Origin of the sequence: Hoylesella buccalis ATCC 35310 (genome assembly GCF_025151385.1) — a bacterium.
GTDB classification, from domain to species: domain Bacteria; phylum Bacteroidota; class Bacteroidia; order Bacteroidales; family Bacteroidaceae; genus Prevotella; species Prevotella buccalis.
This window is the reverse complement of the sequence record NZ_CP102287.1, coordinates 1,441,456-1,672,141: the sequence shown is the minus strand read 5'-3', so window position 1 is coordinate 1,672,141 and position 230,686 is coordinate 1,441,456. Positions and strand designations below refer to the sequence as shown.

At 46.5% G+C, this 230,686-nt stretch carries 189 protein-coding genes, 4 tRNA genes, 1 pseudogene and 1 CRISPR repeat array (2 of these 195 running past the window's edge); of the genes and pseudogenes, 85 read left to right on the top strand and 109 right to left on the bottom strand.

From position 1 onward, the window contains the following. Window positions 1-89, bottom strand: partial view of a FadR/GntR family transcriptional regulator gene (locus NQ518_RS07070; RefSeq protein WP_227205389.1) — the beginning only. 622 nt of this gene lie to the left of the window's left edge; the window shows 89 of its 711 coding nt (coding positions 1-89); its start codon is at window positions 87-89; its stop codon lies off the left edge, out of view. A gap of 744 nt (window positions 90-833) precedes the next feature. On the opposite strand from NQ518_RS07070, the gene NQ518_RS07065 reads away from it, so the two are divergent. The 7 genes from NQ518_RS07065 to NQ518_RS07035 all read left to right on the top strand — a co-directional run bounded on the left by NQ518_RS07065 (window position 834) and on the right by NQ518_RS07035 (window position 6,969). Continuing rightward, window positions 834-1,772 (top strand): IS30 family transposase, encoded by a 939-nt coding sequence (locus NQ518_RS07065; RefSeq protein ID WP_227208636.1) that lies wholly within the window; start codon window positions 834-836, stop codon window positions 1,770-1,772. A 131-nt stretch (window positions 1,773-1,903) separates the two neighbouring features. Further along, window positions 1,904-2,443, top strand: a complete 540-nt coding sequence (gene hpt / locus NQ518_RS07060) for a hypoxanthine phosphoribosyltransferase (RefSeq protein WP_227205390.1) — start codon at window positions 1,904-1,906, stop codon at window positions 2,441-2,443. Next, window positions 2,440-3,012 carry an adenylate kinase gene (locus NQ518_RS07055; RefSeq protein WP_227205392.1) on the top strand — a complete coding sequence of 191 codons (573 nt, stop codon included), beginning with the start codon at window positions 2,440-2,442 and terminating at the stop codon, window positions 3,010-3,012. Before hpt ends, NQ518_RS07055 begins: the two co-directional genes overlap by 4 nt. 239 nt (window positions 3,013-3,251) lie before the next feature. Continuing rightward, complete coding sequence (locus tag NQ518_RS07050) at window positions 3,252-3,617, top strand: four helix bundle protein (RefSeq protein WP_227205394.1); 366 nt, start codon at window positions 3,252-3,254, stop codon at window positions 3,615-3,617. Between the two features lie 176 nt (window positions 3,618-3,793). Beyond that, a complete protein-coding gene (gene obgE, locus NQ518_RS07045; RefSeq protein WP_227205396.1) occupies window positions 3,794-4,966 on the top strand; it encodes a GTPase ObgE in 1,173 nt (390 codons plus the stop codon). 92 nt (window positions 4,967-5,058) lie between these two features. Continuing rightward, on the top strand, window positions 5,059-5,778 hold the full coding sequence (gene pgeF, locus NQ518_RS07040; protein WP_227960286.1) for a peptidoglycan editing factor PgeF: 720 nt from the start codon (window positions 5,059-5,061) through the stop codon (window positions 5,776-5,778). 69 nt (window positions 5,779-5,847) lie between these two features. Beyond that, complete coding sequence (locus NQ518_RS07035) at window positions 5,848-6,969, top strand: M23 family metallopeptidase (protein WP_227205401.1); 1,122 nt, start codon at window positions 5,848-5,850, stop codon at window positions 6,967-6,969. A gap of 241 nt (window positions 6,970-7,210) precedes the next feature. Here NQ518_RS07035 and NQ518_RS07030 read toward each other — a convergent pair whose 3' ends face one another. The 13 genes from NQ518_RS07030 to NQ518_RS06970 all read right to left on the bottom strand — a co-directional run bounded on the left by NQ518_RS07030 (window position 7,211) and on the right by NQ518_RS06970 (window position 22,840). Continuing rightward, complete coding sequence (locus NQ518_RS07030; RefSeq protein WP_227205403.1) at window positions 7,211-7,558, bottom strand: DUF2019 domain-containing protein; 348 nt, start codon at window positions 7,556-7,558, stop codon at window positions 7,211-7,213. A 120-nt stretch (window positions 7,559-7,678) separates the two neighbouring features. After that, entirely contained in the window at window positions 7,679-8,071 is a 393-nt protein-coding gene (locus tag NQ518_RS07025; RefSeq protein ID WP_260107719.1) for a hypothetical protein, read from the bottom strand. Window positions 8,072-8,415: 344 nt separating this feature from the next. Continuing rightward, the gene (locus tag NQ518_RS07020) at window positions 8,416-8,826 is read right to left on the bottom strand and encodes a hypothetical protein (protein ID WP_227205405.1); all 411 of its coding nucleotides are present in this window, start codon (window positions 8,824-8,826) and stop codon (window positions 8,416-8,418) included. A 103-nt stretch (window positions 8,827-8,929) separates the two neighbouring features. After that, on the bottom strand, window positions 8,930-9,418 hold the full coding sequence (locus NQ518_RS07015) for a hypothetical protein (protein ID WP_227205407.1): 489 nt from the start codon (window positions 9,416-9,418) through the stop codon (window positions 8,930-8,932). Between the two features lie 283 nt (window positions 9,419-9,701). Next, the gene (locus NQ518_RS07010; protein ID WP_040563244.1) at window positions 9,702-10,115 is read right to left on the bottom strand and encodes a hypothetical protein; all 414 of its coding nucleotides are present in this window, start codon (window positions 10,113-10,115) and stop codon (window positions 9,702-9,704) included. Window positions 10,116-10,402: 287 nt separating this feature from the next. Beyond that, window positions 10,403-11,569, bottom strand: a complete 1,167-nt coding sequence (locus NQ518_RS07005; RefSeq protein WP_227960287.1) for a thioredoxin family protein — start codon at window positions 11,567-11,569, stop codon at window positions 10,403-10,405. 10 nt (window positions 11,570-11,579) lie between these two features. After that, the gene (locus tag NQ518_RS07000; RefSeq protein ID WP_227960289.1) at window positions 11,580-12,743 is read right to left on the bottom strand and encodes a hypothetical protein; all 1,164 of its coding nucleotides are present in this window, start codon (window positions 12,741-12,743) and stop codon (window positions 11,580-11,582) included. Window positions 12,744-12,832: 89 nt separating this feature from the next. Beyond that, the gene (locus tag NQ518_RS06995) at window positions 12,833-14,557 is read right to left on the bottom strand and encodes a S8 family serine peptidase (protein ID WP_227960291.1); all 1,725 of its coding nucleotides are present in this window, start codon (window positions 14,555-14,557) and stop codon (window positions 12,833-12,835) included. Window positions 14,558-14,631: 74 nt separating this feature from the next. Then, window positions 14,632-15,525: a putative zinc-binding metallopeptidase gene (locus NQ518_RS06990; protein ID WP_227960293.1), complete on the bottom strand. Its 894-nt coding sequence runs from the start codon at window positions 15,523-15,525 to the stop codon at window positions 14,632-14,634. A gap of 19 nt (window positions 15,526-15,544) precedes the next feature. Continuing rightward, on the bottom strand, window positions 15,545-17,041 hold the full coding sequence (locus tag NQ518_RS06985; protein ID WP_227960294.1) for a RagB/SusD family nutrient uptake outer membrane protein: 1,497 nt from the start codon (window positions 17,039-17,041) through the stop codon (window positions 15,545-15,547). A gap of 20 nt (window positions 17,042-17,061) precedes the next feature. Next, the gene (locus NQ518_RS06980) at window positions 17,062-20,475 is read right to left on the bottom strand and encodes a SusC/RagA family TonB-linked outer membrane protein (protein ID WP_227960296.1); all 3,414 of its coding nucleotides are present in this window, start codon (window positions 20,473-20,475) and stop codon (window positions 17,062-17,064) included. Between the two features lie 971 nt (window positions 20,476-21,446). Next, window positions 21,447-21,638, bottom strand: coding sequence for a hypothetical protein (locus tag NQ518_RS06975; protein ID WP_036871354.1), 192 nt, complete (start codon window positions 21,636-21,638; stop codon window positions 21,447-21,449). Between the two features lie 20 nt (window positions 21,639-21,658). Further along, window positions 21,659-22,840 carry a phosphoribosylaminoimidazolecarboxamide formyltransferase gene (locus tag NQ518_RS06970; protein ID WP_227960298.1) on the bottom strand — a complete coding sequence of 394 codons (1,182 nt, stop codon included), beginning with the start codon at window positions 22,838-22,840 and terminating at the stop codon, window positions 21,659-21,661. 247 nt (window positions 22,841-23,087) lie between these two features. Between NQ518_RS06970 and NQ518_RS06965 the strand changes: the two genes are divergently transcribed. Further along, the gene (locus NQ518_RS06965; RefSeq protein WP_227960300.1) at window positions 23,088-23,396 is read left to right on the top strand and encodes a hypothetical protein; all 309 of its coding nucleotides are present in this window, start codon (window positions 23,088-23,090) and stop codon (window positions 23,394-23,396) included. Window positions 23,397-23,521: 125 nt separating this feature from the next. Here the strand turns inward: NQ518_RS06965 and rplS are convergent, their stop codons facing one another. The 4 genes from rplS to NQ518_RS06945 all read right to left on the bottom strand — a co-directional run bounded on the left by rplS (window position 23,522) and on the right by NQ518_RS06945 (window position 26,265). Further along, the gene (gene rplS, locus NQ518_RS06960; RefSeq protein ID WP_004350775.1) at window positions 23,522-23,881 is read right to left on the bottom strand and encodes a 50S ribosomal protein L19; all 360 of its coding nucleotides are present in this window, start codon (window positions 23,879-23,881) and stop codon (window positions 23,522-23,524) included. A gap of 247 nt (window positions 23,882-24,128) precedes the next feature. After that, window positions 24,129-24,716, bottom strand: a complete 588-nt coding sequence (locus tag NQ518_RS06955; protein ID WP_227960302.1) for an aminotransferase class IV — start codon at window positions 24,714-24,716, stop codon at window positions 24,129-24,131. Then, window positions 24,713-25,690 (bottom strand): aminodeoxychorismate synthase component I, encoded by a 978-nt coding sequence (locus NQ518_RS06950; RefSeq protein WP_374211143.1) that lies wholly within the window; start codon window positions 25,688-25,690, stop codon window positions 24,713-24,715. The genes NQ518_RS06955 and NQ518_RS06950 overlap by 4 nt, the downstream gene beginning before the upstream one ends. Then, window positions 25,687-26,265, bottom strand: a complete 579-nt coding sequence (locus NQ518_RS06945; RefSeq protein WP_227205425.1) for an anthranilate synthase component II — start codon at window positions 26,263-26,265, stop codon at window positions 25,687-25,689. Before NQ518_RS06945 ends, NQ518_RS06950 begins: the two co-directional genes overlap by 4 nt. Window positions 26,266-26,876: 611 nt before the next feature. Here NQ518_RS06945 and NQ518_RS06940 point away from each other — a divergent pair. Both NQ518_RS06940 and NQ518_RS06935 read left to right on the top strand, forming a co-directional pair. Then, window positions 26,877-27,641 (top strand): 5'-nucleotidase C-terminal domain-containing protein, encoded by a 765-nt coding sequence (locus tag NQ518_RS06940; protein ID WP_227960303.1) that lies wholly within the window; start codon window positions 26,877-26,879, stop codon window positions 27,639-27,641. 32 nt (window positions 27,642-27,673) lie between these two features. Further along, window positions 27,674-28,522 (top strand): bifunctional metallophosphatase/5'-nucleotidase, encoded by an 849-nt coding sequence (locus tag NQ518_RS06935; protein WP_227960305.1) that lies wholly within the window; start codon window positions 27,674-27,676, stop codon window positions 28,520-28,522. Window positions 28,523-28,615: 93 nt separating this feature from the next. Here the strand turns inward: NQ518_RS06935 and porT are convergent, their stop codons facing one another. Further along, complete coding sequence (porT, locus tag NQ518_RS06930) at window positions 28,616-29,362, bottom strand: type IX secretion/gliding motility protein PorT/SprT (RefSeq protein WP_227205430.1); 747 nt, start codon at window positions 29,360-29,362, stop codon at window positions 28,616-28,618. A 323-nt stretch (window positions 29,363-29,685) separates the two neighbouring features. Between porT and NQ518_RS06925 the strand changes: the two genes are divergently transcribed. From NQ518_RS06925 to rodA, 7 genes are all read left to right on the top strand, one after another. Beyond that, window positions 29,686-31,833, top strand: a complete 2,148-nt coding sequence (locus NQ518_RS06925; RefSeq protein WP_227960307.1) for a M3 family metallopeptidase — start codon at window positions 29,686-29,688, stop codon at window positions 31,831-31,833. Between the two features lie 586 nt (window positions 31,834-32,419). Next, on the top strand, window positions 32,420-33,013 hold the full coding sequence (locus NQ518_RS06920; protein ID WP_227960310.1) for an IMP cyclohydrolase: 594 nt from the start codon (window positions 32,420-32,422) through the stop codon (window positions 33,011-33,013). A 69-nt stretch (window positions 33,014-33,082) separates the two neighbouring features. Further along, window positions 33,083-34,105, top strand: coding sequence for a rod shape-determining protein (locus NQ518_RS06915; protein WP_004350755.1), 1,023 nt, complete (start codon window positions 33,083-33,085; stop codon window positions 34,103-34,105). Between the two features lie 38 nt (window positions 34,106-34,143). Next, window positions 34,144-35,007 carry a rod shape-determining protein MreC gene (gene mreC, locus NQ518_RS06910; RefSeq protein ID WP_004350754.1) on the top strand — a complete coding sequence of 288 codons (864 nt, stop codon included), beginning with the start codon at window positions 34,144-34,146 and terminating at the stop codon, window positions 35,005-35,007. Window positions 35,008-35,018: 11 nt separating this feature from the next. Next, entirely contained in the window at window positions 35,019-35,519 is a 501-nt protein-coding gene (gene mreD / locus NQ518_RS06905; protein ID WP_227960313.1) for a rod shape-determining protein MreD, read from the top strand. Window positions 35,520-35,548: 29 nt separating this feature from the next. Next, complete coding sequence (mrdA, locus tag NQ518_RS06900; RefSeq protein WP_227960315.1) at window positions 35,549-37,399, top strand: penicillin-binding protein 2; 1,851 nt, start codon at window positions 35,549-35,551, stop codon at window positions 37,397-37,399. After that, window positions 37,380-38,849, top strand: coding sequence for a rod shape-determining protein RodA (gene rodA, locus NQ518_RS06895; RefSeq protein WP_227205442.1), 1,470 nt, complete (start codon window positions 37,380-37,382; stop codon window positions 38,847-38,849). Before mrdA ends, rodA begins: the two co-directional genes overlap by 20 nt. A 30-nt stretch (window positions 38,850-38,879) precedes the next feature. On the opposite strand, the gene NQ518_RS06890 is transcribed toward rodA, so the two are convergent. The 3 genes from NQ518_RS06890 to NQ518_RS06880 all read right to left on the bottom strand — a co-directional run bounded on the left by NQ518_RS06890 (window position 38,880) and on the right by NQ518_RS06880 (window position 41,794). Continuing rightward, the gene (locus NQ518_RS06890; protein ID WP_227205444.1) at window positions 38,880-39,335 is read right to left on the bottom strand and encodes a gliding motility lipoprotein GldH; all 456 of its coding nucleotides are present in this window, start codon (window positions 39,333-39,335) and stop codon (window positions 38,880-38,882) included. A 6-nt stretch (window positions 39,336-39,341) separates the two neighbouring features. Continuing rightward, window positions 39,342-40,559, bottom strand: a complete 1,218-nt coding sequence (locus NQ518_RS06885) for a PSP1 domain-containing protein (RefSeq protein WP_227962406.1) — start codon at window positions 40,557-40,559, stop codon at window positions 39,342-39,344. A gap of 83 nt (window positions 40,560-40,642) precedes the next feature. Then, window positions 40,643-41,794, bottom strand: coding sequence for a DNA polymerase III subunit (locus NQ518_RS06880; protein ID WP_227960318.1), 1,152 nt, complete (start codon window positions 41,792-41,794; stop codon window positions 40,643-40,645). 573 nt (window positions 41,795-42,367) lie between these two features. Here NQ518_RS06880 and NQ518_RS06875 point away from each other — a divergent pair. Beyond that, window positions 42,368-43,528 carry a TlpA disulfide reductase family protein gene (locus tag NQ518_RS06875; RefSeq protein ID WP_227960320.1) on the top strand — a complete coding sequence of 387 codons (1,161 nt, stop codon included), beginning with the start codon at window positions 42,368-42,370 and terminating at the stop codon, window positions 43,526-43,528. Between the two features lie 36 nt (window positions 43,529-43,564). Here the strand turns inward: NQ518_RS06875 and NQ518_RS06870 are convergent, their stop codons facing one another. After that, entirely contained in the window at window positions 43,565-43,936 is a 372-nt protein-coding gene (locus NQ518_RS06870; protein WP_374211147.1) for a transposase, read from the bottom strand. A 63-nt stretch (window positions 43,937-43,999) separates the two neighbouring features. Beyond that, complete coding sequence (locus NQ518_RS06865) at window positions 44,000-44,467, bottom strand: transposase (protein WP_227205448.1); 468 nt, start codon at window positions 44,465-44,467, stop codon at window positions 44,000-44,002. Window positions 44,468-44,668: 201 nt separating this feature from the next. Between NQ518_RS06865 and NQ518_RS06860 the strand changes: the two genes are divergently transcribed. The 3 genes from NQ518_RS06860 to NQ518_RS06850 are packed head-to-tail and all read left to right on the top strand — an operon-like array spanning window position 44,669 to window position 46,659. Next, complete coding sequence (locus NQ518_RS06860) at window positions 44,669-44,872, top strand: helix-turn-helix domain-containing protein (protein WP_227205450.1); 204 nt, start codon at window positions 44,669-44,671, stop codon at window positions 44,870-44,872. A 3-nt stretch (window positions 44,873-44,875) separates the two neighbouring features. Further along, on the top strand, window positions 44,876-46,351 hold the full coding sequence (locus NQ518_RS06855) for a DUF3825 domain-containing protein (RefSeq protein ID WP_227205453.1): 1,476 nt from the start codon (window positions 44,876-44,878) through the stop codon (window positions 46,349-46,351). Then, window positions 46,351-46,659: a hypothetical protein gene (locus NQ518_RS06850; protein WP_309565916.1), complete on the top strand. Its 309-nt coding sequence runs from the start codon at window positions 46,351-46,353 to the stop codon at window positions 46,657-46,659. The genes NQ518_RS06855 and NQ518_RS06850 overlap by 1 nt, the downstream gene beginning before the upstream one ends. Before the next feature lie 197 nt (window positions 46,660-46,856). Here NQ518_RS06850 and NQ518_RS06845 read toward each other — a convergent pair whose 3' ends face one another. Together NQ518_RS06845 and NQ518_RS06840 are read right to left on the bottom strand one after the other, a co-directional pair. Then, window positions 46,857-50,219, bottom strand: a complete 3,363-nt coding sequence (locus NQ518_RS06845) for a sacsin N-terminal ATP-binding-like domain-containing protein (RefSeq protein ID WP_227960323.1) — start codon at window positions 50,217-50,219, stop codon at window positions 46,857-46,859. A 164-nt stretch (window positions 50,220-50,383) separates the two neighbouring features. Beyond that, on the bottom strand, window positions 50,384-50,644 hold the full coding sequence (locus NQ518_RS06840; protein WP_227208536.1) for a hypothetical protein: 261 nt from the start codon (window positions 50,642-50,644) through the stop codon (window positions 50,384-50,386). A gap of 276 nt (window positions 50,645-50,920) precedes the next feature. Here NQ518_RS06840 and NQ518_RS06835 point away from each other — a divergent pair, with 276 nt between their 5' ends. Further along, the gene (locus tag NQ518_RS06835; protein WP_227208538.1) at window positions 50,921-51,088 is read left to right on the top strand and encodes a hypothetical protein; all 168 of its coding nucleotides are present in this window, start codon (window positions 50,921-50,923) and stop codon (window positions 51,086-51,088) included. A gap of 27 nt (window positions 51,089-51,115) precedes the next feature. On the opposite strand, the pseudogene NQ518_RS06830 reads toward NQ518_RS06835, so the two are convergent. From NQ518_RS06830 to NQ518_RS06810, 4 genes and pseudogenes are all read right to left on the bottom strand, one after another. After that, window positions 51,116-51,912: pseudogene (locus NQ518_RS06830) on the bottom strand (alpha/beta hydrolase). A 560-nt stretch (window positions 51,913-52,472) separates the two neighbouring features. Then, complete coding sequence (locus tag NQ518_RS06825) at window positions 52,473-53,015, bottom strand: hypothetical protein (RefSeq protein WP_227208539.1); 543 nt, start codon at window positions 53,013-53,015, stop codon at window positions 52,473-52,475. Between the two features lie 1,020 nt (window positions 53,016-54,035). Next, complete coding sequence (locus tag NQ518_RS06815; RefSeq protein WP_227208540.1) at window positions 54,036-54,560, bottom strand: STM3941 family protein; 525 nt, start codon at window positions 54,558-54,560, stop codon at window positions 54,036-54,038. A gap of 399 nt (window positions 54,561-54,959) precedes the next feature. Then, window positions 54,960-55,796, bottom strand: a complete 837-nt coding sequence (locus NQ518_RS06810; RefSeq protein ID WP_227960325.1) for a hypothetical protein — start codon at window positions 55,794-55,796, stop codon at window positions 54,960-54,962. 753 nt (window positions 55,797-56,549) lie between these two features. Here NQ518_RS06810 and NQ518_RS06805 point away from each other — a divergent pair. Then, window positions 56,550-57,815, top strand: coding sequence for an ATP-binding protein (locus NQ518_RS06805; RefSeq protein WP_227960328.1), 1,266 nt, complete (start codon window positions 56,550-56,552; stop codon window positions 57,813-57,815). 596 nt (window positions 57,816-58,411) lie between these two features. Here the strand turns inward: NQ518_RS06805 and NQ518_RS13605 are convergent. Both NQ518_RS13605 and NQ518_RS06795 read right to left on the bottom strand, forming a co-directional pair. Then, the gene (locus NQ518_RS13605) at window positions 58,412-58,858 is read right to left on the bottom strand and encodes a DUF4348 domain-containing protein (protein ID WP_227960330.1); all 447 of its coding nucleotides are present in this window, start codon (window positions 58,856-58,858) and stop codon (window positions 58,412-58,414) included. Between the two features lie 274 nt (window positions 58,859-59,132). Beyond that, a complete protein-coding gene (locus NQ518_RS06795; protein ID WP_227207714.1) occupies window positions 59,133-59,687 on the bottom strand; it encodes a hypothetical protein in 555 nt (184 codons plus the stop codon). A gap of 451 nt (window positions 59,688-60,138) precedes the next feature. Between NQ518_RS06795 and NQ518_RS06790 the strand changes: the two genes are divergently transcribed. Both NQ518_RS06790 and NQ518_RS06785 read left to right on the top strand, forming a co-directional pair. Next, window positions 60,139-60,702: a LemA family protein gene (locus NQ518_RS06790; protein WP_004351023.1), complete on the top strand. Its 564-nt coding sequence runs from the start codon at window positions 60,139-60,141 to the stop codon at window positions 60,700-60,702. Window positions 60,703-60,705: 3 nt separating this feature from the next. Next, a complete protein-coding gene (locus NQ518_RS06785) occupies window positions 60,706-61,710 on the top strand; it encodes a M48 family metallopeptidase (protein WP_227207716.1) in 1,005 nt (334 codons plus the stop codon). A 75-nt stretch (window positions 61,711-61,785) separates the two neighbouring features. On the opposite strand, the gene NQ518_RS06780 is transcribed toward NQ518_RS06785, so the two are convergent. The 14 genes from NQ518_RS06780 to NQ518_RS06715 form a co-directional block, all read right to left on the bottom strand. After that, complete coding sequence (locus tag NQ518_RS06780; RefSeq protein WP_227207718.1) at window positions 61,786-63,105, bottom strand: DUF1302 family protein; 1,320 nt, start codon at window positions 63,103-63,105, stop codon at window positions 61,786-61,788. 1 nt (window position 63,106) lies between these two features. Then, window positions 63,107-63,886: an outer membrane lipoprotein-sorting protein gene (locus NQ518_RS06775; protein WP_227960332.1), complete on the bottom strand. Its 780-nt coding sequence runs from the start codon at window positions 63,884-63,886 to the stop codon at window positions 63,107-63,109. 10 nt (window positions 63,887-63,896) lie between these two features. Continuing rightward, window positions 63,897-66,269 (bottom strand): efflux RND transporter permease subunit, encoded by a 2,373-nt coding sequence (locus NQ518_RS06770; protein WP_227960334.1) that lies wholly within the window; start codon window positions 66,267-66,269, stop codon window positions 63,897-63,899. 12 nt (window positions 66,270-66,281) lie between these two features. Next, window positions 66,282-68,045 (bottom strand): ABC transporter ATP-binding protein, encoded by a 1,764-nt coding sequence (locus NQ518_RS06765; protein ID WP_227960336.1) that lies wholly within the window; start codon window positions 68,043-68,045, stop codon window positions 66,282-66,284. A gap of 4 nt (window positions 68,046-68,049) precedes the next feature. After that, window positions 68,050-69,837: an ABC transporter ATP-binding protein gene (locus NQ518_RS06760; protein ID WP_227960338.1), complete on the bottom strand. Its 1,788-nt coding sequence runs from the start codon at window positions 69,835-69,837 to the stop codon at window positions 68,050-68,052. Between the two features lie 28 nt (window positions 69,838-69,865). Then, entirely contained in the window at window positions 69,866-70,480 is a 615-nt protein-coding gene (locus NQ518_RS06755) for a TetR/AcrR family transcriptional regulator (protein WP_007175325.1), read from the bottom strand. A 208-nt stretch (window positions 70,481-70,688) separates the two neighbouring features. Then, window positions 70,689-73,013: a C10 family peptidase gene (locus NQ518_RS06750; RefSeq protein WP_227960340.1), complete on the bottom strand. Its 2,325-nt coding sequence runs from the start codon at window positions 73,011-73,013 to the stop codon at window positions 70,689-70,691. Between the two features lie 76 nt (window positions 73,014-73,089). After that, window positions 73,090-73,593: an anaerobic ribonucleoside-triphosphate reductase activating protein gene (gene nrdG, locus NQ518_RS06745; RefSeq protein ID WP_227960342.1), complete on the bottom strand. Its 504-nt coding sequence runs from the start codon at window positions 73,591-73,593 to the stop codon at window positions 73,090-73,092. 211 nt (window positions 73,594-73,804) lie between these two features. Further along, window positions 73,805-76,012, bottom strand: a complete 2,208-nt coding sequence (locus NQ518_RS06740; protein WP_227960344.1) for an anaerobic ribonucleoside triphosphate reductase — start codon at window positions 76,010-76,012, stop codon at window positions 73,805-73,807. A gap of 624 nt (window positions 76,013-76,636) precedes the next feature. Beyond that, a complete protein-coding gene (locus NQ518_RS06735; RefSeq protein WP_374211142.1) occupies window positions 76,637-78,451 on the bottom strand; it encodes an alpha-L-fucosidase in 1,815 nt (604 codons plus the stop codon). 60 nt (window positions 78,452-78,511) lie between these two features. After that, a complete protein-coding gene (locus NQ518_RS06730; RefSeq protein WP_227207736.1) occupies window positions 78,512-79,057 on the bottom strand; it encodes a beta-class carbonic anhydrase in 546 nt (181 codons plus the stop codon). A gap of 64 nt (window positions 79,058-79,121) precedes the next feature. Further along, window positions 79,122-80,045 (bottom strand): lipoyl synthase, encoded by a 924-nt coding sequence (lipA, locus tag NQ518_RS06725; RefSeq protein ID WP_227207738.1) that lies wholly within the window; start codon window positions 80,043-80,045, stop codon window positions 79,122-79,124. 193 nt (window positions 80,046-80,238) lie between these two features. Next, window positions 80,239-82,167 carry a RagB/SusD family nutrient uptake outer membrane protein gene (locus NQ518_RS06720; protein WP_227207740.1) on the bottom strand — a complete coding sequence of 643 codons (1,929 nt, stop codon included), beginning with the start codon at window positions 82,165-82,167 and terminating at the stop codon, window positions 80,239-80,241. A gap of 20 nt (window positions 82,168-82,187) precedes the next feature. After that, entirely contained in the window at window positions 82,188-85,454 is a 3,267-nt protein-coding gene (locus NQ518_RS06715) for a SusC/RagA family TonB-linked outer membrane protein (protein ID WP_374211141.1), read from the bottom strand. 427 nt (window positions 85,455-85,881) lie between these two features. Here NQ518_RS06715 and NQ518_RS06710 point away from each other — a divergent pair, with 427 nt between their 5' ends. After that, window positions 85,882-87,054, top strand: coding sequence for an IS4 family transposase (locus NQ518_RS06710; RefSeq protein ID WP_227208630.1), 1,173 nt, complete (start codon window positions 85,882-85,884; stop codon window positions 87,052-87,054). A gap of 424 nt (window positions 87,055-87,478) precedes the next feature. Here NQ518_RS06710 and NQ518_RS06705 read toward each other — a convergent pair whose 3' ends face one another. Next, the gene (locus NQ518_RS06705) at window positions 87,479-88,651 is read right to left on the bottom strand and encodes an IS4 family transposase (protein WP_227208630.1); all 1,173 of its coding nucleotides are present in this window, start codon (window positions 88,649-88,651) and stop codon (window positions 87,479-87,481) included. A gap of 372 nt (window positions 88,652-89,023) precedes the next feature. Between NQ518_RS06705 and NQ518_RS06700 the strand changes: the two genes are divergently transcribed. Beyond that, window positions 89,024-89,461: a hypothetical protein gene (locus NQ518_RS06700; protein ID WP_227206592.1), complete on the top strand. Its 438-nt coding sequence runs from the start codon at window positions 89,024-89,026 to the stop codon at window positions 89,459-89,461. A 290-nt stretch (window positions 89,462-89,751) separates the two neighbouring features. Further along, window positions 89,752-90,753: a hypothetical protein gene (locus NQ518_RS06695; RefSeq protein WP_227206590.1), complete on the top strand. Its 1,002-nt coding sequence runs from the start codon at window positions 89,752-89,754 to the stop codon at window positions 90,751-90,753. Between the two features lie 60 nt (window positions 90,754-90,813). On the opposite strand, the gene NQ518_RS06690 is transcribed toward NQ518_RS06695, so the two are convergent. Further along, window positions 90,814-91,743 carry a calcium/sodium antiporter gene (locus tag NQ518_RS06690; RefSeq protein WP_227206588.1) on the bottom strand — a complete coding sequence of 310 codons (930 nt, stop codon included), beginning with the start codon at window positions 91,741-91,743 and terminating at the stop codon, window positions 90,814-90,816. 259 nt (window positions 91,744-92,002) lie between these two features. Then, the gene (locus tag NQ518_RS06685) at window positions 92,003-92,437 is read right to left on the bottom strand and encodes a D-Ala-D-Ala carboxypeptidase family metallohydrolase (RefSeq protein ID WP_227206585.1); all 435 of its coding nucleotides are present in this window, start codon (window positions 92,435-92,437) and stop codon (window positions 92,003-92,005) included. Window positions 92,438-92,784: 347 nt separating this feature from the next. Between NQ518_RS06685 and NQ518_RS06680 the strand changes: the two genes are divergently transcribed. After that, complete coding sequence (locus NQ518_RS06680; protein ID WP_227206581.1) at window positions 92,785-94,062, top strand: O-acetylhomoserine aminocarboxypropyltransferase/cysteine synthase family protein; 1,278 nt, start codon at window positions 92,785-92,787, stop codon at window positions 94,060-94,062. A gap of 145 nt (window positions 94,063-94,207) precedes the next feature. On the opposite strand, the gene NQ518_RS06675 is transcribed toward NQ518_RS06680, so the two are convergent. From NQ518_RS06675 to nusB, 6 genes are all read right to left on the bottom strand, one after another. After that, entirely contained in the window at window positions 94,208-94,831 is a 624-nt protein-coding gene (locus NQ518_RS06675) for a DUF4840 domain-containing protein (protein ID WP_227206579.1), read from the bottom strand. Between the two features lie 193 nt (window positions 94,832-95,024). Next, on the bottom strand, window positions 95,025-95,462 hold the full coding sequence (locus NQ518_RS06670; protein ID WP_227206577.1) for a DUF5606 family protein: 438 nt from the start codon (window positions 95,460-95,462) through the stop codon (window positions 95,025-95,027). Between the two features lie 60 nt (window positions 95,463-95,522). Beyond that, complete coding sequence (gene coaE / locus NQ518_RS06665) at window positions 95,523-96,119, bottom strand: dephospho-CoA kinase (RefSeq protein WP_227206575.1); 597 nt, start codon at window positions 96,117-96,119, stop codon at window positions 95,523-95,525. Window positions 96,120-96,142: 23 nt separating this feature from the next. After that, window positions 96,143-97,126 (bottom strand): CdaR family protein, encoded by a 984-nt coding sequence (locus NQ518_RS06660; protein ID WP_227206573.1) that lies wholly within the window; start codon window positions 97,124-97,126, stop codon window positions 96,143-96,145. A gap of 12 nt (window positions 97,127-97,138) precedes the next feature. Next, window positions 97,139-97,456 (bottom strand): preprotein translocase subunit YajC, encoded by a 318-nt coding sequence (gene yajC / locus NQ518_RS06655; protein ID WP_227206570.1) that lies wholly within the window; start codon window positions 97,454-97,456, stop codon window positions 97,139-97,141. Window positions 97,457-97,502: 46 nt separating this feature from the next. Next, window positions 97,503-98,504, bottom strand: a complete 1,002-nt coding sequence (gene nusB, locus NQ518_RS06650; protein WP_227206568.1) for a transcription antitermination factor NusB — start codon at window positions 98,502-98,504, stop codon at window positions 97,503-97,505. A gap of 307 nt (window positions 98,505-98,811) precedes the next feature. Here nusB and NQ518_RS06645 point away from each other — a divergent pair, with 307 nt between their 5' ends. The 4 genes from NQ518_RS06645 to purN all read left to right on the top strand — a co-directional run bounded on the left by NQ518_RS06645 (window position 98,812) and on the right by purN (window position 101,340). Further along, window positions 98,812-99,465: a 50S ribosomal protein L25/general stress protein Ctc gene (locus tag NQ518_RS06645; RefSeq protein ID WP_227206566.1), complete on the top strand. Its 654-nt coding sequence runs from the start codon at window positions 98,812-98,814 to the stop codon at window positions 99,463-99,465. Between the two features lie 31 nt (window positions 99,466-99,496). Then, window positions 99,497-100,081 (top strand): aminoacyl-tRNA hydrolase, encoded by a 585-nt coding sequence (gene pth, locus NQ518_RS06640; RefSeq protein WP_036872289.1) that lies wholly within the window; start codon window positions 99,497-99,499, stop codon window positions 100,079-100,081. An 84-nt stretch (window positions 100,082-100,165) separates the two neighbouring features. Then, window positions 100,166-100,645 carry an RNA-binding S4 domain-containing protein gene (locus NQ518_RS06635; RefSeq protein ID WP_004350981.1) on the top strand — a complete coding sequence of 160 codons (480 nt, stop codon included), beginning with the start codon at window positions 100,166-100,168 and terminating at the stop codon, window positions 100,643-100,645. 59 nt (window positions 100,646-100,704) lie between these two features. Beyond that, window positions 100,705-101,340, top strand: coding sequence for a phosphoribosylglycinamide formyltransferase (gene purN, locus NQ518_RS06630; protein ID WP_227960346.1), 636 nt, complete (start codon window positions 100,705-100,707; stop codon window positions 101,338-101,340). A gap of 304 nt (window positions 101,341-101,644) precedes the next feature. Here the strand turns inward: purN and NQ518_RS06625 are convergent, their stop codons facing one another. Then, window positions 101,645-104,608, bottom strand: coding sequence for a TonB-dependent receptor (locus NQ518_RS06625; RefSeq protein WP_374211140.1), 2,964 nt, complete (start codon window positions 104,606-104,608; stop codon window positions 101,645-101,647). Window positions 104,609-104,849: 241 nt separating this feature from the next. Here NQ518_RS06625 and sucC point away from each other — a divergent pair, with 241 nt between their 5' ends. Both sucC and sucD read left to right on the top strand, forming a co-directional pair. Then, window positions 104,850-105,998, top strand: a complete 1,149-nt coding sequence (gene sucC, locus NQ518_RS06620) for an ADP-forming succinate--CoA ligase subunit beta (RefSeq protein ID WP_008122067.1) — start codon at window positions 104,850-104,852, stop codon at window positions 105,996-105,998. 30 nt (window positions 105,999-106,028) lie between these two features. Then, window positions 106,029-106,895: a succinate--CoA ligase subunit alpha gene (gene sucD / locus NQ518_RS06615; RefSeq protein WP_227960348.1), complete on the top strand. Its 867-nt coding sequence runs from the start codon at window positions 106,029-106,031 to the stop codon at window positions 106,893-106,895. Between the two features lie 373 nt (window positions 106,896-107,268). Here the strand turns inward: sucD and pyrH are convergent, their stop codons facing one another. The 3 genes from pyrH to NQ518_RS06600 all read right to left on the bottom strand — a co-directional run bounded on the left by pyrH (window position 107,269) and on the right by NQ518_RS06600 (window position 109,243). Beyond that, on the bottom strand, window positions 107,269-107,979 hold the full coding sequence (gene pyrH, locus NQ518_RS06610) for a UMP kinase (protein WP_023058206.1): 711 nt from the start codon (window positions 107,977-107,979) through the stop codon (window positions 107,269-107,271). A 97-nt stretch (window positions 107,980-108,076) separates the two neighbouring features. After that, window positions 108,077-108,808 carry a biotin--[acetyl-CoA-carboxylase] ligase gene (locus NQ518_RS06605; protein WP_227960350.1) on the bottom strand — a complete coding sequence of 244 codons (732 nt, stop codon included), beginning with the start codon at window positions 108,806-108,808 and terminating at the stop codon, window positions 108,077-108,079. 6 nt (window positions 108,809-108,814) lie between these two features. Further along, the gene (locus NQ518_RS06600) at window positions 108,815-109,243 is read right to left on the bottom strand and encodes a YraN family protein (RefSeq protein WP_374211139.1); all 429 of its coding nucleotides are present in this window, start codon (window positions 109,241-109,243) and stop codon (window positions 108,815-108,817) included. 45 nt (window positions 109,244-109,288) lie between these two features. On the opposite strand from NQ518_RS06600, the gene NQ518_RS06595 reads away from it, so the two are divergent. Further along, entirely contained in the window at window positions 109,289-109,741 is a 453-nt protein-coding gene (locus NQ518_RS06595) for a nucleoside deaminase (protein ID WP_227960352.1), read from the top strand. Window positions 109,742-109,941: 200 nt separating this feature from the next. Here NQ518_RS06595 and NQ518_RS06590 read toward each other — a convergent pair whose 3' ends face one another. After that, window positions 109,942-110,799 carry a Cbp1 family collagen-binding glycoprotein adhesin gene (locus NQ518_RS06590; protein ID WP_004350731.1) on the bottom strand — a complete coding sequence of 286 codons (858 nt, stop codon included), beginning with the start codon at window positions 110,797-110,799 and terminating at the stop codon, window positions 109,942-109,944. Continuing rightward, window positions 110,796-111,497, bottom strand: coding sequence for a 16S rRNA (cytidine(1402)-2'-O)-methyltransferase (gene rsmI / locus NQ518_RS06585; protein WP_227960354.1), 702 nt, complete (start codon window positions 111,495-111,497; stop codon window positions 110,796-110,798). Before rsmI ends, NQ518_RS06590 begins: the two co-directional genes overlap by 4 nt. A 93-nt stretch (window positions 111,498-111,590) precedes the next feature. On the opposite strand from rsmI, the gene NQ518_RS06580 reads away from it, so the two are divergent. Both NQ518_RS06580 and NQ518_RS06575 read left to right on the top strand, forming a co-directional pair. Then, window positions 111,591-112,211: a thymidine kinase gene (locus NQ518_RS06580; protein WP_227960356.1), complete on the top strand. Its 621-nt coding sequence runs from the start codon at window positions 111,591-111,593 to the stop codon at window positions 112,209-112,211. A 21-nt stretch (window positions 112,212-112,232) separates the two neighbouring features. Then, window positions 112,233-113,351: an AI-2E family transporter gene (locus NQ518_RS06575; protein ID WP_227960358.1), complete on the top strand. Its 1,119-nt coding sequence runs from the start codon at window positions 112,233-112,235 to the stop codon at window positions 113,349-113,351. 61 nt (window positions 113,352-113,412) lie between these two features. Here NQ518_RS06575 and NQ518_RS06570 read toward each other — a convergent pair whose 3' ends face one another. Both NQ518_RS06570 and NQ518_RS06565 read right to left on the bottom strand, forming a co-directional pair. Beyond that, window positions 113,413-114,708 carry a Y-family DNA polymerase gene (locus NQ518_RS06570; RefSeq protein ID WP_227960359.1) on the bottom strand — a complete coding sequence of 432 codons (1,296 nt, stop codon included), beginning with the start codon at window positions 114,706-114,708 and terminating at the stop codon, window positions 113,413-113,415. A gap of 1 nt (window position 114,709) precedes the next feature. Continuing rightward, a complete protein-coding gene (locus tag NQ518_RS06565) occupies window positions 114,710-115,147 on the bottom strand; it encodes a LexA family protein (RefSeq protein ID WP_227960361.1) in 438 nt (145 codons plus the stop codon). Window positions 115,148-115,646: 499 nt separating this feature from the next. On the opposite strand from NQ518_RS06565, the gene NQ518_RS06560 reads away from it, so the two are divergent. Both NQ518_RS06560 and NQ518_RS06555 read left to right on the top strand, forming a co-directional pair. Continuing rightward, a complete protein-coding gene (locus NQ518_RS06560; RefSeq protein ID WP_227960363.1) occupies window positions 115,647-117,158 on the top strand; it encodes a 4Fe-4S binding protein in 1,512 nt (503 codons plus the stop codon). 71 nt (window positions 117,159-117,229) lie between these two features. After that, window positions 117,230-117,424: a hypothetical protein gene (locus NQ518_RS06555; protein ID WP_227960365.1), complete on the top strand. Its 195-nt coding sequence runs from the start codon at window positions 117,230-117,232 to the stop codon at window positions 117,422-117,424. Window positions 117,425-117,433: 9 nt separating this feature from the next. Here the strand turns inward: NQ518_RS06555 and NQ518_RS06550 are convergent, their stop codons facing one another. The 12 genes from NQ518_RS06550 to NQ518_RS06495 form a co-directional block, all read right to left on the bottom strand. Then, window positions 117,434-117,814 (bottom strand): YccF domain-containing protein, encoded by a 381-nt coding sequence (locus NQ518_RS06550; RefSeq protein ID WP_227960367.1) that lies wholly within the window; start codon window positions 117,812-117,814, stop codon window positions 117,434-117,436. Window positions 117,815-118,529: 715 nt separating this feature from the next. Beyond that, window positions 118,530-120,911, bottom strand: coding sequence for a translocation and assembly module lipoprotein TamL (tamL, locus tag NQ518_RS06545; RefSeq protein ID WP_227962409.1), 2,382 nt, complete (start codon window positions 120,909-120,911; stop codon window positions 118,530-118,532). After that, window positions 120,889-125,526, bottom strand: a complete 4,638-nt coding sequence (locus NQ518_RS06540) for a translocation/assembly module TamB domain-containing protein (RefSeq protein ID WP_412741272.1) — start codon at window positions 125,524-125,526, stop codon at window positions 120,889-120,891. Before NQ518_RS06540 ends, tamL (NQ518_RS06545) begins: the two co-directional genes overlap by 23 nt. Window positions 125,527-126,168: 642 nt before the next feature. Then, complete coding sequence (locus NQ518_RS06535) at window positions 126,169-127,341, bottom strand: IS4 family transposase (protein ID WP_227208630.1); 1,173 nt, start codon at window positions 127,339-127,341, stop codon at window positions 126,169-126,171. A gap of 256 nt (window positions 127,342-127,597) precedes the next feature. Beyond that, window positions 127,598-127,870: a hypothetical protein gene (locus NQ518_RS06530; RefSeq protein ID WP_227960369.1), complete on the bottom strand. Its 273-nt coding sequence runs from the start codon at window positions 127,868-127,870 to the stop codon at window positions 127,598-127,600. Between the two features lie 538 nt (window positions 127,871-128,408). Beyond that, the gene (locus NQ518_RS06525) at window positions 128,409-129,416 is read right to left on the bottom strand and encodes a zinc ribbon domain-containing protein (protein WP_227962413.1); all 1,008 of its coding nucleotides are present in this window, start codon (window positions 129,414-129,416) and stop codon (window positions 128,409-128,411) included. A gap of 19 nt (window positions 129,417-129,435) precedes the next feature. Next, a complete protein-coding gene (locus NQ518_RS06520) occupies window positions 129,436-131,340 on the bottom strand; it encodes a peptidase U32 family protein (RefSeq protein ID WP_227960370.1) in 1,905 nt (634 codons plus the stop codon). Window positions 131,341-131,343: 3 nt separating this feature from the next. Further along, on the bottom strand, window positions 131,344-132,231 hold the full coding sequence (locus NQ518_RS06515; RefSeq protein WP_227962414.1) for a homoserine O-succinyltransferase: 888 nt from the start codon (window positions 132,229-132,231) through the stop codon (window positions 131,344-131,346). Between the two features lie 600 nt (window positions 132,232-132,831). Then, complete coding sequence (locus tag NQ518_RS06510; protein ID WP_227960372.1) at window positions 132,832-133,311, bottom strand: hypothetical protein; 480 nt, start codon at window positions 133,309-133,311, stop codon at window positions 132,832-132,834. A gap of 229 nt (window positions 133,312-133,540) precedes the next feature. After that, a complete protein-coding gene (locus NQ518_RS06505; protein WP_227206530.1) occupies window positions 133,541-133,816 on the bottom strand; it encodes a DUF4834 family protein in 276 nt (91 codons plus the stop codon). Continuing rightward, window positions 133,813-134,592: a CDP-alcohol phosphatidyltransferase family protein gene (locus NQ518_RS06500; protein ID WP_227206528.1), complete on the bottom strand. Its 780-nt coding sequence runs from the start codon at window positions 134,590-134,592 to the stop codon at window positions 133,813-133,815. Before NQ518_RS06500 ends, NQ518_RS06505 begins: the two co-directional genes overlap by 4 nt. Window positions 134,593-134,662: 70 nt before the next feature. Continuing rightward, window positions 134,663-135,355 (bottom strand): phosphatidylserine decarboxylase family protein, encoded by a 693-nt coding sequence (locus NQ518_RS06495; protein WP_227206526.1) that lies wholly within the window; start codon window positions 135,353-135,355, stop codon window positions 134,663-134,665. Window positions 135,356-135,483: 128 nt separating this feature from the next. Here NQ518_RS06495 and dnaE point away from each other — a divergent pair, with 128 nt between their 5' ends. After that, on the top strand, window positions 135,484-139,191 hold the full coding sequence (dnaE, locus tag NQ518_RS06490) for a DNA polymerase III subunit alpha (protein WP_227206524.1): 3,708 nt from the start codon (window positions 135,484-135,486) through the stop codon (window positions 139,189-139,191). A gap of 74 nt (window positions 139,192-139,265) precedes the next feature. Then, window positions 139,266-139,580, top strand: coding sequence for a thioredoxin (gene trxA, locus NQ518_RS06485; protein WP_227206522.1), 315 nt, complete (start codon window positions 139,266-139,268; stop codon window positions 139,578-139,580). A gap of 114 nt (window positions 139,581-139,694) precedes the next feature. On the opposite strand, the gene NQ518_RS06480 is transcribed toward trxA, so the two are convergent. Further along, complete coding sequence (locus NQ518_RS06480) at window positions 139,695-141,017, bottom strand: ATP-binding protein (protein ID WP_227206520.1); 1,323 nt, start codon at window positions 141,015-141,017, stop codon at window positions 139,695-139,697. A 334-nt stretch (window positions 141,018-141,351) separates the two neighbouring features. Here NQ518_RS06480 and NQ518_RS06475 point away from each other — a divergent pair, with 334 nt between their 5' ends. Then, entirely contained in the window at window positions 141,352-141,558 is a 207-nt protein-coding gene (locus tag NQ518_RS06475; RefSeq protein WP_227206518.1) for a hypothetical protein, read from the top strand. Window positions 141,559-141,612: 54 nt separating this feature from the next. Beyond that, window positions 141,613-143,106, top strand: coding sequence for a fimbrillin family protein (locus NQ518_RS06470; RefSeq protein ID WP_227206517.1), 1,494 nt, complete (start codon window positions 141,613-141,615; stop codon window positions 143,104-143,106). A 174-nt stretch (window positions 143,107-143,280) separates the two neighbouring features. Here NQ518_RS06470 and NQ518_RS06465 read toward each other — a convergent pair whose 3' ends face one another. After that, a complete protein-coding gene (locus tag NQ518_RS06465) occupies window positions 143,281-143,568 on the bottom strand; it encodes a type III effector protein (protein WP_227960374.1) in 288 nt (95 codons plus the stop codon). Between the two features lie 251 nt (window positions 143,569-143,819). Here NQ518_RS06465 and NQ518_RS06460 point away from each other — a divergent pair, with 251 nt between their 5' ends. Continuing rightward, on the top strand, window positions 143,820-145,376 hold the full coding sequence (locus tag NQ518_RS06460) for an SLC13 family permease (RefSeq protein WP_227960376.1): 1,557 nt from the start codon (window positions 143,820-143,822) through the stop codon (window positions 145,374-145,376). A 793-nt stretch (window positions 145,377-146,169) separates the two neighbouring features. Here NQ518_RS06460 and NQ518_RS06455 read toward each other — a convergent pair. Then, window positions 146,170-147,624, bottom strand: coding sequence for a hypothetical protein (locus tag NQ518_RS06455; protein ID WP_227960378.1), 1,455 nt, complete (start codon window positions 147,622-147,624; stop codon window positions 146,170-146,172). 1,759 nt (window positions 147,625-149,383) lie between these two features. Between NQ518_RS06455 and NQ518_RS06450 the strand changes: the two genes are divergently transcribed. Beyond that, on the top strand, window positions 149,384-151,852 hold the full coding sequence (locus tag NQ518_RS06450; RefSeq protein WP_227960380.1) for a bifunctional YncE family protein/alkaline phosphatase family protein: 2,469 nt from the start codon (window positions 149,384-149,386) through the stop codon (window positions 151,850-151,852). Between the two features lie 262 nt (window positions 151,853-152,114). After that, window positions 152,115-152,742: direct repeats of the CRISPR family, unit length 36 nt; unit sequence GTTGCTTTATATCTTGATTCTACATCAAACCACAAC. Between the two features lie 144 nt (window positions 152,743-152,886). Here the strand turns inward: NQ518_RS06450 and cas9 are convergent. After that, on the bottom strand, window positions 152,887-156,543 hold the full coding sequence (gene cas9, locus NQ518_RS06445; protein WP_227206507.1) for a type II CRISPR RNA-guided endonuclease Cas9: 3,657 nt from the start codon (window positions 156,541-156,543) through the stop codon (window positions 152,887-152,889). Between the two features lie 267 nt (window positions 156,544-156,810). On the opposite strand from cas9, the gene NQ518_RS06440 reads away from it, so the two are divergent. Further along, the gene (locus NQ518_RS06440; protein ID WP_227960382.1) at window positions 156,811-157,155 is read left to right on the top strand and encodes an ISAon1 family transposase N-terminal region protein; all 345 of its coding nucleotides are present in this window, start codon (window positions 156,811-156,813) and stop codon (window positions 157,153-157,155) included. Between the two features lies 1 nt (window position 157,156). Beyond that, a complete protein-coding gene (locus NQ518_RS06435) occupies window positions 157,157-158,140 on the top strand; it encodes an ISAon1 family transposase (protein WP_419471399.1) in 984 nt (327 codons plus the stop codon). Window positions 158,141-158,316: 176 nt separating this feature from the next. On the opposite strand, the gene NQ518_RS06430 is transcribed toward NQ518_RS06435, so the two are convergent. Then, window positions 158,317-159,729: an ATP-binding protein gene (locus NQ518_RS06430; protein WP_227208547.1), complete on the bottom strand. Its 1,413-nt coding sequence runs from the start codon at window positions 159,727-159,729 to the stop codon at window positions 158,317-158,319. A 387-nt stretch (window positions 159,730-160,116) separates the two neighbouring features. Beyond that, window positions 160,117-160,189, bottom strand: a tRNA-Lys gene (locus NQ518_RS06425). A 784-nt stretch (window positions 160,190-160,973) separates the two neighbouring features. On the opposite strand from NQ518_RS06425, the gene NQ518_RS06420 reads away from it, so the two are divergent. Together NQ518_RS06420 and NQ518_RS06415 are read left to right on the top strand one after the other, a co-directional pair. After that, entirely contained in the window at window positions 160,974-164,261 is a 3,288-nt protein-coding gene (locus NQ518_RS06420) for a SusC/RagA family TonB-linked outer membrane protein (protein WP_227960386.1), read from the top strand. Window positions 164,262-164,293: 32 nt separating this feature from the next. Continuing rightward, window positions 164,294-166,087: a RagB/SusD family nutrient uptake outer membrane protein gene (locus NQ518_RS06415; RefSeq protein WP_227960388.1), complete on the top strand. Its 1,794-nt coding sequence runs from the start codon at window positions 164,294-164,296 to the stop codon at window positions 166,085-166,087. A 13-nt stretch (window positions 166,088-166,100) separates the two neighbouring features. On the opposite strand, the gene NQ518_RS06410 is transcribed toward NQ518_RS06415, so the two are convergent. From NQ518_RS06410 to hisC, 3 genes are read right to left on the bottom strand one after another with little or no spacing between them, the layout of a single operon-like run. Beyond that, the gene (locus NQ518_RS06410; protein ID WP_227960390.1) at window positions 166,101-167,342 is read right to left on the bottom strand and encodes a type IX secretion system plug protein; all 1,242 of its coding nucleotides are present in this window, start codon (window positions 167,340-167,342) and stop codon (window positions 166,101-166,103) included. A 35-nt stretch (window positions 167,343-167,377) separates the two neighbouring features. Beyond that, window positions 167,378-169,753, bottom strand: a complete 2,376-nt coding sequence (locus tag NQ518_RS06405) for a TonB-dependent receptor (protein ID WP_227962415.1) — start codon at window positions 169,751-169,753, stop codon at window positions 167,378-167,380. 53 nt (window positions 169,754-169,806) lie between these two features. Next, entirely contained in the window at window positions 169,807-170,841 is a 1,035-nt protein-coding gene (gene hisC / locus NQ518_RS06400; protein WP_227207848.1) for a histidinol-phosphate transaminase, read from the bottom strand. A gap of 149 nt (window positions 170,842-170,990) precedes the next feature. Here hisC and NQ518_RS06395 point away from each other — a divergent pair, with 149 nt between their 5' ends. Then, the gene (locus tag NQ518_RS06395; RefSeq protein WP_227207827.1) at window positions 170,991-172,193 is read left to right on the top strand and encodes an MltF family protein; all 1,203 of its coding nucleotides are present in this window, start codon (window positions 170,991-170,993) and stop codon (window positions 172,191-172,193) included. Window positions 172,194-172,524: 331 nt separating this feature from the next. Here the strand turns inward: NQ518_RS06395 and NQ518_RS06390 are convergent, their stop codons facing one another. Further along, window positions 172,525-173,430, bottom strand: a complete 906-nt coding sequence (locus tag NQ518_RS06390; RefSeq protein ID WP_227207829.1) for a hypothetical protein — start codon at window positions 173,428-173,430, stop codon at window positions 172,525-172,527. 212 nt (window positions 173,431-173,642) lie between these two features. Then, window positions 173,643-174,425 (bottom strand): TrmH family RNA methyltransferase, encoded by a 783-nt coding sequence (locus NQ518_RS06385; protein WP_227960391.1) that lies wholly within the window; start codon window positions 174,423-174,425, stop codon window positions 173,643-173,645. A gap of 186 nt (window positions 174,426-174,611) precedes the next feature. On the opposite strand from NQ518_RS06385, the gene tamL (NQ518_RS06380) reads away from it, so the two are divergent. Further along, entirely contained in the window at window positions 174,612-176,822 is a 2,211-nt protein-coding gene (gene tamL, locus NQ518_RS06380; RefSeq protein WP_227960393.1) for a translocation and assembly module lipoprotein TamL, read from the top strand. A gap of 66 nt (window positions 176,823-176,888) precedes the next feature. On the opposite strand, the gene radA is transcribed toward tamL (NQ518_RS06380), so the two are convergent. After that, complete coding sequence (gene radA, locus NQ518_RS06375; RefSeq protein ID WP_227960395.1) at window positions 176,889-178,274, bottom strand: DNA repair protein RadA; 1,386 nt, start codon at window positions 178,272-178,274, stop codon at window positions 176,889-176,891. 75 nt (window positions 178,275-178,349) lie between these two features. Here radA and NQ518_RS06370 point away from each other — a divergent pair, with 75 nt between their 5' ends. Next, window positions 178,350-179,258, top strand: a complete 909-nt coding sequence (locus NQ518_RS06370) for an ABC transporter substrate-binding protein (RefSeq protein WP_227960397.1) — start codon at window positions 178,350-178,352, stop codon at window positions 179,256-179,258. Between the two features lie 37 nt (window positions 179,259-179,295). Then, window positions 179,296-181,500 (top strand): tetratricopeptide repeat protein, encoded by a 2,205-nt coding sequence (locus NQ518_RS06365; RefSeq protein ID WP_227960399.1) that lies wholly within the window; start codon window positions 179,296-179,298, stop codon window positions 181,498-181,500. A 339-nt stretch (window positions 181,501-181,839) separates the two neighbouring features. Here the strand turns inward: NQ518_RS06365 and NQ518_RS06360 are convergent, their stop codons facing one another. After that, complete coding sequence (locus NQ518_RS06360) at window positions 181,840-182,712, bottom strand: sigma-70 family RNA polymerase sigma factor (RefSeq protein ID WP_004348071.1); 873 nt, start codon at window positions 182,710-182,712, stop codon at window positions 181,840-181,842. An 895-nt stretch (window positions 182,713-183,607) separates the two neighbouring features. Here NQ518_RS06360 and NQ518_RS06355 point away from each other — a divergent pair. The 4 genes from NQ518_RS06355 (at window position 183,608) to NQ518_RS06340 (ending at window position 189,776) form a co-directional block, all read left to right on the top strand. Continuing rightward, entirely contained in the window at window positions 183,608-186,877 is a 3,270-nt protein-coding gene (locus NQ518_RS06355) for a TonB-dependent receptor (RefSeq protein WP_227960401.1), read from the top strand. A 39-nt stretch (window positions 186,878-186,916) separates the two neighbouring features. After that, window positions 186,917-188,539 (top strand): BACON domain-containing protein, encoded by a 1,623-nt coding sequence (locus tag NQ518_RS06350; RefSeq protein WP_227960403.1) that lies wholly within the window; start codon window positions 186,917-186,919, stop codon window positions 188,537-188,539. 153 nt (window positions 188,540-188,692) lie between these two features. After that, on the top strand, window positions 188,693-189,025 hold the full coding sequence (locus tag NQ518_RS06345; protein WP_227206930.1) for a cupin domain-containing protein: 333 nt from the start codon (window positions 188,693-188,695) through the stop codon (window positions 189,023-189,025). A gap of 139 nt (window positions 189,026-189,164) precedes the next feature. Next, on the top strand, window positions 189,165-189,776 hold the full coding sequence (locus NQ518_RS06340; protein ID WP_227960405.1) for a response regulator transcription factor: 612 nt from the start codon (window positions 189,165-189,167) through the stop codon (window positions 189,774-189,776). A gap of 88 nt (window positions 189,777-189,864) precedes the next feature. Here NQ518_RS06340 and NQ518_RS06335 read toward each other — a convergent pair whose 3' ends face one another. From NQ518_RS06335 to kdsA, 3 genes are read right to left on the bottom strand one after another with little or no spacing between them, the layout of a single operon-like run. Further along, window positions 189,865-191,124: a phospholipase D-like domain-containing protein gene (locus NQ518_RS06335; protein WP_227960407.1), complete on the bottom strand. Its 1,260-nt coding sequence runs from the start codon at window positions 191,122-191,124 to the stop codon at window positions 189,865-189,867. 20 nt (window positions 191,125-191,144) lie between these two features. After that, complete coding sequence (locus NQ518_RS06330) at window positions 191,145-192,119, bottom strand: KpsF/GutQ family sugar-phosphate isomerase (protein WP_227960409.1); 975 nt, start codon at window positions 192,117-192,119, stop codon at window positions 191,145-191,147. A gap of 27 nt (window positions 192,120-192,146) precedes the next feature. After that, window positions 192,147-192,902, bottom strand: a complete 756-nt coding sequence (kdsA, locus tag NQ518_RS06325) for a 3-deoxy-8-phosphooctulonate synthase (protein WP_227960411.1) — start codon at window positions 192,900-192,902, stop codon at window positions 192,147-192,149. A 486-nt stretch (window positions 192,903-193,388) separates the two neighbouring features. On the opposite strand from kdsA, the gene NQ518_RS06320 reads away from it, so the two are divergent. The 4 genes from NQ518_RS06320 to NQ518_RS06305 all read left to right on the top strand — a co-directional run bounded on the left by NQ518_RS06320 (window position 193,389) and on the right by NQ518_RS06305 (window position 195,961). After that, complete coding sequence (locus NQ518_RS06320; RefSeq protein WP_272878306.1) at window positions 193,389-193,889, top strand: DNA cytosine methyltransferase; 501 nt, start codon at window positions 193,389-193,391, stop codon at window positions 193,887-193,889. A 93-nt stretch (window positions 193,890-193,982) separates the two neighbouring features. Further along, complete coding sequence (locus NQ518_RS06315; RefSeq protein WP_227960412.1) at window positions 193,983-194,654, top strand: HNH endonuclease; 672 nt, start codon at window positions 193,983-193,985, stop codon at window positions 194,652-194,654. 71 nt (window positions 194,655-194,725) lie between these two features. Continuing rightward, window positions 194,726-195,361, top strand: coding sequence for an HpaII family restriction endonuclease (locus tag NQ518_RS06310; protein ID WP_227960414.1), 636 nt, complete (start codon window positions 194,726-194,728; stop codon window positions 195,359-195,361). Between the two features lie 87 nt (window positions 195,362-195,448). Continuing rightward, window positions 195,449-195,961: a very short patch repair endonuclease gene (locus tag NQ518_RS06305; RefSeq protein WP_227960416.1), complete on the top strand. Its 513-nt coding sequence runs from the start codon at window positions 195,449-195,451 to the stop codon at window positions 195,959-195,961. Window positions 195,962-196,126: 165 nt separating this feature from the next. On the opposite strand, the gene NQ518_RS06300 is transcribed toward NQ518_RS06305, so the two are convergent. Next, window positions 196,127-197,821 (bottom strand): glycoside hydrolase family 10 protein, encoded by a 1,695-nt coding sequence (locus NQ518_RS06300; RefSeq protein WP_227960418.1) that lies wholly within the window; start codon window positions 197,819-197,821, stop codon window positions 196,127-196,129. Window positions 197,822-198,056: 235 nt separating this feature from the next. Here NQ518_RS06300 and NQ518_RS06295 point away from each other — a divergent pair, with 235 nt between their 5' ends. From NQ518_RS06295 to NQ518_RS06275, 5 genes are all read left to right on the top strand, one after another. Beyond that, window positions 198,057-198,542, top strand: coding sequence for an outer membrane beta-barrel protein (locus NQ518_RS06295; RefSeq protein ID WP_374211138.1), 486 nt, complete (start codon window positions 198,057-198,059; stop codon window positions 198,540-198,542). Next, the gene (gene recR / locus NQ518_RS06290; protein WP_227960422.1) at window positions 198,543-199,154 is read left to right on the top strand and encodes a recombination mediator RecR; all 612 of its coding nucleotides are present in this window, start codon (window positions 198,543-198,545) and stop codon (window positions 199,152-199,154) included. 68 nt (window positions 199,155-199,222) lie between these two features. Then, window positions 199,223-199,672, top strand: a complete 450-nt coding sequence (locus NQ518_RS06285; protein WP_227960424.1) for a hypothetical protein — start codon at window positions 199,223-199,225, stop codon at window positions 199,670-199,672. A 12-nt stretch (window positions 199,673-199,684) separates the two neighbouring features. Further along, window positions 199,685-200,884, top strand: coding sequence for a glycosyltransferase family 2 protein (locus NQ518_RS06280; protein ID WP_227960426.1), 1,200 nt, complete (start codon window positions 199,685-199,687; stop codon window positions 200,882-200,884). A gap of 15 nt (window positions 200,885-200,899) precedes the next feature. Then, the gene (locus NQ518_RS06275) at window positions 200,900-201,442 is read left to right on the top strand and encodes a GNAT family N-acetyltransferase (RefSeq protein WP_227960428.1); all 543 of its coding nucleotides are present in this window, start codon (window positions 200,900-200,902) and stop codon (window positions 201,440-201,442) included. Between the two features lie 6 nt (window positions 201,443-201,448). On the opposite strand, the gene NQ518_RS06270 is transcribed toward NQ518_RS06275, so the two are convergent. The 5 genes from NQ518_RS06270 to NQ518_RS06250 all read right to left on the bottom strand — a co-directional run bounded on the left by NQ518_RS06270 (window position 201,449) and on the right by NQ518_RS06250 (window position 205,612). Beyond that, window positions 201,449-201,519: transfer RNA gene (locus tag NQ518_RS06270), tRNA-Gly, on the bottom strand. Between the two features lie 5 nt (window positions 201,520-201,524). Further along, window positions 201,525-201,597 (bottom strand) — tRNA-Thr (locus NQ518_RS06265). 148 nt (window positions 201,598-201,745) lie between these two features. Further along, window positions 201,746-202,399: a DedA family protein gene (locus NQ518_RS06260; protein WP_227960430.1), complete on the bottom strand. Its 654-nt coding sequence runs from the start codon at window positions 202,397-202,399 to the stop codon at window positions 201,746-201,748. 21 nt (window positions 202,400-202,420) lie between these two features. Further along, complete coding sequence (locus NQ518_RS06255) at window positions 202,421-203,860, bottom strand: tetratricopeptide repeat protein (RefSeq protein WP_227960432.1); 1,440 nt, start codon at window positions 203,858-203,860, stop codon at window positions 202,421-202,423. A gap of 36 nt (window positions 203,861-203,896) precedes the next feature. Then, window positions 203,897-205,612 carry a glutamine--tRNA ligase/YqeY domain fusion protein gene (locus NQ518_RS06250; RefSeq protein ID WP_227206905.1) on the bottom strand — a complete coding sequence of 572 codons (1,716 nt, stop codon included), beginning with the start codon at window positions 205,610-205,612 and terminating at the stop codon, window positions 203,897-203,899. Window positions 205,613-205,822: 210 nt separating this feature from the next. Here NQ518_RS06250 and NQ518_RS06245 point away from each other — a divergent pair, with 210 nt between their 5' ends. Continuing rightward, window positions 205,823-206,167, top strand: coding sequence for an ISAon1 family transposase N-terminal region protein (locus NQ518_RS06245; RefSeq protein WP_227960382.1), 345 nt, complete (start codon window positions 205,823-205,825; stop codon window positions 206,165-206,167). A 1-nt stretch (window position 206,168) separates the two neighbouring features. After that, complete coding sequence (locus NQ518_RS06240) at window positions 206,169-207,152, top strand: ISAon1 family transposase (protein ID WP_419471399.1); 984 nt, start codon at window positions 206,169-206,171, stop codon at window positions 207,150-207,152. 177 nt (window positions 207,153-207,329) lie between these two features. Here the strand turns inward: NQ518_RS06240 and NQ518_RS06235 are convergent. After that, window positions 207,330-207,402: transfer RNA gene (locus tag NQ518_RS06235), tRNA-Met, on the bottom strand. 525 nt (window positions 207,403-207,927) lie between these two features. Here NQ518_RS06235 and NQ518_RS06230 point away from each other — a divergent pair. From NQ518_RS06230 to NQ518_RS06205, 6 genes are all read left to right on the top strand, one after another. Continuing rightward, the gene (locus NQ518_RS06230; protein WP_004348094.1) at window positions 207,928-208,527 is read left to right on the top strand and encodes a TetR/AcrR family transcriptional regulator; all 600 of its coding nucleotides are present in this window, start codon (window positions 207,928-207,930) and stop codon (window positions 208,525-208,527) included. A 48-nt stretch (window positions 208,528-208,575) separates the two neighbouring features. Further along, the gene (gene fabG / locus NQ518_RS06225) at window positions 208,576-209,328 is read left to right on the top strand and encodes a 3-oxoacyl-[acyl-carrier-protein] reductase (RefSeq protein WP_227206903.1); all 753 of its coding nucleotides are present in this window, start codon (window positions 208,576-208,578) and stop codon (window positions 209,326-209,328) included. A 481-nt stretch (window positions 209,329-209,809) separates the two neighbouring features. Then, window positions 209,810-210,493, top strand: a complete 684-nt coding sequence (locus tag NQ518_RS06220; protein ID WP_227206901.1) for an RluA family pseudouridine synthase — start codon at window positions 209,810-209,812, stop codon at window positions 210,491-210,493. Between the two features lie 7 nt (window positions 210,494-210,500). Next, the gene (cmk, locus tag NQ518_RS06215) at window positions 210,501-211,196 is read left to right on the top strand and encodes a (d)CMP kinase (protein WP_004348097.1); all 696 of its coding nucleotides are present in this window, start codon (window positions 210,501-210,503) and stop codon (window positions 211,194-211,196) included. Window positions 211,197-211,286: 90 nt separating this feature from the next. Then, on the top strand, window positions 211,287-211,928 hold the full coding sequence (locus NQ518_RS06210; RefSeq protein WP_040562204.1) for a DKNYY domain-containing protein: 642 nt from the start codon (window positions 211,287-211,289) through the stop codon (window positions 211,926-211,928). 106 nt (window positions 211,929-212,034) lie between these two features. Next, complete coding sequence (locus NQ518_RS06205; RefSeq protein WP_004348101.1) at window positions 212,035-212,268, top strand: YecH family metal-binding protein; 234 nt, start codon at window positions 212,035-212,037, stop codon at window positions 212,266-212,268. 454 nt (window positions 212,269-212,722) lie between these two features. On the opposite strand, the gene porQ is transcribed toward NQ518_RS06205, so the two are convergent. Continuing rightward, window positions 212,723-213,667, bottom strand: coding sequence for a type IX secretion system protein PorQ (gene porQ, locus NQ518_RS06200; RefSeq protein WP_004348102.1), 945 nt, complete (start codon window positions 213,665-213,667; stop codon window positions 212,723-212,725). Between the two features lie 149 nt (window positions 213,668-213,816). On the opposite strand from porQ, the gene NQ518_RS06195 reads away from it, so the two are divergent. The 5 genes from NQ518_RS06195 to NQ518_RS06175 all read left to right on the top strand — a co-directional run bounded on the left by NQ518_RS06195 (window position 213,817) and on the right by NQ518_RS06175 (window position 218,554). Beyond that, the gene (locus tag NQ518_RS06195) at window positions 213,817-214,533 is read left to right on the top strand and encodes an energy transducer TonB (protein ID WP_227960434.1); all 717 of its coding nucleotides are present in this window, start codon (window positions 213,817-213,819) and stop codon (window positions 214,531-214,533) included. A 24-nt stretch (window positions 214,534-214,557) separates the two neighbouring features. Next, window positions 214,558-215,532, top strand: coding sequence for a polyprenyl synthetase family protein (locus tag NQ518_RS06190; RefSeq protein WP_227960436.1), 975 nt, complete (start codon window positions 214,558-214,560; stop codon window positions 215,530-215,532). Between the two features lie 78 nt (window positions 215,533-215,610). Further along, entirely contained in the window at window positions 215,611-216,315 is a 705-nt protein-coding gene (locus NQ518_RS06185; RefSeq protein WP_227960438.1) for a hypothetical protein, read from the top strand. 163 nt (window positions 216,316-216,478) lie between these two features. Next, window positions 216,479-217,303 carry a TatD family hydrolase gene (locus tag NQ518_RS06180; RefSeq protein WP_227960439.1) on the top strand — a complete coding sequence of 275 codons (825 nt, stop codon included), beginning with the start codon at window positions 216,479-216,481 and terminating at the stop codon, window positions 217,301-217,303. Window positions 217,304-217,306: 3 nt separating this feature from the next. Next, a complete protein-coding gene (locus NQ518_RS06175) occupies window positions 217,307-218,554 on the top strand; it encodes an acyloxyacyl hydrolase (RefSeq protein WP_260107763.1) in 1,248 nt (415 codons plus the stop codon). Window positions 218,555-218,586: 32 nt separating this feature from the next. Here NQ518_RS06175 and NQ518_RS06170 read toward each other — a convergent pair whose 3' ends face one another. Beyond that, window positions 218,587-219,516 carry a hypothetical protein gene (locus NQ518_RS06170; protein ID WP_227960443.1) on the bottom strand — a complete coding sequence of 310 codons (930 nt, stop codon included), beginning with the start codon at window positions 219,514-219,516 and terminating at the stop codon, window positions 218,587-218,589. 20 nt (window positions 219,517-219,536) lie between these two features. Then, complete coding sequence (locus tag NQ518_RS06165; protein ID WP_227960445.1) at window positions 219,537-220,184, bottom strand: porin family protein; 648 nt, start codon at window positions 220,182-220,184, stop codon at window positions 219,537-219,539. A 518-nt stretch (window positions 220,185-220,702) separates the two neighbouring features. Here NQ518_RS06165 and NQ518_RS06160 point away from each other — a divergent pair. Genes NQ518_RS06160 through NQ518_RS06150 form a run of 3 tightly spaced genes read left to right on the top strand, consistent with a single transcriptional unit; the run spans window position 220,703 to window position 223,087 of the window. After that, entirely contained in the window at window positions 220,703-221,278 is a 576-nt protein-coding gene (locus NQ518_RS06160; RefSeq protein ID WP_227960447.1) for a hypothetical protein, read from the top strand. Continuing rightward, window positions 221,268-221,813 carry an RNA polymerase sigma factor gene (locus NQ518_RS06155; protein ID WP_227206885.1) on the top strand — a complete coding sequence of 182 codons (546 nt, stop codon included), beginning with the start codon at window positions 221,268-221,270 and terminating at the stop codon, window positions 221,811-221,813. The genes NQ518_RS06160 and NQ518_RS06155 overlap by 11 nt, the downstream gene beginning before the upstream one ends. After that, window positions 221,810-223,087, top strand: a complete 1,278-nt coding sequence (locus NQ518_RS06150) for an outer membrane beta-barrel protein (protein ID WP_227960449.1) — start codon at window positions 221,810-221,812, stop codon at window positions 223,085-223,087. Before NQ518_RS06155 ends, NQ518_RS06150 begins: the two co-directional genes overlap by 4 nt. Window positions 223,088-223,158: 71 nt before the next feature. Here the strand turns inward: NQ518_RS06150 and NQ518_RS06145 are convergent, their stop codons facing one another. From NQ518_RS06145 to NQ518_RS06130, 4 genes are all read right to left on the bottom strand, one after another. Further along, complete coding sequence (locus NQ518_RS06145) at window positions 223,159-223,542, bottom strand: hypothetical protein (RefSeq protein WP_227960451.1); 384 nt, start codon at window positions 223,540-223,542, stop codon at window positions 223,159-223,161. A 154-nt stretch (window positions 223,543-223,696) separates the two neighbouring features. Further along, window positions 223,697-224,194 (bottom strand): 3'-5' exonuclease, encoded by a 498-nt coding sequence (locus NQ518_RS06140; RefSeq protein WP_227960453.1) that lies wholly within the window; start codon window positions 224,192-224,194, stop codon window positions 223,697-223,699. A 50-nt stretch (window positions 224,195-224,244) separates the two neighbouring features. Then, the gene (gene ribH, locus NQ518_RS06135) at window positions 224,245-224,721 is read right to left on the bottom strand and encodes a 6,7-dimethyl-8-ribityllumazine synthase (RefSeq protein WP_004348118.1); all 477 of its coding nucleotides are present in this window, start codon (window positions 224,719-224,721) and stop codon (window positions 224,245-224,247) included. Between the two features lie 5 nt (window positions 224,722-224,726). Beyond that, window positions 224,727-225,428: a tetratricopeptide repeat protein gene (locus NQ518_RS06130; protein WP_227960455.1), complete on the bottom strand. Its 702-nt coding sequence runs from the start codon at window positions 225,426-225,428 to the stop codon at window positions 224,727-224,729. Window positions 225,429-225,641: 213 nt separating this feature from the next. Between NQ518_RS06130 and recF the strand changes: the two genes are divergently transcribed. Together recF and NQ518_RS06120 are read left to right on the top strand one after the other, a co-directional pair. Continuing rightward, window positions 225,642-226,814: a DNA replication/repair protein RecF gene (recF, locus tag NQ518_RS06125; RefSeq protein ID WP_227962416.1), complete on the top strand. Its 1,173-nt coding sequence runs from the start codon at window positions 225,642-225,644 to the stop codon at window positions 226,812-226,814. Further along, on the top strand, window positions 226,807-227,097 hold the full coding sequence (locus NQ518_RS06120) for a DciA family protein (protein ID WP_227960457.1): 291 nt from the start codon (window positions 226,807-226,809) through the stop codon (window positions 227,095-227,097). The genes recF and NQ518_RS06120 overlap by 8 nt, the downstream gene beginning before the upstream one ends. A 4-nt stretch (window positions 227,098-227,101) precedes the next feature. On the opposite strand, the gene NQ518_RS06115 is transcribed toward NQ518_RS06120, so the two are convergent. The 4 genes in view from NQ518_RS06115 to NQ518_RS06100 are tightly spaced (at most 59 nt apart) and all read right to left on the bottom strand, a layout consistent with a single transcriptional unit that may run on beyond the window. Next, the gene (locus NQ518_RS06115) at window positions 227,102-227,653 is read right to left on the bottom strand and encodes a 5-formyltetrahydrofolate cyclo-ligase (RefSeq protein WP_227960459.1); all 552 of its coding nucleotides are present in this window, start codon (window positions 227,651-227,653) and stop codon (window positions 227,102-227,104) included. A gap of 40 nt (window positions 227,654-227,693) precedes the next feature. Next, window positions 227,694-229,418: a S41 family peptidase gene (locus NQ518_RS06110; RefSeq protein WP_227960461.1), complete on the bottom strand. Its 1,725-nt coding sequence runs from the start codon at window positions 229,416-229,418 to the stop codon at window positions 227,694-227,696. Further along, complete coding sequence (locus tag NQ518_RS06105; RefSeq protein ID WP_036878728.1) at window positions 229,405-229,845, bottom strand: deoxycytidylate deaminase; 441 nt, start codon at window positions 229,843-229,845, stop codon at window positions 229,405-229,407. The genes NQ518_RS06110 and NQ518_RS06105 overlap by 14 nt, the downstream gene beginning before the upstream one ends. 59 nt (window positions 229,846-229,904) lie before the next feature. Continuing rightward, window positions 229,905-230,686, bottom strand: the final stretch of a protein-coding gene (locus NQ518_RS06100) for a M3 family metallopeptidase (RefSeq protein WP_227960463.1). The gene runs 1,321 nt beyond the window's last position; the window shows 782 of its 2,103 coding nt (coding positions 1,322-2,103); its start codon lies off the right edge, out of view; the stop codon is at window positions 229,905-229,907.

Sequence of the window (230,686 nt, the reverse complement as noted above, 5' to 3'; positions counted from 1 at the left end):
CCACATCGTAAATCGTTGTCTTTGAAATAGTTCAATAGACTGTGTTCTACCTGGTCTACTAATGTTACAGTATCGGTATTAATCTTCATGTTTAGGTATTCAATTGTTTATTTGTGTTATTTGTCTGACAAATAGGTGCTGCAAATATAGTGTTTAAAATTTATAAGTACAAAATTTTAATGATTAAAAGATGTTAAATACTTTCGCTGTTTCTTCTATTGTCTTACCCGTTGGTTGAATTAAATTAGCGCGTATTTGACTTGATCTATAGGACTATGATTGAGAAAATGAAATACCGCAACACCTGAGCTCGAGATAAGAAAGTGATGGAAGAAATTGATAATCTTGCTATATTTTTGTACCTTTATATTTGGTTATCAATAAGGTGTGAATATTATAGCGGTGATTGCCAAAGACAAAGTTGTAGAGCATTTGGTGTTGCAGACGACTTTTGCAAGGAAATTGACGTTGAAATAGAAACGCAGAGTCAACAATTTACTTGTCTCGCTGTCTTATTTTTGGAGTAAGGCAAAAATTTGCGACCTTTGTTCCGAGCTAATCGGTGATATGTCACAATACAAAGTTAGTTAATCTTTGGGATACCGCGGTCTCCCTTTTATTTATTTGTATTGCTGGTTGAGACTCTGCATATAAAGATTCAAAATCGAAGTGCAAAAATTGTTGGTGTTTGGATTGTACAAAAAACATGAAAAACACCGCGGAGGTTGCCATGCGGCCGGGGGCGCGAAGCCCCCGAAGAGCACAATCAGCAATACAAAAAAAGCAAAAGGGAGACCGCAGTCTCCCAAAGATTAATTAACTTTGTATTGTATATGTATCATCAATTAACCTCGGAGCAAAGGTCGCAAATTTTCGCCTTACTCCAAAAGAAAATAAAGAGAAAAGAAATTGCCCTCATTGTGGGTACGAGTGAAGCTACGATCAGTCGTGAGCTAAAGAACAACAGCACGCCATCAGGAAAGTATATCTGGACAAAGGCGCACGACATGGCTATGCAGCGCAGAAATAGAACGGTAAAGAACTCCAAACTCTCCGACGAATTGGTCTGGAGAATCAAGGAATATATCATCAATGACCAGTGGTCTCCAAGACAAATATCTGGTTATCTGCGCAAGAACGAGGGGATAAAGGTGTCCCACCAGTCCATCTATAACATCATCCACAATGACACGACAGGGGAACTTGCCAGGCACACAAGGCATAAGATGAAATACAGGCATCGTCCCAAGGGCAGACATCTTCCAATCAAGGACAGGGTGAGCATCCATGAAAGAAGCAAGGAAGTTGACGGGAAGAGATTCGGGGATTTTGAGATGGACTTGATCGTAGACCCTGCCCAGCACGCCATACTCACGCTGGTGGAGAAGTCCACCAATATGCTGCTCATGCAGAAACTGCCATTCGGGAAGCAGTCAAAGCCCCTGGCAAAGGTGGTCAGGAAACTGCTGCTGCCATACAAGGATTGTCTGAAGACCATTACAACAGACAACGGGCCTGAATTTGCGGCACATAAGGACATTACCAAGTTCTTAGGCGTGCCCGTGTACTTCGCTGATCCATATTGCTCATGGCAGAAGGGAGCTATTGAGAATACAAATAAGCTGATCAGACAATATATACCGAAAAAGGATTCGTTTGAACATTACACAGACAAGAGAATTATGTCGATACAAAAGAAATTGAACGAAAGACCGAGAGAAAAATTAAACTTTTCTACACCAAAACGAGAATTCTTCAAACACGTTTTGTAATTTTGCACTTGCTGGTTGACTCTACAATAGACCGATTTTTATCTCCGTCCTGTTACTTTCATCGGCGTGTTGTCGCATGTTTATGATATTTTTCGTAACTTTGCGATTGATAATCATCAAATTTAGATTCCATGAGTAAAGTAACGATCAAGGACAAAACGTTCAGAACGTTCATCCCGGAAGCTGATATCTTGGAGCGGGTGAAAGCGGTTGCCGAGCAAATCAATACCGACTTGGCAGGCAAAGAGCCGCTGTTTCTCGCCGTGTTGAACGGCTCTTTTGTGTTTGCGTCCGACCTGATGCGATACATAACGATTCCCAGTGAGATATCGTTTGTCAAGCTGGCTTCGTATCAAGGCATCGCCTCCACGGGTGTCATCAAGGAAGTGATAGGGCTCAATGAGGACATCACCAACCGACACGTGGTCATTGTTGAGGATATCGTAGACACAGGAGCTACGATGCGTCGCATGATTGAGACCTTAGGTACGCGCGGTCCTGCATCGATAGATATCTGTACTTTGCTACTGAAGCCCGGCAAGTTGAACGTTCCTTTGGACATCAAATATGTGGCCATGGAGATTCCAAACGACTTCATCGTGGGTTATGGACTCGATTACGAACAACAAGGAAGAAATTTAAGAGACATTTATACATTAGTAGAAGAATGAAAAATATTGTAATATTTGGTGCGCCTGGATCAGGAAAGGGCACCCAGAGCGATCGGTTGATTGCAAAGTATGGTTTGGGGCACATCTCCACGGGTGACGTGTTGCGCAGTGAAATCAAGAACGGTACGGAACTGGGCAAGACAGCCAAGGGATATATTGATAAGGGACAGTTGATTCCCGACGAACTCATGATTGACATCCTGGCCAGTGTGTACGATAGTTTCGGCAAGGATCACAAGGGAGTCATCTTCGATGGTTTCCCACGAACCATCCCTCAAGCCGAAGCTCTGAAGCAGATGTTGGCCGACCGCGGTCACTGTGTAGCAGCAATGATTGAGTTGGATGTGCCTGAAGATGAACTGATGAAGCGCCTCATTCTCCGCGGAAAGGAGAGTGGTCGTACTGATGATAACGAGGAAACCATCAAGAAGCGTTTGGATGTTTATCACTCTCAAACTGCTCCTTTGATTGAATGGTACAAAAAAGAGGGTATTCACCATCATATCAACGGCTTGGGCGAATTAGAAAGAATCACGGAAGATATATGCCAAACAATCGATGTACTTTGAACTGTACTTACTTTGAACTTTGAACATTGAGCTTTGAACTTTATAGTTACATGAGTTTTCGTCATGGGTATAAAATTCATTGTTCACCATTCATCACTCAAAGTACATTGTTCACAGTACAACGTAAAAACTGTTCAAGATAAATAAAGTGCAATGTTCAAACCTCAAAGCTCAAAGTAAATAAAGTTCAATGTTCAATGTTCAATGTTCAAAGTAAGTAGAGTTCAAAGTAAATGTTTATGTCTGAGGATAAAATCATAGAAAATGACATCTATCTATTGTCAAAGGAGTTTGCACTAAGAATAGTGAATCTATATCGTTATTTGACAAAAGAATATGGTGAATATGTTCTGTCAAAGCAACTCCTTCGTTCAGGCACAAGCATTGGCGCGAATGTGCATGAAGGTAAGAATGCTCAAAGTCGTCCAGATTTTACAACAAAGATGAACATTGCTTTGAAGGAAGCGACTGAGACTGAATATTGGATTGATTTACTTTATGAAGCAAGATTTATCAATGAGCAAGAATATCTTTCTATCTCTAATGATTGCGAGCGTCTCAAGGCTGTCTTAATTAAGATAGTCAAGGCAACCAAAGGAACTTGAATCATTTTCAAAGTTCAAAGTTCAAAGTAACCACAGTTCAAAGTTCAAAGTTCACAGTTCAAAGTAAGTAGAGTTCAAAGTAACCACAGTTCAAAGTTCAAAGTTCACAGTTCAAAGTAAGTAGAGTTCAAAGTAGCTACAGTTCAAAGTTCAAATCTCAAAGTTCAAAGTAAAAGATGGCTTCCAATTTCGTAGACTATGTAAAGATATGCTGCCGCTCCGGTAAGGGCGGCCGGGGATCCATGCACCTTCGTCATGTAAAGTACAACTACAACGGCGGACCCGACGGTGGTGACGGCGGAAAAGGGGGTAGCATCTATCTCCGTGGAAACCATAACTACTGGACGCTGTTGCACCTCAGGTACGACCGACACATCTTTGCCGAGCATGGTGGAGATGGTGGTCGCGACAAACGAAGCGGAGCCGACGGCAAGGATATTTATATCGACGTGCCTTGCGGAACGGTGGTGTATAATGCCGAGACGGGCAAATATATCTGTGATGTCACCGAAGATGGACAAGAGGTGCTGTTGCTCAAAGGCGGCAGAGGCGGACTGGGTAACTTCCAATTCCGCACGGCCACCAATCAGGCACCGCGCTATGCGCAACCCGGTGAGCCTATGCAGGAACTCACCATCATACTCGAACTGAAGCTCCTGGCCGACGTTGGCTTGGTAGGTTTCCCCAATGCGGGCAAGTCTACCTTGGTGTCAGCCATATCCAGCGCACGCCCCAAGATTGCCAACTATCCGTTCACCACGCTCGAACCCTCCTTGGGCATCGTGGAATACCGTGACCACAAATCGTTCGTCATGGCCGACATCCCGGGTATCATCGAAGGGGCGAGTGAGGGAAAGGGCCTTGGACTTCGTTTCTTGCGACACATCGAGCGCAACTCGCTGCTGCTCTTCATGGTGCCGGGCGATACCGATGACATCAAGCGGGAATACGACATCTTGCTCAACGAGTTGCGAACGTTTAACCCCGACATGATGGACAAGCATCGTGTCTTGGCGGTAACGAAGTGCGATTTGCTGGATGACGAACTCATGGAGATGCTCCAAGAAACCCTACCTACCGACCTTCCGGTGATTTTCATCTCTGCCGTGACGGGAAAAGGACTCAATGAACTGAAGGACATTCTGTGGCAAGAACTCAATAGTGAGAGCAACAAACTCAAGGGAATCATTGCCGAGGACAATCTGGTGCACCGTGACAAAGACCCTGACAAGTTTGCCGCAGAGTTGGCAGATGAGGGAGAGTTCGCCGAGATAGAATATGTCAGCGATGATGATCTAGAAGATGTTGCCGACCTGGAAGATTTTGAATACGAAGACCTGGACGATTGACCAGGGCTTCGATACAACCAAACAACGATATTTTGACCAACCCACAACTCACATATCATTCCCTGAACCCGCGCGTAAGAGCATTCTCTTCCATGCGGAAAGGTGGAATGAGTGTAGGTCGGTATGGTGAATTTAACATCAATCCTTATTGCGGAGACGCGCCCGATGCGGTCATGATGAACCGCAAGGCCTTGTGTGCCGAGCTACAAATAGACGATGCCCATTTGCTGATGGCACACCAGGTTCATGGCACCGAGGCCCGAATCATCGGAGAAGAGTTCTTCTCCCTCTCGCCGTCTACACGTCAGCGGTTGCTCGAAGGCGTTGACGTACTCATCACGGCCATCCCCCATGTTTGTATTGGCGTGTCAACAGCCGACTGCATTCCTGTGCTGTTGTACGATGAAGAGCACCATGCCGCCGCTGCCGTGCACGCTGGTTGGCGCGGAACGGTGGCGCGCGTCGTGCAAAAAGCCGTTGCGACGATGCAGTTGTCGTTCAAAACTAAGCCCGCTCATCTGCATGCTTGTATCGGACCGGGCATCTCGTTGCGCCATTTTGAAGTGGGCGATGAGGTGTATCAGGCCTTCGCCCAAGCCGGCTTCAACATGCCTGCCATCAGCCAACAGGTGGACAAATGGCATATCAACCTGCCCGAGTGCAACCGCTTGCAACTGTTAGAAGCGGGCGTAAGTGATGATCGAATTCTATCCACCGGCATCTGTACGTACGAGCAGGTGGATGCATATTTCTCGGCCCGGCGTTTAGGCATCCAGTCGGGCAGAATCTATAACGGCATCATTTTGTTATAAATCATGCAGGCAGCGCCACCCCTGACAATCGGGAGTAGTGCCATGTCTGCACATTATTTTTGTTGATCAATGAAACTACATTTAAGAAATATACTCTTGGCGGCAACTACCGTTGTGACGCTGTCTGCGTTTGCACCCGTGGTTAACCAATTCACTGCGGCCGAACAGCAGCAAATCAGCATCTCCACACCTCATCTGTTTGACAAGGAAAAATCGTTTTCAATCGACTTCACACAGCTCAAGGACAACGAATATTCGTTTCCGCTTCCTGTTGGAAAGCCCAAAACCTTGCCCAATCTCTACATGGAGATAGCAACCAAGAAGGGTGATGCCGTGAAGGCCATGTTCGGCGGTGTGGTTCGCTTGTCACGCAAGTTTCCCGATTACGGCCATGTGGTGGTGGTTCGACATCCCAATGGTTTGGAAACCGTTTATGGCAACAATGCGCAAAATCTGGTTAAGGTTGGCGAAACTGTGACGGCGGGACAAACCCTCGCCATCGTGGGTGAGCGGGGTGGCAGAGCCTTTTGTACGTTTGCCATCATGGTGGATGGTAAGCGCATCCGTCCCGAAATCATCATCGAGAGCAACAGTCATCAGCTCAGACGTCGAATGATTCAATGCACAAAAAGAGGCCGTCATGTGGATGTGGCCGTGGTGACCGACCAGGAACGACGGCTGGGTGTCGATCCCGACAATCCCTTTGCTCAAGGTAACTCGTTCCAGTTGAATTTGGCTGAGGTGGAAAAATCTGGTAATTGGGCGTTTCCCTTACCCGGCGCCAAGCTCATCAGTCCTTACGGAGGCAGACGAGGTCATAGCGGATCAGACCTCAAAACCAAGCCGAAAGATAAAATCTTGGCCGCCTTTGATGGTGTGGTGACCCTTTCTGGGCCGCATTATGGTTACGGAAATTGTATCACCATCAAGCATCGGTATGGCTTTGAAACGCTGTACAGTCATCAGTACAAAAACCTGGTCAAGGTGGGACAGCGGGTGAAGGCCGGTGATGTCATTGGCCTCACGGGGCGTACGGGCCGAGCCACCACAGAGCATTTGCACTTGGAAGTGAAGTTCAGGGGAAGACGAATGAATCCGAACGTGATATTCGACATACCAAACCGCAAGTTGCAGAATGTGACGTTAACATTGACAAAGTCGGGCCGCGTTACCTCAAAGCGTAACCGCTAATCGTGAAAAAATTAGTCAATCCATTTATAAAACTCTTGTTTGGTGTTGAAAACTTGAGTTTTTCACTTCCAACCTGGAGTGCAAAGTGCCGAAGCGTTCTCGTATATTCATTTTTCTTTGTTTTGGACTACAAATATAGCAAAAGGCAGAGAATCTTTCCCTGCCTTTACGCATAATTATTTAGAACAAAATTGATTATCAGATGATTATTTTGATAACTCTCGATTGTAGCATTACTGAGTTATAATATTAGGGTCCCTTTTTCCCACTCATCTATAGTCATTTTAGCTGTTAGCGAATGAATATTATTGCCACTTGCAATACTTTGCAATATTTGCATAGCATTGCGTTCAAAAATAGGCAAAAGATATGTTGCAGCCCACATGCGAACACCAACAGATTCGCTATCTAGAAGTTTAGACAATTGCTTAAGGCTATTTGTCTCTTTTAAATAACGAGCACTTTTAGCTATTACCTGATAGCTTTTGTTTGCTTGTGCGTAATTACCTGTTTCTGTTGCTTCAGCATGCTTTATCGCAGCTTCTTCAAATTTCCTGCAAGCCGCTTCTATTTTTTTTAAGGATTCCATTCAAATTTCTTTAATGTTTCTTATCGCTGTCGTGCATTGTCGTTTGTGTGCCACGTTTGTTGTTCTTTTTATTTTGACAACGCCCGATTTGGGACATTACCTAATCTGAAATATAATCATTCATTTTTCATATACTTGAGTCTTAGTGACATCCGCAATACCTTCAAATATTACACTCCTGTCATTTAGTTCCATGATTTTATTTACATATTTCTTCCCATAAATATCTACAAGATATAATGAGTCTTTTCTTATGGAAAATGTAAATTGATATATTGTATCTGCGCGTGAATGGAAAACTGCACTATCATTGTCAAAAAATTCAATATAAGGATAATTAACCTGTTTTTCGCCTCTCATTAACACCCATTCCCCATACAACCTCTCTTTAGATATTGTTATATTATGGTTTTTCTTCGGAGTACAAGATACAAAGAGAATGCAACAAGTTAATATATTAAAGAATTTATTGCCAAAAAGCACTTGTGCTACTTCCAAGTTGTGATCTTCCATTTTTGTCATAATTTAATTTTTCTAAATGGAGCATATCTATGTCACTCTGTAGAACTTTACGTTTGTCTGGGTTTAAAGTTCCCGTAGAGTCAACCAGCAAGTGCAAAAATAGTCAATCCTTTTATAAAACTCTTGTTTGGTGTTGAAAACTTGAGTTTTTCACTTTCAGCCTGGAGCGCAAAGTGCCGATGCGTTCTCGTATATTCACTTTTCTTTGTTTTGGACTACAAATATAACAAAAGGCAGAGAATCTTTCCCTGCCTTTATGCATAATTATTTAGAACAAAATTGATTATCAGCCAGTTATTCTGACAACTCCCAATTTGGAGCATTACCGGATTTTATCACAACTTAAGTAGTAATCCAATTGCATTATTGCGATTATCTATATTAAAAGTCTTTTTTGCATCTGTATCTGGGAAAACACCTTTTTTGGTATATACAAAAGGCGTAACAATAATTTCTTTTTCAGCCAAAGAAAAACTAATTATTCTGTGCGATTTATATAATATATTCCAACTCTTAATACGCATTTCTTTTAGCACATTCTTTGCTGTTTCTTCAGTTACAGATACTCCAGAATTACTATATTGCAAAGCTATATTTATCACACTTTCCATATTACGAACATCATTTATAGAGACTACAAAACATGGTGGATGTGCAATCCATAACCCTAATTCATTTTTTGATTCAGGATAAATTTTAATCTCTGTATCCGTTTTGCATACAGTTATTTGTTTTTTTATATTCATAGTTTTATCTATTTATAACCAAGGAACATTTTCTTTTTGAGAGAAGATTTATAATTACCATATATTATAATGACAACTCCCAATCTAGGGCATTACCAATACTTTAAATATCGTTATTCAAAGTATTTTGCAACATTCTGAAAGTTTTGCTTTTTTTGTCTATTTTGTATAATTTATAGATACTATCATAACTGCTTATAACAATTACTGAATCACTGATGCTTTTTATATTATATTTATCACTTCCTAAAATTAATAGACTATCTTTATATAGAGACCACCTCTCGCTCCATAATTGATCGCGTAGATAATATTTTTGTATTTTATTTTTATCGATATGCTCGTAAATAAACCATTGTCCATATTTGTTAAAATAATAATAAATAAAATGATTATCATCTTCATGTTCCTTTGTTTTCCAAAAGCAATAAGAGTCTCCGCAAATAATTTCAGCACCATTCTTTTTATGAGGTTTACATGATATTATCCAAAATAAGAGAACAATAAAACCTATAAAATAATAATAATGTATTTTGCAGTCCATTAACTTCTTGCCAGTGGACTGCACTTTATATTTAAAATTGTATTTCATTGCCACCATCTAAATAAATAGGAACACTATTTACACCATTTGCTTTTAAAAGTTCGGATGCGTAGAGACAACCAGCAAGTGCAAAATTAGTCAATCCATTTATAAAACTCTTGTTTGGTGTTGAAAACTTGAGTTTTTCACTCCCAACCTGGAGCGCAAAGTGCCGATGCGTTCTCGTATATTCATTTTTCTTTGTTTTGGACTACAAATATAGCAAAAGGCAGAGAATCTTTTCCTGCCACTACGCATATATTATTGAAGAAAACTCTTAGAACTCAAGTGATTATTTTAACAACTCCCGTTTTGAATCTTTACCAAATGCATTATTTTTTTCAACTAAACTTAAATTCTCGATGAAATATATATTTGATGTTAGTGATGTTAATTCTAATTTTAAATCATATTTCTCTCTTAAATCACCTTGTGTATAATCATCAAATCCTATACAAAAATAAAGCTTATATGTATTGCTATCAACTTTCTCATAATATGGCCCAGTGGACATTGTTTCCTTTTCACCTAAAGACTCCAAGTTATTTGGTAATCGTTTATGAATGCTTCTGTAGCGTTCTATCTTATCTATAAAGACTTGCCCTTCATTTTCATATATTCTATTTTCTCTATACTGCATATAACGAATTCCACCAAGTATAGTAAGAATTACAACTAAAATGATAAGCACCTTCTTCATATTCATAATAGTATAAATTAACGTGAAATAACGAGCTGCATAACCGAGTTTATGCGTTGCTGCATGGGCAACTCTGAAGAATGAGGAGTGAATAGTAGGGCGTTTTTGGCTATAGTTCTTGCAGGGTAGTTATAATCGTTTGATTATCTGCTGGTTACAAAAACATAAAAAGCCTTTCCAATAGCATGGAGATTAGGGCCCAAAGTCATAGAGATTGGGCTGTAAAGTCATGTAGATTGGCGTTCAATAGCATGGAGATTAAAATCCCGTCTTAAATGCCCTTCCTTACTAAGTCATTCTTTCGTGTTTTCTCCCGTGTATTCCAAAATCCGCTGTTCCAATTCTTCGTGCTTGGGGCCTACAATGGTTTGGGGCTTTCCTTTTGTCGGAATCACTAAGAGAGTGGGGAGGGCTCTGATGCCTAAATCGGCCGCCAATTTCTTCTCTTGGTCATAATTAACCTTATAAAACTTGATTTTTCCAGCGTATTTTTTAGCCAATTCGTCAATCAATGGCGACAAGCGTTTGCACGGTATGCACCAATTGGCCCAAAAGTCAATAACGCACGGCACATTGTCGCGATAGGTATAAGGTGTGGAAGCCGTGTAATCCCACACATGATCTAAGAAATAGGTGCGCCCGATGTCAGTGGGTTTGCCCGTTTCAACGACAACGTCAGATTTGGAAACAGATTTGTAAACGATGGCATTTTCATCGTATGCCTGAAAGTAGATGGACGCTTTCGTGAAATCGATGGACAGCAATCCATGTTGCAAAATGCCGTTACCTAAGAACGAGTCAGCGGCCTCTTTAGTAGTTGCTGTGGCTGTTTTCCATTCCGTATGCGCTATTTTAAGTGAACACGAGGTTGCAGCACCCAGCTGTTGGCATTGCTCTTGAGAGAGTGTTAGTCCAGATGATTGGTCTAAGCGCAAAGGCAGACTGACGTTCTGTTGATTTACCATGACCGGAAAACGCAATACTTGTTGAGGAGCTTCGTTCAACCTTATTCGATTAGACAACTTCATGAAATCGGGTCGATAGGGCGCAGAGATGGTTAGTTTTTGATTTTTAGCATCGATGGTAAGCACCACATTGCGGAACATGTCCATGCCCAACAGTCCTTTGACATCCTGTTCACGATAGGTAGCCGGTGCAGATTCCACCGCGAACGACTGTTTTTCGGCATACAAACTTTTGCCTAACGATAGTGTGTGGGTGGTGTTTTGAACCGTTGCGGACGTTGACTTTTCTTCTTGAAACAGCACTGTCTTCTCGTTTAACGCCAACACGAAAAGGGCAGGTTGGTCGTCTAACGTCATGTCCAGCGCGATTTCACCCTGACGCAGTAATTGATAATCGAACGTCTCTTGCGAAGTGTTGTTCACCTGTGCTTTGGCACTTGTAGGAATATTGGCCAACAACAATAAGATATAGATAAGTAATGAATGTAAGCGCATCTTGATAAAATTATAATTTATGAATGGTAACTTTAAACACTTGGTGATGGCGACGAATCGTCAGTTCGGCCTCCTGATCTTTGATATCCTTAAATATATCAACGATAGTCATTTCACTTAAAGGCAACGTGGTGATGTCATGGCCATTGACAGCCGTCACTTCATCGCCAATTTCAACTTGTGGTTGGGTGGTTCCCCATATCGTAGTAACCTCAAAACGCTGATTGGCTGGCAAAATTCCCACATTCCATGTTTGCTTTTTATTTGCGAAATCGGCTGTGGAAATTTCGTAGGGTTGGAAATAGAACCTACCTCGCGGATAGTCAATGGTTACTGTGCCATACTGCAAAAGTTCGGCTCCTAAAATCGTGGGGATGCCCGCTGCCGCCATTGCCGGCGTATTTTCAAACTTTTTACCGCTGATGGAAAACGGCGCCATGCGTACATATTTTAAAGGTTTCGGCTTTGCCAATCCTTCTAATCCAGCACCCACAGAACCCACTCCCTCGCAGGTAATGGTGGCAGCTTGCGCCTGCGAAAGACGCTGAAAGTCGTCTTCGCTCAACGTGAGCAGTTCGGGAACGCCCGTGTCAAACATCATCTGCACGGATTGATTCTTGAATGTTAAGGGAAAATTAACGTGGCATGTTGGCGAATAATCCAAGGGAATGCCGTCAGACAGTTTAAGCCCTTTTGGCCGGTAGGGATAAAATAGGCGAAGTTGTTGCGCATGCCCGTCGATACTCATCACCACATCTTTAAACGTGTCGCCGCCAAGAATGCCCACCACGCCTAAGTCACGAAAGCCTTGTATCTCGGGCAAAGCAATGGTGTTGAGTGTGGTAAAGCGCAAATATCTGCCTATCTTCACCTCCGGCAGGGTAGCTTTTGAATAGCTGTTGGCCTGTCCGTTCATGTCGGTTGTTACCTGTTGGCCTCCTGTCAACTCACCCTTTGCCTGTTCTACCTCACGCCACATGGTGGCTGTCTGTCCGCCCGTGTCTAAGATGTATTTATGGCAACGCCCCTTCACTTCAACCGGAATGATGATTCGTCCATACTTCACCTCATACGCAATGGTGTCAGCATAACGATTAATCGCCGTTGCCTGGCCAAGACACGACATGGGGTGGATAGCCAAAAATGTGAGAACAAGTGTAACAATATATCTCATAGCCAGCGTTGAATGATTGATTTGAAATCTATTTCAAAAAGATTGCTTGATGTTACTTCATCAATGAATGGGCCACACGCCTTGTTGATTTATTTCCTGGTGCTGTTTTTTTCTTGCAATACTTTTTTCACTGCGTTTGCCACATTAACGATGCCACCCGAGATGGAAATGTCTGAATAAGTGAAGAGGTCGTTCACCTTACGGTCGTTCACCACAATCGTTTTCTCTATTTCCATGTCTTGCATGGGTGTCACGGAGCTGTTGAGTAACTCGCGAACCTCTGCGGCGGTGAGTTTGGGGAAGTAAGATCTTACCAATGCGGCGGCCCCGGCCAAGGTTGCGGCAGCCATTCCTGTGCCGGTAGACAGGCCATACGTGTTTCCCACCCCTGCGCTGTATATTTCTTTTCCTGGCGCGTGAATGTCCAATTCGGTTTTTCCATAGTTGGCTTTCAACGATGGCTTACCCAACTTGTCACTGGGTGCGACGATCATCAAGTTGGTTAGTTCATGTCCCGCAATCATCTTCCGGTTGGGATAATAAGTGGTTTTTTGCAAATCTTGCGCACTCTCTGTCACCGGAACAATCGCCAGTACATCGTGCTGTTCGGCGTAGTAAAGTGCGTCGGCAATCCACTTGCGCTCTACGGGAGGGAACAACGTATTCTGCGATGGCAGCAACATTACCTTAGCTCCATGGTCAACCGCATATCTTATGGCCAATGCCACGTCTTTTAAATAAGGGTCGCCAGCGGTCGTTGCACGCAAGGGCATGATTCGGGCAGCGTTGCAAATGCCGTCGGCTCCCTTACCGTTGCCACGGATGGCCGCGATGATAGATGCCTCCATGGTACCTACGTTTGCGTCTTCTGTCAGCAAATCGGCATTACCGTAATGGTTGTCAAGCAAGTTATAGGGGTCATCCCCCACGATGGACTGTCTGTTATCAGTGCTGTGTTTTTGCAAATAGGCTTCGTATTCCTGCTGAGCTTGCTTGATAGGCGTACCCGCCATTTCTACATCATATATCTTTTTCCACGAATTAGTCTTTGCCAAGGGGAAGCTGTAGCCTAAAATCATGAACGCCATGTCGGACAATAAATCTTTTGGAGCATTCTTGTCATACAACGTCTCGAACTCTTTTTGCGTAATTTCTTGGCCGGGGAAACGTTCTTTCAGCTTCTTGTCAAACACCTTGGTATAGTGCTTCACCATCTTGGCAGCCAAGATTCCAGCGTAACGTGAAGCCAATGGCGATTCGTACACAATGGTGTCACGATAGTAGTGATACTCCTGTACGTTTGCAGGCGGTGCCACTTCTACCATCTCATCGCCTTGGAAGCGAAAGAAACGCTTGCCGTCTGATATGTAGTCGGCATACTTTTCTCGTAGTCTGAAGTATTCGCGATCGCCCTGGTTCATGGTGGAAGTCATGGCAATCGTGGTTCCGTCTTTGTCAATCCCGCCAAGGAAATTCCATCCATGCACATCATCAACCAGTCCGTTGCCGTCATCATCCTTTCCATTCAGTTTCTCTTTTTTGTTCTGCCAAAGCATGGTTTGGTAATCCTCGTGCATCAAATCGATGCCCGACCCGATGAGTGCTACCGTGATGGGTTTGGCTTTTCGGCCTTGAAGCAAACGATAAGCCTCGTTCACTCCAATACCATAAACCTTATCTTGGGTAGGAGAGAGATTGTACCAATCCAGCTCTTTCTGCGGTAACTCCTGTGAATGAATTTTGACAATGCTTACTGGTTGAAACAAGAGGCATAAGGCCAGTAAACCGATATGATAGAACTTAAAATATTTCATAATTGATGTTGATGGATTATATATCGTGAGTTTAATTCGTTAAATGTGATACTCGTACAACGAAGTGTGAGGAACTACTGTGCGGTTGACATGTCGCCAATGCGCTGAAGGTCAACTTTGAAGTTGTTTTTAAAGTAGTTAATCACCACTTCGTACTTTTGTTTAACCTTGTTATGAGACAAAAGTCCATCGGCTGTTTGTAACTCGCTGGCAGGCGTAGATACGATTGTTTGCAAATAGTCGTACCAATCTTCGCGCACACTGTTCTTATGTCGGTCGTCTATAAACCCCGCATCCAGACTTCCATCCACATCTGTACCGTAGGTAGATATGGCAGCAAAGGCCTCTGGAATGGCTTCACGGAGAGCACCTTTGTTGATGGTAGGATAAATACGGCGCAACAACAATTTGCAAAGCTCGATGCGAAATTCGTCTTTCTCTTGTCGTGTCATCTTCTCGATAGCACTATTTCCATGATTGACGGCAAAGAATTCGTATCCTTCAAACGCATTGACAGGCTTGTAATCGTCATGAGTTGGTTCTGTTGTGTATCCTCCTTCTAAATAATACAGCTCGCTGCAAAGCAGAATACGCAGCGGTAAATGCTTCTTCAAAAAGCTGCTTGGAAAAAGGTTGAGGAACTCTGTCTGCAACATTTTTACTTGCTCTCCCACATATTTCTCGTCAGGTAGCTGGTATAAATACCCTTCATCAGCCATTCGTTCTTTGCTCCACAGATAGTTTCTCGTCACGCCCCAATCGAATTCCGAGGGTTGGTATTTATAAAGAACCAATGTGCCTGTTTGCTCAAAGATGCGCTGAATGGCAGCATCGTATGGATGGTTACCTTGCGGTAGGCGATGAGATTCGAAGGCGTCCTTCTGCTCTTGAATAGACGAAATGGGGTCTTCATTGCCACAGCTGATGAGGAGAAAAGCTGTTAGTATGTATAAAAAATAATGTTTCATCTTGTCAATTGTTTATCAATTAATCCAATTCCGGATTGCGTTGTCTTACTTCTAATGGAATGGGCAATACATATTTGCTGCTGTTTTGTTCCAGCTTGTAAGTTGTGGTTTGTCCACTCACGATGGAAAATTTGTGTTCGATGGCTGGCATTCCTTGTCGTTTTAAGTCAAACCAACGATGATCTTCAAAGCATAGTTCACGTCTGCGCTCTTGCAGACAGAAGTCAATGAGCTTGTTCGCATCTGTGATGTTGATGGGTTGATATGTACCCGTGAAACGAGATGCGCGTAAAGTGTTCAGGTCACTCAACGCGGCTTGTCTTAGTTTTTCATCCTTATTTTGTAAGTACAAGCGTGCGTTTGCTTCTGCTCGGTTGAGATATGCCTCGGCGACGCGCATTCCCTTGGTGGGATTTTGCGGTACTTTGTCGCTTTTACGTCCTACCAAGAGATGTTTTTCTGGCATGAAACCATTCATGGTAAGATAGCTGTAGAAGTAAGCTTCACGCCGGATGTCATCGGGTTCGTAGAGTGATTCCAAGCTTTTGCTAACCGTAAAAGCGGGCAATTTACCGAAATCGATGTGCGGATTGATACCTACAAAGAACGCATCATATTCGCCATTGATAGAATATCCCCATATCAATTCAGGACTGTCACTATTGTACACTCCCCCTTTTGCCATGTCGTACAACACAATACCTTGCCAATCGTCGTATGTATAGTATTTGCTTAGCTGCCTTAATGTAGGTTTTTGGGCGATTACGGCATTGCTGTAGCGTGCCGACTCAGCCCATTTGCCCTCGTATAAGTAAAGGCGTGAGAGCAAAAGGTCTACAAATAAAGGTGATACGGTGTAGACGCTGGCTTTATACTCACCGCAACTCTTCCACAGTTTTTGAGAGGTTAACAGGTCTTTTTCTATTTGTTGATAAACTTCTGCTACGGTATTACGCTTAGGAAACTCATCTTTTACCGTCGATTTCAGTATTAATGGAACACCCAAAGCGTCATTCAATGCTGGGTTAGCTGTATTGTAAGCAGGCGCGAAAGTGTTGACAAGCAAGAAATAATAAAACGAACGAAGTGCCAAGGCCTCTGCCTCAATCTTTTGTTTAGCTATGCTCGAGCCTGATACTTTTGGCAACTGATCAATCACTACGTTGCAACCATTAATCCAATGATACAACTGTTGCCACGAATTGCTCCAGGGAATGTTGTTCTTTTGCATTTGCTCAAACATGTCATTAGCCCATGTAAATACGGCTGCTCCTGCACGAAGAGCATCTTCCTGATTGGTGGCATCCGAATAATTGCTTTCAACATCGTCTGTCAACAGTTCCAGATATGAAAAAATAGGAGTGTGCGAAGCGTATCCATCGCCTAACAATAACTCTTCCAAGTCGGATGTTGTACTGGGTCGCACTTCGTCTTGACTGCTTTCAGACAAGAAGTCATTACAACTCGAAAGCAGCAATGCGATGCATGAAATGTATAGATAAATATGCTTTTTCATAAAACTATGTGTCTGATTTATTAAATTCCAATATTCAAAGTCACGCTATAAGTTGGCATAATGGGCTGTGCGCCAGTCGCCACTTCGGGGTCGATGCCCTTGTAATCTTTGCTCACTACGATGAACGGATTGCTCACAGAACCGCTTATAGACAGATTATTGAGCGACATTCGTTGTATCAATTTCGTAGGAACCGTGTACGACAGCGAAATGTTGTTGCAGCGCATGAACGATGCGTTGACTACTCTTGCTGTAGAATAGTTGTACAAACGATGCGCATATTCGTTCGACCCATTCGGCAAGTATACCATGGGAATGTTATGATTAGGAATGGAAGGTATCTGCGTATGCTGCTCATCACCAGGTTTTTGCCAACGGTTCACCATTTCTTTAGACAGATTGCTGTAGGCCGATGGCGTGCTGTTGTTGAGATAATCTTCGCTGAACAAATCGGTTAAGAAGCGTTTTCCGCCCAACGCAATCGAAAAAGAAGAGGACAGAGTGATTGATTTCCAACGCAATACGGTAGACAAACCGCCCGAAATATCGGGTTCTGTAGTACCTGCATACTTCATGAAAGAGGTCGCATCCAATTTATCAGCGCCCTCTTCGATGGTAGGAATGCGGAAAAGCGGATAACCACCTTGCGCATCTAAGCCTGCGAAATCCCATGCCCAGAAAGCACCAACCGGATAACCTTCTTTGTGAATGGAACCACCTGAGGCAGCGCGCCAGTTCTGATTTTCGGCCATGGTCGACTTGATTTCATTGAAGTTTTTCGCCGTGTTAACCGAGATGTTCCATACCCAGTCCTTGGTTCTGATGGGCGTAAAGGTAGCTGTAAACTCAAATCCATAGTTATTCATGTCGCCCCCATTGATAGGCATGAACATCACGCCATATTCGTATGGTACGGCTTTCGAAACGATAAGGTCGGTTGTATGCTTGGAATAATACTCGGCACTGAAAGCAATTCGGTTTTTCCACACGCCAAAGTCTACCCCCAGGTTAATGCTCTTGGTTTTTTCCCAACGCAAATTATCATAAGGCAACGATTTTATTTTCAGGATGTAACGGCCTGTTCGAAGATCAATAAAGTCGCGCCCACGTCCTAATTCTGCAATCAAATCGGGGCCATAGTTGCTTGCTACATTGCCTTGCCACCCGTACGAAGCGCGGAAATTGAAGTCGCTAATCCAACGAATGTCTTTTATCCATGGCTCGTTGATGATGTTCCAACGTGCTCCAGCCGACCACACAGGCAAGAAACGGTTACGCTCATCTTGTCCGAAGCGGTTGGATGCGTCGGAACGAATGCTTGCCGAAAAGATGTAACGCTCATCAAAACTATACATACCCGTGGCAAACATACCTACCGTATTTATCTTACGGTCGATGATAGTGTTATTGAATTGATGGTAAAGATCGTTCTCTATCCAGCGTGAGGCATCCAACGGATCGATAACCTGACGTGGAGGAAAAATGATAGATTTGCCCCGGTTGGGGAAGTAACCATACAACGTGGTGTTGTAGCCGTCGTACTTATTACTTCTAATCTCGCTTCCTGCCATCAAACTCATGCGATGCACGTCACCGAAAATCTTGTTGTACGACAGTGTGCCGCGTAAGGTATAATTGGTATTACGATTCTCGGTGGTATTGAGTTCGCCACCATGAGGCAAGCGAGATTTCTTATATTCCAGTTCGCCAGGCTCATACAAACCAAACTCGTAACCACGAAGATTGGAAATAAAGAAACTCTGTTCGTCGGCAAACGATGACCCCACCACGTTGGAAAGATTATAGCCAAACAAGCCTTCAAACTGCAATCCCTGCAAGATGGTCCACCGTAAATTGGCAGATAATGCCACAGAATTTGTTGTATTGGTGTTGCCCGTACAATCCATCTCGTGCAAAATGTTGTACATACGTCGGTTGGCGTCTTGGGATTTCGCATAATAAAACAAACTTCCGTCTTCGTTATAGGCTGGTATGGCACGATTGATGGTAGACGCATATTGATAAGGATCTACCCTGAAAAAGCCGTTCGTCTTGTTAGAAGCAGCGTTCAGACGCACGCCCAAGTTGATTTTATCGCTCAAACGGATATCGACACTCACCGATGCACTGTAATTCCTGGCATCGTTACCAACAGAGATACCGTTAGTGAACGAACTATTGATGGACGCATAATACTTAAAACGGTCGGTACCACCACTTAGACTAACGCTGTGATTGTGACTTACTGAGTGGCGAAATAACTCCTTAAACCAGTCGGTGTTGTTCATGCGAACCTTCTCAACTTCTTGTTGAAACTGTGCGTACGATATCTCTTTGCGCAAATATTGCCCCAGCAATCCTTCGTAACCGATGCGCTCCAATGGTCGGTTGGCTTCGCTCACCAATCCTCTTCTATAAATTTCTTCGGACACATCTACACGCTCAGAAGAGTTCATCAAGTTCATCTTACTATAATAGATGCGCGGCGCAACGGTCATGCCGCCGCTATAATTGACCGATATTCGGCCGGCTTTGCCTTGTTTGGTGGTGATGATAATGACGCCGTTGGCTGCTTTCACCCCGTACATCACTGTTGCCGCCGCATCTTTCAGCACCGATATGGTCATGATGTCGTTGGGACTCAGCCAAGAAATAGAATTTCCCACAAAATTCTTGATCATGTCAAAATTGTCTTGCGAGATGCTTCCTAAGGCATCTAAGTCGCGCGGCTTGAAAGGCAACGGATCTTCTTGTATGATGCCATCCACCACCCAAACAGGCTCTTGGTTGCCCAACAAGGTGGAGGTACCACGCACGCGTACTTTCTGGGCCGTTCCTACCAATCCGCTGGTGTTTAACACACTGGTTCCCACAAGTTTGCCTTGTAGCATCTGCTCAATGCTTTGGTGCCCATCGTAAAACAAATCTTCGCTTTTTACGGTGTTGGCAGAGCCAATCATCTCATTCTTTCTAATGCGTTGATAGCCCGTCACCACCACTTCATCTATAAGCTCTACCCCGTCTTCCATCAACACTTTCATTTCCTTCTCGCCCTTCCATGGAAGCAATAGGGGCTTCATGCTGGCGTAGGTAAACTGCAATTTTGGGGCGGCTACGTCGGTCTCCAACCTGAAACGTCCTTCCAAATCGGATTGTGTACCCTGCGAGGTTCCTTTGATAAAAATGGTTACTCCTGGCAATGGTTCTTTGTCGGTAGCCGACAACACAATGCCCTGGATAAGGTGCTTGCGTGGCCCATCGTTTGATTTCGCTTCGGTGGTGTGCAGCGAATCTGTCTGAAAATTGTTTTTCATTGAAGCCGCATACACATCAAAGTTTACCGCAGCCATTGGTCCTAATAAGCAACAAGTGATGACAATACTTTTCACAACCCATGTGAAAAGTAACTGTTTTGCCGATTGATTATTTGTCATACATCATCAAAATTTAAAGACATTATCCTTTCTTTGTCTTTGTTATACTTCATTTGAATTACCTTAAAAACAATCTGGTATTCTTAAATAAAGTGCAAATGTAGTAAGAAATATTGCAATAAGTGTGAATTTATCTTCCTTTTTGCAACGTAAAGCACGTTTTATCTTTACGTTGGACGGTTGAGGGAGGGGTAGAACTGTCGAAAGGCCGTCACTGCTTAACTCTCGTTGGCGCATTTTATCCCATTTCGGCAACGAGGGTAACGGTGCCCATTACGTTGTGATTTTTTACCAATTTCCGGCCCAAAAACGGCATCTGCAAATTGACAAAATAGAAAAAAATGATAGGCAAACAGGATGCAAATAGGCGATTGTTTGGTGAGAAAACTCGCGTTTTACACTTAAAATCTTGTTTTTTCTCCATTAAAACCATCCTTTTGCCCGTTAATCTGCATCTTATTGCAGGTCAAAGGCATGTAAATTGGCCTCTTAAAGCAATGATATTCAACCTGGAAAGATAGGAAATTCCCGCTTCTCTGATAAGTGATGTGCGTAAAGTGTTGGCTATTAGCGATATGCGAAAGTCGCTTATTTTGGGCGTATTTGTGACCAGCGGCGAGGTTGTTTGCAAATTCGCCAAGCATGGAGAGGTGCGTTGTCAAGAAAAATCGCAGTAAGGGAGGGATTTAGTTGACGAGTTGACAAGTTGACGAGTTGACAAGTTGTTAGTTCTTTAGTTCACAAGTTGACGAGTTCTTCAGTTTACAAGTTGACGAGTTTACGAGTTGACAAGTTGTTAGCTTCTGTGCTCTTGTCGGCTAATGCGTGGTGTACAAGTTGACAAGTGCTTTTGTTGTCAAATAGACAAGTTCACGAGTTGATGGGCAGTTAGCATCTTTGCTGATGTCCGCTAACTCCCATTAACTCCTGCTAACTCCCATTAACTCCCGTCAACTTCCGTTGCCTCTGAGCTATCTTTTCTTGTTCCTATTGGCGCGCTGTTGGCGGTATTTGGCCTTTTGACGGGCCGACCCACTGCCATGTGCGCCAGTGATGTATTGCTTCTTTTTGGCTTTGGTCTTTACCTTTCCATCGTCCTTTTGCTCTTTCGGCGGTTTGCGAAACACCAAGCCATTCTCTAAAATGTCATCAAAATCGTTCATGTCTGTAGGTGTAATGTCTGTTAATGATGGAACAGTCGGACGCCTGTCATGGCCATGGCGATACCATATTTATCGCATGTCTCAATCACATGGTCGTCGCGAATGGAGCCTCCGGCTTGAGCGATGTACGCTACACCGCTTTTGTGCGCGCGCTCAATGTTGTCACCGAAGGGGAAGAAGGCGTCGCTACCCAAGGCCACTTGCTTGTTTTGGGCTATCCAGGCCTTCTTTTCATCTGCGGTGAGCGGTGCAGGTTTGGTGGTGAAGAAGTGTTGCCAAGTGCCGTCTTGCAGCAAATCTTCGCATTCGTCACCAATGTACTGGTCAATGGTGTTGTCACGGTCGGCACGGCGAATATCTTTCTTGAAGGGCAAATCCATGACCTTTGGGCATTGGCGAAGCCACCATGTGTCGGCTTTTTGCCCCGCCAGGCGTGTGCAATGGATGCGGCTCTGCTGTCCGGCACCGATGCCGATGGCCTGTCCGTCCTTTACATAGCATACGCTGTTGCTCTGGGTGTATTTGAGGATGATGAGGGCGATGATGAGATCTCGCTTGGCTTCATCGCTGAAATGCTTGTTTTTGGTGGGGATATGCATGAAGAGTAAATCGTCATCAAGCTTGATGTCATTGCGTCCCTGCTCGAAGGTAATGCCGAAAATCTGTCGCCGTTCGATGGGTGCGGGAACGTAATTGGCATCTATTTGGATGACATTATAGGTGCCTTTGCGCTTTTGTTTTAAGATGTCGAGCGCCTCAGGCGTATAACCGGGTGCGATAACGCCATCGCTCACCTCCCGCTTAATCAATGTGGCGGTGGCAGCATCGCAGGTGTCGCTCAGTGCTACAAAGTCGCCATACGAGCACATGCGGTCGGCTCCGCGTGCCCTGGCGTAGGCACATGCCAGCGGCGAAAGTTCCATCTTGACGTCGTCAACAAAGTAAATCCGCTTCAAAGTGTCGTTCAAAGGAAGTCCGATGGCGGCTCCTGCCGGCGATACATGCTTGAACGAGGCTGCCGATGGCACGCCGGTTGCTGCTTTTAACTCTTTTACCAGCTGCCAACTATTCAGGGCATCGAGGAAATTGATGTAGCCTGGTCGGCCGTTCAAGACTGTTATGGGTAACTCGCCTTCTTCCATATAAATGCGGGAAGGCTTTTGGTTGGGATTGCATCCGTACTTCAATGCTAATTCTTTCATGATGGAATGGTGTTTTATTTTGTTACAAAGTTACGAATAATTATTTTGTTATGCTGGCTATAGGCCTATTTTTTACGCTTTTGTCCATTATCTTACTTGACGGCAAAAAAATAAAGGTTAGAATGCAATTGCATTCGTATTTTTTCAGTACTTTTGTGTCGTGTTAACAATTGATGGGTTGAAAAGCACAGGTTTCAACAGGTCAATCGGTGACAAGACATGTCAAAATAGGGATGTTCATCAGCGAATGTTAGACGATTTTAAACTCCTTCTGCAAGAAGTGGAGGGTACGATTGGTAAGAAAATCACATTATCTTCTGATTTTGAAAAGCTGGCCCAATTGTTTTCCAATCGTGGGTTAAGCATGACGGAGAGTGCGCTCAAGGGCGTGTGGAAGCATGTAAGCATGAAAGAAAAGCCGTCCAAGGCTACATTGGATGTGCTGGCTTTGTTTGCCGGATTCCAGAGTTGGGACGATTTTAAGCAGGCGTTGCATGGTGAAAACAATGGTGACTTGGAGGGCGAAGACCCTCCAAAGCGCCTTCGTCATGGCTGAGATTGATAGGTTGATGACAGGGAACTGCATCGTTTGCATCAGGTGGTAGATATATAAAAAGAGGTTTAATGATTTCGCTCATTAAACCTCTTTTTATATGTTCTGAAGTCTGAAAAGACTGCGTGTTACTTGTTTGTAACCGTTCTTCTTTCCTGAATGCGAGCCCTCTTACCTGTAAGGCCACGCAGATAGTACAGCTTAGCACGACGTACTTTACCGCGTTTGTTCACTTCAATAGAGTCGATGTTGGGTGACTCGATAGGGAAAATACGCTCAACGCCTACTGTTCCGGACATCTTGCGAACGGTGAAACGCTTCTTGGTGCCATGTCCTGAAATCTTGATGACAACACCACGGTAGAGCTGAATACGCTGCTTGGCTCCCTCGACGATTTTGTAAGCGACAGTAATAGTATCTCCAGCTTTGAACTCTGGAAACTCATTGCCGGTTGCAAATGCTTCTTCAGCAACTTTAATTAAATCCATTGTATTTGGTCATTAAATATTGTTTGTCGTTCCAACACAACATGGCGAGCAACTCTTCTACTGCCAGCGGTTATGCCGAAAAGCGGTGCAAAGTTACGACAAATATCCCATACTCACAAACATTATTGCTATTTTTATCGCAGCGTAGCACAGATGTCTGTTGTTGGCACATACAGCTTTCGGAAATTTATTATTTTCATCTGCATGACGGCTTCTTGCGGATGGTTGCGCCATTGCCTTCCCCTTTTCACAAAACCAGGTCTTTTACAGCCATTGGAGGCTGGCATCCCAAAGGTTGCATGGCATTGACGAAGTGGATGTATTGGTAATCTGAGAGTTGAGTTGCACCGATATCCCTGGTGAGGATAGCCTGCTCGTCGAGCAGACGTTGGCGCATCGTCCCACAGAGGAGCGGACGGGTAGGGGTGAATAGTCCGTCGTCGTTTTGTAGGATGATGTTGGCATACGCGCTGTCGGTGAGGAGCCCGTTCTTGAGGATGATGACATCGTCTGCCTGTGCGCCGTGCCACAATGTGTTGATGGGTGTACGGTCGGCATACTTGTATGGATAGTCAATGTCATCGCCATTGACTACCTTTACTATCATGCGGGGTCTGAGGATATAAGGCTGAAAGTCTATTTCCCGTATTTCCGTATCGTATACCACCCTACATTTGTAGACACCTTTGTGGCAGGCATGCGGTATCCTGATGCGGGAGAGATTTATTCTTGTGTCGTAGTGTGCCTTTAGCGTGCGGTCAACACGTTGTTGGTGCAAGTCGAGCTGTTGCAGGACTCCGTCCACAAGGCGGATTGTCTCAAGGAATTGTATCATGTCGCGGGGAGGTAGATCTTCTCTATTGTTTCGTTATACTCTGACAGGCAGATGCTGTTCACGGTGATTCCGCCACCACTGCGGAAGTAGAATTTGCCCTGTACCTTCTCTATATAGCGAATGAGCACGCCACTGTCGAGCCGCTCGCCATCGTAATATCCAAACACGCCCGTGTAGAAGCCACGCTTTTGCCCCTGCTCTGCTTTGTGGATAAGGTGGATGGTGGCCGTCTTTGGCGCACCTGAGACAGAGCCTGCGGGAAGCATTGAGAGGATGATGTCGCCCAGTTTCGCCTGCCAGCCATTGTTGAGTGTTCCTTTTATCTCGCTGCTTACCTGCAGGATGGAGCGTTGGGGTGTATCTATCTGGTCGATATATCTGAATCGTGCAACCTCTACCTCGTTGGCATTCAGTCCTAAGTCATTGCGAAGCAAGTCTACCACCGTAACGTGCTCTGCCGTTTCTTTCGGGTCATTGAGTATGGTCTCCCTGGCATTTGGCAACGCGGCATCTATTGTTCCCTTCATCGGGTAGGTGGAGATGGTGTTGCCCTCGATACGCACAAAGATTTCTGGCGAGAAGCAAACGAAGTGCTCCGGTACAAGGAGGCAGTACGGGGCCCGCGACGTTTCGAAGATGTCAAGCATCGAGGCGTTGCAGGCAATGGGTGTTTGCATGGTGAGATTGGCAAGGAACGAGTCGCCTCTGTGCAAGCCATGGCTTATGGTATCGAAGCGTTGTTGATAGGCCTCAAGGCTCATGGGGTGAGCGGTGAGGCGTGTGTCTATGTCTTTTCGCTTCACGGTGCTGTTGCCTCCTAAGGGTGTCCGGAAGAGAATGTCTTGCTGTTCAAGCGGGTTTTCCATGAATATGGCGTTTTCAAGCTCAAAGTCGAAGGCAAAGAGAAAAGGTGTATGGGCTGCCGCGCAGCGGTTCATCTGTCTGGCAACAGTGTGGGGCGAGGTCATTTTCATACGTTATAGAAGTTTTGGAGCATTTGTAATCCGCAAGGTGTCATGAACGATTCGGGGTGGAACTGGACACCAAACAGCGGGGCGTTCCGGTGTTGCAAAGCCATGACCATGCCGTCACTGGTTTCAGAGACGACCTCAAGGCAACGAGGCAGGCTCTCCTTTTCCACTGCCCATGAGTGATAGCGTGCCACTGTTGTTTCCTGCCCAAGATGCTTGAAGAGCGGTGATGTGTCGTTAACCCTCACTTGTGAGGTGCCGCCGTGCACGGGGTGTGGCAGCTGGTACAGCTTTGCCCCGTAAGCTTCCGCCAAGGCTTGGTGGCCCAGACACACGCCAAGATAGGGCACCTTGCCCTCTATGACAGGGAATATTTTAGGCAGAAAGCCCGCCTCTGAAGGCAGCCCGGGGCCGGGGGAGGCCACGATATGGCGGTATTGCAGTAGGGAGGAAAGTGAGATTGCATCGTTCTTCCGCACCTCAAACCGCTCGTTTTCAGGTGCTGCTGCCCGTAAAAGGTGAAAGAGATTGTAGGTAAACGAATCGTAATTGTCAATGATGAGGGTACACATTGTCATATATACATTTGTGGGTTGATGAAAAGGCTCGCATTGGGATTCCTATGGAAGATAGGATATGGAGAAGTAAACAGTACCACCCTACATCATGCTGCACGGATGGTGCAAAGGTAATAAAAAAACAAAAGAACGCCACCATCATGGGCTGTTGTTTTTCTTTGAGGCCATGGCACGGCTCTTTCATTTAAAAAGTCTTGGTTCTTTTTTTTTGCTAAATACCATTATTTTATAGCACATAGGTAACACAGTGCTAACAGTTCTCTTCTAAAAATACAGCCACAATCGTATGGTATTTAGCTATTGATACTCGTGTAGTATAATAGGTTCAAATCTTGACATTGGCATAACTTATTGAGATACAGACAAGATAATTTCCTCGATTCGTACATGAGTCGGGTAAGGGAAGCAATGTTTTCAATTCATTCTTAAATGAAATAGCCGTGTTCTGCTTGATAGTCAAGTTAGTGCTGAGACAGAATTAATCATGAACAATATTGCTGAATAGTTACCTGTTGTGATGAATGGGTGTTAAATTTTATTATAAGATTACAGGTGGAAAGGATAGATGCGAATGGTTTAACTATCTTTGTACAATAAAAACAATATTTTGTATGATGCAAAAACGAATAGTAGGAGCGTGCATCGGCATGTGCATGGTGTGTGCGTCGTGCGTACATCAGTACCAACTCACGAGTGTTCAGCGCACGCGTATCGTGGTAGACCAGCGCTATGATGCCACGCATGACAAGGTTGTTGAGATGCTGATGCGACCTTATAAAGAAGATGTTGACAGTCTCATGGGACCAGTTGTGGGACGTGTGGCTCGTGACATGAGTGTGAAACGACCTGAAAGCACGCTGTCAAACTTGTTGTCCGACATCCTGGTGTGGGGCGCAAAGAAAGCCAACGACGCACCCGATTTTGCCGTTTACAATATGGGTGGCATCCGTGCGGCATTGGTCAAGGGCGACGTAACCATTGGTGATGTGGTGGATGTGGCGCCCTTTGAGAACAAGCTTTGCCTGCTTACGCTCACCGGAGCGCAGGTTCAACAGCTCTTTGAGCAGATGGCTAGCGTGGGTGGTGAAGGCGTGAGCCGCGAGGTTCGGTTGGTGATTACCAAGGATGGACGACTTAAATCGGCCTTGATTGATGGACAAAAAGTGAATCCAAACGCTAAATACCGCATCGCAACCTTGGACTATCTCGCACAAGGCAATGACAAACTCGTGGCTTTCAAGCACAAGACGGATGTGGTGTCGCCACAGGTTCACGAGAACAACGTGCGCTTCATCATCATCGACTACTTCAAACAACTGGCGGCAAAGCATGAGGAAGTAGATGCGAAGATAGAAGGAAGAATTGTCATAGAATAGATTTGACCATCAAAATGAAGGAGAAAAAACAAATGAAGAGATACCTGTTTGTAACCATGACGTTGCTCATGATGGCCGTGATGCCCATGGCGGCGCAAGACAAGACCTTGACCATTCTGCACACCAACGACACGCATAGTTGCATTTATCCCTTGAATCCCAATTTGGCCGACACGATGTTGGCGGGCCGAGGTGGATTCATTCGCCGCATCGAGATGTTGAAGCAAGAGCGGAAGAAAGACCCCGATTTGTTGCTGTTCGATAGCGGTGACTTTAGTCAAGGTTCACCTTATTACACCCTTTACAAAGGTGAAGTGGAGTTGAAGCTGATGAACAGGATGGGCTATGATGCGGGGACGATTGGCAACCACGAGTTTGATTTCGGCATGGAGAACCTCGCTTTCATCCTCCGAAACCTGCGGTTTCCCATTGTCTGCACCAACTACGATTTCACGGGAACGCCTTGTGAGGGTTTGGTCAAGCCTTACTTAATCATCAAGCGCAAAGGTATTAAGATAGGTGTGTTCGGTCTTTCGCCGGCTTTGGATGGACTGGTTGATGCCCAGAAATGCAAGGGTGTGCGGTATTTGGACCCTGTGAAGACGGCTCACGACACGGCTCTGATGCTCAAGCGCGACAAAAAATGCGACCTGGTGATTTGTATTTCACACTTGGGATGGCTGGATAGCCGCGAAGGAGATAAAGCCATGATTGCTGGGTCGCGGTATATTGACTTGGTTTTGGGCGGTCATTCGCACTCTTATTTCAAGACCTTGATGTACGCAAAGAACCTGGATGGAAAAGAGATTCCCGTCGATCAGAACGGCAAACACGCTGTATTTGTAGGAAAACTCAAACTCTCTTTCGCCAAGAAAAAATAAGGAAAAAGGCGCCGAAGCAGCGCCTTGATATCAAATAGCGGCTTGCAATCCATGGCACTTATGATGTGCAGGAAGGGTTGTAAGCCGCTTTTTTTATTCAAAATAGAAGGTGAGCACAATCATTTTGGATCGAGATCGATTCACGGACTTGGCATACGGAATCATGTTTTTGTCCTTCAAGCCGTCCGCATGCTTCGCATCGTGGCTGTTGGTCAGGCCAAACAAAAACTTCAATTCGGGTCTCAGTTTGAAATAAGGTAAGTAGAAATCGCATCCCACCCCAACCTCTGCGAATGTTTCATATCGCTTCAAGGCGATGTATTGGTCACTGTTGCCACTCAAGTTCACCATGGGATTGACGCCAGCCATGAGGTAAGGACGATGGTTGTTGAAGCGAGGTGCGGCAAAAATCAAGTCGAGTGCGGTAGAAATGTACGCCGTCTTGATATCTTGGCGTTCTTCGATGGGCTGCCCATTCGCATCCTGTTTGTTGAAATTGTGGAACGTCAGGTGGCGATTACCGAAGTACATGGCAGGGGCGATGCGGAACTGAAAGTTAGTACTCAGTCTGAATTCGCCCAGCACGCCCACCGTCAAACCTGCGTCCCACCGGTCTTGATCGGTCGTAATGAGTGCTTCGCTCGTCGAGCCATCCTCGTGAGTGATGTGCTGTGTGCCAACGTTGTTGAACTCAATGTCCTGAAAATGAGTGCCCAGCAGCACGCCGAAATGGAACGGGCGCAGGTCGGTATACGGCCGATTTTGCACCGTCCGGTCGGGCTGTGCATAGGCAACCATCGCGCATAGAGCCAACAGCAGGATGTGAAAAACCTTCTTCATGATGTATCATTAACGCTATTTTTCGGCGGATATTGCCTCGGACGTGTAGGGTTTTGTAGATAAAAAACAGAAACACAAAGTTCTTAATAGTTTTGAAAAAAGTGTCAATCTTATAGTTATCTCAAAAAATATGCTTATTTTTGTTGTCATGTCATCCAGTTTGAAGCCTAAACCTGGCGAAGCTCTTCGCTGGTTTTTCTCACCAGTCAGCAGGGGCTTTTGATGGCATAGCATGCGGTGAAGTGGAAAAATAGGTTGCTCAATGTCAACCTATTTGCCCACACCATCAGTTTAGAAAGAATGTAACCAAAATCATAAAAACTATGTATCATTATTTTAGAAAATCTTTTTTAGGAATTACAATGCTTTGCGCAGCCCTGTGTGCAACCACACTAACGGGCTGCACAGACAAGAAAGGAGCCGATTTGGACAACAACCCTTTGATGAAAGAGAGCACGCTACCTTTTGGCGCGCCTGATTTTAGTAAAATCAAAACCGAACATTTTTTGCCAGCGATGAAAGCTGGAATCGAAGAACAGCGTGAGGCCATCAAGGCCATTGTGGACAACAAAGACTCGGCGACATTCGAGAACACCATTCTGGCTTACGAAAAGAGTGGCGTATTGCTCGACCGAGTAACCAGCATCTTCTTCGGACTTACCAGTGCAGACAAGACCCCTGAGCTGGAAGAAGTAGAGAACGAGGCTGTGCCTTTGCTCACCGATTTCGACAACGAGATATCGTTCAACCAACCTTTCTTTGACCGAATCAAATATGTTTACGATCACGAATACGATAAGTTGCAAGGCGAAGACAAAAAGTTGTTGGAAGAAGTGTATAAGAACTTCGTGCGTTCTGGGGCTTTGTTGCCGGCAGATAAGAAAAAGCGCATGGAGGAAATCAACAACAAGATAGCCAAATTGCAGCAGGATTTTGGTAACATGTTGCCAAAAGCTACCAACGAAGCGGCCATTTGGGTGGACAGGGTTGAAGACCTGGCCGGACTGAGTGAGGCGGATATCGCACAGTGCAAGAAAGACGCTGAGAGCCGCGATGGCAAGGCGCCTTACTGCATCGTGATTACCAACACCACGCAACAGCCCATCTTGGCAAGCCTTGAAAACCGTGCATTGCGCGAGCGTGTGTTCAATGCTTCCATCCATCGTGTCGACGGAACAGGAAAATTCAACACCTTCCCCATCATCGTTGAGATGGCAAAGCTGCGTGCTGAGAAGGCCGAACTGATGGGATTCAAGAATTATGCGGCCTACTCGCTGGACAATACAATGGCGAAAAATATGGACAATTTGAATGCTTTCCTCAAGCAGTTGATTGGTGCTTACACGCCAAAGGCCGATGAGGAAACGCGCGCCATCGAGGCGTATGCGCAGAAAACCATGGGAACTGATTTCAAATTGCAGCCTTACGACCGGTTCTATTATTCGGCTAAGATGAAGAAAGAGCAGTTCAACTTCTCGGAAGATGAGGTGAAACCCTATTTCAACCTTGATTCTGTGCTGGTTAATGGCGTATTCTTTGCTGCCAACAAGGCTTACGGCCTTTCTTTCAAAGAGCGTACCGACCTGCCCACCTACCACAAGGACATGAAGGTGTTTGACGTGATGGACAAGGATGGCAAGCAGCTGGCATTGTTCTATGTAGACTATTTCCGCCGACCAACCAAGCGGGGTGGCGCATGGATGAGCTCGTTTGCCAAGCAAAGTAAGCTGCGCAACCAGCTGCCTATTATATATAATGTGTGCAACTTTGCCAAGGCTCCGGAAGGACAACCCACGTTGCTTACTTGGGATGAGGCAACCACCATGTTCCACGAGTTCGGCCATGCGCTGCACGGAATGCTCTCGAATTGTAAGTACAACACGTTGAGTGGAACGGCCGTGACACGCGACTTCGTAGAGATGCCCTCACAGTTTAACGAGTCGTTTGCCGTCATTCCCGAAGTGTTCGCTAACTTCGCCAAGCATTATAAGACCCAAAAGCCCATGCCGGAAGAATTGAAACAGAAGATGCTCAACTCACTTCAATTCCATTCAGCCTACGCCCTGGGCGAGAACCTGGCAGCCACCTGTCTGGATTTGGCTTGGCACAACATGACTTCATCGCAAATCCCTGCGGCCGACAAGGCTGGCGAGTTTGAGACAAAGGCACTCCAAGGAATTGGACTGTACAACGTTCAGATTCCTCCACGCTATTCTACCTCGTACTTCAACCATGTGTGGGGTGGCGGCTATGCGGCTGGCTATTACAGCTATCTGTGGTCGGAGGTGCTGGCTGTTAACGTGGCCGACTACTTCAAAGCGCATGGCGCATTGAAGCCAGAGGTTGGTCAGGCTTTCCGTGACAAGGTACTCAGCCGAGGCAACACGGGCGACCTGATGCAAATGTTCTGCGACTTTACAGGCTTGAAGGCACCGGATGCCAAGGCCTTGTTGAAGGCTCGTGGACTTTGATAGGTCTTCGTCTGACTATTGATTAGATTTTCAATTTGAGCGTTGCCTCATCTTGTTTTCCTGGCTGGTGGCCGATTTTTCAGGGCCATCAATACTGCCAAGTGAAGCAAGATGAGGCAATGTGTTTTGATGATAAGCTGACTTGTGGTGGAAAACAGTCATGCAGAATTTCCTTCATGGCACGTCCCTGGAATCGGAACATGTATTCACTTGTTATCCAAGTGTTTAGGACGGTTCTCCAGAAATATGTAGATTGCCCGTCAAAGTCATTGGGTTTGACACCCAAAGTCATTGGGTTTGGCATCCAAATGCAATGGGTTTGCGCACCAAAGTCATTGAGTTTGAAAATCCACCCCAAAAACTTGAGCAACGCACGGATGAATTGCGGCGAAAATGACGTGTAGCGTAGGGACGCACCATCCATTCGCATGGCCTTTTTCCTGATCGCGAATTTCAATTTCACATCAAAAAACCTTTTTCATTGAAAGTACCGTGCGTATTCTATGTAAAATAACGTTTTTTACAATCATTGATGCGGTTCATTCAAGTGTTTTTCGTAACTTTGTGGCCAAATACACATAAAAATATGGCTGGAGTAAAACAAATTAAAACAGCGTTGGTTTCCGTCTTTCACAAAGATGGATTGGAGGCACTGTTGGCAAAGCTGCATTCTGAGGGCGTAAAATTCCTTTCAACAGGTGGCACACAACGGTTTATCGAGTCGTTGGGCTACGAATGTCAAACGGTGGAAAGCGTGACTTCTTATCCATCTATCTTGGGCGGACGTGTCAAGACGTTGCACCCCAAGGTGTTCGGCGGCATTCTTGCTCGTCGTGAAAACGAGGGCGACAAGGCGCAGATGCAGCAATATGACATCCCGGCAATCGACTTGGTGGTGGTTGACCTTTATCCTTTCGAGGAGACAGTGGCCAGTGGTGCTTCAGAACAAGAAATCATTGAGAAGATTGACATCGGCGGTATCTCCCTGATTCGCGCTGGTGCTAAAAACTTCAACGATGTGGTTATCGTGCCCAGTAAGAACGAATATGGCATGTTGCAGGACATCCTTGACAAGAATGGCGCACAAACCACGCTCGAAGAGAGAAAGCAGTTTGCCGAACGTGCCTTTGGGGTGAGCAGCCACTATGACACGGCAATCCACCAATGGTTTGCAAAATAAAGATGATATAGGCTGGCAGGAGTTGGCTCCTTGTCGGCATTTAGGCCTAAAAATAAAACATAAACAGATATGGGATTTTTTTCTTTTATCCAAGAAATAGCAATGGACTTGGGTACCGCCAACACCATCATCATCAGTGATGACAAGATTGTGGTTGACGAACCGTCGGTTGTTGCACTGGATCGTCGCACCGACAAGATGATTGCCGTGGGTGAGAAAGCGAAGTTGATGTACGAGAAGACGCACGACAACATTCGCACCATTCGTCCGCTGCGCGACGGAGTAATCGCCGACTTTACGGCCTGCGAGCAGATGATGCGTGGCTTAATCAAGATGGTGAGGCCTGGTAGACGCTTGTTCTCAACGTCACTTCGCATGGTCATCGGGGTTCCTTCGGGCAGCACCGAGGTGGAGCTTCGCGCCGTACGCGACTCGGCAGAACATGCCGACGGTCGTGATGTGTACCTGATTTTTGAACCGATGGCGGCCGCTATTGGCATCGGCATCGACGTTGAGGCACCGGAAGGCAACATGATTGTGGACATTGGTGGCGGTAGTACCGAGATTGCCGTGATTTCGTTGGGCGGCATCGTGTCGAACAACTCCATTCGTACGGCCGGTGATGACTTAACGGCCGACATCCAGGAATACATGAGCAGGCAGCACAATGTCAAGGTGAGCGAGCGAATGGCAGAACGTATCAAGATTCACGTTGGCTCTGCGCTGACCGATTTGGGCGAAGAGGCTCCTGAAGATTATGTTGTTCATGGACCTAACAGAATCACGGCGTTGCCGATGGAGGTACCTGTTTGCTATCAAGAAATAGCGCACTGTTTGGATAAAACCATCGCCAAAATAGAGAATGCCGTGCTGTCTGCTTTGGAGGCAACACCGCCTGAGTTGTACGCTGACATCGTGAAAAATGGCATCTATCTCAGTGGTGGCGGTGCCTTGCTGCGCGGACTTGACAGGCGATTGACTGACAAAATCAACATTCCTTTCCACATTGCAGAAGATCCATTGCACAGTGTGGCAAAGGGAGCAGGCATCGCTTTGAAGAATGTAGACCGCTTCTCGTTCTTGATGAGATAACGGTTAAGGGTTTGTGACACTGAAAATCAATTGTATGCATGCGGAATCTCATTGAGTTTCTTGCAAAACACCACCATTGGTTTGTTTTTATATTGCTTGAAGCTATCAGTTTTACCTTGCTGTTCAGGTACAACAGTTACCAGAACAGCGTATGGTTCTCGTCCGCGAATGTCGTGACGGGAAAGGTTTATGAGTGGAGTTCGCAACTGGAAAAATTCTTCTCATTGGCCACGGTCAACCAGCATTTGACTCAACGAAATCTGGCTTTAGAGCAAAAAGTTGTGGAGCTTTCAGAGAAGCTGACGGCCGTGACGAAGGATTCATCATACGTCAAAGCCGATGTCACCCAGCAGTTGTCCCAGTTTAAGCAGATTCCTGCCAAGGTGGTGAGCAACTCTTTGAAGGATGCCAACAACCTCATTACTATTGATAAGGGGTCGGTTGACGGTGTGCGAAAAGACATGGGTGTGGTCAGCGGGACAGGTGTTGTGGGGATTGTTTATTTGGTTTCGTCGCACTATGCCGTCGTGATTCCGCTGCTCAACACTAAGTCGAATGTGAGTTGTAAGATTGAGAATCGCGACTATTTTGGTTTTCTCAATTGGCAAGGAGGCTCCACCGATCAGGCCTTCTTGGATGACATTCCACGGCACGCACGCTTCAAATTGCACGAAAACATCGTAACCAGTGGTTACTCATCTGTGTTCCCGCCCGGCATTTTGGTGGGAAAGATTTTGCATGTTTACAACTCTCCTGATGGCGTTTCGTATCGGTTGTGTGTTCAGCTCGCCACCGATTTCGCCACATTGCGCGATGTTTCTGTCATTGACAACACGCTGATGAAAGAACGAATTGAGGTGATGAGGGCTGCACGTGATTCGATGGAAGTGAAAGACAATTAAAGTTATTGGATATGAGTATAGACATGTTGAAAGGAATATCATTCTTTGTCCTGCTCTTGTTGCTGCAAGTGTTGGTGTTCAACCATATCCATCTCTTTGGTTTCGCTACCCCTTTGCTGTATGTTTACGTCATGTTGCTCTTCCGACGCAACTTCCCTAAGTGGGCCATCTTGTGTTGCGGATTCTTAGGGGGCTTATGTGTTGACATCTTTTCAAACACCCCTGGATTGGCAGCAGCCAGCATGACGTTCATCGGTTTGCTGCAACCTTACGTGCTGATGTTGTTCTTGCCGCGCGAAAGTGCTGATGATTTGCAGCCGTCCATGCGGTCGTTGGGCGTGGCATCGTTCTTGAATTATGCGTTGTTGCTGGTGTTTTTGTACTGCATTGTCTTTTTCACACTCGAGGCTTTCAGTTTCTTCAATTGGATGCAATGGCTCAAATGCGTGGTCGGCAGCACCATACTAACGTTAATATTGCTGCTCACTTTAGAAAACATGCGGAAGAGTTAGTGGGTTGATGAGGCTTTTGTTGCGGATGAATGAAGGATTATAATCTTGAAAAACGTAGATATGTCATAGCCGGGGTGGCCATCGTGATTGTGGTCATCTATATCATTCGTCTGTTTACCTTGCAGTTGTTAAGCGATGATTATAAGAAGAATGCCGACAGTAACGCCTTCCTCAAAAAGATAGATTATCCTTCTCGTGGCATCATTACCGATCGCCATGGCAAACTCATGGTGTACAACCAGCCTGCTTACGACATCATGGTGGTGATGAATGAGCAGAAAAACAGGATTGATACCCTCGAGTTTTGTGAAGCCTTGGGCATTACCAAAGACTTTTTTAAAGCGCGCATGGCCGAGATTAAGGATAGAAACAAAAACCCCGGTTATTCGCGTTTTACGCAACAACTCTTCATGAGTCAGTTGAGCGACAAAGAGTTCAGTGTGTTTCAAGAGAAGATGTATCGCTTTCCAGGCTTCTATGTTCAGAAGCGAAGCATTCGACAATATCAATATCCTTACGCAGCACATGTGTTGGGAGATGTGGCCGAGGTATCGCCAAGTGACATCGAAGGTGACGACTATTACCAGGCTGGCGACTATATAGGAAAGCTGGGTGTGGAGCGTTCTTACGAGAAACAGCTGCGTGGACAGAAGGGTGTTCAAATCCTGTTGCGTGACGTACATGGCAAAGTTCAAGGGAGTTATCAAAATGGTGAGCTTGATACCAAGCCCATTCCAGGCAAGAATCTCACTCTATCTCTCGACCTTAATCTGCAAGCGTTGGGTGAAAGATTGCTGCAAGGCAAGATAGGAAGCATCGTTGCCATTGAGCCTTCCACGGGCGAAGTGCTGTGTATGGTGTCGTCACCCACCTACGATCCGCGTTGGATGGTGGGGAAGAAAAGGGGAAAAGTTCATCATGCGTTGCAGCGAAACCAATGGAAACCGCTGCTGAACCGCAGCATCATGGGACAGTATCCACCGGGGTCAACCTTCAAAACAACGCAGGCTTTGACCTATCTCTCGGAGGGAATCATCTCTCCTTCCACGTCGTTTGCCTGCCATCGCGGATTCTATTACCGCGGACTTCATGTGGGTTGTCACGGTCATGCCTCACCCCTAGCGCTGGTACCAGCCATCAGTACGTCGTGCAACGCTTATTTCTGTTGGGGATTGTACTATATGATAGGCAACCGACGCAAATACAAGAACGTGCAAACCGCCATGGACACTTGGCGCGACTACATGGTGAGCATGGGCTTTGGCTATAAACTTGGCATTGATTTGCCAAGTGAAAAGCGCGGATTGATACCCAATTCGGCTTTCTATGACAAAGCCTATCATGGCTCATGGAATGGCTTGACCATCATTAGTATCTCCATTGGACAGGGAGAAGTGAACCTCACTCCCTTGCAAATTGCCAATCTTGGCGCAACCATTGCTAACCGAGGCTACTATCATGTGCCGCATGTGGTGCGCAAAGTGCAAGGCGAACCGCTCGATACCATCTTCACTCGCCGCCATTACACCAAGGCCAACAAGCGGGCATACGAATATGTTGTGGCGGGAATGCGTTCGGCTGTTGAGCGCGGAACCTGCCGTGCAGCCAACCGAGCTGATTATGCCGTGTGTGGAAAGACAGGTACGGCGCAGAATCGTGGACACGACCATTCGGTCTTCATGGGTTTCGCTCCGATGAACAACCCTAAGATTGCCATCGCCGTTTACGTGGAGAATGGCGGATTTGGTGCTGATTATGGTGTGCCAATCGGTTCTCTTATGATGGAACAATATATTAAAGGATCGCTTTCTCCGGCATCGGAAGCGAAAGCAAAAACAATGCAAAATCGTCGAATAGGATATGGCTCGAGTAACCGATAAACCCTCTGGAGTGTTTCGTTCACTTGACTGGTGGACCATTCTCATCTACATAGCGCTGCTCATCTTTGGGTGGCTCAGTGTGTGTGGAGCCAGCTATACCTATGGCGACACCGATATTTTCAGCCTCAGTACGAGGTCGGGTATGCAGATTGTGTGGATTGCCACCTCCGTCTTCTTAGGCATGGTGCTGGTTTTACTCGATGATAGATTCTACGATATGTTCTCGTACATCATCTATGTCGCATTCCTCGTACTGCTCTTTGCCACCATCTTCAATCCGCATGACATCAAAGGTTCGCGCTCATGGTTGGTGCTGGGACCGATTAGATTGCAGCCCGCAGAGTTTGCAAAGTTCGCAACAGCGTTGGCCGTGTCAAAGTTCATGGGGCGCTATGGCTTTGACATTCATCAATGGAAAGACTTCGCTATCTCCATTGGTATCGTCCTGTTGCCCATGCTCTTCATCATTGCGCAGAAAGAAACAGGTTCTGCCTTGGTTTATTTATCGTTCTTCCTGATGTTCTATCGCGAGGGAATGCCAGGCAGTGTGTTGTTTACAGGCGTGGCAATGGTGATTTATTTCGTGTTAGGTATCAAGTATGAAGATACCGCATTGTGGTCGTTACCCGTTTCTGCGGGCAAGTTCATGGTGCTGTTGTTGGTTCAGTTGTTCTCGGCTTCGATGGTGTATCTCTACTGTAAGGATAAGCGGCAAGCCCGTTTTATCTTGTTGGTGTGCTTGGGTGTCACCGCGCTCTCGCTGCTTTTTGCGCAGTTTGTGCTTCCCTTTGACGTGGTTTGGGTGCAGCTCATCGTGTCCATCGTGCTGATTGGTTATTTGGTTTATTGTTGGCTGGCCAGCCAAATGAGGAGTTATCTCTACATCGCCTTGTTTGCTGTTGGTTCAATCGTGTTCTTCTATTCGGCCGACTACGTGCTCAATAACGTGATGAAACCGCACCAACGCGTGCGTATCACCGTGCTGTTGGGGTTGGAAGAAGATGTGGCCGGTGCGGGTTATAACGTCCATCAGAGTGAGATTGCCATTGGTGCAGGCGGACTAAGGGGGAAAGGATTCCTCAATGGAACCCAAACCAAGCTGAAGTTTGTGCCCGAACAAGATACCGATTTCATCTTCTGTACGGTGGGAGAGGAAGAAGGATTCATTGGTTCTGCCGGCGTGTTGGTGCTTTTCTTGGCATTAATCTTGAGACTCATCAAGCTGGCCGAACGCCAACCGTTTGCTTTTGGGCGCATCTATGGCTATTGTGTGGCCAGCATCTTTCTGTTCCATGTCTTCATCAACGTGGGCATGGTGTTAGGACTTACGCCTGTCATCGGCATTCCGTTGCCGTTTTTCAGTTATGGTGGTTCGTCGCTTTGGGGCTTCACCCTCCTGTTATTCATCTTCCTCCGGATAGACGCGGGGCGCAACTTGGTGCACACATAACCTGAAGATAGCTCAAAAACCCCAAACCCTTTACCGTTTCGTCAGGCTCACTCCCACGTTGCTGATGCCTGGTAAAATCTCTCTTTTCATGTCATGACGCACGCTGATGTGCAGCGAATCACCTTCGTGTAAGTCCATTGAAGTGATGTCAAACGCATATTGATAGTAGCCAATTCCTTGTCCCTTGGGCACCCCATTGGCACCAATGAGTGTGCAATTGAGCGTGTCGACGTGTTTGATATGCGCCGGATGAACGGTTTGCTCAACGATGAGCGTGAGTCCCATGAAGGGATAATCGTTGTTGATTCGCAGGGCCAACGCCGATTGGTAGTGTCCCGAGGCTTTCAACTTGGGCACATCAAACGCCAAACTGTCATTCTTTTCCCAGCCTGCAAGCGGTGTATGACGAAAGGTGTCATACACTTTTTTTTCGTTGCAAGCTGCAAAAAGGATGCAAAGGATGAGTGCTACCCCCAACTTTCTCATGTCCTATCAATTATCTGCCTGACGTTCTTGATTGTCTTTTCGGGCCGTTCTCGGCCTGCGGTTTTGGTTATTTCTGCGCCGATTGTTATTGTTTCCCCGTTTTGCATTACCTTCTGAAGCCTCTGTGTTGGGCCTTTTCTTTCGGTTTTTGTTTTTGTCAAACCTACTGATGTCAGCACCGGCAAGCAAGTCTTTAGGCTTGTGTTCTTCTTTCTTCTGCCCATCATTCAAGAGCGAAGCTGGCTTTTCGCCCCGTTTGTTCATCTCAATGATTTCCTGGATGCGTTGGATATCAATCGTCTCGAGGTCCACGGCAGCGTTTTTTTCGGTAGAGTAGGTCACCATCCCTGTGAGGATGTCTGCCTTGAAATGATAATAATCCTTGTCCACCGTGTGCAATACAATCTCCCTGCTGGGCAGTTTTCGGCTGGCTTCCAGATAGTCGTCGGCCTCATAGTTGAGGCAGCATTTCAGTTTGGCGCACATTCCGGCCAACTTTTGTGGGTTCAACGAGATGTCTTGGATGCGTGCTGAATTGGTGCTAACCGATACGAAATTCTTCATCCAGGTGGCACAGCAAAGCTCTCGCCCACAGGGTCCGGTGCCGCCAATGCGCCCTGCTTCCTGCCGGGCACCAATCTGTTTCATCTCAATGCGTACGTGGAAGGTTTCGGCCAGCACTTTGATGAGCTGCCTGAAGTCTACGCGTTCGTCGGCGATATAGTAGAAGATGGCCTTGTTGCCGTCGCCCTGATACTCCACGTCGCCTATCTTCATTTGCAAACCAAGATCCTTCGCAATTTTTCTACTCTGTATCATGGTGTCGTGTTCGCGAGCCTTCGCCTCCCTGTATTTCTCCATGTCCACCTCTTTGGCGATGCGGTAGATGCGTTTAATCTCATCTTGCGACCTCAAATTGGCCTTCTTGATTTGCAGCTTCACCAGGCTTCCGGTGAGCGTCACCACGCCAATGTCGTGTCCCGGACTGGCTTCTACGGCCACGATGTCGCCCTTTTTCAGGTCCAACCCGTTCACGTTGTGGAAATATCCCTTTCGGGTATTCTTGAACTGAACCTCCACCAAGTCGGTCGTCAGGTTGTTTCCTGGGATGTCGGCCAGCCAGTCATAGGTGTTCAACTGCTTGTCTTGGCGGCCACACGAGTGGCGGCAAAGGCCTCTGTCACACCCGTTGGCTATCTTGAATTTCATATTTTTGTAATCCATTGTGTAAAAGTTGAGTGGAAGAATGCCGCTGTCACGGTTGTCGGCGGTGTGCCTTCTCGTGGACGACATTCTTGTATATATTGTTATTTTTTGATGAGCAGAACAATCATTTCCAACGCCATGTTGAAGAAAACAATCTTTGCATTGGCGTTTTGCCCGATGTCTCTTCGTGCCGAGGCGAACAGTTCTTCAATCTCCATGACGTTGGCTTCGTTGATGAATCGGGCGAAGTTCTTGGCAAAATCCTCCTCTTCCATCGTCATGTAGTTCAGCTCGGGCAGGCGAAAGTTGTACATAAAGTTTTCGCGAACCATTCTGCTGAAGTAGTCCAGCATGCGCCGCTGCTTCTCTCGTCCGTAGCCGGCAACGCCCTCAGTCCATTTCTTCAGTTCCTTCACGTTGCGCATGTACGCCAGTCGCATCAGTTGTTTGAACGTTTCCAAAAACTGTCTGTTCTCGTTGTCTGCATCCAGCGTCTCCAGTGCTTTCAGCCAGTTGCCGTTAGCCGTGCGTGCTATGCGGTGCGCCATGTCGGTTTCCAGTCCGCGTTTTTCTACCAATGCCTGCTCAATGGCCTGGTCGTCAATGCGCCTCACGTCGATGCGTTGCACGCGACTTCGGATGGTCTCGAGCAGTTTTTCGGGCTCCTCGCACACCAGGATGAATAGGGTTTGCAGGGGCGGCTCTTCCAGTAGCTTGAGCAGTTTGTTGGCACAAACCTGGTTCATGCGCTCGGGCAGCCAGATGAGGGAGATTTTGTAGCTGCCCTGACTCGATTTCAAGCTCAGCTTGCGGGTCAGCTCATCGCTCTCGGCCTCAAATATTTGGGCTTGCTGCGTGGTGGCCTTCATGCGGTCGAGCCATTGATCCATGCTGAAATAAGCGCCCTCTTTGAGCAGCGTTCGCCATTCCCGGCCAAAGTCGTCGCTCACCATCTTGTGGTCAGACGAGGTGCCTGTTGGGCGAATCACGGGGAAGGTGAAGTGCAAATCGGGATGCTCCCAGTTGCGCAGCATGGCCTCGGCATTGGTCACGGCGTGGTCGTTGTTCAGCACCGATTGCCCCTCTTCGTTGCGTTCGCCCAGCAAATAGGAGGCAAAAGCCAGCGCCAAGGCCAACTTGCCACTGCCGTACGGACCGCAAAGCATGATGGCATGGGGCACACGGTTCTCGCGCACCAGCTGTAAAAGGCGCGCCTGAGCGTCTTCCTGTCCGATTACTTCGCTGAATTTCACTGTCTCAAAATCGTTGTTGTGGGCCGTTGCCAGCTGCCTTTCCGGCTCGAGCCATCTGTTTGCAAAGTTAGTAAAAAATTCATGAATTATGCTTTGCCCTGCCGAATATTTGTCACTTCCAGGCCAAGCATGCCATCAGATGCTCCGCTCCCTTCCGCTTCCGCCATCATCCAGTGCAAGGGCGATGGATTTCAATCTCCATGCCTTTACCCGCTAAACCCGTTGACTTTACCCGCCAATCTTCATGCCTTTGTCCTCCAATCTCCATGCTATTGAAAGGCGGTTTTGGTGTTTTTGCCAACATGTTGGATTTCAGGTAGTTGCGTACATAATGCCAGATGCCCAACTTGCCATCTCTTGCGTGCGGGATGAGAAGCATTTTGAAGTTGAATCTACCTTTTTGATATATATATCGTAATATTGGTATAATTCTCCAAAAATGACTACCTTTGGGTGTTAAAACATGAAAGAAGCAGAACGAAAACACTTTGACAAATCAACTATTTTACTGAGTTTTGTCGTGAATGAGGCTGCTTGCCGAAACATTGGAAAACAACTTTAAATCCCAATAAGATGAAAAGAGCATGTAAATTGAAATTCTTTATTTTGTCGGTGGCAACGTGGCTGTATTCGTCAGGGGCCTCGGCACAGAGCAATTTTACGATGAGCGGCGCACTGACCGACGTTGCAAACGACTCCATCCTCGTGGAGTATGTAGAGCGAAATCCGGACAAGAAAATCATCAATTTTGCTACGCCCGTCAACAACGGCCATTTCAATTTTTCGCTTTCTATAGACAAGGCCTACCAAGGGAGTCTTCGGTTGAAATCCAGTCCCAAAAAGGTCATCTACTTTTTCTTTGTCCCCGACGAATTTGTCAACATTGAAGGAGATTTCATCGACGAGTACAGCGTCCGCACTTCGGGCAGCGCGTTCTATCAGCAGTACGCCAAAGTGATGGACGTGGGAAGGCCTTTCCACAAGGAATTTGACATCGCCAAAAAAGAGTATGAGGCTGGAGTGGCTGCCGGTGACAATGCCGTTCGGCTCGACAGCATACGCAAAGCCGCCAACCGTGACATCAATCGGCGCATGCACTCTGTGGTCGAGGAGTACATCGTACAGCATCCCGACGAGGACGCCACGGCGACTTTGGTGCTTGACGTGAATATGGATCGTGTGCTTCCGGTCATACGGAAGCTTAGTCCCGCAGTGCGCAACGGTCGTTTCAAAGGATATTTGGATATGTGGCAGGAAGCCTTCGAGCGGATGGCCATGATGAGGAAAGCTCGGAAAGAAGTAGCCGATACGGCTAAAGTAGGCGCAATGGCCCCCGATTTTTCCCTCCCCACGCCGCAGGGCGATACGCTCACGCTCAGTTCCCTGCGGGGTAAATATGTGCTGCTGGACTTCTGGGGCTCATGGTGCACATGGTGCATCAAGGGATTTCCCAAAATGAAAGAATGCTATGCCCAATACGGCGACCGCATTGAGTTTGTGGGCATCGATTGCAACGACAAAGCCGAAAAATGGAAACAGGCTTTGGAGAAATACCAGTTGCCGTGGCCGCAGGTGAGAGACGGCGATGCGAAGGTCGAGACCGCATATAGGGTGAAAGGCTATCCTTATAAGGTGCTGATAGGTCCCGATGGGAAGATATTGAAAACTTATTTGGGCGAGGTGGAGACGTTCTATCAGGAGTTGGGCCAAATCATAACCTCTGACAAAGATTAGTGCCAGACGTTTTTTTACTAATTAGGGCCTGCTGAATTAATAAATTGCCATGGCTGCAAAGCAGCGGACTCTAAACTTTGCAGTGGCATTTGTCCATAAATTGAGCTTAATTTCGAAAAGGGCAAGACAAAGTTCCTTGAGGAACTTCATCACGTTCTTGACAAAGTAGCACATTGCTGTCCAGCATTCTGCTGTTTTTGGAAACTTGGCTCTGATGTTATTGGCTCGATAGACTCTCTTGCCTGTGCCGAAAGAGCATTCAACTTCGTTTCGTTCTCCGACGGCCTTGGCCATCTTCTTGAGATATTCGGGACTTCCGGGTTCCTTTGGCGGTCGACCTAATGGTTTGCAGTAAGTCTTTATCTCATATTTTTTGAGAATCCTACTGTTTGTACGGTTCATGTAGATTTTGTCTGCAAGAATAGTAGCGGGAAGGTATCCGAATCGTTTTTTGCATTGATGTTCTTCTCATCAAACATCTCCAGCTGCTGGGAATTTTTGTTTCTGTTCTTCTACCTTGCGTGCCTCCTTGGTCGTAAGCTCTTTGTTGAGAAGCTCAATGGTAAGTTTATTAATCTCTTCAATCGTGATACGCTTACGAATAGTTGTAAACAGGGAAGGATCGAAAAGCGGCTTGTCGGTGAACTCTGACAGACCACACAGATACTGCATGTATGGGTTCGCCTGAATCATTGAGATTGTATCCTCGTCAGAAAGAGAAAACTTATGCTTGATAATACATGCACCGATAATCATGCGGGCAGGCTTGTTACCTGCACCTTTAACTTCATTGTCAAGTCTAGAGTTGTATACCTTTTCCAGTTCTGTCCATGGAAGAAGATCGCCTAATTTTACCCAGCGATTATTCTTGTCCAGCTCATCAAAGGATGAACGGAACATATCGACCGATAACTGTTTCAAATGTGAAGTATACTTCATCTCACTTATGATTTAACACTATAAAGGTACGAATTTTATGTTAAACAACCAAAGACAAAATAATATAATTTATTGTATATCAAACGAATATAATTTATTCAGCAAACACTAAATAAACCTATGATTAATAAGATTTTTCATGGCATTTTATTTGATTACAATATAATTTAGTAAATTTGCATCAAGCATTAATAAATTTGCATGAAAAATCTGAATAGAATTAAAGGAGCATTGGCTGATGCAGGCAAAACAGGCATTTGGCTTGCCGGTCAATTAGGTAAGGATCCCGTAACGGTTTCCAAGTGGTGCACAAACACTACGCAACCCGATTTGCAGACGCTGGCAAAGATTTCAGAACTGCTAAAGGTTAACATACGAGAATTATTAGTAAATCAAAACTTCTAGATTATGAATACAGCAGGAAAAACTGGCATAATGAAATTGGGATATGTAAAAAATCTCAAACCTAATAAAAGAGGAGAAAATTGCATTTCCGTATTGTCAAAAATTATAGGAAAGAAAATCCATTTAAAAGACATTAACGACTTCATAGAATCAGAGCTATGCAAGATAGAGTACTCTGATCAACATGGAAATCCATGTGCAAGAGAAAATGCTCTCATCTTAAAATTTCAATTAGGTCAAAAGAGCAATATCGGTGATTACATTTATGGTGTGTTTCAAAGAGAAAAAACAACAGAGAATTTCATGGGGGTAAAATGGGAAATTGCAAAAACTCCGGAATCACTCGGGACAATAAATGAAAAAAGTTTGTCTAACCTTCGTGACATTGCAGATCGTACAATTAATAATATTGAAGACATCTTTGTCGTCAATAGCATTGAGTATTTAAATGGTGCAGGATATAACAAATTTTCTGATGGAACAGTTGTTGATGACAAAACCGCAAAATTTATTAGATTCAAAACAACTCTCAAAAATCATGATGGACAGATTTTGTATGGATGGTTAACTAAGAACATAAAAAATGGTTTTGAAGGTATAGACTGGGGACCAGAAGAATCTTTCGAGAGTTCAAGAAAGAACAGAGAGCAGTTTTTTGTGGGTAGAATGGCTTTTGCTGCAATTGACGTTTGCAATTCCTTTCTTGAAAAGTTAGGAAGCATGACTATTGAAGAACCTTGGGAATACAAGAATAGAAAAGACCCAAATTTTAAATATCCCATTTTGAAATCTTATCTTGAGTTCGAATTAGATAGGTTGTATTATGAAAAAGAGACATATGGATGGGATAGCAAAATACTTTACAACAAGGACAGAAGTAGAGCTTTGTTTAATACAAACCTTATTGATAAGTTTGGTCATGACTTGAACATCATGGGTGATGTTCAACTGTTAGGAGGACGAGAGATAATATGCAATCTAGAGATGTGCCCATCGATATTGTCTCTTCGCAAACTCGGCTTTGAAAATTGCGAGCCATTGCCACCTAAGTTCTTTGAGGACATAAATGAAATTGTGTTCCATTGTGAATGGGATATTGACCGCAACGTTTTAAAATATGAGCATATTATAGAACAAAGAATTGAACGCTTCCCTGATAAATATAAGGATCTTGAGGCTGACGACCTTGGTCAAAAAATGGATAACGCAATAGAATTTGCAAAAAAAATTGCACAAAGAAATTATAAGTTTATCATACCGATGTATTACCCAACGAGACAGCGTATTCAGCTTCTTATGCCAATATATTTAGAAACTTCTTATACTTCTCAGCCAGACTTCGCTTTAGTCCTTACTCCACATGCAGACGAGAGGCTCTATACTCCTGAAACAATTCTGGGATTGGACGAAGTATATCAAGATGCAAGACTTGTCGCTAAGCCAGAGGAATCGTGGTTAAATCCTCGAATTATAGAATAATGACAAATCGCAAGAATCTCTTTGATGGCGAGAGCTATAAAGCAGGATTTGCAATAATCACCTATCTGTGGCTGATGAGTCTCCGATGGGTTACTAATGCAGATATTATGGCAGAAAGGCTAGGATGCCCTAAAGAAGAATTACCAGCAAACTTATCTAATTGTAATAGGTATGGTGAACTAAAGAAGATAGTTTGTATTGTAAAGAAAGCCATCCGAGAGAAATTGGGTGTTCGCAATTATTACTGTCCGCTAAACTTTGTAGAAGCATGTAAGCTAAAAAACAATAATTTTACTGATAATCAATAAGTTAATTCCTTTTCAAGGGACGACTATGTATGTCCAGAAACACGGAGTACAACACGAGATGCTTAATTTTGAAGGTAATCTATTATATGACGAAGACGATGAATAGTAATCCCATCATATCAACGTGGTAGTTGGTAGTGTAAGCAGAACTGTGTCACGATTCTACATACACTACCAACCCTATCAGATAAATTATATTAGTTTTGGTTCATCACTTTTTCAATGGCTTGCTTTATATGGTCTACCAAGCCATTGAAATCTGTTGCATTCTCTTGGTTGAATAGTTTCTGAGGAACAATAAGACTATAACCTCCACCTATATGAGTGCGACTATCGTCATTTTGAACGCTATCAATGCACCATTCGTTGCGTTTGCCAATATCGTTGAGTACTTTTGTATGGCTGATACAAGTATCTAAATCATCATATTCACGTTCACTAACATCTCCAATGTTCTTCCATGTCATGTCAACGTAACATAGCGAATAGTGTTCTTTTTCAGCAACAGACGTCTTGAATTGTAAAGAACTCATTTCAACAGAGTCGCTTGTCGTCCATCTGGATTTCACCTCAATATAATAAACAACCTTATTGTCAAGTAAAACCTTATAGTCTTGACCACCTTGTTGATCAGTAACCTCGACCTTTAAACGTTCGCTGTTTACAGCTCCTTGGAGTTGCTGCAATAATATTTGTTCTACGTAATTACCCAAATCGCGAATAAAGCAAACGTGACGTTTTTCGTAATCAAATTGTGCTACAGCCTTTCTACCAGCCTCAATAATTTCCTCCATCCTGGGATCATTGGCAAGTTCCGCAATTGCTTTCAACCGTTTTTCGTCTTCTATCTTCATAATTTTGAAGATACTGTTCTTCTTTGTTTGACTTTGAATGACAGAGAACATAAGTTGACCTTTGTGTGCATCTATGTCGGCAAAAAGCTTTTTCCACTTGTCTGTTTCAGAACCAGAAGTGAAGTTTTCTATAATCTCAACAATTAAATTTTCGTGCTCATAGTTCGATAAAGAATAACCTTTTTTCTCTAATTCACCTGCAATTTGGGAACATTCATTCATACCATCCAGAATGGCTGTTCCCACAAAACAATCGTTGTAGTCTTTAGCGAGCAAGCTTTTCTTTATGCTATTGGAAGTATCATCTTTAGTTACTTCTCTTATAATGATATCGTAGATATCGAGAACTCTGTTTGGTACTGTATCAGACTGTTTCTTTATCCATTCTGCGTATTTGAATACACCTTGCTGGTCTTGATATATCTGGTAATAATTCAATAAACTGCGAGAATCTGATATATTATATATAAGTGACACTAATCTCTTATTCCACTCAGCTTTTGTAGACTTATCTTCTTCTAACGAAAATTTGAAAAGACAATCGTAAGTAAGCGTATTATAGAATGTACGGGCATCAAGTCCATACTCTTTGCTTAATCTGTCAATTTGTTCGCACGTGTTAAAACCATAATACTCTGTAAGCAAATTGTAAAGTTCGGCAGGTTTGCTTTCACTTTCTTCATAAAGCAAAGATTTGAATATAACCAACATTGCCTTTACTAATTCATCGCTTAACTTTTTGTCTTCGTAATTCTTGGCAATAAAAGCATGTTGGTTAGGGTTATCAATGTCGTTCTTCTTACATAACTTCATTTCGTTGCGTGCAGCATTTTGAGCAGTGTTGTGATTATTTGTAAAAGTAGAAATGTCTGTCTTGACATTAGGATAATCATATGTTATATCTTCTAACAGATCGTAGAAGACATTATTAACAAAAAGTTTTGTCTTTTCAGGAACCATCAAATTCAAAACGTTCTTTACTATTGGAGATAACTCAACAGGATGCAGCATTGAAGCTTTTTTTTGTAATTGTCTCTCTTCATTCGGTATAAGAGCGTATTTATCCAACAGAGTGTTCTGCTGGCTATTTACAATATAAAGACATATCTCATGAAGCCAAGATAGGTCTTTTTCTTCTATCGCTAATTCCTGAATTCTGTTTGCTATATCTGTTATTGTCAATGTATGCGGATTACCCTCTGCATCACAATACCAACGATTAATGGTTTCACTCCAATAAATCATGTCCGACTTTTTGGATACCCTCCAAGTATTCGACTTTGTAAACATGTCGTATATTGCGTTAAGCAAATTATCATCCTTTTTACAAGCATCACATAATTTAGGATCGAGCACTTTAATAATATTAATAGCAATTTTATTATTATTGCTATCTTCTGCAATCATTAGTGTTTCATATTTCTTAACCCAATTAGTCTGCAACTCATTGTAATAGTTTCCCAATTTTTGGTCTGCTTGGTTGGTTGGAAAAGCAGAGCGGACCAAATATTTAGCATCCTGCAATGTCAATGCTTTTTGGTCAATAAATTGATTGATTAACTTATTGGCAAGTGCAATGATTTTACGATTGCTTTCAGCTTGATCGTCATTATTCTGACCATTTCCTACAAGACGTAAACTGTCACGACTATCCTTGTCGCATGTGAATAGTGACGAATGTACAATATAGTTGAAACCCCATTTTTCTGTACCAAGAAGTGGTAGGTAAATGTAGATTTGTGGCAGATTATGCTTGAATTCAACAACTCTTAAACTGCCATCATTATTTTGTATAAGAGGTAATATGATATGTACTTTAGGTCTCTTAGGTTCATCTTCTGTATGATCATTGCTACAGATGCTGTAAATATACAAATCTTTATCCTCTACACCTTCAACCTTAGACTTTCTTGTACGGTGCACAGTATACTTGTATATTATTCCATCTGTCAAATTCTCTACATAATCCATTTCTGATTTGCGACACTCAAATATAGTCTCTTGTTGATTTATTTCGTCAAGAAAAGAAATGCTTTCTATATTCCTGTTCAGAGTCAAGACAAATGGAACCATGTCAGGTGCTTGTTCAAAGGCCGACTTTGCATTCAACTTGGCTTGTTCGCTTTCATAAAGATAGCTGAATGTAGTGTGTTCGCAAGGTTGTTCGGTTGTTTCATTATAATTCTTGCCCCAATCTTGTGTTGTTTCCCATTGACTATGCAAATCTTTCTTCATCCTTTCGGGATCTGTTGCAGAACGATCAATTTCAAAATTTGGGATTTTAAAGTATCTTGGAAAATCTTCTGATGTTTTTAGAGGGGCACTCAATCTAAACCTTAAACCGAACATATGAGTAGTAAGAAATCCTGTGCCATATTGGCCTACTTGCACGTTGTTTATGCTCTGCTTTGAACTAGTTTGAAGAATAAGAGCCTCTATTGTTTTGTGTGTAAATGGAATGCCATCGTGCTGAAAAACTAATGAGTCTACTTTACGAATAAACATAATTTTAGCACGTTTGCCATCTGCTACAACATCACGTGCATTTTGCACAAGTTCCCATATAGCACGTACGGGGTGTATGCCGCCATTGTTACCAATGCCGGTGACTATATCACGAGCAGGTTTTCCCCACATGGTTTCTTCATGTGCTTCTTGTTGAGATTTTTCAACTGAAGCTTTGTATTTTTCCTCTGCATCTGTCATAATAGTATTAAAAAACAATTAGACTTACTGTATTAATTAGTGTTCGCTTAATTAATAAATTGCCATGACTACAAAACAGCGGACTCTAAACTTTGCAATGGCATTTGTCCATAAGTTGAGCTTAATTTCGAAAAGGGCAAGACAAAGTTCCCTGAGGAACTTCATCACGTTCTTGACAAAGTGATTGTCTCCTTGTCAGAAAGGGAAAACTTGTGCTTGATGATACATGCGCCGATAATCATGCGGGCAGACTTGTTGCCTGCACCTTTAACTTCATTATCAAGTCTGGAGTTGTATACCTTTTCCAGTTCTGCCCAAGGAAGAAGATCGCCTAATTCTACCCAGCGATTATTATTGTCCAGCTCATCAAAAGATGAACGGAACATATCGACCGATAACTGTTTCAAATGTGAAGTATACTTCATCTCACTTATAATTTAACATTGTAAAGGTGCAAATTTTATGTTAAACAACCAAAGATAAAACGATATAATTTATTGTATATCTAACGAATATAATTTATTCAACAAACACTAATTAACATTAACTATCTGAAACTAAACTATTTATGTTGTATAAAATTTGGTCAATTCGTCCAAAATGACTACCTTTGGATGTTAAAACATTCAAGAATCGAGGTGAAATACTAATCACAAAATCGCAGTCACGACCTGTTTGAATTTCAGGAGTCACTTTCGGGATTGAGCAAATCCAACCGTTGGGTCAAGCTGACCGACCACTTTCCCTGGGACAGGATAGAGAGGGAATACAACAAACGTCTGAGGAACAGTTACAACGGTGCCGGCAACAAGCCCGCCCGCATGGTGGTGGGAGCACTAATCGTGAAGCATGTGGAAAAACTGATCTGATGCTCAGCGAGCGGGTTGCGGAGCTGATTACTTGCGCATGTAGCCCTTGATAAGCTCGCAAGCGGGTGCCAGCACGCTGCCATGATCGAAGCCGCTCAGCTCGTGAATGGGGATGAAGGGGTTGCCTACGCCCTCGAGCACCGATTTAAGGTACAGGTTTTCCTCATATCGGGACATCTGTTCCAGCTTTCTGTCACCGGTGATGAGTACCAGCTGGGTGTGCAGTTTGCGTGCATGGTTGAGTGGGGCATAATCGTCTACAATGGGCAGGGTGAACGATATCTTGCGCTCTTTGCGAATGGTGTAGTGCGTGGCGCACTGTCCGCTCACGGGAAAATAGCCTTTCACGCGGTCGGCATCGATGCCTTCGGCCTCAAGGTATCGCTTGTCCAGTGCCAGCATCAGCGTGAGATAGCCGCCTGCCGAGTGACCTCCGACATAGATTTGGTTGGGATCGCCCCCATATTCGGCAATGTGTTTAAACGTCCATGCCACCGCAGCAGCCGCGTCTTGCGTGTATTCCGGATTCTTTGCTCGGGGGAAAAGACGGTAGGTTGCGGCCACCACGGCAAATCCGGCGTTCTTCAGTTCGTTGCGAAGGTTACGTCGCCGCCCTCCAATCCGCCGCCGTGAAACCACACGATGGTTTTGAATCCTTTCTTCGTCTGGGGGTAATACACGTCCAGCTTGCAGCGTTCCTTGCGGTAGACCGACGGGTCGTTGGCTGCAACGTATCCGATGTTCTTTACGGTGGTGTACGTTTCTTGGGCTTCGGTGCTTGTCATCCACGCTGTGAGCGCCAGTAGTAATAGTAGTTTTTTCATGTCCATCATTTAATGTATGTTGTTGTGTGTGCAGTGTTCTCGAGGCCAGAAGCCTTCCAATGCGGTTGTAGGATGAGTTGATACCACCATAATGGTACTTCACGTTGTTTTCTGGATAGTCGGGGTAGTTGATTGCCGTCAGACGTCCGAAACCATCCACGAAGGTTACGGTCTCCATATCATCGTTTGGGGGCTGAATGTCGTAATGTTTGGTCACTGCGTATGCCGGTGCAGTGATACCATTGGTACCGAAAGTAGCCTTAGGCTGATAGTCAAAGGCAATGATGTACGGCACTCCTGTTGCTAATTCGTTAGGACCACGAACCGCCTTGATGCGTCCAAGGTTGTCGAGGTCGGTCTCATAGTTGAGTCGGTTGAGGTCTGTACGGCGCAAAGCCATGCCATAGCGGTAGTCGAAGTTGCCAGCCTCGCTGCTGTAGCCAAAGGCATCATCAATGCGGGAGACATACATGTTCATCACCGGCTCATAGTGGTAGGTGTACCACATGCGTTGCCCCTTGGCGTTGGCAGGGAGTGTGGTTTTGGTGCCTCTTATGATTTCACTCAACATGCGTATAAAAATCTACTGCTTTATGTGAAAGATTAATCAATACAAGCATATAAAATTTATTATTTCCTTTTAATGGATTTATAACTGTTTTACGAGGGTTACTTGCAAATACTGCTGTGGTATGCACATCATATTTTTTTGTCTTGTAGGCATATAAATTAACTAAGAGCATTGTATCCTTGTTGCTTTCATAACAAAAATATTGTCGAAAATATAATTCTAGAATATCATTGTTGTTAACAACTTTATCTATTAAATATTTATCACTCAAGAAATCTACAAGAAGTGAATCTCCATATTTTAAATCGGTTGGTGTCACTTCTTTATATCTCTGTTTTCCACTCAAGAGTCGCCTACCATTTCCCCATTCTGCTATTTCTTGCAAAATTTCGAATTTAGAGTATGATGGTGAATCCTTTGCCCAAATCTTCTCTATATAAAATTTGGGGGATGACATCTTTTTATTAGTCTGCCTGTTTGAACAAGCAAACAAGCAGACTAAAATAAGCATCCAATATACATTTTTTTTCATCTTAGCTTATCAGAAAACATATTTGAAACCATTGGTTCCAGGTTGGTTAGTATTACTATATGTTATTGCTCTGCCATTCTTGTCTTTAACGCTCTCTCCATTACGGTATACCTCCCAATGACCAGGGATTGTTGTTTTGAAATCTTTTCCTGTTGCAATATTTCCTACTCTTTCATCTCCCAATCTGATCGAATATAACGTAGCGTTTGGTGCAATGAATGTGACATCTTTAAATGCTTCATCTTTACTCGTTGGCGGAATTTATTTAAGTTGATAAGTATGAGTAAAATGTTGCACACGTCGTTGACTTTTTAGTAACTTAGTGGTACAAAACTAATCAGGTTATAAAATCATTGTTATGCACAACCTCATGGCAAAGTTCCAAAAAATACTTGAAATCTGCAAGCAATATGCAGGAAATCAAGTCAACGGGAAGAGAAAAGTTCCTCGATTTGAAGCGTTATCCACTGTTTTAGAGTATTACCCCCAATTGTAGCATTACATTATTCTATATAAACAATCCTAAAAGACAATGTATCCAATTTAAAAATCTCAGGTGAATTAACATAGTTAATAGGAAAAGCAATAAATGTTGAAGTGACAATAAATGGTCGGGGAGTATCATAAGAGAACGAGTAGGAAACCTGATTTATGGAATCCGTTAGAATCTGAGAATGTTGCCAAGGCCCAATTGTCGTACTTCTATAATGAAATTTATTCGTGAAATCTATTAAATCAGGGTAACATCCATATTTATCTACAGGTAGTTTCCTCAATGTATCTTGCACAAAGTTCGGTAGTTCTCGAAGAGATAACACTGCCATCTTTCTATTATTAACATTGTTACAACCTGTATACAGCAAAATAACGATTATTGTTGCAGAAAAAATATTCCTATTCATTTGTACTGACTTTTATTTCAAAATGGTTATTAAAATGTGTGATCTTGATTGAATTTACGAATGGCTTATCGATTAATTTTTCGTTTTCCTTTTTCCTGCCAAAACATCTATTGCCTATTCATACATTTTTATTCAAGCGTCCGTTTAATATGTCACATATCTTTTTCCCGTTCATAGTCAGATTATCAGCAGGAAGGCTTTCAATTGCTCCGGACACATAGAAATTGAATGTCATCATACGCTGCGTAAAAGGCGATGATTTCTCTATCTCATGCATCAATGACGTTTCCTTATAATCAACAGCAATCAATTTGGTCGATTGGATTTTTATTAATCGAAAACGCTCTACATCCACAAAATTTATAGTATGATAGTTTCCCTTGATCTGTACGTAAAATTCCAGTCTATCTTCATGGATTATTATAAGCGGAATTTGACGAATTCGGTTATAGACGGTTGATAGAGTGAGAAACAATCCGCCACCGCCGAAGAATATAATTCCCAATCCTCCGCCCAATACTTTTGTTGGCCAGCTTGTACTGGCATCCGTGAGAATAAAATATCCGCCTAAGGCAAAAACAAAGCATAAGATAGCCCAAAGCATATTTTTTCGCAGGCTTTGATAAATTCGTATTTCTGTCATGTTCGTTTTATTGAGCCGTTGAGTTGTTAGGCTCTTATTTATATAACTGACCTGTTGGTTGGATTAATTCGACGATATTTTTTTGCCAAAAAGTTGTACAAATCATTATCTTTTTTGGTAACTTAGTGCGTTGAGTCAACCAGCAAGTGCAAAAATAGTCAATCCATTTATAAAACTCTTGTTTGGTGTTGAAAACTTGAGTTTTTCACTTCCAATCTGGACGTAAAGTGCCGAAGCGTTCTCGTACATTCATTTTTCTTTGTTTGGGGGTACAAATATAGTAAAAGGCTGAGAATCTATCCCTGCCTTTACGCATAATCTTTTAAAAATTAAATTGATAATCAGATGATTATTTTGATAACTCTCGATTTGGAGCATTACCGTATTACCCACATTATCCTACCATTTTCGTTTACCCATAGCTACAATATTTTGTCTTCTTTTAAAAACATCTGCAAAATTGACTTGTGTCAATTTTTTATAGTTTTCTATTTTTTTATAAAGATTCGTTGATTTCCAGTACTCTTTTTGTTCATTTCTGTGCTTTTGGGGTGGTTCATATAGAGGTGATAGTTCTATCTTTATTATTTCATTCCCATTTATTTCAATGAATGATGATTTAACGTGTTTTTTTAATTCTTCAATTGGTATAATACTATTATATCCACTACCAAAATACATTAGCGGTGCTGCTATAAATGTTAAACCATTAACAATTTCTTTTCTTCCCCAAGTCTCTTGTCTTAGAAAAGAAAAAATCTTGTTAATATTTTGTTTCTTTTTTTGGGTTTCCAGATAAGCATCGTTTTGATTATATACTATAAGATAAACTAACTCTTCATTTTTTAAAAGAAGTTTCTCTAAAATAAATTCATCTTTTATTAGCCAATCTACATTAGCATAAGCAATCCACGCAAAAGAGCAAGTTATAACTTCATTTTCTAAGGTTGAGTCAAAAATTCTGAATCTAAAAAATGGAGTAATATGCTGATTTCTATAATATTTATCATATAAAGAAAGAGTTGTTATGCCTCCATCAACTTCAGAGATAGAAAGATTATTCAATATATATTCTCTATTATATTGTATAAAATCTCTCGGTTGCTTAAATTCATTAAAATAAAGATCCATTCTCACAGGCTCAAAGTCTAGTAGAGTTATACCATTTGATAATAAATCTACTATCCTTTGAGCTTCTATCTTGATAATTAATTCGCAGCAATACTTTTCTGTCATTTTATTTGATCAACACTTACGTTGACATTTAAATTGTTGGTGTTAATATATTCGTTCAATTTTTCTTTTAATTGCCGCAACTGTTTTTGGCTGTATTGACCTTTTTGAGTATATATTTGAAGAGCCCTATCATTGTACGTAGAGTCAACCAGCAAGTGCAAAATTAGTCAATCCATTTATAAAACTCGTGTTTGGTGTTGAAAACTTGAGTTTTTCACTTCCAATCTGTAGCGCAAAGTGCCGAAGCGTTCTCGTATATTCATTTTTCTTAGTTTTGGACTACAAATATAACAAAAGGCAGAGAATCTATCCCTGCCTCTACGCATAATCTTTTAAAAATCACATTGATAATCAGATGATTATTTTGATAACTCTCGATTTGAAGCATTACAGCGATTTTACTATACGCTTAAAAGTGAAATAACCAATAATATTTTTATCTATATCCTCAAAATTCCGTGGCGATTTCCGATTAGGATAATCATCACGGAATTTTATTTGACATTACTTGTTTTGACCCAAAAAGTGGGTCAAAACACAATTCCCTACTCCATAGGCAAGAATTTACTGAACCAATCTGCCAATGGTAAAGGACAGCTATTTATCCAAAAGCATATATATTGAAAGCCTTTTAGTTAAAAATGTGTTTTAGGAATAAGGATTATTCTTGTAAAACTTGTATGAATGAAGAGAAAAACGTATGTTTGTAGTCGTTAAAAATGTGTATTTGCACAAAATCAAAGAGTAGAGAATATGGATATAAGCAGAGATAAGTATCTGAATCAACTTATTCACAGTTGTGGCAATGGTTTAATAAAAGTGATAACAGGTATGCGCAGAAGCGGTAAGTCGTATCTGCTATTTACACTTTTCAAAAACTATCTGCTTGAGCATGGGGTAAAGGAAGATCATATCATAGGAGTAAATCTTGAAAACCGTCTGAATAAAAGTTTGAGAGATCCAGATGCCCTACTGCAGTACATAAACAGCCGTCTGTCATCAGATGGTCACTATTATGTGATGCTGGATGAGGTACAGATTGTCAGTGAGTTTGAAGATGTATTGAACTCATTTCTTAGCATCAGCAATGTTGACGTGTTTGTGACAGGCTCGAATGCGAAGTTTCTGTCGAAGGATGTCATTACAGAATTCCGTGGCCGTGGCGATGAAATACACGTGCGCCCACTTACTTTCAAAGAAGTGGCAGATTTTCGCGGAAACTATTCACAAGAACTAATTCGCGAATATATGCTGTATGGTGGCTTGCCTCAGGTAGTGCTTGAGCAAGACATAGACAAGAAGGTTAACTATCTGGAGCAGCAGATGGAGCATACCTATTTGCGTGACATTAAAGAACGCTATGATGTGCGTCAAGACAGCGACCTTGCAGAACTGGTGGATATTATGGCTTCCTGTGTTGGTGGATTGACCAATCCACCAAAAATAGCAGACACATTCAAAAGTGTTAAGCATAGTAGCATTTCGAAGGATACCATACGCCTATATCTTGAATATATGGAAGACACATTCGTGCTTGAACGTGCCACACGGTATGATATTAAGGGACGCAAATACATAGATTCCCCTTATAAGTATTACTTTCAAGACCTCGGTTTAAGAAATGCCCGTCTTGGTTTTCGACAGGTTGAGCCTACACACATAATGGAAAATATGCTTTACAACGAACTTCGCGCTGTAGGCATGAAAGTGGATGTCGGGCAAGTGTTTACCGAAGTAAAGGGTGAAGATGGTACACGCAGGAGGAAAACGTTGGAGGTTGATTTCGTCTGCAACCGTGGCTATGAAAGAGTATATATTCAATCGGCTTATGCGATGGAAACAGAAGAGAAGCGTAACCAGGAACTGGCCTCACTGCGTAAACTTCGCGATGGCTTTCGCCGGATCGTGATAGTGAATGGACTGCAGCCTACCTACATGAACGAAGAGGGGGTATATATCGTCAATGTTATGGATTTTCTCCGTGATCCAGAGAGGTTTATGGAGAAGGGTGCACAATAAAGATTTATAATATATCCCCATATTCTACACATTTAAGCACTTTCCATAGTTGTAAGTGCAAATAATAGCAATTATTCATGAAACAGACAAGTTTTTGTGAAAGAAATATTGGGAGTTTATTATCAACATAATTCAACATTTCTCTTTGATTTCATTGTGGAAAATACTACTGGCACATTTTGGAAAATGATATGATTTGATTAACTTTGAAATAAATGTTATCAAATATGATTATCAAACGAACCATAAAACTTGCTGTTCAGAACCAACAAAATGCCAGCATAGAGTCAACCAGCAAGTGCAAAATTAGTCAATCCTTTTACAAAACTCTTGTTTGGTGTTGAAAACTTGAGTTTTTCACTTCCAACCTGGAGCGCAAAGTGCCGAAGCGTTCTCGTATATTCATTTTTCTTTGTTCTGGACTACAAATATAGCAAAAGGCAGAGAATCTTTCCCTGCCTTTATGCTTAATCTTTTATAAATTAAATTGATAATCAGATGGTTATTACAATAGCTCCCGATTTGGAGCATTACCGAAATTTGTTATATCTTAGAACTCTGTTATTCAAAGATATTCTGAATTTGTCGAATTCACGTTAATTAGAATAGTCATCTATCTGAAATAATATCCAAGAACGCTTATCTGTTTTGAATAAATATTTCATATATATTCCCGAATCGTAGCCCTTTAAGATAACAGTATGCGTCATTGTATCAACCTTTAAAATTATTTTTTGCCCTTCTATTATAGAATCGTTGAAATTTGTATATATCCAATCACTCTTGCTGATATGAAGAATCGAGTCTGCCTCTTCATAATCATAACCTTCATATATAATTTTCAACGGAAACAAAATGTGTTTCCGTTGAAAACATGAGTCTGAGGCGAACTTTTTGAAAAAATCATAAAAAGTTGTTTTTCCTGTCACATTTGTTTTTAGTGATATCACAGCCCTATCCTTTAAAACTTGCTTTTTATTATTTGGTTGTGCACAGTTTATTAAACAGAGGAAAACAAATAGTATGTAAGTAAACTTATTCATAATATATGATAACTACTCGTTGGCGGAATTTATTTAAGTTGATAAGTATGAGTAAAAAGTTGTACACGTCGTTGACTTTTTAGTAACTTAGTGGTACAAAACTAATCAGGTTATAAAATCATTGTTATGCACAACCTCATGGCAAAGTTCCAAAAAATACTTGAAATCTGCAAGCAATATGCTGGAAATCAAGTCAACGGGAAGAGAAAAGTTCCTCGATTTGAAGCATTATCTATGTCGTGATACTATATCTATTTTTCTACGATAAGACTATTTACTCCATACTATTTTCAAACTGTTCTTTCAAGATATTATCAATTTTAGAGCTTCGTTTAAAAAACGGATATGCTTGATAGAACATTTTTAAGTCCATGGTATCAGTATGGTTTTCCAATATCCATGAAGATACAATATAGACCATCATATTGTAGTTAGCCTTATTTTGTTGTTCTGCAGGAAGTAAGCTTATTGCTTTTTGTATTCCTTTAATTTTGTCAGGATATTTGATTAGCATTTGGCTCAACCCATCAGCAAAAGTTTCATCGTACTGTTCATCGGTATGTGAAAAACAGTGTTTTACAACTAAAGCATAGTCCTGTTCTGTAGAAAATTTCTCTTGAAAAAAGTTTCCATCAATAATTCTTTTCACAAAAAGACTATCACCAAACTCTATTTTGTTTTTTTTAATTGTTTCCTTTTTCTGAATAGCATCTTTAATATTTTTCTTTTGTATTGATATGAGGTGAGAGTTAGAGTTGTTACTAATACAACCTGTAACACCCCCAAAAATTAACAGAGTCATTAGAATTAGTAAATTTTTATTTTTCATGTTTTGTTCCTCCTCTTTTCTTCTCTTTTTCTTCTACATTCTGAGGTCAATGACCGGTGACTACAACTTCAGGTAACTCATAGGATTTCATTTACTTTTCTTTGACTTAGCAAGTATCTTATATTCAAAAACTTTCGTTCATAATTACAAGATATTTTTGTCGCGAAAGAATACATTTTTCGCGACAACAAAGATACATATTGTATTTAATAATTTGAAAGAATCCAGGGAAAAACACATACCTGTTCAAAAATGGCAATTCGCCCGATTCGTTGTTAAAAACAAACGCCCATGATTGTTTTTGCCAACAAACTCCCTGTTTAGTTGAAAGAGTCGTGCCGATGAACGGATGTTCTTTCTGCTTTGTTTCCTAATAAATCTTAAATCAGAAGAACTTCCGCAACTTTTAATTATATTTGTACATCCAACAAACAATCAAATAAATGGAACTATGGTAACAGGAATTGTGATTTTGGTAGTCATCGTGCTACTGGTACTGGGATGCATCGGCATCTATAACAACTTGGTGAGATTGCGCAACAATCGTGAGAATGCGTTCGCCAATATCGACGTACAACTAAAACAGCGTGCCGACTTGATTCCTCAGTTGATTGGGGCCGTCAAAGGTTACGCCGAACACGAGAAGCAGGTGCTGCAGCGCATCACCGAGGCCCGCGCCATGGGCATGGGGGCTACGACCATCAACGAGAAGATGAAGGCCGACAACGCACTGACGCAAGCCTTGGCGGGTCTGCGTGTGTCTTTGGAGGCTTATCCCGAACTCAAGGCCAACCAGAACTTCATGCAGTTGCAGAACGAAATTGCCGACATCGAGAACAAACTCTCTGCCGTGCGCCGTTACTTCAACACGGCAACGCGCGAGCTGAACAATGCCGTGCAGACATTCCCTTCCAACCTTTTTGCCAACATGTTTGGCTTTAAGCGCGAACCCATGTACGAGATAGCTCCCGAACAGCGCGCTGAGATTGAAAAGGCGCCGGAGGTGAAGTTTTAAAACATGAAATACGTAGGCATCCAAACGCAGATACGCCGCAACAACATCATGAGTGCATTGTTGTTGGTGGCGTTTCCTGTCATCATCCTGGTGATGATTTGGGTTTTTCTGGCGTTGCTCAACTACTTAGGCGGGGGCTATTACGACGCGAACGGCGAAATGGTGCACACCCTCAACGTAGAGGAGGTGAACGCTTATTTCGTCCAGGCCATTCCTTGGGTGCTCATCGTGGTGGGCATTTGGTTTGTCATCGCTTATTTCTCCAACGTGTCGATGATTCAGCATGCCACCGGTGCCCGTCCGCTCACGCGGCGCGAGAACCCGCGCATCTACAACATTGTGGAAAACCTCTGCATGACTTGCGGCATGGACATGCCCAAGATTAACGTGGTAGACGATGCGCAGCTGAATGCCTTCGCCAGCGGTATCAACGCCAAAACCTACACCGTGACGCTCACCACGGGCATCATCAACCGCCTCAGCGACGAGGAACTCTCCGGCGTGGTGGCTCACGAGCTTACCCACATTCGTAACAAGGACACGCGCCTGCTGGTGGTGAGCATTATCTTCGTGGGCATTGTCGCCACGGTGATGTACATGGTGGTGCGCATGTTGTATTACACGATGTGGATGGGGGGCGGATCACGTAGAAGCAACGATGAGAAGGGCAACGGACTGTCGTTTTTGATCATCCTCGTCGTGGGATTGATTTGTTGCGCCATCGCCTACTTCTTCACGCTCGTTACCCGCTTCGCCATCTCACGCAAACGCGAATACATGGCAGATGCCGGTGGGGCAGAGTTGTGTGGCAACCCCATGGCACTGGCCAACGCCTTGCGCAAGCTGTCGCAAGACCCAGGACTGGATGATGTCAAACAGCAAGACGTGGCCCAGCTCTTCATCGTGCAGCCAGATGCGATGTCATCAGGCCTGATGGGTTTTATGAACTCGCTCTTCTCTACGCATCCCGACACGAAGAAGCGCATCGCCATCCTCGAACAGTTCTGATGACCATCGGCGGATGTTTTTAGTTTGCATGTGACATGCCCATGCGAGAACCTACTCTCAGAGTAGTGGTTATCGTTAGAAGCTGTACTTCAGTTTAACCCACGCCTCGCTGTTTTTGCCATACATCTTGAACATTCCTCTGTCGGCATGAAAATAGTCGTATCCGATAGTGATTGCTGTTTGATCGTTGAGTGAATAGGTGGTGGACAGGCGATTGAAGATGCCACCGTTTGTTACATCAACGTAGGCAAAGGTAGAAAGTTTTAGCGTGTTTTGCAGCAGTTCTTTGGCGAGCCGTGCCGTGGCTATCCCTGCATGGCGATAGATAGGCAGTCTTTCGAGATTGCCCGATGTGTATTTGTGGCAATATTGCAGGCTTGCATTCCAGTCGTTGCCAGGGTACCAATCAATGCCGATGAGGGCATTGAGTGCATTGCGGCATTCCACTTCGCATCCCATTGCAGCATTTTGCGCCTCGTCGATGTATTTGGCTACCTCTGCTCGAATGACGAATTGCCCGATGGGTAACGAACAGTCGGCTCCTAACATTGTCATGCGGTGATAGCGTCCATCGATGTGTAGTGACTTTCCGTCGGTTGTCATTCCCATACGGAGGGTTGGCAGTTTGTTCCATGTGCGCAAGGCACTCACAGAGAAATCCACACCGCTGAGGTTGACGGTGATGCGTCCGCCGTATTCCATGTTCTTCAGTCGCTTTTCTGGTTTTCCGCTTTCCAAGTCTATGGAATAGGGGAGGGAGGTGTTCGGCAAACGCATTGCCCACGGATTGCGCAGGTCGGTAGGTATCACAGCGAAGTTAGTCACAGGGTTGCACACCGCTTCTGCTGTAATGGCTCCCAAGGTGTATTTGGCACGTAAGCCATTCACAGGCATACGTATGTCGTCATAGTCTTGGGCGAGAAATTCGGTGTAGTCGATGGGCGACACACAGTCGGTAAGTCGCAGTGCGTCTGCCACTCCCCATATCACGATTTGCCGTCCCACACGCAGGTCAAGGTTGCCTTTGGTATATGACAGGTACGCCTCACGCAGCTCAATGCCTGTGCGTTCTTTCAGTATTCCGTTGTAAATAGCGTTCAGCGAGACAAAGAGAGCTGTCGCTCCTTTTTCGAGTCTCACTTCGCCCCTTGCCCGAGTTCTCGACGCCATCCAGTCTGCATTCCCCGTTGTTCGGAGTGCGTGATAGGTGTCAAGAAATCCCTTCACCCGAACTTGTAATGCGTCATCGCTGTCTTTGTCATACGTCTCCTGAAGAGTCTCTTCGGGTACTGTTTCAAGATTGTCAATAGCTGCTGTTCGCGTTTCTATTTGGGCTGATGCTTGTGCCGAGAACATCGGCACAAGCAAGAGAGTGGATAGTTGTATCAGGTTCATTTTAGAGCCCTTTCTCCAATTTGGAAACGGTGAAGAGGTTGGGCGCCACCTTGACATTGAATCGCTGGTTGTCCATGCGAATGATGGTCTTGTGCCCCGTCTGCACATTTTCCATTTGCATGAGGTGCATCGTCCAGAATCCCTGTACTTTATCGATGTTGGAGATAGAGAGTCGGCGGTGTAGCTTGTTCAGTTTGTCGTAGTATTCAGCCTTGACAGCCATCAAACAGTCCTGTCTTATCCATGTTACTCGACGTGTATAGATTTCGTCCTTGTCATTGGGAATCGACTGCACCACCCAGCATCGGTGTCCGCCTAAGTTTTCTTCTCGCAGGAGCTGATGTTTTTCCTCGTCCACATTGCGCATACTCATGTCGTTGTAGGTAAAGTCGCTGCCCATGAAGTAGTCGGTCTTCGACGACTTACCGCTGATGCGTCTTGTCTTTTTCATGGCAGGCAGATAGAGCCACTTGTCGTCCACCTTGCGTGGATTGTCGTAGTCCCAGGTGAGGAATCCTGTGCCCTTCACATCTCCGGGATAAGTGAAGAACATAATTTTCTTTGTGTCCTTGCCCACGTCCATAGCCCATGACTCGAGTTTTCTGATGCGTTTGTGTCCACTTCGTTGAATGAGTGTCATCTCTACGGTAGCGTAGCGTGTGTCGCCATCAGGTCGGTTTTTTACTTTCTGCATAATATCCCTACCAGACAGTCCTGCTGCCTGTGCGCTACCAATTGCCAACAGGGCGAGGAGCAGCAATGTAAAATTTCTTGTTGTCATACTTTTGAGTTTAATTGTTATTTTGAGTGTTGTTGATGTTTACTTTTTCTTGCTTGAAGATGTGGAGATAGTCTATGAGGATAGGGGTGAGGAAGAGGTCAGCCAGCAAAGCCGATACCATGCCTGCTACTGCCAGTATGCCCCAGTTGCTCATCTGTGTGGCATCGGAGAAGACGAAGCCCATGAATGTAGCCGAGATGACAACCGTGGACATCACTATGGCAAGTCCTTCGGTGCGGAAGGTGCGGTTGATGGCTATTTTGTAGTTGCCATATTTGTCGAATGCCACATGACTGTGGTTGATGAAATGAATGGTGTCATCGACAGCGATACCCAAGACCATCGGGATGAGCGAGGCGGTCATCATGTCAAGTGGGTAGCCGAGCCAGCCCATCATTCCACCTACGATAATGGCAGGGGCAATGTTGGGTATCATCCCTACGAGTCCTACTTTCCAGTTTCCAAAAATCAGTAAGAGGATGATGCCGATCACCAATACCGATAGCATCATCGACCACATCTGTCCTCGCTCCACATACTGCTGCATGACGGTGAATTGCGGAACATTTCCTACCACCGAAACGTGTGCATCGGGAAAGAGACGGTGTGCCTCCGCCTGAAGGTTGTTCATTTCCTTTTCTGCTTCGTTGGAGTTGTAGTCTTTCAGTTCTATTTGTAGCCTTAGCCGTTTATAGTTGTAATCCATCCAGTATTCCGACTCCGTTCCTCCAGCGTTTTCGTAGAGCAACAGCAACTGTGCCACCATATCGGCATTGTCGGGAATGGTGTAAAATTGCTGCTTGTTTCCGTTGAGTGTGCAATTCATGTCTTTCACAATGTCTGTGATGGAGTTATGGCGTTTGGTTAGCTTGTAGCCGTCAGCAATTTTTGACAATTGGTCGAGCTTCTGTAGATTTTCTGGTTTCTTGGCATCATTGTCGTGCGGCAGCGTAATCATCAAATCGTAAGCATACATGGAGCCGAGTTCCGTTTCACAAAGGTTGAGGAATTTGTTGACGTAAGGCACTTTTCTCCCCATCGTCTTCTCAATGTCGAACGCTGGCTCGATGAAGAAGAGTCCGATGCCACAGAAAATCGTCAGCACCACCGACAACGCGACAATGCCCCGATGATGGCGTATCACAAAGCTCCCGAATTGCTCAAACCGATTGCCAATATAGCCCTCAAAGCTCTTCGACATGTTGACAGTTGGTTTTCTATCTTTGCCAAACGACAACAGCAAGGGAGTGATGAAAAGGCAGGTAATCAATACGGCGAGCAGGCTGATTGATGTATTGATACCAATTGCCTGCATGGGTACGATGTTCATGGAAAGGAAAGTCATCATGGCAGCCACGGTGGTGAGTGCCGAGAGCGATACGCCCCAACCGGTCTCGCCCATTGCGTCGATGATGGATTGCCTGCGCCTACCTGTCTCTACGAAGCGCGTCTTGAAGAAGTTGTACAGGTGGATGTTGTAGGCAATGGAGCAAGCAAAGGTGAGAATGACGGCTATCATCATGGTAGTCATGTCGATATAGATGCCTGTCCAGCCGATGATGCCAAAGCTGATGAGCAGTCCTAAGACAGAGGTGAGCAATGGTGCTATTACTCCACGTATCGAACGAGTTACAATGAGCATTACTACAATAGAGATGATAAATGCGAAGAGGAACAATCGTCCCATTTCGCCCTTGAGATAGACCACCTTCTCATAGCTCAGATAAGGCATTCCCGCAGCAGCGGGCGACAGTTCTGCATATTTCTCCTTGCCTATGATATGTCCAGCTTCCCTCCCGGTAATCATGTCGGGAGCCATGTCGCTCGTCTTCTTCCACACACTGTCGGCAGGGAAGGGACGCAGCTTTACCATGATCCATGTCATCGTTCCATCGGTCGATACCATTTTCTTTGCTAGATAGGGTTTGCTGTAAGCCTTACGCTTGATTTCTTTCAGTCCAGCGGCATCCGATGGAATTTGCTCGGGTACAATCTGCTCTATGGTCATACCTTCCTCCGTACCAGAGGCAAACTCAAGGTCGGTGAGCGATGTTACCTTGTCGGCGTACGACAAACTATCTTTCAGTTCGTTGCTCAGCTCACGAATGAGTGTGAGACTGCGTTTGGAGAAGATGTCCTTATTCTTTACCAGCACTGCCACATAGTAGTCGTTACCAAAGATAGACTTGAACTCGTTGGTCTTGAGCAGTATAGGGTCGTCGCTTAGGAAATAGTCATCGAACGAAGTTCTTATCACGATGCGCTTGGCTCCAACGAGCGAAAAGGCGATGACCACCGCAAACAGCGCACCCACAATAAGCCGATGGCGCAAAATCCAGTTGGCCAGTTGCCTGAAAAGGTTGTTGATTTTTTCGATTTTCATGATTGCTTTCTTTTATTTGGTTTCTGTTTTTATTTTTGATGAGATGTTTGCCGAAGGAGAATCTTGTTGCAGTCTTACCATTTGTGCAAAAGTCCCATTGTGTGCCATTAGTTCATCGGGTGTACCCTGTTCCACGACTGTTCCGCCTGAGAGTACTATGATGTGGTCGGCACCTAATACGGTGCGCATGCGGTGCGCAATGATAATGACAGTCTTGTTGCGCACCAGTTCGGAGATACCAGCCTGAATCTTTGTCTCGTTCTCGGCATCAAGGCTGGCGGTGGCTTCGTCCAAGAGGATGACAGGAGCATCTTTCAGAAGCGCACGGGCTATGGAGATACGCTGCCGCTCCCCACCCGAAAGGGTTTCCCCATTTTCGCCTATCACCGTGTCGTAGCCTTGTGGCATACGATTGATGAAGTCATCGCACTGTGCCAATCGTGCCACATGCCTTACCTCCTCATCGGTGGCGTCGCGCTTTCCTATGCGTATGTTGTCGGCAACGGAGGCATTGAAGAGCATCACGTCTTGAAATACTACGGCGTAATTTTTGAGCAACGCCTCTGGTTCTATGCCCGAGATGTCGTGTCCGCCCAGAGTTATCTTCCCGCTATTGATGTCCCAAAAACGTGCAGCGAGCTTGGCAGTGGTACTCTTGCCACCACCAGATGGACCAACGAGTGCGGTTATCTCGCCTTGTCGGGCAGTGAATGAAACGTTGTGAAGCACCTGCTTGTCTGTTTCGTAGGAAAAGCTGACGTTGTGGAACTCAATGTCATAGTTCGAAACTTCCACCTTGGTGTTGCCCGTCTGTATGGGCATTGCCTCCATCTCTTTCATTCGTTTGATGCGTACATCGAGAAAAGTAAGAATAGCAAGGTTGCTGCATACTTCAAGGATAGGATTATAAACCATTGCCGAAACAAGGAGGAACGCCAAATAGACGAACACCGACACGTCGCCACGCTGGAGCATCCATGCGCCTACAACGATGACGGTAGGCATGCCTAATTTAAGCAGTACAGCGGAGATGTTGACAAACACACTTGTCAAGAGTTCACCGGCAACAAGTCCTTTTTCTAATGTTTTTAATCGCTGGTCGAACCGCTGGTTATATTCGTCCTCGCCATTGTACGACTTGATTTCCTGCACACATTCCAGTCCTTCCTGTATCTGTTCGCTCACGCCACGCTTGATGTGGTAGACATGTGTAAAAGCCTTGTCCATTCGATTTCGTGAAACTAATAGCACCACCAAGGCAAATGGCACTACCCAAAACAGAGCGATGGCTAATCGCCAGTCGTAACAGAACATTCCCGCTGCGATAATGACCATGCTCACCACGGAAGCAAACAGTTGGGGAATGGCGTGCGAGAACGTTGTTTCCAATTGTGTGCAGTCTTCCATAATAGTGGCAGTGAGGTCGGAGAGATTGCGCTCACCAAAGAAGGCGAGAGGCAAACGGCGCAGTTTCTCGGCTAAGGAGATACGGCGTTGCGCACTCTCATTATATACGGTGGTATAGGTACTGTCGTATTGCCGACGAATCACGATGAGCATCACGACCATAAGTCCTGCTGCCATGAGGAGATAAAACCACAACGTATGAGGGGCATTCCTTGGCATATTATCGAGATACTCCATCAGGAAGAAAAACAAATAAGTGGGTGGCAGCATCAGCACAAGGTTGAGCAGTGTCGAAAAGATGATGCCTTGCCGCAAGTCCTTTGCCCCTTTTTCCGTAAGAGCGAAACGGTTTTGAAAATATTTAATCATGACTTTATGACTTTATGACTTTATGACTTTTAATAGATGATAGTTTCCACGAAACGGATTGTTGATATTCATTCCACATACGGTGGTAATACTTTTCCTCACTCAATAGTTCCTTGTGCGTGCCCTGTTCGACTATCTCGCCGTCGTCCACAACTACGATGCTGTCGGCATCCTGCACAGTGGTAAGTCTATGAGCTATCATTAGTACGGTCTTTCCTTGTGTGAGATGTGCCAGTGCTTTACGGATAAGCTGTTCGTTTTCGGGGTCGGCAAAGGCGGTCGCTTCATCGAGCACTATGATAGGAGCATCTTTCAGAATGGCACGGGCAAGAACAATACGTTGTTGCTCACCTCCCGAAAGATAAGTACCTTCGGCACCGATAACGGTATCCAATCCCTGTGGCAGACGGTCGATAATCTCGCGACTTTGTGAGAGGTCGATGGCACGGTTAATCTGGTCGGTTGTTGCATCAGGATTGCCGTAACGTAGGTTTTCGATGAGCGAAGTTTTGAATAGACGGGTGTTTTGGAAGACGAACGACACGTTGCGCATCAGTTCGTCCTTGCGCATATCCCTCACGTCTACACCTCCAATGGTAACGCTGCCATGACGCACGTCCCAAAAACGGGGTATCAGTCTTGCTATCGTGGTCTTTCCGCTGCCCGACGCTCCTACAAGCGCAACCGTCTTGCCTTCGGGAATGGTAAGGTTGATATGACTCACTGCATCTTTTTCCGCTCCCTCATATCGGAACGAAACATCGTTGAAACGAATGTCGTACGTTTCTGCCCGTTTTGGCTCGTCATGTTGCGAGAGCGGTGCAATATCAGTGAGCTGCTCTAATCGTTCTACAGCCTCATTTGCCATGAACAGGTCCTGACTGAGATACATGGCTTTCATCACGTTGGAAGCGATGAGCGGTGCAATCACCACATAAAGTATCACGTTGGCGATAATTGTGCTTGTATCTCCACCGAGTCCTATCAGGATAATAGCAGTAGGAACGAGGATGAAGGCAAAGGCATTGATAGCAAGTATATAAAATGACATTGGCGTGCGCCACACAAGCGTACACTTGATGACAAGGTCGCGGTAGCTGATAATGCTATCGTAGAAACGTTTGAACGAGAAGACTGTTTGTTGGAACACCTTGACTACGGGAATACCTCTTACATATTCCACCGCCTCAGCTCCCATCTTCTCCTGCGCATCAAGGTAGAGCCTTTGAAATTGGTTGTTCTTCGGGTTCATCATATATCCCATAATGCCTATCGCACCAATGAGAGGTATCATTGCAGCCGTACCCAACTGCCAATCCACAGCGAATAACAGTACGATAACACCTATCGGAGCAACGATGCAACTTGCCACATCGGGTAGCAGGTGTGCCACAAAAGTATGTGTCTGTCCCGAATCCTCATCAATGATTTTGCGCATTCGCCCCGTGTTTTGTTCATCGAGATAGCCCAATGGTGCACGCATCAGCCGTTGCATCGCTTTGCGCCTCATGTTGGTTTCGATACGGAATGCTGCAAGGTGAGAAAGCATCAGTGCCAAAAAGTAGAGCAACACGTTTGCCACCGATATAATAAAAGCCCACAGGGCATAGTCTATAAGGGGTGTGTTTGAGAGGTTGCCCTTGGCGATTAGTAGTGTGCGCACCACGAGCCACATAAGTATGAATGGGACAAGCGACAGCAGTCCGTTGACTGCCGACAGTGCTACGGAGCATGGCAGCAAGTATTTGCGCCCTCCCATGTAAGCTCCTAAACGTTTGAGAGTTTTCATCATAATATTATCGTTTTTTAATAATTAGTCTTTATGGTTTCAGTAATGCTTTCCAACCTGCCATGCTAAAATCCATGTACTGCTCCAAGGCAACTTTGATATCCTCGTCGCTGTAATCTTCGTGTTCTACAATCTCGCAGAAAACGGTTATCCATGTAGAGCAATTGATGTGAACCAAGAATGGCGAAATGTTGGCATTGAGATGTGGATAGCGTTCTTTCATCAGTCGCAGGTATTCCATACCCACCTTCATCTGTCTGTCCACCATCTTGTCTTTATATCCTTGTAGCGACGTACCCTCCGAGTTGAATAGGAGCAGTCGAAGCTCTGGACGAAAGTCTTTGATGATGGCGAGCATGGCAAAGATGTAATCTATTTGGTGTTGCCGCATGTTGAACACGTCTATCGACAGGAACTTTTCGTCATTGTGCGACAGGATGTGTTTGTTCAATGCCTTGGTGAGAGGTCGCAGCACCTCGCAAAACAGTTCGTCCTTGCTCTTGAAGTAATTGTATAGGTTTCCTACAGCGACACCTGACTTGCGAGCCACTGTGCGGATGGAGGTGCAGCGTACGCCATGGGCGATAAATTCTGCACGAGCGGTAGCGATGATGCGCTGCCGAATGTCATCTTTCAGAGTTTGCATGATGAGGGTAAAGGGTTAATAGTGAACGATGTTCTATTTTGTTCATAAAAAAAACGCACTGTTCTTTTCTTGAACAGTGCGCTTCGATAGTGGAGGGGTGTATATCCATATATGCTATATGGTACTTTCGTTTAATCATACTCTTGTATTTTCTTTGCTGCAAAGGTACGAGGTGTGAGGAAGTTTCGCAATACCTAAAAGTAAGTATTTATCTTGCTACTTTCTTTCCACCTATTATATATATTCCCTTTGGCAAACGCTGGAGGTCTTTCCAGCCTGTGCCTACCTTCACACCACGAAGGTTGTATATGGGCAGATGGTCTTGTTGAGCAGTCTTTTCGATTGCGTCAATGCCGCTTGGCAGGAATTTTACGTTGTAGGAATAAGTTTGTTCTACGAGGGTTCTCGTATTGTTTCTGTATTCCATGGCAATAATGAAATAGTTGGCGCCGTCTTCAATGCTGTTGAAAGTGAAAGGCAGTGTAACGGTTGTGTTGCCAGCAATCTCTTCGTCGATCTGATAGGTCTCCACAGGGTACCCTTGGTTGGTTCCCTCCTTTATTTTGTACAATACCAAATCGATGCCGTTGGCGTATGTGCCTGCTTCATCGTTGGTGACTACTATCGTTCCCGTGAGTGTGGGCGCCTCAATGGTTTCGTCTTTGCCGAGGTTGGGCTTGATTTCAATCTTGGGCAACTCTTTGTTGGCATAATGTCCCACCTCTATGGTACCTTTATACAACTTGCTACCGTCGGGTCGCTGAATGTAATAGGACAGCGTTCCCTCTTTTTGTGGTTTGATTTTTATTTCAATGCTGTTGGTGGCGTTGGCTGCGATATATGCGCCAACGATGGCTACTATCTTGTTATCGAGGTTGAAGTTCCATTCTTCGTTGCAATCGCCGCCCTTGTTTTCTACTGTCAGTGTGATCGTCAGTGGTACGCCAATCTCTTTGCTTCCCTTCATCTTCACCTCTTTCACCTCTAATTGAGGACGTTTGTCGGCAGTGGTTTGCTTGAGTTGCGTGTCAGTAATGGTGATGTCAATTCTTTTCTTGTCTCCGTCTTCGCTCACTTTCCATTCTGTCTCTCCATCTACTTGGTAGATAGCCTTCAGTTGATACGTACCATTGTCAAGGTCTTTCCCAAACGATATTCCATAAAAGGTTAGTCCACTGACAGTGTTCGGGTCGTTGACGTACTGCTCATTCGTTTCTCTCAGCACCGAAATTAGTTGGTTGTCCTTAAACAATCCTACACCTATCTTTCCATTGAAGTCTGTGCCACAGCGGTTGGTAAACATCACGTGAAGGCTCATGCCATTGAAATCACTCGTCTTATTATTCCTTGTGATGTTAGATGGGTTCAGCTCCAACTGGTATACGGTGAGTACGATTGGTGTCGTTTCTGCTTCTATTGCTGGCTTGATGCCAATGATGGCATCTTGGTTCAAGGCGTAGGCATCGGCGTTGCCTCCTATGCCAGCCTGATTGGGACGTAACACCGACAAGCGGTAGTAGCCATCGGACATGCCACCCCATCCCCAGTTGATGTGAAAGAAGTCGCCCTCCTTGTATCCGTCACATACGAAGGCATGACCGCTTCGGGTCTGTGTTGATGCGCTGTAATACACGGGGCGGTTGTTCTTTAGTTCGTTGTATATCAAATTGTTCCACTCTTCGTACGCATAGTCGCTTCGTTGTACTAACTTCATACCTTTAGAGTAGCCGAAGTAATTGGACAATGCCGAGACGCAATTGCCGGAGTTCGTACTCGATGCCTCTGCGGAATAGTCCATCTTTAGCGACTGTCCTACATATCTCATCAGTTTTGCCACCGCCTCTTCACTCTCTTTGTACAGGTTGCCTTGGTAAGAGTGAAGCATCACCTCCCATTCAAACGAGGTGGATTCCAATGCCTCACATTGGATTTGTTTCGTTTTAGTGGTATAAGCCGCAATGGGTTTTGCTAACATGTTTTGTGGCCATTTGTGGTAGAACATGATTTGCGCCATTGCAGTTGCCACGCATCCCGTGACGCTTCTTTCCTTGCCATCCATGGGACAGTTGTTGTTGTAGGGCGCTGATTGATTCCATTGCGTTTCCATGAGTTGTTCAATGGGGGTGCGGTTGTTGCCAGCCCTTGTGGCAAGGTGAGTCGTCGTTTCTCCACGTTGGTCGAGCAGTTGTAACTCTTTTGCATAATAAGAGAGCAGGTCGCACAGTCCTTCAGGCAAATTCGCCTTGTCAAACTTTCCATTCAGCGTGTATCCGAAAATGGGTTCGGTTCTGTCATCCGCAGAGGCAATGACAAATCCTTTTTGACTTCCAATGCTGAAGACGTAATAGTATGGGGTGGCATCCACCGCTTTCAAGACGTTCTTGCCAGCACGTGTGGGTTGATAACTACTCGGCAGATTTTCTTTCAAGAAGTTTTCCACCAACTTTTGAGCCTTTTGTTTGCTCACAGGCGCACCAAATGCGCTTAGCCACAATAGGAGGGCAAATAATAGGGTAGAGGTTCTGTTTCGCATCGTTTACTAAATATAAGTTATTGATACAAAATTAAATAAAATTTTCGAATAATAACCCTAAAAAATTAAAAAGTATTTAGGAACAATCGCAAGTAACTTCCCACAGCACCACCCTGCCTTGCTGAAGCGATAGTGGCACGTTGATGATGCGCTGGTTGGAGCTGCCACGAAAGAGCAGGTCAGGATCTTTGAGTTTTTCCACAAACGGACCGTCTACTAACACATCTATCCACTCGAGCAGTTGGCGTTGTTGCGGATTCTTGATGAGCGCTTCGAAGGTAAAGCCCGTGTAGCACCATATTGTTTTGTTGGTGCGTGTCTTTATGGCGTGTGCTAATTCCGCGAATCCTTCGGCTTGAAACATGGGGTCACCTCCCGAGAAGGTGACGTTGGCAAAGGGGTCTGCCTCTATCACACGCATGATGTCCTCCACTTGCATCCATTGTCCGTTGTGGATGTCCCATGTCTGTGGGTTGTGACAACCCGGGCAGGCGTTAGGGCATCCTGCACAGTAGACGGTGGTGCGAAAGCCCGGTCCGTCTACCGTGGTGTCTTCGAGAATGGATAGGATGGATAGCATAGGATACGGAGCAGCCTCTCCCCCGACCCCTCCCCGAGGGGGAGGGGAGTAGTTAGACTATTTTCTTGAGAAGGCTGTTTGGGAGATGAGTTGGAAAGTTAATGGGTTAATGAGTTTGTGGGTTAATGAGTCTGTGAGTTTACAACCTCTGTTTAGCCAGCTATCTACTCCCCTCCCTTTTGGGGAGGGGTCGGGGGAGAGGCTTTTTTTTCTACCCGTGCGTCACCCTGTCGTTGAGCTCTGCTAACTTGCCAGCGTTCCAGCGGTCGGTAGTGCCAACGAGATAGCCTGTGATGCGTTGCAGACGGTCGATGTGATGACTGCCGCACTTAGGACAGGTGTCGAGGTGTGCGTCAGCGTTCTCGTATCCGCAGTCCATGCATCGGTTGCGGTTGTGGTTCACGCTGCCGTAGCCCATGTTGTAACGATCCATCATGTCTACCACGTTCATGATGACTTGTGGGTTGTGCGTGGCGTCTCCGTCTATCTCCACGTAGAAGATGTGACCACCACGTGTCAGGTCGTGGTAGGGAGCTTCTACCTCAGCCTTGTGGCGTGCGCTGCACTTGTAGTACACGGGCACATGGTTAGAGTTGGTGTAATAGTCACGGTCGGTGATGCCTGGCAGTGCGCCAAACTCTTTGCGGTCCTTCTTGGTGAACTTTCCAGACAGTCCTTCGGCAGGTGTGGCGAGGATGCTGTAGTTGTGTTGATACTGCTCGCAGAAGTCTTTGGAGCGGTCGCGCATGTAGGTCACGATTTTGATGCCCAACGCTTGTGCCTCTTCCGACTCTCCGTGATGCTTTCCTACGAGTGCCACGAGACATTCTGCCAATCCGATGAACCCAATGCCCAAGGTGCCTTGGTTGATGACGCTCTCTATGGTGTCGTTTGGTTCCAGCTGTTCGCAGCCACCCCACAGTTTTGACATCAACAAGGGGAACTGCTTAGCGAAGGCTGTCTTTTGGAACTGGAAGCGGTCGTCGAGTTGCTTGGCGGTGATTTCCAGCATGTCATCGAGCTTGGCAAAGAACTTGGCGATGCGCTGCTCTTTGTCTTTGATATCCATGCACTCAATGGCGAGTCGCACGATGTTGATGGTGGAGAACGATAGGTTGCCCCTGCCCACACTCGTTTTCAAGCCGTATCTGTTTTCAAACACACGGGTGCGGCATCCCATGGTTGCCATTTCGTACATATATCGTTTGGGGTCGTCGGCACGCCACAGTTCGTGTTGGTTGAAGGTGGCATCAAGGTTCAGGAAGTTGGGGAAGAATCTCCGTGCCGTCACCTTGCACGCCAGACAGTACAGGTCGTAGTTGCGGTCATTGGGCAGATAGCTCACGCCCCGCTTCTTCTTCCAAATCTGTATGGGGAAGATGGCGGTCTCGCCGTTGCCCACGCCTTGGTAGGTGCTGTTGAGCAGTTCACGTATCACGCAACGCCCTTCGGCAGAAGTGTCCGTACCGTAGTTGATGGACGAGAACACTACTTGGTTTCCTCCACGCGAGTGGATGGTGTTCATGTTGTGGATGAAGGCTTCCATCGACTGGTGAACGCGTGCCACGGTGCGGTTGATGGCATGTTGCTTGATGCGTGCATCACCTTTCAGTCCGTTGAGTGGGCGGTCGATGTAGTCGTCTATCTCGGTTTGGTACAAGTGTTCGAAGTTGTCACCATAGAGATTTTCCAGATTTTTCACCTCTTCTATATAAGAGGAGCGCACGAAGGGGGCGAGATAGAAGTCGAAGGCAGGGATGGCTTGTCCACCGTGCATCTCGTTTTGTGCGCACTCCAAGGAGATGCACGCCAGCACGGCGGCAGTCTCGATGCGCTTGGCGGGTCTTGAAGAGCCATGTCCAGCGGTGAACCCATGTTGTAGGATGTTGTCCAATGGGTGCTGGCAGCAGGTGAGCGACTTGGTGGGGTAGTAGTCTTTGTCGTGTACGTGCAGCAGGTTGTGTGCCACCGCCTCACGACTTTGCTCTGACAGCAGATAGTCGTCTACGAAGGGTTTAGTGGTTTCCGAGGCGAACTTCATCATCATGCCTGCTGGCGTGTCAGCGTTCATGTTGGCGTTCTCGCGTGTCACATCGTTGTTCTTGATGTTCACGATGTCCAAGAATACGTCGCGTGTCTTTGCCTTGCGTGCAATGCTGCGCTGGTTGCGATAGGCGATGTACTTCTGTGCCACGTCTTTGCGCGCACTCTTCATGAGTTCCATTTCTACAGCGTCTTGGATGTCCTCTACCGACATTTGCGGTTTTCCATGAACCGAGATGTGGTCGGTGATTTGCTGTATGAGTCGTTCGTCTTCACCTTTTTCGGTGTGTAGCATGGCTTTTCGGATGGCAGCCATGATTTTTTGGTCGTTGAAGCCTACTATGCGTCCGTCGCGCTTCACTATGGTTTGAATCATGTGTTTTTAGTTTACGAGTTTACGAGTTGACAAGTTTACGAGTAGATAGTTATGAGTTTTTTTTAGTTGACGAGTTAACGAGTTTTCCTAGGATTTCTAGGTTTCCTAGTTTTTCTAGGTCATCTAGGATTTCTAGTTTTCCTAGGATTACTAGCTTTCTATGATGCTCCTAAGCAGAAAACTTTGTGCTTGCTTACTATCTTCTTGATTGCTTTGCAAAGATAATAATTATTTCATTGAAAAATCATTTTGGATAACTTTTATCGAGTTAATAAAAGTTAATCGCCTTATAAACAGTAAGTTACAAAAAGTTTTGGAAAACTTTGTCTATGAAATAATGAAAGAGGTTATTTTTTTTAGATAATTAATATGACTAAAAATAGCTAATGGGTTATCAGTTTTTGTAAAGAGTGGATGACAAACAAACAAGCTGACAAACAAACAAGCTGACAAACAAACAAGCTGACAAACAAACAAGCTGGCAAACATACAAGCTGATAAAAAAACAAGCTGACGAGCTGATGGCTTTCTCGTGAGCCTCTCAGCTCATGAGCCATCAACTCGTCAACTTGTCAACTCGTCAACTTGTCAACTTGTAAACTCGCCAACTTGTAAACTTGCAATCTATCTCACCACCAGCTTGTCGAACAGTAGGCGCTTGCTGCCGTCTACCGTTCGCAGAGCACGCAGCATGATGTAGCGGGCGGGGGTGGGGGTGAGGTATACATCCTGGCGGATAGGGTTGTTGCGGATGTTTGAGAATTCGCCCGTGGTGAGAGTTCGAAGCTGTGAAGGGTCGTCGCCAACGAGTATCTCGTAATGGGTTGCGATGCCCTTTTGTACCGGCTGGTAATGCAGCGCGCTCACGGTGCGGCTCTGTCCCAAATCCATCAATACCTCATTCTCTGCCGTGCCGGGTACCCGGGTATACGCATAACCCTTCAGGTCGGCTTCCTTCAGTTCGAAACTTTCTTGCGCGTTGGGAGCATGATAAGCGGCTATCTCACTGATGCAGATGCATCCCCGCGCATCATTAAAGCGGATGCGCAGCTGCCGAGTGGTGATGGGCTTGAAGCGCAGCAGTCGTTTGTAGCCAATGGTGGTGGTCTCTTCATTGAGCCGGATGGGCAGCCACTGCTTGCCCGAGAGATACTCCACGGTGAAGCTCTTGACGCGCTGTCCCAACGGGATGTACTCTTGCAGTAGTAGGCGGTTGAGCTGTGTGGCACGGGGGAAGCTGATGCTGAGCGTGGCACAGCGCACACTGTCATGGGTGGCCCAATAGGTGTCAAAGCGGTTGTCGGTGAGGGCTTTCACGCCAAACCGTCTTCCTCGCTCGTCAGACGCTTTGATGCGTGCGCCCCGCAGGAGGTTGTGTTCCAGCTCAGTCGTCACGCGCTGGTGCATGGCCACGATGTTGGCAGAGTCGGTGGGATGAATGCGCCCCTCTTTGTTGACGGGGAAGTTGATGAGTAAGTTGGCGTTGTGTCCCACGCTGCGATAATACAGATCGGTGAGATGGTCCACCGATTTCACCTTGTTATCCTCGCGCTCATGGTAGAACCAGCCCGGTCGGATGGACACGTCGCACTCTGCCGGCACCCATTGGTTGCCATCGGCATGTCCCTGTTGCAGCTCGTAATATTTCTCATAACCAGGGAATACCTCGCCCCGGCGCAAGAACGACCAGTTGGTGGCATGCGCATATCCCCGCTCGTTGCCCACCCACCGACAGCCCGGTCCGCCATCTGAGAACACGATGCACTGCGGTTGCAGCTCGTTGATCATCTTGTAGGCGCGAGGGTATTGGTAGTAGGTGCGGCGGTCAATGGTCCGCGTGTCCTTGGCACCGCCATACCATCCGTCGCCGCCGTTGGCTCCATCGAACCAAATCTCGAAGATGTCGCCGTAGCGTGTGAACAGCTCACGCAGCTGGTGGTAGAAGTAGTCTACATAGAACGGTGTGCCGTAGAAAGCCTGGTGTCTGTCCCAGGGTGAGAGGTACACGCCAAACTTCAGTCCGTATTTCTTGCATGCCGCGGCCAGTTCGCCCACCACGTCGCCCTTGCCATCCTTGTAAGACGTGTTGCGTATGCTGTAGTCGGTGTAGTTGGTGGGCCACAGGCAGAAGCCATCGTGATGTTTGGCGGTGATGATGACACCCTTCAGACCTGCCTTGACGAAGGTTTGCGCCCATTGCTCGCAGTCGAGCCTGGTGGGGTTGAACGTTTCCAATTTGCAGTCGCCGTAACCCCATTCGCGGTCGTTGAAGGTGTTCAGACCGAAGTGTACGAACGCGTATGTCTCCATCTGTTGCCACCTCACCTGATGCTCGGTGGGGATGGGCATCACCGGTGCGGGTGCCTGGTCGTTGTCCTTTGCATGTACTGTCATACTGCCGGCCAGCGTTATGGCCAGTAGGAGCATCCTTGTGTTCATAAAGATTATTTTAGTATTACGTTGTATTGTCGGTCCGTTCCGCTTCGCTTGTTTGATGTGTTAGTACTTCTCTATCTCCGTGAGCTGTCCGGTTTCCGAATCAATGATGAAGCCGCGTACTATGACGCTGCGCGGAATCAAGGGATGACGCCTGATGGCTGTCACCGTGAGGCGTACGTCTTCTTCGATGTCTGGAAAGCCACCGAGGTACCTCTCCAGATCGGTGTACTTGGATGCCTCGGCCAGCGCCTCCTCTTTGATGCCGCGCTGCTGCATGAGCTCGATGAAATGGTTGGCGTGCATGTTGCACAGACCGCAGTTGGTGTGGTGAATCACCATCACCTCTTCGCAGCCGAGTTCGTAGATGGCCACCAGCAGTGAGCGCATCACCGTGTCGTAGGGCGAGAGCATCGTGCCGCCGGCCACCTTGATGAACTTGGCGTCACCGTTTTTCAGCCCCATCGCCTTTGGCAGCAATTCGGTCAGGCGCGTGTCCATGCAGCTCAGTACGGCCAGCTTGCGGTCGGGTTGTCCCGTTGTGATATACTTCTCGTATTCTTTCTCGGCTACGAATTGTTTGTTGAAGGTCAGAATGTCGTCAATCATATAGTTGTTTCTGATGTTTGTTAGGGTTTCAAAGAATTTTTGTCAACATGCACGTTCGCCTCCTTCACGCTTGTCTGTTTGCAGGTGCTTTGGTGGCATCGCTGTGCGTGTCGTTGCTCTTGACCATCATGCTCACGAACGATTGCTCGGCCATATACGACGAACGCACCAGCGGACCACTCTCCACATGGTCGAAGCCCAACTCCAATGCCTGTTGTTTGTATAGGGCGAAGGTGTCGGGATGCACGTACTCCACCACGTCAAGCTGGGCGGATGAGGGTTGCAGGTACTGTCCGATGGTCAGCATGCGACAGCCCGCCTCACGAGCATCGCGCAGCAACTGCGTCACCTCGTCGGGTTGTTCGCCCAATCCCACCATGATGCCCGTCTTGGCGATGAATCCAGCCGTGGCAATCTCTTGCAGCACTGCCATACTGTTGCGGTAGGTGGCCCTACTGCGGACAGATGGCGTGAGCCGTTCAACCGTTTCCAGGTTGTGTCCCACGATGTCGGGTTGGGCATCCAGCACGGTTTGAAGCTCTCGGCCCCGGTAGTCGGGAATGAGTATCTCAATGATGGTGTTGGGACACAGGCGGCGCACCTCCCGGATGGTTTCGGCCCAGTGAGCTGCCCCCTTGTCGGGCAGGTCGTCACGGTCGACAGAGGTAATCACGGCATGTTTCAGTCCCATCGCCTTCACCGATCGGGCAATCTTTATCGGCTCTGTGCCATCGGGCGGCAGTGGATGACCCGTCATCGTGGCGCAGAAGCGGCAGGCGCGCGTGCAGCGGTCGCCCAGAATCATGAAAGTGGCCGTTCCGTGTTTCCAGCAGTGTCCCCTGTTGGGACATTTGCCACTGCTGCAAATGGTGTGCAGTCCGTTTTGTGCGATGGTGTCTTCCACCATGCCGTATTTCTCGCCACCCTCTATCCGGGTGTACAGCCAGCGAGGCTTCCTTAATATAGGTTTTCGTTGTGTTTTGTCCATGTGGTGTCTTTGTTCAGCAGGTTTATCCTGCCGTTTTGCTGTATGCAAAGATAAATATTTTTTGCAAATAAAAGCAAGAAAAACCATCTGGCTTCTGCGTTGAGGAAAAATAAAAAAAGGAGCGAAGAAGAGATGTTGCTCTCCTTCACTCCCTATCGTATCTTATGTTTCCTTTAGCCTATTGGTCTTTCTTTTACCAGCCTGGGTTCTGAACCAGGGTAGGGCAAACGTTCAGCTCGGTGTTCTGGATTGGGAATAGATAGTGCTTCGGTGTCTCGAATGTACGCTCTTCCTTGCAGAAGCGTTCCATGCGATAGCGTTTTCCATTGATCTCTATCTTACCGGCTGGATCTTCTACAGGGCGCATGCCGTTGATCATGCGTTGGCACTTAGGATAAGCACCCTTGTTTTGCTTCCAGTAGTTGATAGAGCGCTGTGTGTTGTCGGCTCCTAATGAGAGGAAAATCTTCTCTTTTGCCAATTCTTCCTTAGATGATGGTTCGAGGTACAGACGGCACTCGAATGGACGTTTGTTCTCGTAGAAGAACTCTACGCGGCGCTCGCGCTTGATGTATTCGCGCATCAGCTTCTTGTTGGTCATGGTTGCCGGTGGCATTGGACTCATGAACGAGCGGGCACGCACCTTGTTAATCATGTCGTAGATTTCTTGGTTAGGTCCGCTGGTCTCGTTTACAGCCTCTGCGTAGATGTAGATAAATTCAGGCAAACGCCAGATGGCTGGTGAGTGGATGTCGAATCCACCGCTCTTGTTGTATCCGTCTTTCATGAACTTGCGCAGGTAGTAACCAGTTGTGGTTGCGTTGTTGGCATTGATCTGGTCAGATCCCTCGGCGGTGTTCATGGGGCGTGCGTGGTTACCGTTGTCACGATAAGGAGCACCATGGTAGATGATGTCACGGTAGAAGCGTGGGTCGCGCTTTACATATGGGTTGGCATCGTCGTAGCCAGCGTTGCGTGCTTCCTGGCTGTATACGGGATATCCGTAGCCATCGGGTGCCATGTATTCATACTCGTCTACCTGCTCTTGCACGGGCTGCTGACGTGAGCCACCACCACGGCTTGGAGGGTACTGGTCGCCCAGCCACCAGTTGTTCTTGTCGCGTGTTACGAAGAACACGCCTTCGGTCTGCATGCCATCTAGGTCGTAGAACATATCCCACAGGCGGTGGTAGAGCAGTGACCCGTTGAGGTTGCGGTTGCCGTCGTCCTGAAAGTCGTGTGCGTCGTACTTGGCATAGAGGCTGTAGCGTGGAGCACCGTTTACTCTGAAGTCGATTACCTTCTTGGCTGCATCCTTGGCAGCAGTCCAGCGTTCGGCCTTGTAGGTATATTCGCTTTCAAATACGCGGTTGCCCTCGTACCCATGTTCCTTGGCTCCGTTGTACAGTGGTGTGGCGGCCATCCATCGTGCAATGGCAATGAGACCGAGGCAGGCTCCTTTGTCTACACGTCCAAAGTGTTCGTCGCTGCGGTTATACATTTCTGCCACCTTGGCGTATGCTGCTTCGGCGTCGGCCACAATCTTGTCAACCACGGCGTGCACGCTTTCCTGTTTGAATTCCATCTTGTCAGTTGTGGGGATGCTATGGTCGATATAAGGAATTTCTCCGTAAAGTGTCATCAGTCTCAAGTGCATGTATCCGCGAAGGAAGTAAAGCTCACCGATGCGCTTGTCCAGGTCGCCCGGGCTAAGCGGGTTGTCTGGTGTCTTGTACTTCTCGATGCCTTCCAGTGTCAGGTTGATGTGGCGAATGGCTGAAAACATGCTGTTCCAAAACTGGCGGTTGTTGCCGGGGAAGTTGGCGTTAGGGTTCCAGTCGCCTTGGTTGTATCGGTTACCGATGTTGCCTTCCACATTGGATGCCTCGCACTCGTCTGTGATAACAGAAGAAGAGAAGTGCTCGAGCCATACCAGTGGACGCATGGCGTACCGGGCGTTCCAGTAGGCGGTGGCTACGTTCTTGTTAACTTCCTCGTATCGGGTGTAGACGTCGGCTTCAGACTTCTTGTCGTCTTCTTCCTTGTCAAGGAAGCTTTCGCTACATCCGACCAATGTCAGGAATATTCCTAACATGAATAATGAACTATATAGCTTTTTCATAATTGTATTTCAATAATAGATTAGAATGTGATATTAACACCAAAGTTGAAGGTCTTCTGGATGGGATACCAGGTACCGTTGCTGCTGGTTTCGGGGTCTACGTCAACATCGTCGAGCTTATCCCACGTGAAGAGGTTCTGGCCTTGGATATAGAATCGTACCTGCTGCAAATTGGCAATCTTGATGATGCTGTGAGGCAGCGAGTAGCCAATCTCCAGGTTCTTCAGACGCATATAACTGGCATCGTAGAGAAAGAGACTGTTGCGAGAGTTTTTGTTATTGTTGTGTGTGCCCAGGTGCAGTGCAGGATATTTGGCTGTGGCTGCGGTTTCTGGCGTCCATCGGTTCATGTGCAGCGGTTTTACCTTACCCAGTTTGTCGTTGTCGAAGTTAGGGAAGTCGTACACGGCTGCGCCATTCAGCAGAACTGAAGAGTTGGCTGCGCCCTGGAACAACACGCTGAAGTCGAATCCCTTGTATGTGATGCCTACGGGGATACCAAACATAATCTCTGGACTGCGTGGATAACCTTGAGCAGCACGGTCTTTATCGTCAATCACCTTGTCATTGTTCATATCCTTGTATACCACGTCACCGGGTATCAGCTTGCCAAACGATCCCTGGATGCCAGAGGCGTTGAGGGCATCGGCTTCGGCCTGGTCAGCCACGAAGTGGTCGAACACATAGGTAAAGTTGCTATACATAGGTTTGCCGGTGGCCTGGCGCCAAGTATTGTCGCCCCAGTTGATTTCGTTGGTGAACTCAATCTTGTTGCGGGCAAAGGTAAAGTTGGGCTTAATGTAGTATCTAAAGTTGCGTCCAATCTTGTCTTGCCATGTCAGTTCGAAGTCGATACCTTGGTTCTTGATTTTACTAGAGTTGATCCATGGAGCCGACGCACCTACGATGGCAGGAAAGTTGAGCCGCTGGATATCGGCACCTGCGCCGGTGTTGAGGCTGGTGAGGATGTCGTAGCGCTTCTCGATGAAGAAGTCGAAGCTGAAGTTGAGTCGCTGTTGTAGCATGGTGATATCGAAGCCAAGATTCAGTTTCTTGGCCTTTTCCCATGTCAGGGCAGTGCTGGCAAGGCGGGCTTCTCTGTTACCACCGATTCCGGTGTTGAGGTTAGGACCGAAGTTGTATCCGTTGGCACCCCCATAGTATGCCAGGTATGCGAAGCGGTCGCTAGGCAACATGTCGCTACCTACCAATCCATAAGATGCTCTCAGTTTCAAGTAGTCGAGCCACGACTGGGTGCTCTCCATGAACTTTTCGTTGCTGATCACCCATCCCAGTGAGCCTGAGGGGAAGAATCCGTAACGCTTGCCACGGGCGAAGTTCTCTGACCCGTTGTAACCAAAGTTGAACTCGGCCAGGTACTTTCTTTGATAATAGTAAGAAGCGTGACCGGTCATGCCCTGATAGCGGTAGTAAGGATCGTTGTTGTAGTTGCGCTCGCTGCGGTTGGCCAGGAACATGGCGCTTACCTCATGATCTTGGTTGAAGGTGCGGTTGTACTCCAGCTTGAACTGTGCGTAGTAGCGCGAGTCTTGCGGGTTATTGTTCACGCCGTTGTTACGGTTCTGGTCAATCTCGTATTTGTTACCGCCACCGTATGCGCCCTTATAAGGAACAGTAGGGTCGTTGTACACGTCAACACCATCGAGTGGCTCGAAAGTAGCGTAGCCTGGCAGTCGCTTGTAGCCTTCAAGGTAGTAAGGGATGTCACGAATAATCCAACGGTTTCCGTGGAAGTCGTAGGAGAACATGCCTTCAACCTTCAGTCCCTTGGTAATGAAGTCAAGGTTGTGACCCAAGGTGAGCGCGCCCTCAAAGTAAGTGTTCTTCTCGTTCTGGTAACCTGTGCGGCTTAGTTCTCCCAGGATGTTGTACCGATAGAGCTGTGTACCAAAGAGCACGCCGTTAGGGTTCTGCGCAAAGATGTTCTTATTAGCCTTGTTGCCGTTGTCATCGAGTGTGATGGGCAGGTAAGGAGGCTGCGTGTTGGCCAGTGTAACAATGGTAGCAGCCGATGTGCCAGGACTGGTACGGTCGGTGATACGACCACCCAAGTCGAACTTGGCCCAGAAGTTCTTGGTAATGTTGATATCAATGTTCGACCGGATGTTGTATCGGTTGAATCGGCTCTCGGCACCGTTGGTAGCTTCTGAGTTGTACTTGAGGTTAGTGCCCTGGTTAAAGTAATTGGCCATTACGAAGTACTTCACGCGGTCGTTACCACCACGGATAGACAGCGTATAGTCTTGTTGAGGAGCCGTCTTGAAAGCATAATCAAAGTAATCCCAGTTGTATCCTTGCCCTGTGCGGTGGGCATCAATGGCTTCTTTCTTGAAGAGGTTGAGCTTTGATATTTCCTCGGCAGATTGTCCGTTCATGTGGGCATCGTTAATCATGGCTTCGTTGTACAGCGTCATATAGTCGGCCGAACCTAAATATGTAGGGAACTTTACCGCCTTGTTGAATCCGTATGATGCCTTGAAGTTTACGCTGGCTTTGTCGCTCGACTGTCCGCGCTTGGTGGTAATTACCACCACGCCGTTGGCACCGCGTATACCATATTGTGCCGTTGCCGAAGCATCTTTCAGGATGGTGAAGGTTTCTATTTCGTCGGCAGCCAGATAGGTCATGTCACGTTCTACACCGTCGATGATCACGATAGGGTTCTGCGCATTGAAGGTAGCCTTACCGCGAATAAACACCTCGGCCTTGTCAACACCAGGCTCGCCACCCATATACTGGTTGGCAATCAAACCCGGCAAGCGTCCGGCCAGGGCGTTGTTCAGGTTGGCCGTAGGGCTTTGTGTGAGGTCTTTCGTGGTGATGGTGGCTACAGCACCAGTCATGGTTTCCTTGCGCTGTTTCATGTAACCCACAGCCACAACCTCCTCCAAGGCTTTGGCATCTTCAATCAGCTCAACCACGAGTTCTTTACGTCCTGCGAGTTTCACATCCTGAGGCTGATAGCCTATGTACGAAACCACAATCGTGGCCTCTGCATACGGTACGTTGATGGAAAAGTTGCCGTTGATGTCAGTAACAGCCCCCGTTGTCAGGCCCTTCACGGTAACCGATGCACCGATGAGTCCTTCCTTGGTTTGTTTGTCTACTACCTTACCTTTTACCACAATCTGACGTTGCTGCTCGGCCTGCACGGGCATAGTGCCTTTCGCTGCCAGCGCACACAATGGAGTGGCCAAGGTAAGAATCGCTGCGGCTGCGAGCCGGATTTCTCCGTTTCGCAATCTAATTCTGAATTTGTTTTCCATAAAATGTTATTAATAGTAATTACTGATAAGATTCACGAATGAATTAGCCTTTATTCAATGAAAATAAATCGTAGATACTGCTGTCGTCTAAAAATAAAGTCTGATGCAACATCATGCGCCACGGCTTGGGTTGTAAAGAACCAAACATATTTTGTTGCAAATCATGTCTATTGATAAGTTGACAAACAATAGTTCTTATTTCTTCATTTTTCTTGAAAACTTATGTGCTTAATCGTTTTTGCAGTTTTTAGGTCTAGCTTCATTTATAAATGCAAATGTAACAATATTTTTATTCACTACTGTCCACGAAAATCTTTTAATAATCTCTTGAAACGCCTATAAATACAAGCTTGTAGGAGATAAAATAGACTCCCTACTTTTGAAAAGAGTATCTTTGCCACAAATTACAATTTGAAAGCAGATACTTATGAACAAAGGTCGATACGTATTTTCACAGCTGTGCGACTTTCTGCCGACAGACCATTTCAAATGGTTGATAAAAAAGTATGAAGGTAATAAATATGTGAAGAGTTTCACTTGTTGGAATCATCTGATGGTTCTTCTATTTGGTCAGTTGTCTAATCGTGAGGGATTACGAGACCTTATTGTAACCATCACTCCGTTCAAGTCAGCGTTCCACCATCTTGGTTTTGGAAAGAATGTCAGTAGAAGCAATTTGAGCAAGGCCAATGAAATACGCGAAGTCAAGATATTCCAAGAGTTTGCAGACAAGATGGTTTCCATAGCAAGAGAGAAACGAGGAGTCGTCAAGGACTTCTTCATATCGAACAATGTCTATGCGTTTGACTCCTCAACAATATCATTGTGCCTTTCTGTATACTGGTGGACTAAACTGCATCATGGGAAAGGAGGAGTGAAATTGCATGAACTGTATGACGTGAAGACAGACATTCCGACATTTTCTGTCATTACAGACGCTTCAGTTCACGATTCTCAAGTGATGGAGCTAATTCCCTATGAGAAAGAGAGTTTCTATATATTTGACAGAGCGTATATGGCAACTAGGAAACTTTATATAATAGAAGGAGCAGAAGCTTACTTTGTCGTGAGAGAGAAGCATAAAATGCCGTTTGAGGTCATAGAGGATAAAGAATACAACAACCCTTCATCTGGAATTATGGCTGACCAAATTATACGTTTCAAGGGATACAAGACTAAGAAGCAATATCCAAATAAACTTCGACGAGTGGTATTCTATGACTATGATGGTAATAGGACATTTGTATTTTACACGAACAATTTTGAAATTACAGCGGAACAGGTTGCTATGCTTTACAAATACAGATGGAGAGTAGAACTGTTCTTCAAATGGCTGAAGCAACATCTGCGCATCAAAGAGTTTTATGGAACCTCGGAGAATGCTGTAAAAATACAAATCTATGCAGCTATCATTGCATATTGTCTTGTCGTTATCGTACAAGAATGTATGGGGCTAAAGCTTCAAACCTATGATGTTCTAAGAATTTTAAGCACGGCATTGTTGACAAAAATGCCATTGTGTGACTTGCTCATTGAACAGAAAGAGGAAGAATTTACTGAAGGAAAAAACCTGCAGCTCTGCCTCAATTTTGATGGGTAACTATCAATTTGTTACTTTTTGAAATGTTAAAGGGTTTTCGTGGACAGTAGTGATTTTTATTATTAAAACAAAAAATAGGTAGTTATTTTTAATAAGCCTTTGCCTGATTTTCTGCTAATATTTTCGTTATTTGGTTGCTAACCCTTTTGTAGATGAGACCTTTTAGTTTAGCAAATAAGAATTGTTTGTTACTTAAACAATGTAGCATACGTCTTCAGCAGCTTACGCCAATGGTTTTTCACTTTCATTCACTATACCTTGGAAATAATAGTTCCAAATGATGGTGCTCGTTTATAGGTAAATCGTTATCTATCAAGCAGATGACTTCTTTTTATACAAGTGCTTGGTGGTGATAGACCGCTAAATGCGCATCACTACTGTCCACGAAAACCCTTTAACATTTCAAAAAGTAACAAATTGATAGTTACCCATCAAAATTGAGGCAGAGCTGCAGGTTTTTTCCTTCAGTAAATTCTTCCTCTTTCTGTTCAATGAGCAAGTCACACAATGGCATTTTTGTCAACAATGCCGTGCTTAAAATTCTTAGAACATCATAGGTTTGAAGCTTTAGCCCCATACATTCTTGTACGATAACGACAAGACAATATGCAATGATAGCTGCATAGATTTGTATTTTTACAGCATTCTCCGAGGTTCCATAAAACTCTTTGATGCGCAGATGTTGCTTCAGCCATTTGAAGAACAGTTCTACTCTCCATCTGTATTTGTAAAGCATAGCAACCTGTTCCGCTGTAATTTCAAAATTGTTCGTGTAAAATACAAATGTCCTATTACCATCATAGTCATAGAATACCACTCGTCGAAGTTTATTTGGATATTGCTTCTTAGTCTTGTATCCCTTGAAACGTATAATTTGGTCAGCCATAATTCCAGATGAAGGGTTGTTGTATTCTTTATCCTCTATGACCTCAAACGGCATTTTATGCTTCTCTCTCACGACAAAGTAAGCTTCTGCTCCTTCTATTATATAAAGTTTCCTAGTTGCCATATACGCTCTGTCAAATATATAGAAACTCTCTTTCTCATAGGGAATTAGCTCCATCACTTGAGAATCGTGAACTGAAGCGTCTGTAATGACAGAAAATGTCGGAATGTCTGTCTTCACGTCATACAGTTCATGCAATTTCACTCCTCCTTTCCCATGATGCAGTTTAGTCCACCAGTATACAGAAAGGCACAATGATATTGTTGAGGAGTCAAACGCATAGACATTGTTCGATATGAAGAAGTCCTTGACGACTCCTCGTTTCTCTCTTGCTATGGAAACCATCTTGTCTGCAAACTCTTGGAATATCTTGACTTCGCGTATTTCATTGGCCTTGCTCAAATTGCTTCTACTGACATTCTTTCCAAAACCAAGATGGTGGAACGCTGACTTGAACGGAGTGATGGTTACAATAAGGTCTCGTAATCCCTCACGATTAGACAACTGACCAAATAGAAGAACCATCAGATGATTCCAACAAGTGAAACTCTTCACATATTTATTACCTTCATACTTTTTTATCAACCATTTGAAATGGTCTGTCGGCAGAAAGTCGCACAGCTGTGAAAATACGTATCGACCTTTGTTCATAAGTATCTGCTTTCAAATTGTAATTTGTGGCAAAGATACTCTTTTCAAAAGTAGGGAGTCTATTTTATCTCCTACAAGCTTGTATTTATAGGCGTTTCAAGAGATTATTAAAAGATTTTCGTGGACAGTAGTGAATGCGCATGTACAAAGGGTTTGAACACAATTTAATAATTCTGCCTATTTAAACTCTGTAAATGGAACAAATATTGCGCAAATCGACAGTATCTTTGCAAATGAGGAAAGGCACATCCTTGATTTCTCCAGCGTAGGTGCGTGATGCATCTGTTCGGTTCACAGAGTAAATGGACGAAGGGAGGGTAGGGATGATTGCAATTAGGATAATCAAGTATATATAAACTGTAAAGTAAAAAAATGGAAATCACACAAAAACAGGCAAAAGATGCCATGAGAAACACGTTTGAAAGGTTGATGAGGTTGCCAGAAGGCAGTCAGGTGCGGTGGTTGGGCACCGTGTCCGACTTGGTTGAACTGGTCCACATGATGTGGTACGACGGTCTGACTATCGATGAACACGGACAGGTGCTCAACTTCAGCACCACCGTCAACCTTCTTTGCGAGCGGCTTCACCTGCCCTCGCCCCGCAAACCTAACACGGTGATGAATAATGTAAGGAAGCGCAAGAACCCTGATCTGCTGCTCCTCACCCGCTGCCGCCATCTGATGGAGCAAGGGGAAGAGCCGCTGGGGAGGTTTATCAAGGAAAAAGCCTCTCACCGACAGCCTCTCACCGACAGCCTCTCCCCCGGCCCCTCCCCAAAGGGGAGGGGAGTAGTTAGCTTTGGACTTTGAACTGTACTTACTTTGAACTTTGAGATTTGAACATTGAACTGTACTTACTTTGAAATTTGAACATTGAACTGTACTTACTTTGAAATTTGAACATTGAACTGTACTTACTTTGAAATTTGAACATTGAACTTTGAACTTTATGATTAGCTGAGCTATCAACTCGTTAACTTGTTAACTTGTCAACTCGTCAACTTGTAAACTAAAGAACTTATAAACTCATAAACTAAAAACCCTGTCTATCTACTCCCCTCCCCTTTGGGGAGGGGTTGGGGGAGAGGCTCTTAATTACCATGAAAGCATATCTTAAATTAGAATTGAATTTTTTCGAGGCACCCGTGTACATGGAGATGCGGGCCATCGAAGGGTGTACCGGCGAAGGATGCGTGTTGGCCCTAATGCGCTACCTGCGCACCTGTCCCAAGGGAACGGGGTACCTCGCCGCATTGAAAAACATCGCACACGACTGCCGTAAGTCAAAAACGTATTTGATGCACATCATTTCCGACTATAAAATCTTCGAAATCGTGGATCAAAAATTCTTTTATTGTCCCTACTTGGAGCATTCATTATTCGTTCAACATTCAACGAACAATCAATTTACCCCCTCGCAAGTGCTTGATAATCAAGGGTCGCCCTTATATACTAATAATACTGATAATACTGATAATACTGATGATACTAATAATCCGACGACGGAGAAAAAAAGAGCCGACGCCGCCGACGGAAATTTTAAAAATAAAAATCGGGAAAAGATTCCGGCACGTCAGACCTGTCAACCGGAATCGCAACCTGCACCGCAACAGGAAGTACAACCTGCACCGCTACAGGAAGAACAATTAGCAACTCAACCAATGCCTCAAAGTGCTTCCCAAACGCCCGTTAGCGAGCCGACAGGCAAAAGCATGTTGGTTGATGCTCAATCTCTTACAGATAAGCGCCCAAACCACATGACTTTGGCGGCTAATGAGCATGGAATTGCCGGCCATGCGTCTGCAGCCGATGTGGAAGCGGTGGAAAAGGGCATCCTCAATGCGTTGTTTGGCGATGCCGCTTTCATGCGCAGTCTGGAAGCGCTCACAGGACTGTGCGTCTATCGCAACGCCCACACCCGCTACTATTGTCTGCAATGGTTCCGCATGCTGCGCCATTCGCAGGGCAAGCCCATCAAGGACATCTCGGATGCCAAATGCCATCTGTTGGCTCTGCTGCGCAAAGGCAGAAAGACGCGCGAGAGCTTCCACCGCTGGCACAACGACCAGCTTGACCCCTCGCACAGTTCGATGATTACTTAGGGAAGAATTATCGCGCCCAAACGGTTTGCGAAACGTGATGAATCACGGCCCAACGATGTCTCAGGCTCCTGCTACCAGGTAACTCATGTAGCCCAGGAACACCACGGTGAGCAAGGCACCTTCCCAACGGGCAATGGTGTATTTGGTGCGCGAGAACAGCCAGAGCATCACCATCGAGATAATCAGCATCGACAAGTCGAGGTTGGTGATACCCTTGAGTTGCATCGGACTGATGAGGCCGGTGATGCCCAGAATCATCAAGATGTTGAACACGTTAGAACCCAACACGTTGCCAATGGCAATGCCGCTCTGTCCCTTGCGAGCCGACACCACGCTGGTGGCCAGCTCGGGCATCGAGGTTCCGCCGGCAATGATGGTCAGACCAATCACGGCATCGCTCACGCCCATCGACTTGGCAATCACCGTGGCCGAATCGACAAACAGGTTGCTGCCAAAGACCAGACAGCCCAAACCCAACAGCAGGAAAAAAATAGATTTTGGGAGAGAATAGTTCTTTTGCGCCTCTTCATTCTCGTCGGGCTCTTGCTTGGCTCCCTTGAGGGTGAAATACATGTACAGCAAGAACATAGCGAAGAGCACGCCTGCGTCGATGCGCGAGAGATGGCGGTCGAGGCACAGCATCAGCAACACCCACGAAGCCACAAAGGCAAAAGGAATGTCACGCTTCACCGTTGATTTCAGGATGGTCATCGGTGCCACCAAGGCGGCACAACCCACGATGAGTAGGGAATTGAAAATGTTAGATCCCAAGACGTTGCCCACCGCCATGTCTGGCGTGGACTTCAAGGCGGATAGCAGACTGACAAAAAACTCGGGCATGGAGGTTCCCATGGCCACAATCGTCAGTCCAATTACTATTTGCGACATGTGCATGCGTTCTGCAATGGCAACGGCACCGTCAGTCAGTCGGTCGGCACCCCATAACACGAGGGCGATACCGGCAATCATCCATAAAATGTTCAACCACATAATCTTTGTATTTGTTGCAAAGATAGTGCAAGCCGAAAACAAAGGAAACTTGTTTTCTTTGTCGAAGCGATGCCTATCTTATGCAAAGATAGTGCAAGCCGAAAGCAAAGGAAACTTGTTTACTTTGTTGAGGCGATGCCTATCTTATGCAAAAATAAAAGATTTTTATTACAAAATCACGATGAAAACAAGTTTTTTTGCAAAATACACCTTATTATATATGTGGTTGAACAAATCAGAAGAAGAATGGTGCCAGGCGTTAAACCTGGTACCGTCTTCGGGCCATTCTACGGTTCTCTCCGGGATGACGCTTGCAACTCACGTGGAGCCAGATGCGCCCGAAACGACTGTACTCAAAGAGCAGTTGGTCGAAGGGGCAGTGCAGTAGGATGAAGTCGAAGTACGCCTGACCAGTCTGCTCATTAGGCAGGCGGATGTCGGCCGCCTCACCGAAAAGATGTTGCGAGTTGCCCACACCGTGCAGTAGGTTGTTGAGCAGTTCGCACCGATAGCCGCTGTTGATGTAGATGGGGCCGAAGCGATGGCGCAAGGGCTCGAGGACCTCGCGGCACAGCACGCGCATGTTCTCCAAGGCCTGGGCATCGGGCATGTTGTTGATGTGATACTTTTCGGCCGTTGCCGAAGCTGTGAACTCTCGTAGCGAGAAATGCTCGCTAAGCATGTGTGTTTTCATGATAAAAATTATTTTTAGTGAATGAGAGTACAGCGCACGGTCGTTTCCTACCTTCGCTCATCTCTCCGAGGGTCAAAGGTAGAAAAAGCATTGCAGTGGGTCGAATCCAAGCGATAGGTTTCGAAGGAGCAAAATGGATGGGGATTGCTGATGGCGGCTTTCTCTAACGCATCCAACATAAGTTGTTAGTGGGAGGTGTGACGACTGGTTTTGTGGTTTGTTTTTGCTCCATGCCAAAAAAATATATTAATTTTGCACCAAAATTAGAGACAGCTGAATACAGGGGAAGTTTTTTTTCTTTGTTGAGGCACGTTCTATTTTTACAAATCAATCAACAAAGAGACGTTATGGAAAAGAAATTGAAAACGGCAACCCTCTGCATCCGTGGAGGATGGAAGCCACAAAACGGAGAACCCGTTCAACCCCCTATTTATCAGAGTACTACTTTTAAATACGATAACACCGAGGAGATGGCTCAGCTCTTCGATTTGAAGAAATCGGGCTACTTCTACACCCGTTTGGCCAACCCCACCAACGATGCTGTAGCACAGAAGATAGCTGCTCTCGAAGGAGGTGTGGGCGCCATGCTCACTTCGAGCGGACAGGCCGCCAACTTCTACGCCGTGTTTAATATCTGCGAGGCTGGGTCGCACATCGTGGCTTCCACCGAGATCTACGGCGGCACGTTCAACCTCTTTGGTGTGACGATGAAGAAACTGGGCATCGACTGCACCTTCATCGACCAGGAGGCATCGGAAGAGGAGATACAAAAGGCTTTTAGACCTAACACGCGCGCCATGTTCGGCGAAACTATCTCTAACCCAGGATGCCGCGTGCTGGATATCGAGAAGTTTGCACGCATCGCCCACCGCAATGGCGTACCGCTCATCGTGGATAACACCTTCGCCACACCCATCAACTGTAGGCCTTTCGAGTGGGAAGCTGACATCGTGACCCACTCTACCACCAAGTATATGGACGGACATGCGGCCGCCGTAGGAGGAGTGGTGGTGGACAGCGGCAACTTCGACTGGATGGCGCATGCTGACAAGTTCCCCGGACTGTGCCTGCCCGATGACTCGTACCACGGATTGACGTATGCGAAGGATTTCGGCAAGATGGGCTACCTCACCAAGTTGGTGGCACAACTCATGCGCGACCTTGGCTCCATCCCATCGCCGCAGAACGCCTTCTTGCTCAACTTAGGTCTGGAGACGCTGCACCTGCGCGTGTCCCGTCACTGCCAGAACGCTCAACGTATCGCCGAGTTCCTTGAGGCAGATGAGCGCGTGGCATGGGTTCACTATTGCGGACTGAAGAGCGACCAGCATTACGCCTTGGGACAGAAATACTTGCCGGGCGGGTCGTGTGGCGTGATAGCCTTCGGCCTGAAGGGTGACCGCGAGACGGCCGTGAAGTTCATGGACTCGCTGCGCCTCATCAACATCGCCACCCATGTGGCCGACAGTCGTACCTGCGTGCTGCATCCCGCCAGCCACACCCATCGCCAGCTGAGTGACGAGCAGTTGCGCGCCTCAGGCATCGACCCCACCCTCATTCGCCTCTCTGTGGGCATCGAGGACGTGGACGATTTGCTGGATGATATCAAACAAAGCCTGGGATAAAAAATAATCCTAGAAATCCTAGGGACACTAGGAAAACTAGGCCCCCTAGGTATTCTAGGAAATCTAGGTATTCTAGGAAATCTAGCGAAAGTCTATTCCCCAAAAAAAATATTCCCTGGGTGTCTTGCGGGCCCAGGGAATATTTTTACTTCTTTTTCTTTTCGGATAAAATCAAAGGAATGCCTTGTCGGAATACCTCCTTCTCCTGTCCTTGTTCGAGGATGACAGCCTGCACAATCTGCATAATCATATTTGCCTGTCCCTCCTTCTCATTGTAAACACCGATTGAACCGGGGATATTGTAATAGAATGCCACTTCATACTTCTTGCTCACCCCATGGTCATCCAATTGGTAGGTCAGTCGGGTAGGCTGTATGACAAAGGCTACGGGCGACACGCTATAAAACCCGATGTTGCACTTCAAATCTTGGTCGGGTGCAGTGAGCAGTAGTTTCCGCAAATCGGTGTTGGTCACATTCTCCGCCAAGGCTTTCGCTGGGAAGTTGTGAATGACCATCGTACTGTCTGTTGTCAGCGTCCACGAGATGTCCAGCGTGTCAGCTCTGTCAGATGCACTCTTTATCTCACGCTGCGGGTAAATCAGTTTGCCGGTATGCTTACCCTTCACCTTGGCAAATGCCAATTGTACCTCTTCTTTCGTGATTTTTACCTGGTTGTCTTCGTTGGAACCAAGACAAGAGGTTAGCGAGGTTGCACCCAGGGTAAGACATGCCGCTAACAGCCATGTCAACTTTACATTTTTCTTCATTTTCTTCATTTTTTTTGTTTTATTGTTTGAAAGAATTATCATTGTTTGTCAGCAAAGCAACCCATGTCTTGACCGTATGAATGATAAGTATGCGTTACTTCTGAAAAATAAACAACCGAACAACGTAAAACATTGCATGAACAAATGTTAAATAACGTAAATGGTGACCTATTTTTGTTCTCTTTGGTGTTTTCTATTCGGTAGTTTCCTCGTCGTTTTCTTTCTTTTCGGGTGAGAAAATGGTCTCAAAGTCGGTCATGTCGTTCTTCACAAGAATGTCGTACCATTGCAGCAATTTCTTGATGTCGCTGTCATGCACTCGGTCTTGATCGAATGACGGCAGCACCTTGGCGAAATATTCGCGCAGTTGCTTACTGTCGGCTTTCTTATAGTTGAACGACACCAACTTGTTTTGCTCCTGTTCGCCCACGCTCTTGAGCACCTGCCACAGTGGTACGTCGTCGGCGTCGGTGTACATGGCGATGTCGCCCAGATTGGTAACCCTGTCGGTGAAGAAGGCCGGCATGCGGCGATGCGTTTCGTCGAGCGATTCGACAATGAGGTTCATTTTTCCGCGTGATACCAATTTATAAAGTCCTGGCTTACCTGCGATTGAAAGAATTGTTTCCATTGTTATTCGTTAATTTTCGTTTGATAGATGATACATGTACCACCCCGCAACCCGTACACCTTATATTATAAGGATGTGGTTGCGGTGCAGCAGTTCTAAAATTTTCTCTATTTGTTGGGGTAAATTAGCTTTTCCATCGTTGACGATTTCCACGTCGCTCAGTCGGATCATCTCCTCTTGTGGCATCTGACTGTTGATCCACTCTGTGGCCTTTTCGTGGCTGATACCGTCGCGCCGCATGATGCGTTCCACACGAATCTCCCATGGTGCCGTGACGCATATCACCATGTCGGGCTTGATGCGGCGGTCGAAATGAGCGTCAAACAAGATGGCGCTCTCAACCCACTGCAGCGGCGACTGTAGAAAGTCGGTGGCCACGGCTGGGTGAACGATGTTGTTGACCGCTTGCTTGTTGGCCTCTGATGCTAACAGGAACTGGGCGAGCACCGACTTCTGGAGCTTCGTTCCCTCGTACACATCCGATCCTACCAGTTGGATGAGTTGTTGCTGCAGCTGACCATCTTCTCGCATGAGTCGTTTGGCTGCCTCATCACAGTCGTAGACGACGATGCCCTGCTGCCTGAGCAATTGACAGACATAACTCTTGCCCGACCCGATGCCACCCGTGAGGGCGACAATACTTTTGTTGTTGTTCATCGCACCGTTGGTTGCATGGGTGGTTATTGTTGTTCTACGAGATAGTCCACCTGGTTCATTTCCAACCGCGCTTGTCGTACCTCAGCGGGGACGGTTTTCAGGTGCAAGGCGCATTTGTCTGATGGGTTTGCCTGCAGCTCGTTGTAGTCGACCACCACCTCGAATTGTTTTTCATTGATCTTCCTGAAAGCCGTAACACCAATGTTGAACAGCACTTTTGCCTTGGTGGGGAAGGTGCGCAGGGTTTTGCCTTTCGGCATGTTGATGGCCTTGATGGGTACCTCGATGCTCTCTTCGGTGAGGATGTCGGGGAAGAGCCCAATCTTTACCTGCTCCGGGACCGTCTTCACGCCAATGATTTTCTGCAAGTTGACCTTTCGAATCAGCGTGTCCGTGAAATTGGTGATGTTCAGTTTCTCGGTCAGGATGTATGTTAGGCTGTCCAGCTTGCTTTGCTGCGCGTACACCGTCACCTTTTCAGGCCAGAAGCTCACGCGCGCCAGGTAGTAGTTTTTGGCGGGTGTCATGGTACCGTTCAAGCGTACTGGCAGGGTTTTCGACTGTCCGAAATTGAAGAAGAATCTCAGCTGGTCGGGCTTCAGTGCGGTGATTCTGGAAGACGTGGCCAGGCGTTGGTACAAGATGTTCTGCACGTCGGCCAGGGGTACACTTCCCTTACCTGCGCTTTCGTTGGCGTAGGTAGAGAAGTTAAGGTTGATGGGTCGTAACCGGCTGCCCGTAAAGTCGCTTATGAAGGCAAATCCTTTGTCGCGTACCGTCATGATGACGGTGTCGGGCATGTTGGTGGTGATGATGATGTTTTTGGGCACGTTGACCAAGCGTATGGGCACAGGAATCTCCTTTTCGTACATCTCATCGAGCGTCATGGAGAGCCAGAACGCCGCACTGAGAAATAGGAAAAACAAAAACACCAGGAATCGCTTGGATACCAAGTCGAGCAAGAAATTCCTGATGGGTGCGGTGATACGCTTGAGCTGCTTGAGCATGTGCGATTGCGGTTAAGCGTTGGTTGTGTTCTGCGAAGCCGCGTCGGCATAAAGGAAGTTGCGGTCTACCTGTACGGTGACGCCGCGTGCGATTTCAACGTCCACCTTGTTTGTGGTGAGGTCAATGCGCTTCACGGTGCCGTAGATGCCGCCGTTGATGATCACCTTTGAGCCTTCCTGCAAAGCGTTTTGGAAGTTGCGTATCTCCTTTTGTTTCTTTTGTTGTGGACGAATCATGAACAGCCACATGATAGCCAACATGGCCACCATGAAGATAAGCATGCCTGTTCCGCCGCCTGCTGCTTGTGCAGCTAATAATAGTGTTGTCATATTTGATTGATTGATTAATTAATTCGTATTTGTATTTCTATTTTGTCTATTCTTGTTCTTCTGCCGGTTGCTCGGTATCAGGAGTTTTCTCTTTCTTGGCAGATCGGCGCTGCTTAGGTTCAGGCATAGGTTTGAGCATTTTGCCTGTTGAGATAAGGTGGCGTGCAATGGAGTCGAGCATGCCGTTGATATATCCGCCGCTCTTTGTGGTACTGTAACGCTTGGCCTGGTTGACGTATTCGTAAATCGTCACCGAGACGGGGATGTTCGGGAACGTGAGCATCTCGGCGATGGCAATCTGCATGATGACCACGTCCATGTAGGCCAACCGTGAGAAATCCCAGTTGCGGCTGGTCTCGCTCATGTACAGCTGGTAGGTGTCGGCATTGAGGATGGTGGCGCGGAAGAGTTTGGTGGCGAAGTTGCGGTCTTCCTCGTCCTTGTATTCGGGCAAGATTTCTTGATCGGCCTTGTTGGCCTGGTCGAACCGCCTGATGGTTTTCAGCACGAAGGTGTCTACCACCTCTTTGTCATCATTCCAGTAGAGACTCTTCTCCTCGAGCAGGGCATCCAATTCGGGATTATCCTGAATGAGCTGTTTGTACAGCTTGCGCCATACTTCGCGGTCGGCCTCATAACTGTCGTCCGTGTCGGCCATGTATGCTTGGTAGGTTTCCGACTGTTCAATCTGGTTGCATATCTTTCTAATGAACTCAACGTCATCATCCCAGGTCAGTTTCTGTTCTTCGATGAAGTCGTTGAGCATCTTGTTCTCTTCCAGTTGAACGGCAAACTTGTTGAAGGCGAATTTTTGTGGAGGCATCTCCGTTCCTTCTCTTTCGGCTTTCTGCGTGTTAATCTCCACTCTGTGTCGCTCTTCACGCGAGATGGCCACGATGAGTTGGAGCAGATAGATGTACAAATGGTATGCTTTGGAGAGGCAGAAAAGCAATTCTTTCTCTGCGTTATCCATGTTGTTATTGCCATTCTGGTAGTAGGCGTAGGTTAACTGGACTATCTTGGTCCTGATTATTTCGCGATTGATCATCCTTGTGTTCTTTCTAAATTTATTATGCAAATGTAGCCTTTTTTTACATGACATGCAAGCAATCTTTCTGGATAATAGCAATTTTTTACAGAAACTTTGCATATCTCAGATAATTCAAGTAACTTTGCAACGCTTTTTTGAGCGCATCAGTGACGCCGACGCATGTTGTAAAAGTAGGGGAGAGAGGAGTCATGTTCCGCCTGTCGCTCTTACTGACAGCATCGGCCAAGCAGGAGAGTCCTGCGTCTCTGTGTGATGGCGAATTAAGGCAATGAATGTTCAACAACTTAATTTAGAGTAACACATTATGAAAGAGATTAATGTATCAGGTAAGAAGCGTCAAGACCTTGGAAAGAAAGCTTCTAAACAATTGAGAAAAGAGGGTTATGTACCCTGTAACATTTACGGTGCAGCACAGGCTGACGGCAAACCCGAAGCATTGGCTTTCGCGGCTCCCATGTCAGAGTTGCGCAAGGTGGTGTACACACCGCATATCTATGTAATCAACCTCAATATTGATGGCGAAAGTCATACCGCCATCTTGAAAGAACTGCAGTTCCATCCTGTGACGGACGCACTGCTCCACGTTGACTTCTACGCTGTGAACGACCAGAAGCCTATCACCATCGGTATTCCGGTGAAGTTGGTTGGATTGGCACAGGGTGTACGCGATGGTGGACGCATGAACCTGTCTATCCGCAAGGTGAACGTTACCGCTCCTTACCAGCGTATTCCAGAACATCTGGACATCGACGTTACCAACTTGAAAATCGGCAAGAGCATCAAGGTGGGTCAGCTGAATTTTGAAGGACTGGAAATGGCTACATCGAAGGATGTCGTGGTATGCTCTATCAAGATGACACGTGCCGCTACCATGTCTACCGACACTGAAACAGCTGAAGAGGGCGAGGCAGCCGCTGAAGGCGAAGGCGAAGGCGAAGCTGCACCAGCAGAGGCTTAGTCAGCCCGTGATATTGACGATTATTTAATCAATGGACAAATACTTGATTTGTGGACTGGGAAACCCGGGTGCTGAATACGCGGGAACCCGCCACAACACTGGATTTATGGTATTGGACGCTTTTGCCAAGGCGTCCAATATCGTTTTTGAGGATAAGCGTTATGGCTTCGTGGCCGAAACCAGTCTGAAGGGTCGTAAAATCATCTTGCTCAAGCCCACCACGTTTATGAACCTCAGCGGTAACGCCGTGCGTTATTGGCTCAACAAGGAAAACATTGATCAGCGGCGATTGCTCGTGGTTTCTGATGATGTGGCCTTGCCCTTAGGCGAGTTCCGCCTCAAAGGTAGTGGCAGCAATGGCGGCCACAACGGATTGGGACACATTCAGCAGCTCATCGGCCAGAACTATCCCCGTTTGCGCATGGGCATAGGCAACGAGTATCCACGTGGCGGACAGGTAGACTGGGTGCTTGGTCACTATGATGAGGCTGACATGCAGGTTCTTCAGCCTGCCATCGACACGGCGGTGGAAATCATCAAGAGCTTTGTCCTGGCTGGCATCGACATCACCATGAACCAGTTTAACCAACAGGGGAAAAAGAAAGGGGGCAAGTAGCCAATTAGGCCAATTAGCCCAATAGGGCCAATAAGCCTAATAAGCCTAATAAGCCCAATTAGCCTAATAAGGCCAATAATTACTATGACAGAAACCACCTCCACCACTACCAACCTTCGTGTCAAGGACACCGGATCGGCGCGCATTGACAAGTGGCTCTGGGCGGCTCGCATCTTCAAGACCCGCACACTGGCTGCTGATGCTTGCAAGAACAATCGTGTGAGCGTCAATGGGGTGAACGTGAAGCCAAGTCATGTCATCAAGCCCGGCGAAACGATTGATGTCAAGAAACCGCCCATCACCTATTCGTTCAAGGTGATTAAGACCATCGAACAGCGGGTGGGGGCTAAGTTCATTCCACAGATATACGAGAATGTCACCGATGCCAAGCAGTACGAACTGTTGGAGATGAGCCGCATCAGTGGATTTGTAGACCGTGCCCGTGGAACCGGTCGCCCCACGAAGAAAGACCGTCGCAGCATGGATGCCTTCGTCCGTCCGGCTCTCTTTGGATGGGATGAAGAGGATGAGTGGGATGAAGAAGATGATGACAACCAACAATAAGGCTAATAGGCCTAATAAGGCCAATAAGCCCAATTGGCCTAATAATCCCAATAATCACTATGACCAAACCAACCACCACCACAGCATCCAAACGGCAACCCTGTAACGTTGCCATCTTTGTTTCCGGCAGCGGAACCAATTGCGAGAACATCATTCGCTATTTTCAAGATTCACCGCTGGTGCATGTCGCACTGGTGTTGAGCAACAAGTCAGATGCCTACGCCTTGGTGCGAGCCGAAAGACTGAACGTTCCTACCGTTGTCGTACCCAAGGCCGAGTTCGGCAAGGCCGATGAGGTGTTGAAGCTACTCGATGAACATCACATCGATTTCATCGTGTTGGCTGGGTTCTTGCTGATGATTCCCGACTATCTCATCCAGACTTACCACCGGCGCATGATTAACCTGCATCCTGCTTTGCTGCCTAAGTTTGGCGGCAAGGGTATGTACGGACACCATGTGCACGAAGCGGTGAAGGCCGCGGGCGAAACCGAGACAGGTTTCACCGTTCATTGGGTTAGTTCGGTATGCGATGGTGGAGAAATCATTGCTCAGTTCCGCACCCCACTTCTCCCATCCGACACTGTCGACGACATTGCAGAAAAAGAGCACCAGCTGGAGATGAAGCATTTCCCGCAAGTGATTGAGCAGGTTGTTGGGGAATTCTTGGGAGAGAATAGAATTAGTGGGAGTTAACAGGAGTAACTTGTAGTTAGGGGGAGTTAACAGGAATAACTTGGAGTTATGGGGAGTTAACAGGATTAACTTGAAGTTAGGGGGAGTTAACAGGATTAACTTGAAGTTAGGGGGAGTTAACGGACAATAGCTTTGCAAATGAATCACTTCTTTGGCAACGCTATTGTCCGTTAACTTCTATTTACTCCCCATTAACTCCCGTTACCTCCCATAATCTTGTTTGCAACGCTATTGTCCGTTAACTTCTATTTACTCCCCATTAACTCCCGTTACCTCCCATGATCTTGAGTGGCAACGCTAATGGTTACCAGTGTCTGCCGCCATGACCGCCCCGATTGCTCCGGCCGCCAAACCGTTGACGACTACCAAAGGAACCTCCTCTTTCGCGCATGCCTTGACGTGCTTGGCGGCCGCCAAAGATGTTCAGTCGATAAATTACGTGCAGCATGGCATAGCTGTTGATGCTGTTGTATTCGGTGTCGCTGCGCTGCATGGCATCAATGAATCTGCTGAAATTGCTCTGGTTGTTCAGGATATCGTAGAACTGCAACGACAGCGTGAGGTTGCGCTGTTTGAGCAGACTCTGCGACAACTGCACGTTCCACACCAGCTCATTGGTGTTCATGGCCTGGTCGTTGTAGCCACGACGACTGTTCTCGTGCAAGTCGGTCGACAGGCTGGTTCCCCACGGAGCCGTCAGGTTCACGTTGATTCCGTAGGAAAAGCGCCATGTGTCCAGGTTGCTTTGCTTTTGCAGTTGGTTGCGCGTGTGGTCATAGTTCACCGATCCATTCAGCTCTACTTCCAGCCATTCGTTGCGGAAGCTCATCCCCAGACGCTCGTTAACCGATAGCGACCGTGTGGTGTTCTTCTGCGAGTCGGCGTTGCGGTTGAGGCTGATGTACCCCACACGGTTGTTGTATCCCAGAGAGGTCCACGTGTTGATGTTCCACACCCCCGCAGTGTCAATCGAGCAGTTGTACATCAGTCCGCCATTGACATTCCAGTTGCCGTTGATGTTTTCAGGCCGCGTTGTTCTTCCACCCGTTTTCTCATCGTAGGTCACCTTTTGGCTGATGCTGTTGCGCGTGTTGCCATAGTGCAGAAAGCCCATGATGCCTTGCTGATGGCTTTTGATGTAATTGTTGTAAAACAGGCGGAAGCTGTTGGTGAACGATGGTTTCAGTCCCGGGTTTCCCCTGGAGATATTCAGTGGGTCGCTGTCGTCATAAATGTCCAACAGTTCTGCGATACCCGGTTGCGAGGTGTAGCCTCGGTAGTTGATGCGCAGGTTGCTCACGTCCGAGAAGCGGTAACGAAAGTCCAAGGTGGGGGTCATGTTGGTCACGGTGCGGGTTGTGTCGGCATCCACTCCTTGATAACGTTGGATGAATTTCGACTTCTGTGGCTGTACCATCAGTCCCACGTTGAAATCGTACTTGGTGCGAATCATCCGAAAGCCCAGGTTCACCTCGTGCGTATAATTTTGGTATTGCGAGAACCTACTCAGCTCTTCGTCCAGATACGTTTCGTATGGATGTTCCAATCTACTCAAATAACTGTTCCAGTTGCGGTACACAGGACTGAGGCCGGCGAAGAAGTCCTCGCCCAGGTTGCTGAAGTCGTAGGTAGAACGGTCGCTTTTGCTGTAGCTGTAGTTGAACTTGTAACTCAGTTGCAAAAACGTGGCCTTCCACAGGGGTTCGCTGTAAGTAGCCTGCACGCTGTAGTTCCAATTCTTAGACGGTGTGAGATTGTAGCGGTTGGTTTGATAGGTCGAGTCGTTGCCCAGCGCATTTTTCACCTTATATAAATGCACGTTGCTCATCGTGAGGTTGTTGTTTTCGCTCTCGTTATAGTTGGCGTCGGCCCTCAAGGTGACGTTGCGACCTTTGTTTCCCAGTCGTCTGTTCAGTTGCAGCATCCCGCCGAAACGCTTGTTCTCACCGTAGCTGATGCCATTGTGATCGCGCCTATTCACCACCACACTGTCGGCCGCCATCTGGGCCAACGATTCGGCTGCCAATGGGTCGGTAGCATGTAGAAACGGGTCTTCGTTATACGATGCCGACTGATTCCAGCTGCGCCCATCGTTGGTAGAATAACTCAAACTGGGGCGAAACATGATGTTGGTCAGCGTATCGGGTGTCCATTCCACTCGCATGTTGGCGTTCCATCGGTTGTTTCGTCCATATTGCTGGTTGACGCTGTTGGAGAACGAACCCACGCGACTGACGAAATTTTCTGTCGATCTTTTTGTGCCGATGTCACTGTCCGAGTGGTTCCAGCGCACGCTCCCGTCTATTTTCAGCGTGTCTTTCTTTTCGTAGTTCAGGTTCAGCCCCACCATTTTGTTGGCGTTCAGTCCGTTTCTTCCTCTTCTAAAGCCACCCCTTCGCCCAAATCCCATGTCGTTGGTGTTGTTGGCATTGCCGAAGGTCATGATGCGCAGACCGTCTTTGAAATAAGCCGTCATGAGGCGTTCAGCATAGCGGTCTTTGGTTCCCACGGCCAGGTCGACGTTGCTAATCATCCCTTTGTTCATGCCGCGTTTCAAACCAAAGTCAAGCACCGTCTCCTCGTTGCCATCATCAATGCCCGTCACGCGCGTCAGATCGCTCTTTTCATCGTACGCCCTTATCTTTTCTATCGCATTGGTGGGCAGGTTCTTCATGGCCGTTTTGGTGTCGCCAACCATAAACTCCTTGCCGTCCACCTTAATCTTTTTCACCTCCTTGCCATTGATGGTAATCTTCCCATCGTCGTCTACCTGTGCGCCCGGAATGCGCCTCACCAGTTCTTCGGCTACCGACCCTTCCGGCGTGCGGTAGGCCGCAGCGTTGTAGATGAAGGTGTCTTTCTTCACCACTACCTTCATGGCCTGGCCTGTGACCTGCGCCTCTTTCAGCATCACGGCGTCGGGGCGCATGGCCGTTTGTCCCACCTTCACAGACTCGTTCTTTGTTATGTGGATGTTCTGGAAGCTGGTGATGTAGCCAATGCTCGACAGCTTGAGCAGGTACCTGCCGTTGGCGGGAGCCTTTAACGTGTAGGCGCCATGCTTGTCAGATACGGCTCCGGTGACAAACGTGCTGTCTGTTTTCAACAACTGTACCGTGGCATGCGTCATCGGCTCGTTTGTCTCTTTGTCTACAAGGGTTCCTGTAATCTGTCGTTCTTGTGTCCATGCGGCCATTGATATCATCATCAATGCCAGCATGGTGAGGAGTATTCGCTTCATCTGTTTAGTTTCGTTTACCTTTTTCATCGACCCTGTTGTGGTTTCCAGGGTCGAGATACCTTATTATATGTGATGTTCAAAAAGCAATAAAGTTTAATTTTGGGCGGAAAATTTACCACCGCCTACGATTTTGTCACAGCCAATGTCCCCGTCATTTTAAATCGTTAACATTTCGAGTTGTGATTTTTATCCTTTTTTGTCATCGTACACAAAAAAAGCATTATATTTGCAAGGTTAACAAAACTATTTACTAACAAAACAAATTGCCATGAAGGTTCATGAATATCAGGCGAAAGCCTTGTTTGCACAGTACCATTTGCCAGTTGACAAGAGTGTATTGTGTCGGACGGTCGATGAGGCCGTATCAGCTTACCAATCCTTAGGATCAGAGCGTGCAGTTGTAAAGGCACAAGTGCATACAGGTGGCCGTGGAAAGGCTGGCGGCGTGAAGGTTGCTAAAGGAGAAGAACAACTGAAAGAATATGCTTCTCAAATTTTAGGTATGGATATCAAAGGCTTTACCGTCGATCGTATCTTGGTTGGCGAAGCTATTGATATCGCGTCAGAGTATTATGTAAGTATTGTCATCGACCGAAAAGTAAAGTCTGCCATTCTGATGTTAAGTCGTGAGGGTGGTATGGACATCGAGTCAGTTGCTAAAAATACACCCGAAAAAATCCACAAGATACCTATTGATCCGCTCATTGGCATGCCCGATTACTTGGCAAGAGAAGCTGCTTTTTGTCTTTTCGATGACAAAGCGTTAGTGAAGCAGGCCGTTCCAGTTTTCCAAAATCTGTACCGTCTCTTCAAAGAGAAAGATGCTTCGTTGGCAGAAATCAATCCATTAGTAGTGACCAAGAGTGGGGAGGTGAAGGCGATTGATGCCAAGATGACTTTCGATAACAATGCCTTGTATCGTCATCCTGATGTTTTCGAACTCTTTGAGCCTACGGCAGAAGAGCGCAAGGAGCAGGATGCCAAAGACAAAGGATTTAGTTATGTCAACCTTGGTGGTGAGATTGGATGCATGGTGAACGGTGCCGGACTGGCCATGGCAACCATGGATATGATTAAGCTGTATGGCGGTAACCCTGCCAATTTCTTGGATATTGGCGGTAGTTCTAATCCTACGAAGATTGTCGAGGCGATGAAACTGTTGCTCAGTGACAGTCATGTACGGGTGGTTCTCATCAATATCTTTGGCGGTATTACACGTTGCGACGATGTGGCAAAGGGACTAATAGAAGCGTTTAAGATGCTCGATACCGACATGCCAATCGTTATCCGACTCACTGGTACCAATGAAGCGGAGGGTCGCGAGTTGTTGAAAGGAACCAAGTTCCATGTGGCTAAGACCATGAGCGAGGCTGGTAAAAAAGCCGTAGAGCTGGCTCAACAGTGCATGAACAAATAAGATATCTAACCATGTTAAATCTATAAAGCGATGAGTATATTAATTAATCACGATACAAAGTTAATTGTCCAAGGAATTACTGGACGCGATGGCAGTTTTCATGCCACGAAAATGAAGGAGTACGGAACCAATGTGGTAGGCGGAACTTCGCCTGGCAAGGCTGGACAAGAGGTTGCAGGGATTCCTGTTTTTAATACGGTAAAAGATGCAGTCAAGGCTACGGGTGCGAACACTTCGGTGATTTTTGTGCCAGCAGCTTTTGCCAAAGACGCCATGCTCGAGGCTGCCGATGCCGGCATTCAGTTGATTATTTGTATTACAGAGGGCGTGCCAACGTTGGATGTTGTTGAGGCTTATCGTTACATCTCCGACAAAGGAGCCAAGTTGATAGGTCCTAACTGCCCGGGATTGATTTCTCCTGAACAGAGTATGGTGGGCATTATGCCAACCAATATCTTTAAGAAGGGGCACACGGGTGTGATTAGTCGTAGTGGAACATTGACCTATCAGGTGGTTGCCGACCTCACTGCTGCTGGCTTTGGACAGTCTACCGCAGTGGGTGTAGGTGGCGATCCCATCGTGGGTTTGTATTTCCAAGACTTGTTGGAGATGTTCCAAAACGACCCAGAGACCGACAGTATCGCCCTTATTGGTGAGATTGGTGGCGACGCAGAAGAGCGTGCAGCCGACTATATCAAACAGCATGTGACCAAACCCGTGGTGGCTTTCATTTCTGGACGTGAGGCTCCGAAGGGCAAACAAATGGGACATGCGGGTGCCATTATTTCCAGTGGTTCGGGAACGGCTGCCGAGAAGATAGCCGCTTTTGAAGCCGCAGGCGTGCCAGTGGCTCGCGAAACCTGCGAAATTCCTGCCTTGTTGAAAGAGCGTATGTAACAGCTGTCAATATCAGAGAGCGAGTAGGATAAGCTAACGTGTAACGCTTGACTTTCCTACTTGTTCCGGATGTTGAAACAAAAGCATAGAGTTAAGCCCCTTAAAGCATGTAGATTGCACGCCAATCTGCATGCTTTAAGGGGCTTAATGCAATGAGTTTGTTTGGAGAGGGAGAGTGGGGGAGAACTTTCCTTTTTTTCCTCCCTTCGATCATGGCATTCTTGTTCTTGCTGATTTAGACTGCCATGAACTAAAACATATAGCGGAAGCAGCCGTGGGCTTCATGCCATAGCGGTGGTTCTTCCGATGAAAGCGATACGTTCTGCATGACAAGCGAATGGCATTTAACGGAAGAACCTTATTTTACATCAGCCTAATTGTGGACCAAAGTGCCTATGGGTTCGCCTTCCAGTACCTTCTTCAGGTTGCCAACCACATCCATGTTGAACACATAGACCGGGAGGTTGTTTTCCTTGCACATGGCCGTAGCGGTGAGATCCATCACCTTCAGATGGCGGTTATACACCTCGTCAAAGGTGATGTCGTCAAACTTCGTAGCCGTGGGATCTTTCTCCGGGTCGGCTGTGTACACGCCGTCAACGCGCGTACCTTTGAGCATGACGTCGGCTTCAATCTCGATGCCACGCAGCGAACTGCCCGTGTCTGTGGTGAAATAGGGTGAACCCGTTCCACACGAAAAGATGCAAACCAGTCCGTTTTCCATCGCCTCAATGGCCTTCCATTTGTTGTAATACTCGCCAATAGGTTCCATGCGAATGGCTGTCATCACCTTGTTTTTAACGCCAATCGCACCTAATGCGGAACTCAATGCCAAGGAGTTGATCACTGTAGCGCACATACCCATCTGGTCACCCTTTACGCGGTCAAAGCCTTTCTGCGACCCGCTCAGTCCTCTGAATATGTTTCCGCCACCGATGACGATGCTTACCTGCACGCCCATGTCGTGCACTTCCTTAATTTGTTGGGCATAGTCGGCGAGCCGATTGGGGTCGATTCCATAGCTCTGACTGCCCATCAGGCTTTCTCCACTCAACTTCAAGAGTATACGTTTAAACTTTACCATATTGCTTATAAATGTTCGTTTGATTGATTCTGTTTTTAAAAATAGCGCAAGCCGAATACAAAGGAAACTTGTTTACTTTGTTAAGGCGCAGCCTATTTTATGTAATAAATTCCACCTCTTTAAGATAGTAACCTCTCATGCACCCATCGGTATCTTTCAACACCAGTCGGCCATCGGGTTCCACCGTCACGATGGAAGCCTGGAAACAGCCTTCACGGTCGCGATAAGGATGCACGCCCTCCCGCCGATACAGCGCGGCATGATACTGGTTGGAGATTTCGTCGAACGCTCCTTCTTCCAAGCAATTGTAATATTGCTCGAATGCGTTGATAAGTTGATGAAGCAGCTTGTCGCGGTCCAACTCATGTCCCACAATCTGCGCTAAGGACACTGGATTGGGCGCATCGCTCTCAAAGACCGCCTGATTGACGTTGAGCCCCACTCCATAGATACAGCGTTGAATGACCTGTGAGTGTACGCTTAACTCGATGAGCGTGCCACTCAGTTTGCTGTCTTTCCAGTAGATGTCATTCGGCCATTTAAGGGTAATATTGTCAACATATTCGTCTAATACGGCTTTAATGGACAAAGCACCAGCCATAGACAAAAAGAATTGAATTTTTACAGGCAGCTTTTGGGGATGAACCAGCAGGGAATACAGCAAATTTTTCCCTGCCTGACTTTCCCAACCATTCTGTCCTTGTCCCTTACCGCTCGTCTGATAATCGGCCTGAACGACCACCATCTCTTCGTTGAAACAATCAGCGTGTTCGCAAAGGTACACATTGGTAGAGTCTACCTCATTGAGTTTGACCAGTTTGATACGCATTTTTGGTTATAACAATACAGGGTTGAAGGCATCTTCGAAGTGCTCTATCTGCATGTTCTCGGCTGTCGATCCCAGGATGGAAATGACATCAAAGCGCAGCTCCTCTTGTATGTCAAACATCTTTACATAAACATCGGCCGCGATACCGAGATTCCTCATCTTCTTCTCATCAACGGCATCGGAGGGCAAGGCGACCTCGTCTGACCGACGTGTTTTCACCTCAACAAACACACAGGTAATGCCATCGGGCGACAACGCGATGATATCAATCTCGAACTTACCATGCCGCCAGCCACGCTCGCGGATGGTATATCCCTGCTTGTGCAGGTAATCGACGGCTGTATCTTCGCCCCATTTCCCAAATTTGTTGTGTGTAGCCATGTCCTGATGCTCCCTGATGATGTGTTGCAAAAATACGGTTTTTCTTCCACACATCAAAAAGAATGTTGTAAATTTGCAAGCACACAAACAGACACGACCATGACCGACGACGAACAACGCAAACAAGACGAACAGTTTATGCAAAAGGCACTGGCAGAGGCTCATACCGCCTACGATGAAGGAGAAGTACCCATTGGTGCTGTCGTTGTGTGCCAAGGACGCATCATTGCACGCGCACACAACCAGACAGAAACCCTGAACGACGTCACGGCGCATGCAGAGATGCTGGCCATCACGGCCGCAGCGGCTCAACTTGGCGGCAAATATCTGCCCCAATGCACTCTCTACGTCACCGTTGAGCCTTGTCCGATGTGCGCTGGTGCCATGGGGTGGGCGCAGGTATCGCGCATCGTGTATGGGGCCGGCGATGAGAAACGGGGCTATCAGCGGTACGCGCCAAACGTGTTGCATACCAAGGCAACGGTCACGGGTGGCGTGCTGGAAGAGGAATGCAAGCAGCTGATGCAACAGTTTTTCAAAGCAAAACGATAAGGCATTGCAAGGCTGAGCTGTCTCAAAGTCGTTTCAACAAGGAGAATGAGCGGTTTCAATAGGGTGGTTGAAGCGGTTGGCATCAATAAAAAATCCTCCTACTCAGACTGTTCCGAGCAAGAGGATTGAGGTGTATAGTTATTGCTTCCCGGCAGACGCATGTACGTTATTTCTGGGAAAGCGTGTGTTTCTCGACAGCCTTATCTCACCAAAATAACGAGGTACTTACTGGTACTCCAGAAGATTTCTGGATTAGTGATTCGAAGCACATACTGCTTGTTGGCATCACGCTGCAACAGATAACTGCTGGATGGGTGCATGGTGAGAACCTTAGCCGACTTGGAGTACAACTTGATTTCTTTGTTCACGCGGATGTCAATCTTGGTGAAATAATCCTTGTTGAAGTTGGCCTGCAACACCTTATCACCCTCGATGATTCGCTGTTCTTTCAGCTCTTTTCGTGTACCAAACACAAACCAAGCGGTGTTAAGCTGCTTATCCTGGCTGTTGATTACCTGTGATTTCTGCGAACTCTCGGTTGCCAAATTGTTGACATTGGTGTTCAGGTTGTTGATTGTTTCATCCAACTCGGAGATATGGATATCCTTTGCATCCAGTTCGGCACGCAATTCCTGAAGCTGCTTGTCTTTCTCTTCCAACTGAGCGGTGAGGCTGTCCAATGCTTTTTTCAAACCATCTCCCTTCACGGAGCTTTGCTTCAGTTGGTTGCGGAGCTTGGCAATCAGTTCGCGGTTACGCTTCATGGTAGAGGCGATGAACTGAATGTCCTCACGAATCTGCTGCCCTTTGTTGGCGCCCTCACCTTCTTTGGCGATGGTAACCCTGTTTTCTGCCGCATTAATTTCCTTGAATCCCTCTTGGATTTCATTGAGCGTACCCATCATGTCATTGATTTCGTTGTCTTTCTGACTGATGACTTGCTGCAAAGAATCGGCTTGAGCCGCCTGTTCCAAATCGCTGTTTTTCTTGTTGTTCTGACATCCAAAGCATGCGAAAGTAAAGATGGCAATGGTGGCCAGGCTTAAAATCTTTTTCATATTCGTTCTGTTTTAAGTTTCTTATTCTTGTTATCTCCACCCACCACAATGACGATTTCGCCTCGCGGTGGAACTTCTTTAAAATGTTGTATCACCTCATCAAGTGTGCCTCGAACATGCTCTTCGTGCAGTTTGGATATCTCACGAGCCACGCTCACGGGGCGATCGGGGCCAAATACATCGGCAAATTGCTGTAATGTTTTCAGCAAACGATAGGGCGACTCGTAGAAAACCATCGTTCTACGCTCTTCTTTGAGCGCCTCCAACTGTGTTTGTCGACCTTTTTTCTGCGGCAAGAAGCCTTCGAAACAGAAGCGGTCACAGGGCAAACCGGATGAAACAATCGCCGGAATGCAAGCGGTGGCTCCAGGCAGTGTTTGTACCGTTATGCCTGCTTTTGCAGCCTCGCGCGCCAGAAAGAACCCCGGGTCGCTGATGCCAGGTGTACCCGCATCGCTGATGAGCGCTATGCTCTGGCCTGCTTTCAATCGTTCTACAATGCCCGCGGAAGTGCCATGTTCGTTGAACTTATGGTGCGATAGCAAGTGATTTTGTATGTCATAATGCTTCAACAACTTGCCCGATGTCCTGGTATCTTCTGCCAACACCAGGTCCACCTCCTTGAGAATGCGAATGGCTCGCATCGTCATATCTTCCATATTCCCCACTGGGGTGGGCACGATGTACAATATTCCCATATAGAACGCAAATATAGTTAAATAATCAAGACGAACAAAAAAACAGACAATTTCTTTGCAATTTTTAATTCCTCTTCGTATTTTTGCAGCAACATGATGGAATATTTGACAGGCGAATCACATCGCCCAGGAAGAATAGAAGTGATATGTGGCTCTATGTTTTCGGGCAAGACAGAAGAGCTGATTAGGCGCATGCGACGGGCTAGCTTTGCCAAACAGCGCGTTGAGATATTCAAGCCCGCCATAGACACCCGCTATTCCGAGGAGAATGTGGTGAGCCATGACCAGCATGCCATTCAGTCTACTCCCGTTGATTCATCGTCAAGCATTTTGTTATTGTCTTCCGATGCGGATGTCGTGGGTATCGATGAAGCCCAATTCTTCGATGATGGACTCGTCAAGGTGTGCAACGAATTGGCCAACAAAGGGGTGCGCGTGATCATCGCAGGACTTGACATGGATTTCCAAGGACGGCCTTTCGGACCCATTCCTGGCTTGTGTGCCATCGCTGATGAGGTGACCAAAGTGCATGCCATCTGCGTGAAATGCGGCGCTTTGGCTTACATCAGCCACCGCTTGGTGCAGAACGATAAGCGCGTTTTGCTGGGCGAAAAGCTCACCTACGAACCCCTTTGTCGGGAATGTTATCAAAAGACTTTGCTCGAAGAACAATCCGTTTCGGTGGCTCCCCAACAGGAAGAAAAGCTCAAATAGGATACATCAATCTACGAAAATATGAAAAGACAAGAAATCACCTTTGACAAATTTATACGAATAGCCTCCGTCCTGCTATTGATATTCTTCGTATTATACCTTGTCAACTACCTGAGTGGTGTGCTTCTACCGTTCTTTGTGGCCTGGCTCTTTGCCTACTTGCTCTACCCACTGGTAAAGTTTGTACAGTATAAAATGCATGTCAAAGTTCGCGCCATTGCTATTATCATCACCATGTTGGCCGTGGTTGTGGTGATTGGCGGACTGGTATATGCCATCATTCCACCGATGATAGAACAGTTTGGCAAGCTCAACGACATCCTTAACAACTGGATTAATCAAAGCACACACAGTAGCGACTTAGGCTCTTACATCTCGCAGTGGATTACCAAAAACCGCACTGAAATAGAAAGCTTCATGAAGAGCAAGGATTTCAGCGACATTCTTAAAACGGGGATGCCCAAGGTATTTACCTTGCTTGGACAAACGGCCAGTGTCGTGATTAGCATCATCGCTTCGTTAATCACCTTATTATATACCTTCTTTATCTTGCAAGATTATGAATTTTTGACCGACAACTGGATTCGCATTTTCCCGAAGAAGAATCGTCCATTCTGGGAAGAGTTGATGAAAGATGTGGAAAGAGAACTCAATAATTACATCCGAGGACAAGGACTTGTTTCACTCATCTTAGGCATTCTCTTCGGCATTGGCCTCTCCATCATCAATTTCCCAATGGCCATTGCGCTTGGCATCATGATGGGATTTATGAACCTGGTGCCCTACCTCCACACGTTAGCTTTGGTGCCAATGGTCTTCCTGTCCATGCTGAAAGCAGCTGACACGGGTCAGAATTTCTGGATTGTCTTTGGCTTGGCCATGCTCGTGTTCCTGATTGTTCAGGTGATTAGTGATACCGTCCTCACGCCTAAAATCATGGGAAAAGCCATGAACCTCAATCCCGCCATCCTGCTTTTGTCCCTGTCTGTATGGGGAACATTGCTTGGATTCATTGGTCTGATTGTGGCTCTTCCGCTAACAACCCTGCTCATTGCTTATTGGCAGAAGTATGTTACGCGTGAGAAAAAACAGGACGAAACAACGCAAGAACAAGTGCTTGAGCAGGCGGAAGAAGGATAAAAGGCGGAACACGCAGGGCGACTTCCGTCACTATTTGCTGCCAAGAAATGCTTGGGAAAGACTATTTCAGGGTGATGATGTCGCTCCAACGCGTGGTGGGATTCTTACTTCTGAAGTCGTGTCGAATGGCATCCGTGAAAGCAACGTGGTGGCCTTGCTCGTCTTTTTCACGGTATTGTTGGGCTCCTAATACCACCAATTCAGGGCCACCGAGTTTGTTCAGGCGGTCGATCACCTGATCAAGCCGCATCTGTTTTTCCATCTTATCGCGGTTGTAATCGATGAAATTGGTTTGAACAGCATTGTCGTGCATGATTCCCATCACCACAACTCCCGCTTTTTTGTACTGCAAACCAGGCACGAAGATTTCCTGTAAAGCCTTTGCTGCCGCTTGCACAATCTGCTGTGTGGAGTTTGAAGGCGTTAAAAGTGTCACCTCGCGGCTGTTCCAATACTGCTGCTGGTCTTCTCTAAACTGATTGGTGTGGATGAACACACTCACCACAGACGCCACGCTGTGTTGCCGTCTGAGCTTCTGTGAACAGCGCACAGCGAAGTTGGAAACGTGCGTCCTAACGGCTTCAAAGTCGGATATCGTACCCGTAAAGCTGCGACTGGTACAGATACTTTTCTTTTTCGCAGGTTCTTCATTCGGAATACAGTCCTCCCCATTGAGTTCCATCCAGGTCCTCACACCAGTGACATGGAACAGCAACCGAACCCACTCCTTGGAATGGTTGGCAAAGTCGTAGGCCGTCTTGTCGCCCATTTCCAACAGCTTGGGGGTGTTTCGATGTCCTATTCCCCACACCTCACCCACAGGAAATAGCTGGAGAGCCTTGACGCGTTTTTCCTCTGTATCAATGATACAACAATGATGATAGCCCTCATGTTTCTTGGCAAAGTGGCTGGCCGCCTTCGCCAGCGTCTTGGTTTTGGCCATTCCGATGCTGACGGGAAGCCCCGTATGCTTCAGGATACGCCGATGCAGGTCTTCGCCCCACTGCTTCAATTCGTCAAAACTCATGTCGGGTAGCAAGCAGAAACATTCGTCAATGGAATAGCGAAACATCTGTGGAGCAGCGTCTTTGATGATGGTCATGACGCGCGCCGTGAGTTCGCCATACAACTCGTAATTGCTGGAAAACACGGCAATTTCCTCACCAGGGAACTGCTCTTTCATCTGATAATAAGGCAATCCGGCCTTGATGCCCAGCTGTTTGGCCTCCTTACTGCGTGCCACCACGCAACCATCGTTGTTGCTCAGCACAACAACGGGCTTGCCGTTGAGATCGGGACGGAACACCCGTTCACAACTCACATAGCAGTTGTCACAGTCGCAGATGGCGTAAAACATGTTATTTTTTCCAGTTTTTGATGGTCCAAACCACCACGCCCCACACTTCAAACTTATCCAATTCGTCGACCCTAATCGGACGGAACGCCTTGTTGGCGGGCCGCAATTCGATATATCCCTCCTGCACATGGGTCATGTCGAGATACTTGATGGTGAACTCTCCATTAATGTAAGCCACAATCACATCATTATGTCCAGCCTCAACCGAACGGTCTATCACGGCGATATCCCCATCGTTGATGCCGGCATCTATCATCGAATCGCCCGACACCCGGCCATAGAACGTAGCGTCGGGATGGCGGATGAAGTCACGATTAAAGTCGAGAGAGTCTTGCAGATAATCACCCGCAGGACTTGGAAAGCCGGCTTTGATGCCTGGCGCCAGCTCAAGTTCAAGTTGTTCGAGAAACGAACTATTGAGTATTTTGATGCTTGACATATCAGTCTATTTGCCCCTCCATCGTCAGTTGTATTTTGTTATAATTGCAACAAATTTACGGCTTTTAGACGAGAAACACAAGCGTGTGTTATTTTTTAGTTGAATTGTCCGCATTGTAGGAACGAGTGAAGCTACGCACTGTGGTGAGCTTGAAAGAAGCAGGAGTTCATCGGGAAACTACATCTGACATAAAGCACAAGCCGCAACCATGGAGCGTCGCAAGCCAACAAGCCATAATACAAGGATGTCACCGTGAATGGGATTTTCGTACTAATATATGTTAAGATATTATGACGAGGTATAGTTATCTCCATAAATCCAACTATTTTTATAAACGATTCCAGGTCATTGTCACTCAAAGATTTCGCTGATAGCACCCGAAAGTATACGTGATACGCAGTCGAAAGCGATGATGATGAAATGGCTACGAAGAATTGGTAGGCTTCGCAATGAACACACCAAAACCTGATAGCGTTTTGAATTTTCAAGATTGACGATTATGTTACGAAAAATAAGACTAACTTGTGCCCTTGTTGTGTCTGTGCTCATCACAGGGCTGTTCCTTGATTTCACCGGTACACTGCACACCTGGCTGGGATGGCTGGCAAAGATACAATTCCTCCCCGCCGTACTTGCGTTGAACATCGGAGTGATTGTTTTCTTGGTTGTGCTGACTTTGGTGTTCGGACGCATCTATTGCTCCGTCATCTGCCCATTGGGCGTTTTCCAAGATATTGTGTCATGGGTTAGCGGACGACGCAAGAAAAAGCATTACCGTTTCTCATACTCTCCTGAAGTAAAGTGGTTGCGATATGGCGTTTTAACCCTCTTTGTCATTGCCTTGATTGCAGGCATTGGCTCCTTGGTGGCATTGCTCGCTCCTTACAGTTCGTACGGACGCATCGTACAGAACCTGTTTCAGCCGATATATATCTGGGGCAACAACCTGCTGGCCTACTTGGCCGAACGTGCCAACAGTTATGCTTTCTACGAAAGAGATGTGTGGTTGCGCAGTCTGCCTACTTTCATCATCGCCGCAGCAAGTTTCGTTGCAATCATCGTGTTGGCTTGGCGCAACGGACGTACCTATTGCAACACCGTTTGTCCGGTGGGTACCGTTTTGGGATTTATCTCGCGCTTCTCGCTGCTTCATCCCGTACTCGATGCTGGGAAATGTACCAAATGCAGTCTGTGCGCACATAGATGCAAAGCGGCTTGCATAGATTACAAAAACCACAAGATTGACTACAGCCGATGCGTAGCGTGCATGGATTGTATAGATACCTGTCAGCACGACGCGCTTCATCTGCAATGGAGATGGAACAACATGAATCTGTCAAACGAAGACAAAATTGTAAAAGCGGATGCTACAAAGCCGATTGATACCTCACGCCGGACATTCCTCATTGGGGTGGCTGTTGCCATGACAACGGCGGCATGGGCGCAGAAAAAGAAGAAGATAGACGGAGGATTGGCTGTCATTGAAGACAAAATAGCTCCGAAACGAACGACACCCATCACACCTCCTGGTTCGCTTTCGGCCAAGAATATGGCACGGCACTGCACCGCATGTCAGCTTTGCGTGGCGCAGTGTCCCAACGATGTGCTTCGCCCGTCAACCGACTTGATGAAGTTGATGCAACCCACCATGTCGTTCGAGCGAGGCTATTGCCACCCTGGATGCACACGATGCAGCAACGTTTGTCCTACCGGTGCCATCAGACCCATCACACGCACGGCCAAATCAGCAACGCAAATCGGCCATGCCGTTTGGGTGAAAAAGAATTGCATTCCACTCACTGATGGTGTAGAATGTGGCAATTGCGCCCGTCATTGTCCAGCAGGTGCTATCACTATGGTGCCGAGTAAGGCATCGGATTCCAAATCTCCGAAAATCCCAGCGGTCAACACCGAACGTTGTATTGGATGTGGGGCGTGCGAAAACCAGTGTCCGGCACGTCCGTTCAGTGCTATCTATGTAGAAGGGTATGAAACGCACCGTATTGTCTAATCAAACTTGAACGAAACAAAGACTAAATAGAACAGTTGAAACAAGGGACACTATAAAAACAACGGTCATTGATGGCGCAACAACATATCGCCGCCATAAGAGATGTTCCGCTTGTTGGACATGGCCATGATGGCAACACCTGGCTGGGACATGATGTCAAGCTGGGACAAGGTATCAGCCAAGGTGATTGTGGACAACGAGCATTCTGCATCTCGCCTTTCTCCTATGCTTTGCGCACTCATTTGAGCAATTGGTCGTCCCAATAACCCTTGTGCCTAAAAGTTATCGTTCACAATTTGTTTCCCGAAAGGAGTCAGAGCAAGACGCATCAGACGAAAGTGCATTTTGGCCCATGGTATACCAACGATGGTGATACCGAGCAGCAGACCGAAGCCAAGATGCGTGAGCGCAATCCAGATACCTCCGATGAAGAACCACAGCACATTCATAAACACGTTGACGCAACCACTGCCCTGCGGACGATCAACAACATGCGAACCGAATGGCCACAGAGCAAGTATGCCAAGCTTCATCGTAGCGATACCAAAGGGAATACCAATGATGGTGATCATCAGCACCAATGACGAAGTGAAATACTCCAAGGCGACGCCAAGGCCGCCAAAGATAAGCCAGATAATGTTTCCTAAAATTTTCATAACGACCTACTCATGATATGTTGCTGACAAAAATAGGAAAAATATTTTGAAATGGTAACCCATTTTCCCAGAAATATGAAGTTGTACCATCCTTTGTCGAAACCAGACAGTCTGTATGCTCTACTGATGATATCGAATAAGGATGCTCTGAATTATAATAGTACTGACATGACCTATACGGCGTTTTTTTAACACAAATGCCGAGCGTTTTTTCAACCAACTGGTTCGTGCGTTGAAAAAACGGCAAGCAGGAAAGGTTTTTGTCATCATATTGATTACCTGTGAGTTGGATTGTTTTTCAACTTAAAGTACTATGAAAAAGTAAAGCGTTTGGAGCCAAATTGCCTGTTTTATGTGCAAATTAAGCCTTCTATATGGTGCAAATTGGGCGGTAAAAGCATGCCATTTGAACGGTTAAAGCATGCAAATTGGGCGGTTAAAGCATGGTGATTGCCGCATTGTTAGATATGAATGACGGAACAAGGTGATGATTTTAAGGCTTTGAACACCTAAAAAAGCTCTTATCATCATCTATTTCACGATTTTGTTTTGTCAAGAAAAATGAATCTTTTTAACAAACGAAAGGTTTGTTAACACACAAAACTTTGATCGGCTGCCATTCTCTCCTATTTGTGCATCGTGCCGTAAATGGTTGCTTTATTCGTAAGGTCAGTGAATTTGTCACCCGTTGATTGTCCCTGGGATGGTATCCTCTTTAGAATGGATAGCCAATGGCCAAGTGGAAACTGTTGCCATCATCGAAGCGCAAAAGGTTGTAAAAGCCCTTCTTTCCCGTATGGTAAGGAACATGCAGGCCGATGCCCCAATCCACACGAATGACGAACAAGCCCAGGTCGTAGCGAATGCCCACACCGGTACCCACAGCCATGTCGGTGAACACACTCTTCCACTTGAGCTGTCCTCCAGGCCGCTGAGCGTCGTCACCAAGCGTCCAAACGTTGCCGGCATCGAGGAAGACGGCACCATAGAGATCGCCAAACAAATGGGGACGGAACTCCAGGTTGGCCACAAACTTCACGTCGCCGGTCTGCTCTATGTATGACATGCGCTGGTTGCTGGGCCGGTATTTGCCGGGACCAATGCTCCGCACGTTGAAAGCCCGCACGCTGTTGGCACCACCCACGTAGAACTGTTCGTAGTAAGGGGCTTTGGTGGCATTGCCGTAACTGTATACCACACCGGCATTAAGATGGCCTGCGATGGAATGATTGTCGCCAAATCGCCACAGCTTCACGAAATCGGTTTCGAGCTTCACAAACTGGGCGTATGGGTTTTTAAACAGTTTCTTGCTCTTGTCGTTCCACTGTTTTCCAGCTGCCATGTAGCCCAGTGACAGGATGTTGGCGGCTTCGCTCACGGTGGTTCTCCAAGAGATGGGATGACGAGTGCCCATCGCACTGGTATACTGATAGGTATAACTCATCTTGGGAACGAACTGGTCGCGCATGGAAATCTGCAAATAAGGATTGTCGGCCAGCAAGACCATGAACGAATCGGTACGGCTGGTCATGTACTCGTACGACAGCGTGAGTGGACTAAACTCGTGGTACGACTGCGGTGAAGTCCAGAATTCATAGGTCAAATCGCCCGAAACAACATGCCGTTTGAAGAAGCCGGCACGGTTCAAGATGTTGTTTGACATGCGCAGGGTCGTTGATGGAACACCGTAAAACCGCCTTCTCCTCCTGGGTTTTTTGCCCGATAGCACGCGCAAACTGTCTCTTTTGGCGCGGTGATTAGCCGACCAAAAGAGATTGCCCGGCGTGAGCATTCGTGGGACAATCAGGGAGATGTCGCCGCCATATTCGTACGAGTTCACCTTCGATGAGCTGCCTTCCGACCGGTGGCCGGTCTGCCATTCGTATGAACCATGGACGTTGATGTCCAGTTTCTCGCCTCCGCGAAAGGCGTTCAACTTGGTCAGACCCATAATCAACTCTGGTCCGAAGCGCTTCGAGGTCTTGCCTTTGGCATTGGCGTTGATATAAAAGTTGTAGGGCTTGTCAAACACGCAATCGATGTCAAGGTCGAGTGTATTACAAGTTTCTGACGAATCTCGCGGGGTAAAGCGGAAGCTGGTGTAGGTGAAAAGCCCCGTGGAATGCAGGTAGTTTGACGATGCTTCCTGGTTGGCGAGGCTGTAAAGTTGTCCGGGACGTATCTTCAATCCGTTGTAGAACACGCCGGGGCGCAAGGGTGACTTACGCCGTGCGTAGCGAAGGGTGAAGCTGCGCCGCACCAACGAATCGGTGAGTTCTTCCGTAAACTGTCGCCGCAAATTCACGTTCACCCGTCCCACATACCATTTGCGCGTAACCTCTGACTCCAAACTATCGGCTTCTTGAAAGCGCAGCACCACCTTGCCAGGCGTTTGCAAGGTGTCGGCCAGGTAAGAAGCGTCGGTGGGTTTGGCATAGTAATAGCCGTTGTTGCGCAGCAAGCGGGCCACGCGTTGCCGCTCGGATTCAAGAGCTGGCACGCTGAATGGGTCGCCTTTGCGAATCAAGGCCTCATCCTTGGTGGCTGCCACCAGACTGTCTGCCCCGGGTGTGAAGTTGATATAGCTGATGGAGTCGAGCCGCCACAGGGGTCCCATGTTGACGAAATAAGCCACTTTGGCTTTCTTCGGGTTGGATTGCTGAATGATGTCATAGTCGACGTTCCCTTTGAAATAGCCAAACTTCTTCAACTGCAATTCGCCTACAGACTTGCGCAGCAATGGGTTGACCTGACTTAGTAGCTTCGGTTTCGAGCCAAATGCCTTGGTAATCCATCGGCTCACGGCACTGGTGTCTTGCGAGAAAGCGTTCCATATCCATAGGCGTATGGGGATGGGGGTGCGGTAATAACTGCTGCCGAGCAAGGAAGATGTGGGTGCAGTGGCCAATACCGACTCCAGTTCCATCTTGGTTTCATCGGCATGAGCGTTCTTCTCATAGTTGTCAAACTGAATCTTTTTCAGTCCGGTAAACAGCTGTTCGCCATCGGGAATGGCACTGGTTGTAGAGCATGCCGTCATGATGGCCGGCAGCAGAATGAGCGCAAGGATGTATTTAGTTAGTCGTTTTGATGTCATCATTGATTGAGTCTTTTTGGACAGGACGAATGGTTGGCAAGGCCTCTTTGTCACTCTTAAAACGGAAGATATCCTTGAAATGGGCCAGCTTGCGCCGCCAAGTGAAACCAACGCCATACACCCCGATGAGTCCCTCGAGCCAGTCGTAGGTGTTGTTTTTGTAGAACAGACGCAGATACTGACTGGCATTCTGGTTCAGGCGATACTCCAATTCAACGTTATCGAAGAACGTATCGTCACGGTTGGCCATCACCTCCTCGCCCGTGGACACCCGTCCACCGATGATTACCCGCAGCCGGTTATTCCACAGTCGCTTGGAGAATCTGAAGTTGTAATCGGTATGCATGCCGCCACTGGCCATCATCGTGTTGTCAATGCTCATGCCCACATCCAGTCCCATGGTACGCATGGCCGAGCCAGCGATGTTGTTAATCTCGGTTTGTAAATACGAACTCAAGGCGCTGTTCATCGAGAATGCCGACGGATTGGCGTCGGTGAGGTACATGCCCGACACCAACATGGTGACCGCCACCTTGCCTCTTCCTTCCACGGACATGGTGTTTAGTTCGTCTTGTATGGTCATGTCGCTCGGTGAGCTGATGATGAACTCGATGCCAGGGTTGCTGAGTGTCTGCGACAGCTTCACGCCACAGTCGAAATCAACGACACGCCCGGCACCCGTACCCTCGCTCACCGTGGCCTTGACTGGTTCCGTTGCCGTGATGTTGAGCTTGGGGTTCATCGGATCGCCATTGAACTCTATGTAACTGCCATTCTGAATATTGAAGGTCTTCAGCGGGATGACGGGCAACGAATATTTCATCTCTCCGCTGTGAAGGGTATACCGACCCATAATCTGGATGGATTCTGCTGGATTGTAACTCATACGCAAATCGCCACCACCCAGCAAGTCGATGTAATTGGTTTGGTCGGCATTGAGCATGCAAACGATATGAGCAGCCTCATCAATGGTTACGCCCATCAGCATGTCAAAGCCATTGAGCTTAGGCCTACGCACCACCTCAACCGTGGAATCATTAAAGTCGGTAAACTTCACCAGCTCGTCCAATTGGTTGTCGGTGGTCAGTTCCGAATCTTTCAGCACGTAAGTCATGTCGGTGGTGCCCAGCACATTGAGCTTTCCTCTAAGGCGCAAGCTCTCCACCGGACCTTTCATTGTGCCGAAGAAGTCAACAAAGGCCTTGCCGTAAGCCTCGGAACGAGGATTCTCCTGGGCATCGATTATCTCGAAATTCTCAGCTCGCATGCGGATATCGAGCATCATCCGCTCGGTATCAGAGAAGTCGAAGGTGCCGTAAATGTTCAACGGACTGTTGTTGTTGGCGAACATTTCAAAGTTCTCAAACAATAGTTTGCTGTCCTTGATACGAACGGGATCATTGGCAAAGCGAAGTGACACGCCGTATGGTTCGCTGAAGATGTAGGATGAGTCGAGATAGATTTCACCATCCATGTGGGGCTTTTTCATCGACCCACGCAGGGCAATTTCGCCCTCACCATAGCCACGCAACCCGATGATGCGCTTGGGAATGAACCCGTTCATCAACTGCAAGGGCAGACGTTCCAAATTGAGTGTCGCATCCAGGTACCCGTGCTTGTCGTAGGTTCCCGTCATCGTTGCTACCTCCTTGTTATCACTCAGCAGCACACCATCCACGAAGTGGCTCCCGTTCGACTTCGGCATGTACACGAATTCTGAACTGAGGTTGCCCATCGGACTCTGTTCGTAGAACATGTTTTTCACCGATACGGCCGACGAAACAGACAGCTCTGTGGGGGTTTGGATGATGTGGAAGTCGCCGTTCATCGTTCCGGCTATGTCGGGTGTGTACGGTATGACGCTCATGATGTTCTTCAATTCTATCTTGTTGAGCGACAGGGTCACATCTTGCAGCACGTCCAGATGGTCGTCATTGGAATACAACTGGACACCCGTTCCGTCCTTGGCACGCAGCAAGATGTTGGCCGATACGCGCCGATCGTTGCCCAAGAAGAGGTAGTTGTCGTTGTTAACAGCAAAATCTTTGTAACCCAGTACAATCTTCGTACTGTCCAGACGGGTTCGGATGCCACCCTTTTCCAGGTCGGCTATCAGTCCTAATGCAATGCCCAACTGGTCATGCTCGTCGTATAATTTGGCGCGGATGTTGGTCCCTTTTTCATGCAGGGCGCCATCGAAGAGGCCCTTGAATACATACTGCGGGTTGCCCGGCGCGTTCTGTATGCGCCCATGGTAGGTGGTTCCATCGGGATTGGAATGCAGACTGAGCCGAACGGTGTCCAACTGGATGCTGTCTAATAGCAGCTTGTCTACCTGCAACAGGCCTTCCAATCCCATGCTGGGAGACGATTCGATGTTCACCAATGCCCGATCCATGTCGCACCCATATCGGCGCATGAGGTTCACAAAGAAGTTGTCTTTACCCGATTTGAGATACAAATTGGCGTTGGGAAGATGGTCCCTCAGACGCTGCTGGTCAATGTATTTATCTTCAAACTGCCGCTTCAATTCGGCCACAAAAGCGTTGCCATGTTTCATCAACTTCTTGTAGCCTTGCTTGCTGTGCATAGACAGGTAGAAGTCACCGGTGGCCACCTCGGCATGGGTTGTGTCCCTGCGGGTCAGCACATCAAGGTTCATGGGCTGTGGCTTGTATATCCTTCCGTTGTCATTGATGACCATGTTGTCAACCGTTCCTTTCAGTTTGTAGGATTCTTTGAGGTCGGTGGCGAGCTTCAAATGACTTTTCACCGCTACCGAGATAGTGTCATCCAACAAATGAAGACGATGTAAATCCACATGCTGCAAATCGGTCACCAAGTTGGCGTTGATGTTTTTCGAGCGTGTCAAAGCATCGAGCGTGATGTCGCCTTTGATAAGTGGGTTGTTGCTGTGTATCAAAGCCTTGGCACGTCCATTCTTTACATGGGCATCAGCCGTCATGTTATCCAGGTTGTAGTTTCCGTAGTTGAATTGGGTGATTTTGGCCTTAGCCGTGAGCGTTGTGCGGGGTGAGAGGAAGTCGGTGCCCTGTCCACTCACGTCCATAGTACCGCTAAAGGGGGACAATCCCTGGTTGGGCAGGAAGTTTTGAAGCGGTATACGGCGGGCATTCAACTTGGCGGTATAGGCCATTTTGGCCGCATCCAACTGAGCCTTAGCCTGCAAAGACCCTCCTCCTTGCTGGGCAACAAAATCCGTTGTATATTGCTTGCCGTTGATTTTCAGATTGCCATCCAGACCAATTCCCTGAGGTATGTTCACCTTTTTGCGCGTTTCCTTGTCCAAAAAGGCTTTCACAAAATCAAGGTTGCCCGTCTTGGCTTTCAACTTCACGTCGGCCTTCAACCGCTTCGGATCATCGAGGTTGGCCGCATAGCCGATGGCATAGGCTTTCAAGGCGGTTGGCAGATAGATGTTCAGGCCGTCAAACTGCATGCGCTTTCTGTTGCCACTCACCACTCCATCGACCAATAGAGGTGCGTTGGGCCATTTTTGTCTGAATTCTTTTGGCATGTCACCCATAAAGCGCATCAAGTCTTGCTTGCCCACAGTGGCGTGCACGTTGGCGTTCATCTTCCCATTAGTTTGCTCGGAGAAGCTGTTCAAATCCATGTCGAGGTCGGCCATCAGATTCGATTCCGATGTTTTGAGATGGGCATTCTTCAAACTCAGTCGCGTGGAATCGAGCGCCACATTGCCCGAGAGATGTTGCAAATCAAGTCCGCTCTTCTCCCGAAAAGCAATCTGCCGCACGTTCATGTCCAACTTAGATGCTTGGTATTGCAACGAGTCGATGCCTACGGTTATGCCGCTCAGTGCCAGATGGTTATAGTCAAGTCCCTTAGAGTGTGCTTTCCATTTGTTGTCATAATTCAACTTTCCGTCGGTCCAGTCCAGTTTTTTCAGTCGGTAAACACCCTCGCCCAGGTCGAACGAGCCCTCGCTGGCCACAGCTTTCCCCAAGTATGCCCGTACCTGAAGCGTGTCGCCAGGCAGGTGAACGGTGACGTCAGAGCGGCGGATGTCCAATTGGTCCACCCCGATTTTCCAAGTTGTCTTGCTCTCTGTCGTGTCCTCTGGAACGCTGTCAGCCAGTGACACTTGCAGCTTAGCGTCTTCCAAGTTGGCCTGATTCACACGCACGGTCGAGCCGCTCAGGTCGATGCCATGGCTCACCAGGTTCAGCTTACCCACGGTACCTTGCACCTTAGCGGCAGCAATGAGGTTGACGGTATTGAGTTTTAAGCCCTCGAACGTCAATTCATCCACCTCCACTTTCTTGCTCAGCAAGGGCATTAGCTGCACGTCAGCCACCATGCGACGCACCGATGCCACGGTGTCTTTCACCTGCGGCAGCGAGTCGTTGGGCTGGATGATGAGCACATCTTCCATGCTCAAATCCAACGGAAAAGCCAGACGCACACGGCCGATGGAAATCTCCATGCCCGTTTTCTGCGAAGCATAGTAAGTGGCCTTCTGCAGCATCCATTGCTGCACGGGGGGGATATATAGGAGTATGGCGAGTAGGGCGGTCAGTGCTACGGGAACACCCAGGATGGCACCTCCCCACAAGAGAGCTTTCTTCATCATAAATTTTTGTTGGACAGCCTCAGCCGAACCATCAGGATGGTCTGATTTTGCAAATATAAATATTTTTTATGAGAATGTTATTTTTTTGGCGGATATTTTGCGCTGCCACTCTATTTCGTGCGGTGTTACGCTGATATCATCGTGCGGTCTTGCGCTGTTTTATTTGATGTTATTTTCCGCACCCGACCATGCAAAAATCTCTTGGTGAATGGTGTAAGGGAAAAAAGCATTGACTTTGGTGGGCAAAGTGATGTAGTTTGCCTCTTAAAAGGTGATGTTTTATGCCATAAAAGTTGATGTTTTAGAGGGTAAAAGGTGATGTTTTCTGTTGCCACTTCTCACCCTCTTCTTAGCTTCTTTTTTCTTCTTACGAAGAGAGCAAAGGGGCTTTCTTTGTTGCGCCTTTAGGGGTTATGCCCCTTTTAAAGGTCTTCGCCGTTAGCTTCATTATACCCATTTTCGTAATAAATTGTAATATAATATTTCTGAAATTCATATGGCTTTTCTCCAATATTAAACCATACTAATCTGTTCTTTATGTTTTCGTCGTCAGGGAGCTGACAAAAATCGGCTTCGTATTGCTTTTTATTCACTACTGTCCACGAAAACCCTTTAACATTTCAAAAAGTAACAAATTGATAGTTACCCATCAAAATTGAGGCAGAGCTGCAGGTTTTTTCCTTCAGTAAATTCTTCCTCTTTCTGTTCAATGAGCAAGTCACACAATGGCATTTTTGTCAACAATGCCGTGCTTAAAATTCTTAGAACATCATAGGTTTGAAGCTTTAGCCCCATACATTCTTGTACGATAACGACAAGACAATATGCAATGATAGCTGCATAGATTTGTATTTTTACAGCATTCTCCGAGGTTCCATAAAACTCTTTGATGCGCAGATGTTGCTTCAGCCATTTGAAGAACAGTTCTACTCTCCATCTGTATTTGTAAAGCATAGCAACCTGTTCCGCTGTAATTTCAAAATTGTTCGTGTAAAATACAAATGTCCTATTACCATCATAGTCATAGAATACCACTCGTCGAAGTTTATTTGGATATTGCTTCTTAGTCTTGTATCCCTTGAAACGTATAATTTGGTCAGCCATAATTCCAGATGAAGGGTTGTTGTATTCTTTATCCTCTATGACCTCAAACGGCATTTTATGCTTCTCTCTCACGACAAAGTAAGCTTCTGCTCCTTCTATTATATAAAGTTTCCTAGTTGCCATATACGCTCTGTCAAATATATAGAAACTCTCTTTCTCATAGGGAATTAGCTCCATCACTTGAGAATCGTGAACTGAAGCGTCTGTAATGACAGAAAATGTCGGAATGTCTGTCTTCACGTCATACAGTTCATGCAATTTCACTCCTCCTTTCCCATGATGCAGTTTAGTCCACCAGTATACAGAAAGGCACAATGATATTGTTGAGGAGTCAAACGCATAGACATTGTTCGATATGAAGAAGTCCTTGACGACTCCTCGTTTCTCTCTTGCTATGGAAACCATCTTGTCTGCAAACTCTTGGAATATCTTGACTTCGCGTATTTCATTGGCCTTGCTCAAATTGCTTCTACTGACATTCTTTCCAAAACCAAGATGGTGGAACGCTGACTTGAACGGAGTGATGGTTACAATAAGGTCTCGTAATCCCTCACGATTAGACAACTGACCAAATAGAAGAACCATCAGATGATTCCAACAAGTGAAACTCTTCACATATTTATTACCTTCATACTTTTTTATCAACCATTTGAAATGGTCTGTCGGCAGAAAGTCGCACAGCTGTGAAAATACGTATCGACCTTTGTTCATAAGTATCTGCTTTCAAATTGTAATTTGTGGCAAAGATACTCTTTTCAAAAGTAGGGAGTCTATTTTATCTCCTACAAGCTTGTATTTATAGGCGTTTCAAGAGATTATTAAAAGATTTTCGTGGACAGTAGTGCTTTTTATTAATGCTCACCTCACGGTAAATGTCGTCTTTGTCGGTAAGCTCTTCTGCTTTAAAGGCCTTATATCTTGGGTTGTTAGAAAACTGATTAATAAGGCGGTTGTATTGTGCTTTAATTTACTCTTTATCAAAACTACCTTTGTATACTACTGCAATTCGCCAAACCTTGTTATTATTAGCCTGCACTAAAATCACAACATCCGTCCCATTAAACTGCCCTTCAAGCATATCACTATAGCTATTATATCTAAAGCCCTTAGCCTTTAGCTTTTGTATCATCGCTGTGCGACTGCCGTCTACGGGTATTCCTAAAAACTTAGTAACCTGCCTTTGTGCAAAAAGAGATAGAGAGAGCATTAGTAAAAATGCAAGAGATAAAATCTTTTTCATAAATTATAGTTTGTTAGTTAATAAACAGAGAAATTGTAATATGTTATAAAGCAAAGTTACATAAAACGGCTGTAACACGTGCAGGGAAGAGAGAAAAAGTTTGGGTAACCTACTTTTTATTAGCTAAAAGCAAAGCCTTTGGCACCCAAACTCTATGAGTTTGCAAGGGCGGGAGCAAGCATTCTTCCACGCGCATTGCGCATCAAACAACAACAAGCGGGTATTCAATAATTCGGTATGGGGCATACACGAAGAGGCTCCCGAAACAAAATTCCGAGAGCCTCGTGTCTAACATTAAATTCATTACGGGGGACTCATCGCTGCCACCTATTCCATGTCCTCATTGACATGAGGTCGGCAACCTCCCTTGAGCGAGCACCCAAGCCGTGGCTTTCAACGGTCACGATCTGTCATTCAGGTCAATCTCCACCTAGTGGGATTATCTTGATGGGACAAAGGTAGAAAAAACAATGGAAGGCATCAATCCTTATTTATAAGGATTTTGTCGTTCGCGGCCGTCAGGATGCTACATCCTACGTCAGCTGTTCATGGCACCACAATGGGGGCAACGGCCCTTGTGCTGGATGATTTCACCACAGTTGCCGCACACATAATGCGGTTGGGCGTGACGCTTGTACTGTCGAATGGCAAACCAATAATAAGCCACAAGTAGGGGATAGCCTATATAATATAAGGTGGTAAGACCGAAGACGATGTAGTTGACGGCACAGGTGGCCAGCAATCCACTGAGGTACATCACGGCATCGCTGAAGGGTAGCTGGTGCCGAACGTCATCCACGGCCGCCAAACCCACGATGAGCATGGCCCAAACCGACAGCAGGAACACCATGAGCAGCAGCGGCACCGTGAAGGGATTGAGCGTGGGATGATAATAAAAATGCCTCCACATATCGGGCTCGAACATCTGGATGCTGGCATACAGTGTGGCCGACGAGGCTACGATGAGGCACAACAGCGTGGGATAGAACGAGTTGATGTCGCGGAAATGCACTATCCACGCCTTGTCCTTGACAAGCCGGCGCATCCAATAGGCGATGGCTATCAGCGTGATGACCACCAAGAACACCAGCAAGTGGGTGTCCGAGAAGGTGGAAATAAACTGCGAGATGGGGTCGTCGGGCACCACGTTCGGCAGCATCTCCGATTCGTGAATCCACCCAATCGTGTGCTGGTCGCTGGCCAACTGCACCCAGACGGAGTCTATCGTGTCGGTGGGCAGCATGCGGATGTCGGCCACCACGACATGACTGTGACGGCCCAGCACCAAGCTGTCTGTCATGAATCCGGAAAGCAATTCTTCGGGTTGTTGTTTGAGCAGCACGAGCGAATCACTCTTGACGATGAAATTATAGTTGTTGGTATAATGGTGCTTGGAATAGAAATGCAGCGAGTCTACCTGCTCGGGGTTCAAGGGAACGAGGGCCTCGGACGCATGATTAGGTCTGTGATAACAACCACAAAGCAAGCTCAGAACCGCCCACAGCACCAGACATCGGCAAAGCAGGAACAACGGCTCACGACGCATTCGCTTGTTTACGATGATTTCATTCTCCGGCATAGATGTTCATTTGGCATTCGTCACACTTAAATTCCAAACGGAAGCGGCGCCCATCACCCAGTCGCAGATACAGCGGTTCTTTCCATGTGGGTTGCTCGCCACCCCGCCTTACACAATGTCCCAGACTGAAACGCAGACAGTGACGGCACTGCATCACCAGCACCGAATCGTTCCGTTTCGACCCTTCATCCGCCCCTTGACTCACCTCATAGGCGGCTGCCACGTTTGACAAGCCCTCACGTTGATAGAACGATTTGGACAAAGTGTTGGCGATGTTGTACAGATAGGTAAACTTATGGTATTCGGGTTGCCATTCCAAGGTGCCGCTTGGCTTGCGCACTGACGGAGCTGTTGGGGACACAGACGCATGCACGGATGGCGTTTCCACTTCGTTGGGACGTTCCAACTCGATGGCTTGCACTACCTCGCGGCGCAGCGTTGCCAATGCGCTCGACGGGATGAAATAGGCATCGGCCTGTCCTTCCAATTCAATAACGTCGGCCAAATAGGGCGTGTCGCCCAGCTTACCCAACTGTCGCAAAATATTATCTCGTTGCGGTTTCAGGGCCGTTTGCCTGTCCATCTCCAGCACCTGGCAAGTGGGTTTGATGCCCTGCCCCGTGGCCGATAGGGCAAAACCCATTTCGGTAACCGACAAGGTGAGCGTGATGGGAATCTTGCGCTCTGCCGTTTTCCCCTTCAACAGCTTGCTGAACGCCTCATCGCGATTGCGATACAAGGCCGCACCCGGTCGCAGGTTGTCCGGCATGCGCAGTGGAAACAGCCGGTTGCCCTCTGCCCGGTTGATGCGGAACCCCTCCAACTCATGCTCATCATTGATGAAACAAAGTCCGTCGCCATTGGCAAAGCTGGCTGTTCCGGCTACATTGAACGAGCCTCGCCTGATTTCCTTCACCTTGCCAACATATTCGCCCAGTGCCTTAGGCGTGTCGGGCGAATAGATGTAAGGTTGTCTGCGATGCAGAAAATAATCGGTATATCCCCGGTTGAAGGTCTTCTTCAAATCGGGCTCAAAGTAATAAGTCACCTGCCCCAACGATGCGCGGCAGTAGTCATCTCCGCGCTTCTCGATGATGCGGTTCAACTGCTTCGAGTAGGCCGACACCACGTTTTTGACATACTCCACATCCTTCAGTCGGCCTTCTATCTTGAACGAACAGATGCCCGCATCGGCCATTTCTTCCAGGTGATCAATCTGACACAGGTCTTTCAGCGACAGCAAATGACGCTGATGTTCTATCTCACGCCCCTGCGCGTCAATCAAATCGAACTTCATCCTACAGAACTGTGCGCATGCACCGCGGTTGGCACTGCGCTGAAAACAATACTGCGAGGCATAGCACACGCCCGAGTAACTCACGCACAACGCACCGTGCACGAAGCCTTCCAACTGCACGTCAGGCACCGTTTGGTGGATGGTTTTAATCTCTGCAAGCGACAATTCGCGCGCCAGTACAACGCGCTCGAAGCCCAGACCATGCAGCCAAGCTACCTTTTCGGCCGTCCGATTGTCGGTTTGCGTACTGGCATGGAGGGCCGGCAAGGGCTTCATGTCCTTGGGCAACAGGTCGAGTACGGCCATGTCTTGCACCAACAGCGCATCCACGCGCATCTCCGTCAAGGCCCGCAAGAGCGCGCGCGTGTCCTCAAGCTCGTCTTGGTAGACAATGGTGTTGACCGTAACATACACCTTGGCACCGAACTGATGGGCATAGAGGCACAACTCACGAATGTCGTCCAGCGAGTTGCCAGCCGATGCCCGCGCACCAAATTTCGACGCACCGATGTACACAGCGTCGGCTCCATGGTCGATGGCAGCCACGCCGCATTCCAAGTTTTTGGCCGGTGCCAGCAGTTCCAGTTTCCGCATTGCTTATCTTAAATATTCGTTCATCCAGTTTGTAAACAGCAAGTGGGCGTGCGCGCGCCAAGTGACGAGCGGTCCCTTGGCAGGGTTGTCGTCACGGTAATAGTGCCTGGGCAGGTCCACATCGTCGCGCTTCCCCGCATCACGATGGTACTCCTGATCCAAGGTGTCGGGGGCATACTCCATGTGTCCCGTGATGAAAATCTCCTTTCCACCGGCCGTCATGCACATGCTCACCCCACATTCTTCCGACTCTGCCAACAGCGTCAGTTCAGGATGCTGGAGGATATCCTCCTTCCTAATCTCGGTATGGCGACTGTGCGGCATGCAGAACACGTCATCAAACCCACGGAAGATGGGTAGTTCTGGATGCAGCACCTGTTGAGGAAAGATACCAAACATCTTCTTAGGAAGCGCATATTTGTTGATACCTTCATGGAAATACAAGCCCGCTTGCGCCGCCCAACATATATATAAGGTGGATTTGAGCGAAGTCCTCGCCCATGAAAATATCTGCGTCAACTCGTCCCAATAATCCACTTCTTCAAATTCCAAATGCTCCACAGGTGCGCCAGTGACTATGAGTCCATCGAACGATTGTGATGTCAATTCGTCAAAATAACGATAGTAAGCATCCATGTGAGCCGCTGGCACATGCGTAGGCGTATGCGACCTGAGCCTCATCCACGCCACTTCAATATCCAACGGAGATGCCGACAGCAACCGTAACAAATCGGTTTCGGTCTGCAACTTGGTAGGCATCAAGTTCAATACGGCTATCTTGATAGGCTTGACCTGTCCATGCGCGGTCTTCTCTTCCCCGCATTCCACGAGGATGTTTTCCTGTTTCAACCGTTCGATGGCTGGAAAATTTTTGGGCAAATGCAGTGGCATAACTTCTTTGAATACACTCAAGGCTGGTTCTATAAATTAGCTTTGTTAGATTTTGAGCTTATTTTTGAGGTCAAAATGCAAGAGAGTGAAGGAGTGTAGCGAGCTACACGACTGAACGAACTTACATTTTGAACCAAAAAGAAGCCAAAAGATAACAAAACGTATTTCATAAACATTTAATGACTATGTGCGGTGGTAATTTATAGAACCAGCCTCAATTGATCATCACGAACCCCCATGATTGCGTGATGTGCAAAGATACTAAAAAGATAAAACATTTGGTTCGCCTGACATGCATTTTTAACATGTAGACCACGGATCTTTCATTTAAGGACATTGTTGTTTAACAACGAATGAAACTCTAAGTGTAATGCTCCACATTACTTCGCAAATACTATCAACATTGTATTTATTTGGATTGAGGTCATACAAATTCCTATAATCATTTTGTTCTCTTTTTTTTAAGCGGTCTGAATACAGCAATCTAAACCTTCTTTCTGTTTGCTTGACTATTGTCGTGGCAGCAGTTTGGCTGTCATTCGACTTCGCCGAGAGGTAGCGGCAGAAGATTTACGTACTCAAAATTGGCATTTGGAATATTCAATCTAAATGTATAATCACTAATCCGTCAGTCAGATGCCAAACAATATTACCAGAAACTTTGAAATCAGAGTCCATTTTATCAATAAAAATACCATCGCTGTCATACACGTCAAATCTTACTTTGTAAAGTGAATCTGTTCTATATGCCCATCCTGAGGAGCTTTTTATTTTCTTAGCGCATAGACTAACTTGAAAGTTACGTTTTGACGCTGGCCATATAGTTATGCACTTTTGATTTCTACCTTTGGCAATGTATTTCCATTCCCCATCTACTTGCATCAACAATCCATAAGTTCGCCCTATATATATCGTCGAATTGCTGTGATTATAAATGTATACATTTAATTTTTCTGGCTGTTTCTCACTATAGCTTGTGGTAATTGTGACGGAGTCTGAATCAACACGCCATAAACCATCTCTATTCGTTATGTTATTACTTAGAGCGGTCATATCCACGAACATCGTGAATATGACCATAATGCAAAATGTCTTAAATAAGAATTTCATGACAACCCTTTAGTATCTTGTAAGTCCAAAAATTCTATTTATATTCGATGCTTTTACACACATACCATAAGTAGTACCGTTAATTGTTGCAGAACCTATATTTATACCTACAGTTAGACGTTGATTGTGTGCTGAACGTAGAGCATATACAAAACCCATTCGCAGGTGCGGGAAGAGACAAAGAAAAGGCCGCTTCCGCTTAGTTCTTAATTTCCGTTTCAGCGGGTTCTTCTTCAAATTCAACGTATTCGCCTTCGTCTTTTTTGAAGATTTTTTTGTTTATTTCGTCAGCATCCCGATGGTCTACCACCGTTTGGGTGGTGTTTCTATGGTGTTGCCGCTGCTGGGCTGACCCTTTGGCCTGCTCTCTGAACAGTTTGGCACCTTCGCGGAAAATGCTGATAAACTTTGCTGCGGAAAAGCCTACCACCAGCAAGCCGATGAGGAAAATGATAAAAATTATTTTGGATATCATAGTTTGTGTTCTTTGTCGTGATTCATCTTGGTGATTTTTGACCTACCTGTCAGTAATAATCCCAAGGATATGAGGAAGTAGCATGCAATGACAATCCACCAGCCTTTCAATACGCCAAACGTTACAAGCACAACAGCTGTGAAGATGATGAAGCTGTGTCGGATGGCGTTGCCCTGCCATTTAAAGTTTTTGAATTTCAGGGCGAACATGGGAATCTCGCTGACCAAGAGATAACAACTCAACAGCAGCAGTACTAAAATGTATACCAGTGCGCCGGCATTGTTTTCAAGCCAGGCAGGACTTGTGACGATGAGCGACCCCCAAAACAGGGCGTTCGCCGGTGTGGGAAGCCCAATGAACGAATCGGTTTGACGCGTGTCAATATTGAATTTGGCCAGCCGCAGTGCCGAGAAAGCAGCCATGAGGAAGGCTATGTAGGGAATGAACGTGCGGTAAGGGTCGAAAGAAAACGCCTCTGGCGTAGTGAGAAACGACGGGTAGTCGATGACCATAAGCTCATAAAAAACCATGGTGGACGGCGCTACACCAAAGGTAACGCAATCGGCCAGCGAGTCTAATTCCTTGCCGATGGGCGATGATACCTTTAGAAAGCGGGCCGACATGCCGTCAAAAAAGTCGAATGTGGCCCCGGCGAGTATCCATATCAAGGCCATCTTGGCATCGCCGATAAAGGCGAAACAAGTTGCGATGCAGCCCGAGATGAGGTTGCTGCAAGTCAGTGCGTTGGGTATGTTTCTTTTGATGATGTTGCTCATTTGTGTCGTAGAGGTCTGGTAGGGTAGTGGGTGTGACGTGCGTCACCCCGATTGCCGTTCCCGCTTTGTTTTATTTCAGTTTTGCAATGACGGTGTGGTCGCCTGTTGTTTTTTGTCCCATCTTCACGCACACTTCCGTTCCGAGCGGCAGATACACGTCCACGCGCGAACCAAATTTGATGAAGCCCAGGTGCTCGTCAATATAGCAGTCTTCACCTTCTTTGGCGTAGGTCACGATGCGTCTGGCCATGGCTCCAGCAATCTGTCGGCAGAGAACGTCCACACCGTCGGGCGTGGTGATAATGACGTCGCTGTGCTCATTCTCCTCACTGGCTTTGGGCAGCCATGCCTTGTGGTAGTTGCCGTTTTGGTGATGAACCAGTTTCACCTTACCGTCAACGGGAAACCAGTTGGCGTGAACGTTGAACAGGCTCATGAAGACCGAAATCATGAGGCGCTTTTCGTGAAAGTACTTGTTCTCTTCCACCTCCTCAATCACCACGATTTTACCATCAGCTGGGGCCACTACAATCTTGTCGGTGTCCTCAGATGGAAAATAGCGGATGGGGCATTGAAAGAAATTGATGACGATGCAATATATTGTTCCGAAGATAACCGTAAAGGCATAAAATGGGATTTTAGTTTCGAACGAACGCCATAATAGCAATGCGATGGCTGCAATGGCTATGAATCCCCAAATCAGGGTGTCTGTTCCTTCGCGATGTATACGGATTTTCTTCAGTTTCTTGATTCTTTTAATCATAGTATGAAAACCGATTAGAAGTTTGTGCAAAGATAATTGTTTTTTGGAAACCGCACAAACTTTTACTCTCATTCTTTGGCCGTGTGGAGCATATTGAGTACCTTTACGCTCCAAAATAAATTGAGCTCATGAACGATTTTGTCCACCTACACGTACATACTTATTATTCCATTCTGGACGGTCAGTCGCCCGTGAAGCGGCTCGTTGACAAGGCTGTTGCCGACGGGATGCGCGGACTGGCCATCACCGACCATGGAAACATGTTTGGCATCAAAGAATTTTTCGACTATGCCAACACGGTGAATAAGCAGTTGAAGGCCGACGGCAAGCAGCCCTTCAAGCCCATCTTCGGCTGTGAGATGTATGTAGCTCGGCGCAGTAGGTTCGACAAGGTCAAGGACATGGGCGACATGAGTGGTTACCACCTCATCGTATTGGCGAAGAACTATCGGGGCTACAAAAACCTCATCAAACTGGTGAGCCATGCCTGGGAGGACGGCTATTACATGCGGCCGCGTACCGACCGTGAGGAATTGGAGAAATATCATGAAGACCTCATTGTTTGTTCGGCCTGTCTGGCTGGAGAGGTTCCACGTAAAATCATTGCCGGCGACATGGCCGGAGCCAGGGAAGCGGTGGAGTGGTACAAGCGGGTTTTTGGTGACGATTACTACCTGGAGATACAACGCCACGAGGTGAAAGACCCCTCCATTCGGGCCAACCGTGAGGCCTATCCCATGCAGCAGCGCGCCAATCAGGTGATTTTCAAGCTGGCCAAGGAGTATGGTGTTAAGGTGGTGTGCACCAATGACGTTCACTTTGTGGACAAAGAGAACGCCGAGGCACACGATCACCTGTTGTGTCTCTCTACGGGGAAAGACCTTGACGACCCCACGCGCATGCTTTATTCCAAGCAAGAGTGGTTTAAGACCCGCGAAGAGATGAACAATATCTTCAGCGATGTGCCCGAAACGATGGCAAATACCATCGAGATTCTTAATAAGGTGGAAACCTATTCCATCAATCACGACCCCATCATGCCCAACTTCCCCATCCCCGAATCGTTTGGAAAGGAAGAGGATTGGAAACAAAAGTTCACGGAGGAAGACCTTCTGCGTGAGTTTACCACCGATGAAAATGGCGAAAATCCTATGTCGGAGGAAGACGCGCAGAAGCGGGTAGACCATCTTGGCGGCTATGAGAAGATGTATCGCATCAAGTTTGAGGCCGACTATTTGCAGCATCTTGCCTATGAGGGTGCCAAGCCGTTGTATGGCGACCCGCTGCCCAAGGAGGTGGACGACCGCATACGCTTTGAGCTTCATGTGATGAAGACCATGGGTTTTCCGGGCTATTTCTTGATTGTATCCGACTTCATTCGTGCGGCCCGAGAGGAATTGGGCGTGATGGTGGGACCGGGACGTGGGTCGGCAGCCGGGTCGGTTGTGGCCTACTGCTTGGGCATTACCAAGATTGATCCCCTGAAATACGACTTGCTGTTCGAGCGTTTCTTGAACCCCGACCGCATCTCTTTGCCCGATATCGACACCGACTTTGATGACGATGGCCGGGGGAAGGTGCTGAAATGGGTGATGGACAAGTATGGACACGAGAACTGTGCGCACATCATCACCTACGGCAGTATGGCAACCAAGAACTCCATCAAGGACGTGGCGCGGGTGGAAAAACTGCCGCTGGAGCGAGCAAACGCTCTGTGCAAGGCCATTCCGGAGAGGCTTCCCGATAAGATGAAAATGAACCTCACCAACGCCATCAAATGCACACCCGAGCTACAGATGGCCGAAGCCTCTACCGACATACGCGAGAGCAACACCATCAAGTATGCCAAAATGCTGGAGGGAACGGTGCGGGGAACGGGCATCCATGCCTGTGGTTTCATCATCTGTCGCGACCCCATTAGCGACTGGGTACCCGTGTCAACGGCCGATGACCCCGACTTTAAGGACGAAAAAACCAACTGTACGCAGTATGATGGGCATGTGATTGAGGAAACAGGACTGATCAAGATGGACTTCTTGGGGCTGAAAACCCTGTCGGAGTTGAAGGAAGCGGTAAAAAATGTGAAGCTGACGAAGAACATAGACATCGACCTCGACAAGATTCCCATTGACGACGAATTGACCTATAAGCTTTACCAAGAGGGACGCACCATCGGCACGTTCCAGTTTGAGTCGGCCGGCATGCAGAACTATCTGCGCCAGTTAAGTCCAACGAAGTTTGAAGATCTCATCGCCATGAACGCCCTCTACCGCCCCGGTCCCATGGACAACATCCCGTCGTTCATCGCCCGTAAGAAAGGAGAGGAGGAGATTACATATCCCATTCCGGTGATGGAACGGTATTTGAAAGATACATACGGCATCACTGTTTATCAAGAGCAGGTGATGTTGCTCTCGCGCTTGCTGGCCAATTTCACGCGTGGAGAGAGTGACGCCCTGCGTAAGGCGATGGGCAAGAAGAAAAAGGCGATAGTAGATGCCATGAAACCCAAGTTTATCGAAGGCGGCAAGAAGAACGGATATGATGAGAACGTGCTGGACAAGATATGGGCCGACTGGGAGAAGTTTGCATCCTATGCCTTCAATAAGTCGCATGCGGCCTGCTATTCGTGGGTGGCTTTTCAAACGGCATACCTCAAGGCACACTATCCTGCCGAGTTCATGGCAGCCATCATGAGTCGCCGCAAGGATCAGATAACGGAAATATCCAAATTGATGGACGAGTGCAAGTCGCTGCGTATTGCCACGTTAGGCCCCGACGTCAACGAGAGCTATCAGAAGTTTGGTGTGAACCACCACGGGGAAATACGCTTCGGTCTTGCTGCCATCAAGGGTATGGGTGATGCCGCCGCAACTGCCATCATCGAAGAGCGAGAGGCCAATGGACTGTACCAAGACATTTTCGATTTTGCACACCGAGTGGACTTTACGCAGGTCAACCGCAAGGCCTTTGAAAGTTTGGCACTTAGTGGTGGATTCGACAGCTTCGGCATTCCGCGAGAGAGCTACTTCACTGCCAACAACAAAGGCGAACTGTTTATCGACACGCTCGTACGCTATGGTCAGCTCTATCAGAACAAGAAATCAGAAATAGAACATTCGCTCTTTGGCGGCGTAGATGCCGTAGAGATTGCCACACCACCCATTCCTAAACCAGAGTTGTGGAGCAACATTGAGAAATTGAATCGCGAGCATGACTTGGTGGGAATCTATCTTTCGGCTCATCCGTTGGACGAATTCAGCATCGTGTTGAAGAGCATGTGCAACACATCGTGCACCGAACTGGGCGACAAGGCCGAGTTGGCCAAAAAGGCAGACGTGGTTTTCGCTGGCATGATTACCGATGTGAAGGACAAATTTACGAGAACCGGAAAGCCTTGTGGCTTCGTGACGATAGAAGATTTTAGTGGAACAGGCGAGATAGCCTTCTTTGGTGAGGAATGGGGAAAGTGGAAAGGCATGATGGTAGTGGGCAGTACCGTTTATCTTTCGGGCAAGTGTACGCAGCGATACCGGGACAGCAACTACTACGACTTTCGCATCAACGATGTTCAGTACCTGCAAACGGTAAGAGACAAGCAGATACACAGGCTGACCATTGTCGTGGATAGCGAGGCCATCGATGAAGTGGTGGTGAACGACATTGTGTCGATGTTGCAAGATTCAAAGGGCAACACGCAGCTGTGCTTCCAAGTAGTGGACAAGAAACATCAAACCAGTATCTTGCTTCATTCAGGGCTTCAGCAAATCAGTTTGAATCATGACCTGATCAGATACATCGAGGGAAACCCCAATATGAATTATCTGGTGAATTAATTTGGCACGATGCTTGCATGATTCATGATAATCGTTTATCTTTGTCGTAAAGACATATAAAAATCAAATAAAGAATGGAAGTTAAAATTACAAGCGAGAATTTCGAGAGTTACAAGAATGGCGATCTGCCATTGGTAGTGGATTTATGGGCTACATGGTGCGGCCCTTGTCGCAAGGTAGGTCCTGTTATCTCTGAGTTAGCAAACGACTATGATGGAAAAATCGTCGTAGGCAAATGCGATGTAGAAGAGAATGACGACTTAGCCATGCAGTTTGGCGTGCGCAGCATTCCTACCATTCTCTTCTTCAAGGGAGGAGAGCTGGTAGACAAATTCGTTGGGGCAGCCTCAAAGGCAACGCTCGATGAGAAGTTCAAGGCCCTGCTGTAATAGCGGTCCAATCAATGAGGAAAGTATGGTGGATGCTTGATATCTGCCATACTTTTCTTTTTTTTTATGAGGCGAAGGTAGCTTCTCGCGACTATTCAACAATAATTTAGAATGTCAATATTGTGGTATAATGGACTCTTCCAATAAAAAAGGAATGACACCAACATACATTATGCCTTCGTCATCCGTCCATAATTTGGAGTTGCCATCAAGAATTACCATTTTCTTAAAGAAATCCCCTGAGTTCTTTAGAGAAAATGTTTCTTGGTTCTTTTTCTCAACAGTATCTACATTCAATGCAGATTGGATGTAAATCTTTTCACGTCCTGTATTGGCGATAAAATCAATCTCATATTGTGACTGTTTCTTCTTGCCATCAATAACACGTGTCAGTTCTACGACTCCAACATCGACGCGATATCCTCTACGAATTAGTTCTATATAAATAAGGTTCTCCATTAAATGAGATTTTTCTTGTTGGCGGAAATTCAGTTTCGCATTTCTTAATCCCATATCAATGGAATAATACTTCTGAGTGTTGTCGAAGTATTTCTTTCCTTTGATGTCATACCGTTTGGCACCCAAGAACAAATAAGCATCTTCAAGATAGTTGATGTAATTCTTGATAGTATGGTCAGATGTTTTGCGCTTCATCAAAGAACCGGCTGTATTGGCCAAGTTATGGGTATTGGTTAGTGAGCCTACTGCAGAATAAAGCGAGTCAATAAGTGCGTCCAACACTTCATCATCCTTTAAATTATACCTTTCAACAATATCTTTAATGTACACATTCTTGTGAAGGTCGTAAAGGTATTTCTGTTTTTCAGACTCACTTTGTTCCAAGACTGCTGACGGCATTCCCCCATAGGTTAAATACTCTTCAAGTGCATCAGCTTTTTCAAGGCCAGACACTTCATAATATTCTTTGAAGGAAAGTGGATATACTTTTATTTCTGATCCTCTATCACGGAAATTCGTCACAATATCAGAAGACAGCATTTTAGAATTTGAACCAGTAACATATATGTCCAAATTCTTCCGTGCCATAAGGTCATTGAGAATGTCATAGAACGTTGTGTAAAGCATATCCTTGTCGTCCTCAGACACAAGGCTTTCGTCTATATCAGTGTTTTTTACTTTTATAGACAATTGTATCTCATCGATAAAAACATAATATCGTTTTTCTTCGTCGCATGCTTTATCCATGATGTATTCATAAAGCACATTCGGATTTCTGTACTTTATGTTCACTTTTCTATCTAATGCGATTTCTATGAAGCAATCTTCAGAAACACCCTCTTTCTTCAGATAATCTTTATATAATGTCGATAACAGAAAAGATTTGCCACAGCGTCTAATGCCAGTGATTATCTTTACCTTTCCATTCCAACGCTTACTTATCAAAGCTTCGATGTATTTATTTCTTTGGATAACCATATATTACTCACGTTACTGCAATATCAGTCGGATTGTTCGACCTTTTTTGCAGTGCAAAGTTATAGAATTAAATTTAAGTAAGCAAATTAAAGCAATTTTATTGCTCTTAAATAGTTTTCATCACCAATTCTTTCCGCAGGTTAATATGAAAAATGCTATCTCGCCTTTTTGAGGGAAAACTAATTAATCGCGCTTTTTAGTTTTTTTATATACTCCAAAGCGTTAATGTGGAGAAAAATATATACCTTTGCAAAGTTTTCAGATAGAGTAAAGTTACCTGTTAGAGTTAGGGTAGACTGTAGCCAAAACTAAACGAAAATAAGTAATTGTGAATATGAAAAGAAACAAGTTACAAGTAAAACAGTTTTATGAGTCCCCTGTGTGCAAGGTGTTGTCTTTTGGATCTTCTGCTGGAATTCTTGCCGCAAGCCCTCAGCCAGAAGCAGGTTTTGAGGTGGATCCATGGGAGGAGACTGAACCTGAAAACCCAGGAGGAACATCTGAGGGACAAGAAGAGTTGCCAGATTGGCTGAAACCTTGATTGGCCAATAGTTAGTTATAACGGAATTACAGAACAACAAAAACAAAAACTGCTATGAATAGATTTCTGAATAGACAAAAGCAGCTGATGCTTGCCATGGCAGGTGTCATGATGCTGACCGTGTCTTGCTCGCAAGACGTGGACAACGAATTGGGAACTACTGATACAAACGGTGGTAAGGTAGGAAGCGAGGTGAAACTGCAATTTGCCACCAACGCTGTCACCACTACGCGCGGAACCATGTACGACAATATTGGCGTCATGCCAGACGATTCTAAGTTTAGCGTTTATGGCTATTCGTGCAAGGGCGGCTTCGACCAAATGGGCAACACGCTCAACTTCATTGCCAATGGTGAGGCATCTAAATCCGGAACCGTTACGGTGGGTGGAGCAGCCAAGTACTACAACAAGGCAGAGCCATACGTGCAGCTGGTAGGCGTGTATCCGTACCTGCAAGGAGAGAACAGCCTTGAAAAAACAGGCATAGACAAATACTCGTTGACCTACGACCTCGGTGCAAGCATTGACGCAACGCAACACATAGACCTCATGGTTGGCAAGACCAACGTTAAGGTTCAGGCGGAAGGAGAACAGCAACCTGCCAAGATTACCTTGCATCACGCCCTCACAGCCGTCAACTTCGCCATTGGCGACAAATGCCCCACTGGCTATGAGATTGCGGGTATCGAGATGCAGGGCTTGGCTGCCAAGGGTACTTGTGAGGTGACATTCAATGGTGACATACCCACTTTCAACTGGACACCCTCTGACACGAAGGAACCCATTCACCTAAAATGGCCGAAGTATGAAGGTGTAAACTATAGAACTGTCACCCCAAACAAAACCACCCAAGTTAACAGAACCCAAGTGACGGGTGTGATGAAGGATGGCAAGCGCGACAATCTCACCATCTTTATGATTCCGCAGCAACTGGGCGCAGACGCAAAAGCTGTTATTTGGTTGACGGAGGATAATGGCTTATACCCTAGACCGAGACCTAACAAGGATAAAGACCATCGGGCACCCATCAAGAAGCTCACCATCAATCTCGCTGCCGTCAAAGCGTGGAAGCCAGGACAGGTAGTTGTTTACAGGATTGATGAAAACCTCTCGGATGCAGATTTGCGATATAAGTTTGAGCTTAGGCCATCATCCAAAGATGCCCAGCCTGGTGACGATGGCCTTTCTAAGGCTGAGTTTAACTTGAATAGTTATAGATATACATATTATGGTCTGGTTGGCAAAACTGCATATGATTTGTATGCTGCCTTGCAGAGCTTTCAGATTGTCAAATATGCATACGAGGATGAAGCAGGAATGAAGCATGAAACCGTTACGAATGAATTGCCGGATTGGATTACACTGTCAGTAACTCCCAATACAAACATAAACAGGCCAACTTATAATATGGGTGTAAAGGTAGACCATACCAAGGCAAGTTACCCCGAGAGCATCAAAACACTGTTCATCACCTTCAAGCAGGATAAAAGCGAAAAGGAAGAGTGTACAATGGAGATCACCAACTTGCAGCCCAAGGCAAGCAATTAGTTGGCACGGTACCGTTAGTGTTACACAGCAATATATGAGAAAAGGCGACATCATGAGGTGTCGCCTTTTTCTTTTGGTGGCCGGCCATCAGGAGAACACCGAGACGGCGCTTGCCACAACCCTACACCTTAATAGATGTAGTATAGAATAGGCACTGTGGCGCTATGCAGCTGACTATGGAGCCTTGCTGACCTGCTTATTGTCGACCTCAATTAGTCCTTTGGTTCGAGCCACTCCATACATATAGAGCGCCTGCTTGTGCGTGCAGCCGAGGATTTGCTTCAGACGCAAGAGGAAATCGGACCGCTTCATAGTAGACATGCCAGACTCGCTGAAAACACGATTGACGGCATCTTTCAGACGCTCTTCATTAAACGCCAGATTGTGGTTCTTACGATAGGTCAGATAGGCAATCGCTAAGATGAGCACTACTGCAATGAGAATAATATACACCATTTTCATAATATATAAGGTTTTTGATGGATAATTCTTGAATAAAAACCACACATTCCACATCGGGAGAATGGTATCTTAAGCTCTCCTTAACAGAAAAGTTACAACGCAAATATAAACATTTTAAAGATAAATCAACTACTTTTTGACAAAAAAAACGATAAATCAAAAGAAAAATAGCCAATTAAACGGTTGATTAGAATATATTTCTTATTTTTGGAATCATTAATACCAATAACTTAAACACTTAATTAACTGATATGAACGACACGAACAAGAAAGCAGAGCCTCTGGAACAAGAACAGTCAAATCAGGACTCATCATTCGACCGTAAACGTAGGATCATCGGTGCCATCTTCGGTCCGATATGCGCCATCCTCGTGTGGATTACCCCCATCTCTGGCCTCACGCCCGAGGGCCACAAGCTACTAGCCATCATGACGCTGGTGGCACTGTGGTGGATTACCGAGCCGGTACCCATCCCTGTGACTTCCCTCATAGGCCCCACCCTCTGTGTGGTGTTCGATGTGGTGAAGATGAAAGAGGCCTTTGCCGCCTTTGCCAACCCCATGATTTTCCTCTTCATGGGAGGTTTCATGATAGCCAAAGCCATGATGGTGAATGGTGTGGACAAGCGTATCGCCTATGGCATTATGTCGATGAAATGGGTGGGCGACAACCCGCGGCGCATCTTCTTGGCCATCGGACTGGCGTGCATGCTCTGCTCGGGTTGGATTAGCAACACGGCAACAGCCGCCATGATGTTCCCCATTGCGCTGGGACTGCTCGAGGCTATCCGCGAGATGATGGCCGCGCAAGGCAAGATTGTCAACCTCAGTTCGTACAAATACGCCACTGGCCTTATGCTCATGACGGCCTACGCCTGCTCCATCGGCGGCGTACTCACGCCGATTGGAACGCCACCGAACATCATCATGCTGGGATTCCTCAACGAGATGTGCGACCTACATGAATCGTTCTTCCAATGGATGGTATGGGGATTCGTGGCCATGGTGGCTTATTTCGTGATTGCCTACATCGTACTTTCTCGCATGTTCCCAAGTGATGTGAAACACATCGCAGGCGCCACCGAATTCATCAACGGCAAGGTAAAGGCACTGGGAAAATGGACTCGTGCGCAGAAGAACACGATGATTGCCTTCGGCGTGGCCGTCATTCTCTGGATAACGCCAGGCGTGCTGAGCATCGTCCTCGGCACCCAGAGCGAGGTGCTGAACAAATACAACAGGCTCTTCCCAGAGGCTATTGCGGCTATGGTGGGTGCGCTGCTGCTGTTCTTCCTGCCCGTAGACTTGAAGAAGAACAAGATGACGCTCGACTGGAAGGATGCCGTGGCGGGCGTGGAATGGGGTACGTTGCTGCTCTTCGGTGGCGGACTGGCTATGGGAGGCATGATGTATTCCACCGGTCTGTCGAGCTGGATTGGCGACCAGATTATCGCCATGATGGGCGGCAAGCCGTCTGAATTGCTGTTCGTGGCCGTATTCTGCGTGATGTCACTGCTTCTGTCAGAGCTGACCTCGCATACCGCCGCGACCAACATGATTGGTCCGCTTGCCATCGGAACAGCCCTCTCGGCAGGGTTCAGCCCAGTGCCGGTGGCAGTAGGCGTGGCCCTCTCTGCCTCGTTGGGCTTCATGCTCCCCGTCTCGACGCCACCGAATGCCATTGTTTATGCCAGCGGTTACGTTCCCATTACAAAGATGATTAAGTCGGGTGTATACATCGACTTCATCGGTATCGCCGTCGTCACCATCCCCGTCGCGCTGTACTTAGTGAGCATGGTTGTGGGATAAGTGGGCTACAAACACCGAAAAAAAGACCGTATCCCAGTCACACGACAGGATACGGTCTTTTTGGTACGCTCGGCATGAGCATTATCTAACGGGTGGAAGTCCCGAGTAAGCCCTAATAGCGGGAATTACATAGCCAAAGGCAAGGGTGTTCATCGTGAGGTGAAATCTGAAGGAAGCCAGCGGCAAACATCTGGCCTAACGAACAGAAACTTCATATAAGGCATATGACCATGGATAAGATTGCCAGACAAATCAAAGTCCCATAGCTATTCGGAATGGTCGGTGGATTTTCCTTGAGCTTTGCGAAAAAATGAAGTAGGTATAAGATGGAAAGATAATGTTCTTATCCGAGGAGGTCTCACGGATGTTTCAAATAGTTGTTTTTACGAAAGAAGCGGAGTAAAGCTTGCCGTGAGAAGTCAGCAGAGGTCATAGTACCCAAGGCACGTGTGCCTACAGGGAAGGACCGAATCGTGCAGTGCAATAGTAAATGAATGCTACCCTGCGAACCTTTTCGTCAGATGTCCGAAAGGAGCTCTCTATCCAAGACGATAGGACGGAATCCGACAATAGGATAGAAGTGACGTTACTCAAAGGGATAGCTGAAAACAACTTGCCACACACCGTGAGGTGTAAAAGTACGAAACCGCCGTATGCCGAACGGCACGTACGGTGGTGTGGAAGGTCGGTAAATGTGAAAGTAGGAGGTAAATGCCTTTTATGAATAACATTTACCTCCTACCCGATTTATATAAACTACATTTAATTGCGTTATCCACATTAAACTTATTTATCATTTAATTGGTTCCGCATGCACATAGTATTCACTGTTTATAGGGTCTTCTTCGTCAGTTTTAAGCATCAGTACCATGCGTGAATGTTTTGTACGCCAATATGCCTTAATATCAGCATCTTCGGGTAGTGCCTTAAACGTTTTACACAGCGAAGCCTTTTCTGTTTCTTTTATAGTACTGTGTGCTTCATAGTACTGGTCCATAATCTTCAACAGACCTTCTCTTTCACGTTCAAGCACGCCTAACATATATTCCTTGTCGTTTTTGTCTTTTGCTCCTTTCAGTACAATACGTAACTCTGCATACGGATTTGCAATGTCTTCTTTGTAGGCTGTAGGTGGAGTGATGATGAACTCACGGTTCTTGTCAAGCAAGCAATATTCTGTTAGCTCGGGGTTCTTTGGATTATACCTTACAATATCCCAATCGTAACCAAAGAATCCATCATTTACTAAATAGAGCCTCTTATGAGCTTGATAGACAATATGACCATCTTTATAGCCATTGGCATATACGGTAGTATTGTCATGAGGTGTGAAGAAGTATGTACTCCACCAATAGGAGGTCTTCAAACTGTTTGTCTTGCGTTCCATGATGCCAAAGCTATCTGGCATATCACGACAATCACTCGTCCAAGTAATTGAATCGTAGTAATTGTAAAAGGCGTTATCCGAAGAGTTGAAACCATATTCATCGGTAAGTTCAAATGTTATAAGGCGGAAAGTCTGAAACACAGGGTCTGTGTTGTCTTTATTGTCTTCTGTATAGTATGTCTTAATCTTGAACTTGCAGTTTTCAGGTACAGAACGGTCTATATCCAAATCATATGTGTAACTTTTCTTCATCATTTCCAAATCTGTTTCTGTCATGCGCTTATATACAATCATGCCATAAACAGACTTGGAACCATTGCTGCCTTCACTTCTCGTTCCTATTTTTTGCATGGTATACATTAAAGTCTTGCCATTCGACTCGTCAAGTTTAAGAATCTGCATGTATCTGTTTTCTGTTGTCAGATTGTTGTTGCCAAACAGTATGAAGCCATTACCCACGTCATAACTCCATGATACACGACTGAAACAAAAGGCAGGCAAGTCATCACTATAAAAATAACTAAAAGCTTGCTGTGATGTCTCAAACCAAAAGTGTGTAGGGCTGCCACCAACTCTGTCTTTCCAAAATTCCTCCTTGCTCAACTTTCCGTTTTCCTGTACCTCATAAGTGGCAATACTCTCCCAACCATAGCCCTTGACCTTACTCTGTATTTCTTCTGCTGCTATTGGCTTTCTCCCTTTTAGCACACAGCACCCCTCATCATTGACAGTATAGGTTTGGTTGAATAGATTCATATCCAACTTACGTTGCTCAACACTCAATTCCTCAGACTTATCGCAACTGCCAAATACAACAGTGCAAGCTACGATGAGTGCTATTAACCAAAACTTCTTAGTCATAATAATCCAAATTTAAAGATTTTACATATAGACAGATTACGGATTTTCAGTGTTTCAAATTCTGCTGTTCAAGATAACTGAGTGCAAAAATACAAAAGTATCAACGTAATAGTGCTTTTTTTTTATTTTTTATAACACTCAAAACATACTTTTGTAATCGGTAACTTTGAATCGTCAAAAATCGGATCGAGTGATACGACAGTCATGCAGTGCATACACTTCCCTCTTCCCTCTTCCCTCTTCATTCTTCATTCTTCTCTCTTCACTCTTCCCTCTTCATCCTTCATTCTTCATTCTTCATTCTTCACTTTTCATTCTTCACATTATAAAATATTATTACCATTTCCTGTCATTTCCTTTCGTCGCATCTGGGCAGAAATGCGCCATGTTTTTTCGGATAATTACAAGACCGAAGAATATCAAAAACACAAGGCCGATGCGGTTACAGCCTTGTGGCACCGCGATTTGAGCTTATCGATTGCGCGACCGAACCTTTGTCGCATCGTGATTAGAGTTTAATCGCAGTGGCGTTTGATATCTAATCGTAGACAACAAAAAACGTATAGTAAAATCATGTTTGTTAAAACCCAGAACGTCAACCCACTACGAATTATCTCAAATTTCTCGAATTTCAAACCGAAGGATTCTTATTTTTAAATACGCGAAATATAGAGAGATGATTGTAAGAAAAAATATCAGTATTTGTTGTCTCAGGATTCATCCAGGCCATCTGTTGATGAGAACAAAACTGCATGGATGAACAATGATCCATTTTAATTGATGCAATAGGACAGAGGAGGTGACCTCGTCAGGAATAATCTTGCTTCTCGTGTTAAATAAGGATTATCACTCCAAATGTCGGATGAATCTATTTTTATATTATGTTTCCCTGAAGAGTTAGGCTTCTTGGTCCTCTCCCCGTTAAAATTTACAGCCACTTGGTGTTTGCCACTTTTATCGAGAACTTCAAATTCTCTATGTTGCGTATCAAAAGAATAATGATTTCCTTTAGAGCTACTGCTACCCAAGTGGTCAGGATGGTAGTAGAACTGCATCTTCTCGTGGTCGTCGTTCGGCTTGACTCTTGTACTTACAGAAAGAAGCTGCGTTATTGTCTTTGCGCTTAACGCTGTCATAACGTACGATCGTTTATGGTTATCAACTATTAAACGTCGTTCTTTCCTGTTTATTGCTTACGGCTTTTAATACACATATAAGGATATTGATCGTTACCCATATATGATATGTGAAACTCCACCAACCTTTTCGAATAGCTATAAGACTTTGATTTGTCATGCAATCTTGTCCACGGTCATATCCTTGTATGAAGTTTCTGTTCGTTGGGGCAGATGTTGCCACCAGCTTCCTTCAGATTTCACCTCACGATGAACACCCTTGCCTTTGGCTATGTAATTCCCGCTATTAGGGCTTACTCGGGACTTCCACCCGTTAGATAATGCTCATGCCGAGCGTACCAAAAAGACCGTATCCTGTCGTGTGACTGGAATACGGTCTTTTTGTCTGAGTTGAAGGTAGGTTCTCGTTTCATTTCTCCTTTTTTATTTCATATTTTTTTATTCCTCAATTCTTATTTCTTATGGACGCAGGAATGGGCTTCTGCATTCGAGACCTTCCATCTCCCTCTCTGGAATGTCACATCATTGTAACTTGATTCAGTTTTTCTTCTCAGAATGAATCCATAACTTTGTGCTGTCTTTTTGTAGACCAAGGTATTAGCGTGATTTATTTGAAATTGTCAATGATGAAATATTTGAAAACATGGAGTGTGCTTTTCGCTACACTCCTGTCTGTTGGTGCGTTTGCCCAGCAGGCACAATCTGTTATGTTGCCCAACGGCTGGCGCCTCACGCCTGCAGGCAAACATTTACCGCTGGGAGACCTCCCGCTGAACATGGCCGTGTCGCCCAACGGGCGGTGGCTGGCCGTGACCAACAACGGCTACGGCCGTCAATGCGTCAAGGTGTTTGACACCAAAAAGCAGGTAGAGGTGGATGACCAAACCATCCGCACCAGTTGGTACGGACTGACTTATTCGCCCGACGGCAAGACACTCTATGTCTCGGGTGGCAACGACAACCAGGTTAACATGTACCAAGTGGCCAATAATGGGAAAATACACCTCGGCGACAGCATCGTGCTGGGCAAGAAGTGGCCCGTGCGCATATCGCCCGCTGGTTTGGCTGTTCATCCCAAAACCGGTCATCTTTACATCGTGACACGTTGGGACAACTCACTGTACATCTACGATCCAGCAACCAAGCGGCTCCTCACGAAGGCTCCTTTGGGCGGCGAGGGCTATCAGGTGCTGGTGTCAGCAGATGGCAAGCACGCTTACGCCTCCTGCTGGGGATGCGACCAGGTGAAGGTTTGGGACGTGGCAGCGAAGGCGTGGTCCGATTCTATCCCCGTGGGAAGTCACCCCAACGAGATGTGTCTGGACGAGAGAAACGGTAGACTTTTCGTGGCCAATGCCAATGACAACAGTGTCTCGGTGGTGAACCTGCGGCAGCGGCGGGTGGAGGAAACCCTCAACGCAGCTCTTTTCAGTCAGTCGCTTCCTGGCAGCACCACCAACGGACTGTGCTTGTTGAAGCATGGCAGGCAGCTGGCCATCGCCAATGCCGACAACAACTGTGTTACACTCTTCGACGTGTCGACGCCAGGCAGCAGTAGAGCCATGGGCTTCATTCCGGTAGGATGGTATCCCACGAACGTGAAGTATGTCAACCACAAGCTGTGGGTGACCAACGGCAAGGGACTGAGCTCTGCGGCGAACCCACATGGGCCATGGCCTGTCTCTCGGCAAGAACAATTTGAGCATCATCGCGGCGACGTCAAGAAAAACAAGAAAGTGCAGTACATCGGCGGAATGTTTCTCGGGGCAATGTCCATCATCGACGTGCCCAACAAGAAACAGTTGGAACGATACACTCGACAGTGTTTTGCCAACACGCCATACGATAAGAAAAAAGAATATCTCTCAGGCAGTGAGCCAGGCAATCCCATTCCACAGAAGCTCGGTGATCCCAGTCCCATCAAGTATGTATTCTATGTCATCAAGGAAAATCGAACGTACGACCAGGTGCTGGGCGACATCCCCAAAGGCAATGGCGATTCATCACTGACGCTCTTCGGTCGACGCGTCACGCCCAACCTTCATAAGATAGCCGAGGAGTTTGTGCTGCTGGACAACTTCTATGTGAACGCTGAGGTGAGTTGTGACGGACACAATTGGACTATGGGTGCCTATGCCAACGACTATTTGGAGAAAGTGTGGCCAACCAACTACAGCGGGCGGGGCGACGTATATGCCGGTGAGGGCGGCCACAGAATGGGAAACAACAAGTCGGGATTCTTCTGGGATTTATGCAAGGCCCGTGGTGTATCCTACCGTTCTTATGGCGAGTTTTGTAAACGCGAGACCAGGAAAGTGGGCGGCAAGAAGGTTGCGGCAGAGGTTGTTCCCACCATTGCCTCGCTGGAAGGTCACGTGTGCCCCACGTTCGAGCCTTACACCCTCAAGGTGAGAGACACACTTCGATATCGTCAGTGGGAGGCCGATTTCGATTCGCTGTTGGCCATCCATCAGGTTCCGCAGTTTAATACCGTGCGCTTCGGAAACGATCACACCGAGGGCATGAAGCTCAAACGGCCCACGCCATACGCCCATGTGGCCGACAACGATTTGGCTGTAGGCAAGCTGATAAATCACCTCAGTCATTCACCCATCTGGAAAGAAACGGTCGTGTTTGTCATTGAGGACGATGCGCAGAATGGCTCCGACCACGTAGATGCCCACCGCAGTACGGCTTATGTGGCTGGTGGATTTGTGAAGCGAGGCTTCGTAGACAGTACGCCTTACACCACTACCTCCATGGTGCGCACCATGGAACTGATACTGGGGTTGCCGCCCATGACCCAGCACGATGCCGCCGCACGCACCATGTGGCGATGCTTCACACCGCAGGCCGACGTTACGCCCTTTGTGCATCTGCCCAACAATGTGGCGTTGGACGAACTGAATGTGAAGGCAAGTAAATACCAGGCCATGAGCGAGACCTACGATTTCACGAAAGAAGACAATGTTCCCGACGTGGAGTTCAATCAGGTTCTATGGCACGGACTCAAAGGCGAGCATGTGCCGTATCCACCCTTGCGCCGCTCTGCCTTCCTTACCTATTCAGCACAAGACGATGATGACGATTAGGCAAACTGCACTTACCCAGCTGTCGTAGAAGAAATCTTTGTGTGCGATGACGATGGTAAGCATGATGAGCAAAGTGCCGAGGGTGGGGGGCTAATGTGCCACTCTGAAACATTGCTCGGTGATGAATGGATGAGGCACCATGTTCTTTTGCTATCTTATGTCCTTCTTATATATAGGTGTAAAATATCGACCCGCTCGTAAGTTCAATTAAGATTCTACATCAAACTACAACTGCGAGCGATGCTCTGTGGACGGCAACAAGGTTGCTTTATATCTTGATTCTACATCAAACCACAACTTTCCGATGCTGGAAATATTTACCGCTATGTTGCTTTATATCTTGATTCTACATCAAACCACAACTAACTTGCATTCTTCAATTAAATCTCCTACGTTGCTTTATATCTTGATTCTACATCAAACCACAACTATTCTCTCTTCAAAAATCCATAAACTTCTGTTGCTTTATATCTTGATTCTACATCAAACCACAACAATGATAATGCGCTCGTGCTTCACAAGTAGTTGCTTTATATCTTGATTCTACATCAAACCACAACTACGTACCGTTCACTTTTGGGCAGTTCAGTGTTGCTTTATATCTTGATTCTACATCAAACCACAACATTCTACTTGTTGCTGTGCAAAGAAGATATGTTGCTTTATATCTTGATTCTACATCAAACCACAACTCGTGGGCGTTAAGATTTTGATCCGTCTCCGTTGCTTCATATCTTGATTCTACATCAAACCACAACACACGGTGCAGCGGTGGGACAGCGTTTATTGTTGCTTCATATCTTGATTCTACATCAAACCACAACCTATGCGTCATTTGATAGAGAAACTTGCGAGTTGCTTTATATCTTTATTCTACATCAAACCACAACTTGTACTATTTAAAACATTGAATATAAGTACATTATACAAATATTTTCATACAAGAAGTGGCTCGAATATATCAGCGTTATTGCAAATATACTAAAAAAATTCTAACTGAATAGGTACACAACGCTTCGCTTTAACATATCGACTTACTCTTTAAGCGTTACTTTACCAAGAATGTCGATATTAAAATCTATACCATCTACTAATATGTTGATATTGTTTATACTCTGTCTGAAAATAGGAGCATAATCATCATTATTTTTATAAGGAGTGCTAAAAATAGGCAAACCTTCTTTACGAGCTTCTTGATGATATTTAAATTTTATACGTCCATCTTTTTCAATACCTACCACCTTGTAGAGTCTTTTAACTAAGTTTTTGGTATTATCCACTTGTATTTCGTCAGGATTTTCTTCAAACATTAACACCAGCTGCCCCATTAAAAGTTTTGTCTTAAGTGGCAATCCATATTTTGTGCTATGAGTAGGCACTATAGACGAGAATATATTTCGGTCTTGACTTCGTTTATAATATTTAGCAGCCTCGATATAGCTTACTATTTCAAATTCTCTAACCACTTTATTTTTCACCAAACCCTCATAAATAGCCAACATGTAATTATTTTCATTCACTACATGATACTGCTGTTTATATTCTTTTTTGGACAAATCTCGATGTTGCCTAATATTGATAGGCTGCTTCACCGAATTAGCAAAACATCTTACCTTTTTAATAAGTATGCCTTTATCCTCATTCATATAGATTGGTTCTGCAATAGCCTGTTTGAAATTTTTGTCCGCTATTGCTTCTTTAATGGTTCGCTTCACCGTTTCGTCAACGATATTTTCAAGCTCTTCTGGTTTTGTAAACGAACTGAGTGGTCGCCGAACAACATATCTTATTTCTCCATCTCGCTCTATTGCGCCATAATATGTGTCAAGATGTAAACTACCTCTTGCCGTGTCCCCTTGAGCCAACACCTTTCCTTTAGATGTCTGCACATACTTTTTTGTATGCTTCGGCATGTTGTTCGGAGTATCGTGTACTACCAATAAGTTTTTATATATGTTGAGAACATCCTCTGTAAATGTAGCCCACGGTTTTGAGAATTTAGGTTTGGAACCCCTGCCTTGCCTAAATGTTTCTTCCATGCGATAATATTCAGCCATGAGATCGTACTCTCTCTTTCCGATGCATGCAATGGTGATAGCATCCATACAATGATGCGAATGATTATCTCTACATTTCTTTTCATATTCACTTTGCAGCCCCCACATTTTACGAAACTCGGCTGTTGCCACGCCTTTTACCACATAAACATTCGACTTGTTGCGACTGTCTGCTTGATGGAATAACGACTTGAGATACAACCCCGCATAACGAGAAATAAGTCCGATGCCAGTTCCCTGTCTCCTACTGAATCCTTCGGGCACTTCGGTCATGGTAAATCGCTCATGCTTTCCTCGCCAATAATCTATCTCCATTTGTAGCTTATGGCGTTTTTGTATCCTTATATCTTTCACCGCTTTATCCATTCCAGCAAATGTGCGTTGCTTGTCACGTTCTTTTACCAGCTGTTCATATTTGTTTTTCCACGGCTCAATTCTTGTCAATATCTCCTCATGATTTGCCAGTTCTGTTGGTAGTTTCGCTTTCTTTACCCCTCTGTTAAACCGATTGTTACACAATGTAAGGTTCATCTGTGTGCTGTCTCCACCAACACTCTGTGGAATAGTGTGCTCTATATCAAATTTCGGATTACTCCCAATAAAGTCGGTGATGCTTATTTGTTCACCTGTATATAAGCAATGGTGGTTTTGTTCCTCCCAAAGTTGAAACTTTAACACATCTGTTTGAGTTGGTTCAATCTCTTTTCCTGTTTCTTCTTTGTATAACTTCCTTATTTCATCACCATATTTTTTGTGTTGTTTGTCTTGCTCTTTTTGCCTATCTGCAATTGCTTTTCGCTTATTGGCATCATTCAATTCTCGGGCGTACTCAACATGTACTTCCGTATTTTCGTCAATAATACTTTCTTTCAACAACTGATTTACCACCCGTCTCAAGATATGTAGAGAGCGCATAGCCATAGGATTTCGGATGGCATTGGTTCGTGGCGAGCCCAATTGCAGTATGCCAAAGTCGTTGCGTTGCGCATTAGGGTAGGTTTCTATCATAGAAGGATGATATAGTTTGTCTGTTGCCCCTGCTGGTAACTCGAAGTTGTTTGCAAGAAAATCTTTAATCAACATTTCAATAGTTCCTTGTACTTCGCGATGTTTAGGTTGATAATTGAAAACCAGTTCACCAACATTCTCCATGATATACTTTCTGTTCTGCTCGTTGTTCCATATTTCTTTACCTACTATGGTAGGAATGTTCGCAAAGAACGAAGCATGTGTATAATACATTCCCTTGCGCAAGAACGGTAAAAATTTGCGTATCACTTTCAGGCTTAGCGCTGCAAAACTGTGACTTAGTTTTATCTTTGCAAACTTCTCTGCACTTTCCTCATCCAACTGCAACTTGTGATAAGCAAACTCTTTTAGCTTTTCAACCGATGAAAAAGAATACAACACATTCCAAACATCGTCCACCATTTCTTGCAAACTCTTACTCCCGTTCTTCTTTTGAACAAGTGTATATGTTTCGGCGATACCCGTCTTCCAATCATCGCCAAATATGCTTTTCAACTGTGCTGTAGTAGGACATCCAGGCACGCCCTGTGTCATTCTATAATTAAACTTGTAAGCTCTTTCTTCTTTGTCATGTATCCAAACGTAGTTTTTCTTGCCTGCCAATGCCTTGGCTATGTCTTCAAAGTCGAAATTAGGTTTTGATTTACGGAAAAACAAAGGTTCAATTTTCTCTCGCTCCTCGTAAGTTAAGGGACGTAGTTCTAAATCGTGAGGTCCTTTTACCTGAATGTTGTTGACAAAACAAAGCATTCTAAATTCTTCATAATCAGGATGCGAATCGGCACAACGCGGCTTCCCTCTTTCAAAAGTACACCTGCCTACACCGTGCCTTTGCGATTTAAGCGGAAGTTGAAAGAAGATGGCTCGTTGCAAATCTTCTATTAACTCGCTGCTTAGTTCTTGCTTTTCACAAATAGCATCAAACTCATGCTGATAATGTTTATTACGGTCTGTGTACCTTTGTCTGATGCGTACCTTGTTACCTTGTTCATCATAGAGTTTATAAAAATAATCTCCAAGATATTCGCATCCCGCTTCTTCCATTTCTGTAGATAGTTGCGAAATTCCCGATTTCACCACTCCGTTTTCTTTATTATCTGCACTGGTGTCCAGTCGATTACTTAAAAAGCCACGCCGTTGCGTTAAATGATATAAAGCACGACCTAAGGTATATCTATCAGCCTCAACCGTTAAATCTAATTTCTCGTGCAGACATCTATGTCTATCATAATAAGGATTTTTCCCCTCTTTATCGCTTGTACGCTGCCACAACATCAACTCATCGCTTTTAGGATATTGCTTCTGTAAGTGCCACTGTCGTAAATCATCATCACTCAAATACGGACAAAGATGATATTTCACCAGCACCTTCAACACTTGTATTTTGCGTAAGCGGCGTCGAAAATATTGTTTCCGTATAGCCTTATACCCCGAACGCTCAGCAGCCTTAGAAGATTCTATCCCTTTTTCAATTTTTACACCTTCTTGAAAGATAACATCACCATATTTAATAAGCTCGTAATTCTGGGCGTGCTCGTCCCAATCAACTACTGCCCACCCCAAACTGTTGGTGCCAGTATCCAATCCTAATATGCGTTTGTTCATGATAAATAAATTTATTTCTGTAAAATTAGAAAAAACATTTGTTAGTAACAAATATTTTGTTTACATTTGCCACATAAGATATTCTACATCTTATCACAATAAGGCTATATGCCGAAGGATGCAAATCCTACAGCCCCTCTTCGGAGGGGCTTATTTTGTTGAGAGTGTATTATCACTCGTCTTTAAGACGGGTCAGTCGTAAAACCCAGTTGCATCCCCTCTCCCTCTCATGCACATAATTTCATAAGTATTTGTTATCTTTGCATCATGAAGACCGAGCAATTGTTGCGTTGTATCTTTCCAGAGATACTCGCAGATTATTTTGATGTGATAGATATCCAAGAGAGTATTTCCCAGATAGACTTCTGGTTGGATGAGCGTAACTTTATGGAAGAGGTTGACCGCAAGTCCGGCACGGTAAGCAGTTACGGCTTTACCGCCGAACGGGTTGTCCATGACTTTCCCCTTCGTGGCAAGCCCGTTTACCTTCATGTCCGCCGTCGAAAATGGCGTGACAGTTCCACGGGTGAGATATTCAGTTATTCTTACGATGACTTGACAACTGAGGGCAGCAAACTTTCCCCTGAGTTCGTTTCTTTTTTAAAAGAATAGAATTGAGTCTACTGCGGAGAGCATTACAGGTATCGGCTCTCACTATGGCGTAGACGGCAAGCAGCTTTCCACCCAATACAAGGAGCATTTCAGCGATTATCGCCAGTGGGAGCAGTTGTCGCATGCGGGAGACTGGCTGCTGTTTGATGAGAACCTGGGAGAGAGCCTGAGTATCGATGAGACTTGTCTGAGCAGCGGTGAGGTCTATACGTTTCTGACCAACAAGGCTGGCAAAGGTGGCAGGGGTACGCTGGTAGCTGTGGTCAGGGGAACAAAAGCCGAAGATGTGATTCGTGTTCTGGAAAAGATTGACCTTTCCAAAAGAAAGACTGTCAAGGAGATAACGCTCGACTTGTCTTCCTCTATGATGATCATTGCGCGCACGGTGTTCCCCAAGGCACTCATCACCAATGACAGGTTTCATGTGCAGAAGCTTTACTATGACGCTTTGGACGACATGCGCATAGCCTACAGGTGGATGGCAAGGGACAGAGAAAATGAGGAGATGAAGGAAGCCAAAGCCAAGAACGAAACCTACAGGCCATTCAGATACAGCAACGGTGACACACGCAAGCAACTGCTTGCCAGGGCGAAGTTTATACTGACTAAACACAAGTCAAAGTGGACAGAATCGCAAAGGCTAAGGGCTGAAATAATCTTTGAAAACTACCCGGAACTCAAAAAAGCCTATGACCTGGCCATGGAACTTACCGATATTTATAATGCCAGAAGCATCAAGGACGCTGCAAGATTGAAACTGGCTAAGTGGTTTAACGAGGTAGAGAAGTTGGGCGTGGATAATTTCTATACGGTAATTGACACCTTTAAGAACCATTATGATACCATACTCAATTTCTTTGTCAACAGAGCCACAAATGCCAATGCTGAATCCTTCAACGCAAAAGTCAAAGCCTTCAGGGCACAGTTCAGGGGAGTAACGGATATTCCTTTCTTCCTTTATAGGCTTATGAAATTATGTGCATGAGGGGGAGAGGGTTGCAACTGGGTTTTACGACTGACCCTTTAAGACACGCTTTTTCTTATTTTATGTTTTCCATTTGCAAGTTGTTTTGCTTTGAAGACAGATAACGAAAGCGCAGTCATCTAATTTGTGGCGGTTAGTTTTTCCATAACCTGCAAAAAGTTACCGACTCAAGAATGTTAATATGAGACTTTGTTTTTGGAGGAATCCTCTTGCAGCATAGACGCTATGATATCTTTGGGATAATAACATGGAACATCAGCCTTGGTTTCTGTTTTGAGAAACAATATCGTGTGTATCTTTTGCCCTTTCTTTACGAATGGTAAGCGGCTGGCACGGCTTGTTAATTGCTCATATACGCTCTGTGCCTCGTCGCGTTCCCGCCATTTACATTCTGCCACGAGGATGTGCTTCTTGTCGAGCGATTCAGCTACAAGGTCGAGCTCTATCTGTTCGTAGTCATTGCTGTCATCTTCTTTTGGTATGCCGCCCCACCATCGTGAGGCATTGCCATAGATTACACCATCTATTTCATTGCCAGTCACGAAGTCGCGACAAATCCTTTCCCAAACCTGACCAACGTATGTGCTGAAGTCCTTACGAATAATATCCATTACGAGATCCTGACGGTCGAGTTCAATGAGATATTTGTTAGGATTGATAAACCTGTAATAGAAGGAAAGAAAGTTATCACCAAGTCGATACAGTCCTTTCTTGCTACTCTTTGGATTGTCGCCAAAAGGTATATCTTTCTCCACATAGCCTAAATCGGTCAGTATGCTGATGGGCTGAGAGAGATTAGTTGCAGGCTGCTGCATACGACTGGCTATTTCCGAAATGCGATTCACCCCGTTGCCCACCGTAGTAAGCAGAGAGAAAGATGTAGCCGTGTCACGACGTTCATCACGGAGCAACCGAGTTGGCTCATCGTACAGCGTTCCATAGTTATTGACCAATAGATTGTGCACCGCCACTTCCAAGGTGTCGAAGTCGGCACGGAGTTCCCAATAGCGTGGCACACCACCCCAAACGGCATATTCCTCAACAGCCTGCTGGTCGGAACAATGCAGGGCTTCTTTGATATAAGGCAAACGTAGTTGCTTCAGCTTTGGCTGCCAAGCACATCGTTGATATAGGGGAGACTTCTCATTGAGTACCAATGAGTGCATCATTAGTTGGGAGGAACCACAAAGTATCAGGTTGTATTTCAGTTTTTTGTTATCCACTAACCGTTGAATAATGGAAGGCAGCGAAGGATCGCACTTGACAAGATAAGAAAACTCATCTAAACAAACTGATGTGTTCTCTCCAACATATAGATTGATAGAGGTGAGTATCGTTTCCCAATCATGGTATGACACACGATCAAATCCGTCAAACGTAAATGAAACGGTCTTAGCAAAGGAATCTATCTGCTGCTGCGTCTGTGCTTCTTCGCTCAGATGGTAAACATCCTGATCGGTCAAAACATGCTTGATAAGTTCTGACTTTCCAATACGCCGCCTGCCATAAATTACAATCAGCACAGGCCGACTAAGACTCAGCGCGCGCTTGAACGCAGCAGTTTCTTCCATTCTATCTATAAATTCCATATTATCAATAATTATCTTTGCCAAACATTATGTTTTGCAAAGATAATATTTTAATCACTATCAATACACAAAATCACCAATCATTTTAATTCTGATCAAAATTATGTTTGCGAAAGATAATGTTTACAGAATATAATATATGTTTGGGTTGTTCTTCACCATATTTGGAGTCATCATTTGCGAGTGGTAACACACTTTTGGGGGATGGTAACACATATTGGTAACACATTTAGTTCCCGATAGGGCTTTTTAATTCCCGTTACGTCCTGTTAGCCGCAGGTTCAACATTTAGCATAACTTCCTCTAAATGTGCAACTTAGCTAACAAGTGGCTTGTATAAACGGAAAAGAGGACTTCATTGCTGAAATCCTCTTTTTGAGTACTTTGTGACTCGCATGGGGCTCGAACCCATGACCCCAACATTAAAAGTGTTGTGCTCTACCAACTGAGCTAGCGAGTCTAACCAAGTAACTTTCATTAAACGATGAATGATGAAAGCGAGTGCAAAGGTAAAGAGTTTTTTTTGAAACACAAAACAAAATAGTATTTTTTTATCGGAGTGTCCGAAAGTCCCACTTAGATTTTGCATCTGTACCCCCCAACAACTCGTTGATGAATTAAATGTCATGACAGCGTTTGTATATGATTTTTCTTGACAACGTGTGTCTTCATATTTGGCGTATTTGTAAACCGATTGTATGTTGCCAGCAAATACGCCAAATATGAGCGATTTTCGTATAGGTTTGTCAGTCAATGTGTTGCGCATGTAGTGTATGGCGGCGTACCTGTTTAACAAGGATTTCTTTTACAATAGCATTGCTTTTGAGGTACTGTTTACATGCTATTACGCTCCAAGCGCATGGAGTTTGTCGGTCAAAGTGGTGTTTCTTGCATGTTTAAAGTCATGACTTTTGTGGAAAAATTAGATTTTTCTTGCCAAAAAGTATCCTGTTTGCCTCCCGCATGCCTATTGATTTTTTCCAGATTGGAAGTTTTCAAGTGCCGTTTTAGGGGCAATAATTGGTAAAAAAAGTCAACGCAAGGGGCCAGTTTCTACTCTTGCTCATCAGCTTGGCTATATGCTGCCAACGGACGTTCTGTATAGGTTTTGTTGTTTTCAAAGGGTTCGTTGATGTCGTGAATTTTTACTTTTTGTAACATTATCTTATTTTGTTTGAAACCTAAACATAATGTGATAGGCGTAATTTTGCGGCCATGATAATTTTATTGTTTTATTAAAGAAGATGAAAAGATTTTTGGAATGGAGAACGTGTATCATGCTGTTTTTTCTGTTTGTCTGCGCATTTCCCGTCAAGGCTCAAATGCTCACGCTGAAAGGACACGTTGTTGATACGCAGGATGAGCCACTCATTGGGGTAAGTGTAGTAAAAAAAGGAACCTCGCATGGCACGATTACTGATGTGAATGGCGATTTCACTTTGAAAGTAGCTGCCAAGACACAGCTTGTTTTTAGTTATGTGGGTTATCAAACTCAAGTAATCGAATGGAATGGCCGCTCGCCTTTGCACGTCGTTATGAACGATGACCGTAAGGTGCTGGATGAGGTGGTTGTGGTAGGCTATGGCACGCAGAAGCGTGTGAACCTCACGGGAGCTGTGGCTACGGTGAATGGCAAGGAACTGGAAAACCGTTTGTCGCATTCGGTCACCAACATGTTGCAAGGCTCGGTAGCGGGTGTCAATGTAACCACCTCGGCAGGAAAACCAGGGTCGACTGGTGCTATCAATATACGTGGTGTCAATTCTATTAACAATGCCGACCCGTTGGTGGTTATCGATGGCGTGACAGGTGATGCGGGCGATTTGGCTCGGCTGAATCCGAATGACATTGAGTCTATCTCCGTAGTGAAAGATGCTTCGGCAGCGGCTGTTTATGGTGCGCGCGCCGCTTTCGGTGTGATTTTGGTCACCACTAAGTCGGGTAAATCCGCACAAGGCACGATGGGCAAGACCGTACAGGTGCGCTATAGTGGCCGGTTTGGTTGGGAGCAGCCCACCACCTCGACCGATTATGAGAATCGAGGCTATTGGTCGGTGTACCACGTTAATAAGTTTTGGCAATCGAACAGTGGTACTAATTACGTGAATTATACCGACCATGACATGGAAGAGCTGTTGGCACGTGTTAACGACAAGACCGAGAACCCTGAGCGTCCATGGGTGGTCGAGGAGATGCGCAATGGCCGCAAACAGTGGGTGTATTATGGCAATTACGACTGGTGGGACATGTTGTTCCGCGAAAAGCGTCCCAGCCAGCAGCACAATGTATCGGTGACGGGGGCTCGCAACGGACTGAGTTACATGCTCTCGGGTAACTATTACCGTCAGGAGGGTATGCAGCGCGCACATCCCGACGTGTTCAATCGGTACAACCTTCGTTCGAAGATTGATTTTGAGATGAGTAAGTGGGCCACATTGTCCAACAACACCTCGTTCTATCAGTCGGACTATACGTCTATTGGCTGTGGAGGGGTAGAGGATGCCATTGCCCTCAGTGCGCGTCATGCCATGGCTTGTTTCCCCATGCAGAACCCAGACGGAAGCTGGATTTATGCCACACCTTATTTAAAATATAAGGTGGGCAATGGACGACACATTATTTTGAATGAGAATACACACCGCAACTTGGATAAGAACATCAACTTTGCCAATACCACGCGGTTGGTGCTTAAGCCCATTCAACAGCTGTCGGTAACGGGCGATTTCACCTATCGTTTTTATCAAACTCAACATACCGGACGTACCTCAGAGTTGTGGTATCGCGAGTATCCCGATGCTCCGCTGGCTTCGTACAATACAGGTGCTGGTGAGAATCAGTTGGACGAGGCGGTGCGCTCCAACTATTTTTATTCTACCAACGTGTTTGCCAATTATGACGACAACTTTAATGGGCGTCATCATCTCTCGGCCATGGCCGGTTTCAACCATGAATATTATTATCGCAAGGGCATATCTGCCTGGGGTAGAGACTTGTCGTCTATCGATTTGGATGACCTCAACCTGGTGGGTCAGAACGAGAACGGAGAGACCGAAACAGGCGTGGGTGGCGGTCAAGCCGAATATGCTTTGTTAGGTTTCTTTGGACGTGTAAACTACGACTACCTGGGTAGATATTTATTGGAGTTGAGTGGACGCTATGACGGTTCGTCGCGTTTTGCCAAAGAGTCACGTTGGGGCTTTTTCCCTTCTGCATCGTTGGGGTGGCGCGTATCCGAAGAATCTTTCTTCCGTCCAGCCAAACAATGGATTGACAACCTGAAACTGCGCCTTTCGTTTGGTTCGTTAGGCAATCAGAGTGTGTCATCGTACTACACGTATATGCGCTTGGTGTCTATGCACAACTTTAGCAATTATACCTTTGGTGAAGGCAGTGCCATGCCAAAGTATTCGTCACTCAGTGCTCCCATCTCTGACAATCTTACTTGGGAAACCGTGCAACAATGGAATGGCGGATTTGATATATCCATGTTTGGCCAGCGGTTATCCATAGTTACCGATTTCTATGTTCGCAATACCAAGGACATGCTCACCGCCGGTGTGGCGCTGCCATCGGTTTATGGTGCTGCCGTTCCTCGCATGAATGCCGCCGACATGCGTACGAAGGGATACGAAGTAAGCGTGAACTGGCAAGATAGGTTCAAACTGCTCAATCGGCCGTTCCGTTATCATGTAGGCTTTGTACTGAGCGATTACAAAAGCACCATTACCAAGTACGACAATCCCAACAAGTCGTTTGCCAAGGCGCATTATGTGGGTCAGCGCATTGGCGAGATATGGGGTTTCACCACCGATGGTCTGTTCAAGACGAATGAGGAAGCTAAAGAATACGCTAAGCAGGTAGACCTTAGTTATAGTAGTGGCCGACTTCGTGGCGGTTGGCAGGCTGGCGATTTGAAGTTTGTTGATCTCGATGGTGATGGCAAGTGGGGCATTGGTCAAAACACGGTTGACAAGCCTGGTGATAGGAAAATATTGGGCAACTCGTTACCATCGCTTTCTTATGGCATCACGGCTGGATTCGACTGGTATGGCTTCGATGCTTCCGTATTCTTTCAGGGTACGGGCAACCACTATTGGTATCCCAGCGGACACAACATGAACTTCTGGGGCGGATTCTCCTATTCTTATCTTACCTATTTGCCCAAGGACTTCTTAGGCAAGCTGTGGTCTGAGGAGAACCCCAATTCGTATTTCCCAAGACCACATGCCTATGGTGCTACGGGCGGTTATCTGGCAAAGGTGAACGATCGCTATTTACAAAACATCCGTTACCTACGTCTCAAGAATTTATCCATTGGATACACCTTACCCAATGCATGGACACGCCACATTGGTGTAGAGAAACTTAGGCTCTACTTCTCGGGTGAAGACCTGTGCTACTGGTCACCACTGAAAAAGAATACGAAGTACATCGACCCAGAGGCAGCCTTCAATAGGAGTAGCGCTGGACGTAACAATGCGTATTATCCATGGCCGTCTACCTATATGTTTGGGGTTGACGTGACCTTCTAATGGCTTTACAATAATCAAGAAAACAAAGGAAAATGAAAAAGATAACAATCAAACTATCGGTTGTTTTGGCATTGGCAGCACTTACATCGTGCCAACAAATGGACTTGATGCCCAAGGACCAAATGGCTCAATCGGAATATTTCAACAACAAGACTGAACTCGAATTGTTTAGCAATCCCTTTTACAACGATATCTTAGACAAGACGCCTTTCGATGAGAAGAGTGATATCCTGGTAACCTCTATCCTCAACGAAATCATGGTGGGCGGCAACAGACGACAGGTACCCGCCTCGGGAGGCGGTTGGAGTTGGGGACCGCTGCGCAACATCAACACCTTGCTGGAGAACATCGAACGTTGTACAGATGCTAAAGCTGTGGAGCATTACACAGCCGTAGCTCGATTCTTTCGTGCTTATTTCTATTTTGACAAGGTCCGAAGGTTCGGCGATGTGCCTTGGTACGACAGACAGTTGAGTTCGGAGGATGAAGATTTATACAAGCCGCGCGACTCGCGTGAGCTGGTGATGACCAAGATGATAGAAGATGTCGATTATGCCATAGCACATCTGCCTGCCGGGCGCAGTGCCTATCGAGTGAATCGCTGGGCCGCCATGGCGCTCAAGGCTCGCTTTTGTCTCTTCGAAGGCACTTATCGTAAATATCACAACCTAAGTGTTTCTGGACATGATGCACGCTATTATCTGGCACAATCTGCACAGGCAGCCTCACAACTCATGCACAGTGGGAAATACAAATTGTACACAACAGGGCATCCAGACCAAGATTACCTCATGTTGTTTGTTCAGCATGAAGCCAATCCCGATGAGTATATCTTCGCCGTGAAATATGATTATGCTTTGGGTGTGCGTAACAATGCCACTGGGTTTACAATCCTGGCATCACAAGGATTGCCTGGATTGACAAGAAAGTTTGTGAATACTTATCTTATGAAAGATGGTTCACGCTTCACCGATCAACCGGGGTGGGAGACGATGATGTTTAAGGAAGAGGTAAAGAATCGTGATCCACGCTTGGCACAGAGCGTGCGCACACCAGGATATACGCGTCTAAATCAAACACGCGTTCTGCCTCCAGACTTGAAAGTGGCTATTACTGGCTACCAGCCCATCAAGTTTGTGCAGGACCCTACCGACAATAGTAGTAACAACGATCGCACGGAGTCGTCTGATGTACCCATGCCCGTGTTCCGCTATGCTGAAGTGTTGCTCAACTATGCTGAGGCCAAAGCCGAGCTGGGAACCTTGACGCAAGCCGATTTAGATGCTTCGGTGAATCTTATCAGAGCACGTGTGGGCATGCCTAAACTGCTGATGGCGCAAGCCAATGCACGGCCCGATTCTTATCTTAGTTCCAAGCAGTATGGTTATCCACAGGTCTCGGGAGCCAACAAGGGGGTGATTCTAGAAATTAGACGTGAGCGGGCTATCGAACTCTTGCAAGAGGGTTTACGCATGAACGACCTTTATCGTTGGCGTGCAGGTCAGTGCATCAACCAACCTCTGACGGGGATGTATTTCGAGGGACCTGGTGAGTATGATTTGTCGGGTGATGATCAACCCGATGTTGTTTTGGTGCCTAAAGGTACGAAAAAGCCCAAAGAGCGCGAGGGTGTTGTTATCTTCGAGTTAGGTAAAGATCTCTTGCTCACCAACGGCGATTATGGATATTTGGATTATCTCCAGCATGCCGAGCGCAATGGTTTCAATGAACAGCGAGATTATCTGTATCCCATTCCTATTGATGAGCGTACCCTGAATCCTGCCTTGACACAAAATCCTGGTTGGAAAGACGGATTGGATTTTTAATACACTACTCGTATCAATCATGCTGATACCCCACCAACCGGTCGGTACGTTCGCCGGTTCCGCGATAGTAGAGTAGTGCTTGGAACTTGTTTTCCGTTTGATAGAACGACCCCTCGGTGCTTACGGGAGCGGTCGTTCCGTCTGTTTGTGCAACCACATACTGGTACGAGTAGTAGCCCTGTTTCAACAGCACTGCCGCCTCGTAAACGCCGTCCTGCTCGTTGTAGTGCATCTTATATTCTGGCGTCAGTTGGTCGTTGGTCCAAGTTGCGTTGAGATATACGTCCCCGTTCTGCCTGGGTGCCTGCAACTTGAAATGCACGATGAGATAATCAGAGCTGGTGTTGTTTTCCACATTGTCGCTGTTGCGGATGTAAAATGCCCCATTGGCATCCTCATCGTAAACGTAATTTGGGCGAGGCTCATCGGTCCAAACGTATGCGTGATAATCGTTTCCGTCCCAGCTGACGGATTCCAATCCCATGGTCGTATGGTTCACGTCCAGCATTTCGAACTTTCGATATTCGTTGCCTCCGTCAAAAATCAGTTGCTTGTTGTGTACCCATTTCAGTGCATCAGGCATGACGTATTGCGGCTTGATGTTGAATCGTTCTTTGTTCCACCGACCGTTTTGCAGTACGATGGTCTTGATTTGCGTTGCCGGATCGGTTACTTGCAGCATGCCATAGTTTACCTCCATGTTCACCTGCTGATGCGTTCCGTTGATGTCGATGTCTGTATTGGTCACCACCTCCATCTGGATACCAGCGAGAGGTTCCACCACCATGAAGCACGCAGACAAGATTTTCTCGTTGTCGTTGTTTTCGTCGAAGACCGTGAGGCGATAGTTCCCACTCATCTTCAGTCTGCATCTTTCGTTGGGTATTTGCAGCCGATAGTGGGTGTAGAGCGTTTTCGTGTTGATTGATTTTTGCACGTCATCGATGGTGTTCCCCTCTGCGAAGCCATCCAGATAATCGCTTGCGAACAACTGCGTGGTGGTGCTCCAGTCGGCTTCGCAATGTTCTATGGTGTAAGTATATCGGTGATATTCGTGGGTGAGGTCGTCAAACGCGATGGTTATTGGCTCACCATCCAACTGAGTGATGGGGGGTGAGAGCCAATCATCCCCTGCAACCACTTGCAAGGAAGCAATCGATTTTTTGTAAATCTCGTTCTTCTGTGCAGTGCAAACGCTTGCTGTCAGTAAAAGACAAATGCTTATCAGGGTTCTGTTCATCGTATTCATTTCCATGATGTGTTTTGCAGATGGCTGCGTGATAGCACCTGTTAGAATTCGAGTATAATCTTTCCGTTGAACAATCTGCCGGTCAGATAATTGGGAACGGCGTATTGTTGGTTCGTCACATCCGTAATCCAATAATATGAATTGACGTTACTGATGCCGAAGAGGTTCAGCGCGTCAATGCCCAACCAAATGTTCTTGAAGACAGATTTAGAACGACGATCGTCATTGTTCAGCAGTCGGTAACTCATCCCTAAGTCCACTCGTCTGTATGCAGGTGCGCGAAATGAGTTGCGTTCCAATTCGCGGTGCGGGGCTGCAAAGGGAAGACCGTCGGCAAAAGCCAGCTTCAATGACATCTTCCATCGGTCGGTTCCGGGGAAGTAATCGGTGAAGAACAGGTTCACGGCGTACCGCTGATCGGTAGGCATGGGAATGGTCTTGCCATTGAGTTTCATCTTCGTGTCCATCACGGAGAGACTTATCCACGAATCAGTTCCAGGCACAAACTCGCCATACAGCTTCAAATCCAGTCCCAAGGCATGTCCCGAACTCATGTTATCGCCATAATATACCACCTTGACGTTGTTCACACTGTATGGCACCAGGTTGCCCAACGCCTTGAAGTAGGCTTCGGCAGTGAACTTGAATGGCCGCCTGTTCATCCTGAACCGGTAGTCCATGGCGGTGATGAGGTGGATGGAACGTTGGCTCTTCGCCTTCTCGTTAAGTCTTGCGTACGTCGTTCCGTTGACGGTTGTGGTATCTCTTATCTCTTTGTAAAAAGGCGTTTGATAGTACAATCCGGCTGCCAAGCGAAAGGTCATGTTCTCGTTAAAGGCAGGTATGATGCCCAATGAGGCACGCGGACTCACCACCAATTCTTTGTTGAAGCTCCATTTACTCATGCGCACCCCATAGTTCAAGGTGTAGTGTGTGTTGCCGTTGCGGTTGCTAAACCGATAGGTGTCTTGCAGATAAGCCTCGATGCGCCGGGCGTTCAGTTCGTTTTTGGCACGCAGAGAGTAAATCATGTACAGGTCTTTTCCCGTGTGTGGGATGCTGTAGCCGCTTGAATCCCGCATCTCATATTCAGCAGCTTGCTCTTGAATGTGTTCAAACTTGAATGTCAATCCGCCTTCCACCTGATGTTGTTTGGATGTGTGTTTAGCCATCAACTTCACGTTCTCCACATGGGCTTTCAAGTAGTTGCGCGCATGTTGAAAGTAGGTTCCAACGCCCAAGTTCTCACTTGTCTCGGTTTGTGTGAGCCAGTATTGTCCCTGGATGTCATATTTTTCACTTTCGTTGGTCGAGAAAGCCGAGGCTAAGAGTGACACTGACGTGGAGTCACCGAAGTTGCGTGTTAAGTCGATGGAGCCGAAATAGGTATTGAACCGATCCTTTTCATGCCCATCAAAATATACTTTGAACGACTTAACGTTTTGCAAGGTACCGAAAGCCGTTTCCCTGTTTTTTGGCGTAAACGTGTAGTGATTGTCCGATAGGTTGCCGATGAACGACAGTTTCCAACGCTTGTTCGGCGTATAAACCAGGTAAGTTTGGTAGTCTAAGAAATCGGGTTTGTATTCTCCATCTGTTTCCAACGACCCCAACAGATATTTGTTGGTCTTGTATCTCAGGCCGTTGCTCCATGCCACCGTTTTGGTTCTGAAGCCTACGAACGCGCTGGCTCCCAACAAACTGGCAGACACGTTGGCCTCAAATGGTTTGGGTTGTCGGTAGGTGATGTCGAGGGCCGACGACATCTTGTCACCGTATTTGGCCTCGAATCCGCCGGTTGAAAAACCAATTTTCTCCACCATGTCGGGATTGATGACCGACAATCCTTCTTGTTGTCCCGACCTTACCAAGAAAGGTCTGTATATCTCTATGTTGTTGATGTACACGCTGTTCTCGTCAAAGGCACCCCCTCTAACGTTGTATTGTGATGACAGTTCGTTGTGCGAGGACACGCCGGCTTGCGACTGTATGAGCTCTTCCACGCCGTTGCCCGTCACCGAAGGCAAGGTTTTGGCATGCTCTGTCTTCAGGTTCTGCGTTTGTCCAGTCTGAATTTTCTCGCCCATCACCTTCACTTCGCCCAACGTCTGGTCGTCGCTGTTCAACACGATCTGCAACGTTTGTTTACCTCGCGGATGGCGCAGCACGCGCTGCTTGGTTTTGTAGCCAATCATGGAAAACCTGATAACTACCGAGTCGGCCGACATCAGTTGCATGCTGAACTCGCCTTTGAGTGAGGTCACGGTGGCTTTGCCCTGTTGCAGACACGACACGGTGGCCAGCTCCACGGGATTGAGTTGCTCGTCAACCACTCTTCCTTGCAGGGTGAATGATTGGGCTTGTGCTGCCATTGCGCATAGCAGCAGCAGATTGATTACAACGGTTCTCAATTTCATCATTGGTCTGATAACGCAATAGTTGGTTGATTATTGCGTTGCCGCACGTTGTTTCAGCATTGTCGCAGAGCCGCCAACAGCTCGTTGTTTTCGGTCTTCGTGCCAATGGTCACCCGCAGACAATCATGGCATAGTGTCACCTGGCTACTGTGGCATACCACAATACCTTTGTCCAACAGGTATTGATAGGTGCCGTGGGCATCTTTCATCTTGGCCAGAAAGAAGTTGGCCGCAGTAGGGTACACCTTCACGCACTGTGGCAGTACGGCAAAGGCCTGCACCATTCTTCGCCTTTCTTGCAGCAGGGTGGTAACCCATTTTTCTACCTCAAAGGTGCCTTGCAGCGACTTGAGTGCTTGCTCTTGCGTGAGCGAACTGATGTTGTATGGCTGTTTCACCTTATTAAATAGGTTGACGATTTCTTCGCTTGCGAATGCCATCCCCAGTCGGATGCCCGCACATCCCCACGCCAGACTCATGGTGTTGAGTATGATGAGGTTGGGGTAGGAGGCGAGTTCGGTGCGGAATGATTTCTGGGTAGAGAAGTCACTGTAGGCTTCGTCCAACACTACGATGCCGTCAAACCGTTGGACGATTTCCGTGATGGCGTCCCTATGAAGGTCGTTGCCCGTGGGGTTGTTGGGGCTGCACAGCCAAATCACCTTTGTTGACGCATCGCATGCAGCCAGCAATTTGTTGGCCGACAGCTGGAAACACTCATCCAGCAGCACGGGTTTGTAGACCGTGTTGTTGATGTCTGCACACACTTTGTACATGCCGTATGTTGGTTCGATGGCAACAACGTTGTCTTGCTTTGGCTCGCAGAAAATGCGGTAAACCAAGTCGATGGCTTCATCACATCCGTTACTCAGGAAGATGTTTCCGGCCGGCACTTGCTTAATTTGGCTCAGCTTTTCTTTCAATTCCCTTTGCAGTGGGTCGGGATATCGGTTGAGCGGTTTGTTGTATGGATTTTCGTTGGCATCTAAAAAGATGTTTGCCTCACTGCCACCATGTTCGCACTGGGTGCTGCCAAGGGGCGTTAACGTCCAAATATTGGGTCTAACCAGTTGTTCCAGGGTTCTCATCATGTCATCGATTTAAAGGGTAAAGGTGCCGAAATAGCGTGTCATGTGGTGTGAATTGTTCACATGGCATTTCTTATTTGTTCTTAAAAATGTTATGCAAATATAATAAGATGTGGGGAGATGTGCAAGAAATGTCGTACATTTGCCCAATGCAAAAGTGTCAAAATTACTTTCCTGTTCCATTGACATGCCATTTGTTCATCTTCCTGTTGTTGTTGATGCTCTGTGGATGCGAGAATGAAAAGACACAGGTACGCACGCCTTGGGGCACCACTTTGGGCACCGATACGACGAATGTGAGCAAGGGTTTCTCGCTGGATGACATCATCGGAAATGGCGAATTGATTATGCTGACCATCAATGGCCCCGAGACTTATTACGACTATCGTGGGCGTGGCATGGGATTACAGTATTTGCTGTGTGAGCAGTTTGCCCGACAGTTGGGCGTTTCCTTGCGAGTGGAATTGTGCAAGGACACCACGGAGATGGTCAACAGGCTCGAGCAAGGTGACGGTGACATCATCGCTTTTCCGCTGCCCATAACCGATAAACGCTTGCTGTACTCGGGGCCTTCGGCCGATTCGTTGAAAACACAGTGGGCGGTAAGGAAAGACAATGAGGCGCTTGCCGACACGCTGAACAAATGGTTCAGTCCGAAACTCATTGCTCAAGTCAAGCAACGAGAATCGTTCTTGCTGTCCACCCGCAGCGTCACGCGTCACGTTTATTCACCCATGTTGAACCGTTCGCAGGGTGTCATCTCCCATTACGACCATTATTTTCAGCAGTATGCACCCATGGCCAGATGGGATTGGCGCTTGATGGCGGCTCAATGTTATCAAGAGTCTACCTTTGACCCGCAAGCCCGTTCGTGGGCCGGTGCACTGGGATTGATGCAAATTATGCCCGGAACGGCGGCGCATCTGGGACTTTCGTTAGCCGACATCCATAATCCGGAGCAAAACATAGCGGCCGCAGCCAAGTATTTGCAAGAGCTAAGTACCCATTTTCAGGATGTGAGAAACGTACAAGAACGCCAGTATTTCGTGCTGGCCAGCTACAATGGTGGCTCTTATCATGTGCGCGATGCGATGGCGTTGACTCGGAAAAATGGTGGCAATCCGCATAGTTGGAATCACGTTTCAGAATATATTTTGAAGTTGTCTGACCCACGTTACTATCGTGACCCCATCGTCAAGCATGGCTATATGCGTGGTTCAGAGACGGTTGACTATGTCAACAAAATCCGTGCCCGCTATGCGCAATACAGAGGTGTGGCCAAGGGTGGCATCGGATTTTACAGTCTCCAGAAACCTTCCAGGGCCAAGCACAAGCATCGCTTCAAGCTCTGAACGTGGCATAATGGGTTGCCGTAGGGGCGTGATTTATCACGTTCCGCCCCTTTGCGATTGTCAAATCAAGACCGTACGGTTTGACGGAGCGTGATGAATCACGCCCCTACACTTTTCTTACCCAAAAACGCATTATTTTCAAACTCATTGCCATTGGCGGCCAAACTCATTGCTATTGGCAATCAAACTCAATGTTATTGGCGGCCAAACTCAATGCAATTGGATGACGGGCTGAATGGCTTTCGTTGTGAAAGGATTAAGTACTTGGTTTTCAGAATGTAACAGTTTTTGTCTGTGTCATCGTACTTGTTCGCCAATGCCCATCCCTGTTTTATGCTTCGGCCGCTTCTGTCTGGATGGCTTTCCTGTTGGATTGTGCTTGTCTGCGGGCTTCTATCGCCCCATACACATAGTAGTTGACGTAGATGCCAACCGTCAGGAAGGCGGCGCAAATAAAGTAGATGAGGATGCAGGTGCCGTAGGTAAGCACGGGGAAGTAGGTTGGAAGGGTGTTTGGGTCACCACTCTGCATGCCCATTTGTGACAGAGTGCTGGCCATGAGCAGAATGTAAACCGGCATGAGGAGAATGAGCGTGAGGAAAAAAATGACGATTCCATATAAGAAAAAGGTGGAAACGATGAACCCAATGCGGCGCAGTCCGGTTCGATAACCACCCAGCACATGCGTTTTGAACTTGGCCTCTTTCTCCTGAATATATCTCATGGAAGAATAGGCAAAGGGTGCCATGGCGATGAGAATGATGAGCCAGGCCACCGGAACGAGCCATGCCTGCAAGCCCATTCCGGCCGTGCCGACAGCCGCTGGTGCGGGTTTTTGCCAATCAGAAATGGAGAGCGTCGCAGCAAGTAGCAGCAGGGAAACGATGCCCATGACAACCACATAGGCCAACTGCAGTTTGGCATTGCGCTTGAGGTTGCAGGCAAAGCCGTTCTCGTTGAGCAGGGTGGTGGTGCGAGCCATGTACCATACCGACGCACAGAGCAGCAGTACGTTGAGCAAACCGAACGTGACCAACTTGACCGTGGGTAAGCTGTTGCCCATCGTGTGCATGGCATTGGTGAGGCCGAAGGCCAGGTATGCGCCCCCAATGACGGAGAACACTAGCAGCGACAGCCAGTTTTTACGCAGGATGGTCATGACGTTAGAGCAGAAAAGAAGGTATCCGGCCTTGATGCAACCCGATATGCTTCTGTTTTTATAGAGATCGTTTTCCATATTCGTTTGATTGATTTGTGGGTGGTTCTATAAATTACCACCGTAAAGTTTTATTTATGTTTGACGGTTTACGTTTTGTCATCTTGCGGTCTCTTTTTGGTTCAATTTGCTTGTTCGTTCAGTCGTATAGCTCGCTATACTCCTTCATTCACAAACAAATTGACCACAAAAATAGCCTCGCAATCTGTCAAAGCTAATTTATAGAACCGCCCTTACGTTGTTTTTGTTCTTCTTTTAAATTCGCTGCACGCTATGGCCGTGGCAATGGCCACGTTGAGGCTCTCGGCCTTGTTGGGCAAGGTGGAGAAGTTGGGGATGAGCAGCGGATGGTTGACGCGTGCGCGCAGGTCTTTCGAGATGCCGTTGCCTTCGTTCCCCATGATGATGATTCCGGTCTCGGTGAGCGTCTGTTGATAGATGTCCTCACCATCGAGCAAAGTGCCATAGACAGGGGTTGACGGCGACAGCGCATCCACAAATTCACAGAGATTCAGGTAGGTGACGTCGACGTGTGCGATGCTTCCCATGGTGGCCTGAACCACTTTTGGGTTGTACACATCTGCCGTGTCTTCGCTACAAATCACGTTCCTGATGCCAAACCAGTCGGCAATGCGGATGATGGTGCCTAAGTTGCCCGGGTCTTGAATGCCATCTAAGGCCAACACAAGCTCATGGGTTGGGTCGATGTGAGCGGGCATGTGGCGTTGTTCGAATACGGCCAACACCTCTTGCGGGTGCTGCAATAGACTGATTTTTTGCAGCTCGTCGGGCGATACCGCGATGATTTGCGGTCGTCTGTCACCCTGGTTGCTCTTCAAAATCTCGTCTTCGTGCCGTTCGAGCCATTGCTCTGTGGCCACGATGAGTTCGGGTTGGAACGACGACAGCAGGTCGTGAATCACCTTAGGACCCTCGGCAACGAACGTGCCATGGGCCAAACGTCCCTTCTTTGTTTGCAGCGCGTTGATGTATTTGAGTTTTGCTTTACTAATCATCCTCTTCGTTTTGATGTGCTTTGGAATGTTGAAGCCAAGCACAAAGATAGTAAATTCTTGATTCTTCAACCGCTTATTTAGCATCTTTTTCCTTACCTTTGCAATGATATACACAGAAGAGCCAGTTGCGTGAGCATTCAACAGCGTTCTGTGTCATTGTGGTTTTCATCATTAAACAGGTGCATTTTGAGGAAAGTAAAATTATCGATTTTTTTTCTGACGTTGCTGTTCCTGGTTGGTTGCTCATCGAGTAAATTCATCCCGGAGAACGAGTATCTGTTGCAAGAGGTTGAAATCAAGTCTGATCAGAAAGGCTTCGATGCTGCCTCGTTGGAGCCTTATATCCGACAGAAAGCCAACTCCAAATGGTTCTCTTTGTTCAACATTCCGTTAGGAACCTATTCTCTTTCGGGGCGAGATACCACGAAATGGGTGAACCGTACCTTGCGAAAGATTGGTGAAGAGCCGGTGCTGTTTGATACCGTGCAGGCTAACCAGTCGATGAACGACCTGAAGAAGGCTCTGCAAAACGCCGGATACATGCATGCGGACGTAGACTTGCAGACAAAAATAAAAGGCAAAAAGCTGAAAGCCATCTACACGCTTCATCCGGGAGAACCTTATCGTATCAACCGTGTGAGATATGACATTGCGGACGAACGCATCAAACGAATACTGGCTTTGGACAAGCCTCAGCATGCTATTCGCAGTCTTCAGAGCGGCTCGCGCTTCACAGTGGAACGCCTGGACGAAGAGCGTAACCGAATAACCAAGCTGCTGTTGGACAGCGGTTTTTATAAATTTCACAAGGATTTTATCGTCTTTGAGGCCGACTCGGCACGCAACAATACCGACATCAACCTGGTGGTCAGACTGTTGAAATACCGAGCCAACAGTGACGCACCTGAGACCAATCACCCACGTTATTTCATTCGTGACGTGAAATTCTCTTCCAGTGAGGAGTCGGGAATCCATCTGCGTCCCAAAATACTTGAATACAATACGGCCATCAAGGCGGGAGAACCCTTCTCGGCCGCTCATCTGCAAACGACATACAACAACTTTGCACGGTTGCAAGCTGTGAGATACACTAACATCAAGTTTAAGGAATTGCCCGACACCACGCTCTTGGATTGTGACATACAACTGAGCCACAACAAGCCTCACACGCTGTCTTTCCAGCCCGAAGGCACCAACACGGCCGGTGATCTGGGAGCAGCCGTGTCGCTGACCTACGAGAACAGAAACCTTTTTCGTGGCAGTGAGGTGCTGCGGGTGCAGCTAAGAGGTGCCTTTGAGGCTATTACAGGCTTGGAAGGATATAACGACCAGGATTATCAGGAGTACAACGCTGAGGCTAAATTGCAATTTCCCCGCTTGCTGGCTCCTTTCCTATCCAGCGCATTTCAGCGGCGTAGTACGGCATCGTCGGAGTTGTCTTTCAGTTACAACTTGCAGAATCGCCCGGAATTTCATCGTAGGGTTTTGTCCGCAGCGTTTAGATATCGATGGAACGAACCGAAGCGATATTCGTCCTATCGCATGGACTTGATTGATCTCAACTATGTTTATATGCCTTGGATTTCTGATACGTTCAAGCGCGATTACCTGGACGATGTCAGCAGTAGGAATGCTATCTTGCGATACAACTATGAGAATTTGCTGGTCATGAAGATGGGTTTCGGTTTGAGATTCAATAATGGTCGTCATGCCATGATCGCCAACATCGAGACGGCCGGCAACATTTTGAAGGGCTTTTCTAAAGTGCTGTCCTTCCGTAAAAACGCGCAAGGACAGTACACCTTATTTAATACGGCCTACGCACAGTATATCAAAGGCGACTTTGACTATACCCGTTTGATTACTTTTGATACGCACAACTCGCTTGCGTTGCACATAGATTTGGGACTTGCTTATCCGTATGGCAACTCGAAAATCTTGCCTTTTGAGAAGCGATACTTCTCGGGTGGAGCCAACTCGGTGAGGGGATGGAGTGTCAGAGAGTTGGGGCCGGGCAGCTTTCGCGGCACCGATGGGCGCATTGACTTCATCAACCAAACGGGTGACATGAAGCTGGATATGAACATAGAGTACCGCACCAAGTTGTTTTGGAAGTTCCATGGAGCGGCTTTTGTGGATGCCGGAAACATTTGGACGTTGCGACAATATGAGGAACAACCAGGCGGTCAATTCAAGTTACATGAGTTTTATAAGCAGATAGCCGTGGCCTACGGACTGGGATTGCGCCTGAACTTCGACTTTTTTATCCTGCGGTTTGACATGGGTATGAAAGCCATCAATCCAGCTTATGAAACACAACGCGAGCATTTCGCCGTGCTTCATCCTAACTTTGGCCGCGACTTCACCTTCCATTTCGCCGTGGGTATGCCCTTCTAATTGCCATACCTTCCAAGAGAATGACGCATGAATCGGCCTTCTGTCCGTGCCTGTCAGTGGCGGTAATTATCCGAACAGGGCACGGAGGGCTTCCTCAACTTTGCGTACGGGATGGAGGGTTATCTGGTATCGTTGTGGATTGATTCCCTGCAAATTGTATTTTGGCAGGATGAGATGGGTGAATCCCAACTTCTCGGCTTCAGCGATACGCTGCTCTATTCTGCTGACGGGACGCACCTCTCCACTGAGGCCAACCTCACCAGCCATGCACCATCCGCTCTCGATGGGTGTGTCCACGTTGCTGGACAAGACCGCTGCGATGACGCTCAAGTCCATGGCTAAATCGGTGACGCGCAGCCCACCGGCGATGTTGAGAAACACGTCTTTCTGCATGAGTTTAAAGCCCACCCGCTTTTCCAACACGGCCAAAAGCATGTTCAACCTACGCTGGTCAAAGCCTGTGGCCGATCGTTGTGGCGTTCCGTAGGCAGCAGAAGAGACGAGAGCCTGCGTCTCCAACAGGAACGGACGAACGCCTTCGATGGCCGATGAGATGGCGATGCCGCTCAGTCCGTCGTGATCTTGCGTGAGCAACAGTTCGGATGGATTGCTCACTTGCCTAAGTCCGTCTTGCTGCATTTCATAGATTCCCAGTTCCGACGTGCTGCCGAAGCGGTTTTTGATGGCGCGCAAGATGCGGTATATGTAATGTTGGTCGCCCTCAAACTGAATGACGGTGTCCACGATGTGCTCAAGAATTTTGGGGCCTGCCAATGTACCTTCTTTGTTGATGTGCCCGATTAAGATGACGGGAATGCCGCTGTTTTTGGCAAAATGAAGCAACAGAGCGGCGCATTCTCTTACCTGAGAGATGCTGCCTGGCGAGCTTTCCACATGTTCTGTTGCAATGGTTTGGATGGAGTCTATCACCACCAGTTCCGGCTTGACGGTCTTGATTTGCTCGAAAATCAGTTCCAGAGAGGTTTCGCACAGGATGACCACATGGTCACTTTCGGCATTGGACAGTCTTTCAGCACGCATCTTCAGTTGGTGTGCACTCTCCTCTCCGCTGACGTAAAGCACCCGCTTGTCTGTCATTTGGAGGATGGTTTGCAGCGTCAGCGTACTCTTTCCGATGCCCGGCTCGCCTCCCAATAGGGTGATGGAGCCAGAAACAAGTCCGCCTCCCAGCACGCGGTTCAGCTCGTCATCGTGCATGTCGATGCGCGGTTCGTCAAGCGTTGAGATGTCTTTCAGGCGCAAAGGTTTGTTCTTGTCCGTGTTGCCTTTGAAGGCATTGACGACCGAACGGGCCGTTGATTGCGACGTATCAGAGCCGATGCGTATCTCTTTGAAGGTGTTCCATTGCCCGCAATTGGGGCATTTGCCCATCCATTTGGGTGAATCCTGACCGCAATTAGAACACACATAAGCTATCTTTTCTTTTGCCATGGTGGTGGAATTGTTGATAGACAAAAGTAATAATAATTTTCTGAGAATCAAAATTAATGTTTAATTTTGCAAGGTATGAAAAAGTTATTGCTTTTAGCCGTGCTGCTCATCTCGCTGGTTGCTTGCCAACAGTCTACAGCAGAGCGCCAACAAGTGACGAAGGCTCAACGTGAAAAGTTGCGTCAGGAGAATGCCGAGGCGTTGAAGATTGCCGTGCTACCAACGCTCGATTGCCTTCCATTGTATGTGGCCCAAGAGCTGCGACTGTTTGATACGCTGCATGTAGATGTCAGGCTTAAGCCCTTTACGGCGCAGATGGATGCCGACACAGCCATTGTCGGTGGCAGCGTAGAGGGCATCATGTCCGACCTTGTGCGCATGGAACGGCTGAAACGAAAGGGTCTCAAGCTGGATTATCTCAGTGCCACCAATCTGCAATGGCAGCTCATCAGCAACAAAACGGCGCGCTTGAAGAAGCTCAATCAGTTGGGTGATAAGATGGTAGCCATGACCCGTTTTTCGGGCACCGACTACCTCACCGACGAGAGTCTCAAAGGGGTGAAAACCAAATCCAGGGTCTATAAGGTACAGATTAATGATGTGCATGTACGTTTGCACATGTTACTCAACAACGAGATGGATGCCATGTGGCTGACTGAGCCGCAGGCAACAACCGCGCGACTGTATCATCATCAGGTGATGACGGAGAGCGAAAAGACGGGCACTCGATTGGGTGTGTTGGCCTTTCGCACCGATTCCATCAAGGGACAGCATCGCACCGCGCAGCTCAAAGCGTTCAACAGTGCGTACAACATGGCTGTAGATTCTATCAACAAGCATGGCGTTCAGCACTTTTCCTCGTTGATATGTTCGTATTGCAACACCGATCAAAGAACGGTGAACGCCTTGCCTAAACTGAAATTCAACCACCTTTCTAAGCCCGACCCCAAAGATATTGAAAAAGCTCAACGCTATGTAAAATAGCCGTTGGACGTAGTTTATCATTAACATAGATTGTATTTTGGAATACTCAGATAGCGAATTACAGCAGATAAGGAATGTCATTACATCCGAACAGAACGTAGGCGAGGCCTTGAAAAGCCTTCGTACTTTTATCCACGAGTATGAACTTCACGCTTTTAACGCACGCATCAGTCGTATCGAAAGCGATTACGAACTCATGAAGTCTTACATGCGTAAGGGCCTCAATGACCCCCAGTTTGAGGAAGTTTACGACCGTTTGTTGAAAACACTGTATGTCCTGAACGCCGACGTGCAGTTGGCTGTGTTCCTCAACGAGAACCCTTCGTACCAAGCAGCCTATATGGACGTGCAGTCGCTGGATGCCGATTTTGACGTGATTAAGAAACGATTGGAGGCGTTCGTGCAGGATATAGCGTTGCTTTCGCTCGAGCCTCAGGATGCGCAGAAGGCCAAAAAGCAGGAACTTTACGACCGACATCAGCAATATGTCAAAAAGCTTTTCAACGCCTTGCTGGTGTCTCCGCAATGGAATGAAAGCACGGCTAAGTTCGCCCAAGAACTGCTTTTGTCGCCCACCATCGACGCCATTGACGCCCAATTGTTGCTGAGTGGCGTGATGTTGTCGGCCATCCAGCTGTTCGACATCCATCAGTTTCAAACGCTGGTGCAGGTCTATTGCCATGCAACCGATCCACATCTCAGGCAACGGGCGTTGGTAGGCATCGTGCTGTCGTTGCCGGAAAACGAGGGAGATATCTATCCCGAGATACAACAGACCATCAATACCTTGTGTCAGAATGAGCAAACCTGCCGTGAATTGGTGGAGTTGCAAATGCAAATGTTCTACTGTATGAACGCCGATGCCGATAACGAGAAGCTGCAAAAAGACATCATTCCCAACCTCATGAAAGGCAGTAACATCAGCATTTCGCGTGCGGGCATCGTGGAAAAAGAAGAAGATGAGGTGGATGAAATGCTCAACCCGGGGGCAGCAGACAAGGCCATGGAGGAGATGGAACGCAACTTCAACCAAATGATGAATATGCAGAAGGCTGGGTCGGATATTTATTTTGGCGGCTTCTCACAAATGAAACGGTTCGCGTTCTTCACAACATTGAGCAACTGGTTCGTACCTTTCTACGAAGATCATCCTGAACTCAGGCAGGTGAACGACAAACTGGGTGGCAACAAATTCATGCAGTTGTTGCTCGAGAGTGGCCCATTCTGCGACTCGGATAAATATTCTTTTGCGCTGGCACTGTCGTCAATCATTGACAAAATACCTCAAAACATGCGCGAAATGCTCAACAGTCAAGACATCCTCGGCACCTCGGTCAGCATGGAAGAGAAAAACAGTTCTGCCTACATCAGGCGAATGTATTTGCAGGATTTGTACCGTTTTTATCGCATCTACCACAACAAAAACGATTTTCACAATCCGTTTGATACGAGTGCTATGGAGAACAGTGCGTTCTTCGTGATGTGCCCTTATTTTCGTGAGTCGCCCTTGAAGGATAGGATGACGGAAGTAGGAAAGTTCCTTTACAAGCATCATTTCTACAGAGAGCTGTGGCAATTGCTCGGCGCGTATGTGGATAGTGAAGACATAGAGTATTGGCGACTGGCTGCCAGAGCGTATTATCGGGAGAAAGATTATCGGTCGGCCGACATGGCTTACACGAACGTTTTGGAGCTGAATGCCGATGACATGCAGGCCATTCGTGGGAAAGCACTCACCGGTTTTTATCTGGAAGACTATGAGCAGGCAGTCGAATACAACAAAAAGTTGTTGGAAATGGATGCTACGAACGAGCATGTGCAGCTGAATTTAGCTGTGTCGCTGATGAACAATGACGAGATAGAGGAGGGGATGAGCCTACTTTTCAAGTTGAATTACGACCACCCCGAGAATCTGTCCATCCAGCGTTCACTGGCTTGGGGGTATCTCCGACAACAGAAACCTCAGCAGGCAGCTCCCATCTACACGCGCCTGTTGGCCAATCAGCATCGCATGCCAACCGATTGTTTGAATGCCGGTTATTGCCAATGGTTTCTGTCCAATATGGAAGAGGCCATCAACTTGTTCAAGCAATATGTGTCGGAAACGAATAAAGAACGACCGATGCCGGGCGGCAACACCTTGCTACACGATGTGTTTGTGATGGATGCCGACCTGTTACAACAATATGGCATTGGAGCGAAAGAGGCTTTTGTGATGGAAGATTTGGTAGCCAATGAGTAGTCGGGTCTAAACCTGATGCCTTTTTAACGCAGGGTGATGACGGTTGGTTCGTCACCCATTTTCCCAACATCCATCCATATAAAAACGGCCCCAAGCATGGATATATGCTTGAGGCCGCTACATTTTTTGTCCAATAAAGGCTGGTTCTATAAATTAGCTTTGTTAGATTTTGAGCTTTTTTTTTGAGGTCAAAATGCAAGAGAGTGAAGGAGTGTAGCGAGCTACACGACTGAACGAACTTACATTTTGAACCAAAAAGAAGCCAAAAGATAACAAAACGTATTTCATAAACATTTGATGACTATGTCCGGTGGTAATTTATAGAACCAGCCTTAAATCTTATCCTAAATATTTCATCAGGATTTTTGCATTACCGCTGTCGCGTAGCTTCGCAATACTTTTTTCGCGAATTTGTCTCACGCGTTCGCGCGTCAGTCCCAGCTGATCGCCAATTTCTTCCAGTCCCTTCTCGTGACGACCAATGCCGAAGCATTCTTTGATAATGATGATCTCACGCTCTTTCAGCACCTTGTTGAGCACCGCATCGAGCTCTTGTGCCATCGACTCGTGGTCCACATGCCTGTCGGTTCTGCTGTCTTCACCACTAGGCATCACGTCGAGCATGGTGTTGTCTTCGCCGTCCTGGAAAGGAGCATCTATACTCACATGGTGCCCGTCGGCCATCATGCTCTGACTGATTTTGTCTTCATCGATGTTCGTTGCATCCGACAATTCAGAGATAGAGGGGCGGCGATGGTTCTCTTGTTCAAACCTGTTGATTTCGTGATTAATCTTGTTGAGCGATCCCACCTGGTTGAGGGGCAGTCTGACGATGCGGCTCTGTTCTGCAATAGCTTGCAAGATGCTTTGGCGAATCCACCAAACGGCATACGAAATGAATTTGAATCCACGTGTTTCGTCAAACTTCTGGGCTGCCTTAATCAGCCCAATGTTGCCTTCGTCAATCAGGTCTGTCAGTGATAGTCCTTGATGCTGGTATTGTTTAGCTACTGAAACAACGAATCGCAAATTGGCAGTGACAAGCTTGTCTTTGGCTCTCTCGCCTTCTGGTCCGCCCTTCTTAATCTTTTGTGCGAGTTCTATTTCCTCGTCAATTGATATCAGGGGTGCGCGGCCTATCTCTACAAGATATTTGTCTAACGCTTCACTTGAACGATTGGTAATGCTTTTCTGAATTTTTAATTGTCTCATCCTAAATACCCTAAACTTCTAACTGATTGATAATCTGAATATTGAATTAATATGTACAATAAACCTTGCAAAGGTACTTATTTTTATCGAAATATCCTAATGGTTGTGGCGGTTGAACATTTAAACTTCATTAAATGTACCTATTTAATGTTATTTCTAGCTATTGGTGGGCTTGCTCATGCCATGGTAGCAAGGATTGATCTCATGAGTAGGAGGGCCGTAGCATGATGCTGAATTTTCTTGACAACATGGCTTTCGCTCCTTGGCTTGTTTGCAAGCGGCGGTGAATGTCGTTGCAAATACGGCAAGCATGGATTGCTTTTGTAATCACTTGGTATTCAGTAGTTTGTCGTTTTTATGCGTGTTTAAAGATGCGTTTAATATAGATTTTTGATGAAAAGCATTGCTTTAACACGTCAATCTGTATGCCTTTGTGGGTCAATGGCATGCAGATTGGCCACCAAAAGGATGCATATAGGGCGGCCAACGCTATGTTTTTACTCAAAAATACGTTTTTTCCACCCTGCCAATCTCCTATTTTGCATCCTGCAAGCCTATTGATTTTTTCTATTTTGCAAGTTTTGAAACCCTGTTTTTGGGGTGTTTTTCAGGCAAAACATTTTACATTCGTAAGGCCTGATTATTCGCTGGGTTCATCCACTCGTCATCACGTTCCGAAATACGTAGGGGTGTGATTGAGCACATTCCGACACGCGGATGGCTCTACGGGCGTGATAAATTTCGCCTCTACTGGTAAAAATTTCCCCTGCGGATAGATGCATAACCAAATTGTAACCAATATGTAACGATTATATGAAAATATTTAGTTAATTTTGCAGTGAAATAAGTATAACAGGTTTTCATGCCTCTTTTTTAATTAAAAATTAACACAAAAATGCAGAAAAAAATTGTTTTTCTGATGTCCATGATGATGTGTTTGTGCACATCAATGATGGCACAGGTTACAACTTCCGCAATGAGTGGTAAGGTTACCCTTGAGGGAACCGGCGAAGAACTCATTGGTGCGACCGTACAGGCGGTACACGAGCCTTCTGGAACTACCTATTCGGCAGTGACCAACGTGAACGGACGTTTTAACATTCAGGGTATGCGTACAGGTGGTCCTTATGCCGTTACGGTGAGCTATGTGGGACACCAGACGAAGACTTACAAGGATATCACGCTTCAGTTGGGTGAGGTGTATAACCTTGGCGTGACCCTTTCGGAAGATGCCGCCATGCTGGGCGAGGTCGTTGTCAGTGCAACGGCTTCCAAGTTCGCGCAAGAGAAGACTGGAGCTTCGACCAACATCAACAATTCGCAGATGATGAATCTGCCTACGGTGAGCCGCAGCATCACCGACATCACGCGTCTTTCTCCTTATGGAGGCAATGGCATGAGCTTTGTCGGAACGGATGGTCGTACGGCCAACTTCACCGTGGATGGTGCCAACTTCAACAACAACTTTGGTTTGTCATCGGCTCTTCCCGGTGGTGGCAACCCCATCTCCATCGAAGCTATTGAAGAGTTGCAGGTGGTGATTGCCCCCTACGATGTGCGCCAAACCAACTTCATCGGTGGTGGTGTGAATGCCATTACCAAGTCGGGTACCAATACTTTCAAGGGCAGTGCGTACGTTTATCACAGAAATGAGAACATGCGTGGCGATGCTGTCGAAGGATTCCAAATACCCGGTGCGCGCGAGAAAGATCGCAAGACTACCTACGGTTTTACGTTGGGTGGCCCGATTATCAAGAATAAGTTGTTCTTCTTCGTGAACGGTGAAACTGAAAAGGTTCCTACGGTGGCTAACCGTTGGAGAGCCTCTGAGGACGGTGTGGCCAACGTTCAAGAGTATATTTCACGTACAACAGCCAAGGATTTGCAGACCGTTTCTGACTTTGTGAACCAGAAATATGGATACAACACCGGTTCGTACACCAGCTTCCCCGCTGACATCAGCAATACCAAGCTGTTGGCACGCTTAGACTGGAATATCACAGACCAGCACCGTTTGGCTCTGCGTTACAACTACACCAAGAACATGACCTGGCGCTCGCCTAACGCATCGTCTATGGATGGCGGCACACGTATGTCGGAAGGCCGTCTGTCACAGGCTTCCATGGCGTATGCTAATACCATGTATTCGATGGACAACCTGGTACACTCGTTCTCGTTCGACTTGAACAGTCGCTTGACAGAGAATCTTTCTAACCAGTTGTTGGCAACCTATTCAAAGTTGGACGACTTGCGTAGTTCTAATTCATCGGAATTCCCCTTCATCGATATCTTGAAAGGCGGACAGGCTTACCTGTCGTTGGGTTACGAGCTGTTTACATGGAACAATGCCGTTCATAACGATGTTTGGAACGTGAAGGACGAGCTGACTTACTATGCAGGAAAGCATAAAATCACCGGTGGACTGGCCTACGAATACAAGATGGCGGACAATGCCTACATGCGTAATGGTACAGGCTACTATCGCTATAGCAGTTTGGACGATTTCATCAATGGTGCCGCTCCCGAGATTGTGAACCTCACTTACGGCTACGATGGCGAGAGTGCGCCGGCCGCTCGTGTACGCAGCAACAAGATTTCTGTTTACGGACAGGATGAATGGTCGGTGATGGACAACTTCAAGTTGGTTTATGGTCTGCGCATTGACAATCTCTCATTCGTCAACAGCGACCTGATCACCAACAAGGCTATCTATGACCTTGATTACGATGGGCGCCGCATTGATACGGGCAAGTGGCCTTCAGCCAACTGGATATTCTCACCCCGTGTAGGATTTACCTGGGATGTCTTGGGTGACAAGTCGCTCAAGGTGCGTGGCGGTACGGGCCTCTTTGCCGGTAACTTGCCACTGGTGTTCTTCACCAACATGCCTACCAACGGTGGTATGGTGCAGTATCAGGCACAAATTAACGCTGCCAACGCTGCCAAACGAGGCTTCGACATGGATACCTTTGCAGGCGGACTGGTGACCGATGCCAATGGCAAGGCCACGCAGAAAGCGCTCTATGACAAACTGATTTCTTTGGGCTATCCTTCTACTATCAAACCCGAGGACGGAACAGTTCCATCTGCTATCGCTGCCGTGTCAGAAAACTTTAAGTTGCCACAGGTATGGAAAGCATCCGTGGCTATCGATTATCAAGTACCAGTATCGTTCCCATTCACCTTGTCGGGTGAGTTTATTTACAACAAGACGCTTAACGAAACCTCCATCTCAGATTGGAGTATTCCTTCTGTAGGCGGGTTCGCTCGATTGAATGGTGTGGACAACCGTCCTATTTATCCTACGGGATTCCGTACAAACACCAAGGCTTTTGTCTTGGAGAATACCAGTCGCGGCTATGGTTGGACGGCTAACTTAACCGCCAATGTACAACCGGCAGATTGGGTTAGCTTGATGGCTGCCTATACGCACAACGTGGCTAAGAGTGTGACGGGCATGCCAGGTTCTAACGCAGAGTCGGCATTCACCTACGTTCCAACTGTGGAGGGACCGAACCACATCAAGTTGCACAACTCGCAATACAACACGCCCGACCGATTGGTGGCATCGGCTACCATCCACGACAAGAGCGGTAATCACTATAGTTTGTTCTATGAAGGATGGAGAGGTGGAGCCAACTACTCGTTCATGACCACCAATGATATGAACGGTGACGGATACAATTATGACGCCATCTACATTCCTACCGATCAGCAAGTGGCCGACAAGCAATTCCGTTTCGTATCGGAAGACGACAAAACTCGTTTCATGGACTATGTGCATGCAAATGGTTATCTGAGCAAACATCAAGGAGAATATGCCGAGGCTTATGCGCTTTACTCTCCTTGGGTGCATCGCATTGACTTCGCTTACAAGCACGATTTCAAACTCAACGTAGGGAAGACAAAGCATGGTTTGCAGCTGAGCTTCGACATTAAGAACCTGCTCAACCTCTTTGACTCAAAGTGGGGTGTGGCCAAATACTTGAATCCAGCCATCGGTTCGGATGCCCGTATCCTCAAATACGAGGGTGTTGACACAGACGGTGTGGCTAAGTTCTCTACGCCAAAATCCATCAATGGCAACACAGAAACGTTCACACCGAGCTATTCTATCGGCCAGTGCTGGTACATGTCGGTGGGTATCAAGTATACGTTCAACTAAAGTCAAGCATACATTTAACTAACAGTAAAACAAAAGGATATGAAACTAAAATATATCATTCCATCGTTCATCGCAGTCATTGCCATGTTTACAGGCTGCTCGGACGACAACGAACCCACCTATCTGAGCAACTTGAAGGTATCTTCTTCTTATGTGGCTTTCGACGTGAAAGGTGGAACGCAGAAGATTACCGTGACGGCTACGGAAGACTGGAGCATGGACTTCATGGTTCCGGTTAAGGCCGATTCGCTGGATGATGAAAAGGGTATCGTGAAATACAACGTGCCAACAAGTCAGATGGCAACCAAGGAAAACAGTTGGATCAAAGTGTCACAACTGAGTGGTGGCGCAGGAACTACTGACATTTCTTTCACCGTTGGCGCTACAACGGCTACGCGTTCGGTTACCATACGCATAAAAGCCGGTGACAAATATCAGAACATTATCGTTGCTCAGGTAGACGATTCTCCGACGCCAGTAAGTACTGTGAAGGACGTATTGAAGGGTGTTGACAGCAAAACCTACCGCGTGAAAGGTTTGTGTGGCAAAATCATTAACACCTCATACGGCAACTGGTACATGGTAGATGGTGAGGGCAACGAGCTCTATATCTATGGTACAAAGGACGCATCAGGCGCTTATAACTGGAAGAAGTTCAATATCGCTCCTGGTGATCTTGTCACTGTTGAAGGTGCCAGGACAACCTATAAGTCGACTGTTGAGATTGTGGATGCCACATTTATTTCAGTGAAGAAGGCGCTCTTGCTCAGCAAAGAGACCAACAAAACCATCGACAAGGAAGGCAAACCGTTCAACATCACTATCACACAGAAAGGCGAAGGATTGAGTTTCAAGTCGGATGTCGACTGGATGGCGATAGAGCCAGGCTACACAGTCAACAAGAAGGGTGACTTGGTGTTTACCGTCAACCCTTCTGAGAACGCGACAGGTAAGAAACGTGAAGGCACACTTACGTTCAAGAGTACCAAGGGAAAGGAAGAGTCAGTGTTGACAGTTTCTATCATTCAGCTGGGTACTACTCCTGTCACCACAGGCGGTATCGCTGGAATTTCATCTGCAATATCAGCCAGTACCGATAGAAATAAGCAGGTAAACTTCGATGTTATGCTCACCGATGCTAAGGTAACCTACAAGAATGGCAGCAACATTTTCGTCGAGGACGCAACAGGTGGCTTGCTACTTTACAGTGGCAATTCAAGTCTTGCTGTGGGTGATGTCATCAATGGACGTGTGTGGGGTGCTGGCTATGCGTACAACGGACTTCCTGAAGCCACGTCGTTGCAAACCGAATTGGCCAAAGTTACCAAGGGTGATGCACCCAAACCTACGGAAGTGACGCTTGCACAGCTTGCGGCTGACTACGGAAAATACATCAACCGTTATATTCTCATCAAAGACGCTACCGTGGGTAAGACCATTGACGTGAAGTACTCGGGCGTGAAAAGTGCAGGTGAGTTGACAGATGGCACAAACACTTTTGCCTTGAACCATCAACGAACAGGCAAGTACAAAGGTAAGAATATTTACTATTATGTGCAGGCTGCCAAGGACAGTAAGGTGAATGTTGTTTGCATCCCTTCTGTTTACAAGACGAAAAAACAATTGAATATCTGGGACAAGAGATGGATTCGTAATAAGTAACGATTCCTGATTAAGATTTATTTTGAGAGGGTGTGCTTCGCGGCATACCCTCTTTTGCTTTGAAATTCAGCAGAAGATTAAATGGTATCATCTCTTTGTGGTGTGTCATTATTTAATTATCTTTGCCGTACAACTAAAACATACAAAAACATTATGGTTATAGATTTCAATGATTTAGACGAACAGACCATAGAAGGTTTCAAGGGAGGTAAAGGCACACTTGTTACGCGCAACTTTGCGGATGATAAGTGCAAAATCATGTTGAGCACACTCAAGCCGGGTGCTTCGACCGGACTTCATACCCACGTTGATAATTGTGAGGTGGTTTATGTCTTGGAAGGAACATTGACGTGTCATGATGACGGAGAGGCAAAACAAGTGCAAGCCGGACAAGTGCATTATTGTCCAATGGGACACCATCATTACATGGAAAACCTTACCTCATCGGATGTCCGTTATTTTGCCATCGTTCCAGAACATCATTAAGAATATGTTCCCAGCATGAACAGTTATGTATCAAGGCGACATCTTTGTCGTATGTACAGGGCAAGTTGCTGATAGATACGAATGTTTGCAATCCATATTCTTTCGGTTATGAGGAAAAATATTTAACTTTGCGGCTGTTATGACGGAAGGAAAGATTATCAATGGGCGTCCTCAACTGGCCATCATTGATTCCAACACGCTGGCTGTGTTGGGATTGAAGCAGATTTTACAGAATGTGATGCCGGTCATGGACGTAACCACGTTCGGCTCGTTTGAAGAGCTGACCGAATGTGCAGTAGACTCTTTTTTCCATTACTTTGTGTCGATGAGCATTGTGTTGGAACATCGTCAGTTCTTCCTTGACCGACAAAAAAAGACGATTGTCTTGGCTGCTTCCACTGATCCCTCCACCCAACTTTCTGGTTTTCATAGTCTTTGTGTCAATGTTCCGGAAGAGCAGTTGGTGCGTTCGTTGTTGATGTTGGAACAAAATGCTCATGGCGGGGGACAGCGTTTCCCGTCTACACTGAAAACACTGAAGACCAAAATTCTGTCTGATCGAGAGATTGAAGTGTTGTCACTCATTGTTCAGGGATATATTAATAAGGAGATAGCTGACCAATTGAACATTGGCATGACAACGGTTATCACGCATCGTAAGAACATCATGGACAAGCTGGGGGTGAAGAGTGTTTCGGCTCTCACCATCTATGCCGTGATGCATGGGTATGTAGATATCAACAAAATATAAAGGTGTAAGCCACCAATGCAGCGTCAAGAAACCTCTTGGCGTTGGTTGTTTTTTAGGTCAATGGCACCTTTTAGGCCGCTGTTAATGCTTATAACACGGGCGCTAACAAGTGAGCAAACCATCCACGCAGCTTCTGCCAAGGCGTTCTAAACTCATCCCAACTCTTGGGAGTGAGCAGAAAACTATCTTTCTTATCATCATCAAACAACTTGTCCAGCTGGCGAGTAGTGCAGCGATCAACAATCACAGCGTTTTCTTCATAGTCGAAATTAAGGCTCCTGGCATTGAGGTTGGCACTCCCTACCGTGCAGAACTTTCCGTCTACCATAATCACCTTGGTATGGTGGAACCCATCCGTAAACATCCACACGTTCGCCCCTTGCTTCATCAGTTTGTGCGCATTGTAGAACCCACAGTCGGGTGTTAAGGGAATGTCGCTGCTGGTCGATAGCATAATCTCTACTTTCACACCTCGCTTGATGGCCTTCCTCAGGGCTTTCTTGATACCCCGATTCAGTGTAAAGTAAGGATTGATGATTTTCAAACTGTCTCGAGCTGCATCGATAGCTCCCACATAGAACGCCCTGATCATCTCGTTACTGATGCGTGGTTCACGGTTCACGATACCTACCATCTTATCGCCTGAGGTGCAGCAAGTGTCCGACTTGAGTCCCTTGATATGCCCCCTGTTGCGGTGACCTCTATAATATTTTGCGCCATGCACGTTCTGCTTCGCCGTTTTATTCCACATTTTCAGGAAGATACGTTGCAGTTCGTTCACCGCTAAACCCTCAATTCTACAGTGCATGTCGTGCCATTTGCCCACCTGACGGGTGCCTTTGATGTAGTAGTCGGCCACGTTCATGCCACCCGTATAGGCCACCTCGCCATCAATGACGACAATCTTGCGATGGTCGCGGCTTAGCACATGATTGATCCAAGGAAAGGTGATGGGGTCAAATTTGTAGATTTCAACACCTTTGGCGCGTATCGAGTCCAGGTGATGTTTCTTCAGTGGACGGTTGTTCGACGAGTTGCCAAAGGCATCAAACAAAGCTCTTACCTCCACACCCTCAGCCGCTTTCTCTTCCAAGATGTCGAATAACAGTCGCGCAATGGAATCATTTCTGAAGTTGAAGTACTCCAGATGCACGCTACTCTTGGCTTGCTTGATGGCCAAAAATAGGTCATCAAACTTCTCTTGTCCGTCCATCAACAGCGTCACACTGTTGTCATGTGAGAACCTCACACCCTTTTCTCGCAAGGTCTGGACGATGAGTGAGTCTGAGCTCTGCGCATCAACTGACGTGCAGGCGATGAAACATAAAATAAATAATAGAACTCTCAAATTTCAGTCAATGGAGGCTTTTAAATCATGCACGAATAGTGGTCGACGACCCCTAACAAATGGTTGTCGCTGTCAACAACCAGTACCGTATGTATTTTGTACTTGTGCATGATGGTTTGTATCTCTGTGATTTTTGTGTTCGGTGAAACCGTTTTTGGACTCGTTGTCATGATGTCGCTTACCGTCTTATTGAAGAACTGGGCTTGCCACTTCTCCATCGCACGCCTGATGTCGCCATCGGTAATCAGTCCTACCACTTTCTCGTTCTCCAACGAGACACCCAAACCCAGTTTTCCTTTACTCACATGAATGATGGCTTCGCCCAGATGCATCTCTTTGGGGATGATGGGTAGGTTGTCCGAACGCATCACGTCTGAGGCTGTTGTGAGCAACCGCTTGCCCAGTTCGCCACCCGGATGAAACTGTGCGAAGTCGTTTGGCTTAAAGTTTCTCACCATCATCAGGGCAATGGCCAGTGCGTCTCCCATGGCCAGAGCAGCCGTTGTGCTGCTCGTAGGTGCCAGATTCAGCGGACAGGCCTCTTTCTCTACACGGCATGTGATGTGCGCTGTCGAGTATTTGGCCAGCAACGATTTGGGATTTCCGCTGATAGATACCACCGGCACGTTCATGTGCAGCACCATGGGCAGGAAGCGAAGCAGCTCATCAGTCTGTCCGCTGTTGCTCAAGGCCAGCACCACATCGTCGGGTGTCATCACGCCCAAGTCACCATGGTAGATGTCCAGCGGATTGATATAGAACGCTGGCGTACCCGTTGAAGACAGTGTGGCAGCTATCTTGGCACCGATGTTGCCACTCTTGCCAACACCAGTGACGATGATTTTGCCCTTACAGTTGAACATCATGTCAACAGCCTTTTCGAAGTTTTCATCCAGCTGTGGAATCAGCTCCAGCAGTGCCTGCGCTTCATCCTTGATGCACTGTGAGGCGTATTCTCTTGCATGTTTTAGCGATTCTTTCGTATTTTCTTCCATGAATCTGTTATTATGTATGCGGTGCGTCTATTGTAGTAGTGATGCGATGAGCGGTTCCAGCTTGTCCAATTCCAGCATGTTGGCAGCGTCACTTAGTCCTTCATCCGGTGTTGGATGGGTCTCAAAGAAATATCCCGTTGCCCCAAAAGCCTTCGCAGCGTGTGCCATGGCCGGTATGAATCGTCGGTCACCGATGGTTTTTCCCTCACCCGCACCAGGTCTTTGAACGCAGTGTGTGCAGTCCATGATTACCGTTTTGACAATCTCTCTCATGTCGGGGATGTTCCTGAAATCAACCACCAGATTGTTGTACCCAAAGCAGTTACCGCGCTCGGTGAGCCATATTTCCTTGGCACCGCTCTCCATAGCTTTTTCTACGGGGTGCCTCATGTCCTTTCCACTGAGAAACTGTGCTTTCTTGATGTTCACGATTTTGCCGGTTGCAGCCGCCGCCACCAGCAAATCAGTCTGCCTACACAAGAATGCGGGTATCTGCAAAATGTCGCACACCTCACCCACTGCTTCCGCCTGCCAGCTCTCATGAATGTCCGTGGTAATCCTCAGTTTGTACGTTTCTTTGATGTGGGCGAGCATTTGCAGGCCTTTTTCTAGACCAGGACCTCTGAACGAATGGATTGACGTGCGGTTGGCCTTGTCAAACGAAGCCTTGAAGATGATGTTCGTACCGAGCTTCTGGTTAATCTCAACCAGTCGTTGGGCAACAGTGTCCAACAGTTCTTCCGATTCGATGACGCAGGGGCCTGCGATAAAGATGGGTTGCATAATCCGTCGTATAAGTTATGTGTACAAAGTTACAGAAATAGCGTTTAATTGCCAAAGCTTTAACATTTCATTCGTTGTTCCTTGCCAGCTTATCTTGCAAAATTAAGAAATTTTCCGCATTTGGCCCGTCCTTTTCTGTTTTTCCATGCACATTTTGCCTTCAAGTTGAGGTGCGATCAGTGACCGATCAAGAAAATGATTGCCTGAATTGAAATCGCATGCACGTTGCTTGGCGTTATTTGAGCAATTATGTTTATCTTTGCATAAGATAGGCTTCGCCTCAACAAAGTAAACAAGTTTCCTTTGTCTTCGGCTTGCACTATCTTTGAAAATATCCAGGGAATAATGAAATATGAATCCATCCTTCCTAACAAATCAGAAAAAACGTTGAAGTGTTTAAAAACAATTTTGAATAAATAGCATCTTATTATTTCACGATTGATAAATGATAATATTCTGATTACTTAGAAGTATAAAGACAGCAATATGGCAAACAAAAAGATGAACTTGACGGATTTTCCAGAAGAAATAACAAAAGACGGAGTCAAAATTTATGGTGAAACTTCTTATGAAAATCAGATGGCCTTATTAAGCCATTACCTCCATAACCAGCAGTTGGGAACAGATCCCACTCAGAAAGAAAGAATCATTTTGGCTATCCGTGAGTTCATTGCTCGTAAAAAGCCACATCAGCCAATGAACGATGATGATTTGAGTGATGAGCAGATATGGAAGGTAGCAGAATCCCCACGGCAGTATAATCTTTTTGCAGACTTTTTCAATGTGCCTTTCCCAACTCCTAAACAACCTCGATTTACCTTTATTGATTTGTTTGCTGGCATTGGAGGTTTCCGCATTGCTCTTCAGAATCTGGGAGGTAAATGTGTTTATTCTTCAGAGTGGGACAAACAAGGAGAAAAGACATGTTATGCAAACAGTTGTGAAGTGACATCTGATGGCTTTTGTAATAATTCATTAGCGGCTTAAGATATGGTAAATAAATGGACACGAGAAGAAACTATCATTGCATTCAATTTATATTGTAAGATACCTTTTAAGGTTAGTAGCAAGTCGCATCCAATGATTGTAAAATATGCCAAAATCATTGGAAGGACACCAAGTGCGCTTAATATGAAGATTGGTAATTTAGGCAGACTTGACCCAAAATTAAAAGAGAGGGGTATTGTAGGATTGACACATGGAGCTAAAATGGAGCAAGAGGTGTGGAAAGATTTTTATGATAATCCCGACAAACTCGCATATGAAAGCGAGTGCCTAATAGCAAAATACACCAAGAATGATATGGAAAAAGCGGCAAATGTAGACATTGACCATTTACCAGAAGGCAAAGAGCGTTTGGCTATTGTTAAACAAAGGGTAAATCAGTCATTCTTCCGCTCCGCTGTTATGTGTTCATATGATTTTAAGTGCTGCATATCCGGTGTGGGAAATTCTGAACTTTTGGAAGCATGTCACATCTTAGATTGGAGTGAAGATAAAAATAATCGGAGCAATCCAGAAAATGGATTGTGCTTAAACTCGTTGTTCCATAAGGCTTATGACAAATATCTTATTGCTATAACGCCTGACTATAAGATTATCGTCTCGGATGAAATGATTGAAAAGACAGAAGACGAGTCCTTTAAATGTTATCTGCTTGGCCTTCAAAATAAAAAGTTGATTTTGCCTAATCGTTTCTATCCAAAGCCAGATTTTTTAGATTATCATTATCAGAAATATTTAAGTAAATAGCATGATTTTGACTTTACATATTTGAATTTATGCCATTAACTTTTCAATGTCAGTTGTAAAAAATACAAGATATGAAAGGCACCCTTTTCAACGCTGGAAAAACCACTAATTTCACATTTATGATAGCTGGCCACGAGTTCACTGATTCTGAAATCGCAACGGTTAACGCCATCAACACGCGGACTAAGATGATTGACCGAGTAAAGAAAATACAAGAAATGGGTGGATTGTTCGAGTTCATGACCATGGACGATTCTATATGTTGCAACAACTTCATTCTGATAGACAGTTGCCTGCCAACCATCATGGCGGCCATTCTTCTGGAAAGCAACCAAGGAGGTGGCAAAGATATGAAACACCTTACAGAGAAAATTGCAGCGAAAAATCCATTGAAATACGACATGTCGCACAATCATAAGTACTATGAATGTAAGGTGAAAAACTTCTTAGTGGCATCAGCTCTTGGCATGGTGCCACATACACCTTGGAACGGAAAGTACGAAGCCAATGGAGGTTATCTTATTGTAAAAGATGATGGTGACGTTCTCTGTTATCATTTCTATGACCGTAATCTTTTTGAGGAGTATCTCTATTGCAACACAAGACTCGAAACTCCTTCTTTAACCAAGTATGGATTTGGTGAGCTTTACCGTGAGCAGGATGGAAAACTGTATTTCAAACTTAATCTGCAAGTCCGTTTCAAGTAATTACATTATTCTAAAGCGCGTCCTTTCATGTCTTCACATTGAATGAAAGTCACGGATTGCTCACTGCCATCGTATTGCCGAAAGCCCATGAGTGATATACTTACCCCACAACAACGTCATGCGAACATGGCCGCCGTTCACAGTAAGAACACCAGGCCAGAGATGATTGTGCGTAAATGGTTGTGGAGCCATGGATACCGCTATCGGTTGAATCATCCCCGCCTTCCAGGCAAGCCCGACATCGTGATGCGGAAATACCGCACTTGCATCTTCGTCAATGGCTGCTTTTGGCATGGGCACGAGGGGTGCAGATATTACAGAATACCTAAATCCAACACGGAATTCTGGGTGAAAAAAATACGAAGGAATCAAGAAAGAGATCGTGAGGTGTGCCGCCAACTGGCGGCAATGGGGTGGCACAGCATCGTGATTTGGGAATGCGAGTTGAAGCCATTGCGACGAACACACACGCTGGAATCCTTGACGTTTACACTCGACAGAATCTTTCTCCAAGACCGCCGAATCAAAAACTATCAAATGCCGGAAGAAGAGCCTTCGATGGCAGCGGAAGACCGACCGGACGGGTATGGAAACCCATAAAGCAGGGAAGGAAGTTGTCCACGCTTTTCAATCTCATTGACTTTGGCGTGCAATGTCAATGACATTGGCCTTCAATAGCTATGCTTTTACAAGGTAAAGTCATGGAGATTGCAACCCGTTAGTCATCAAGTTGTTGTGGGGATAATTTGGGGAAACGAAATAAACCTATAAATTCGGATTCCGCTTCACCATGAAATGGCCGAGGCGATGCCGATAGCCTTTCCTGTTGATAGACCGCAGCACATACATCCCCTCGGGCAGATTTGACACGTCGGCATACTTTCCTTGGTATACACGGGTGGTGACCATGGTGCCTTGCAGCGATTCGATAAGCACGAAAAGGGCATCCAGTGTTTGTCCCTTGTCGGGCAGTTGCAGGCGCTTTCCGTCACAGGGCAACAGCGTTGCCGGTGGAAAGTGGGTGGTCTTGATGGGCTTTTGGTGCGTTTGTAGCGGTTCGCTCTCGTTGCCATAGCGATCCATGGCCGTCACGGCGTACGCCATACCTTGCGCGGTAGGCACGCGGGTGGAGGTTGAGGGGATGCGTGCGGCCACGATGTTGCGCGCGTCATGAATGTCAACGGGCGCCTGCCGACTGGCATAAACGTTGTACACCAGGTAGGGAGCGTCACTGCGATCTTTCGCTCCCGTCCAACTCAACGTGGCTTTGGTGCTGTCCAGACGGAGGTGGGATGGCGGCATTGGCGGCGTACTATGTTGCCAAGTCATGGCTGGCACGAGTGCCGGATAGCGGGTAAAATCGTTCTCTGTGAAGTCGTAGATGCCCTTGGTGTTGTCTGTCAGGAACTTTCCTCTGAAGTATGCGTGCCCCATACCATATTGTCTGACAACGTTCAGCTCTTGTTTGATGACATCGATGGGCCAGTTACGCTCATTGGGCGACATGAAATAGATGCCCAGTCCGGGAACAATCATCTTGCCGCAGCTCTCTTCTTTCCAGTTGATGGCGAAGGGAAAGAAGTTGTTATCTTTGAAATACAGCATGGGGTAGAGCTGATCCATCAGTCCCGTTTTGAGCCATCCTTGCGCATCTTGGCACACCTTGGTGTAGGCGTTCCATCCCCGACTGGTATATCTGGGCAGATCATCGTACTTGCCAATGGGCGAACAACTCATCTTCACCCAGGGCTTGAGCCGCTTCACTTTGGCGTGAATGGCTTCCACGATGCGGGTGATGTTGCGGCGGCCTTCCGTTCTGTTGATGCGAAGGGGCCAGTTTTCGGGATAGCGAATGTAGTCGAGATGAATGCCGTCGATGTCGTAGTTGCGGGTTATTTCTTCGCAAATGGTGGCCAGATAATCAGCAGTTTGAGGCTTTTCGGGGTTCATATAGCCATCGGCGCCAATCCTTCTGACCAGTGCCGGCAGCTTTCTCCTCATGGTTTTGCAGCCCAACCCGTTCCATTTTCCCAGCGGTATGGTGACTACCCAGGCGTGCAACTCCATGCCGCGGCGGTGGCATTCGTCAATGGCAAATGCCAAAGCGTCGTACCCCGGACTTCTTCCCGGCACGCCCGACAGGCAGCCGTCCCATGGTTCGTGGGTGGATGGGTAAATCATCGTCCCCCTGATGCGGGTTTGTAGCAAGATAGTGTTGATGCCGGCACGCTGGTATAGGTCGAGCAGTTTTCGCAATTCTTCCTGCTGTTTTTCCTTTGTGTACGCGGTGTGTGCGTAGGTTTTAGGCCAATCCAGTCCGCCGATGGTAGTCAGCCACACGGCTCTCACCTCGCGTTTGGGCGAGGAGCATAGGGCGTTTTGCAGCAAAGGGGTGGTAGATTGGGCGGATACAAGAAGAGAGAGCGTTGCCAATATGATGGATAGTGAGAATCGTTTCATCCTGTCTGTTCGTTCAAAAGAATTATGCTGACAAAGATACGGATATTTTTTCGGTTCTCAAATATATTATGTACTTTTGCAAAATACATCACTGCTCCAGCCGTAGCGTTCAATTCAGGCTGCAAGTCAGCATCAACCTTGGTGCAGAAACACTTGTGTGTGCGGAGAAAAACGGTGTGAGTGGAGCCTGTTGAGGAGATGGAAAATATACTTACATAATAATTCTTTGATGAAAATGAAGAAGCTATTAACAATGATTGCGGCGTTGCTGATGACCCTCACGGCCAGCGCACAGTTTGAACAAGACAAGGTGTATATCGGCGGCTCATTGACCGGATTGAATCTGAGTTACAGCGGCTTGGACAAGCTCAACCTGGGTATTCAGGCACATGCTGGCTATCTTTTTGAAGACAACTTGATGGTTTTGGGCAATTTGAGCTATCAGCACAGCGGATATGAGTCGGTTCCCGATTATATTTCTGTGGGTGTTGGTGGACGTTACTACATTGTTCAAAATGGCATCTACCTGGGCGTTAACTGCAAGTTGATTCATGCCAACCACAATTACAACGATGTGATGCCTGGTGTAGAGGTAGGTTATGCTTACTTTTTAAGTCGTACGGTGACCGTTGAACCCGCCGTGTACTATGACCAATCGTTCAAGAAGCACAGTGACTTTTCCACCATTGGCTTCAAGATAGGGATTGGCGTGTACCTGTAAATGGAACAACAATATCCGTCTGTTCTACTCGAAAAAGCCGTCAACGAGTTCTCCAAACTTCCCGGAATAGGGCGAAAAACGGCCTTGAGGTTGGTTCTGCACCTGCTGCGACAAAGCAACAGTGACGTTGAACAGTTTGCCTCGGCCATCGCCAAAGTGAAGCAGGAGGTGAAATACTGTCGGGTGTGTCACAACATCAGTGATGACGATGTGTGTCCTATTTGTTCGGATCCACGTCGTGACACGTCGCTGATTTGTGTGGTGGAGAACATACAAGACGTGATGGCGGTGGAGAACACGCAGCAGTTTCGCGGACTTTATCATGTGCTGGGAGGCATCATCTCACCCATGGATGGCATCGGTCCCGACCAGCTGGAAATACAGTCGTTGGTGCAACGGGTTGAGCAAGGTGGCGTTTCGGAGGTGATTTTGGCCTTGAGTTCGACGATGGAAGGCGACACAACCAATTTTTATATCTCGCGAAAATTGGCTCCTTTAGACGTGAAGCTCTCTGTGATAGCGCGCGGAATCTCCGTAGGTGATGAGCTGGAGTACACGGACGAAGTGACTTTGGGACGCTCGATTGTGAACAGAACGCCGTTTGAACGATAAGCAAAAAGCACATCTGACCAAGCTCGGAGGAGATGGGTTGGGTGTTACATTGATATACATTGAATTCCATGAACCAGATAAGAAACGTGCAACGCCTGTTGATGATTCAGTTTTTTTTGCCCATCATCCTGTCTTTGTTGATGGTGGTCCTGTTTGAAACGGGTGCCCTGGAGGCAGGTTGTTGGGCCGGTTCGGGCCAGAAAGAGTTTGTTTGTCTGGTGGTCATGGAGCTACTCACCATCTGTTGCATTCCGCTTTCGTTACGCTTGTTTAAGTATAAAAAGGTGGCAGAGGCACTGAAAAGCGATGACGCACAGGCGGTACGCGCGCTCCAAAGGTGGGGCAGTGTGCGCTTGGACGTGTTGGGCGTGCTGCTGGTGGTCAACGTCTTGTTTTATTATCTCTTCGTCCATGCAGCGTTTTGCTACATGGCAGTCATTGTTTTTCTAAGTTTGTTTTTCATCTATCCCTCCTTGGATCGTTGCGTGGCGGAGACAAAAGGTGACGTGAAGGTTTAACCGTGAATAATCATGCAAGGAGTGAAGCTGTCTGTCATCATCGTCAACTACAATGTAAAGTACTATCTTGAGCAGTGTTTAATTTCATTAACACGGTCGCTCAAGGATGTAGATGCCGAGATTTTTGTGGTAGACAATGCCTCCGTAGACGGGTCGGTAGACTATCTTTCAGGTAGGTTCCCCACGGTGAATCTCATCAGCAGCAATCATAATTTGGGCTTCGCCAGGGCCAACAATCTCGCCATCAGGCAAAGCAAGGGTGAGTATGTCTTGCTGTTGAATCCCGATACAATCGTCGGTGAGCATACCATGTGCCAGCTCATTGATTGGATGGATTCGCACGAAGGCGTAGGTGGCGTGGGCGTTCGGATGATGAATCAGCAGGGCTTTGATGCGAAAGAGTCGCGAAGAGGGGTGCCAACACCATGGACGGCCTTTTACAAAATGTGCGGATTGTGTGCGAAATATCCCACGAGTAAACGCTTTGCAAAGTACTATATGGGGCATCTGCCCTGGGATGAACCAGCCGAGATAGAAATTGTCAGCGGTGCGTTTTTCGCCGTTCCGCGTAAAGCACTCGAGGATGTGGGCTTGCTCGACGAAGATTTCTTCATGTATGGAGAGGACATAGACCTGTCTTACCGCTTGCTTCAGAAGGGTTACCACAACTGGTATCTGCCGTTGAGAATCCTGCATTATAAAGGAGAAAGCACGCAAAAATCGTCCTATCGTTATGTGCATGTGTTCTATCAAGCCATGCTGATATTCTTTAAAAAGCATTATGGCGGCATGAGTATCCTGCTGGGGTTGCCCATTAAGATGGCCATCTACGCTAAGGCATTCATGGCTTTGGTGAGCATGCAGATGGTGAAGGCCAAACAGGGAGTGGGACTTTTTCGGAGAAAGAAACAAGAGACTGTGCAGTATGTCTTCATCGGAAGTAGCCAATCCATGCGCGAGTGTGAGGAGATTGCGCGGCGAAAAGGACTTTGCGCACAGTTTGTGACATCCACCTACGACGATCATCCCGATGGTCATCTGACTTTGAAGTTGCCACAAGCCGACAAGGTGTACGTGGTTTACGATACCCAAACCTACAATTTTGATGAGGTATTGAATATATTTGCCTCACAACCTAGCGAGAAGGTGTGCCTCGGAACGTATCTGCCAGAAACGAAAATGGTGGTTACCGAATCGGAAATATTCTCATAAATCATAGCCAAAATCATGATACATGCGCAGCTAAGGGCCATGGAGCCCGAAGATCTTGACTTGTTGTATAAGATTGAAAACGATGTGAAGTTGTGGAATGTCAGTGCGACTAATGTTCCTTATTCCAGGTATGTGCTGCATGACTACATTGCACATTCCTCGGGAGACATCTATACCGACAAGCAAGTAAGACTGATAATTGAGAACGAACATGGCAAGACCATTGGCATGGTTGATATCGTTAACTTCGCTCCGCAACACCGAAGAGCCGAGCTGGGCATCGTGATTCAAGAGCAGTTTCGTGGCAAAGGCTATGGTAAGGCGGTGGTACAGGAAGTGTTGAAATATGCCAAACGCGTGTTGCACCTGCATCAAATCTATGTCGTGGTAGCCGTTGACAAGGGCAATATCTTGGCTTTGTTCGCACAGTTGGGCTTCACCGAGGGGTGCAAGTTGGCCGATTGGCTTTACAATGGAACGGCCTATCGTGACGCTGTCGTGATGCAATATATCTTCAGTGCTGAAGAGGAAGCGAAAAATAAGGGGGAGAATAAATAAAGATTGAGCGGAATACGGGAATCGAACCCGCCTCTCAGGCTTGGGAAGCCCACGCACTACCGATGTGCTAATTCCGCAAGAGAGCCGATACCCGGACTCGAACCGGGGACCTACTCATTACGAATGAGTTGCTCTACCAACTGAGCCATATCGGCGATTCTCGTTAAAGTGAGTGCAAAGATAGGCATTTTGATTGACAAACAATAACAGAAATGCTTGCAGTTGTTATGCTATTAACGAAAGTTAACATACAATCAGCTGCTGAAGTTGGATTCCTCAAGTTTTTTAGCTGGTTGATTCTTTTCAGGAAGGATTGGAAGATTGGTTCTTATTTTTCTTGCGCTTGTTGTGAAAATGCTTGATAACAAAATAGGCTACCATCAAGCCAAACAGGCTTAAAATCACCACCTTGATATGGTCGTTGTACTCTAAAATCTTGTCGTTGAGCTGTTCTTCCGGTACGATGGAGTGCAAATACCAACCCAAGGCGGCCAGCACACAATTCCAAATGCCGGCTCCGATGGTGGTGTAGAGTATGAATTTCCAAAACTTCATCTTGGCCAAGCCGGCGGGAACCGATATCACTTGCCTGATTCCGGGCAACAATCTGCCGGTCAAGGTGGCTATCACGCCATGATCATTAAAATATTTTTCGCTCTTTTGTATCTTCTCTTGATTCAGCAAACACAGGTGTCCTAACTTGCTGTTGGCAAACCTATAGACGATGGGGCGGCCCAGATAGTAGGCTGCCACATAGTTGGTTGCCGACCCAAGGACAGCGCCCAGGGTGGCAAAGATGATGACGAGCGTGACGTCCAGGTGACCAGCTGCGGCATGATATGCAGCGGGTGAGACAATCAACTCGGAGGGAACGGGGATCACTGTTCCTTCTATATACATTAATAAGAATACTGTCCAATAGTTAAGATTCCCCATCAGGGAAGAAAACCAATTCATTGTTTTGTCTATTTTGGCTGGTTATTTTTGCTTTCTCTCATCCGTATTTGTTGAAAGCAGGTAGGGATAATACTCTTCAGTACTCATTCCTTCGGGAAACAAGTCGGCCAAAACCATTTTCGCTTCCATCGGATTTCTCTCACAAGCCAGCTTTACGGCGTGGGCAAATTCTTTCTTTTTTCCCAGTTCATTGGCACAGCGAGCGAAGTAAGCGTAGCCGTCTTGGCAGCTGTCGCCCATGTCTTTGAAATATGATAAGAATAAGTTGTATGCCAAGTGGACATATCGACAGTCGTAAACGGATATGGCTATCTGTAAAAAAGTGCTGGGTGAATTGTCAGAAATTCTAATTGCTTCCTGAAAAACCTCTTGTGCCTTCTCTAGATAATCGTTCTCCAAGAGGATATGTCCTTTGAGCAGCAAGGTATCACAGTGGTTGTCGTTGGGCAGCTTTTCCTTCTTGTCCAAGTAGGCGAGAGCTTCTTCTACGCGCCCTTGTTGTGATAGAGTGAAGGCTATTTCCTGATAGATTTCAGGCAAGTTGGAATCTGAATGACGCCCCATCTTCTCTGCTTTCTTGAAGTGAGTGAGTGCTTCTTCTGGTTTATTGAGGTGTAAAAGCGTCACACCTTTTAGCATCACTACCGACAAATCATCAGGAACCAGCTTGCTATATCGGTCGAAATAATTCAGCGCCTCTTCGTAATTGCCCAAACTGAAGAGTCCGTTTGCTTTGGTAAGAATCGCTTCTGCATCATCGGGGTTGATGGCAATGGAGAACTCGCTGCTGGTGATTGAGTCGTTGAAATTACTCTTCAAGAATTGCAGCATCGCCAGATTGTTCCAGTAGCTCGTTGAGTAAGGGTCTTCATCAATCAGCTCTTGGAAGATGTTCTCGCAGTCTTCAAGGTTGCCAGTTCCCAATGCAATGCGTCCTTTCAGTTCTTTATAACTGTTGTCTTCATTGGGTTCAAGCCGGTCGAACCACTCTTTGGCGAGGTCAAACTCTTCGTAATCTGCGTATATAGTGGCAACGTCTTGCTTGAATTCCTCCCGCTCCTCATCATCAACCCGCTCAAATCGACGGTGCAACAGTTGATCTGCCTGCTTTGCTTTTCCATCTATAATCATGATTTCGGCTAACGTATAAGTATATTCCACGTCGTCCTTGTCGTCAACATGACTGATATATTCGTAAGCACGCTCCACATCACCGCCTTCCAAAAGCGTTATTCTGGCTTTGACAGTCCATAGGGTTGTTGAGCCAGGAAACAGATTTATCGCCTCGTCTAACACCGCATGCGCTTCGTTTATGCGACCTTTTCCACGGTAATACTCTGCGATATCGGCAAAATCATCCGCATCCAGATAGATGGAAAGTCCCTGGATATGAGCCTCTTCATATCGTTTTAGGTTATCCTTGAATTCCTTATTATCAAAAAAGTTATATGCTTCTGCCATCGTACAACGAATGAAAAAACACCCAGAAGGGCAAGGTTATTTGTTAACCTTTGCCCAGGTGTCTTTCAGTCCTACTGTCTTATTGAATACTAAGTGGTCGTCTGTTCTGTCCGGATCGGCCATGAAATAGCCGATTCTTTGGAACTGTAGATACTCTCCCGGCTGTTTGTCTGCCGCGTATGCTTCAACGTAACAGTTCGGGAACACGCGCAGACTGTTAGGATTGAGCAGTTCGTGGAAGTCCCTTTCGTCTGCACTAGGGTTCTCAACGAAGAACAATCGGTCGTACTCTCGCACCTCTGCCTGCCTACAATGGTCGGCAGATACCCAGTGTAGGGTGCCTTTTACCTTTCTGTTGGCTCCCTCCAAGCCGCTCTTGCTCAGTGGGTCATACTCTGCTTGTATCTCTATAATGTTGCCTTCCTCGTCCTTCGTGCATCCCGTACACTTCACGATGTAAGCGTTCTTCAATCGAACTTCCTTGCCTGGGGTCATGCGGAAGAACTTCTTCGGAGCGTCCTCCATGAAGTCACCACGCTCTATCCAGAGATTCCTACTGAAGGTGATGTTGTGTGTACCATCGGCCTCGTTCTCCGGATTGTTGATGGCTTCCATCTCTTCTGATTTCCCTTCGGGATAGTTGGTGATGACCAGTTTCACCGGATCAAGTACTGCACTCACTCGGCATGCCCTCTTATTGAGGTCATCGCGCACGGCAGCTTCGAGCAAGGCAACGTCGTTCAAGGCGTCAAACTTGGTGTAACCAATGGAGTTGATGAATTTCCTAATGCTTTCAGGCGAATAGCCACGGCGACGCATACCGCACAAGGTGGGCATACGAGGGTCGTCCCATCCTGATACCAATCGCTCTTCTACCAGTGAGTGCAGCTTGCGCTTGCTCATCACGGTGTAAGTGAGATTCAGTCGATTGAACTCAATCTGTCGCGGACGGTTGTCCTGCATGTTGTCATCCGAACCATCCATCGTCTTGAGAAAGTCAACAAGATGGTCGTACAATGGGCGGTGAGGAACAAACTCGAGCGTACAAATAGAGTGGGTAACACCTTCGAAATAGTCACTCTGTCCATGGGCGAAGTCGTACATGGGGTATGCGTTCCATTTGGTTCCTGTCCTGTGATGCGGAATGTGTATGATGCGATAGATGATAGGATCGCGGAAGTGCATGTTCGGGTTGGCCATGTCTAACTTGGCACGAAGCACCATGCTGCCTTCCACAGCCTCAGGAGTGTTCATCTTGTTGAACAGCTCCAACGACTCCTCGATAGGTCGGTCGCGGTAAGGTGAGGCCGTACCAGGTGTGGTGGGCGTGCCTTTTTGCTGTGCAATCTCTTCAGAGGTCTGCTCGTCAATGTAGGCGAGTCCTTGCTTAATCATCCACACTGCAAAGTCCCAAAGCTTCTCAAAATAGTCGGAAGCATAATAAACATTTCCCCATTTGAATCCCAACCAACTGATGTCATGCAGGATGTTCTCCACATATTCGTTGTTTTCTTTGCTGGGATTGGTGTCGTCGAACCGAAGATTGCACACTCCGTTGTATTTTTCGGCGATGCCAAAGTCCATGCAAATGGCCTTGGCGTGACCTATATGCAGATAGCCATTGGGTTCTGGAGGGAAGCGTGTTTGAATGCGACCGCCATTCTTACCTTTGGCAAGATCGTCTTCAACGAGTTGCTCCACAAAACTCAAACTCTTCTTCTCTTCCGTGCTATGATCCTCTTTTACTGTCATAATATTTAATGTTAGTGATGCAAGAACCATGTTTCCATGCGTCTTGTCGTCTACATGATCTTTGTAATGACTGCAAAGATACGAAAAAACTTAAGATATAATAGGTGTGGATGGATAAGAATTTACTCCTTTTGGGTCAGTCGTAAAACCCAGTTGCAACCCTCTCCCTCTCATGCACATAATTTCATAAGTATTTGTTATCTTTGCATCATGAAGACCGAGCAATTGTTGCGTTGTATCTTTCCAGAGATACTCGCAGATTATTTTGATGTGATAGATATCCAAGAGAGTATTTCCCAGATAGACTTCTGGTTGGATGAGCGTAACTTTATGGAAGAGGTTGACCGCAAGTCCGGCACGGTAAGCAGTTACGGCTTTACCGCCGAACGGGTTGTCCATGACTTTCCCCTTCGTGGCAAGCCCGTTTACCTTCATGTCCGCCGTCGAAAATGGCGTGACAGTTCCACGGGTGAGATATTCAGTTATTCTTACGATGACTTGACAACTGAGGGCAGCAAACTTTCCCCTGAGTTCGTTTCTTTTTTAAAAGAATAGAATTGAGTCTACTGCGGAGAGCATTACAGGTATCGGCTCTCACTATGGCGTAGACGGCAAGCAGCTTTCCACCCAATACAAGGAGCATTTCAGCGATTATCGCCAGTGGGAGCAGTTGTCGCATGCGGGAGACTGGCTGCTGTTTGATGAGAACCTGGGAGAGAGCCTGAGTATCGATGAGACTTGTCTGAGCAGCGGTGAGGTCTATACGTTTCTGACCAACAAGGCTGGCAAAGGTGGCAGGGGTACGCTGGTAGCTGTGGTCAGGGGAACAAAAGCCGAAGATGTGATTCGTGTTCTGGAAAAGATTGACCTTTCCAAAAGAAAGACTGTCAAGGAGATAACGCTCGACTTGTCTTCCTCTATGATGATCATTGCGCGCACGGTGTTCCCCAAGGCACTCATCACCAATGACAGGTTTCATGTGCAGAAGCTTTACTATGACGCTTTGGACGACATGCGCATAGCCTACAGGTGGATGGCAAGGGACAGAGAAAATGAGGAGATGAAGGAAGCCAAAGCCAAGAACGAAACCTACAGGCCATTCAGATACAGCAACGGTGACACACGCAAGCAACTGCTTGCCAGGGCGAAGTTTATACTGACTAAACACAAGTCAAAGTGGACAGAATCGCAAAGGCTAAGGGCTGAAATAATCTTTGAAAACTACCCGGAACTCAAAAAAGCCTATGACCTGGCCATGGAACTTACCGATATTTATAATGCCAGAAGCATCAAGGACGCTGCAAGATTGAAACTGGCTAAGTGGTTTAACGAGGTAGAGAAGTTGGGCGTGGATAATTTCTATACGGTAATTGACACCTTTAAGAACCATTATGATACCATACTCAATTTCTTTGTCAACAGAGCCACAAATGCCAATGCTGAATCCTTCAACGCAAAAGTCAAAGCCTTCAGGGCACAGTTCAGGGGAGTAACGGATATTCCTTTCTTCCTTTATAGGCTTATGAAATTATGTGCATGAGGGGGAGAGGGTTGCAACTGGGTTTTACGACTGACCCCTCCTTTTCCTCGAATTATGATATAGACGAATCGTGTTTCAGCACAATTGCAGTTCATGATGACGTGCTGCATGCGTCCTGTCATACCCAAACGAAAAACGCTTGAAACTCCTTATTTACAGGACTTCCAAGCGTTATAGTTGCGGAGACATGACTCGAACATGTGACCTCCAGGTTATGAGCCTGGCGAGCTACCAACTGCTCCACTCCGCGATGTTGTTTTCTTGTTTGCGATTGCAAAGGTACGGCTTTTTTGCGAGATAAACAAATATTTCTTTCTTAATTTTGTTGAAATATGGTAGATAATCCTTCTAAATGATTAGAAATCAGTTGGATAATACGGATGTCATCCTGCGTATCTATTCAACGGTAGTATAAACCATCTTGCCTCAGTCTTTCATTTCTCGCAAAACATACCTCAAAGACCTTTGAAAATGCGGTATGTTTTCGTGTTTTCAATAGCATTGACTTTGGACGCCAAAGTCAATGCAATTGGACGTCAAAGTCAATGAGTTTGGATGCCAATGTCATTGACATTGGTTTTCGGGGTGGATGCGCTTGTGTGCCAGTTGGATGGTTTACTCAAACTAAATCACTAAATAATGGACGCCCATCCTGTAAAGAGTGTCTTAAAAAACCTTTTTTCTGTCTTGTATGCTTGCACGCATAAAATAAAAAACATACATTTGCACATCATAGAAGGTTTGTGCAATCAACCTGAAGAAAGGAGGAAAATAGATGTCAATATCAAAAACAAGACGGTTATTGGTGGACGTGGCGAGGCAATTGTTTGCCAAGAATGGCGTGGCCAATACCACCATGAATGACATTGCGTTGGCCTCTGGTAAGGGGAGACGCACGCTGTACACCTATTTTAGTTCCAAGGAGGCTGTGTTCTATGCAGTCATCGAGTCTGAACTCGAACGCCTCAGTGACAAGTTGGATGAGGTGGCCAACAAGAAGATTGCGCCACAAGATAAGATCATCGAACTCATTTATACCCATCTCAGTATGATACGCGAAACGGTGGTGCGCAATGGCAACTTGCGCGCAGAGTTCTTCCGTAACATCTGGATGGTGGAGAAGATGAGGAAGAATTTTGATGAAGATGAGATTGAACTCTTCCGTCGCGTATATTCGGAAGGGAAGGAGGATGGAGAGTTCGACATCGAGAACGTTCAATTGGTGGCCGACATCACGCATTATTGCATCAAAGGACTTGAGGTGCCATTCATCTACGGACGCTTGGGACATGGACTGACAGAAGAGAGTAGCAAGCCACTGGTTGCCAAGGTGGTTTACGGTGCTTTGGGCAAGTTGAGTCCTAAAAAAGAGTAGCAAGAAATTCACAATCAAATATTAACTTCAATATTAACACATTCAATTATGGGAATATTAACAGGAAAAACAGCCCTCATCACAGGTGCTGCACGCGGAATAGGAAAGGCCATCGCCATGCGATTCGCTCAGGAAGGTGCCAACATCGCATTCACAGATTTAGTGATTGACGAAGAACATGGCGGTAAAGAAACCGAGCGTGAGCTTGCCGCATTGGGCGTACAAGCGAAAGGTTATGCGGGCAATGCTGCCGATTTTGAAAGTACAGCCGCATTGGTTAGTCAAATTAAAGAAGAATTCGGATCTATTGACATCTTGGTCAACAATGCTGGTATCACCAAAGATGGCTTGATGTTGCGCATGACCGAGGCTCAATGGGACGCCGTGATTAACGTCAACTTGAAAAGCGCGTTCAATTTCATCCATGCTTGTGTGCCTGTCATGATGCGTCAACGCCAAGGTTCTATCATCAACATGGCTTCCGTGGTGGGTGTTCATGGCAATGCCGGTCAGGCTAATTACGCCGCATCAAAGGCGGGTATGATTGCGTTGGCTAAGTCGGTTGGGCAGGAAATGGGTCCCAAAGGCATCCGTGCTAACGCCATTGCACCGGGATTTATCGATACGGCTATGACCCAGACATTGCCTGAGAAGATTCGTCAGGAGTGGATTGATAAGATTCCTTTGCGCCGTGGTGGCACGGTTGAGGATATTGCCAGCTGTGCATTGTTCTTGGCTTCCGACCTCTCAAGCTACATCAGCGGCCAGGTAATCCAGGTTGATGGGGGGATGAATATGTAGAGTTTTTGAGAGTTGACGAGTTGACGAGTTCACAAGTTGACGAGTTAATAGTTTCGTTATCTGGCGCGTTAACAAAAGGTCTAACAGCTTGTTAACTCGTCAACAAAATGACAAGCTCACGAATAAATAGTTTCGTTATTGGCCAAATCAATAAAAGGTCTAACAGCTTGTCAACTTGTTAACTCGTTAACTAAAATGATAAGCAGACGAGTACATAGTTTCGTTATTGGGCAAGTCAATAAAAGGTCTAACAGCTTGTCAACTTGTTAACTCGTTAACTAAAATGATAAGCAGACGAGTACATAGTTTCGTTATTGGCCAAATCAATAAAAGGTCTAACAGCTTGTCAACTTGTTAACTCGTTAACTAAAATGATAAGCAGACGAGTACATAGTTTCGTTATTGGCCAAATCAATAAAAGGTCTAACAGCTTGTCAACTTGTTAACTTGTCAACTTGTCAACTAAATAACCAATCCTTCCATGCTCCCTCTTTACGAAGACAATCACATCATTATTGTTTCCAAGCGGAGCGGTGAAATTGTTCAAGGTGATAAAACCGGAGATGAACCGCTTTCGGAAACAGTTAAACAGTACATCAAGGAGAAATACCACAAGCCGGGAAATGTTTTCTTGGGCGTGGTTCATCGTCTTGACCGTCCTGTTTGGGGACTTGTTGTCTTCGCCAAAACATCCAAGGCGTTGACACGACTCAACAAGATGTTCAAGGAAGGACAGGTACATAAAACGTATTGGGCCATCACCAAGAATGCGCCACCAGCAGAAGAAGGTGTGCTGACCGATTGGTTGGTGCGCAACGAACGGCAGAACAAGAGTTATGCGCATCCGCAAGAGGTGCCAAATGCGAAGAAAGCAGTACTCAAATATCGTGTCATCGCCCATTCGGATCGTTATCATCTTATAGAGGTGAACTTGCTGACAGGGCGACATCACCAGATTCGTTGTCAACTTGCTAATATGGGATGTGTTATCAAGGGCGACCTAAAATATGGCGCACCTCGCAGCAATCCCGATGGCAGCATCAGTCTGTTGGCACGCCGAATAATGTTTGTTCACCCCGTTTCAAAAGAAAATATTGTTGTTGAGGCTCCGTTGCCGCCCAATGATAAATTGTGGGAGGCATTGGCATCGGCCGTTATACCCTAAATAAGATATGAAGAAAATCGTGATTGCCATTGACGGCTATTCATCATGTGGCAAAAGTACCATGGCCAAAAATTTGGCTCGCCAGTTAGGATATGTCTATGTAGACACGGGTGCTATGTACCGCGCCGTGACGCTCTATGCGCTGCGCCATCAGTTGTTTGAAGCCGATGGTGAGGCGGATGCGGCATCCTTGCAACGGGCCATGCCTGACATCCGCATTTCTTTCCAATTCAATGCACAGACGGGCAAGCCCGACACTTACCTGAATGACGAGCTAGTGGAACAAGAAATCAGGACGATGCAGGTGAGCGAAAAGGTTAGTAAGATTGCGGCTCTCCCCTTTGTCCGCACTGCCTTGGTGGCTCAACAACAGCGCATGGGTGTGGACAAGGGCATCGTGATGGATGGTCGTGACATCGGAACGGTGGTGTTTCCGCATGCCGAACTCAAAATATTTGTAACGGCTTCTGCCGAAGTTCGTGCGCAACGTCGCTATGATGAGTTGCAGCAAAAGGGCATGTCTGCTCGTTATGACGACATATTGAAGAACGTGCAAGAGCGCGATTACATCGACTCTCATCGTGAGGTGTCGCCTCTTCGCAAGGCTGATGATGCCATCGAACTGGACAACAGTAACCTGACGATTGATGAACAACAACAATGGTTGTTGCATCAAGTAGACAAAGTGCTTCAACAGGGGTAGTGATGACCCTTTTTGACAGTTGTCCTTCTCATAGACAAAGCTCTCGTTGGATGTAACGATATACAAATTTAATTTTAAACAATTATGAAGATGAGCAAATCGATTTCATTTAGTTCGGCCTTTCGCCTCTTGGCCCTTGCGCTGTTTGTTACGCTCACTGTCCAAGTAAAGGCGCAGCGTCGTCCTGCCGATTACCAAGTAGCAGGAGGTGTGGTGCTTTATTGCGGCACGCCTTTATCCATGGCCGATGTATATTCTTTTGTCAATTTGGGGCATGGTTATGCTAAAGATGCTTATCATGTTTACTATCTTGGCGATGTGTTGCGGTATGTTGATCCTCGTACATTCAGGTTAAAACGTGATGACTACCATCGTCCGTACGATGGTGATGAGGGTTTTATGTATCGTACACGGGGGTATATGATTATGTCGCATGCCGTGCTGTTCAATGGCAAGAACGTAGAAGGAGCCTCGGCGCGAAGCTTTCAAGACCTGGGTGGATATTACGGAAAAGATACTTTCAACGTGTTCTATATGGGACGCAAGCTGTCTGGTGCCAGCGGTAATTCGTTTCGGTATTTAGGCGATGGTTATGCGAAAGATTCTTTTGACGTTTATTTCATGGGCCGTAAAGTTAACGGTGCCAGTGCTAGTTCCTTTCAAGTTGTGGGCGATGGCTATGCCGAAGATACTTTCAACACCTATTATCAAGGGCAGAAAATCGCTGACTAAACTCACCAAACTTATCAGCTTACGAACTTATAAACTCACCAAACTCATAAACATATAATCTCACAAACTCACCAACTTATAAACTTATAAACTCAAAAACTCACAAATGATACATGGACATGAAGTCCTGCAAATGATGCAGGGAAACAGCTATTCAAGCAAAGAAGAATTAGTAAAAGCAATTATCAGTCGTTTCGGAGAAGTCGAACGCTTTTATACTTGTTCGGCAGAAGGAATGACAGCGGCGCAGTTGGTCGACTTTCTCGAGCAGCGCGGCAAGTTTAAGCCTGCGCATTCAGATGGTTTTACCGTTGATACGTCAAAAGTGTGTAACCATTAAAGCGGCAAACTTGCACCTTTATTTTTCTTATCAATAAAGGTATCAACGCCCTCCTGATTTTTGATAAAATACAAGGCGAAAAACAGAAAACTGTACGTTTTTTCGGCTCTATAATTTCAATATTCGCCAACGCAAGGTAAGTTGCTTCCAAATACGCTGAAAATAGGAGGCGTTGATAATCAGCAATATAGGCTCTTTGCTCACCAGAATCTCATCTGTTTTCTTGGTAAAAGCACTGCTTTTGTGCCTTTTTGAGCGTGTAATAAGCTATCTTTTGCCCTCTTATTGCTATGCTTTTGTACGATAAAGTCATTGAGTTTGCATGTTAAAAGCTTTGCTTTTGAATGCAAAGAGGATAAAACGTGTCAAATAAGGCACATGAAATAACCTGTTTGATGCTAATTTACAGAAAACTCAGTACAAAAAACCGACGTATCTGAGCAGTAAGTTTTCTTTATAATTGAAACGCTGTACTGATAACAATCGACTGGCTTGAAACGTGATACTTGCCGTAGGCCAGGTTCAACTTAAAGCGGTTGAGGTTGATGCCTGCGCCACATGAGAAGCCTGCACCGTGGTTGCTCTCCTCGTCTGTGCCGGCAATGGTCATCTCGTCGGCACGCCGGAAGTTGTAACCAGCACCCACCCAAATGCGGTCAGACAGCAGAATATCAATGCCGCCCACCAGGTGATTCATGAATTTATAGTTCCAATGCGTGAGGTCAACCAGTGTGGCGTGAAACCGTAGTGGCGTGTGTACCAGTCTTTTGCTTACGCCAAGCTGCACGTCTAAGGGCATGCTTTCGTAGGTGTCGTCGTAGCTTTTGAGCTGTCCGCCCAGGTTTTTGGCCACGAACGACAGTGACAGTTCGCGCTCAGCATCGTAATAATTAAGTCCGAGGTCAACGCCCATGGCCAGCGAGTTGTAGCCGGCGATGTACGAGGTGATGAACTTAGCGGTGATACCTCCGGCCAATTGGTCGGTGAGCAGGTACGAGAAATAGCCAGACAAGGCAATGTCTTTGGCCGAAAATTCGCCAAGTTGCTGGTTCTCGGCCGTGGTTTGTTTCATTTTACCATAGTCAATGTATAGTGCGGAAACGGCTGCCGAGGCCCGCTCTTTAATCACTTTGTTGAACGCAGCGCTCAACATGTTGGTCCCGGCCATATAGTTCATGTAGTTCAGGTTGATGGTCTTGTCGCTCACAGTCGACAGCAGTGCCGGGTTATGGAATATCAGTGCCTCGTCGTCTTCCACCAACGAGATGTTCTCACCCCCCAATGCTGAGGCGTGAGCACTTGCTGGTAGACGTAGAAAGTTGTACACATTCTTACTTTCTTGCGCGACGGTGGTTGTGGCAACTGCTGTGAGCAAGAGGACGAAAAGGGCTTTTTTCATTTATTTTTCCTAATTTATGGGCAAAGATACTACTATTTTCAAATAACTCGTTATCTTTGTACATCTAATCTGTTTGGTAAACAACGTAAAAAAGAAGTGTTTATTGCGGTCGTTCAGCAGTCATTGCACGGCGTCCGATTATTCTCATCGTGAAGCAACAAAAATCAGACATCCCCACAGTAGAAGAGCATCGTGCCACGGCATTCTTGCTGGGGCTCGTGTTGATTCTGTCGGTCTTGTATGTGGCATTTCAATACAATAGCGCACCGCAAGGCATGGCTTTGTCTGACCAATCGCTTGACGAGCTGGTGCAAGATATCGAATTGCACCCCGCCATGGATGACAAGGAGATGGTTAACACCATGGCCGTTCAACCGCCACAAAAAACCTTCAGCGAACGAATCAAGGCGGTGGATCAGCCGCTGAAACAACAAATTGAGAAACTATCGGCTTCCACTACCAGTCCACTCTTGGTTGGTGATGGCGAGGCCGAGGCGTTGAATGCCAAGCTGTCGGCGGCACTTCCACCCGTCCCCGTGGCCTCTGAACAGCCCTTAAACTTTCGCATTGTTCAGCAAATGCCCGAGTTTCCCGGTGGTGGATCAGCGTTCATTCAGTGGCTCACGCGTCAACTGCGATATCCACCATTGGCTCAAAGTCAGAGAATACAGGGCAGAGTGGTGGTGTCGTTCATTGTCAACAAGGACGGAAGCATTGCCGATGTGAAGTTGGAAAAGTCGGTTAATACCCTTCTGGATCGTGAGGCATTGCGCGTCATCCGTATGATGCCCCGGTGGAAACCGGGTGTGCACAACAACCAACCGTGCCGCACCATGGTGGCTGTGCCGGTGGTATTCAAAATTTAGCAATTGATTAAAATACAATAATCTATGATGACATCTCAAGAAATCCTCAAACTGGTTAACAATCATCTCGACAGTTTGGCCGATGAACGGCAACCCCGCCATCTGTACGAACCTATAGAATATGTGCTCAGTCTGGGTGGCAAACGCATCCGACCCACGCTCATGTTGTTGGCTTATAACCTGTATCGGGAACATCCGGAGGACATTCTGATGCCTGCTTGTGGCATCGAAACCTACCATAACTATACGCTCTTGCACGATGACTTGATGGATCAGGCCGACCTACGGCGTGGCCATGAAACCGTTCACAAGCGTTGGGATGCCAACACGGCCATCCTCAGTGGCGACTCAATGCTGGTGCTGGCCTACCAACGCATGGCGCAATGCAGGCCCGACAAGCTGAAAGAGGTCATCGACCTGTTTACACAAACAGCCTTAGAGATAGGTGAAGGACAGCAGTATGATATGGATTTTGAACATCGCAACGATGTTACGGAAGCCGAATACATTGAGATGATTCGTCTCAAGACAAGCGTCTTGCTGGCTTGTGCGTTGAAGATTGGCGCCATCTTGGGCGATGCTTCCGCCGAAGATGCCGATAACTTGTATCGCTTCGGCGAGAAAATAGGCTTGGCATTCCAGCTGCAAGACGACTTTCTGGATGTGTATGGCGACCCTAAAGTCTTTGGTAAGGCCATCGGAGGTGACATCGTCAGCAACAAGAAAACCTACATGCTCATCAACGCTTTCAATAGGGCTAATGCCCAACAACGTGCCGAATTGGAACGTTGGACACAGCTCAAGGACTTTGACAGACAGGAGAAAATCGATGCGGTGACGGCTCTTTACAACGACATGGGCATCGATCGTCTGGCACAAGACAAGATGGCGACCTACTATGAGGAGAGCAAGAAATACCTCGCTGCGGTACATGTGCCAACTGAAAAGAAGCGGGAACTGACGGCTTATGCGCAGCAAATGATGAAAAGAACCTACTAAGGTGGCTCCAATCATCGTCTACAGCTCCTGCAACCCACCTCACCTATAACCTATTCACCCTGTTAAAATTCGTTTGTTTTGCCCTATAGAAGACTCCCAAAGACTGATGCCGCACGATTGAAAGCTCTCAAGACGCTGCTGGACAATAACGATATCTATACCGTTAGGAATAGATTCGTGGACTGGAAGTTGCTCAACAAGGCTCAACAATTGTACGACAGATTGCTCACAGCTTGCGACCAATACCGCATCAGTAAGCAGGTTCAGGCTCGACAGAGCCGAAGGGTGAACAAGCTACAGCGTAATGCTACCCTGTATCTTAGTCATTTCTTGCAAGTTTTGTTCATGTGCGTTGAGCGGGGAGAAATCAAGAATAAGCAGCTACAGCTCTACGGTTTGGAGCCAAATGCAGCGAGTTTGCCCGACATCAAGAATGCAGAAGCCTTGAAAGAGTGGGGGAAAAAGGTGGTAAAGGGAGAGAAAGAGCGAATCAAGAAAGGCGGATGTCCCATCTATAATCCTACTATCAGCATGGTGTTTACGCATCATGACATATTCAAAGAGGCACATGAACAACTGCAAACACTGACGGCCAAGACAAAAAAGACGCAGGAAGAAATCGCCCTCTTGCGCCCAGAGGTAGATGAAGTACTGTTGGATATTTGGAATCAAATAGAGAAACATTTTGAGAACGAACCGCCCGAAGTGCGCTTTCCTGCCTGTCGGAAGCTCGGCGTGGTGTATTATTATCGCAGACACGAGGAGCATCTGTATGGCGAATAGTCTTACCCATGGCTTGCCACAAGGTTGTGGAGCAAATGCAAAAGGCTTGACAGGCAAGTGAAACAAGCGCTTTTCTGCACGTTTTGTCTTTACTAATTCTACGTTCTATAACAACGACTGTCACATTTTATAACAACTTCCGTCACATTCAATCACAATTTTTATGACGACAACTTTCATAGATACACACGCTCATTTGGATGGAGAAGAGTTTCAAGACGACCTTCCCGAGGTTATCGCACGTGCCAAAGCGGCCGGTGTGGAAAAGATATTCGTGCCCGCCATCGACCTTGTTCATTTGTCTGAATTGATGAATGTGTGTCGAAAATATCCCGATACGCTGCATCCCATGATAGGATTGCATCCGGAAGAGGTGAGGGACGACTGGAAGGACGTGTTGAAAAACATGAAACAACACTTGCTTGACAACTTGGTTGGAACGAACGATGAGCCACGATGTATCGCCGTTGGTGAGGTTGGATTGGACTATTATTGGAGCCGAGAATACGAACACGAGCAACTTGAGGCTTTTGAAGAACAAGTGAAGTGGGCCGTGGAATGTCAGCTGCCACTGATGATACACTGCCGAAAGGCGCAAAACGAAATGGTGAAATTGTTACGAAAATACGAAAAAGACTTGCCGGGTGGCGTGTTTCATTGTTTCACTGGTAACGACAAAGAGGCTGCGGAACTGTTGAGCTTCCAACGATTTGTGCTGGGTATTGGCGGCGTGTTGACGTTCAAGAGCAGTAACCTGCGAGAGATGTTGCCCACCCATGTGCCGCTCAACCGCATCGTCTTGGAAACCGACAGTCCGTACATGGCGCCCACTCCCAATCGTGGTAAGCGCAACGAAAGTGCCTTCGTGGCCTTAGTACTGAAGCAGTTGGCACAGAGTTATCAGGTGAGTGAGGAAGAAGTTGCAAGCCAAACCAATGCCAATGTACAACGAGTGTTTGGGGCAGGTGTGATGGATAAAGCCGTTTGATGGATGAGAGTGTTGCCGTTGATTGTAGGATTGCTCTTGATGAGTACCGATGTTTGCGCCGAACAGGCCGACTCGTTGCACCATTATAATTATTCTTTGCAGGTCATGCCTGGTAGGTTAGTCGCCCTTGACCAATACGCTGAACGGTGGATTAAGAAGACGCCAAACCTCTCGTTGGCCGCAGAAATAGGGCGCGTGGCATTGCCTAACGACAGTGATGCCTTTGCTTCTGACTTTGGATATCCATCGCTCACCTTGGGCTTGCGTTACACTTTGAATAATCAAGTGAGCCTACATCGTGACCCAGACCCTGCATGGGGACAGGCAAAAGAGGTGGATTACAATTCTCGTTTGGGCAACACGGTGTCGCTGTATGGTAAGTTTTATCGCCCTTTCTTTCGCCATTTGCGGTGGGAAATGGCCTATTCGTTCAGCTTTGGTGTGGGGTACAGCCACCTAAAGTACAACAAACAAAACAATATTGACAACGAGTTGATTGGGACCCATGCTCTTATTTATTTCGGTGCCGGTGTGCATGCTACCTATCATCTCAACAATCAATGTGGCATACGCGGTGCCATCGAATTCGTCCATCACAGCAATGGTGCTTTATATCGGCCCAACAAAGGTTCCAATGCGGTGGGTACATCCCTTGGAGTGGTGTACGAACCGTATTACAAACAGTTGATTAATACCGCCCATCCTCGTTTTTATCAACCTTTTCAACGCTATTGGTACCTCAATTTTGCAGCAGGCGTAGGTGCTAAAACCATGTTGGAGGATTGGCTCACCACGCAATTTAGAACCGATCCCTCGCATCCTGATTATCGTACCGAACATTTTAAGGTGTATGCAGCCTACTCGTTACAGGCCGACGTGATGTGCCGTTATGCGCGCAGGTGGGCCTCGGGTGTGGGCATTGATTGGTTTTATGGAACCTATGCTTCGCACATTGCCGACTTAGATGCGCGGCAAGGCAACGTTGCCAAGCACAGTCCGTGGTCGTTAGGAATCGCTGCCAAGCACGAAGTGTTCTATCACCGGCTGTCGCTGGGCCTGTCGTTTGGCTGGTACTTGCACCGACAGATGGGCTACAACGCTTTGTTCAACGAATCGAAATATTACGAACGCATTGGCTTGCATTATGCCTTTCCGGTGCTGGGCGGATTGAAAGCGGGCATCAACATCAAAGCCCATCAAACCAAAGCCGACCTCACGGAGCTGGTCGTTGCCATTCCCGTGAGGTTGTAGGTCAATCGCTGTCTTAACAACTTGATGGCTTGTCAGTTCCTCATCCATTCATCGTTGGCCTTTGGGGTGACAATCTGTAGCTTGTCGTCGTTGAGCCGAACGACATATTTGTCTGTGGTGTTGCTGATGCTGTCAGCCACATTCAGTTCCAGTTGACCTGTCTGAAGGGTGGTTAACTGGTTGCATCGATTTTCCCATTTGATATTTTTGGGGTCTTCGAGAAAGGCACCATGGGTGACCACGGTGATGGGTGAGGTGAACTGGTAGGTCATGCGCAGCTTAGGTTTGGCGTAACTTTCCAGCATTCCGCTTCCCGACAGTTCAAAAATAAATAAGTCAACCTTCGTCTTCCACCATTCTACGGTGAGCGGTTTGTTGGTCACTTGGAAGGTTTTGTCGTACGGTTCGTATTTGATATATTCGTCATCATACACTCGGGTCTTTGTCTTTTGACTGTTCTTCATGTAGAGCAGTGCCTTGGGGAGGCACGAACTTTCACTTATCGTCCATTGCTGTGCGTAGATGTTGTCAATGGTGAGAAAGAAAATCAGCTCTACATCCAAGTGCTCCACGACCGCTTGAATCTTCCATGTATCACCTTCGGGGCGGGTGTAACTGATGGTATAGTTGTTCCTTCCAGGCATGTTCCAGGCCTTCAGCATATAGATGTCTTCCAGGTTCTTGGGGTCTTTCTGCTTCACGATGTTGATGTTTTTGAAGTAAAGCGCGTTCACCGAGTCACGACCTTCGAGGGTGTTTTGGCGGATATATTCCCTGAACATGCGCGTGTAAGCGATGATGTCGGTAAAATATTCGAGGTATTCTTCGGTGTATCCGTATGCCCGATATCCGGCTTTCGTCGCCGTGGTGCTTTCGTCACTGTTGTTGTATTCGGTCAAGCCTCTTTCACATCCCGAAAGAACCAGTATGGCCATGATGCCTGTCAATAGTTTTGTTTTCATTTTTCTGTCTGTGTTTGTTTTTAAAATCTGTAACCCATGCCGGCCCTAAGCGAGCCCATTTGATAAGAGCCCAGTTCGCCAAAGCCATACAACTTGGTGCCAATCATGAAACCAAACAAGGTAAAATCGGCTGCGATGTTGTACGAACTGGTGAAGTTGTGGTCGGTATAACTTTTGTATAACAGCTGCCCCACACCGAGCGATAGGCCGCTGTAAAAGCAATGTTTCGCCCGAATGGCATAATAATATCTCATACTTGCCATCAACGCCGTATGGTGCAGGTTGAAACTATAGGCATGGTTGCCAGTCGTGGTTTCGAAGCATTGTCGCCACATATGGTGATAGGAGGCTTGCAAACCCACGGCCCAATGTTTGCTGAAGTGATAGTGTAGACCCAGGGAGAAAATGGGTGAGGTGCGTTCACCCTTGAGGTAGTACTTGCCCCAGTGGTACTTGTCCAAAGGCGTTTCATTGGGCAGCGATGTAGAGGGGTAGCCGAAAAAGTTGGAAGCGTCTTCGATAGGCATACCCACAGCGAATGTTACCTCATATTTTTGATACGGATAACCCTTGTTTTCTGGTTGTTGTGCCCACAAAGGCGAGGTGGCGAAAAGCAGCAGAGCCGTTGCTACGAAATGCCTTTTCGCATGGTAGAATTTTTCTTTCATCGTGTTTGTTAATTTGACTTTTTATAACTAAACACAATAAGTGGTAAAATCTTGCATCGACTCTGCCATTTTTTTTATTTTTTTGATTTGAACCATGCCGTACCCCGCCTATTGAGGCTGTATTTCAATCTCCATGCTTTTAGCTGCCAAACTCAATGCTTTTAGCTGCCAAACCCAATGACTTTGAATGCCAAACTCAATGCTATTGGAAGTAGAAATCTTGTGATTGTGCAACGTATTGATTATCAAATTGTTATTGTTCGCTCGGCAGATTCGTTCCATTCGCAGAACGCTTGCGTTCATTATCTTGTTCAGTTCATTGGTTTGATTGGATTCATTCGTAGTTCCACGACATCGCCTTTAAATGTAAGAACCATAGCTGAAACAAAATAAATGGCAAAAACTTGCGATTGCCATGCAAGATTTTTTATATTTGTAGTTATAATGATGAAAGGTAACTGTATTCAAGGTAGAAATCAAGGGGATGATGCCGGGAATGCAGAAGAGATAAAATGAGAATGATGAAATATGTTTTTTACTTCTTGATAGGTCTGCTGTGCGCGAGTTGTGCGGTTGGTGACGGGGACGAAATGGGCCTTGGAACCTTGGATTCAGCGCATCTGTCGCCAGAATATTACGGGCAGTTTGAAGGGATATGGAGCATCAATGGTCAGAACATTGGCTCGGCTGAATTAGAGATGGGCCTGCAACAAGTGTATTCAACCCTGCCGTTGGCCCACGACGTGCAACAGACCATCGCGCGCAAACTGGGCGTTGAGGCGTTGGACGATGTGCGGAGTGGCAGCTATAGTGTGTCTTATTTGGAAACCGCTTACTCGGCCAGTTCGCGCTATTTTACGCTCTTGCCACACGATGTCGAGATAACGGTGAAGGCCAAGGGCCACACACACAAGGTGCAGTTGGTTATGGAACTGAACAATAGCAAGGCGGTGTACGACAAGCAGACCACGGCCTTCGTCGCCTTTTTGCAGTTGGCCGAGGTTCGATTAGACGGGGAGTTGCTGAAGGAATACAAGCCGTCGCAGACCATTCAATTTAAATCTACGAAGAAAACCAGAACAAGTGGAGACTGAAAAAAGTCTTTTGGAGGATATACTTCAAGGTAAACGTACGGCCATGCGCCGGTTGTATGAGCGTTATAGTGGATATGCCATGGCCGTTGGGCTGCGGTATATAGCCGACCGTGACGCTGTGCAAGATGTGTTGCAGGACAGCTTCGTGAAAGTGTTCGCAGCCATCAACGGGTTCAGTTACCGCGGTGAGGGCTCGCTGAAGGCGTGGGTGATGCGAATTGTGGCCAACGAATCGCTGAACTATCTCAAGCAAAACCAGCGGCTACAATTCGTGGATGAGATGCCCGACGTGGCTGATGAGGATGAAGAGGTGGATGTGAAAAACATTCCCATGAGTGTGGTGATGCAGATGATACAGCAGCTCCCTGCTGGCTACAGGACGGTGTTCAACCAGTTTGTGTTCGAGGAGAAAAGCCATCGTGAAATCGCATCAGACCTGGGTATCAAGGAGAGTACATCGGCTTCGCAATATTTTAGGGCGAAAAACTTGTTGGCAAAAATGATTCAAGAATATTCAAAGACGACGACAATATGAAGAATGATGATTGGATAAAAGATATACAACGGCGCATTGCGGACCATCAGGAACCTGTTAAGGATGACTTATGGGCTGGCATTGAACAGGCGCTTGACCAACAAAAGATTGTTGGGAAGCCGGCTGTGGTGATGCGCTGGCGGCGTTATGCAGCAGCGGCGGCCATCGTTTTAGCTTTGATGGGCGGAGCAGGATATGTGCTGTTCAACCATCAAGAACAGATGGGAAAAGAGGTGGCACGGACGGAAACCGAACAGCAACCGGCTGGTTTGCAACCCAGCACCCAACAGATTGAACCGATGGTGCTTGCCGAACAAGCACACGAGTCGGTGGTATCGCGTGTTAAAAAGGCGTTGTCGGCCGTGCGGCGAGGCGCAGATAGTAATCAACCGTTGATGGCTTTGGTGCAGGAAAAGGCGGCAGAACCTTCGGACAGGCCACAAGATTTGATGAATAAGGATATGGAAAAGGGCGGACAACCCGAAGAGTCATCCGCCGAAACAGCAGCCAAAGTAGCTGAACAACCGCAACCATCGGCCGTGCGAAAGAACGAGGGTGGAAGGCCTTCGCAAACGTTTTTGCCTGCCGAGAGGCAGCGCATCCATGGTTCACGCCAGGATGCGAAGGTGACGATGAATCTCTATGCGGCTAATTCGGTGGGTACTTATTCGGGACGTAACGGTCTTGCAGCGCCTGCAGAGATGGTGGCTAACTACAATTTGGCAAAGGCCGCTCCTGAATTGTTCTATGCAGAGGCGGCATCGCCCATCGCCCTTCAGTCACACGAGGAGACGGATCATCACCAGCCAGTGTCGTTTGGATTGACGGCAGGATATGCCCTCAACCAGCGATGGACATTGACATCGGGGTTGGTGTACACGAAACTGTCTTCCGATTTCATTCAAGTATTGGATGACAGTAGGCTTACCCGTCGCCAAACTTTGCACTATGTGGGAATACCACTGAATGTGAATTTCATGGTTTGGGGCAACAAAAAACTAAAAACATACGTCACCGCAGGTGGGCAAGTCGACTTCAATGTGGATGCCAAAACGGTGAAAGAGGGCATCAAACACGACATGCCCAAGGACAAATTGCAGCTGTCTACCCAGGCTGCTTTGGGCTTGCAGTATGACTTTACGCCGCATCTTGGCGCTTATTTCGAGCCTGGCGTGAAATATTACTTCGACAACAAGAGCGAAACGCAGAACTTCTTTAAGGACAAACCGCTGAACGTTCACCTGCAAGTGGGGCTGAGGTGGAACATCCAGTAAGCGTCAGAAGGGGGATTGGGTGTTTGTTCACGCTGGTTGAAAGATGGTTCGGTGCATGCCGTTGTTGCACCTTACCCCCGCATTAGTTTCTGGTGTGCTGGCTCGAACTCTTTGGGATATTTGGCTTGCAGACAGAGGTTGACCAGCGCGTTGGCCAGCAATTCAGCGTCATCCAAGTCAACACCTTGCCCACGCGATATGTCCTTGCCCAGACATACCTCCCAGGTAGCGTTGAAACAGCTGTCTTCAGCACCCACATACGAGTGGTCGGGCTTGTCGCCGGGCATGACCTTGTAACGGATGGCCTTGCTGTTGTTCACTGGTTTCATGGTGAGCAGCATGTCGTATGCCATCTTCAGCTGTGGACGAAACTTGTTGGTTCCGGGAAACATGTCATTGATGACGGGCATGATTTCATCGAATTCGTAGGCTTGTAAAAGGTGAAATAGTTTCATAATTCTTTGATATTGTTGTCTTTATTGTATTCAGTGTGTATGGATGCGTGTGCTGTATGGGTTGAAAGTAGTGGCTTTTAACATCGTTCATCCTATCTGCATGGGGCGTGTGTGCTGGTTTTTAGACACGTTTTTCGTCTTCGTTTCTCGTTCGTCAGAGGATGTTTAATGCGATAACCGAGCAGGCTTCAGCATCGGCTAAGGCGTGGTGATGGTTCACTAAGTTGTAACCCAAATGGGCCGCTACCGTGTGTAACTGGTGATTGGCCAATTCGTGATGGCAGAAAACTCTGCGTGAAGCGATCAACGTACAATAGAAAGGATAGTTGGGATAGGCCATGCCGTAGGATGCAAAGCAGGCCTTCAGGCAGCTCTCATCAAAAGCTTTGTTGTGCGCCACCAATGGAAGGTGCTTGATGAGGGGCGCTATTTCGGCCCACACTTCAGGGAAAGTGGGCGCATCTTGCGTGTCTGAGGGTAAAATACCATGCACGGCGATGTTGCGTGGATGGTAGTAATTGGGGTAAGGACGAATGAGGTGATAGTACGAATCGGTAATCTTCCCATTCTCTACTATCACCACACCTACGCTGCAAACGCTGCTTCTGCAGCTGTTGGCAGTTTCAAAATCTATGGCTGCGAAGTCTTTCAATGTTCGCTGCTGATATGTTCTTTTTGTTTGATGAGCCTTGTTCTGGCTTGTTAAAACTTAGCCATTTTGATGGCTACCACGGCACATTCATCTCCCTTGTTGCCCAGTTTGCCACCGCTTCTGTCTTGAGCTTGCTGCAAATCGTTGGTTGTCAGCAAGCCGAAGACTACCGGTATCTCACTTTTGGCATTGATGTGAGCGATTCCCTGGGTAACACCTTGGCAGATATAGTCAAAGTGGGGCGTCTCTCCACGAATAACACTTCCCAAGATGATGACGGCGTCATACCCGCCATTGAGCACCATCTGATGGGCACCATAGATGAGTTCGAAGCTGCCAGGTACCGTCTTTACATGGATGTTCTCGGGCAAAGTGCCATGTTTCTCGAGCGTAGCTACGCATCCATCCAGTAGGGCACCCGTTATTTCGGGATTCCATTCGGACACCACAATGCCGAAACACATGTTGCTGGCATCAGGCACTTTCGACGCATCGTAGCTGGAGAGGGGGTGTAATGAGGTTGCCATGAGTCTTATCGAGAAGTGCGTTCGATGTATTTGTCAATCTCTCCACTCTGTACAACAGCCGAGTTGACATACGTTTTCTTGATGTCTTGATACATCGATAGTGCATCGCTTTTCTTGTTCTGGCTTTCCAAAATCTTAGCAGCCTGCATCAAGAAAGTAGGCGACAGACTGTTGTTTACGCCGTCATCCCCTTTGCTGTCAGCTTTCTTGGCAGCCTTTTTCAGGTTTTCTACCGCCTTATCCAGTTGGTTGAGGTGTGCGTATGCGTTGCCAAGTGCGGCCAAAGCAGCCGGACTTACCATGGCATCATTGGCACCATTGTATTCGCTCAAGTATTTCACGGCTTCCTTCCACTTGCCCAGGTTGGCATAACAGAGGCCGGCATAGAGGTTGGCCAAGTTGCCTGCATCAGTGCTGCTGTAGTCGCTGGCGACCTTTACAAAGCCTCCATATTTAATCTTGTCGCCGTTAAGCGCTTTTTCATAATCGCCTTCATTGAAATACTGTTGACCCTTACCCAGCTCTGTACTGGCTTTTTCAGCTCGTGGTTTGGAAACGTAAGCATTGTAAAGGAATGCCCCGACGATGATGACAACGAGGGCTACGACTGCAATGATGATGGGCTTTTTGTATTTCTCAAAGAAAGCCTGTGATTGGGTGAGAGTATCTTTGTTTTCCTGATCTCTCTTCACTTGATTGTTTGCCATTTATTGATGATGTTTTTTTATTGTTTTTTCTGATAAGCAGTGACGTCGGTTCCTGACGTGAAGTGCCTTCCCGACTATGATGCGTTGCAAAATTAACGCATTTATCTCATATATTGAAATATATTGCTTACTTTTTTCGTTTTTCCCCTCTAAAACACTTAACTTTGCATGAACCCGACGGCTGTAACGCAGTCTGTCAAGGGCATATTTGCTATGATCCTCAAAAAGATATCCATACTTAATTATAAGAACATTCAGGTAGCCGACCTTACCTTTTCGCCTAAGTTGAATTGTCTCATTGGACACAATGGCGAAGGTAAGACCAATCTGCTGGATGCCGTGTATTATTTGTCCTTTTGTCGCAGTGCTTTTAATCCCATTGATTCGCAAGTTATCACGCATGATCGCGACTTCTTTGTACTCGACGGCATGTACCTCAATGACATGGGTGATGAAGAACGCATCTATTGTGGCATGAAACGAGGCACGAGAAAGCGATTCAAACGCAATCAGAAGGAATACAAACGTCTGTCGCAACACATTGGATTGGTTCCGCTCATCTTTGTTTCTCCAGCTGATACCGCCTTGATTGAGGGCGGAAGTGACGGTCGTCGTCGTTTCCTGGACATGGTTATTTCGCAGTTGGATCATTCGTATATAGAGCTGTTGAGTCGTTACAACAAGGCCTTGACACAACGAAATGCCCTGTTGAAAGCCGAACAAGAGCCAGATGGGGCGTTGATGGAAATTCTTGAACAGGAGATGGCAACGCAGGGAGAGGCCATCTATGCCAAGCGCGATGCATTCGTCCGTGAGTTCATTCCCGTGTTTCAAACGATTTATGACCATGTTTCGGGGTGTCACGAAACGGTATCATTGCAATATATCTCGCATGCACAGCGTGGGCCGTTGCTTGATGTCATCCAGCGTGACCGACACAAAGACCGTGCCGTGGGCTATTCGCTTCACGGGGTACATCGTGATGATTTGGAGATGATGATTGGTGGTTATCAGCTCAAACGCGAGGGAAGTCAAGGACAAAACAAGACCTATGTGCTGGCATTGAAGCTGGCTCAGTTTGATTTTCTCAAGCGAACAGCCTCGTCAACCACGCCACTTCTCCTGTTAGACGATATCTTCGACAAGCTGGATGCGGGTCGGGTAGAGCGCATTGTGAACATGGTGGCGGGTGATGCGTATGGACAAATCTTCATCACCGACACCAATCGTGACCATTTGGACAGCATCCTCAGCCGCCATTCGTTTGATTATAAGTTGTTTGAGGTGGTGCATGGAGAGATCAGCGAGCGGTTAACAAGTGGGCAAAACGCTGCTGGTAGTGATGCTTTAGCCACCAAAAAAGAGACGGAGGAGAAGGATGTTTAGACGAAAAGTACAGACACTTGCGGACATCTTGCAGCAGACTTTGCGTGAAAACGGATTGGAAACGCCCTTGTTGCAGCGTCGTCTGATTGACGCATGGCCCACAGTTGTGGGCAAAACCATCGATGAATATACGGGTGAACGCTTTATTAAAAATCAGACACTCTTTGTCAAAATACTCAATCCGGCTTTGCGACAAGACCTTTCCATGATGCGAACGCAACTGGTGAAACGGCTCAACGAGCAAGTGGGAGCCTTGGTCATCACCGAGGTGAGGATATACTAAGCGCTCAATCCTCGGCGCACTTTTGCGTGATGACCTCGTCCATTCTCACGTCATGTTCATCGGTTGGCACTTCGTCAACCAGTTGAAACGGAAAACATACACCTATTTTATAACAGTCTTTCGCTTGTGAAAGAAATCGATCGTAATAGCCTTTTCCCCGACCGAGACGATGACCATGGCGGTCAAAGGCCATTCCTGGGACTAATATCAGGTCGATTTGCTCATAATCAGTGAACGCTTCTGCTTGGGGTTCCATGATGCCAAAGGATCCATGCCCTACGTTTGTATCGTGTGTATAGCGACATATTTTCATCGTGTGGTCATCCACTACGACGGGCAGGAGTAGTGTTTTCCCCTGCTGTAACAGCGTGTTGATGAGTTCATGTGTATTCACTTCATCGGCCAGTGACGCATAAAGCAGGATGGTGTGAGCCGACATTAAACGCGGATGAGCAAGCAAAGCCTCGATGATGGGTTGCGACATCCGGCGCAATTGTTCACTGCCGTAAGTCTTTTTGCGTTGTCGCATTTCTTGTCTGAGATTCTGTTTGCTCATCTTTCGGTTATTTTTTATTGTCATGTTTGGACCAAAATTCCTATGCCCTGTAGGTTTCTGGCAGTCGCCTTACCTCGGGTTGTCGTTGCAAAAGGTTGGCTTTGGCCACCTTCTTGTAATCTTTCTTCCCATTTTTCTGCTGCTCAGGAGCCTTCGGGAACGCTGCATTGTTTCTGAATGTTTTCAGTGCTTCCCGAATGGATGCATCGTCCTGATTGATGTATTGCAGCCAAGCTTGTTCGTTGAGCATGTTGTATATCACGCGACTGTTGATGTAGCGGTCGAGCAAGTCGTACGACTTTCTAATCATCAGGTTGCGCCGTTTCAGTCCTTTCTTATCGGCATAGGTGGCGAACTTGTCCACCAGATTCTGCTTCTTGAGATAGTCTTCCATTTCCATCATCTCCTTGAAGTTGTTCAGTTTCAATCGATTATCGTCCGTATACGAGAAGGCAAACTGTAAAATCAGTCCGCTCATGCTGGCTTGCTTATAATAAGAGGTGTAGTTCGTGGTGTCTTCCGGCACGAAGAGGTCTGGCGTAATACCGCCTCCACCATATACGGTACGCCCGTTGGCGGTATGGTATGCCGGTCCGGTATGTTTGATAGAGTCTTCCGAGAAGAACTCCCCATGCTGATAACGGCTTAGCAAATCTTGCGCATAGTCTTGTTCATCCCCCGGCACGTAGGGCTTCTGAATGCAGCGTCCCGATGGGGTATAATAGCGTGCGATGGTCAGTCGGACCATGCTTCCGTCGGAAAATTCAATCTGTTTCTGCACCAGTCCCTTGCCAAACGAACGCCGTCCGATGATGGTGGCACGGTCGTTGTCCTGCATGGCTCCAGCGAAAATCTCGCTGGCCGATGCCGACCCTTCGTTGATGAGCACCACCAATGGCATTTGTTTGTAGCTGCCTCGCCCGTCTGACCTGAACTCCTGCCTGGGCGACTTGCGTCCTTCGGTGTAGACGATGAGCCGGTTTTTGGGCAAGAACTCGTTGGCCATCTGTACGGCCGATTGCAAATAGCCGCCCGTGTTGTCGCGAAGGTCGATGATAAGGTTCTTGAATCCTTGCTCACCCAGCTTCACCAACGCCACCAACAGTTCGGCATAGGTGGTCTCACCGAAGCTCTTGATGCGGATGTAGCCTGTGCTGTCGTCAATCATGTAGGTGGCCGAAACGCTCTTCAGCGGGATGTCTCCACGGGTGACAACAAACGACTGTGGCTTTTTGTCGCCATATCTCACCACGCCAATCTTCACCTTTGTGTTCTTGGGACCCTTGAGTCGTTTCATCGCTTCCTGATTGGTCACCACTTTCCCCACGAAGGGTTTGTCGTCAACCGCCACGATTTTGTCGCCTGCCAGGATGCCAGCACGCTCGGCAGGACCGTTCTGAATGACGTTTTGTACATGGATGGTGTCCTCACGGATGGTGAACTCGATGCCCACACCCGAGAACGATCCCTGCAATTCTTGGTTGGCTGCCTGCACATCCTTGGCACTGATGTAAACGCTATGAGGGTCCAAGCCCGTGAGAATCTTCGGCATGGCATCCTCCACAAGCGAGTCAAGATTCACTTTGTCCACATACTGGTCGTCGATGATGTGCAACAGGTTGTTGATTCGGTTGGTACCCGTATTGATGATGTTCAGTCGGTTTCCCGAGAAATGATTGGAGTAGAACGACCCCACTCCGATGCCGATGATGCCACAAAGGGCCATCAGCAGAGGCACGAATCGATTCGACTTATTTGGTTTCATTGTCATTGATGTTTAGATAGATCACTTCTATGCCAGCTCTCTTCAGCAGGTTGATGCCGTCTTCCAGTCTGTATTTCTCGGCATACACCACCCGCTTGATGCCCGCTTGTATGATGAGTTTGGCGCATTCTATGCACGGTGAGGCCGTCACATAGAGCGTAGAGCCGTCGCTGTTGTTCGAACTTCGTGCCAGTTTGGTGATGGCATTGGCCTCCGCATGCAGCACGTAGGGATGGGTAACTCCATTCTCGTCTTCGCACACATTATCAAATCCACTCGGCGTACCGTTGTACCCGTCGCTGATGATCATGTTGCCTTTCACCACCAACGCACCCACCTGTCGGCGGCGGCAGTACGAGTTTTCGGCCCAGATGCGAGCCATGCGCAGGTAGCGTTGGTCCAGTTGATGAAGTTTGTCATTGCTCATGGCGATGTTGTTTTTGGGGGTTATCGTGGATGTTGGGCTGATTAAGCTGATTAAGTTGATTAGGGCAATTGCGTTTCCCGCTGTTGTCGCTTGATGCCGTTGCGCTCCAACAGGGCGTCGATGGTGGGCTCTTGTCCACGAAAACGCTTGTACAGCGTCATGGGATGCTCCGTTCCACCCTTCGAAAGGATGTTGTCGCGGAACCGCTGGGCAGTGGCTTGGTCGAAGATGCCGTTACGTTTGAACACGCTGAAAGCGTCGGCATCCAGCACCTCGGCCCACTTGTAGCTGTAGTAGCCCGCCGCATAGCCGCCGGCCATGATGTGCGAAAACTGTACCGTCATGCACGTCTCGGGCAGCTGTTTGCCGAGGATGGCCTTCTCCCAGGCTTTCTTTTCAAAGGGGATGATGTCTTCCTCGAACGCTTCGCGCTGTGTATAGTAGGCCATGTCGAGCAGTCCGAAGCTCACCTGGCGCAGACATGCCATGCCTGCCATGAAGTTTCGGCTGCGCACGATGCGGTCGATCAGTTCGTCGGGAATCACCTCACCCGTCTTGTAATGAAAGGCGAAGGTCTGCAAGAACTCGCGCTCTACGGCGAAATTCTCCATAAACTGCGAGGGCAACTCCACGAAATCCCACCACACGTTGGTGCCCGAGAGGCTCTCGAACCGCGTGTTGGCGAACATGCCGTGCAGCGAATGGCCGAACTCGTGCAGGAAAGTTTCCACCTCACCCAGTGTCAGCAGGGCCGGTTTGTCATCCGTAGGCTTGGTGAAGTTCATCACCAGCGACGCATGGGGACGCACGTTGTTGCCCTTGCGGTCTATCCACTGACCTT

Coding starts and splice junctions, on each gene's coding strand:
- NQ518_RS06355 (WP_227960401.1), top strand. CDS start 183,608: ATGCAGAAAAAAATTGTTTTTCTGATGTCCATGATGATGTGTTTGTGC.
- NQ518_RS06470 (WP_227206517.1), top strand. CDS start 141,613: ATGAATAGATTTCTGAATAGACAAAAGCAGCTGATGCTTGCCATGGCA.
- NQ518_RS06330 (WP_227960409.1), bottom strand. CDS start 192,119: ATGGAAGAAAATACGAAAGAATCGCTAAAACATGCAAGAGAATACGCC.
- pgeF (WP_227960286.1), top strand. CDS start 5,059: ATGCGGAAAGGTGGAATGAGTGTAGGTCGGTATGGTGAATTTAACATC.
- NQ518_RS06710 (WP_227208630.1), top strand. CDS start 85,882: ATGAACAAAGGTCGATACGTATTTTCACAGCTGTGCGACTTTCTGCCG.
- NQ518_RS06500 (WP_227206528.1), bottom strand. CDS start 134,592: ATGAGCAACATCATCAAAAGAAACATACCCAACGCACTGACTTGCAGC.
- NQ518_RS06120 (WP_227960457.1), top strand. CDS start 226,807: ATGTTTAGACGAAAAGTACAGACACTTGCGGACATCTTGCAGCAGACT.
- NQ518_RS07030 (WP_227205403.1), bottom strand. CDS start 7,558: ATGGAATCCTTAAAAAAAATAGAAGCGGCTTGCAGGAAATTTGAAGAA.
- NQ518_RS07065 (WP_227208636.1), top strand. CDS start 834: ATGTATCATCAATTAACCTCGGAGCAAAGGTCGCAAATTTTCGCCTTA.
- NQ518_RS06300 (WP_227960418.1), bottom strand. CDS start 197,821: ATGAAACGATTCTCACTATCCATCATATTGGCAACGCTCTCTCTTCTT.
- NQ518_RS06840 (WP_227208536.1), bottom strand. CDS start 50,644: ATGAAGTATACTTCACATTTGAAACAGTTATCGGTCGATATGTTCCGT.
- mreD (WP_227960313.1), top strand. CDS start 35,019: ATGAGTATAGACATGTTGAAAGGAATATCATTCTTTGTCCTGCTCTTG.
- NQ518_RS06590 (WP_004350731.1), bottom strand. CDS start 110,799: ATGAAAAAGATTTTAAGCCTGGCCACCATTGCCATCTTTACTTTCGCA.
- NQ518_RS06280 (WP_227960426.1), top strand. CDS start 199,685: ATGCAAGGAGTGAAGCTGTCTGTCATCATCGTCAACTACAATGTAAAG.
- NQ518_RS07025 (WP_260107719.1), bottom strand. CDS start 8,071: ATGGAAGATCACAACTTGGAAGTAGCACAAGTGCTTTTTGGCAATAAA.
- NQ518_RS07035 (WP_227205401.1), top strand. CDS start 5,848: ATGAAACTACATTTAAGAAATATACTCTTGGCGGCAACTACCGTTGTG.
- NQ518_RS06945 (WP_227205425.1), bottom strand. CDS start 26,265: ATGACAATGTGTACCCTCATCATTGACAATTACGATTCGTTTACCTAC.
- NQ518_RS06845 (WP_227960323.1), bottom strand. CDS start 50,219: ATGACAGATGCAGAGGAAAAATACAAAGCTTCAGTTGAAAAATCTCAA.
- NQ518_RS06735 (WP_374211142.1), bottom strand. CDS start 78,451: ATGAACACAAGGATGCTCCTACTGGCCATAACGCTGGCCGGCAGTATG.
- sucD (WP_227960348.1), top strand. CDS start 106,029: ATGAGTATATTAATTAATCACGATACAAAGTTAATTGTCCAAGGAATT.
- NQ518_RS06715 (WP_374211141.1), bottom strand. CDS start 85,454: ATGGAAAACAAATTCAGAATTAGATTGCGAAACGGAGAAATCCGGCTC.
- NQ518_RS06740 (WP_227960344.1), bottom strand. CDS start 76,012: ATGATTCAAACCATAGTGAAGCGCGACGGACGCATAGTAGGCTTCAAC.
- NQ518_RS06815 (WP_227208540.1), bottom strand. CDS start 54,560: ATGACAGAAATACGAATTTATCAAAGCCTGCGAAAAAATATGCTTTGG.
- NQ518_RS06795 (WP_227207714.1), bottom strand. CDS start 59,687: ATGAAAAATAAAAATTTACTAATTCTAATGACTCTGTTAATTTTTGGG.
- NQ518_RS06145 (WP_227960451.1), bottom strand. CDS start 223,542: ATGAAACTATTTCACCTTTTACAAGCCTACGAATTCGATGAAATCATG.
- NQ518_RS06340 (WP_227960405.1), top strand. CDS start 189,165: ATGACGGAAGGAAAGATTATCAATGGGCGTCCTCAACTGGCCATCATT.
- hpt (WP_227205390.1), top strand. CDS start 1,904: ATGAGTAAAGTAACGATCAAGGACAAAACGTTCAGAACGTTCATCCCG.
- NQ518_RS07020 (WP_227205405.1), bottom strand. CDS start 8,826: ATGAATATAAAAAAACAAATAACTGTATGCAAAACGGATACAGAGATT.
- NQ518_RS06315 (WP_227960412.1), top strand. CDS start 193,983: ATGATTGTAAAATATGCCAAAATCATTGGAAGGACACCAAGTGCGCTT.
- NQ518_RS06990 (WP_227960293.1), bottom strand. CDS start 15,525: ATGAAACATTATTTTTTATACATACTAACAGCTTTTCTCCTCATCAGC.
- NQ518_RS07005 (WP_227960287.1), bottom strand. CDS start 11,569: ATGCGCTTACATTCATTACTTATCTATATCTTATTGTTGTTGGCCAAT.
- sucC (WP_008122067.1), top strand. CDS start 104,850: ATGAAGGTTCATGAATATCAGGCGAAAGCCTTGTTTGCACAGTACCAT.
- NQ518_RS06395 (WP_227207827.1), top strand. CDS start 170,991: ATGCAAAAGTGTCAAAATTACTTTCCTGTTCCATTGACATGCCATTTG.
- NQ518_RS06675 (WP_227206579.1), bottom strand. CDS start 94,831: ATGAAGAAAAATGTAAAGTTGACATGGCTGTTAGCGGCATGTCTTACC.
- NQ518_RS06720 (WP_227207740.1), bottom strand. CDS start 82,167: ATGAAAAAGCTATATAGTTCATTATTCATGTTAGGAATATTCCTGACA.
- NQ518_RS06370 (WP_227960397.1), top strand. CDS start 178,350: ATGAAAAAGTTATTGCTTTTAGCCGTGCTGCTCATCTCGCTGGTTGCT.
- NQ518_RS06565 (WP_227960361.1), bottom strand. CDS start 115,147: ATGTCAAGCATCAAAATACTCAATAGTTCGTTTCTCGAACAACTTGAA.
- NQ518_RS06115 (WP_227960459.1), bottom strand. CDS start 227,653: ATGAGCAAACAGAATCTCAGACAAGAAATGCGACAACGCAAAAAGACT.
- NQ518_RS06495 (WP_227206526.1), bottom strand. CDS start 135,355: ATGATTAAAAGAATCAAGAAACTGAAGAAAATCCGTATACATCGCGAA.
- pth (WP_036872289.1), top strand. CDS start 99,497: ATGGACAAATACTTGATTTGTGGACTGGGAAACCCGGGTGCTGAATAC.
- NQ518_RS06645 (WP_227206566.1), top strand. CDS start 98,812: ATGAAAGAGATTAATGTATCAGGTAAGAAGCGTCAAGACCTTGGAAAG.
- NQ518_RS06175 (WP_260107763.1), top strand. CDS start 217,307: ATGAGAGTGTTGCCGTTGATTGTAGGATTGCTCTTGATGAGTACCGAT.
- NQ518_RS06985 (WP_227960294.1), bottom strand. CDS start 17,041: ATGAAAAAGCATATTTATCTATACATTTCATGCATCGCATTGCTGCTT.
- NQ518_RS06410 (WP_227960390.1), bottom strand. CDS start 167,342: ATGGAAATGAATACGATGAACAGAACCCTGATAAGCATTTGTCTTTTA.
- NQ518_RS06210 (WP_040562204.1), top strand. CDS start 211,287: ATGAGCAAATCGATTTCATTTAGTTCGGCCTTTCGCCTCTTGGCCCTT.
- NQ518_RS06935 (WP_227960305.1), top strand. CDS start 27,674: ATGAAGAGATACCTGTTTGTAACCATGACGTTGCTCATGATGGCCGTG.
- tamL (WP_227962409.1), bottom strand. CDS start 120,911: ATGACATCAAAACGACTAACTAAATACATCCTTGCGCTCATTCTGCTG.
- porQ (WP_004348102.1), bottom strand. CDS start 213,667: ATGAAAAAAGCCCTTTTCGTCCTCTTGCTCACAGCAGTTGCCACAACC.
- NQ518_RS06475 (WP_227206518.1), top strand. CDS start 141,352: ATGAAAAGAAACAAGTTACAAGTAAAACAGTTTTATGAGTCCCCTGTG.
- NQ518_RS06440 (WP_227960382.1), top strand. CDS start 156,811: ATGAAGACCGAGCAATTGTTGCGTTGTATCTTTCCAGAGATACTCGCA.
- NQ518_RS06685 (WP_227206585.1), bottom strand. CDS start 92,437: ATGAAAACACACATGCTTAGCGAGCATTTCTCGCTACGAGAGTTCACA.
- NQ518_RS06700 (WP_227206592.1), top strand. CDS start 89,024: ATGGAAATCACACAAAAACAGGCAAAAGATGCCATGAGAAACACGTTT.
- coaE (WP_227206575.1), bottom strand. CDS start 96,119: ATGAACAACAACAAAAGTATTGTCGCCCTCACGGGTGGCATCGGGTCG.
- yajC (WP_227206570.1), bottom strand. CDS start 97,456: ATGACAACACTATTATTAGCTGCACAAGCAGCAGGCGGCGGAACAGGC.
- NQ518_RS06520 (WP_227960370.1), bottom strand. CDS start 131,340: ATGCGGAAACTGGAACTGCTGGCACCGGCCAAAAACTTGGAATGCGGC.
- NQ518_RS06755 (WP_007175325.1), bottom strand. CDS start 70,480: ATGCAAACTCTGAAAGATGACATTCGGCAGCGCATCATCGCTACCGCT.
- mrdA (WP_227960315.1), top strand. CDS start 35,549: ATGAAGGATTATAATCTTGAAAAACGTAGATATGTCATAGCCGGGGTG.
- NQ518_RS06550 (WP_227960367.1), bottom strand. CDS start 117,814: ATGAAAATTTTAGGAAACATTATCTGGCTTATCTTTGGCGGCCTTGGC.
- NQ518_RS06170 (WP_227960443.1), bottom strand. CDS start 219,516: ATGAAAACAAAACTATTGACAGGCATCATGGCCATACTGGTTCTTTCG.
- NQ518_RS07050 (WP_227205394.1), top strand. CDS start 3,252: ATGTCTGAGGATAAAATCATAGAAAATGACATCTATCTATTGTCAAAG.
- NQ518_RS06660 (WP_227206573.1), bottom strand. CDS start 97,126: ATGCTCAAGCAGCTCAAGCGTATCACCGCACCCATCAGGAATTTCTTG.
- NQ518_RS06575 (WP_227960358.1), top strand. CDS start 112,233: ATGAAAAGACAAGAAATCACCTTTGACAAATTTATACGAATAGCCTCC.
- nusB (WP_227206568.1), bottom strand. CDS start 98,504: ATGATCAATCGCGAAATAATCAGGACCAAGATAGTCCAGTTAACCTAC.
- NQ518_RS06850 (WP_309565916.1), top strand. CDS start 46,351: ATGACAAATCGCAAGAATCTCTTTGATGGCGAGAGCTATAAAGCAGGA.
- NQ518_RS06560 (WP_227960363.1), top strand. CDS start 115,647: ATGTTACGAAAAATAAGACTAACTTGTGCCCTTGTTGTGTCTGTGCTC.
- NQ518_RS06765 (WP_227960336.1), bottom strand. CDS start 68,045: ATGATTAAATATTTTCAAAACCGTTTCGCTCTTACGGAAAAAGGGGCA.
- NQ518_RS06890 (WP_227205444.1), bottom strand. CDS start 39,335: ATGAGAAAGTTGGGGGTAGCACTCATCCTTTGCATCCTTTTTGCAGCT.
- NQ518_RS06150 (WP_227960449.1), top strand. CDS start 221,810: ATGAAGAATGATGATTGGATAAAAGATATACAACGGCGCATTGCGGAC.
- NQ518_RS06160 (WP_227960447.1), top strand. CDS start 220,703: ATGATGAAATATGTTTTTTACTTCTTGATAGGTCTGCTGTGCGCGAGT.
- cmk (WP_004348097.1), top strand. CDS start 210,501: ATGAAGAAAATCGTGATTGCCATTGACGGCTATTCATCATGTGGCAAA.
- NQ518_RS06110 (WP_227960461.1), bottom strand. CDS start 229,418: ATGAAACCAAATAAGTCGAATCGATTCGTGCCTCTGCTGATGGCCCTT.
- NQ518_RS07015 (WP_227205407.1), bottom strand. CDS start 9,418: ATGAAATACAATTTTAAATATAAAGTGCAGTCCACTGGCAAGAAGTTA.
- NQ518_RS06555 (WP_227960365.1), top strand. CDS start 117,230: ATGGCGCAACAACATATCGCCGCCATAAGAGATGTTCCGCTTGTTGGA.
- NQ518_RS06855 (WP_227205453.1), top strand. CDS start 44,876: ATGAATACAGCAGGAAAAACTGGCATAATGAAATTGGGATATGTAAAA.
- NQ518_RS06465 (WP_227960374.1), bottom strand. CDS start 143,568: ATGAAAATGGTGTATATTATTCTCATTGCAGTAGTGCTCATCTTAGCG.
- NQ518_RS06460 (WP_227960376.1), top strand. CDS start 143,820: ATGAACGACACGAACAAGAAAGCAGAGCCTCTGGAACAAGAACAGTCA.
- kdsA (WP_227960411.1), bottom strand. CDS start 192,902: ATGCAACCCATCTTTATCGCAGGCCCCTGCGTCATCGAATCGGAAGAA.
- NQ518_RS06570 (WP_227960359.1), bottom strand. CDS start 114,708: ATGTTTTACGCCATCTGCGACTGTGACAACTGCTATGTGAGTTGTGAA.
- rodA (WP_227205442.1), top strand. CDS start 37,380: ATGGCTCGAGTAACCGATAAACCCTCTGGAGTGTTTCGTTCACTTGAC.
- NQ518_RS06750 (WP_227960340.1), bottom strand. CDS start 73,013: ATGCGAAACAGAACCTCTACCCTATTATTTGCCCTCCTATTGTGGCTA.
- NQ518_RS06320 (WP_272878306.1), top strand. CDS start 193,389: ATGGCAAACAAAAAGATGAACTTGACGGATTTTCCAGAAGAAATAACA.
- NQ518_RS06430 (WP_227208547.1), bottom strand. CDS start 159,729: ATGGAATTTATAGATAGAATGGAAGAAACTGCTGCGTTCAAGCGCGCG.
- NQ518_RS06925 (WP_227960307.1), top strand. CDS start 29,686: ATGTATCATTATTTTAGAAAATCTTTTTTAGGAATTACAATGCTTTGC.
- hisC (WP_227207848.1), bottom strand. CDS start 170,841: ATGAGAACCCTGGAACAACTGGTTAGACCCAATATTTGGACGTTAACG.
- NQ518_RS06955 (WP_227960302.1), bottom strand. CDS start 24,716: ATGATACAATTCCTTGAGACAATCCGCCTTGTGGACGGAGTCCTGCAA.
- rsmI (WP_227960354.1), bottom strand. CDS start 111,497: ATGGGAATATTGTACATCGTGCCCACCCCAGTGGGGAATATGGAAGAT.
- NQ518_RS06825 (WP_227208539.1), bottom strand. CDS start 53,015: ATGAAAAAAAATGTATATTGGATGCTTATTTTAGTCTGCTTGTTTGCT.
- trxA (WP_227206522.1), top strand. CDS start 139,266: ATGGAAGTTAAAATTACAAGCGAGAATTTCGAGAGTTACAAGAATGGC.
- dnaE (WP_227206524.1), top strand. CDS start 135,484: ATGAACGATTTTGTCCACCTACACGTACATACTTATTATTCCATTCTG.
- NQ518_RS06260 (WP_227960430.1), bottom strand. CDS start 202,399: ATGAATTGGTTTTCTTCCCTGATGGGGAATCTTAACTATTGGACAGTA.
- NQ518_RS06415 (WP_227960388.1), top strand. CDS start 164,294: ATGAAAAAGATAACAATCAAACTATCGGTTGTTTTGGCATTGGCAGCA.
- NQ518_RS06695 (WP_227206590.1), top strand. CDS start 89,752: ATGAAAGCATATCTTAAATTAGAATTGAATTTTTTCGAGGCACCCGTG.
- NQ518_RS07010 (WP_040563244.1), bottom strand. CDS start 10,115: ATGAATATGAAGAAGGTGCTTATCATTTTAGTTGTAATTCTTACTATA.
- NQ518_RS06505 (WP_227206530.1), bottom strand. CDS start 133,816: ATGATATCCAAAATAATTTTTATCATTTTCCTCATCGGCTTGCTGGTG.
- NQ518_RS06605 (WP_227960350.1), bottom strand. CDS start 108,808: ATGCGTATCAAACTGGTCAAACTCAATGAGGTAGACTCTACCAATGTG.
- NQ518_RS06255 (WP_227960432.1), bottom strand. CDS start 203,860: ATGGCAGAAGCATATAACTTTTTTGATAATAAGGAATTCAAGGATAAC.
- NQ518_RS06350 (WP_227960403.1), top strand. CDS start 186,917: ATGAAACTAAAATATATCATTCCATCGTTCATCGCAGTCATTGCCATG.
- NQ518_RS06805 (WP_227960328.1), top strand. CDS start 56,550: ATGGATATAAGCAGAGATAAGTATCTGAATCAACTTATTCACAGTTGT.
- NQ518_RS06360 (WP_004348071.1), bottom strand. CDS start 182,712: ATGAGACAATTAAAAATTCAGAAAAGCATTACCAATCGTTCAAGTGAA.
- NQ518_RS06635 (WP_004350981.1), top strand. CDS start 100,166: ATGACAGAAACCACCTCCACCACTACCAACCTTCGTGTCAAGGACACC.
- NQ518_RS06680 (WP_227206581.1), top strand. CDS start 92,785: ATGGAAAAGAAATTGAAAACGGCAACCCTCTGCATCCGTGGAGGATGG.
- recR (WP_227960422.1), top strand. CDS start 198,543: ATGGAACAACAATATCCGTCTGTTCTACTCGAAAAAGCCGTCAACGAG.
- cas9 (WP_227206507.1), bottom strand. CDS start 156,543: ATGAACAAACGCATATTAGGATTGGATACTGGCACCAACAGTTTGGGG.
- NQ518_RS06480 (WP_227206520.1), bottom strand. CDS start 141,017: ATGGTTATCCAAAGAAATAAATACATCGAAGCTTTGATAAGTAAGCGT.
- NQ518_RS06385 (WP_227960391.1), bottom strand. CDS start 174,425: ATGATTAGTAAAGCAAAACTCAAATACATCAACGCGCTGCAAACAAAG.
- NQ518_RS06975 (WP_036871354.1), bottom strand. CDS start 21,638: ATGAACGATTTTGATGACATTTTAGAGAATGGCTTGGTGTTTCGCAAA.
- NQ518_RS06455 (WP_227960378.1), bottom strand. CDS start 147,624: ATGACTAAGAAGTTTTGGTTAATAGCACTCATCGTAGCTTGCACTGTT.
- NQ518_RS06450 (WP_227960380.1), top strand. CDS start 149,384: ATGATGAAATATTTGAAAACATGGAGTGTGCTTTTCGCTACACTCCTG.
- NQ518_RS06180 (WP_227960439.1), top strand. CDS start 216,479: ATGACGACAACTTTCATAGATACACACGCTCATTTGGATGGAGAAGAG.
- NQ518_RS06915 (WP_004350755.1), top strand. CDS start 33,083: ATGGGATTTTTTTCTTTTATCCAAGAAATAGCAATGGACTTGGGTACC.
- NQ518_RS06105 (WP_036878728.1), bottom strand. CDS start 229,845: ATGAGCAATGACAAACTTCATCAACTGGACCAACGCTACCTGCGCATG.
- NQ518_RS06625 (WP_374211140.1), bottom strand. CDS start 104,608: ATGAAAAAGGTAAACGAAACTAAACAGATGAAGCGAATACTCCTCACC.
- NQ518_RS06940 (WP_227960303.1), top strand. CDS start 26,877: ATGATGCAAAAACGAATAGTAGGAGCGTGCATCGGCATGTGCATGGTG.
- NQ518_RS06780 (WP_227207718.1), bottom strand. CDS start 63,105: ATGAACCTGATACAACTATCCACTCTCTTGCTTGTGCCGATGTTCTCG.
- NQ518_RS06785 (WP_227207716.1), top strand. CDS start 60,706: ATGAAATACGTAGGCATCCAAACGCAGATACGCCGCAACAACATCATG.
- NQ518_RS06285 (WP_227960424.1), top strand. CDS start 199,223: ATGAACCAGATAAGAAACGTGCAACGCCTGTTGATGATTCAGTTTTTT.
- NQ518_RS06600 (WP_374211139.1), bottom strand. CDS start 109,243: ATGTGTGGAAGAAAAACCGTATTTTTGCAACACATCATCAGGGAGCAT.
- NQ518_RS13605 (WP_227960330.1), bottom strand. CDS start 58,858: ATGAATAAGTTTACTTACATACTATTTGTTTTCCTCTGTTTAATAAAC.
- NQ518_RS06515 (WP_227962414.1), bottom strand. CDS start 132,231: ATGCCACTGCATTTGCCCAAAAATTTTCCAGCCATCGAACGGTTGAAA.
- NQ518_RS06595 (WP_227960352.1), top strand. CDS start 109,289: ATGACCGACGACGAACAACGCAAACAAGACGAACAGTTTATGCAAAAG.
- purN (WP_227960346.1), top strand. CDS start 100,705: ATGACCAAACCAACCACCACCACAGCATCCAAACGGCAACCCTGTAAC.
- NQ518_RS06875 (WP_227960320.1), top strand. CDS start 42,368: ATGAAAAGAGCATGTAAATTGAAATTCTTTATTTTGTCGGTGGCAACG.
- NQ518_RS06245 (WP_227960382.1), top strand. CDS start 205,823: ATGAAGACCGAGCAATTGTTGCGTTGTATCTTTCCAGAGATACTCGCA.
- NQ518_RS06920 (WP_227960310.1), top strand. CDS start 32,420: ATGGCTGGAGTAAAACAAATTAAAACAGCGTTGGTTTCCGTCTTTCAC.
- NQ518_RS06205 (WP_004348101.1), top strand. CDS start 212,035: ATGATACATGGACATGAAGTCCTGCAAATGATGCAGGGAAACAGCTAT.
- NQ518_RS06885 (WP_227962406.1), bottom strand. CDS start 40,559: ATGGATTACAAAAATATGAAATTCAAGATAGCCAACGGGTGTGACAGA.
- NQ518_RS06760 (WP_227960338.1), bottom strand. CDS start 69,837: ATGATGAAAACTCTCAAACGTTTAGGAGCTTACATGGGAGGGCGCAAA.
- NQ518_RS07055 (WP_227205392.1), top strand. CDS start 2,440: ATGAAAAATATTGTAATATTTGGTGCGCCTGGATCAGGAAAGGGCACC.
- nrdG (WP_227960342.1), bottom strand. CDS start 73,593: ATGCTATCCATCCTATCCATTCTCGAAGACACCACGGTAGACGGACCG.
- NQ518_RS06865 (WP_227205448.1), bottom strand. CDS start 44,467: ATGAAGTATACTTCACATTTGAAACAGTTATCGGTCGATATGTTCCGT.
- NQ518_RS06965 (WP_227960300.1), top strand. CDS start 23,088: ATGTTAGACGATTTTAAACTCCTTCTGCAAGAAGTGGAGGGTACGATT.
- radA (WP_227960395.1), bottom strand. CDS start 178,274: ATGGCAAAAGAAAAGATAGCTTATGTGTGTTCTAATTGCGGTCAGGAT.
- NQ518_RS06530 (WP_227960369.1), bottom strand. CDS start 127,870: ATGAAAAAGATTTTATCTCTTGCATTTTTACTAATGCTCTCTCTATCT.
- NQ518_RS06770 (WP_227960334.1), bottom strand. CDS start 66,269: ATGAAAATCGAAAAAATCAACAACCTTTTCAGGCAACTGGCCAACTGG.
- NQ518_RS06295 (WP_374211138.1), top strand. CDS start 198,057: ATGAAGAAGCTATTAACAATGATTGCGGCGTTGCTGATGACCCTCACG.
- NQ518_RS06790 (WP_004351023.1), top strand. CDS start 60,139: ATGGTAACAGGAATTGTGATTTTGGTAGTCATCGTGCTACTGGTACTG.
- NQ518_RS06405 (WP_227962415.1), bottom strand. CDS start 169,753: ATGAAATTGAGAACCGTTGTAATCAATCTGCTGCTGCTATGCGCAATG.
- NQ518_RS07000 (WP_227960289.1), bottom strand. CDS start 12,743: ATGAGATATATTGTTACACTTGTTCTCACATTTTTGGCTATCCACCCC.
- NQ518_RS06860 (WP_227205450.1), top strand. CDS start 44,669: ATGAAAAATCTGAATAGAATTAAAGGAGCATTGGCTGATGCAGGCAAA.
- NQ518_RS06250 (WP_227206905.1), bottom strand. CDS start 205,612: ATGACAGTAAAAGAGGATCATAGCACGGAAGAGAAGAAGAGTTTGAGT.
- NQ518_RS06220 (WP_227206901.1), top strand. CDS start 209,810: ATGCTCCCTCTTTACGAAGACAATCACATCATTATTGTTTCCAAGCGG.
- NQ518_RS06730 (WP_227207736.1), bottom strand. CDS start 79,057: ATGATTGACGACATTCTGACCTTCAACAAACAATTCGTAGCCGAGAAA.
- NQ518_RS06995 (WP_227960291.1), bottom strand. CDS start 14,557: ATGAAATATTTTAAGTTCTATCATATCGGTTTACTGGCCTTATGCCTC.
- NQ518_RS06670 (WP_227206577.1), bottom strand. CDS start 95,462: ATGGAAACAATTCTTTCAATCGCAGGTAAGCCAGGACTTTATAAATTG.
- NQ518_RS06950 (WP_374211143.1), bottom strand. CDS start 25,690: ATGAAAATGACCTCGCCCCACACTGTTGCCAGACAGATGAACCGCTGC.
- recF (WP_227962416.1), top strand. CDS start 225,642: ATGATCCTCAAAAAGATATCCATACTTAATTATAAGAACATTCAGGTA.
- NQ518_RS06980 (WP_227960296.1), bottom strand. CDS start 20,475: ATGACAAATAATCAATCGGCAAAACAGTTACTTTTCACATGGGTTGTG.
- NQ518_RS06535 (WP_227208630.1), bottom strand. CDS start 127,341: ATGAACAAAGGTCGATACGTATTTTCACAGCTGTGCGACTTTCTGCCG.
- NQ518_RS06190 (WP_227960436.1), top strand. CDS start 214,558: ATGATGACATCTCAAGAAATCCTCAAACTGGTTAACAATCATCTCGAC.
- NQ518_RS06690 (WP_227206588.1), bottom strand. CDS start 91,743: ATGTGGTTGAACATTTTATGGATGATTGCCGGTATCGCCCTCGTGTTA.
- NQ518_RS06580 (WP_227960356.1), top strand. CDS start 111,591: ATGATGGAATATTTGACAGGCGAATCACATCGCCCAGGAAGAATAGAA.
- NQ518_RS06970 (WP_227960298.1), bottom strand. CDS start 22,840: ATGAAAGAATTAGCATTGAAGTACGGATGCAATCCCAACCAAAAGCCT.
- NQ518_RS06810 (WP_227960325.1), bottom strand. CDS start 55,796: ATGACAGAAAAGTATTGCTGCGAATTAATTATCAAGATAGAAGCTCAA.
- NQ518_RS06525 (WP_227962413.1), bottom strand. CDS start 129,416: ATGCGTCGTGAGCCGTTGTTCCTGCTTTGCCGATGTCTGGTGCTGTGG.
- fabG (WP_227206903.1), top strand. CDS start 208,576: ATGGGAATATTAACAGGAAAAACAGCCCTCATCACAGGTGCTGCACGC.
- NQ518_RS06705 (WP_227208630.1), bottom strand. CDS start 88,651: ATGAACAAAGGTCGATACGTATTTTCACAGCTGTGCGACTTTCTGCCG.
- mreC (WP_004350754.1), top strand. CDS start 34,144: ATGCGGAATCTCATTGAGTTTCTTGCAAAACACCACCATTGGTTTGTT.
- NQ518_RS06540 (WP_412741272.1), bottom strand. CDS start 125,526: ATGATGAAGAAAGCTCTCTTGTGGGGAGGTGCCATCCTGGGTGTTCCC.
- NQ518_RS06305 (WP_227960416.1), top strand. CDS start 195,449: ATGAGTGATATACTTACCCCACAACAACGTCATGCGAACATGGCCGCC.
- NQ518_RS06165 (WP_227960445.1), bottom strand. CDS start 220,184: ATGAAAGAAAAATTCTACCATGCGAAAAGGCATTTCGTAGCAACGGCT.
- NQ518_RS06310 (WP_227960414.1), top strand. CDS start 194,726: ATGAAAGGCACCCTTTTCAACGCTGGAAAAACCACTAATTTCACATTT.
- obgE (WP_227205396.1), top strand. CDS start 3,794: ATGGCTTCCAATTTCGTAGACTATGTAAAGATATGCTGCCGCTCCGGT.
- lipA (WP_227207738.1), bottom strand. CDS start 80,045: ATGGACAAAACACAACGAAAACCTATATTAAGGAAGCCTCGCTGGCTG.
- NQ518_RS06130 (WP_227960455.1), bottom strand. CDS start 225,428: ATGGCAAACAATCAAGTGAAGAGAGATCAGGAAAACAAAGATACTCTC.
- NQ518_RS06230 (WP_004348094.1), top strand. CDS start 207,928: ATGTCAATATCAAAAACAAGACGGTTATTGGTGGACGTGGCGAGGCAA.
- pyrH (WP_023058206.1), bottom strand. CDS start 107,979: ATGGTAAAGTTTAAACGTATACTCTTGAAGTTGAGTGGAGAAAGCCTG.
- NQ518_RS06775 (WP_227960332.1), bottom strand. CDS start 63,886: ATGACAACAAGAAATTTTACATTGCTGCTCCTCGCCCTGTTGGCAATT.
- ribH (WP_004348118.1), bottom strand. CDS start 224,721: ATGGCAACCTCATTACACCCCCTCTCCAGCTACGATGCGTCGAAAGTG.
- rplS (WP_004350775.1), bottom strand. CDS start 23,881: ATGGATTTAATTAAAGTTGCTGAAGAAGCATTTGCAACCGGCAATGAG.
- NQ518_RS06510 (WP_227960372.1), bottom strand. CDS start 133,311: ATGGTCATATTCACGATGTTCGTGGATATGACCGCTCTAAGTAATAAC.
- NQ518_RS06345 (WP_227206930.1), top strand. CDS start 188,693: ATGGTTATAGATTTCAATGATTTAGACGAACAGACCATAGAAGGTTTC.
- porT (WP_227205430.1), bottom strand. CDS start 29,362: ATGAAGAAGGTTTTTCACATCCTGCTGTTGGCTCTATGCGCGATGGTT.
- NQ518_RS06390 (WP_227207829.1), bottom strand. CDS start 173,430: ATGGAAAACGATCTCTATAAAAACAGAAGCATATCGGGTTGCATCAAG.
- NQ518_RS06420 (WP_227960386.1), top strand. CDS start 160,974: ATGAAAAGATTTTTGGAATGGAGAACGTGTATCATGCTGTTTTTTCTG.
- NQ518_RS06275 (WP_227960428.1), top strand. CDS start 200,900: ATGATACATGCGCAGCTAAGGGCCATGGAGCCCGAAGATCTTGACTTG.